This window comes from Microbacterium sp. W4I20, assembly GCF_030816505.1.
In the GTDB taxonomy this organism is placed as follows: domain Bacteria; phylum Actinomycetota; class Actinomycetes; order Actinomycetales; family Microbacteriaceae; genus Microbacterium.
On sequence record NZ_JAUSYB010000001.1, the window covers coordinates 2,373,778 to 2,599,947 of the forward strand.

General features: G+C 68.8%; 211 protein-coding genes, 3 tRNA genes and 9 pseudogenes (2 of these 223 cut by a window edge). 112 read left to right on the plus strand and 111 right to left on the minus strand.

The window, feature by feature from the left end:
* The 4 genes from QFZ21_RS11560 to QFZ21_RS11575 all read right to left on the minus strand — a co-directional run.
* Window positions 1-658, minus strand: the start of a protein-coding gene (locus tag QFZ21_RS11560; protein WP_307377988.1) for an NAD-dependent succinate-semialdehyde dehydrogenase. The gene continues 707 nt to the left of window position 1, outside the view; 658 of the gene's 1,365 nt are visible here — the first part of the coding sequence; its start codon is at window positions 656-658; the stop codon falls past the left edge of the window.
* A 72-nt stretch (window positions 659-730) separates the two neighbouring features.
* On the minus strand, window positions 731-1,840 hold the full coding sequence (locus tag QFZ21_RS11565) for a Zn-dependent alcohol dehydrogenase (protein WP_307377990.1): 1,110 nt from the start codon (window positions 1,838-1,840) through the stop codon (window positions 731-733).
* Complete coding sequence (locus tag QFZ21_RS11570; RefSeq protein ID WP_307377992.1) at window positions 1,837-3,390, minus strand: APC family permease; 1,554 nt, start codon at window positions 3,388-3,390, stop codon at window positions 1,837-1,839. Before QFZ21_RS11570 ends, QFZ21_RS11565 begins: the two co-directional genes overlap by 4 nt.
* 198 nt (window positions 3,391-3,588) lie before the next feature.
* Window positions 3,589-4,044, minus strand: a complete 456-nt coding sequence (locus tag QFZ21_RS11575) for a VOC family protein (RefSeq protein ID WP_307377994.1) — start codon at window positions 4,042-4,044, stop codon at window positions 3,589-3,591.
* A gap of 98 nt (window positions 4,045-4,142) precedes the next feature.
* Here QFZ21_RS11575 and QFZ21_RS11580 point away from each other — a divergent pair, with 98 nt between their 5' ends.
* The 7 genes and pseudogenes from QFZ21_RS11580 to QFZ21_RS11610 all read left to right on the plus strand — a co-directional run bounded on the left by QFZ21_RS11580 (window position 4,143) and on the right by QFZ21_RS11610 (window position 10,280).
* The gene (locus QFZ21_RS11580; protein ID WP_307377996.1) at window positions 4,143-5,102 is read left to right on the plus strand and encodes a YafY family protein; all 960 of its coding nucleotides are present in this window, start codon (window positions 4,143-4,145) and stop codon (window positions 5,100-5,102) included.
* Between the two features lie 213 nt (window positions 5,103-5,315).
* Window positions 5,316-7,645, plus strand: a pseudogene (gene purL, locus QFZ21_RS11585) (phosphoribosylformylglycinamidine synthase subunit PurL).
* Window positions 7,645-7,842, plus strand: a complete 198-nt coding sequence (locus QFZ21_RS11590) for a hypothetical protein (RefSeq protein WP_307377998.1) — start codon at window positions 7,645-7,647, stop codon at window positions 7,840-7,842. The pseudogene purL and the gene QFZ21_RS11590 overlap by 1 nt, the downstream one beginning before the upstream one ends.
* 235 nt (window positions 7,843-8,077) lie before the next feature.
* Window positions 8,078-8,785, plus strand: a complete 708-nt coding sequence (locus tag QFZ21_RS11595) for a DUF2786 domain-containing protein (RefSeq protein ID WP_307378000.1) — start codon at window positions 8,078-8,080, stop codon at window positions 8,783-8,785.
* A gap of 282 nt (window positions 8,786-9,067) precedes the next feature.
* Entirely contained in the window at window positions 9,068-9,418 is a 351-nt protein-coding gene (locus QFZ21_RS11600) for a TraR/DksA C4-type zinc finger protein (protein WP_307378001.1), read from the plus strand.
* Window positions 9,419-9,456: 38 nt separating this feature from the next.
* A complete protein-coding gene (locus tag QFZ21_RS11605; RefSeq protein WP_307378003.1) occupies window positions 9,457-9,780 on the plus strand; it encodes a cupin domain-containing protein in 324 nt (107 codons plus the stop codon).
* A 62-nt stretch (window positions 9,781-9,842) separates the two neighbouring features.
* Window positions 9,843-10,280: a VOC family protein gene (locus QFZ21_RS11610; RefSeq protein WP_307378005.1), complete on the plus strand. Its 438-nt coding sequence runs from the start codon at window positions 9,843-9,845 to the stop codon at window positions 10,278-10,280.
* Between the two features lie 171 nt (window positions 10,281-10,451).
* Here the strand turns inward: QFZ21_RS11610 and QFZ21_RS11615 are convergent, their stop codons facing one another.
* The 7 genes from QFZ21_RS11615 to QFZ21_RS11645 form a co-directional block, all read right to left on the minus strand.
* Window positions 10,452-11,537, minus strand: coding sequence for a tartrate dehydrogenase (locus QFZ21_RS11615; protein WP_307378007.1), 1,086 nt, complete (start codon window positions 11,535-11,537; stop codon window positions 10,452-10,454).
* Between the two features lie 100 nt (window positions 11,538-11,637).
* Window positions 11,638-12,666 carry an ABC transporter ATP-binding protein gene (locus QFZ21_RS11620; protein WP_307378009.1) on the minus strand — a complete coding sequence of 343 codons (1,029 nt, stop codon included), beginning with the start codon at window positions 12,664-12,666 and terminating at the stop codon, window positions 11,638-11,640.
* Window positions 12,663-13,721: an ABC transporter ATP-binding protein gene (locus QFZ21_RS11625; protein ID WP_307378010.1), complete on the minus strand. Its 1,059-nt coding sequence runs from the start codon at window positions 13,719-13,721 to the stop codon at window positions 12,663-12,665. The genes QFZ21_RS11620 and QFZ21_RS11625 overlap by 4 nt, the downstream gene beginning before the upstream one ends.
* Window positions 13,718-14,620, minus strand: coding sequence for an ABC transporter permease (locus tag QFZ21_RS11630; protein ID WP_307378012.1), 903 nt, complete (start codon window positions 14,618-14,620; stop codon window positions 13,718-13,720). The genes QFZ21_RS11625 and QFZ21_RS11630 overlap by 4 nt, the downstream gene beginning before the upstream one ends.
* On the minus strand, window positions 14,617-15,585 hold the full coding sequence (locus QFZ21_RS11635) for an ABC transporter permease (protein WP_307378014.1): 969 nt from the start codon (window positions 15,583-15,585) through the stop codon (window positions 14,617-14,619). Before QFZ21_RS11635 ends, QFZ21_RS11630 begins: the two co-directional genes overlap by 4 nt.
* Before the next feature lie 48 nt (window positions 15,586-15,633).
* Window positions 15,634-17,346, minus strand: coding sequence for an ABC transporter substrate-binding protein (locus QFZ21_RS11640; protein ID WP_307378016.1), 1,713 nt, complete (start codon window positions 17,344-17,346; stop codon window positions 15,634-15,636).
* Window positions 17,347-17,451: 105 nt separating this feature from the next.
* The gene (locus QFZ21_RS11645; RefSeq protein WP_307378018.1) at window positions 17,452-19,311 is read right to left on the minus strand and encodes a S9 family peptidase; all 1,860 of its coding nucleotides are present in this window, start codon (window positions 19,309-19,311) and stop codon (window positions 17,452-17,454) included.
* A gap of 166 nt (window positions 19,312-19,477) precedes the next feature.
* On the opposite strand from QFZ21_RS11645, the gene QFZ21_RS11650 reads away from it, so the two are divergent.
* Window positions 19,478-20,194: a TetR/AcrR family transcriptional regulator gene (locus QFZ21_RS11650; RefSeq protein WP_307378020.1), complete on the plus strand. Its 717-nt coding sequence runs from the start codon at window positions 19,478-19,480 to the stop codon at window positions 20,192-20,194.
* A gap of 52 nt (window positions 20,195-20,246) precedes the next feature.
* Here QFZ21_RS11650 and QFZ21_RS11655 read toward each other — a convergent pair whose 3' ends face one another.
* The 4 genes from QFZ21_RS11655 to QFZ21_RS11670 form a co-directional block, all read right to left on the minus strand.
* Window positions 20,247-21,374, minus strand: a complete 1,128-nt coding sequence (locus QFZ21_RS11655; RefSeq protein ID WP_307378021.1) for a M20 family metallopeptidase — start codon at window positions 21,372-21,374, stop codon at window positions 20,247-20,249.
* The gene (locus QFZ21_RS11660; protein ID WP_307378023.1) at window positions 21,371-22,243 is read right to left on the minus strand and encodes an alpha/beta hydrolase; all 873 of its coding nucleotides are present in this window, start codon (window positions 22,241-22,243) and stop codon (window positions 21,371-21,373) included. Before QFZ21_RS11660 ends, QFZ21_RS11655 begins: the two co-directional genes overlap by 4 nt.
* A 97-nt stretch (window positions 22,244-22,340) precedes the next feature.
* On the minus strand, window positions 22,341-22,889 hold the full coding sequence (locus tag QFZ21_RS11665; RefSeq protein ID WP_307378025.1) for a hypothetical protein: 549 nt from the start codon (window positions 22,887-22,889) through the stop codon (window positions 22,341-22,343).
* 68 nt (window positions 22,890-22,957) lie between these two features.
* Window positions 22,958-23,467 (minus strand): hypothetical protein, encoded by a 510-nt coding sequence (locus QFZ21_RS11670; protein WP_307378026.1) that lies wholly within the window; start codon window positions 23,465-23,467, stop codon window positions 22,958-22,960.
* A 98-nt stretch (window positions 23,468-23,565) separates the two neighbouring features.
* On the opposite strand from QFZ21_RS11670, the gene QFZ21_RS11675 reads away from it, so the two are divergent.
* The 4 genes from QFZ21_RS11675 to QFZ21_RS11690 all read left to right on the plus strand — a co-directional run bounded on the left by QFZ21_RS11675 (window position 23,566) and on the right by QFZ21_RS11690 (window position 27,548).
* Entirely contained in the window at window positions 23,566-24,084 is a 519-nt protein-coding gene (locus QFZ21_RS11675) for a gluconokinase (RefSeq protein ID WP_307378027.1), read from the plus strand.
* 11 nt (window positions 24,085-24,095) lie between these two features.
* Entirely contained in the window at window positions 24,096-24,914 is an 819-nt protein-coding gene (locus QFZ21_RS11680) for a hypothetical protein (protein WP_307378028.1), read from the plus strand.
* Window positions 24,911-26,659 (plus strand): SDR family NAD(P)-dependent oxidoreductase, encoded by a 1,749-nt coding sequence (locus tag QFZ21_RS11685; protein ID WP_307378029.1) that lies wholly within the window; start codon window positions 24,911-24,913, stop codon window positions 26,657-26,659. Before QFZ21_RS11680 ends, QFZ21_RS11685 begins: the two co-directional genes overlap by 4 nt.
* 94 nt (window positions 26,660-26,753) lie before the next feature.
* A complete protein-coding gene (locus QFZ21_RS11690) occupies window positions 26,754-27,548 on the plus strand; it encodes an SDR family NAD(P)-dependent oxidoreductase (protein ID WP_307378030.1) in 795 nt (264 codons plus the stop codon).
* 11 nt (window positions 27,549-27,559) lie between these two features.
* Here QFZ21_RS11690 and QFZ21_RS11695 read toward each other — a convergent pair whose 3' ends face one another.
* Complete coding sequence (locus QFZ21_RS11695) at window positions 27,560-28,657, minus strand: LacI family DNA-binding transcriptional regulator (protein ID WP_307378032.1); 1,098 nt, start codon at window positions 28,655-28,657, stop codon at window positions 27,560-27,562.
* A gap of 108 nt (window positions 28,658-28,765) precedes the next feature.
* Between QFZ21_RS11695 and QFZ21_RS11700 the strand changes: the two genes are divergently transcribed.
* From QFZ21_RS11700 to QFZ21_RS11710, 3 genes are read left to right on the plus strand one after another with little or no spacing between them, the layout of a single operon-like run.
* On the plus strand, window positions 28,766-29,803 hold the full coding sequence (locus QFZ21_RS11700) for an asparaginase (RefSeq protein WP_307378033.1): 1,038 nt from the start codon (window positions 28,766-28,768) through the stop codon (window positions 29,801-29,803).
* The gene (locus QFZ21_RS11705) at window positions 29,800-30,702 is read left to right on the plus strand and encodes a nitrilase family protein (RefSeq protein WP_307378034.1); all 903 of its coding nucleotides are present in this window, start codon (window positions 29,800-29,802) and stop codon (window positions 30,700-30,702) included. The genes QFZ21_RS11700 and QFZ21_RS11705 overlap by 4 nt, the downstream gene beginning before the upstream one ends.
* Window positions 30,703-30,715: 13 nt before the next feature.
* Window positions 30,716-31,921: a hypothetical protein gene (locus QFZ21_RS11710; protein WP_307378036.1), complete on the plus strand. Its 1,206-nt coding sequence runs from the start codon at window positions 30,716-30,718 to the stop codon at window positions 31,919-31,921.
* A gap of 27 nt (window positions 31,922-31,948) precedes the next feature.
* Here the strand turns inward: QFZ21_RS11710 and QFZ21_RS11715 are convergent, their stop codons facing one another.
* Window positions 31,949-32,293 (minus strand): hypothetical protein, encoded by a 345-nt coding sequence (locus QFZ21_RS11715; protein ID WP_307378037.1) that lies wholly within the window; start codon window positions 32,291-32,293, stop codon window positions 31,949-31,951.
* A gap of 295 nt (window positions 32,294-32,588) precedes the next feature.
* Between QFZ21_RS11715 and QFZ21_RS11720 the strand changes: the two genes are divergently transcribed.
* Window positions 32,589-33,590, plus strand: a complete 1,002-nt coding sequence (locus tag QFZ21_RS11720; RefSeq protein ID WP_307378039.1) for a magnesium and cobalt transport protein CorA — start codon at window positions 32,589-32,591, stop codon at window positions 33,588-33,590.
* Window positions 33,591-33,596: 6 nt separating this feature from the next.
* On the opposite strand, the gene QFZ21_RS11725 is transcribed toward QFZ21_RS11720, so the two are convergent.
* Entirely contained in the window at window positions 33,597-34,121 is a 525-nt protein-coding gene (locus QFZ21_RS11725; RefSeq protein WP_307378040.1) for a cytochrome C5, read from the minus strand.
* Window positions 34,122-34,182: 61 nt separating this feature from the next.
* The gene (locus tag QFZ21_RS11730) at window positions 34,183-34,824 is read right to left on the minus strand and encodes a hypothetical protein (protein WP_307378042.1); all 642 of its coding nucleotides are present in this window, start codon (window positions 34,822-34,824) and stop codon (window positions 34,183-34,185) included.
* A gap of 101 nt (window positions 34,825-34,925) precedes the next feature.
* Here QFZ21_RS11730 and QFZ21_RS11735 point away from each other — a divergent pair, with 101 nt between their 5' ends.
* A complete protein-coding gene (locus QFZ21_RS11735) occupies window positions 34,926-35,318 on the plus strand; it encodes a VOC family protein (protein ID WP_307378044.1) in 393 nt (130 codons plus the stop codon).
* 4 nt (window positions 35,319-35,322) lie between these two features.
* Here QFZ21_RS11735 and QFZ21_RS11740 read toward each other — a convergent pair whose 3' ends face one another.
* Complete coding sequence (locus QFZ21_RS11740) at window positions 35,323-36,288, minus strand: acetylxylan esterase (RefSeq protein ID WP_307378046.1); 966 nt, start codon at window positions 36,286-36,288, stop codon at window positions 35,323-35,325.
* A gap of 115 nt (window positions 36,289-36,403) precedes the next feature.
* Between QFZ21_RS11740 and QFZ21_RS11745 the strand changes: the two genes are divergently transcribed.
* From QFZ21_RS11745 to QFZ21_RS11760, 4 genes and pseudogenes are all read left to right on the plus strand, one after another.
* Window positions 36,404-36,757 (plus strand): PadR family transcriptional regulator, encoded by a 354-nt coding sequence (locus QFZ21_RS11745; RefSeq protein ID WP_307378049.1) that lies wholly within the window; start codon window positions 36,404-36,406, stop codon window positions 36,755-36,757.
* Window positions 36,758-36,759: 2 nt separating this feature from the next.
* On the plus strand, window positions 36,760-37,128 hold the full coding sequence (locus tag QFZ21_RS11750) for a DUF1048 domain-containing protein (protein ID WP_307378050.1): 369 nt from the start codon (window positions 36,760-36,762) through the stop codon (window positions 37,126-37,128).
* Entirely contained in the window at window positions 37,125-37,907 is a 783-nt protein-coding gene (locus tag QFZ21_RS11755; protein ID WP_307378052.1) for an ABC transporter ATP-binding protein, read from the plus strand. The genes QFZ21_RS11750 and QFZ21_RS11755 overlap by 4 nt, the downstream gene beginning before the upstream one ends.
* A pseudogene (locus QFZ21_RS11760) lies at window positions 37,904-38,672 on the plus strand (ABC transporter permease). The gene QFZ21_RS11755 and the pseudogene QFZ21_RS11760 overlap by 4 nt, the downstream one beginning before the upstream one ends.
* 215 nt (window positions 38,673-38,887) lie before the next feature.
* On the opposite strand, the gene QFZ21_RS11765 reads toward QFZ21_RS11760, so the two are convergent.
* Complete coding sequence (locus QFZ21_RS11765; protein ID WP_307378054.1) at window positions 38,888-40,354, minus strand: lipase maturation factor family protein; 1,467 nt, start codon at window positions 40,352-40,354, stop codon at window positions 38,888-38,890.
* A 159-nt stretch (window positions 40,355-40,513) separates the two neighbouring features.
* On the opposite strand from QFZ21_RS11765, the gene QFZ21_RS11770 reads away from it, so the two are divergent.
* Entirely contained in the window at window positions 40,514-40,957 is a 444-nt protein-coding gene (locus tag QFZ21_RS11770) for a hypothetical protein (RefSeq protein ID WP_307378056.1), read from the plus strand.
* Window positions 40,958-41,054: 97 nt separating this feature from the next.
* On the opposite strand, the pseudogene QFZ21_RS11775 reads toward QFZ21_RS11770, so the two are convergent.
* The 4 genes and pseudogenes from QFZ21_RS11775 to QFZ21_RS11790 form a co-directional block, all read right to left on the minus strand.
* A pseudogene (locus QFZ21_RS11775) lies at window positions 41,055-41,976 on the minus strand (glycine betaine ABC transporter substrate-binding protein).
* Window positions 41,969-42,931 carry a proline/glycine betaine ABC transporter permease gene (locus QFZ21_RS11780; RefSeq protein WP_307378058.1) on the minus strand — a complete coding sequence of 321 codons (963 nt, stop codon included), beginning with the start codon at window positions 42,929-42,931 and terminating at the stop codon, window positions 41,969-41,971. The pseudogene QFZ21_RS11775 and the gene QFZ21_RS11780 overlap by 8 nt, the downstream one beginning before the upstream one ends.
* On the minus strand, window positions 42,931-44,256 hold the full coding sequence (locus QFZ21_RS11785) for a glycine betaine/L-proline ABC transporter ATP-binding protein (RefSeq protein WP_307378060.1): 1,326 nt from the start codon (window positions 44,254-44,256) through the stop codon (window positions 42,931-42,933). Before QFZ21_RS11785 ends, QFZ21_RS11780 begins: the two co-directional genes overlap by 1 nt.
* 321 nt (window positions 44,257-44,577) lie before the next feature.
* Complete coding sequence (locus tag QFZ21_RS11790) at window positions 44,578-45,789, minus strand: class I SAM-dependent methyltransferase (RefSeq protein ID WP_307378061.1); 1,212 nt, start codon at window positions 45,787-45,789, stop codon at window positions 44,578-44,580.
* Window positions 45,790-45,878: 89 nt separating this feature from the next.
* Here QFZ21_RS11790 and QFZ21_RS11795 point away from each other — a divergent pair, with 89 nt between their 5' ends.
* The 6 genes from QFZ21_RS11795 (at window position 45,879) to QFZ21_RS11820 (ending at window position 51,226) form a co-directional block, all read left to right on the plus strand.
* The gene (locus tag QFZ21_RS11795) at window positions 45,879-46,871 is read left to right on the plus strand and encodes an ABC transporter ATP-binding protein (RefSeq protein WP_307378062.1); all 993 of its coding nucleotides are present in this window, start codon (window positions 45,879-45,881) and stop codon (window positions 46,869-46,871) included.
* Window positions 46,871-48,493 (plus strand): ABC transporter permease, encoded by a 1,623-nt coding sequence (locus QFZ21_RS11800; RefSeq protein ID WP_307378064.1) that lies wholly within the window; start codon window positions 46,871-46,873, stop codon window positions 48,491-48,493. Before QFZ21_RS11795 ends, QFZ21_RS11800 begins: the two co-directional genes overlap by 1 nt.
* Before the next feature lie 22 nt (window positions 48,494-48,515).
* Window positions 48,516-49,016, plus strand: a complete 501-nt coding sequence (locus QFZ21_RS11805) for a GbsR/MarR family transcriptional regulator (protein WP_307378066.1) — start codon at window positions 48,516-48,518, stop codon at window positions 49,014-49,016.
* Window positions 49,017-49,230: 214 nt separating this feature from the next.
* A complete protein-coding gene (locus QFZ21_RS11810) occupies window positions 49,231-49,626 on the plus strand; it encodes a GntR family transcriptional regulator (RefSeq protein WP_307378068.1) in 396 nt (131 codons plus the stop codon).
* The gene (locus tag QFZ21_RS11815) at window positions 49,623-50,540 is read left to right on the plus strand and encodes an ABC transporter ATP-binding protein (protein WP_307378070.1); all 918 of its coding nucleotides are present in this window, start codon (window positions 49,623-49,625) and stop codon (window positions 50,538-50,540) included. The genes QFZ21_RS11810 and QFZ21_RS11815 overlap by 4 nt, the downstream gene beginning before the upstream one ends.
* Window positions 50,540-51,226 carry a hypothetical protein gene (locus QFZ21_RS11820; RefSeq protein ID WP_307378072.1) on the plus strand — a complete coding sequence of 229 codons (687 nt, stop codon included), beginning with the start codon at window positions 50,540-50,542 and terminating at the stop codon, window positions 51,224-51,226. Before QFZ21_RS11815 ends, QFZ21_RS11820 begins: the two co-directional genes overlap by 1 nt.
* 148 nt (window positions 51,227-51,374) lie before the next feature.
* Here QFZ21_RS11820 and QFZ21_RS11825 read toward each other — a convergent pair whose 3' ends face one another.
* Window positions 51,375-52,412, minus strand: coding sequence for an NAD(P)-dependent alcohol dehydrogenase (locus tag QFZ21_RS11825; RefSeq protein WP_307378074.1), 1,038 nt, complete (start codon window positions 52,410-52,412; stop codon window positions 51,375-51,377).
* 43 nt (window positions 52,413-52,455) lie between these two features.
* Here QFZ21_RS11825 and QFZ21_RS11830 point away from each other — a divergent pair, with 43 nt between their 5' ends.
* Complete coding sequence (locus QFZ21_RS11830) at window positions 52,456-53,043, plus strand: TetR family transcriptional regulator (protein ID WP_307378076.1); 588 nt, start codon at window positions 52,456-52,458, stop codon at window positions 53,041-53,043.
* Here the strand turns inward: QFZ21_RS11830 and QFZ21_RS11835 are convergent.
* The 5 genes from QFZ21_RS11835 to QFZ21_RS11855 all read right to left on the minus strand — a co-directional run bounded on the left by QFZ21_RS11835 (window position 53,015) and on the right by QFZ21_RS11855 (window position 57,795).
* Window positions 53,015-53,674 (minus strand): response regulator transcription factor, encoded by a 660-nt coding sequence (locus QFZ21_RS11835; RefSeq protein ID WP_307378078.1) that lies wholly within the window; start codon window positions 53,672-53,674, stop codon window positions 53,015-53,017. The two genes, QFZ21_RS11830 and QFZ21_RS11835, sit on opposite strands and share 29 nt — an antisense overlap.
* A complete protein-coding gene (locus QFZ21_RS11840; protein ID WP_307378080.1) occupies window positions 53,671-54,903 on the minus strand; it encodes a sensor histidine kinase in 1,233 nt (410 codons plus the stop codon). Before QFZ21_RS11840 ends, QFZ21_RS11835 begins: the two co-directional genes overlap by 4 nt.
* Window positions 54,904-54,971: 68 nt before the next feature.
* Window positions 54,972-56,198, minus strand: coding sequence for a serine hydrolase (locus QFZ21_RS11845; protein WP_307378082.1), 1,227 nt, complete (start codon window positions 56,196-56,198; stop codon window positions 54,972-54,974).
* Between the two features lie 41 nt (window positions 56,199-56,239).
* Entirely contained in the window at window positions 56,240-57,064 is an 825-nt protein-coding gene (locus QFZ21_RS11850; protein WP_307378084.1) for a hypothetical protein, read from the minus strand.
* A complete protein-coding gene (locus QFZ21_RS11855) occupies window positions 57,064-57,795 on the minus strand; it encodes an ABC transporter ATP-binding protein (protein ID WP_307378086.1) in 732 nt (243 codons plus the stop codon). Before QFZ21_RS11855 ends, QFZ21_RS11850 begins: the two co-directional genes overlap by 1 nt.
* A gap of 184 nt (window positions 57,796-57,979) precedes the next feature.
* On the opposite strand from QFZ21_RS11855, the gene QFZ21_RS11860 reads away from it, so the two are divergent.
* Together QFZ21_RS11860 and QFZ21_RS11865 are read left to right on the plus strand one after the other, a co-directional pair.
* Window positions 57,980-59,104 (plus strand): aromatic acid exporter family protein, encoded by a 1,125-nt coding sequence (locus QFZ21_RS11860; RefSeq protein WP_307378088.1) that lies wholly within the window; start codon window positions 57,980-57,982, stop codon window positions 59,102-59,104.
* A gap of 76 nt (window positions 59,105-59,180) precedes the next feature.
* Window positions 59,181-60,377 (plus strand): Gfo/Idh/MocA family protein, encoded by a 1,197-nt coding sequence (locus tag QFZ21_RS11865; RefSeq protein WP_307378090.1) that lies wholly within the window; start codon window positions 59,181-59,183, stop codon window positions 60,375-60,377.
* A 76-nt stretch (window positions 60,378-60,453) separates the two neighbouring features.
* Here the strand turns inward: QFZ21_RS11865 and QFZ21_RS11870 are convergent, their stop codons facing one another.
* The gene (locus QFZ21_RS11870; protein WP_307378092.1) at window positions 60,454-62,079 is read right to left on the minus strand and encodes a DUF4832 domain-containing protein; all 1,626 of its coding nucleotides are present in this window, start codon (window positions 62,077-62,079) and stop codon (window positions 60,454-60,456) included.
* Window positions 62,080-62,302: 223 nt separating this feature from the next.
* Here QFZ21_RS11870 and QFZ21_RS11875 point away from each other — a divergent pair, with 223 nt between their 5' ends.
* The 4 genes from QFZ21_RS11875 (at window position 62,303) to QFZ21_RS11890 (ending at window position 67,262) form a co-directional block, all read left to right on the plus strand.
* Window positions 62,303-63,250 carry a carbohydrate ABC transporter permease gene (locus QFZ21_RS11875; RefSeq protein ID WP_307378094.1) on the plus strand — a complete coding sequence of 316 codons (948 nt, stop codon included), beginning with the start codon at window positions 62,303-62,305 and terminating at the stop codon, window positions 63,248-63,250.
* Window positions 63,247-64,185: a carbohydrate ABC transporter permease gene (locus QFZ21_RS11880; RefSeq protein WP_307378096.1), complete on the plus strand. Its 939-nt coding sequence runs from the start codon at window positions 63,247-63,249 to the stop codon at window positions 64,183-64,185. The genes QFZ21_RS11875 and QFZ21_RS11880 overlap by 4 nt, the downstream gene beginning before the upstream one ends.
* A 67-nt stretch (window positions 64,186-64,252) precedes the next feature.
* Window positions 64,253-65,764, plus strand: a complete 1,512-nt coding sequence (locus QFZ21_RS11885) for an ABC transporter substrate-binding protein (RefSeq protein WP_307378098.1) — start codon at window positions 64,253-64,255, stop codon at window positions 65,762-65,764.
* On the plus strand, window positions 65,754-67,262 hold the full coding sequence (locus QFZ21_RS11890) for a glycoside hydrolase family 36 protein (RefSeq protein ID WP_307378100.1): 1,509 nt from the start codon (window positions 65,754-65,756) through the stop codon (window positions 67,260-67,262). Before QFZ21_RS11885 ends, QFZ21_RS11890 begins: the two co-directional genes overlap by 11 nt.
* Window positions 67,263-67,295: 33 nt before the next feature.
* On the opposite strand, the gene QFZ21_RS11895 is transcribed toward QFZ21_RS11890, so the two are convergent.
* Both QFZ21_RS11895 and QFZ21_RS11900 read right to left on the minus strand, forming a co-directional pair.
* Complete coding sequence (locus QFZ21_RS11895) at window positions 67,296-68,453, minus strand: ROK family transcriptional regulator (RefSeq protein ID WP_307378102.1); 1,158 nt, start codon at window positions 68,451-68,453, stop codon at window positions 67,296-67,298.
* Window positions 68,454-68,534: 81 nt separating this feature from the next.
* Window positions 68,535-69,125: a winged helix-turn-helix domain-containing protein gene (locus QFZ21_RS11900; protein WP_307378103.1), complete on the minus strand. Its 591-nt coding sequence runs from the start codon at window positions 69,123-69,125 to the stop codon at window positions 68,535-68,537.
* 74 nt (window positions 69,126-69,199) lie between these two features.
* Between QFZ21_RS11900 and QFZ21_RS11905 the strand changes: the two genes are divergently transcribed.
* The 5 genes from QFZ21_RS11905 (at window position 69,200) to QFZ21_RS11925 (ending at window position 75,890) form a co-directional block, all read left to right on the plus strand.
* The gene (locus tag QFZ21_RS11905; RefSeq protein WP_307378105.1) at window positions 69,200-70,507 is read left to right on the plus strand and encodes an MFS transporter; all 1,308 of its coding nucleotides are present in this window, start codon (window positions 69,200-69,202) and stop codon (window positions 70,505-70,507) included.
* A gap of 86 nt (window positions 70,508-70,593) precedes the next feature.
* Window positions 70,594-71,220, plus strand: coding sequence for an RNA polymerase sigma factor (locus QFZ21_RS11910; RefSeq protein ID WP_307378107.1), 627 nt, complete (start codon window positions 70,594-70,596; stop codon window positions 71,218-71,220).
* Window positions 71,217-71,672, plus strand: a complete 456-nt coding sequence (locus tag QFZ21_RS11915; RefSeq protein ID WP_307378109.1) for a hypothetical protein — start codon at window positions 71,217-71,219, stop codon at window positions 71,670-71,672. Before QFZ21_RS11910 ends, QFZ21_RS11915 begins: the two co-directional genes overlap by 4 nt.
* Window positions 71,673-71,728: 56 nt before the next feature.
* Window positions 71,729-73,288: a S8/S53 family peptidase gene (locus QFZ21_RS11920; protein WP_307378111.1), complete on the plus strand. Its 1,560-nt coding sequence runs from the start codon at window positions 71,729-71,731 to the stop codon at window positions 73,286-73,288.
* 70 nt (window positions 73,289-73,358) lie between these two features.
* Window positions 73,359-75,890, plus strand: coding sequence for a CHAT domain-containing protein (locus tag QFZ21_RS11925; RefSeq protein WP_307378112.1), 2,532 nt, complete (start codon window positions 73,359-73,361; stop codon window positions 75,888-75,890).
* Between the two features lie 265 nt (window positions 75,891-76,155).
* Here the strand turns inward: QFZ21_RS11925 and QFZ21_RS11930 are convergent, their stop codons facing one another.
* Genes QFZ21_RS11930 through QFZ21_RS11950 form a run of 5 tightly spaced genes read right to left on the minus strand, consistent with a single transcriptional unit; the run spans window position 76,156 to window position 80,640 of the window.
* Window positions 76,156-76,932 carry a DeoR/GlpR family DNA-binding transcription regulator gene (locus QFZ21_RS11930; protein ID WP_307378114.1) on the minus strand — a complete coding sequence of 259 codons (777 nt, stop codon included), beginning with the start codon at window positions 76,930-76,932 and terminating at the stop codon, window positions 76,156-76,158.
* Complete coding sequence (locus QFZ21_RS11935; RefSeq protein ID WP_307378115.1) at window positions 76,932-77,786, minus strand: class II fructose-bisphosphate aldolase; 855 nt, start codon at window positions 77,784-77,786, stop codon at window positions 76,932-76,934. Before QFZ21_RS11935 ends, QFZ21_RS11930 begins: the two co-directional genes overlap by 1 nt.
* Window positions 77,787-77,797: 11 nt before the next feature.
* Complete coding sequence (locus tag QFZ21_RS11940) at window positions 77,798-78,742, minus strand: 1-phosphofructokinase family hexose kinase (RefSeq protein WP_307378116.1); 945 nt, start codon at window positions 78,740-78,742, stop codon at window positions 77,798-77,800.
* Window positions 78,739-79,731: an ROK family protein gene (locus tag QFZ21_RS11945; RefSeq protein WP_307378118.1), complete on the minus strand. Its 993-nt coding sequence runs from the start codon at window positions 79,729-79,731 to the stop codon at window positions 78,739-78,741. Before QFZ21_RS11945 ends, QFZ21_RS11940 begins: the two co-directional genes overlap by 4 nt.
* 12 nt (window positions 79,732-79,743) lie before the next feature.
* Window positions 79,744-80,640 carry an SIS domain-containing protein gene (locus QFZ21_RS11950; protein ID WP_307378119.1) on the minus strand — a complete coding sequence of 299 codons (897 nt, stop codon included), beginning with the start codon at window positions 80,638-80,640 and terminating at the stop codon, window positions 79,744-79,746.
* A gap of 295 nt (window positions 80,641-80,935) precedes the next feature.
* Here QFZ21_RS11950 and QFZ21_RS11955 point away from each other — a divergent pair, with 295 nt between their 5' ends.
* The 4 genes from QFZ21_RS11955 to QFZ21_RS11970 are packed head-to-tail and all read left to right on the plus strand — an operon-like array spanning window position 80,936 to window position 85,106.
* Window positions 80,936-82,180: an extracellular solute-binding protein gene (locus QFZ21_RS11955; protein WP_307378121.1), complete on the plus strand. Its 1,245-nt coding sequence runs from the start codon at window positions 80,936-80,938 to the stop codon at window positions 82,178-82,180.
* Window positions 82,181-82,228: 48 nt separating this feature from the next.
* Window positions 82,229-83,203 carry a carbohydrate ABC transporter permease gene (locus QFZ21_RS11960; RefSeq protein ID WP_307378123.1) on the plus strand — a complete coding sequence of 325 codons (975 nt, stop codon included), beginning with the start codon at window positions 82,229-82,231 and terminating at the stop codon, window positions 83,201-83,203.
* Between the two features lie 2 nt (window positions 83,204-83,205).
* The gene (locus QFZ21_RS11965; protein ID WP_307378124.1) at window positions 83,206-84,132 is read left to right on the plus strand and encodes a carbohydrate ABC transporter permease; all 927 of its coding nucleotides are present in this window, start codon (window positions 83,206-83,208) and stop codon (window positions 84,130-84,132) included.
* 59 nt (window positions 84,133-84,191) lie between these two features.
* Complete coding sequence (locus tag QFZ21_RS11970; protein WP_307378126.1) at window positions 84,192-85,106, plus strand: hypothetical protein; 915 nt, start codon at window positions 84,192-84,194, stop codon at window positions 85,104-85,106.
* A 30-nt stretch (window positions 85,107-85,136) separates the two neighbouring features.
* Here the strand turns inward: QFZ21_RS11970 and QFZ21_RS11975 are convergent, their stop codons facing one another.
* Both QFZ21_RS11975 and QFZ21_RS11980 read right to left on the minus strand, forming a co-directional pair.
* Complete coding sequence (locus tag QFZ21_RS11975; RefSeq protein ID WP_307378127.1) at window positions 85,137-86,279, minus strand: ROK family protein; 1,143 nt, start codon at window positions 86,277-86,279, stop codon at window positions 85,137-85,139.
* A gap of 156 nt (window positions 86,280-86,435) precedes the next feature.
* Window positions 86,436-86,735, minus strand: coding sequence for a chorismate mutase (locus QFZ21_RS11980; protein ID WP_307378129.1), 300 nt, complete (start codon window positions 86,733-86,735; stop codon window positions 86,436-86,438).
* A 61-nt stretch (window positions 86,736-86,796) separates the two neighbouring features.
* Between QFZ21_RS11980 and QFZ21_RS11985 the strand changes: the two genes are divergently transcribed.
* The gene (locus QFZ21_RS11985; RefSeq protein WP_307378131.1) at window positions 86,797-88,026 is read left to right on the plus strand and encodes an AI-2E family transporter; all 1,230 of its coding nucleotides are present in this window, start codon (window positions 86,797-86,799) and stop codon (window positions 88,024-88,026) included.
* Between the two features lie 91 nt (window positions 88,027-88,117).
* Here QFZ21_RS11985 and QFZ21_RS11990 read toward each other — a convergent pair whose 3' ends face one another.
* The 9 genes from QFZ21_RS11990 to QFZ21_RS12030 form a co-directional block, all read right to left on the minus strand.
* Entirely contained in the window at window positions 88,118-89,041 is a 924-nt protein-coding gene (locus QFZ21_RS11990; protein ID WP_307378133.1) for an ABC transporter substrate-binding protein, read from the minus strand.
* Window positions 89,042-89,100: 59 nt separating this feature from the next.
* Complete coding sequence (locus QFZ21_RS11995; protein ID WP_307378134.1) at window positions 89,101-89,835, minus strand: ABC transporter permease; 735 nt, start codon at window positions 89,833-89,835, stop codon at window positions 89,101-89,103.
* The gene (locus QFZ21_RS12000) at window positions 89,832-90,512 is read right to left on the minus strand and encodes an ABC transporter permease (RefSeq protein WP_307378135.1); all 681 of its coding nucleotides are present in this window, start codon (window positions 90,510-90,512) and stop codon (window positions 89,832-89,834) included. The genes QFZ21_RS11995 and QFZ21_RS12000 overlap by 4 nt, the downstream gene beginning before the upstream one ends.
* Entirely contained in the window at window positions 90,509-91,348 is an 840-nt protein-coding gene (locus tag QFZ21_RS12005; protein WP_307378137.1) for an ABC transporter ATP-binding protein, read from the minus strand. The genes QFZ21_RS12000 and QFZ21_RS12005 overlap by 4 nt, the downstream gene beginning before the upstream one ends.
* Window positions 91,349-91,413: 65 nt before the next feature.
* Window positions 91,414-91,716, minus strand: a complete 303-nt coding sequence (locus QFZ21_RS12010) for a DUF427 domain-containing protein (protein WP_307378139.1) — start codon at window positions 91,714-91,716, stop codon at window positions 91,414-91,416.
* Between the two features lie 157 nt (window positions 91,717-91,873).
* Window positions 91,874-93,310 (minus strand): NAD(P)/FAD-dependent oxidoreductase, encoded by a 1,437-nt coding sequence (locus QFZ21_RS12015; RefSeq protein ID WP_307378141.1) that lies wholly within the window; start codon window positions 93,308-93,310, stop codon window positions 91,874-91,876.
* 186 nt (window positions 93,311-93,496) lie between these two features.
* On the minus strand, window positions 93,497-94,072 hold the full coding sequence (locus QFZ21_RS12020) for a biotin transporter BioY (protein ID WP_307378143.1): 576 nt from the start codon (window positions 94,070-94,072) through the stop codon (window positions 93,497-93,499).
* A gap of 82 nt (window positions 94,073-94,154) precedes the next feature.
* Window positions 94,155-95,147 carry an alcohol dehydrogenase catalytic domain-containing protein gene (locus QFZ21_RS12025; RefSeq protein ID WP_307378144.1) on the minus strand — a complete coding sequence of 331 codons (993 nt, stop codon included), beginning with the start codon at window positions 95,145-95,147 and terminating at the stop codon, window positions 94,155-94,157.
* 26 nt (window positions 95,148-95,173) lie between these two features.
* Entirely contained in the window at window positions 95,174-96,577 is a 1,404-nt protein-coding gene (locus QFZ21_RS12030) for an MFS transporter (protein WP_307378145.1), read from the minus strand.
* A gap of 63 nt (window positions 96,578-96,640) precedes the next feature.
* Here QFZ21_RS12030 and soxR point away from each other — a divergent pair, with 63 nt between their 5' ends.
* Entirely contained in the window at window positions 96,641-97,117 is a 477-nt protein-coding gene (gene soxR / locus QFZ21_RS12035) for a redox-sensitive transcriptional activator SoxR (RefSeq protein WP_307378147.1), read from the plus strand.
* Window positions 97,118-97,123: 6 nt separating this feature from the next.
* On the opposite strand, the gene QFZ21_RS12040 is transcribed toward soxR, so the two are convergent.
* Window positions 97,124-98,248, minus strand: a complete 1,125-nt coding sequence (locus QFZ21_RS12040; RefSeq protein ID WP_307378148.1) for a beta-propeller fold lactonase family protein — start codon at window positions 98,246-98,248, stop codon at window positions 97,124-97,126.
* A gap of 13 nt (window positions 98,249-98,261) precedes the next feature.
* Window positions 98,262-99,548 (minus strand): adenylosuccinate synthase, encoded by a 1,287-nt coding sequence (locus QFZ21_RS12045; protein ID WP_307378149.1) that lies wholly within the window; start codon window positions 99,546-99,548, stop codon window positions 98,262-98,264.
* A 201-nt stretch (window positions 99,549-99,749) separates the two neighbouring features.
* On the opposite strand from QFZ21_RS12045, the gene QFZ21_RS12050 reads away from it, so the two are divergent.
* Together QFZ21_RS12050 and QFZ21_RS12055 are read left to right on the plus strand one after the other, a co-directional pair.
* Entirely contained in the window at window positions 99,750-100,784 is a 1,035-nt protein-coding gene (locus QFZ21_RS12050) for a hypothetical protein (protein WP_307378151.1), read from the plus strand.
* Between the two features lie 156 nt (window positions 100,785-100,940).
* The gene (locus QFZ21_RS12055; RefSeq protein WP_307378153.1) at window positions 100,941-101,885 is read left to right on the plus strand and encodes a DMT family transporter; all 945 of its coding nucleotides are present in this window, start codon (window positions 100,941-100,943) and stop codon (window positions 101,883-101,885) included.
* Between the two features lie 90 nt (window positions 101,886-101,975).
* On the opposite strand, the gene QFZ21_RS12060 is transcribed toward QFZ21_RS12055, so the two are convergent.
* Together QFZ21_RS12060 and QFZ21_RS12065 are read right to left on the minus strand one after the other, a co-directional pair.
* The gene (locus QFZ21_RS12060) at window positions 101,976-103,400 is read right to left on the minus strand and encodes a mechanosensitive ion channel domain-containing protein (protein WP_307378155.1); all 1,425 of its coding nucleotides are present in this window, start codon (window positions 103,398-103,400) and stop codon (window positions 101,976-101,978) included.
* 1 nt (window position 103,401) lies between these two features.
* Entirely contained in the window at window positions 103,402-105,561 is a 2,160-nt protein-coding gene (locus QFZ21_RS12065) for an adenylate/guanylate cyclase domain-containing protein (RefSeq protein WP_307378157.1), read from the minus strand.
* A gap of 103 nt (window positions 105,562-105,664) precedes the next feature.
* Between QFZ21_RS12065 and QFZ21_RS12070 the strand changes: the two genes are divergently transcribed.
* The 8 genes from QFZ21_RS12070 to QFZ21_RS12105 all read left to right on the plus strand — a co-directional run bounded on the left by QFZ21_RS12070 (window position 105,665) and on the right by QFZ21_RS12105 (window position 113,168).
* Window positions 105,665-106,369, plus strand: coding sequence for a Pr6Pr family membrane protein (locus tag QFZ21_RS12070; protein WP_307378159.1), 705 nt, complete (start codon window positions 105,665-105,667; stop codon window positions 106,367-106,369).
* 306 nt (window positions 106,370-106,675) lie between these two features.
* The gene (locus tag QFZ21_RS12075) at window positions 106,676-107,641 is read left to right on the plus strand and encodes a MoxR family ATPase (RefSeq protein ID WP_307381301.1); all 966 of its coding nucleotides are present in this window, start codon (window positions 106,676-106,678) and stop codon (window positions 107,639-107,641) included.
* 28 nt (window positions 107,642-107,669) lie between these two features.
* Window positions 107,670-108,557 (plus strand): DUF58 domain-containing protein, encoded by an 888-nt coding sequence (locus tag QFZ21_RS12080; protein WP_307378161.1) that lies wholly within the window; start codon window positions 107,670-107,672, stop codon window positions 108,555-108,557.
* Window positions 108,544-109,035: a hypothetical protein gene (locus QFZ21_RS12085; protein ID WP_307378162.1), complete on the plus strand. Its 492-nt coding sequence runs from the start codon at window positions 108,544-108,546 to the stop codon at window positions 109,033-109,035. The genes QFZ21_RS12080 and QFZ21_RS12085 overlap by 14 nt, the downstream gene beginning before the upstream one ends.
* Window positions 109,026-110,012, plus strand: coding sequence for a VWA domain-containing protein (locus QFZ21_RS12090; protein ID WP_307378163.1), 987 nt, complete (start codon window positions 109,026-109,028; stop codon window positions 110,010-110,012). The genes QFZ21_RS12085 and QFZ21_RS12090 overlap by 10 nt, the downstream gene beginning before the upstream one ends.
* Window positions 110,009-111,265, plus strand: coding sequence for a VWA domain-containing protein (locus QFZ21_RS12095; protein ID WP_307378165.1), 1,257 nt, complete (start codon window positions 110,009-110,011; stop codon window positions 111,263-111,265). The genes QFZ21_RS12090 and QFZ21_RS12095 overlap by 4 nt, the downstream gene beginning before the upstream one ends.
* Window positions 111,262-112,011, plus strand: coding sequence for a hypothetical protein (locus tag QFZ21_RS12100; RefSeq protein ID WP_307378167.1), 750 nt, complete (start codon window positions 111,262-111,264; stop codon window positions 112,009-112,011). The genes QFZ21_RS12095 and QFZ21_RS12100 overlap by 4 nt, the downstream gene beginning before the upstream one ends.
* Window positions 112,005-113,168 carry a proline-rich domain-containing protein gene (locus QFZ21_RS12105; protein ID WP_307378169.1) on the plus strand — a complete coding sequence of 388 codons (1,164 nt, stop codon included), beginning with the start codon at window positions 112,005-112,007 and terminating at the stop codon, window positions 113,166-113,168. Before QFZ21_RS12100 ends, QFZ21_RS12105 begins: the two co-directional genes overlap by 7 nt.
* Before the next feature lie 96 nt (window positions 113,169-113,264).
* Here the strand turns inward: QFZ21_RS12105 and QFZ21_RS12110 are convergent, their stop codons facing one another.
* The 3 genes from QFZ21_RS12110 to QFZ21_RS12120 all read right to left on the minus strand — a co-directional run bounded on the left by QFZ21_RS12110 (window position 113,265) and on the right by QFZ21_RS12120 (window position 116,306).
* Window positions 113,265-114,260: a LysR family transcriptional regulator gene (locus QFZ21_RS12110; protein ID WP_307378170.1), complete on the minus strand. Its 996-nt coding sequence runs from the start codon at window positions 114,258-114,260 to the stop codon at window positions 113,265-113,267.
* Between the two features lie 64 nt (window positions 114,261-114,324).
* Window positions 114,325-115,293 carry an alpha/beta hydrolase gene (locus QFZ21_RS12115; protein ID WP_307378171.1) on the minus strand — a complete coding sequence of 323 codons (969 nt, stop codon included), beginning with the start codon at window positions 115,291-115,293 and terminating at the stop codon, window positions 114,325-114,327.
* Window positions 115,294-115,595: 302 nt separating this feature from the next.
* On the minus strand, window positions 115,596-116,306 hold the full coding sequence (locus QFZ21_RS12120) for a ZIP family metal transporter (RefSeq protein ID WP_307378172.1): 711 nt from the start codon (window positions 116,304-116,306) through the stop codon (window positions 115,596-115,598).
* A gap of 176 nt (window positions 116,307-116,482) precedes the next feature.
* Between QFZ21_RS12120 and QFZ21_RS12125 the strand changes: the two genes are divergently transcribed.
* Window positions 116,483-117,730: an MFS transporter gene (locus tag QFZ21_RS12125; protein ID WP_307378173.1), complete on the plus strand. Its 1,248-nt coding sequence runs from the start codon at window positions 116,483-116,485 to the stop codon at window positions 117,728-117,730.
* A 4-nt stretch (window positions 117,731-117,734) separates the two neighbouring features.
* On the opposite strand, the gene QFZ21_RS12130 is transcribed toward QFZ21_RS12125, so the two are convergent.
* Together QFZ21_RS12130 and QFZ21_RS12135 are read right to left on the minus strand one after the other, a co-directional pair.
* On the minus strand, window positions 117,735-118,535 hold the full coding sequence (locus QFZ21_RS12130; RefSeq protein WP_307378174.1) for an NAD(P)H-dependent oxidoreductase: 801 nt from the start codon (window positions 118,533-118,535) through the stop codon (window positions 117,735-117,737).
* Window positions 118,532-119,881, minus strand: coding sequence for an MFS transporter (locus QFZ21_RS12135; RefSeq protein WP_307378175.1), 1,350 nt, complete (start codon window positions 119,879-119,881; stop codon window positions 118,532-118,534). The genes QFZ21_RS12130 and QFZ21_RS12135 overlap by 4 nt, the downstream gene beginning before the upstream one ends.
* 96 nt (window positions 119,882-119,977) lie before the next feature.
* Here QFZ21_RS12135 and QFZ21_RS12140 point away from each other — a divergent pair, with 96 nt between their 5' ends.
* Window positions 119,978-120,394 carry a helix-turn-helix domain-containing protein gene (locus QFZ21_RS12140; protein ID WP_307378176.1) on the plus strand — a complete coding sequence of 139 codons (417 nt, stop codon included), beginning with the start codon at window positions 119,978-119,980 and terminating at the stop codon, window positions 120,392-120,394.
* On the opposite strand, the gene QFZ21_RS12145 is transcribed toward QFZ21_RS12140, so the two are convergent.
* Window positions 120,375-120,968, minus strand: coding sequence for a hypothetical protein (locus QFZ21_RS12145; RefSeq protein WP_307378177.1), 594 nt, complete (start codon window positions 120,966-120,968; stop codon window positions 120,375-120,377). The genes QFZ21_RS12140 and QFZ21_RS12145 overlap by 20 nt on opposite strands.
* Before the next feature lie 92 nt (window positions 120,969-121,060).
* On the opposite strand from QFZ21_RS12145, the gene argG reads away from it, so the two are divergent.
* The 7 genes and pseudogenes from argG (at window position 121,061) to QFZ21_RS12175 (ending at window position 129,602) form a co-directional block, all read left to right on the plus strand.
* Complete coding sequence (gene argG / locus QFZ21_RS12150; protein ID WP_307378179.1) at window positions 121,061-122,494, plus strand: argininosuccinate synthase; 1,434 nt, start codon at window positions 121,061-121,063, stop codon at window positions 122,492-122,494.
* A 244-nt stretch (window positions 122,495-122,738) separates the two neighbouring features.
* Window positions 122,739-123,371 carry a TetR/AcrR family transcriptional regulator gene (locus tag QFZ21_RS12155; protein ID WP_307378181.1) on the plus strand — a complete coding sequence of 211 codons (633 nt, stop codon included), beginning with the start codon at window positions 122,739-122,741 and terminating at the stop codon, window positions 123,369-123,371.
* Window positions 123,368-124,180, plus strand: coding sequence for a hypothetical protein (locus QFZ21_RS12160; protein WP_307378182.1), 813 nt, complete (start codon window positions 123,368-123,370; stop codon window positions 124,178-124,180). Before QFZ21_RS12155 ends, QFZ21_RS12160 begins: the two co-directional genes overlap by 4 nt.
* Window positions 124,181-124,230: 50 nt before the next feature.
* Window positions 124,231-125,169, plus strand: a pseudogene (locus QFZ21_RS21085) (YhgE/Pip family protein); the annotation flags it as partial.
* Between the two features lie 61 nt (window positions 125,170-125,230).
* Window positions 125,231-126,013, plus strand: coding sequence for a YhgE/Pip family protein (locus QFZ21_RS21090; protein ID WP_373426016.1), 783 nt, complete (start codon window positions 125,231-125,233; stop codon window positions 126,011-126,013).
* A 129-nt stretch (window positions 126,014-126,142) separates the two neighbouring features.
* Window positions 126,143-128,809, plus strand: a complete 2,667-nt coding sequence (locus QFZ21_RS12170) for a penicillin acylase family protein (protein WP_307378183.1) — start codon at window positions 126,143-126,145, stop codon at window positions 128,807-128,809.
* Window positions 128,810-128,840: 31 nt separating this feature from the next.
* The gene (locus QFZ21_RS12175) at window positions 128,841-129,602 is read left to right on the plus strand and encodes an alpha/beta fold hydrolase (protein WP_307378184.1); all 762 of its coding nucleotides are present in this window, start codon (window positions 128,841-128,843) and stop codon (window positions 129,600-129,602) included.
* A gap of 85 nt (window positions 129,603-129,687) precedes the next feature.
* Here the strand turns inward: QFZ21_RS12175 and QFZ21_RS12180 are convergent, their stop codons facing one another.
* From QFZ21_RS12180 to QFZ21_RS12210, 7 genes and pseudogenes are all read right to left on the minus strand, one after another.
* Window positions 129,688-130,593, minus strand: a complete 906-nt coding sequence (locus QFZ21_RS12180; protein WP_307378186.1) for a hypothetical protein — start codon at window positions 130,591-130,593, stop codon at window positions 129,688-129,690.
* Between the two features lie 271 nt (window positions 130,594-130,864).
* Window positions 130,865-131,254 carry a monovalent cation/H(+) antiporter subunit G gene (gene mnhG, locus QFZ21_RS12185; RefSeq protein WP_307378188.1) on the minus strand — a complete coding sequence of 130 codons (390 nt, stop codon included), beginning with the start codon at window positions 131,252-131,254 and terminating at the stop codon, window positions 130,865-130,867.
* Window positions 131,251-131,520 (minus strand): monovalent cation/H+ antiporter complex subunit F, encoded by a 270-nt coding sequence (locus tag QFZ21_RS12190; RefSeq protein WP_307378190.1) that lies wholly within the window; start codon window positions 131,518-131,520, stop codon window positions 131,251-131,253. Before QFZ21_RS12190 ends, mnhG begins: the two co-directional genes overlap by 4 nt.
* The gene (locus QFZ21_RS12195) at window positions 131,517-132,110 is read right to left on the minus strand and encodes a Na+/H+ antiporter subunit E (RefSeq protein WP_307378192.1); all 594 of its coding nucleotides are present in this window, start codon (window positions 132,108-132,110) and stop codon (window positions 131,517-131,519) included. Before QFZ21_RS12195 ends, QFZ21_RS12190 begins: the two co-directional genes overlap by 4 nt.
* On the minus strand, window positions 132,107-133,660 hold the full coding sequence (locus QFZ21_RS12200) for a Na+/H+ antiporter subunit D (RefSeq protein WP_307378193.1): 1,554 nt from the start codon (window positions 133,658-133,660) through the stop codon (window positions 132,107-132,109). Before QFZ21_RS12200 ends, QFZ21_RS12195 begins: the two co-directional genes overlap by 4 nt.
* Window positions 133,657-134,187, minus strand: a complete 531-nt coding sequence (locus QFZ21_RS12205; RefSeq protein WP_307378194.1) for a Na(+)/H(+) antiporter subunit C — start codon at window positions 134,185-134,187, stop codon at window positions 133,657-133,659. The genes QFZ21_RS12200 and QFZ21_RS12205 overlap by 4 nt, the downstream gene beginning before the upstream one ends.
* Window positions 134,187-137,145 (minus strand): annotated as a pseudogene (locus tag QFZ21_RS12210) (Na+/H+ antiporter subunit A). The gene QFZ21_RS12205 and the pseudogene QFZ21_RS12210 overlap by 1 nt, the downstream one beginning before the upstream one ends.
* Window positions 137,146-137,266: 121 nt before the next feature.
* On the opposite strand from QFZ21_RS12210, the gene QFZ21_RS12215 reads away from it, so the two are divergent.
* Window positions 137,267-138,766, plus strand: a complete 1,500-nt coding sequence (locus QFZ21_RS12215) for a hypothetical protein (RefSeq protein WP_307378197.1) — start codon at window positions 137,267-137,269, stop codon at window positions 138,764-138,766.
* A gap of 107 nt (window positions 138,767-138,873) precedes the next feature.
* On the opposite strand, the gene QFZ21_RS12220 is transcribed toward QFZ21_RS12215, so the two are convergent.
* The gene (locus QFZ21_RS12220; RefSeq protein WP_307378199.1) at window positions 138,874-139,938 is read right to left on the minus strand and encodes a LacI family DNA-binding transcriptional regulator; all 1,065 of its coding nucleotides are present in this window, start codon (window positions 139,936-139,938) and stop codon (window positions 138,874-138,876) included.
* Window positions 139,939-139,998: 60 nt separating this feature from the next.
* Here QFZ21_RS12220 and QFZ21_RS12225 point away from each other — a divergent pair, with 60 nt between their 5' ends.
* The 3 genes from QFZ21_RS12225 to QFZ21_RS12235 all read left to right on the plus strand — a co-directional run bounded on the left by QFZ21_RS12225 (window position 139,999) and on the right by QFZ21_RS12235 (window position 142,931).
* Window positions 139,999-141,225, plus strand: coding sequence for an MFS transporter (locus tag QFZ21_RS12225; protein ID WP_307378201.1), 1,227 nt, complete (start codon window positions 139,999-140,001; stop codon window positions 141,223-141,225).
* A gap of 9 nt (window positions 141,226-141,234) precedes the next feature.
* A complete protein-coding gene (gene nucS, locus QFZ21_RS12230; protein WP_307378202.1) occupies window positions 141,235-141,930 on the plus strand; it encodes an endonuclease NucS in 696 nt (231 codons plus the stop codon).
* Between the two features lie 335 nt (window positions 141,931-142,265).
* Entirely contained in the window at window positions 142,266-142,931 is a 666-nt protein-coding gene (locus QFZ21_RS12235; RefSeq protein WP_307378204.1) for an HAD hydrolase-like protein, read from the plus strand.
* Window positions 142,932-143,029: 98 nt separating this feature from the next.
* Here the strand turns inward: QFZ21_RS12235 and QFZ21_RS12240 are convergent, their stop codons facing one another.
* Window positions 143,030-143,236 carry a cold-shock protein gene (locus tag QFZ21_RS12240; protein ID WP_046014597.1) on the minus strand — a complete coding sequence of 69 codons (207 nt, stop codon included), beginning with the start codon at window positions 143,234-143,236 and terminating at the stop codon, window positions 143,030-143,032.
* A 584-nt stretch (window positions 143,237-143,820) separates the two neighbouring features.
* Between QFZ21_RS12240 and QFZ21_RS12245 the strand changes: the two genes are divergently transcribed.
* From QFZ21_RS12245 to QFZ21_RS12255, 3 genes are all read left to right on the plus strand, one after another.
* Window positions 143,821-144,642, plus strand: a complete 822-nt coding sequence (locus QFZ21_RS12245; RefSeq protein ID WP_307378209.1) for a shikimate 5-dehydrogenase — start codon at window positions 143,821-143,823, stop codon at window positions 144,640-144,642.
* Window positions 144,643-144,706: 64 nt separating this feature from the next.
* The gene (locus QFZ21_RS12250; protein ID WP_307378210.1) at window positions 144,707-146,545 is read left to right on the plus strand and encodes a substrate-binding and VWA domain-containing protein; all 1,839 of its coding nucleotides are present in this window, start codon (window positions 144,707-144,709) and stop codon (window positions 146,543-146,545) included.
* Window positions 146,546-146,552: 7 nt separating this feature from the next.
* Window positions 146,553-147,560 carry a hypothetical protein gene (locus QFZ21_RS12255; RefSeq protein WP_307378212.1) on the plus strand — a complete coding sequence of 336 codons (1,008 nt, stop codon included), beginning with the start codon at window positions 146,553-146,555 and terminating at the stop codon, window positions 147,558-147,560.
* Window positions 147,561-147,579: 19 nt separating this feature from the next.
* Here QFZ21_RS12255 and QFZ21_RS12260 read toward each other — a convergent pair whose 3' ends face one another.
* Window positions 147,580-148,017 (minus strand): SRPBCC family protein, encoded by a 438-nt coding sequence (locus QFZ21_RS12260; RefSeq protein ID WP_307378214.1) that lies wholly within the window; start codon window positions 148,015-148,017, stop codon window positions 147,580-147,582.
* A gap of 147 nt (window positions 148,018-148,164) precedes the next feature.
* Here QFZ21_RS12260 and QFZ21_RS12265 point away from each other — a divergent pair, with 147 nt between their 5' ends.
* Window positions 148,165-149,349: an alcohol dehydrogenase catalytic domain-containing protein gene (locus tag QFZ21_RS12265; RefSeq protein ID WP_307378215.1), complete on the plus strand. Its 1,185-nt coding sequence runs from the start codon at window positions 148,165-148,167 to the stop codon at window positions 149,347-149,349.
* A 61-nt stretch (window positions 149,350-149,410) separates the two neighbouring features.
* On the opposite strand, the gene QFZ21_RS12270 is transcribed toward QFZ21_RS12265, so the two are convergent.
* The 4 genes from QFZ21_RS12270 to QFZ21_RS12285 all read right to left on the minus strand — a co-directional run bounded on the left by QFZ21_RS12270 (window position 149,411) and on the right by QFZ21_RS12285 (window position 152,137).
* Window positions 149,411-149,698: a hypothetical protein gene (locus QFZ21_RS12270; protein ID WP_307378217.1), complete on the minus strand. Its 288-nt coding sequence runs from the start codon at window positions 149,696-149,698 to the stop codon at window positions 149,411-149,413.
* The gene (locus tag QFZ21_RS12275; protein WP_307378218.1) at window positions 149,695-149,895 is read right to left on the minus strand and encodes a hypothetical protein; all 201 of its coding nucleotides are present in this window, start codon (window positions 149,893-149,895) and stop codon (window positions 149,695-149,697) included. The genes QFZ21_RS12270 and QFZ21_RS12275 overlap by 4 nt, the downstream gene beginning before the upstream one ends.
* Window positions 149,896-150,199: 304 nt before the next feature.
* Window positions 150,200-151,147 (minus strand): DMT family transporter, encoded by a 948-nt coding sequence (locus QFZ21_RS12280; protein WP_307378220.1) that lies wholly within the window; start codon window positions 151,145-151,147, stop codon window positions 150,200-150,202.
* Between the two features lie 3 nt (window positions 151,148-151,150).
* Window positions 151,151-152,137 carry a LacI family DNA-binding transcriptional regulator gene (locus QFZ21_RS12285; RefSeq protein WP_307378222.1) on the minus strand — a complete coding sequence of 329 codons (987 nt, stop codon included), beginning with the start codon at window positions 152,135-152,137 and terminating at the stop codon, window positions 151,151-151,153.
* 67 nt (window positions 152,138-152,204) lie between these two features.
* Here QFZ21_RS12285 and QFZ21_RS12290 point away from each other — a divergent pair, with 67 nt between their 5' ends.
* From QFZ21_RS12290 to QFZ21_RS12320, 7 genes are all read left to right on the plus strand, one after another.
* Entirely contained in the window at window positions 152,205-153,716 is a 1,512-nt protein-coding gene (locus QFZ21_RS12290) for a mannitol dehydrogenase family protein (protein WP_307378224.1), read from the plus strand.
* Entirely contained in the window at window positions 153,713-154,717 is a 1,005-nt protein-coding gene (locus tag QFZ21_RS12295; RefSeq protein WP_307378225.1) for an L-idonate 5-dehydrogenase, read from the plus strand. The genes QFZ21_RS12290 and QFZ21_RS12295 overlap by 4 nt, the downstream gene beginning before the upstream one ends.
* Before the next feature lie 38 nt (window positions 154,718-154,755).
* On the plus strand, window positions 154,756-156,150 hold the full coding sequence (locus QFZ21_RS12300) for an MFS transporter (RefSeq protein ID WP_307378227.1): 1,395 nt from the start codon (window positions 154,756-154,758) through the stop codon (window positions 156,148-156,150).
* A 61-nt stretch (window positions 156,151-156,211) separates the two neighbouring features.
* A complete protein-coding gene (gene manD / locus QFZ21_RS12305) occupies window positions 156,212-157,438 on the plus strand; it encodes a D-mannonate dehydratase ManD (protein WP_307378228.1) in 1,227 nt (408 codons plus the stop codon).
* The gene (locus tag QFZ21_RS12310) at window positions 157,428-158,075 is read left to right on the plus strand and encodes a bifunctional 4-hydroxy-2-oxoglutarate aldolase/2-dehydro-3-deoxy-phosphogluconate aldolase (RefSeq protein WP_307378229.1); all 648 of its coding nucleotides are present in this window, start codon (window positions 157,428-157,430) and stop codon (window positions 158,073-158,075) included. The genes manD and QFZ21_RS12310 overlap by 11 nt, the downstream gene beginning before the upstream one ends.
* Window positions 158,072-159,025 (plus strand): sugar kinase, encoded by a 954-nt coding sequence (locus QFZ21_RS12315; protein WP_307378230.1) that lies wholly within the window; start codon window positions 158,072-158,074, stop codon window positions 159,023-159,025. Before QFZ21_RS12310 ends, QFZ21_RS12315 begins: the two co-directional genes overlap by 4 nt.
* A gap of 44 nt (window positions 159,026-159,069) precedes the next feature.
* Window positions 159,070-159,798: a Pr6Pr family membrane protein gene (locus QFZ21_RS12320; RefSeq protein WP_307378231.1), complete on the plus strand. Its 729-nt coding sequence runs from the start codon at window positions 159,070-159,072 to the stop codon at window positions 159,796-159,798.
* Between the two features lie 17 nt (window positions 159,799-159,815).
* Here QFZ21_RS12320 and QFZ21_RS12325 read toward each other — a convergent pair whose 3' ends face one another.
* The 8 genes from QFZ21_RS12325 to QFZ21_RS12360 all read right to left on the minus strand — a co-directional run bounded on the left by QFZ21_RS12325 (window position 159,816) and on the right by QFZ21_RS12360 (window position 166,408).
* Window positions 159,816-160,820: a hypothetical protein gene (locus tag QFZ21_RS12325; RefSeq protein ID WP_307378233.1), complete on the minus strand. Its 1,005-nt coding sequence runs from the start codon at window positions 160,818-160,820 to the stop codon at window positions 159,816-159,818.
* Complete coding sequence (locus QFZ21_RS12330) at window positions 160,817-161,140, minus strand: PadR family transcriptional regulator (protein ID WP_307378234.1); 324 nt, start codon at window positions 161,138-161,140, stop codon at window positions 160,817-160,819. The genes QFZ21_RS12325 and QFZ21_RS12330 overlap by 4 nt, the downstream gene beginning before the upstream one ends.
* A gap of 57 nt (window positions 161,141-161,197) precedes the next feature.
* Window positions 161,198-161,791 (minus strand): GNAT family N-acetyltransferase, encoded by a 594-nt coding sequence (locus QFZ21_RS12335; protein WP_307378236.1) that lies wholly within the window; start codon window positions 161,789-161,791, stop codon window positions 161,198-161,200.
* Between the two features lie 55 nt (window positions 161,792-161,846).
* Window positions 161,847-162,836 carry an aldo/keto reductase gene (locus tag QFZ21_RS12340; RefSeq protein WP_307378238.1) on the minus strand — a complete coding sequence of 330 codons (990 nt, stop codon included), beginning with the start codon at window positions 162,834-162,836 and terminating at the stop codon, window positions 161,847-161,849.
* A gap of 151 nt (window positions 162,837-162,987) precedes the next feature.
* Window positions 162,988-163,788 (minus strand): siderophore-interacting protein, encoded by an 801-nt coding sequence (locus QFZ21_RS12345; protein WP_307378240.1) that lies wholly within the window; start codon window positions 163,786-163,788, stop codon window positions 162,988-162,990.
* Window positions 163,789-163,858: 70 nt separating this feature from the next.
* Window positions 163,859-164,326, minus strand: a complete 468-nt coding sequence (locus QFZ21_RS12350; protein ID WP_307378242.1) for a heme-degrading domain-containing protein — start codon at window positions 164,324-164,326, stop codon at window positions 163,859-163,861.
* 41 nt (window positions 164,327-164,367) lie between these two features.
* Window positions 164,368-165,099, minus strand: coding sequence for an alpha/beta fold hydrolase (locus QFZ21_RS12355; protein ID WP_307378243.1), 732 nt, complete (start codon window positions 165,097-165,099; stop codon window positions 164,368-164,370).
* 169 nt (window positions 165,100-165,268) lie between these two features.
* On the minus strand, window positions 165,269-166,408 hold the full coding sequence (locus tag QFZ21_RS12360; RefSeq protein ID WP_307378245.1) for a hypothetical protein: 1,140 nt from the start codon (window positions 166,406-166,408) through the stop codon (window positions 165,269-165,271).
* 214 nt (window positions 166,409-166,622) lie between these two features.
* Here QFZ21_RS12360 and QFZ21_RS21095 point away from each other — a divergent pair.
* Both QFZ21_RS21095 and QFZ21_RS21100 read left to right on the plus strand, forming a co-directional pair.
* Window positions 166,623-166,949 (plus strand): annotated as a pseudogene (locus QFZ21_RS21095) (toll/interleukin-1 receptor domain-containing protein); the annotation flags it as partial.
* 282 nt (window positions 166,950-167,231) lie between these two features.
* Window positions 167,232-167,444 (plus strand): annotated as a pseudogene (locus tag QFZ21_RS21100) (hypothetical protein); the annotation flags it as partial.
* Between the two features lie 1,169 nt (window positions 167,445-168,613).
* Here QFZ21_RS21100 and QFZ21_RS12370 read toward each other — a convergent pair.
* From QFZ21_RS12370 to QFZ21_RS12380, 3 genes are all read right to left on the minus strand, one after another.
* Window positions 168,614-169,741: a protein kinase gene (locus QFZ21_RS12370; RefSeq protein WP_307378248.1), complete on the minus strand. Its 1,128-nt coding sequence runs from the start codon at window positions 169,739-169,741 to the stop codon at window positions 168,614-168,616.
* The gene (locus QFZ21_RS12375; protein WP_307378249.1) at window positions 169,741-170,208 is read right to left on the minus strand and encodes a hypothetical protein; all 468 of its coding nucleotides are present in this window, start codon (window positions 170,206-170,208) and stop codon (window positions 169,741-169,743) included. The genes QFZ21_RS12370 and QFZ21_RS12375 overlap by 1 nt, the downstream gene beginning before the upstream one ends.
* Window positions 170,209-170,903: 695 nt before the next feature.
* Window positions 170,904-170,986: transfer RNA gene (locus tag QFZ21_RS12380), tRNA-Leu, on the minus strand.
* A 145-nt stretch (window positions 170,987-171,131) separates the two neighbouring features.
* On the opposite strand from QFZ21_RS12380, the gene QFZ21_RS12385 reads away from it, so the two are divergent.
* From QFZ21_RS12385 to pknB, 7 genes are read left to right on the plus strand one after another with little or no spacing between them, the layout of a single operon-like run.
* Window positions 171,132-171,851 carry a DUF3662 and FHA domain-containing protein gene (locus tag QFZ21_RS12385; protein ID WP_307378251.1) on the plus strand — a complete coding sequence of 240 codons (720 nt, stop codon included), beginning with the start codon at window positions 171,132-171,134 and terminating at the stop codon, window positions 171,849-171,851.
* Between the two features lie 40 nt (window positions 171,852-171,891).
* A complete protein-coding gene (locus QFZ21_RS12390; RefSeq protein WP_307378253.1) occupies window positions 171,892-172,422 on the plus strand; it encodes an FHA domain-containing protein in 531 nt (176 codons plus the stop codon).
* 7 nt (window positions 172,423-172,429) lie between these two features.
* Window positions 172,430-173,734 carry a PP2C family serine/threonine-protein phosphatase gene (locus QFZ21_RS12395; protein WP_307378255.1) on the plus strand — a complete coding sequence of 435 codons (1,305 nt, stop codon included), beginning with the start codon at window positions 172,430-172,432 and terminating at the stop codon, window positions 173,732-173,734.
* The gene (locus QFZ21_RS12400; protein WP_307378257.1) at window positions 173,731-175,116 is read left to right on the plus strand and encodes an FtsW/RodA/SpoVE family cell cycle protein; all 1,386 of its coding nucleotides are present in this window, start codon (window positions 173,731-173,733) and stop codon (window positions 175,114-175,116) included. The genes QFZ21_RS12395 and QFZ21_RS12400 overlap by 4 nt, the downstream gene beginning before the upstream one ends.
* 1 nt (window position 175,117) lies before the next feature.
* Window positions 175,118-176,572, plus strand: a complete 1,455-nt coding sequence (locus QFZ21_RS12405; RefSeq protein ID WP_307378259.1) for a penicillin-binding protein 2 — start codon at window positions 175,118-175,120, stop codon at window positions 176,570-176,572.
* Window positions 176,569-178,311 carry a protein kinase gene (locus QFZ21_RS12410; protein WP_307378260.1) on the plus strand — a complete coding sequence of 581 codons (1,743 nt, stop codon included), beginning with the start codon at window positions 176,569-176,571 and terminating at the stop codon, window positions 178,309-178,311. Before QFZ21_RS12405 ends, QFZ21_RS12410 begins: the two co-directional genes overlap by 4 nt.
* A 44-nt stretch (window positions 178,312-178,355) precedes the next feature.
* Window positions 178,356-180,059 (plus strand): Stk1 family PASTA domain-containing Ser/Thr kinase, encoded by a 1,704-nt coding sequence (gene pknB, locus QFZ21_RS12415; protein ID WP_307378262.1) that lies wholly within the window; start codon window positions 178,356-178,358, stop codon window positions 180,057-180,059.
* A gap of 28 nt (window positions 180,060-180,087) precedes the next feature.
* On the opposite strand, the gene QFZ21_RS12420 is transcribed toward pknB, so the two are convergent.
* The 3 genes from QFZ21_RS12420 to QFZ21_RS12430 are packed head-to-tail and all read right to left on the minus strand — an operon-like array spanning window position 180,088 to window position 181,695.
* Window positions 180,088-180,720, minus strand: a complete 633-nt coding sequence (locus QFZ21_RS12420; RefSeq protein WP_307378264.1) for an aminodeoxychorismate/anthranilate synthase component II — start codon at window positions 180,718-180,720, stop codon at window positions 180,088-180,090.
* On the minus strand, window positions 180,717-180,872 hold the full coding sequence (locus QFZ21_RS12425; protein ID WP_307378266.1) for a hypothetical protein: 156 nt from the start codon (window positions 180,870-180,872) through the stop codon (window positions 180,717-180,719). Before QFZ21_RS12425 ends, QFZ21_RS12420 begins: the two co-directional genes overlap by 4 nt.
* A gap of 28 nt (window positions 180,873-180,900) precedes the next feature.
* Complete coding sequence (locus QFZ21_RS12430; RefSeq protein ID WP_307378268.1) at window positions 180,901-181,695, minus strand: class E sortase; 795 nt, start codon at window positions 181,693-181,695, stop codon at window positions 180,901-180,903.
* 77 nt (window positions 181,696-181,772) lie between these two features.
* Between QFZ21_RS12430 and QFZ21_RS12435 the strand changes: the two genes are divergently transcribed.
* A complete protein-coding gene (locus QFZ21_RS12435) occupies window positions 181,773-182,012 on the plus strand; it encodes a cell division protein CrgA (RefSeq protein WP_307378270.1) in 240 nt (79 codons plus the stop codon).
* 169 nt (window positions 182,013-182,181) lie between these two features.
* On the opposite strand, the gene QFZ21_RS12440 is transcribed toward QFZ21_RS12435, so the two are convergent.
* Window positions 182,182-183,078 (minus strand): rhomboid family intramembrane serine protease, encoded by an 897-nt coding sequence (locus QFZ21_RS12440; RefSeq protein WP_307378272.1) that lies wholly within the window; start codon window positions 183,076-183,078, stop codon window positions 182,182-182,184.
* A 21-nt stretch (window positions 183,079-183,099) separates the two neighbouring features.
* On the minus strand, window positions 183,100-183,657 hold the full coding sequence (locus QFZ21_RS12445; RefSeq protein WP_307378274.1) for a peptidylprolyl isomerase: 558 nt from the start codon (window positions 183,655-183,657) through the stop codon (window positions 183,100-183,102).
* A gap of 173 nt (window positions 183,658-183,830) precedes the next feature.
* On the opposite strand from QFZ21_RS12445, the gene QFZ21_RS12450 reads away from it, so the two are divergent.
* Entirely contained in the window at window positions 183,831-184,337 is a 507-nt protein-coding gene (locus QFZ21_RS12450) for a DNA helicase (protein WP_307378276.1), read from the plus strand.
* Between the two features lie 56 nt (window positions 184,338-184,393).
* On the plus strand, window positions 184,394-184,855 hold the full coding sequence (locus QFZ21_RS12455; protein ID WP_307381302.1) for an aminoacyl-tRNA deacylase: 462 nt from the start codon (window positions 184,394-184,396) through the stop codon (window positions 184,853-184,855).
* A gap of 32 nt (window positions 184,856-184,887) precedes the next feature.
* Here QFZ21_RS12455 and QFZ21_RS12460 read toward each other — a convergent pair whose 3' ends face one another.
* Window positions 184,888-185,310, minus strand: a complete 423-nt coding sequence (locus QFZ21_RS12460; protein WP_307378278.1) for an NUDIX hydrolase — start codon at window positions 185,308-185,310, stop codon at window positions 184,888-184,890.
* Here QFZ21_RS12460 and QFZ21_RS12465 point away from each other — a divergent pair.
* From QFZ21_RS12465 to QFZ21_RS12485, 5 genes are all read left to right on the plus strand, one after another.
* Window positions 185,309-185,959 carry a GyrI-like domain-containing protein gene (locus tag QFZ21_RS12465; protein ID WP_307378280.1) on the plus strand — a complete coding sequence of 217 codons (651 nt, stop codon included), beginning with the start codon at window positions 185,309-185,311 and terminating at the stop codon, window positions 185,957-185,959. The genes QFZ21_RS12460 and QFZ21_RS12465 overlap by 2 nt on opposite strands.
* Window positions 185,960-186,041: 82 nt before the next feature.
* Window positions 186,042-186,491, plus strand: a complete 450-nt coding sequence (locus QFZ21_RS12470) for a hypothetical protein (protein WP_307378282.1) — start codon at window positions 186,042-186,044, stop codon at window positions 186,489-186,491.
* Between the two features lie 62 nt (window positions 186,492-186,553).
* Window positions 186,554-187,672 (plus strand): Xaa-Pro peptidase family protein, encoded by a 1,119-nt coding sequence (locus tag QFZ21_RS12475; protein WP_307378283.1) that lies wholly within the window; start codon window positions 186,554-186,556, stop codon window positions 187,670-187,672.
* Window positions 187,673-187,769: 97 nt separating this feature from the next.
* On the plus strand, window positions 187,770-188,651 hold the full coding sequence (locus QFZ21_RS12480) for a lytic polysaccharide monooxygenase (protein WP_307378285.1): 882 nt from the start codon (window positions 187,770-187,772) through the stop codon (window positions 188,649-188,651).
* Between the two features lie 132 nt (window positions 188,652-188,783).
* Complete coding sequence (locus QFZ21_RS12485) at window positions 188,784-189,296, plus strand: DUF3253 domain-containing protein (RefSeq protein WP_307378288.1); 513 nt, start codon at window positions 188,784-188,786, stop codon at window positions 189,294-189,296.
* A gap of 48 nt (window positions 189,297-189,344) precedes the next feature.
* Here QFZ21_RS12485 and QFZ21_RS12490 read toward each other — a convergent pair.
* From QFZ21_RS12490 to dnaA, 13 genes are all read right to left on the minus strand, one after another.
* Window positions 189,345-189,417, minus strand: a tRNA-Ala gene (locus QFZ21_RS12490).
* Window positions 189,418-189,443: 26 nt separating this feature from the next.
* A tRNA-Ile gene (locus QFZ21_RS12495) sits at window positions 189,444-189,517 on the minus strand.
* An 86-nt stretch (window positions 189,518-189,603) separates the two neighbouring features.
* On the minus strand, window positions 189,604-190,557 hold the full coding sequence (locus tag QFZ21_RS12500; protein ID WP_307378290.1) for a DUF4097 family beta strand repeat-containing protein: 954 nt from the start codon (window positions 190,555-190,557) through the stop codon (window positions 189,604-189,606).
* Window positions 190,554-191,243 (minus strand): response regulator transcription factor, encoded by a 690-nt coding sequence (locus tag QFZ21_RS12505; RefSeq protein ID WP_307378292.1) that lies wholly within the window; start codon window positions 191,241-191,243, stop codon window positions 190,554-190,556. Before QFZ21_RS12505 ends, QFZ21_RS12500 begins: the two co-directional genes overlap by 4 nt.
* The gene (locus QFZ21_RS21105) at window positions 191,231-191,425 is read right to left on the minus strand and encodes a hypothetical protein (RefSeq protein ID WP_373426017.1); all 195 of its coding nucleotides are present in this window, start codon (window positions 191,423-191,425) and stop codon (window positions 191,231-191,233) included. Before QFZ21_RS21105 ends, QFZ21_RS12505 begins: the two co-directional genes overlap by 13 nt.
* 10 nt (window positions 191,426-191,435) lie before the next feature.
* Complete coding sequence (locus tag QFZ21_RS12510) at window positions 191,436-192,500, minus strand: histidine kinase (RefSeq protein WP_373426018.1); 1,065 nt, start codon at window positions 192,498-192,500, stop codon at window positions 191,436-191,438.
* A 206-nt stretch (window positions 192,501-192,706) separates the two neighbouring features.
* Window positions 192,707-193,108 (minus strand): DUF3566 domain-containing protein, encoded by a 402-nt coding sequence (locus tag QFZ21_RS12515; protein ID WP_307378294.1) that lies wholly within the window; start codon window positions 193,106-193,108, stop codon window positions 192,707-192,709.
* Window positions 193,105-195,672 (minus strand): DNA gyrase subunit A, encoded by a 2,568-nt coding sequence (gene gyrA / locus QFZ21_RS12520; protein WP_307378295.1) that lies wholly within the window; start codon window positions 195,670-195,672, stop codon window positions 193,105-193,107. The genes QFZ21_RS12515 and gyrA overlap by 4 nt, the downstream gene beginning before the upstream one ends.
* 73 nt (window positions 195,673-195,745) lie before the next feature.
* A complete protein-coding gene (gyrB, locus tag QFZ21_RS12525; protein ID WP_307378297.1) occupies window positions 195,746-197,830 on the minus strand; it encodes a DNA topoisomerase (ATP-hydrolyzing) subunit B in 2,085 nt (694 codons plus the stop codon).
* Window positions 197,831-197,948: 118 nt separating this feature from the next.
* Entirely contained in the window at window positions 197,949-198,455 is a 507-nt protein-coding gene (locus QFZ21_RS12530) for a DUF721 domain-containing protein (RefSeq protein WP_307378298.1), read from the minus strand.
* On the minus strand, window positions 198,448-199,662 hold the full coding sequence (gene recF, locus QFZ21_RS12535; protein ID WP_307378300.1) for a DNA replication/repair protein RecF: 1,215 nt from the start codon (window positions 199,660-199,662) through the stop codon (window positions 198,448-198,450). Before recF ends, QFZ21_RS12530 begins: the two co-directional genes overlap by 8 nt.
* Before the next feature lie 292 nt (window positions 199,663-199,954).
* Entirely contained in the window at window positions 199,955-201,097 is a 1,143-nt protein-coding gene (gene dnaN / locus QFZ21_RS12540) for a DNA polymerase III subunit beta (protein WP_307378302.1), read from the minus strand.
* A gap of 493 nt (window positions 201,098-201,590) precedes the next feature.
* A complete protein-coding gene (gene dnaA / locus QFZ21_RS12545) occupies window positions 201,591-203,060 on the minus strand; it encodes a chromosomal replication initiator protein DnaA (RefSeq protein ID WP_373426019.1) in 1,470 nt (489 codons plus the stop codon).
* A 237-nt stretch (window positions 203,061-203,297) separates the two neighbouring features.
* Between dnaA and rpmH the strand changes: the two genes are divergently transcribed.
* The 11 genes from rpmH (at window position 203,298) to QFZ21_RS12600 (ending at window position 212,424) form a co-directional block, all read left to right on the plus strand.
* The gene (gene rpmH / locus QFZ21_RS12550) at window positions 203,298-203,435 is read left to right on the plus strand and encodes a 50S ribosomal protein L34 (protein ID WP_045278552.1); all 138 of its coding nucleotides are present in this window, start codon (window positions 203,298-203,300) and stop codon (window positions 203,433-203,435) included.
* 6 nt (window positions 203,436-203,441) lie between these two features.
* Complete coding sequence (gene rnpA, locus QFZ21_RS12555; RefSeq protein WP_307378308.1) at window positions 203,442-203,798, plus strand: ribonuclease P protein component; 357 nt, start codon at window positions 203,442-203,444, stop codon at window positions 203,796-203,798.
* Window positions 203,795-204,145 carry a membrane protein insertion efficiency factor YidD gene (gene yidD / locus QFZ21_RS12560; protein WP_307378310.1) on the plus strand — a complete coding sequence of 117 codons (351 nt, stop codon included), beginning with the start codon at window positions 203,795-203,797 and terminating at the stop codon, window positions 204,143-204,145. Before rnpA ends, yidD begins: the two co-directional genes overlap by 4 nt.
* Window positions 204,146-204,148: 3 nt before the next feature.
* Complete coding sequence (gene yidC / locus QFZ21_RS12565) at window positions 204,149-205,219, plus strand: membrane protein insertase YidC (RefSeq protein WP_307378312.1); 1,071 nt, start codon at window positions 204,149-204,151, stop codon at window positions 205,217-205,219.
* Window positions 205,216-205,707 (plus strand): R3H domain-containing nucleic acid-binding protein, encoded by a 492-nt coding sequence (locus QFZ21_RS12570; RefSeq protein WP_307378313.1) that lies wholly within the window; start codon window positions 205,216-205,218, stop codon window positions 205,705-205,707. The genes yidC and QFZ21_RS12570 overlap by 4 nt, the downstream gene beginning before the upstream one ends.
* A 46-nt stretch (window positions 205,708-205,753) precedes the next feature.
* Complete coding sequence (gene rsmG, locus QFZ21_RS12575) at window positions 205,754-206,377, plus strand: 16S rRNA (guanine(527)-N(7))-methyltransferase RsmG (protein WP_307378315.1); 624 nt, start codon at window positions 205,754-205,756, stop codon at window positions 206,375-206,377.
* A gap of 1,825 nt (window positions 206,378-208,202) precedes the next feature.
* Window positions 208,203-209,078 carry a ParA family protein gene (locus tag QFZ21_RS12580; RefSeq protein WP_307378317.1) on the plus strand — a complete coding sequence of 292 codons (876 nt, stop codon included), beginning with the start codon at window positions 208,203-208,205 and terminating at the stop codon, window positions 209,076-209,078.
* Entirely contained in the window at window positions 209,078-210,040 is a 963-nt protein-coding gene (locus QFZ21_RS12585; protein WP_307378319.1) for a ParB/RepB/Spo0J family partition protein, read from the plus strand. Before QFZ21_RS12580 ends, QFZ21_RS12585 begins: the two co-directional genes overlap by 1 nt.
* Window positions 210,041-210,101: 61 nt before the next feature.
* Entirely contained in the window at window positions 210,102-211,550 is a 1,449-nt protein-coding gene (locus QFZ21_RS12590) for a sugar porter family MFS transporter (RefSeq protein WP_307378320.1), read from the plus strand.
* A 9-nt stretch (window positions 211,551-211,559) separates the two neighbouring features.
* Window positions 211,560-211,895, plus strand: coding sequence for a tryptophan synthase subunit alpha (locus QFZ21_RS12595; protein ID WP_307378321.1), 336 nt, complete (start codon window positions 211,560-211,562; stop codon window positions 211,893-211,895).
* 1 nt (window position 211,896) lies between these two features.
* Window positions 211,897-212,424 carry a GrpB family protein gene (locus QFZ21_RS12600; protein WP_307378323.1) on the plus strand — a complete coding sequence of 176 codons (528 nt, stop codon included), beginning with the start codon at window positions 211,897-211,899 and terminating at the stop codon, window positions 212,422-212,424.
* Between the two features lie 352 nt (window positions 212,425-212,776).
* Here QFZ21_RS12600 and trxA read toward each other — a convergent pair whose 3' ends face one another.
* The 5 genes and pseudogenes from trxA to QFZ21_RS12625 form a co-directional block, all read right to left on the minus strand.
* Complete coding sequence (gene trxA, locus QFZ21_RS12605) at window positions 212,777-213,100, minus strand: thioredoxin (RefSeq protein WP_116633353.1); 324 nt, start codon at window positions 213,098-213,100, stop codon at window positions 212,777-212,779.
* A gap of 67 nt (window positions 213,101-213,167) precedes the next feature.
* Window positions 213,168-214,142 (minus strand): thioredoxin-disulfide reductase, encoded by a 975-nt coding sequence (trxB, locus tag QFZ21_RS12610; protein WP_307378326.1) that lies wholly within the window; start codon window positions 214,140-214,142, stop codon window positions 213,168-213,170.
* Window positions 214,143-214,245: 103 nt separating this feature from the next.
* Window positions 214,246-215,148, minus strand: a pseudogene (locus tag QFZ21_RS12615) (lipid II flippase MurJ); the annotation flags it as partial.
* A gap of 121 nt (window positions 215,149-215,269) precedes the next feature.
* Window positions 215,270-215,881 (minus strand): annotated as a pseudogene (locus tag QFZ21_RS12620) (lipid II flippase MurJ); the annotation flags it as partial.
* Window positions 215,874-218,072, minus strand: a complete 2,199-nt coding sequence (locus tag QFZ21_RS12625; protein ID WP_307378328.1) for a DUF6049 family protein — start codon at window positions 218,070-218,072, stop codon at window positions 215,874-215,876. The gene QFZ21_RS12625 and the pseudogene QFZ21_RS12620, both read right to left, overlap by 8 nt.
* A 107-nt stretch (window positions 218,073-218,179) precedes the next feature.
* On the opposite strand from QFZ21_RS12625, the gene QFZ21_RS12630 reads away from it, so the two are divergent.
* From QFZ21_RS12630 to QFZ21_RS12640, 3 genes are read left to right on the plus strand one after another with little or no spacing between them, the layout of a single operon-like run.
* Window positions 218,180-219,787, plus strand: coding sequence for a class I SAM-dependent methyltransferase (locus tag QFZ21_RS12630; protein ID WP_373426020.1), 1,608 nt, complete (start codon window positions 218,180-218,182; stop codon window positions 219,785-219,787).
* A 28-nt stretch (window positions 219,788-219,815) separates the two neighbouring features.
* Window positions 219,816-220,871 carry an LLM class flavin-dependent oxidoreductase gene (locus tag QFZ21_RS12635; RefSeq protein ID WP_307378331.1) on the plus strand — a complete coding sequence of 352 codons (1,056 nt, stop codon included), beginning with the start codon at window positions 219,816-219,818 and terminating at the stop codon, window positions 220,869-220,871.
* A 48-nt stretch (window positions 220,872-220,919) separates the two neighbouring features.
* Window positions 220,920-222,866 (plus strand): collagen binding domain-containing protein, encoded by a 1,947-nt coding sequence (locus QFZ21_RS12640; protein WP_307378333.1) that lies wholly within the window; start codon window positions 220,920-220,922, stop codon window positions 222,864-222,866.
* A 28-nt stretch (window positions 222,867-222,894) separates the two neighbouring features.
* Here the strand turns inward: QFZ21_RS12640 and QFZ21_RS12645 are convergent, their stop codons facing one another.
* Window positions 222,895-224,649, minus strand: a complete 1,755-nt coding sequence (locus tag QFZ21_RS12645; RefSeq protein ID WP_307378335.1) for an alkaline phosphatase family protein — start codon at window positions 224,647-224,649, stop codon at window positions 222,895-222,897.
* A gap of 120 nt (window positions 224,650-224,769) precedes the next feature.
* Between QFZ21_RS12645 and QFZ21_RS12650 the strand changes: the two genes are divergently transcribed.
* On the plus strand, window positions 224,770-225,642 hold the full coding sequence (locus tag QFZ21_RS12650) for an HAD family hydrolase (protein WP_307378337.1): 873 nt from the start codon (window positions 224,770-224,772) through the stop codon (window positions 225,640-225,642).
* A gap of 76 nt (window positions 225,643-225,718) precedes the next feature.
* On the opposite strand, the gene QFZ21_RS12655 is transcribed toward QFZ21_RS12650, so the two are convergent.
* A protein-coding gene (locus QFZ21_RS12655) for a metallophosphoesterase family protein (RefSeq protein ID WP_307378339.1) crosses the window boundary here: on the minus strand, window positions 225,719-226,170 show its 3' end. It continues 2,086 nt past the right edge of the window; the window shows 452 of its 2,538 coding nt (coding positions 2,087-2,538); its start codon lies beyond the right edge, outside the window — the gene reads right to left on this strand; the stop codon is at window positions 225,719-225,721.

The window sequence follows — 226,170 nt, forward strand, 5'->3', positions numbered from 1 at the left end:
TCTCCGCGACGCTGGCACCGGCCGCCTCCGAGCCGGTGAGCGAGACCCCCTGCACCCGCGGGTCGGCGATGATGTCGGCCGCCTGCGCGTTCGAGATGTAGAGGTTCGTGTACGCGCCCTCCGGGAAGCCGGCGTCGCGGAAGACGCGCTCGATCGCCGCCGAGGACTCCGGGCACTGCCGTGCGTGCTTCAGCAGGATCGGGTTGCCGATGAGCAGGTTCGGCGCCGCGAAACGGGCGACCTGGTAGTAGGGGAAATTCCACGGCATGATCCCGAGGAGCGGCCCGAGCGCGGAGCGGCGGATCACCGCGGTGCCGTCGCCCTGGATCTCGAGGGGCTGATCCTTGAGGATCTGCTCGGCGTTGTCGGCGTAGTACTCGATGATGTCGGCGGCGAAGTCGACCTCGCCGAGCGCTCCCTCGAGCACCTTGCCCATCTCGCTGACGATCAGCTGCGCCAGTTCTTCCCGCCGCTCGCGGTGCAGGCGCGCGACCTCGCGCAGCAGTGCGGCACGCTCCGCGACCGTGCTCGAGCGCGACCAGCCGCGGAAGGCGGCATCCGCCGCATCCACCGCCTCGCCCACCTGCGCGTCGGAGATCTCGTCGTAGGTGCGGAGCTCGGTCCCGGTGGCGGGATCGGTCACGGAGTAGACGGCCATGTCGTGATGCCTGCTTTCGTCGTTCGTTCGGTGAGGTCGGTTCGGTGAAGTCGGTCGGTGCAGAGGGTTCGGTCAGCGGAGGCCGGGGATCAGGAGCTGACGCAGCGCGTCGCCGGATGCCAGCAGCTCGAGGCTGGCCTCCGCCTCCTCCAGCGGTCGGTGCGAGCTGATCAGCTCGTCGACGAGCAGGCGACCGGCCATGTACTCGTCGACCAGCCACGGGATGTCGCGCGACGGCTTGATGCCGCCGTAGTTCGATCCGATGATGCGCTGGTCGAGGTCGACGAGAGTCTGCGGCTCGAACGACACCGTCGATCCTGCGGGCGGGATGCCGACGACCACGGCGCTGCCGCCGATCGCGAGGCTGCGGATGCACTGGTCCGTGACCGCGCCCTTGCCGATCGCGTCGAACGCGAAGTCGACGCCGTCGGTGCTCCGCCGGCGGATCTGCTCCACGACGTCGAGCCCGGCCTCCACCATGATCGTGTCGGTCGCGCCGACGTGCCGCGCGAGCGCCAGCTTGTCGGGTCGCACATCGACCGCGATGATCTGCGCCGCTCCTGCCAGACGCGCGCCCTGGATGATCGAGAGGCCCACGCCGCCGCATCCGATCACGGCGACCGTCGAACCTGCTGGAACCTGCGCCGAATTGACGACCGCTCCCACACCGGTCGCGATCGCGCAGCCGATGATCGAGATCGCCTCGAGGGGTGCGTCGTCGCGCACCTTGATGGCGCCGGATGCCGGAACCACGGCGCGTTCCGCGAACGCCGAGGTGCCGAGGTAGTGGTGCACGGTCTCGCCGCCGACGCTCAACCGCGAGGTGCCGTCGTTCAGGGTGCCGCCCAGGGCCACGATCCCCGCCGCGACCTCGCACCGCACCTCTCGACCGAGCAGGCAGTTGCGACACTGGCCGCAGGGCGCGACCCAGGAGAGCACCACGTGGTCGCCGACGGCGAGGTCGGTGACGCCCTCGCCGACCGCCGAGATCGTGCCGCTGCCCTCGTGTCCGAGCACGAGCGGGAGCGGGAGCTCCCAGTCGCCCTTCCGGACGTGCAGGTCGGAGTGGCAGACGCCGGCTGCCGCGATCGTGACCTCGACCTCGTTCGGTCCCGGGGGCTGCAGCTGCACATCCTCGACCCTGATCGGGGTGCTGCTGTCTCTCAGAACGACTGCTCTCATGCGGGTATTACCTCACTGTGCTTTCTCGGAAGACGCGGTGGTCGCGGTGGTCGCGATGGACGGATCGGCTGCCTCGGCGAGTTCGATCTCGCGGGTGGCGAGGGCGAACTTCGGGCCCGCCTGGTCGGTGGCGATGCGCGTGCGCAGCCGGGCGAGCCACCAGATGCCTGCGAGCGCCATGGCGACGACGAACACGACCGCGTTGGGCTGGAAGGCGGGGAGGAAGAGCAGCGCCGACATGACGGCCCCGAACACCACCACTCCCACGATGTAGATCGGCACTCGGAGGCGTCCGAGGTCGAACGCGCCGCCCGAGTCGTTCGGGATGCGGCCGCGCCGATGCGCCACCAGCAGGCCGATGGTGGTGAGCATGTAGACGCGCCGAAGTAGCCCAGCGCCGACATCCCGATGATGTACGAGAACGTCTGCTCGTTCGCGAACGCCGAGCACAGCAGCAGGAACGAGACGGCACCCGTCGCCCAGACCGCGGCGGTCGGAACCTTGTGCTTCTTCGACACTCCGCGGAGCGCCTTCGACCCGGGGAGCATGTTGTCGCGGGCGAGCGCGTAGACGACCCGGGAGGCGACGAGCATGTTCGCGAGCACGCAGACCAGGATGTTCGTCAGCGCCAAGGCGACGACGAGCTTCGAGAACCACGGGGAGATCTGCTGGGCGAACAGGTCGGCGATCGGTGAGGCGCTGCCGGCCAGGGTGTCGGGGTCCTTGATCACCAGCAGGAACGTGATGTACATGAAGAACTCGATGACGGATGCCACGCCCAGGGCGAGGAACATCGTGCGCGGGATCGTGCGGCGGGCGTTCTTCGTCTCCTCCGCGATGTCGGCGGCGGCTTCCACGCCGAGCAGGCCGAAGATGCATCCGAGGCTCGACGTGAGCCACACGACGACGTACGGCGAGGGCCCTTCGTCGGTGCCGCCGGTCGAGAAGAGGAAGTCGATGCTCTGGTGCTCGTTCGTCACGAAGAACGCGACGATGAGGATGAACGCCGTCGCGCCGAGAGTGACGACAAGCTCGAGGCCCACGCCGATGTTGTTCAGCAGTGTCGCGAGTCTCACGCCGTAGACGTTGATGAGCACGCACAGCAGCACGATGGCGATCGAGATGAGGATCTGGATCGGGGTCGTCATCTCGATGCCGAAGAGACTGCCCACGTATCCGGCCATCACGAACGCGACGCCGGTGAATCCGCTGATGAAGCCGATCGTCCCGGCGAACCCGGTGAACCATCCGAGGCTCGGGTTCACGAGGCGGCTCGTCCACTGATAGGCGTACCCGGAGAGCGGGATCTTGCTCACCAGGTCGGCCGCGATGAGCGCCCAGACGAAGAAGACGGCCACGGCGAGCGGGAAGGTCCAGACGAATGCCGGGCCCGCCGTGCTCAGCCCGAAGCCGAAGCCCGAGAAGACGGCGGTCGTGGCGCTGATGACCGCGAAGCCCAGGAAGAACGACGAGACACCCCCGACCGAGCGGCTGAGCTTCTGGGTGTAGCCGAGCTCGCCGAGACGGCGATCCTCTTCGGAACTATCCATGTGTGTGTACCCCTGTCGGCGACGATGCCCCCCCGGACAGCCCGAGCCTAGGGAGGCGGCACACAGAGGACAACTGTGGTATCCCCGTTGTCTTCTATCGCCTTACCCTATGGCTCGGGCTGTCGCCTGCTGCTCCCGTGGCAGTTGATGCGGGTTCAGCGGCGTTGAACCCGCAGGAACTTCCACGGGAGAGAGAGGTCAGGCCGCGACGTCGAGCACCCAGGTCACGCCGAAGCGGTCGGTGAGCATGCCGAAGCCGGCCGACCAGGCCGAGGCCGCGAGGGATTCGATCACCTCGGCCCCCTCGGCGAGCGCCGTCCAGTAGCCGGCGAGCTCGTCGAGCGACCCGGCCTGCAGCGACTGGAAGAACGACCGATCCGTGATGGTCGTCCCGTTCTCCCGGCGGGTGGAGCCGGCGGTGGCGGCGGCATCCGACTCGTCCTGGCCGGGGATGTCGTAGGCCATCAGGCGGATGCCGGTGGCGCTCACGATCTGCCCGAAAACGACCTTGTCGGCACCGGGAACGCCGGCGGGCATACCGAAGTCGCCGTAGGTGGCGACCGTCACGTCGCCGCCAAAGACGGATGCGTAGAACTCGAGCGCTTGCCGGGCCGTGCCGCGGAAGTTGAGGTGCGTGCTCGTGGTGATGGTCATGGGATCCTCCTGGATACGGACGGCGGGGATGCCGTCGGATTCCACGATCACAGGGGTACAGGTCAGCTTCGGTCCTCTACTTGCGCGATCATGGACCCATGACCGGAAGCTCATCTGCCCGCATGCTCGCGCTGCTGTCTCTGCTGCAGACCCCGCGCGACTGGCCGGGGCACGTGCTCGCAGACCGCCTCGAGGTGACTCCGCGAACGGTGCGCCGCGACGTCGACCGGCTGCGCGAACTCGGGTATCGGATCGGCGCGATCAAGGGCCCGGATGGCGGATACCGACTGGCCGCGGGATCGGAACTGCCGCCGCTGCTGTTCGACGACGACCAGGCCGTCGCGATCGCGGTGGCCCTGCAGAGCGTGCCGTCGAGCGGCATCGACATCGACGAGGGCGCCGCACGGGCGCTCGCCACCGTGCGGCAGGTGATGCCGTCTCGGCTGCGGCACCGCGTCGACGGCATCCGCTTCGCAGGTTTCGCGAACGAGACCCGAGTCGATCCGGCGGTGCTCGAGGCGGTGAGCGCCGCGGTGAGGGAGAAGTGGATGCTGCGCTTCGACTACGGGTCTGCCCCGGATCGGCCGGCCCGGCGCACGGAGCCGCACGCGATCGTCGCCCGCGAGGGACGCTGGTACCTGATCGCGTGGGATCTCGAGGCGGACGACTGGCGCATCTTCCGGCTGGACCGGCTGCGCCCGCGCGTCCCGACCGGACCGACGTTCACGCCGCGCGAGCTGCCGGCGAAGGATGCCGCGACGTATCTGGCCGCGCGGTCGAAGGGCTCGGCATCCGAGGACCGCTGGCCGTGCGTCGGCGAGGTGATCATTCGGCTGCCCGCGCGGGAGGTGGCGCCGTTCATCGGCGACGGTACGCTCGAGGAGATCGATGCGGAGTCCTGCCGGATCACGGTCGGCTCGTGGTCGTGGATCGGGGTGCTCGCCTCGGTCGCGCGGTTCGACGCATCGTTCGAGGTGGTCGGACCGGAGGCGCTGCGCGAGGCCGCCGGCGTTCTGGCGGGGCGAATCGCCGCAGCATCCGGCGTCCCCCACTCCTGATCCGTGGAGCGGCGTGCACAACTCAGCAAGAATTCGCTCGCACAGAGGGCGCCGTCCCGGATTCACGCGAAACCCGGTTGACGACGGGGCGTTTCTTGCTGAATTGTGCACGCGGTCGCGGACCGGCACCCGAGGCCAGACTCCCCGAATCCGGCCGATCCCGACCGCCGGTAGACTGGGAGCGCCCCGCCGGCCCCTTCCTTTGGAGTGCGCGTGACCACCGCCCCTGCACCTGTCCACAAGCACGTCCCCGACTCGGTCGAGAACGCGATCGCGACGCCCGAGAAGGAACAGCCCTACGGCGCCCTCGGACTCAAGGACGACGAGTACGCACGCATCAAGGAGATCCTCGGCCGCCGCCCCACCTCGGGCGAGCTGGCGATGTACTCGGTCATGTGGTCGGAGCACTGCTCCTACAAGTCGTCGAAGAACTACCTGCGCCGCTTCGGCCAGAAGGTCTCCGACGAGATGAAGGAACGCCTCATGGTCGGCATGGGCCAGAACGCGGGCGTCATCGACGTCGGCGAAGGCTGGGCCGTCACCTTCAAGGCCGAGTCGCACAACCACCCGTCGTTCATCGAGCCGTTCCAGGGTGCGGCCACCGGCGTCGGCGGCATCGTCCGCGACATCATCTCGATGGGCGCCCGCCCGGTCGCCGTCATGGACGCCCTCCGCTTCGGCGCGATCGACCACCCTGACACCGCCCGCGTCGTGCACGGCGTGACCAGCGGCATCAGCTTCTACGGCAACTGCCTCGGCCTGCCGAACATCGGCGGCGAGACCGTGTTCGACTCCGTCTACCAGGCCAACCCGCTGGTCAACGCCCTCGCGGTGGGCGTGCTCCGCCACGAGGACCTCAAGCTCGCCAACGCGACCGGCGTCGGCAACAAGGTCGTGCTGTTCGGCGCCCGCACCGGCGGCGACGGCATCGGCGGCGCCAGCATCCTGGCCTCGGACTCCTTCGACTCGACCGGCCCGACCAAGCGTCCCGCCGTGCAGGTCGGCGACCCGTTCGCCGAGAAGGTGCTCATCGAGTGCTGCCTCGAGCTGTACCGCGGCGAGCTCGTCGAGGCGATCCAGGACCTCGGTGCCGCCGGCATCTCCTGCGCGACCAGCGAGCTCGCGGCCAACGGCAACAGCGGCATGAAGGTGTCGCTCGACAACGTGCTGCTGCGCGACCCCACGCTGACCGCCGAAGAGATCCTCATGTCGGAGTCGCAGGAGCGCATGATGGCGATCGTCGCGCCCGAGAAGCTCGACGCGTTCCTGGCCGTCGTGAACAAGTGGGAGGTCGAGACCTCCGTTCTCGGCGAGGTCACCGGCGACGGACGCCTCATCATCGACTGGCAGGGCGAGCGCATCGTCGACGTCGACCCCTCGACCGTCGCGGTCGACGGCCCCGTCTACGACCGTCCGGTCGCGTACCCGACGTGGATCGACGCGCTCCAGGCGGATGCTGCCGAGAACCTGCCGAGGTCGTCGGAGCCCGAGGTGCTGCGCCAGCAGTTCCTCGACCTGCTCGCGTCGCCGAACCTGGCCGACACGAGCTGGATCACCAACCAGTACGACTACTTCGTGCTCGGCAACACGGCTCTGAGCTTCCCGGACGATGCCGGCATGATCCGCGTCGACGAGGAGTCCGGCCTCGGCTTCTCGATCTCGACCGACGCGAACGGCCGCTATTGCCAGCTCGACCCGTACGCGGGCGCGCAGCTGGCACTCGCCGAGGCCTACCGGAACGTCGCCGTCACCGGCGCCACCCCGACCGCGATCACCGACTGCCTGAACTTCGGCTCCCCCGAGAACCCCGAGGTCATGTGGCAGTTCGGGCAGACGGTCGACGGCCTGGCCGACGGATGCTACGAGCTGGGCACCCCGGTCACCGGCGGCAACGTCTCGTTCTACAACCAGACCGGCGACGTGCCGATCCACCCGACCCCGCTCGTCGGCGTGCTCGGCATCATCGATGACGTCTCCCGTCGCATCCCCTCGGGATGGCAGGACATCGGGCAGAACATCTACCTGCTCGGCACGACCTCGATCGAGCTCTCCGGCTCGGCCTGGGCCGACGTCGTGCACGACCACCTCGGTGGACTGCCCCCGAAGGTCGACCTCGCCGGTGTGAGAAGCGCCTCGCCGGCCTGCTCGCCGCAGCTCGCGACGAGTGGCTGATCTCCTCGGCGCACGACCTCTCCGAGGGCGGCCTCGGCCAGGCACTCGCCGAAGGTGTCATGCGCTTCGGCGTCGGCGCCCGCGTGTGGCTGAACGAGATCATCGAACGCGACGGGGTGGATGCCGCATCCGCACTCTTCTCGGAGTCGACCGGTCGCGTCATCGTGACCGTGCCGCGCGAGGACGACGTGAAGTTCCAGGGCCTGTGCGAGGGCCGCGGGTACCCGGTGCTGCGCATCGGCGTGACCGACAGCGAGCCGCAGCTCGAGGTGCAGGGCGTCTTCACCGTGTCGGCCGCCGAACTGCGCGAGCGCTCGCAGGCCACGCTGCCGTCGTACTTCGGTCCGACGGTCACGGAGCCGGCCGCCTGATGAGCGACCTCAGCCGCCGCGAGCCCGCCCGCGACCCGGAGCCCCGACGCGAGTCGGTGCGCCCGGAGCCGAGCGAGGACTACGGCGATCTCGGCGAGCGCCGCAACCGCCGCATCCGCATCGTCGCGTGGACCGTGATCGTCGCGCTGATCCTCGGCGGCGGCGGGGCGACCGTGATCACGATCCTGCTCGGCTGAACTCCCGGTTCGGAACTTCGCAGAACGTCGCGAACTTCGCAGAGAACCCCGCGAACTCCTGCGAGGTTTGTGTCGTTCTGCGAGCTTTGCGCCGACCGATCTGAGCTGGCGCGAACCACGAGTTCTCCTGCACCGCGACTGCTCCGCCCCGGGTACTCACAGACCCCGCGAACACACCCTCCGAGTGGGGGTGCCCCCGCGAAGGATACGGAGCACCACGAACAAGGGGGACTCCATGAGCGAGACGAAGTTGGACCTGATCGCCAAGCTGCTGGCGAAGGCCGAGAGCACCACGCCCGAAGAGGCGGAGGCTCTCACCGAGCACGCCGAGCGACTGATGGTGAAATACGGCATCGAGCAGGCGCGCATCGACGAGCGCCGCGGTCGCCTCGGGCAGGAGCGCGAGGAGATCATCACAGAGCGGATCGTGTTCACCGGCACGTACGCGCGCGACCTGCGCGATCTCGGCGCCGCGGTGGCGCTGGCGCTCGGCTCGGTGCGCCCGATGCAGGCCGAGCACCGGGGCGGGTCCATCCTGTACCTCGTCGGGTACGCGTCCGACGCACAGCAGGCCCGCGTGCTCACCGAGAGCCTCCAGGTGCAGGCGATGGTGGCGATGCGCGCCTGGTGGGCTGTCCACCGCGACCGATATCGGCCGTTCAGCGAGGGCGACAAGCGCCGCGCCCGCAGCAGCTTCATCCGCGGGTTCGCCAACGGGGTGTCCGGACGAATCGGCGAGAGTCGGCGCGCGCTCATCGAGGAGGCCGGGACCGGGGCCGAGCTCGTGCTGTCGTCGCGACGGGAGCGGGTCGACGCGTACGTCGACACGCTGTCGACACGGCGGGCCCGGTCACGCCAGGGCGCCGACGTCGGGGCGTACATGCACGGCCACCGATCCGGCCGCGAGGTCCAGACCGCCGAGCGAGCGATGACGCCCGGTTGACGCGCGCGGCGATATCCGTCTCGACGGGCGGCGAGTCGATCAACCAGACGGGAGGGAACCCCGGCCGTTGAGCGGGCACAGCAGGACGAAACGCCCCACCCCAGCAATGATGCGTTCGTGGTGCCGAGCCCTCACTCAACGGCCAGGGGTGGGATGGAGCGACCCTCCCCAGTGTCGCCGCGCACGACGGTATCCCGACCTCGCGGTTCTCACCAGGGGCAGAACTACCCGTGACGGCACTGGTCGCGCTCCGACGTCGGTGCCCCGGCCTAGGGTGGGCGCATGAGCACCGACCTGCGCGCACGGCTGGAGGAGCTGCGCGCGCAGGCCGCCGCTCGGGTGCAAGCGACGTCGGCAGCCCTCGACGAACTCACGCACGACCGGCAGGGTTCGAACGACGACGACGAGCACGATCCCGAAGGGGTCACACTCTCGTCCGAGTGGTCGCGACTGACCGGGCTGGCCGAGGCGGCGGCATCCGAGCTCCGGCAGGTCGACGACGCGCTCGCGCGAATGGATGCCGGGACGTACGGCATCTGCGCGAACTGCGGCCGCCCGATCCCCGCCGGCCGGCTCGAGGTGCGTCCGTTCGCCGTGCACTGCGTCGCCTGCGCCGAGAAGCTCGGGCGTTGAGCCCGGACGGCGTACCCTGGCCGAGAATCGGAGGCACCATGACCATCCAGCCCAGAGACGTCGTCCGGGACGAGAACTTCGAGGGCTACCTCCTCGGCTCGCCCGTCAGCATCATCCGCGAGTATGCCACCACCCCCGGTAGCGGACCCCGCCTGCACCGGCATCCCTACGCCGAGACGTTCGTGATCCACCGCGGCAGAGCACTCTTCACCGTCGCCGATGGGCAGGTCGTCGGCGTCGGAGGGCAGATCCTCGTCGTGCCCGCGCTCGTCTCGCACCGCTTCGAGGTGCTCGACGGCGGCACCTACGAGGCCACGCATGTGCATGCGAACGACCGCTTCATCACCGAGTGGCTCGAATAGCACGAGTGGCTCGAACAGCGCAGTCGCACCGCCCGTCGGAGGACGCGAGTAGCATCCTCCGCATGACCATCAGACTTGAGAATGTCGGCATCGCCGTGCGCGACCTCGACGCGACGATCGCCTTCTTCACCGACCTCGGACTCACCGTGCTGGGAACGGACGAGGTCAGCGGCGAGTGGGCCGACACCGCGGTCGGGCTCGACGGCAACCACGCCAAGATCGCCGTGCTCCAGACACCCGACGGGCAGGGCCAGATCGAGCTCTTCGAGTACATCCACCCCGACGCGATCGAGACCGAACCCACGCTTCCGAACGAGATCGGGATGCACCGCATCGCCTTCGCCGTCGACGACATCGAGGAGTCGCTCGCGATCGCCGCCACGCACGGCCACTACCCGCTCCGCGGCGTGGCGAACTACCAGGACGTCTACAAGCTCACGTATCTTCGCGGCCCCAGCGGCATCCTGGTCATGTTCGCGCAGGACCTCACGAAGAGCTGACGCACCCGCTCTGGACAAGCCGACGACGTCCGCGTTCCTTCGCGAGCAACTCTCCCCTGTGCCAGAACTTCGCAGAACAGCACGAACTTCGCGGAGATACCGGGAGATTCCTGCGAAGTTCGCGTCGTTCTGCGAGATTCGCGCGGGGCTCCCCGCGACTCCCGCGCGCGATCAGACTCCCGAGACAGCCTCCGCGATCGCCGCACCCAGCTCGACCGTCGTGGCCGTGCCGCCCAGGTCAGGCGTGAAGGGGGCAGCATCCGCTCCTCGGGCGAGAACCTCCTCGATCGCGGCGAGAACGGCGGCGCCGGCATCCGGATATCCGAGGTGGTCGAGCATCATGGCGCCGCACCAGATCTGTCCGATGGGGTTCGCGATGCCGCGGCCGGCGATGTCGGGAGCCGAACCGTGTACGGGCTCGAACAGGCTCGGGAACAGGCCCTCGGGGTTGATGTTCGCGCTCGGGGCGATGCCGATCGTGCCGGTGCAGGCGGGTCCGAGGTCGGACAGGATGTCGCCGAACAGGTTGCTCGCCACGACCACGTCGAACCAGTCGGGGTGCAGCACGAAGTTCGCGGTGAGGATGTCGATGTGGAACTGGTCGCGCCGCACATCCGGGTACTCGGCGCCGACCGCAGCGACGCGCTCGTCCCAGTACGGCATCGAGATCGAGATCCCGTTGCTCTTCGTCGCCGAGGTCAGGTGCTTCGCCTCGCGCTTCTGCGCCAGGTCATATGCGTACCGCAGCACCCGGTCGACGCCCGTGCGCGTCATCACGGTCTCCTGCAGCACGAACTCGCGGTCGGTGCCCTCGAACATCCGCCCGCCGATCGACGAGTACTCGCCCTCGGTGTTCTCGCGCACGACCCAGAAGTCGATGTCTCCCGGCTCGCGCGCGGCCAGCGGCGAGACCACACCCGGCATGAGACGCACCGGCCGCAAGTTCACGTACTGGTCGAATGCGCGGCGGAACTGGATGAGGCTCCCCCACAGGCTCACGTGGTCGGGCACGACGTCGGGCCACCCGACCGCGCCGAAGTAGATCGCGTCGAACCCGCGCAGCGTCTCGAACCAGTCATCCGGCAGCATCTGCCCGTGCTTCTGCCAGTAGCTTGCGCTGGCGAAGTCGAACTCGGTGAATTCGAGGGAGAGGTCGAAACGGGATGCTGCGGCGCGAAGCACCCGCAGCCCCTCGGGCATGACCTCGGTGCCGATGCCGTCGCCGGCGATCACGGCGATGCGGTGGGTGGTCGTCATGGGTTTCCTTCCGGGGGGCATTCGGTCGTTCCGGTCGCGATATGTCAGCGAAAACGGGGCCGCTTCGGTGACATATTGCGACAGGAACGGGAAGTGAGCGTCAGAGCACGTCGCGCTCGGCGGGGTGGTGGCAGGCGACGCGGTGCGTGCCGCCGTGATCGATCAGCTGCGGAACCTCCTCGGCGCACACCTCTGTCGCCTTCCAGCAGCGGGTGCGGAAGCGGCATCCGCTCGGCGGCGAGACCGGACTCGGCACGTCGCCCGTCAGCACGATGCGCTCGCGCGCCCGCTCCGCCCGCGGGTCGGGAACCGGGATCGCCGACAGCAGCGCCTGGGTGTACGGATGCCGCGGCCGTTCGTACAGCTCATCGACGGGCCCCTCCTCCACGAGCTTGCCGAGGTACATGACGCCGACGCGGTCGCTGAGATGCCGCACCACCGACAGGTCGTGCGCGATGAAGAGGTAGGTGAGCCCGAGGTCGCGCTGCAGGTCGTCGAGCAGGTTCAGCACCCCGGCCTGCACGCTCACATCGAGCGCGCTGACCGGCTCGTCGAGCACGATCACCTCGGGCTCCACGGCGAGCGCCCGCGCGATGCCGAGCCGCTGCCGCTGTCCGCCCGAGAACTCGTGCGGGAACCGGTCGGCGTGCGCGGGGTTCAAGCCCACCTGCTTCAGCAGCTCTTCGACCCGACGCTCGTGCTGAGCCTTGTGCAGACCATGGATCACGAGCGGCTCGGTGAGCGTCGCGCGCACCGATTTGCGCGGATTCAGCGAGGCGTACGGATCCTGGAACACGAACTGGACGCGCCGGCGCAGCGCCCGCAAGCGCCCGCCCTCGACGCGCGTGATGTCCTGATCGCCGAGCAGGATCGAGCCGCCGTCGCTCGACTGCAGCCGGGCGACGCTGCGCCCGAGCGACGACTTGCCGCAGCCGCTCTCGCCCACGAGGCCGAACGTCTGACCGCCCGCGATCGACAGGCTCACGTCCGACACCGCCTGCACGACATCGCGGGTGCGGCCGAACAGTCCGCCGCCGACCTTGTACTCCTTGACGAGGTTGCTCACCGTCAGGCCGGTGCTCACGGCCGGCGGGTTCACGCCGAGCGGATCCGCCACGGGCTGGTTCACAGGACCGCCTCCTTCTGCCATTCGCCGACCCGCACGCACGCGGCGGTGTGGATGCCGGATGCCGTCGGCCCCTCGGCCTCGACGTCGGCACCGACAGCGAGCCCCCCGGCCGCCCCCACGGGCACCGCAGGCGGCACCACGACATCGCACAACCCGGCCACCGCGTGCGCACAGCGCGGTGCGAAGCGGCATCCGTCGGGCCATGCCGTCGCCACCGGAGGCTGCCCGGAGATCTGATACAGCCGCTCCTCGCGTGACGCGCGCCGGTCGATCCGCGGCAGTGAAGCGAGCAGCCCCGCCGTGTACGGATGCGCGGTCTCGTAGAAGAGCGAGTCGACGTCGGCCGTCTCGACCAGTCCGCCGGCATACATGACCAGGACGCGGTCGGCGGTGCCCGCGACGACGCCGAGATCATGCGTGATGAGCAGCACGGTCGTGCCGGTGCGCCGCTGCACCTCGCGCAGCACCTCGAGCACCTGCGCCTGCACGGTCACATCGAGCGCCGTCGTGGGCTCGTCGGCGATCAGCAGGTCGGGTTCGTTGGCGATGCTCATCGCGATCATCACGCGCTGCCGCATGCCGCCGGAGAACTCGTGCGGGTACCGATCGACGCGCAGTTCGGGCGAGGGGATGCCGACGATATCGAGCAGCTCCACCGCGCGCGCCCGCCGCTCGGTGGCCGTCGTGTCCGGCCGGTGCACGCGCACAGCCTCGACCAGCTGCTCGCCGACGCGCATGACCGGGTTGAGGGCGGTCAGCGCGTCCTGGAACACCACGGACACGTCCTTGCCCCGGATCTCGCGCAGCGCAGCATCCGACATTCCGACGAGTTCCTGACCCCGGAACTTTATCGATCCGGTGACCACGGCCTTCTTCGGCAGCAGTCCCATGATCGCCATCGCGGTCATCGACTTGCCCGAACCCGATTCGCCGACGATGCCGACCGTCTCACCCTCCCGGAGCACGAAGGACACGCCCTCGATCGCGCGGGCGAGCCCGGCATCCGTGGGGAAGCTCACCGACAGATCCGAGACCTCCAGAAGCACCGCGCTCACAGGTTCTTCCCCTGCGGGTCGAGCGCATCGCGCAGTCCGTCGCCGATGAAGTTGACGCACAGCACGGTCACGAGGATGAAGATTCCCGGGAAGTACAGCAGATACACCTGAGGGGTGCCGACGTAGCCCGCGGCCTGGCTGAGCATCGAGCCCCAGCTGGTCTGCGGCGGCTGCACCCCGAACCCGAGGAAGCTCAGGGTCGACTCGGCGATGATCGAGGATGCCACGGCCAGGCTCATCGCCACGACGATGACACCGGCGAGGTTCGGCAGCAGATGCGAGACGACGATGCGGAAGCCGGATGCTCCGATGCCGCGTGCCGCGTCGATGAAGTCCTTCTCACGGAGCGACAGCACCTGGGCGCGCACGACGCGGGCGATGTAGGTCCAGCCCAGCGCGGTGAGCGCCAGCACGATGGTGGTGGGTGACGGTCCGAGCCCCTGCAGGATCACCGCCAGCAGGGCGATCGCGGGAACGATGAGGAAGAGGTCGGTGATGCGCATGATGAGCTCGCCGATCCAGCCACCCACGTAGCCGGCGATCGCACCGAGGGCGGTGCCGACGACGGTCGCGAGCAGGGCGACGGCGAGGCCGATCGCGAGCGAGATCTGCCCGGAGAAGAGGATCTCGCTCAGGTAGTCGCGGCCGAGCTCGTCGGTGCCGAGCCAGTGCGCGCCCGAGGGCGGGGTGGGTCCGGTGAGGAGGTCCTGCTGACCCTGCGGATACGGCGCGATCCACCCGGCGCCGAAGCACGCGACCAGCAGGATCACCAGCACGATCAGACTGACCACGCCCAGTCGGTGCCGCAGGAACCCCTTCAGGAGCTGCCTGGCCGGAGCCTTCTGCGGTTCCTGTTCACCGAGCAGCTCTTCGCGCCCGGCGATGCCTGCACCGCTCATGACAGTCTCACTCTCGGGTCGAGCACCGCGTAGGCGATGTCGGCGATCAGGTTGCAGAGCACCACGGCGACGGCTACCACGATCATCCAGGGCAGCAGCACGAACACGTCACCGGCGACGAGCGACTGCAGGAACAGGCGCCCCATCCCGGGGATCGCGAAGATCTGCTCGGTCACGACGAGCCCGCCGATGAGGATCGCGGCGTCGAGCGCGACGACCGTGACGAACGGGGCGAGCGAGTTGCGCACCGCGTGCCGCCAGATGACCTGCCGACGCGGCACCCCCTTCGCGCGAGCGGTGCGAACGTAGTCGCTGGAGAGCGCGTCGAGCATCGCGGCGCGGCCGAACCGGCTCCACGAGGCGACCAGCGCGATCATGAGCGCGGCCACCGGCAGGATCAGGTGGCGGATGTAGTCGAGCATCCCGGTCTGTCCCGGCGAGTTCAGGCCGATGAAGTAGAGCGGGGGCTCGCTGAGCCCGAACGCCTCCTTCGGCCACACCGCGAACGTCTGGATGAGGATGAGTCCGAACCAGAACGCCGGCATCGCGATGCCGAGGTAGGAGGCTCCCGTGAGCAGGTTGTCGCCGAGCGAGTACTGCCGCCGCACCGCCGAGTAGACGCTGATCCCGCCGGCGATGAGGATCGCGATCAGCAGTCCCCAGAACGCCAGCTGCAGCGTGGGCCACAGGGCTTCGCCGATCAGGGGGAGCACCGGAGTGCCCGTGCGCGTGCTCGTGCCCCAGTCGCCGACGACCATAGACCGCAGCCAGAGGAAGTACTGCTCGGGGATCGAGCGATCGAGCCCCAGACGTTCGACCTCGCGGGCGAGCGCGGTCGGATCCTGCGCCAGTCGGAGCTTCGCGAGCGGATCGAAGGTCGCACGCACCGCCCAGAAGAGCACGAAGGAGGCGACGAGGATCACCGGGATCGAATACAGCACCCGTCGTGTGATGAACGTGATCATGTCGTCGCCTCCTTCCTGTGCGATTACTCGGCCGGCCGTCTCGCGGGATCAGCCCGCGAGACCCCACTCGGCGAGGTTCCAGAACGGCCCCTCGATCGGGTTGATCTGCAGCGGGCCGCCCACCTTCTCGCTCCACAGCAGCACGTTCGGCACGGCGTCGAGCGGGAGAGAGGGCACGTTCTCGGCGATCAGGGCGTCGCCTTCATGGGATGCCGCGATGCGGGCATCCGTGTCGATCTCGCTGTCGACCTGGGTGAGCAGGTCGTCGAGGCCGGGGATGTCGGCGCGGTAGAAGTTGATGCCGGAGAATCCGTTCGCCTCGCTCGGGATGTTGACCGAGGAGAAGGTCGCGCTGAGGGTGGGGTCCGGGAAGGTGTCGACCAGCGCCCAGATGCCGGCCTGGAAGTCACCCTCCGGTGCGATCGTGCCGAACAGGTCGGCAGGGGTCACCTGATCGATGGTCATCTCGAACCCGGCATCCGCCAGCTGCGACTGCAGTACCTGCACCGTGAGGTCGCGGCGCTTGTTGCCGGCCAGCGTCTTGATCGAGAACGTCGCGGTCTCGCCGGACTTGGCCCAGACGCCGTCGCCGTTCTTCTTCCAGCCGTCGCCCTTCATCAGCTCGTCGACCTTGTCGAGGTCGAGCGTGTACTGCGAGAAGTCGTCGGAGGCGAACGGAGCGACCATCGGGGAATTGAAGCTCTGCTGCGCCTTGTCGATGCCGAGGCTGCCGAAGAGGCGCTTGACGATGGCGTCGCGGTCGATGGAGTAGGCGAGCGCCTGACGGACCGCGACCGAGTCGAAGGGAGCGGCAGCGTTGTTCAGCCAGATCGCCTCGAGGTTGCCGCTGCGGGCATCGACCTGCGACTTCACGCCGGGAAGGCCGGCCTCGATCTGGGTGAGCGCGTCGAGCTGCGGAGTCGGTGCGAGCACGCTGACCTGTCCGCTCTTCAGAGCCTGGAACGCGGCCGTGGTGTCGGGCAGGAACAGGAAGGTGACCTTGTCGAGGTGCGGCTTCTCGCCCCAGTAGTTCTCGTTCGGCACGAGAGTGACCGACGTGCCGCGGGTCCACTTCTCGATCTTCCACGGTCCGCCGCTGAAGTCGTAGCCGTCGGCCATCATCGCGCCCCGGTCCTGACCCTCGAGGATGTGCGCGGGCATGATGCCGTAGACGCTGAACAGCGTGCGCCATCCGGCGAAGGCGGAGTCGAGGGTGACGACCGCCTTCTGCGGGTCGCTGACGTCGACGTCCGTGATGCGGTCGTACCCGGTCTTGTCGAAGATGTCGTCGCCGTCGCGGATCTGCAGCGCGGTGTAGGCGAAGTCGGCCGAGGTGATGGGCTCGCCATCCGACCACACGGCTTCCGGATTGATGTCGTAGGTGACCGTCTGCGTGCCGTCTTCGGCGACCTCGGCGGTCGGCTCCCCCGTGACGAGGTCCGAGGGCTGCGGCACCCACTCGTCGTCGACGAGCCGGGTCTCGAACACGGCGGGCATGGTGGGGATCTGCATGACGTACGTGCCCCAGATGGAGCCGCCGCAGGTGGCGATCCAGTCGGCGCAGTCCGGCTCCTGCTCGGCGCCGATGACGAGCTCGCCGCCGTCGACGACGGCGACCTCCTCGTTCGTCTCCGCCGGAGTGGGCGACGCGCTGCAGGCTGCGAGTGAGCCGATGAGGGCGGCGACGGTCAGAGCTGCGAGGGCTCCGCGACGGGAAGGACGGGATGAGGGTACAGCGGTGCGAAGCAGTGATTTCGACATGGACGGATCTCCAGTGAGCGTGCGACGAAGGAACAATGCAGAGGTGCTGTGGTGCGGGTGTGGTCCGACTCTAGAACCGTCCGGAATAGATAGCAAGCCTTTTAGTCAATGTTCCTGACTAGGGGCGAGACCGGCGGCATCCCAGCGTTCGCCGGCGAGGGTTCGGAGTGCCAGTTCCTGCATGCGGAGCTGATCGTGCGCGGCCCCGCGCAGCCCGGTGGGCTCATGCCCGCCGTCGAAGATCTCCAGCACCGCGTCGCCGCCGCGCGCTCGCAGCCGGTCGACGTACCCCTGCACGCCGACGACGGGCGTGCGGGTGTCGATCGACCCCTGATTGATCCAGACGGATGCCGTGACGTCGTCGAGATAGGTGATCGCCGAGAACCGGGAGACGAGCTCGGGGGGCACCCACGAGCTCCACACCGTGCGCACAGCAGGGTTCATGGCCTCGATGGTCACCGACCAGTCGGCCACGGCGACGTGCGCGAGACCTCCGGCGAACAGCTCCGGGAGGCGGCCGATGCTCAGGAGCGTCATGTGCCCGCCGTACGACGCCCCGGTGATGAATGTGGATGCCGGATCGGCGAGCCCCTGCGTGCGGAGCCAGCCGATCGCCGCAGCGACGTCCTCTATCTCGCGGTCGCCGCCGACGTTCCAGAACCCCTCGCGGAACGCGCGCCCGAAGGTCACCGAGCCGCGGTAGTTGAGCGACGCGTACGCGAAGCCGGCGTCGAGCCAGGCCTGGGCAGAGGGGTGGTAGCCATCGACCGTCACCAGCATCGGCCCGCCGTGGATCTCGAGGATCGTGCCGAGCGGCTCCCGCCCCGCGGGGCGCGCCGACCACAGCTGCACCGGCGTGCCATCGGCGCTCGTGACGAGCGTCGAGGTCAGCGGCTGCCCGGATGGCACGGGTGCGGGGGCGATCAGGGTCGTCTCAGCGCCGTCGATTGCGACCTCCGTGACGTGCAGCGGGACCGCCCAGCTCGAGTGCATCGCCCGGACGGCGCCGCTCGGCGCGTAGTAGGAGGTCCAGTAGTACGGATGCAGGTTCGCGATGTCGGGCTCGGCGAAGCTACCGCCCTCGAGCACGGTGCGCACCGCGGCATCCGCCTCGTCGATCTCGATGAGCCGATGGATGCCGCCGTCGACGTGCAGCGCGAGGATGCGCCCGCTCGGCGCATGCCAATCGAGGGCGAGCACTTCGCCGGCGAGTTCAGGGAGGTCGAAGTCACGGCGTTCGCCGGTGCGCGGATTCCAGATGGCCGGGCGCGAGAAGCCGCTGCGCTCAGTGGTGAGGAGCAGGCGGTCGTCGCCCGCGACCGACGAGAAGCGCACACCGCGGACGGGCCCGTCCGGCAGGTCGTCGAGGGTCGCGACGATCGCGCCGGATGCGGCATCCACCACCGTCAGCAGCGGACGACGGATGCCGGGGTTGTGGGCCGTCGTGTCGACCGACACCAGGGAGGCGTCGGAGGAAGGCAGGCCGAACCAGGCCTCGACCGGGTGCGAGTACACGACCTCGGGTTCGCCCCACGGAGCAGCGGGAATCGCGAGGACGTGGAAGCCCTGTTCATCGACGACCGTCGCGACGAGGGCGGATCCGTCGAAGGACATCTCGAGTCCGCGCAGTACGTAGGGTTCGCGTCCCGGAGTGAGCGCGACGCGCTCGGCGCCGTCGGGAGAGATGGCGACGAGGGCGCCCACCTCCGACCCGCCGCCGTCGTCGAGGTCGACGATCCAGCGGCCGTCGGGGGTGACGATCGCCCCCATGCTCACATCGAACGGCAACAGGGGCCCCGGGGCTTCCGGCGCGCGCCACAGGCGCCCGCGCGCACCCTCGGGGTGGTTCTCGATCACGATGGCGAGGTCGGCCGCGCCCGCCGCCGGGCGCACGGTCAGGAGGTACGGAACGGTGAAGCGCTCGTCCACGACCTTCTTCATCGCATCTTCCGTGGTGTGCAGCATCCTTGCTTCCCCTCGTCGTCGCCAGTGTCGTTGACTATAACATTGGCTAAGGTCGGCGACCAGAGGTCGTGGCATTGACGACGAGCATGACAAGGGCCGTGACGACGGTGAGGTACCGTGAGTCTGCGTGACCGACGCTCGGCACGACAGCGAAACGGAGAACTCGATGGCGACTCGGAAGGCCGAAGGTCAGGCGAAGGCGCCGGCCCGCACGAAAGGCACCGCCGCACGCCCCCGCCGCGCCCGCGACTCGCTCAGCCGCGACATCATCGTGGCCGCCGCCGACCGCGTCGTCGAGCGGGAGGGCCTCGACCGGCTGACGTTCCAGGCGATCGGCGAGGAGCTCGGCGCTCACCCGACCTCGATCTACCGGCACTTCCGCGACAAGGACGAGCTGCTCCTCGCCCTCATCGACACCCTCCGCGCCCGCTCGTACAGCGGCGGCATGGTCACGACCGACGACTGGCTCGCGGACCTCCGCACGCAGGCGCACCTCATCCACGACCACTACATGCGCTACCCCGAGTTCGCCCTGCAGATGGCGCTGCGCCGCCCCACCGACTTCTCGTCGATGGAGTTCTCGATCGGCGCGCTGCGCCGCGGCGGGTACGACCGGGAGCAGGCCGCCCTGTACGCGCGCGCACTCGGTCAGCTGATCCGTTCGGCATCCAGCATCCAGGCCGCACTCCTCGCGATGCCCGCCGACGTGCAGGACGCCGACGAGCTCACCTGGCAGATGGACTACCGTCGCCTCGACCCCGCCGATTTCCCGAACATCACCTGGGCCGGAGAGAGCCTGCCCGGCGTGCGCGACCCGCGTGGGTGGGAGACCGCACTCGACCTGCTGCTGGAGAGCATCGAGCGGCACGCGCCCGGCGCCTGAGTCCGCCGCTACCCGCGGAGAACGCGCCGTCGGGCGGAGCCTCCCCCACGGATCATCCGCCCGTGACCGAGTTCTCCTCCGGATGCTGCGCCGGCGCACCGGTGAGCTCGTCGAGCATCCCGACGAGCAGTTCGATGCGCTCCATCATCGAACCGATCGACACCCACTCGTGGTCGGCGTGCGCACCGGCCCCGCGGGGCCCGAGGCCGTCGAGGGTGCGCGCTCCGACCGCCGCGGTGAAGTTGCCGTCGGATGCTCCGCCGGCTGAGACCGCCTCGATCTCCGGATGCTGCAGGCGCGCAGCCACGCGACGGGCGCAGTCGAGCAGCTCCGCCGACACGGTCTCCTCCATCGGCGGGCGGTTGATGCCGCCCGAGACCGCGACGCTCACTCCGTCGGTGTGCGCCTCCAGCCGGTGCATCTCGGTGTCGACGCGTTCGAGTTCGTCGAGGGTCCACGCCCGCACGTCGATGCGCAGTTCCGCACGCTCGGGGATGACGTTGGTCGCGGTGCCCGCCTGGGCGACCGTGGGGCTCACCGTCGTGCCCCGCTCGTCGTCGGCGAGGCGGGGCAGCGCCAGCACGTGGTGCGCGAGCTCGGTGAGCGCGCTCCGCCCCTTCCACGGCTCGAGACCGGCGTGGGCCGCGCGGCCGGTGAGATCGACGCGGTAGATGCTGCCGCCACGGCGGGCGATCTTGAGCGCCCCGTCGAGGCTGGGCTCGAGCACCAGGACCGTGCCGGCGCGTGCCGCCTCGCGCTCGATCAGCCCTCGCGAGGTGAGCGAGCCGGTCTCCTCGTCGCTCGTCAGCAGCACCGACACCGCGCCCCGACGAGCGACCTGTTCGAGCGCCTCGGCCACGATCACGATGCCGGCCTTCATGTCGAAGACACCCGGACCGGTGGCATCGTCACCCTCGAGGCGGAACGGCCGTTCGAGGATCGTGCCCTTCGGGAAGACGGTGTCGACATGACCGAGGAGGAGCACCGACGGTGCGTCGCCGCCCGGCCAGAGCAGGTGCTCGATGCCGTCGACGACCTCGACCTCGGGCTCGCCGATGAGCGGATGCAGCCAGGATCGGATCAACCGCTGCGCGGCCGCGAGTCCGTCGGCGTCACCGGTCGGCGTCTCGATGTCGACGAGCTCGGCGAGCCGCTCGACCACCCGGTCCCGGGCGCTCATGCGGCCACCGCGATCGTGGCGAGGAACGTCCGCAGTGCGGCGGCGGTGGCGGCCGGTGCCTCTTCCGGCAGATAGTGGTCCGCCTCGATCCCCGCGCCGACGACCTCCGGTGCATACGGCGCCCAGGTCTCGAGCACGTCGAAGCTTCGCCCGACGTAGCTGTGCCTGCCCCAGAGCGCAAGCACCGGGGCCTCGACCGTGCGCCCGGCATCCCGATCCGCGCGGTCATGCTCGAGGTCGACGGTCGCCGCGGCGCGGTAGTCGGCACCGGAGGCGAACACGGTGTCGAGGTCGAAGCAGCGGAGGTACTCGTCGTAGGCAGCGGGGAGCCCATCGCCGTGGTGCCGTCGGCCCGTGAACCGGCTGCGCAGCCAGGTCTCCCGATCGGCTCCGATCAACGCCTCCGGCATCCCGTCGTCACGCGCAAGGAAGAACCAGTGGAAGTACGCGGTCGCCATGTCGCGGTCGACGTTCTCGAACATGTGCAGGGTCGGCACGATGTCGAGCACGGCCAGCGCCGACACGGCATCCGCATGGTTGAGGGCCATCCGATGCGCGACCCGCCCGCCGCGGTCATGCCCAATCACCGCGAACCGCGGAAAGCCGAGCTCGCGCATCAGCACCACCTGGTCGTTCGCCATCTCGCGCTTGGCATAGTGCGCGCCGCGGGGCTTCGCGGAATCGCCGTACCCCCGCAGATCGGCCGCGACGACGGTGTGCTCGACCGCCAGGGCGTCGGCGACCTCGTTCCACATGGCCTTCGTCTCGGGGTAGCCGTGCAGCAGCAGGACGGGGGAACCGGAGCCGCGCACCTCGGCCGCGATCGCGATCCCGTCGCAGTCCACCGTCATCGTGCGGGGTGTGGTCATCGTCGTCCCACTCTCGAAGTCCAGTCAGTAAGTCAATCTCGTTGACTATAGCAATGACCAGCCCGCTCGACCAGACCGCGCATCGCGAGGACTGCCGTCAGAGCGTCGCGAACGCGGCTGTCGCGCAGAGCACGCCGACGCCCAGCAGGATCGGCGCACCGAGGATGCCGCACCAGAAGCTCCGCGCCGCGACCTCATCCTTCACGAGCGCGGCGACGACCGCCGCGGCCGTCACCAGCACACCGGCGACGGCGAAGACCGGCTGTGCGAAGACCCACGCCAGCGGGAGGAAGTGGATGCCGACGATGGCGAGCACGAGCGGGGCGATGAGGTCCTGCCGCTTGCGCTTCCGCGCCCAGATCGCGAGCACCACGATCGCGAGCACCTCGAGCCAGAAGATCACGAGGTACCAGACGAAGGCCGGACCACCGACGACGATGGCCGTCGGCGAGCCCCAGTTGCGGATCGCCGCCGGGATGCTCACGCCGGCGAGCGCGGCCCCGCCGAGGCTCAGCGCGCCGAGCACGACCCGCCAGATCCAGTGCTTCGGCGGACGCTCCTGGCCCCAGCCCGCCCACACGAACGACGCGACTCCGAAGATCGCGCCGGTCATCAGCAGGTCGCGCGGGAACTCGGTGAGGATCATGGGGCCAGGGTAGCCGGGATGCCCGCCCGCGTCCGGGCATCCCGGCATTCGGGTCGCGGTCCGGCCGCTCAGCGCGCCCGCGCCTCGACCGCCGCGACCAGCTCCGACACATCATGCCGCGCGGGGTTCACGCGCAACCTCGTGCCGTCGGCGGCCGTGACGACCAGCATCCGCCGTGCGCCCGTGCCGCGCATGCGGTGGCTGACGATGTCGCGGTAGCGGATGCTGCGCTCCGCGCCGAAGAGTGTCCGGAAGGCGATGCGGTCGGCGCCCGGCGCGAGGTACCAGTTGCGGTAGGCCAGCAGGACCAGCAGCGCGGCCGCGACCAGAACGACCGATGCGATGCGGTACGGCACCGGATCCCGCATGTCGCCGCTGCCGAACCCGAGCACCGACGCGAAGAGCCCGAGCACGAGCAGGGCCGCTGCCGTCCACCCGACGTACCGCGGCAGGCGGATGCGATCCGGCGTCCGCTGGTGACCGCGATTCGGCCGCGTGAACAGCGACCGCACGAGCACCACGACGATGATGAGCGCCACCGCGAGAAGGACGAGCTTCAACACGAGGCCGGGGATCATCCTCTGACGCTACCAAGCCCCGGGCCGCGCTCGCGCCGAGGAACACGTCCGGCACAGGGCATGATGGATGAGGCGCGAACGATGAGGGAGTACGACCTGTGACTGACACGATCCGACCGATCGTCGTGATGGGCGTCTCCGGTGTGGGCAAGACCACCATCGGCGAGCTGCTCGCGGAGCGACTGGGCGCCGATTTCGTGGATGCCGACGACCTGCACGGTCCGGCGAATGTCGCCAAGATGAGCGCGGGCATCCCGCTCGAGGATGCCGACCGCTGGCCGTGGCTCGATCGGGTCGGCGCGGTCCTCGCGGCCGAAGACGATGTCGTCGTCGCCTGCTCCGCGCTGAAGCGCAGCTACCGCGACCGCCTCCGCGCGACCGCCCCCGACACGCTCTTCGTGCACCTCGACGCCGCGCCGGCGCGGGTCGCCCTGCAGGCCGAGGAGCGCGATGGACACTTCATGCCGCCCGCCCTGCTGCAGTCGCAGATCGAGACCCTCGAGCCCCTCGAGGCCGACGAACCCGGCATCCGCATCATCGTCGACGCGCAGCCCGACGCCCTGATCGATCGCATCGAGCGGGAGCTGACCGATGTCGCGGAGCAGTCCGCGAAGTAGGCTGAGGGATCATGGATCAGTGGTGGAACTACTGGTGGCTCATCTTCCCCCTCTTCGGTATGGCCGGCGGGGTCGCGAAGGCGTGGGAGCGCGCCGCGCGGCGGCGTCATGAGCGGCGCCTCGAGACGCTGAAGATGAAGGCCCAGTTGAAGACCGCCGAGATCGAGGCGCGGGCGATGAACCAGCAGATGAAGCGCCGCGGTCCGTCCATCGTCGACACCACGGCATCCGTCGCTCCGAACGAGCTGCTCGTGCGCCTGTTCGCCGAGCACGACGAGATCACCGCCCGCTGGCTCGACTATGAGCTCGACGTCGCCAAGCTGATCGCGTTCCCCGCCATGAGCGACGGCCGCCAGCCGCTGACGGCCGCCTTCCTCCGCGCGAAGAAAAATGCGGATGCTCTGCGTCCGGCATCCGCCGAGGGCAAGGCCACCGAGCACCAGGTGGCCGAATACCTGCAGGCCGTCGGCGACTACGCGGTCGCGTTCGAGATCGCCGAGAAGGACGCCCGCCGCCTGCGGGACTCGACCTTCACCGAGCCGGAGCGCAAACGACTCGACCGCGCGCAGCAGCTGCTCAAGGTCGCGATCGATGAGTCGGCCACCCAGTCCGAGCGCAATGTCGCCTACAAGCGCGTGCGCGAAGAACTCGACGGGCTCATACTGCTCTCCGACGACGCGGTCACCGTGCTCGAGAAGCAGGTGGCGCAAGAGATCGCGGCGCCGATCGCGCCGGCGGCGCAACCCGAACCGAGCGCGGAACCTCACCCCGAGCCGATGCGGATGCCGGTGGCGGAGCCGCGGCATCCGACTCCGCGTGAGGGCGTATGACCCCCGAGAACGTCACCGGTCCGGTCGCGCATCACGCCGAGACCCCCGTGTGGTGGCCGGGCTGGGGCGGACTCCGCTACGCGGACGGGCACGCCGGCGACCTGCTCACACTCCGCGATGACGGCGTGACCCGTCGGCACATCGACGACGAGTACCTCGCGTTCGCCCGACCGCGCACGAACGGTGGGTTCGTGGCCGTGGGCGCCCGCACCCTGTACCTGGCGGATGAGCCCGACGGCGACACCCGGGCCGTCGCGACCCTGCTCGACGACCCGGCGGTGCGCATGAACGACGGATGCTGCGACCCTCGAGGGCGTCTGCTCACGGGCTCGATGGCGTACGACGCGGCGCCGGATGCCGGTGTGCTGCTGCGCCTCGACGCCGATCTCGCCGTGACCACGATCCTGCCGAAGACGTCGCTGTCGAACGGGATCGCGTACTCCCCCGACGGTCGCCGCGTCTACCACGTCGACACCGTCGCACAGCGGATCGACGTGTTCGACGTCGTCGACGGCGAGCTCAAGGGCCGGCGGATGCTGGCGCGCATCCCCGACGGCGAGGGAAGCCCCGACGGTCTCACGGTCGCGGCCGACGGAACCGTCTGGGTGGCGATCTGGGGCGGTTCGGCCGTGCACGCCTACGCTCCGGACGGATCGCTCATCGAGCGCATCGAGCTTCCCGTTCCGCAGGTGAGCGCCTGCACGTTCGGCGGCGACGACCTCGGCACGCTGTTCATCACGACGTCGGCCCAGGACATGCCCGCCGATCACGGCACCGAGGCAGGATCGCTGTTCGCGGTGACGCCCGGGGGTGCGCGGCATGCCGGTGCTGCCCTTCGCGGGCTGACAGACGCGGCCGAACCACAAGGGCTGGGGAACACCGGCTCGGAGAACAGAGGACTGATGGCGCACAAGAAGACGATCGTGATCACCGGAGCATCCGATGGGATCGGCGCCGCCGCGGCCCGGCAGCTCGCGTCGTCAGGGAGCCGGCTGCTGCTCGTCGGCCGCTCGGCCGAGAAGACCGCGGCGATCGCCCAGGAGACCGGCGCCGAGCACCTCACCGCCGACTTCGCCCGTCTCGACGACGTCCGCGCACTCGCGGAGCAGATCGCCGAGCGGGTGGGCGGCCACGGCATCGACGTGCTCGCGAACAACGCCGGCGGCATCTTCGGAGACCGGACCCCGACCGTCGACGGGTTCGAGAAGACGATCCAGGTCAATCACCTCGCGCCCTTCCTGCTGACGAACCTGCTGCTGCCGCAGCTGCTCAAGACGGATGCCGCGGTCGTCAACACCTCGAGCATCGGGCACCGGATCTTTGGGCACATCGACGTCGATGACCTCGACAACCGCAAGAAGTACAGCGCCAACAAGGCCTACGGCGACGCGAAGCTCGCGAACGTGCTGTTCACCAAGAGCCTGCACGCGAAGTTCCACGCGCTCGGCCTGAGCGCGGTGGCCTTCCACCCCGGAGTCGTCCGCACGAACTTCGCGGCGGAGTCGTCGAGCGTCATGCGGCTGATCTACCGCACGCCGCTCAAGCACCTGCTCACGATCAGCACCGACAAGGGCGGCGAGACGCTGCGCTGGTTCATCGAGGGCACGCCCGGTGAGACCTGGCAGTCGGGTGCGTACTACGACGAGCGCGTGCTGACGATGCGCGTGAACCCCCAGGTCGAGGATGCCGCCCTCGCCGAAGCCCTCTGGCAGAAGAGCGCCGAGCTCGTCGGCCTCGACGCTTGACCGCCGCAGGTTTTCGAATCGCGCAACTGGGTCGAAAACCAGCCTGAGAAGCCCCATTCACGCGATTCGAACCGATCACGAAAGCAGGAACACCATGCAGATCGACCTCACCGGCAAGACCGCACTCGTCACCGGATCGACCCAGGGCATCGGGCGCGCGATCGCCACGACGCTGGCGGATGCCGGGGCGCGCGTCGCCGTCAACGGACGCAGCGCCGACACCGTGGCATCCGTCATCTCCGAACTGCAGGCCGAGAAGCCCGAGCGCGACCTCGTCGCCGCCCCGGGCGATGTGACCGACCAGACCGGGGCGGATGCCGTGCTCGCAGCATCCGGCGACATCGACATCCTGGTCAACAACCTCGGCATCTTCGGCGCGACGCCCGCGCTCGAGATCACCGACGACGAATGGCGCCGCTACTTCGACGTCAACGTGCTCGCCGCCGTGCGTCTGATCCGCGCGACTCTGCCGGGCATGAAGGAGCGCGGCTGGGGCCGGGTGCTCGACATCGCCAGCGACTCGGCGGTCGTGATCCCGGCCGAGATGATCCACTACGGCATGTCGAAGACCGCGCTGCTGGCCGTCTCGCGCGGATTCGCGAAGGATGCCGCGGGCACCGGCGTCACCGTGAACTCGGTCCTCGCCGGCCCCACGCACACCGGCGGTGTCGAGGACTTCGTCTACGAGCTCGTCGACAGTGCGCTGCCGTGGGACGAGGCGCAGCGCGAGTTCATGAAGCTGCACCGTCCGCAGTCGCTGCTGCAGCGGCTCATCGAGCCCGAGGAGATCGCCAACATGGTCGCCTACCTCGCCTCTCCCCTGGCATCCGCGACGACCGGTGCCGCCGTGCGCGTCGACGGCGGGTACATCGACTCGATCGTGCCGTAGGAGATCCCGGACTACGCAGATTCCCGCGGCTCGCCTGGCTGGACTTCCGCAGCGCTGCTCTCCCTCACGGTGAGCTCGGGTTCGAGCAGCTCAGACTCCACTTCCCCGCCCGCCATGCGGGCGATGAGCAACTCCACCGACCGAGCACCCATCTCCTCGTGCGGCGACTTCACGGATGACAGGGCGATCGGGAGCTCTCGGGCCAGTGACACGTCGTTGTATCCCACGACGGCGATGTGCCGCCCGGCGGTGAGACCGGCGTCGCGGATGGCTCCCATGGCTCCGATGGCCGCGAAATCGTTCACAGCGAAGATCGCCGTCGGCGGATTCGGAGACCCGAGCAGCTCGACAGCGGCAGCGTGTCCGGCCTGGGTATCGAACCCCGACCTGATGACCCGATCCTCACGGACGGCCACGCCCATGTCGTTCGCCGCTCGGAGGAATCCTGCAGTCCGGTCGAGACCGGTGCTCGCGTAGTCCTGGCCGGCGATGACGGCGAGTTCTCGATGGCCGTTCTCGATGAGGTGCCGCGCGACGAGCGCGCCGCCCGCCGCGTCATCGCAGGTCACGCTTGGATAGGTGGCGGAGCGTCTGCTGACCAGGACGAACGGTATCCCTCGCTCCTGGAGCGAAGCCAGGAGCGCGTCGTCGACGAACCGCGCGTCACCCAGAATGAGGCCATCCACACGACGCTTCAGCAGCATGTCGGCCTTGATGCCCCGGTCGTCATCGCGATCGTGGGTGTTCGTGACCATGGTCAGAACGCCGTGCGCATTGGCCTGTCGCTCGATGCCCTCATAGATGTTGGCGAGGACCAGGTCGCTGAGTCTCGGTACGAGCACGCCGATGGTGTTCGTCTTCTTCAGACGCAGGTTGGCCGCGGAGGGGTTGCGCTCGAAACCGATCCGGTCGGCGACCTCGCGTACGCGTGCGAGCGTGGCGGCCGAAGCCACCCTCACACCGGCCTGGTGAGGGGAGAGCGCCCGCGAAACCGTCGAGGTGTGCACGGATGCGAGTTCCGCCACCGTGCGAAGGGTTGGTCGCCCCATGGCATCGAGGAAGGGCAGCTCGCTCGCGTCGTCGAGTGTCGTGTCGCCACTCTGCGTCATCGAGAACCCCCGTGCCTCACCGTGACTCCATTGTGGCATCCGCTCTTGCCATCGGCCGACTCTGCTCCTATGCTTGCACAATCGATTGGCACAAACGATTGGGCAAGGATGCGCATCGCTCTCGTCGCTACCGGCGGCACCATCTCCAGCGTCACGCTCGGCGACGGCAGCAGGTCGGCCTCGCTGCAGGGCGCTGAGCTGGTCGCAGCGTCGGGCTTGCCGAGCGACATCGACGTCCGCGTCTCGGATCTCCGCCCCCGCGGCAGCTATTCCTTCAGTCTGAGCGACATGTCCGAGATCGTGGATGCCGTCGCGACAGCGCTTCTCGATGAGGTCGACGGAGTCGTCGTCACGCACGGGACGGACACCCTGGAGGAGACGGCGATGCTCGCCGACATCCGTCTTCACGATGCGCGTCCCGTCGTCTTCACCGGCGCCCAGCGGACGTCGGACGAGACGGATGCCGATGGCGCACGGAATCTGCGTGACGCCGTGACCGTCGCGACGTCACCGCAGGCACGCGGGCGCGGCGTGCTGATCGCCTTCGGAGGGCATGTGCTCGCCGCACGGGCCACCACCAAGACCGATACGACCGCTCTCGACGCATTTCGACCGGCGGTCCGAACTGATATCGGGATGGTGCGCGACGGCGTCTTCGCGCCGACCAACGATTCTGCCGGGCGACTCACACCGCACCTTCCCGGCGCCGGTCCGGCCGCGCGCGTCGAGATCATCCACGCGTACGGCGGGATGGGCCGCACCCTGCTCGACGCCTGCCGGAACGCCGGAGTCGACGGCCTGATCGTCCAGGGCACAGGATCGGGGAATGGGAACCCCGACGTGCTCGCCGCGTTACCAGAGCTGCGCGCAGCGGGAATCGTCACCGTCATCACCTCTCGTGTCCCTTCCGGACCTCTTGCCGCCCGGTACTCGCGGTCCGGCGGTGGCCGCGACCTCGTCGATGCCGGCGCGATCCTGTCCACCGACCTGCGCGCGTCGCAGGCCAGGGTGCTGCTCGCCACCCTCCTCGACGCGGGCGCGTCCGTCCGGGAGATGCGTGCGGCTTTCGCACCGGATGCCGCCGCCAGCAGTCCATCGACCTCTTCCAGAATCACACCGCCATCGATCATCAAGGAGCTGTCATGACAACCCCCCGCTCATCAACCGCGCCGGCCACGAGCGCTGTCACCGTCGCCGCCGTGCAGTCGGACCCGCAGGTCGGGCTCGAGAACAAGCAGGAGAACGTGGCCGCCACCCTGCGGCAGATCGCAGAGGCCGCGGGCAAGGGTGCCCGTCTCATCGTGCTTCCCGAGCTCGCCAGCACCGGCTACTCGTTCGACACCCGGGACGAGGCCTTCGCTCATGCCGAGCCCGTGCCGGAAGGGCCGACGTGCTCCGAATGGATCCGAGCTGCCGCGGAGCACGACGTGTACATCGTCGCGGGCATCGCCGAGTCGGAGGGCGTCAAGCTCTACGACACCGCAGTCCTGATCGGTCCGGAGGGATATATCGGGCGCTACCGAAAGACACACCTGTGGAACCGCGAGAAGCTCATCTTCACCCCGGGGTCTGAGTACCCCGTCTTCGAGACCCGGATCGGACGCATCGGCCTGCTGGTCTGCTGGGATATCTGGTTCCCCGAGGTAGCCAGGATCCTCACCGCCCAGGGCGCTGATGTCATCTGCTCCGTGAACAACTGGGTGTGGACGCCCCCGCCCCTCTTCGACGACGCGGGCAACTGCATGGCGAGCTATCTCACCATGGGCGCCAGCCACGCGAACAGCGTGCCGATCGTCGCGGCCGACCGGGTCGGCGAGGAGCGAGGCGGGAAGTTTCTCGGCTGCTCGCTCATCACCGGCGTCAACGGCTGGCCCATCGACGGCATCGCCGACGCGGAGGCGGAGACGATCAAGTACGCCGAGCTGGACCTCGTCGCCTCCCGCTCGGCCGTCGTCTGGGGGCCGCTCAACGACCTGCCGCGCGACCGTCGCACCGACCTCTACGACGAGCTGCTCGGCTACGACGGCACGCCCACCGTGCGGTGACGGACATCCGATCATGACTTCGACGACACGACCCACGGTCGAGAAGAGCGAGCTGCGGCTTCCCGGTGTTCTCACCGGAGCGGTCATCGCCGTGGCCGCCGGCCTCGCCCTGAGCGGGCTGCTGCGCCTCCTCTCGACCGACACCTCCGACGCGTTCGCCTCGTGGCTCGAATCCCTGCCCGAGGACGGGTGGTCGCGCGTGCTCTGGTTGATGAGCGACATCACCGAGCCGCAGTTCTACGCCTCGCCCGTCGCATCCGTCGGGCTTCTCGTCGGTGCGCTGATCGCCTGGCTGCTGCAACGACGTCGCGCTCGTCTCGCCGGCCAGCCGATCGCGTACGGAAGCGGACTCTGGCCGTGGATGCTCACCGCGGCATCACTGAGCATCGTCATCTCCAACCTCGCATTCGGCTGGATGCTCGAGTCGGGCTGGCAGCCGACCTTCGTGCCGTTCGTCTGCGTGGCACCGGCACTCGTCCTCGTGTACGGCGCCGGATGGCGGGTCGTCGTCACAGGCGCGGTGCTCGGATCCCTCACGACGCCGCTCGCCATGCTCCTGATCGCCCTCGTCACGGCTCCGCTCGGCCTGCCCGTGGTCGTCGCGAACACTCTCTCGATGGCGATCGGCACGGCGGCGGTCTTCCTCCTCGCCCGGGTCCTCCCCTGGCTCCGCGTGCCGGCGGCCACCTCGGCAGAGCCGGAGCGACTCGAGGACGCGTCTCCGCGGCCCGCGCCGCGGAGCACGCTGCTGGGCGATGCCGTCTGGACAGTGCGGCGAGTTCTGTGCGACTTCACCGAGACCCAGTTCTGGGCCACCGAGTGGGCGAGCATCGGTCTGCTCCTAGGCCTCACAGCTCAGGTCGCCCTGATGTCGAGCCTCCCCGCATATGGATCCGACCTGATCCCGCAGATCATCGTGGCGCAGACCCTGACCTCCGCGGTCGGCGTGCTGCTCTGGCGGCACCTCTACCGGAACGGCGGATGGGCGCCGACGTACGTCTCGCTGGTGTCGGTCGCCCCGGCGACGGTGCTGGCCACAGGCGGCGCGCTTCTCCCGTTGCTGTTCGGCGCGATCGCCGGAGCGGTGCTCTGCCCCTTGGTGGCTCGCCCCATCTCGTCGCGGCTGCCGACAGACTTCCACCCGTTCATCGGCAACGTCATCTCGATGGCCGTCGTCACGTCGATCGTCGTTCCGATCGCGGTACTGCTGCCGCGCTGATGACCGGCCGATCGAGCTCCCGGAGCGTCAGGACTCCGAGGCGCCCGCTTGTCTCTTCAACCAGTCGATGACAGCGGTCGCGTCTGCCGGCACCCGGATCCCCGGATCGGTCACCGACATGGCCGCGGCGAGGGGTCGATACGCGCCGGTGCTATCGGCGACGTGCACGCCGTCCGAATAGCCTCGTTCCATCCCGAAGCGCACGGTGCACGTCCCGCGGTGCAGCAGCAGCTGCCACACATCCATCTGCTCCGGGCCGAAGAGATCACGCACCGCCCATCCGGCATCGAGCAGCTCGCGCGCCAGCCGGGCCGAGGCGGGGTCCCGCGATGACAGCCGATCAAGGAAGTCCGTCGTCTCGGGGCTGCTCACGCTGGTCAGGGTATCGCGGGCGGAGCATGAGAGCCGCGAGCCGTCGTCCGGAACAGGAGTAACATGGCCCCTCGGGTCACCCGACCCGAGAAGAGTCCGAAAGGCGGTGATGGCGATGTCCGGTGATACTAGCGACGCCGCCACCGCTGCGTCGCGACTCCCTGCGCTTTCGCGTTGAGCATCCGCTCCTCGATCTCGCACGTCCTGCCTGCAGCGTCGGCGGCGTCTCCCGCCATCTGACGAATCTGCGCACCTCGCCGACAGCGGCGTGCGCCTGCAGGAACGGAGCCGCATCATGGCCCTCATCGACAACGGCGTGTATGTCCACGGACGTCGCGTGGAGACCCCGAAGAACCTGGACGAGACGTACCGGATGCTGGATGCCGCGGGCGGCACCGCCTGGATCGGCCTCTACCGTCCGAGCCCGGAAGAGGTCGCTTCGGTCGCACGCGAGTTCGACCTGCACCCGCTCGCCGTCGAGGATGCACTGTCGGGTCACCAGCGGTCGAAGGTCGAGCGTTACGGCGACACGCTCTTCGCGGTGCTCCGCCCTGCCCGCTACCGCGACAAGGAGGAGTCGATCGAGTTCGGCGAGCTGCACCTGTTCGTCGGGCCCGACTTCGTGGTGACGATCCGGCACGCGGAGTCGCCGGATCTCGCAGCGGTACGGCGGCGCATGGAGGCGAACCCGGAGCTGCTCGCGATGGGACCCGAGGCCGTGCTCTACGCGATCCTCGACGAGGTCGTCGACGGGTACGAGCCGATCGTCGCGGGCCTGCTGAACGACATCGACGAGATCGAGGACCAGCTCTTCGGCGACAGCGACGACGACCTGCTCTCCCGCCGCATCTACGAGCTTTCGCGCGAGGTCATCAACTTCCAGCGGGCCGTGCATCCGCTCAGCGGGATGCTGGAGTGGCTGCGCCGCGGGTCCGAGAAGTACCGCATCGACGAGGAGCTGCAGCGGTCGCTGCGCGACGTGCTCGACCACACGATCCGCGTCAACGAGCGGGTCGACTCGTTCCGGGCGATCCTCGAGAACGCGCTGACCGTGCACTCCGCCCTCGTCGCCCGGCGTCAGACCGAAGCAGGGCTCGCGCAGAACGACGAGATCAAGAAGATCTCCTCGTGGGCGGCCATCATCTTCGCGCCGACGCTCGTGGGCACCGTCTACGGCATGAACTTCGAGGCGATGCCCGAGCTGCAGTGGGCGTTCGGCTACCCGATGGCGATCGGCGCCATGGCCGCGTTCGCGGTCGCGCTGTACGGGGTGTTCAAGTACAAGAGGTGGCTCTGAGCGCGATCAGTCCTCGTCGGGCCCGCTGATCTGGTCGAGCAGTTCCTCGATGCCGTCGAACTTCTCGGCGCCGTCGCGATCCCGCACCTCGATGTTCGCGACCTCGAGATCCTCGTCGAGCTGCACGAGGATGCGGGAATCGGGGAACTGCTTCGGGGCGTCGAACGCGATCAGCGCCGCGTCGGCGAACACGACGACCGAGGTGGCCTCGAGGTCGTCGCGCAGATCGACCTGCTCGATCACGGGCTCGTCATCGACCGCCTCGTCGATGTCGTCGGCGACCTCGTCGATGATGTCGCGCCACCGCGATTCACCCACCGAGAGGATGCGGGAGACCGCCTCGACCAGCGCGTCCTCATCGAGCTCGTCGGGTTCGTCCTCGAGCTCGGGGTCGACGTTGACGGTCACCACGGTGCCGGCGGCGTCGATGCTCGCGCGGCCGTAGATCAACCCGTTCTCGGCCACCGGTTCATCCAGCATTCCGCTGTCGACGATGCGGGCGAGGAGGCTGTCGAGAAGGGGCGAGGTCATGAGTCCAGTCTTTCGCATCCGGCAGCCCCGTGGGACGGATGCCGAGAAGAGCGCACCCCGGTCAGGCGAAAGCGGCCAGTGCGCGCCGGTACCGCTCGCTGTCCGCCCGGGTCTCGTCGGTGACGAGCACGGCGTTGTCGCCGACCCGGCGGGTGTGGTCGCCCCGGCAGGGAATCGTCACGACCTTGGTCAGCCCGGCACGCCACGCGGGGATGAGCGCCTCGAGATCACGGCGCTCCGGACTGTTCTCGAGCACCTCGCGCCGCGTGGCCATGTGGCGCTCGATGCCGTTCCGCTCCCAGACGCGGTAGGACGGGTCGCCGAAGACGTCGGGGCCGAACACGTCGACCGCGCTCGGCCCCATGGCCTCCGCGAGGAGCGCGGCCCGCTCGGGCGAGCCGTCAGCCGTGAGACGGAGCTTCTCGAACAGGTCGGGATCCCCCTCGGTCCCGGCGTGCGCGAGCACGGCTTCCCAGAGCTGCGGCCATGCAGCCGCCCACTCTGCGCGGACCTCACCATCGACCGGATGTTCCGCGGGTGTCGGCGTCTCGACCAGCAGCGGCGGCAGCAGCTCGCCCTGAACGTCGAGACCGTGGGCCTCGCGCAACCAGAGCAGTTCGAGCAGAGAGCTCGGCCGGTCCTCCACCATCATCGTCATGTCGTGCGGCCAGGGATTGCCGGGCATCGGTCGTACGGATCGCATCGCTCCAGTGCAGCAGAGATCTGCGGGCGAGGGAAGGGATACCGCTTCGGTGGGGGCTCGTCACCCTGGACAGACTCCCGTGACGGGCGCATGCTGAGTGCATGACCGCTTTCCAGACCGCGCACGCTTTCAGCGGGTTCAGCGTCGACTCGATCGAGGCTGCCCGGACCTTCTACGGCGACACTCTCGGCATGGACGTCGACACGAACGCCATGGGATTCCTCAGCATCCGGCTGCCCGAGGGCGGGACGATCTTCGTCTACCCGAAGCCGGACCACACCCCGGCGAGCTACACGATCCTGAACTTCCCCGTCGACGACGTCGAGGCGGCGGTCGACGAGCTCAACGCCCGCGGCGTCGTGACCAAGATCTACAGCGACCCCGACATGGGCACTGACACGAAGGGCATCTCTCACGGCGAGCCCGGTAAGGGACCCGACATCGCCTGGTTCAAGGATCCCGCCGGGAACGTGCTCTCGGTGCTCGCCGGCTGAGGCTCTACTGCCGCGCAGCCAGCCAGTCGGTCTGGCGCAGCCACTGCACGGCCTGCCCGCCCTCGTGCCCGTTGAACTCGTAGACCTCGATCTCGGCATCCGTCGATCCGCAATGGTTGAACGCCGCGAACACGCTCGACGGCAGCACGATCGGATCCATCAGAGCCACCGAGAACAGCACCGGGGCCGTGATGCGGCGCGCGAAGTTCACGCCGTCGAAGTACGACAGCGTCGCGAACGCCTCGTCGACGCGACCCCGGTTCACCCCGAGGTAGCGCGCGACCTCGGTGAACGGGTTGTCGGGGGTGAGCGCCACCGACCGGCGGAAGTGGCACAGGAACGGTACGTCGGGCATCGCCGCGGAGACGGAGGGATGCAGCGCCGCGGCGGCCAGGCTGATGCCGCCGCCCTGGCTGCCGCCGGTCACGCTGACGCGACCGGCGTCGACCGCCTCCAGCTGCAGCACCGCATCGATCAGCAGGACCGCGTCGGTGAAGACGCGGCGGTAGTAGTAGGTGTCAGGACGCTGGATGCCGCGGGTCATGAACCCGGGAGTCGCGCCGTCTGAGCCGTGCGGGTCTGGGGTGTCTCCGCCCGACCCCCAGCCGCTGCCCTGCCCGCGGGTGTCCATCAGCACGTGCACGTATCCGGCGGCCGCCCACTGCAGGCGTTCGCCCGGAAGACCGCGACCGCCGCCGTAACCGAGGTACTCGACGACCGTGGGGAGCGGTCCTTCCCGGCGCGGGCGAGTGATCCACGCGCGGACGGGCTCACCGTTGAAGCCGCTGAAGGTCAGGTCCTCGACGATCAGCTCGGTGATCGGAGTGGTGGCGGTCTTAACTGTCGGGGCGGTCGCGAGAGCGCGTGACTGGGTGAGCGTGCGCGCCCAGAAGTCGTCGAAATCCGCGGGCTCGGCCACGTCGGGCCGGAAGGAGCGGAGCTGGTCGAGAGGGAGATCGGTGAGAGCCACGGCGACAGGCTAGCGGAACGCACCAGTATTCGGTGTTGCTAAGTACCGGTACTCAGTGTTACTTTGTACCGGTACCCAGCAACACTGAGTACTGACATGAAGAAAGGAGGATCCGATGGGCAAGCAGATGACCGAGATGCTCAAGGGCACTCTCGAGGGCATCGTTCTGGCCCTCCTCGCCGAGCAGCCCGCGTACGGGTACGAGATCACGACACGGGTGCGCGACCACGGGTTCACCGATATCGCCGAGGGCACGATCTACGCACTCCTCGTGCGCATCGAGCAGAAGAACCTCGTCGACGTCGAGAAGGTGCCGAGCGAGAAGGGGCCGCCCCGCAAGGTGTACACGCTGAACGCGGCGGGCACGCAGGAGCTCGAGGACTTCTGGAACACCTGGGACTTCCTCAAGTCCCGCATCGAACAGCTGAACACGAACACCAGGAACAACACCGAGATCAAGGAGAACTGACCATGGCCGCGAAGTGGATCGAAGCGATCACCGGATCCCTCGAAGAGAAGAAGCAGTACAAGCAGGCGCAGGCCCGCATCAACGCCCTGCCGGAGCCGTACCGCGAGATGGCGAAGGCACAGCAGCGCTACAACATGTACTACGGCGGCGTCACCGACGGCGACACGATCGTGAAGATGTTCCTCGACATCGCCGACCTGTGGGAGCGCGCCGCGATCGACGGCACCCCGGTCGCAGCGATCGTCGGCGACGACCCCGTCGAGTTCGCCGAGAACTACGCGGCGGCCTACGGCGGACGCCAGTGGATCGACAAGGAGCGCGCGCGCCTCATCAAGGCGTTCGACGACGCGAAGCAGAAGGAGGAATCATGACGGATGCAGCCATCTCGGTGCGCGGCATCGAGAAGTCCTACAAAGACCTGCACGTGCTGCGCGGCGTCGACTTCGAGGTGGAGCGGGGCTCGATCTTCGCCCTCCTCGGGTCGAACGGCGCCGGCAAGACCACGATCGTCCGCATCCTCTCCACCCTGTTGACGGCGGATGCCGGAACGGCGACGGTGCAGGGCGTGGATGTCGCGGCCGACCCGCTCGGTGTGCGCGAGAAGATCAGCCTCACCGGACAGTTCGCCGCGGTCGACGAGCTCCTCACCGGGCGCGAGAACCTGGTGCTGGTCGCGAAGCTGCGGCACCTGCCCGAGGCCGGCCGCGTGGCCGACGACCTGCTCGCGACCTTCCGGTTGACGGATGCCGGCGCCCGCAAGGTCGGCACCTACTCCGGCGGCATGCGGCGGCGGCTCGACATCGCGATGAGCCTGGTCGGACACCCCGAGGTCATCTACCTCGACGAGCCGACCACGGGCCTCGACCCCGAGGCGCGCATCGAGGTGTGGGACGTCATCAAGGAACTCGCGAACACCGGCACCACCGTGCTGCTCACCACGCAGTACCTAGACGAGGCGGAGCAGCTGGCCGACCGCATCGCGATCCTGCACGAAGGACGGATCATCGCGAACGGCACCCTCGCCGAACTGAAGAAGCTGCTCCCGGCCGCGAAAGTCGAGTACGTCGAGAAGCAGCCCACCCTCGAGGAGATCTTCCTCACCCTGATCGGCCCTTCGGGCTCAGGGACCGCATCCAAGGAGGCAGCATGAGCACGCACTTCGTCGCCGACACCGCGACACTGACCGGCCGCTCGATGCGGCACATCTTCCGCAGCCCCGACACCATCATCACCACGGCGGTCACCCCGATCGCCCTGATGCTGCTGTTCGTGTACGTCTTCGGCGGCGCCCTCAGATCGAGCATCGGCGCCGAGAACTACGTGAACTACCTGCTCCCCGGCATCCTGCTCATCGCCGTCGCATCCGGCATCGCCTACACCGCGTTCCGGCTGTTCAACGATCTGCAGAGCGGCATCTTCGAGCGGTTCCACTCCATGCCGATCGCCCGGTCGAGCGTGCTGTGGGCCGCACGTGCTCACCTCCCTCACCGCGAACGCGATCACCCTCGCGATCATCTTCGGCGTCGGATTCCTGATGGGCTTCCGCACCGGGGCCAGCCCGTTGGCGTGGCTCGCCGTGATCGGCATCCTGCTCCTGTTCACCCTGGCCCTCACCTGGCTGGCGATCATCGCGGGGCTCGGCGCGAAGACCCTCGACGGTGCGACCGCGTTCTCGTATCCGCTGATCTTCCTGCCGTTCATCAGCTCGGCGTTCGTGCCGACCGACACGATGCCGGGACCGGTGCGCTGGTTCGCCGAGAACCAACCGGTGACGTCGATCGTCGACACCATCCAGGCGCTGTTCGCCGGAAAGCCCGTGGGGTCTGACATCTGGGTCGCACTCGCCTGGTGCGTCGGCATCCTCATCGTCGCCTACGTGTTCGCGATCATCGCCTACCGGAAGAAGGTCCGTTGAGTCTTCCGAGCGGGACGGGACGCTCCGACCGGGGTTTCGACTCCGGCCGGGGCGTTTCGCTGCGCTCGGTGCTGTGCGCCGCGACACCCGGAGGCGCCCTGTCGGGCTGACTTCGCACTCTCGGGCGGAGGTTTGCAGCAGCTTCCTCAGCCCGACCGAGAGATCTCCTCCGCACCGGGTGCGGGAGAACGGATGCTGCGCACGGCGCGCCCGCGTCAGCCCAGCCCGAGCGGCCCGAGCACCTCGCGCCGGTCGGACCGCACCCAGCGTGCACCCGACGCCCGCTTCTCCACCCGCGTCGTGAAGCGGTAGCGGTACGACACCACGCGCACCCATCGGGGCGGTTCACCCTCGAACGGATCGACGCGCAGCAACGCGAGGGTGGCAGCGTCCGCCTCGAGCAGCCGCACCAGGAACACCGTGAACCAGTCGTCGAGCGAGCGGCCGAGCGGCAGGAACCACATCAGCCAGTCGAGCCGCAGATGGTACGGCGCGAACTGCCGCGGCATCCGGCGCACGTCGCCCGGCTTGCCTGTGAACTCGTACTCGCGCCAGTCATCGCCATCCTCCGACGCAGACCCCTCCACGACGAGCTCGATGCGCTCCTTCGTGACCGTGCCGAACGCACCGTACGCATTGGCGAGCTGCCAGCGGTTGAAGCTCGCGTTCATGAGCTGGCGCCGCGCGAACAGATTCCGCAGGGAAGGCCAGCTCAGCACGAGGTAGAGCGCGCCGACGGCGGACGTGACGATGACCCAGGAGAGAGGGATGTCCTCCTCGGCGCGTCCTGCAGTCGACGGTAGCCCGATGCCGGCGAACGCGATCACGACCGTCGCCCAGTTCAACCACGCGAAGTTCCCGGTGACGATGAGCCACACCTGCGTCGCGATCACGATGACGGATGCCGCGGCACCGACCACCTGCGGCCCTTCGACGAGCTCAGGGGCCCAGTCGTGGGGAATCCAGAGCGACAGCAGCGGAACGAAGAGGAAGAACGGCACGATCAGCTGCGCGAAGTGGTTGCCGACGACCTCGGCCCGATGGAACCACCGCGGCAGCAGATGCGCCTGCCGGCTCAACGGTCCGGGCATCGGCTGCGTCTCGTGGTGGAACGTCATCGCGGTGAGATCGCGCCACTCGCGCCCGCCGCGGATCTTGATCATCCCGGCGCCGAACTCGAGCCGGAACACCAGCCACCAGAACAGCACGATCACGACGGTGGGCGGATGCTGGTCGCGCGACCCGAGGAACGCGGCGAGGAATCCGCACTCGAGCAGCAGCATCTCCCACCCGAACGAGTAGAACGTCTGCCCGATGCTGACGACCGACATGTACCCGAGCCACAGCGCGAGGAAGCACAGCATCGGCACCCACGGCGGGCCCCACTGCGGGATGCCGACCACCAGGGTCGCGGCGACCACGATCCCCAGCCAGCACAGTATCGCGAGCCGTTGGTCGGTGTAGCCGACGCGCGAGAACAGCGTCGGATGCAGCATCCGCCGTCGCTCCGGGTTCTGCCGGATCCAGTCGAGGAGCGCCGGCGCCGGGAGCAGCCCGCGCTCGCCCAGCAGCGCACGGAACTGGTTCAGCGTCGAGACGAACGCGACGAGGTACAGCGCCGCGATGCCCCGCTGCAAGACCTCGCGGGCGAACCCGAAGTCGACCGCCGCGAACCCGTCCACGGCGACAGGCTACGCCCGGCCGCGGCATCCGTCCCAGTCTTTCCGGTCGCAGTCGGTGTCGCCTCCCGCCGCTCCGGGCTCGAAGACACCTCCTGCGATGTATGCGGGGTCAGCCTTGCGGCCGACGACTCCGGCATCACCCGCGGCGAGAGTGGAAGCATGAGAAAGAAAATTTCCCGCGGCCTCGCCGTGGCCGCCCTGCTCGTGACCTCCGGCCTGACCGTGTCCGGCTGCGCCATGGTCGACGAGCTGGTGCATCACCAGAAGTCCGCCACGTTCGAGGACCGTGCGGCTTTCGAGACCGACAGCGACCTGGATGCTCCGTGGCTCCCCTCCGACAGCTCCGAGATCCGCAGTACTCAGTCGACGCAGGCGGATGACGCGACCGTCGCGGCGCTCAGCAAGGAGGAGCTGTCCGCCGACATCTGCACCGAGGTTCCGCGGCAGTCCGCCCCCGCGTACGTCCTCGAGGACACGGTGAACGTCTACAAGGTGTCCGACGTCTTCGCGTGCGGGGCGTGGAGCGTGGCGAAGACCCCGACGGGCTGGGTCGGCTGGACCCCGAACCATCCGGATGAGAAGGCGCAGAGCCCGGCATCCTGACTCGGGAGGTAGACACAGCGATGGGCGGAGGATCCGTCACAGATCCTCCGCCCATCACAGCGAAGTCAGCCCGACGCTGCGCGCGGACCGCGTCAGCTCACTCGACGACCCAGTCGAACTGGTCGCCGTTCTCCTCGAGCCAGGCATCCACGGCTTCGGCCTCGCGACCCTCGCCGTACTCGTTCACCACCAGGTCTTCCAGCGAGCCGTACTGCTCGTCGTCGAGCTTGATCTGGTCGATCAGCTTCGCCGCATCCGGGAACTCCCGCAGCGAAGCCCTTGGTGCCGAGGAAGTGCAGCCCCTCGGCCTCGCCCATCGCGCCCTTCGGGTCTTCGAGGTCCTTCACGGGGAAGGCGTCGTTGGCCCAGAACGGACGCCACAGCGTCACCGCGATGTCCTCCTCCTTCTCGGTCGCCGACTTCAGCTCGGTGAGCATCGCCGCGGTCGAGGAGGTGACGAGCTCGTACTCGCTGTCGAGGCCGTAGGTCGGCAGCATCTTCTGCGTCTGCGCGGTCAGACCGGCGCCGGGCTCGATGCCGTAGATCTTGCCGCCGAGGTCGGCCCCGGCCAGGTCGTCGATCGTCTCGAGCTCGGAGTACTCCGGCACCGCGATCGTCAGCCGGGCGTTGTCGTAGTACGTGCCGAGGTCTTCGATCGAGTCGCCGTACGTCGCCATGTACTCGGCGTGCGTGACCTCGGGCCACGCCGACGGGAACAGGTCGACGTCACCCTGCGCGAGACCGGTGTACAGCGGCCCCGCCTCGGTGAGCGTCTTGAGCTCGACGTCGTACCCGATCTTCTCGAGCTGATCCTGCAGCAGGTAGGCGGTGCTGAGACCGTCGGTCCACGAGGGCAGGAAGCCGAGCGTGATGGTGCCCTTCTCGCCTCCGCCGCCGGTGCTTCCGCCGCCGCCGCCGAGTTCGATGGTGCCGCCCGCGCCGTCGCTCGCGCAGCCCGAGAGGGCGAGGACTCCCGCAGCACCGATGGCCGCGATGGTGATGATCCTGTGCTTACGCATTCTGGAGCTCCTTCTCTTCGGCGGGCGTCTCGGGTGTCTCTGCGACCTGTGCGGATGCTGTCGCTCGAGCATCCGCCTGACGCTGCGCGCCCCGACGACGCATCACGCCCAGCAGGGATGCCGGGTTCTGCCCCAGGGTTCCGAGCGCCGCGGTGACGCGGTCGAGGAAGACGGCGATCAGGACGACGCCGAGACCGGCCTCCACACCCTTCGCGATGTTCACGGTCGAGATGGCCTCGACGACCATCTTCCCGAGGCCGTCGGCTCCCGCCATCCCGGCGATGACCGCCATGGAGAGCGCGAGCATGATGACCTGGTTGATACCGGCGAGGATCGTCGGCATCGCGAGCGGAAGCTGGATGCCGCGCAGGATCTGCCCCGGCTTCGCACCGAAGGCCTGACCCGCCTCGACGGTCTCGGAGTCGACTCCGCGGATGCCGAGCTCAGTCAGTCGCACGCCCGGAGGCAGCGCGAAGATGACCGTCGCGACCAGTCCGGGGACGACGCCAATGCTGAAGAACACGATCGCGGGGATCAGGTACACGAACGCGGGCATTGTCTGCATGAAGTCGAGCACCGGCTTGAGCACGGCGCGCACGGTCGCGTTGCGCGCCGACCAGATGCCGAGCGGCACGGCGATCAGCACCGCGACGAGAGCGGCGACGAGCACGAGGGCGAGCGTCTGCATCGCGGGAACCCAGAGGCCCATCGCGACGATCAGCGTGAACGAGATGATCGTGCCGATGGCCAGCTGCCACGAGCGCACCAGCCACGCGATGAGCGCGGCGAGCGCGATCACGACGAAGAAGTAGGGGAGCAGGAGCAGCGAGGTGAGTCCGTCGACGAGGAACGTCACCACGAACGAGACCACGTCGAGCAGGCCGTCGAGGTTGGCCTTGACCCAGCTGACGCCGCCTTCGACCCAGCTGCCGAGGGGAATGCGGAAACCATCCATCAGCGCACGTCCTCATTCATTTCGGTTCCTGAGCCCGACGTCGGATCGGCCGGCGGCACGTCAGCCGTCCACCCGTCATCGAGCACGGCGTCGATCTCGGCCTGCGGCATGGGCATCAGCGGAAGGGTGATCTCCTCGGTGGCACCGGGGCCGGGGCCGAGGGCTGCCAGCAGGGTCACACGCGGAATCACACCCGTGAGCCGCCCCTCGGCATCCACCACCGCCAGCGGCACGGGGGACTCGACGGCGGGGACGAACAGGTTCATCAGCACCTCGTCCTCGCGGACGCTCTGCAGCACCGGCTTCATGATCGAGTCGAGGGTCGTGACGCCCTGACGCACGAGCTTGACGGCATCGCGGTCGGTGACCACGCCGACGAGCTGCCGGTCGCGGCCGACGACGTACGTCGCCGACATGTAGGAGTCGCGCATCTGGCGGAGAGCGGTACGGGGTCCGGCGGTGTGGGGCACGACCGGGCGCGGACGCTCCATGACGTTCGCGGCGGTGAGCACGCGAGCACGGTCGACGTCCTGCACGAACTGCTCGACGTAATCGTTCGCGGGGTCGGTGAGGATGTCCTCGGGTGTGCCGATCTGCACGATCCGGCCGTCGCGCATCACAGCGATCCGATCCCCGAGGAACATCGCCTCGTTGAGATCGTGCGTGATGAAGACGATGGTCTTCTGCAGCTTCGCCTGCAGTTCGAGCAGCTGCTCCTGCATCTCGCGGCGGATCAGAGGGTCGAGCGCGCTGAACGCCTCGTCCATGAGCAGGATGTCGCTGTCGGCGGCGAGCGCACGGGCGATGCCGACGCGCTGCTGCATGCCGCCGGAGAGTTCGGACGGCATCTTCTCGCCGAGCCCGTCGAGGCCGACGAGCGTGAGGATCTCCTCCGCCTTGGCCAGGCGCGTGGACCTGTCGACGCCCTTCAGCTCGAGCGGATACGCCACGTTCGCGGCCACCGTCCGGTGCGGCAGCAGGGCGAAGTGCTGGAACACCATCGAGATGCGATCCCGGCGGATCTCGCGCAGCCGCCCGCTCGGGATGCCGGTGATCGGATCGTCGTTCACCGTCACGGTGCCGGAGGTGGCGTCGTGCAGGCCGTTCAGCATCCGGATGATGGTGGACTTGCCCGATCCGGACAGTCCCATGATGACGAAGATCTCACCGCGGTTGACGGTGAAACTGGCGTCGATGACGGCGGCGGTGCCCGCGTCGGTGACGGCGGTGCGGGACTCACCGGCCTTCAGCCGACGGACTGCCTGGCTCGGATTCTTCCCGAACACCTTGTACAGATTGCGCGCTTCAAGTGCGATTTCGGACACGTTTCCCCTGCGGCTCGCCTTCGGGTGGCTGAGCCTGCTTCGGTTACGCCCGGGTGATCCTCACGAGGCCGTTCGACATGACTGCTGTGGCGGCGCGGGCAGCGGATTTCGGATCCACCGCAGAGAGCATCGACCGTACGTCCACGCCTCTTCGCAGCACAGCACATCGAAAGAAGGACGTGGTCGCGGACTGGTCTTTCGGGCCATCAGGCCCACAGACCAACGTAACGAAATGGCTGATCAGGGGCAAATCCGTGCGGTCGGAATCGCCCGGGTTTCACCGGCTGACCGGGGAATTGGTCATATGTTCAGCGGGTCGTCTCAGCGACGGATGCTGCGCGTCACGGTGAACTTCGAGGTGCGGTGCAGCTGCTCAGTGGCGCCGACGATGCGGGTGAGTTCGGCACGGTATCCGAGCGAGGAGTTGAAGACCGTGAAGAGATCGCCACCGGGGCGCAGCAGGCGTGCCGCGGCTTCGAACAGACGCGTCGCGGCGCCGGTGTGCACACTGGTCCCGAGGTGGAACGGCGGGTTGAGGAGCACGACGTCGGCGCTCGCATCCGGCAGGTCGGATCCCGCGTCGTCGTGCGTGACGACGATGCGGTCGGCCAGCCCGTTCGCCGCCGCGGTGGCCCGGGTCGAGGCGACTGCTGCGGCCGAGCGGTCGGTGGCGATGACGCGGGCCTCCGGGTGGGCGAGAGCGTAGGCCGCGGCGAGCGCGCCGGTGCCGCAGCCGAGGTCGATCACGTCGAGTGCAGGCCCGCCGCCGTGCACAACTCCTCGAGGACGGTCGCTCTCGCGCGGGCCGGCCCCGGAATCACGGCCTTCACCGGCGTCGCGCCCGGAATTCTGGAGGAGTTGTGCACCGCCGAGCCCGAGCACCTCCAGCAGCACGCGCGTGCCGATGTCGAGCCGCGGGCCGGCGAACGCCCCACCGTGGGCCACGAGGGTCAGGCCGTCGTGCTGCGCAGTCACCGGGAACGGCCGCTGGAGCCCCGCCGGAAGGGGCTCCGCCGCGACCACGAGCCGCGACTTCCGCTCAGCCCGCTGGGCCTGTACCTGCGCGAAGCTGCGGCCGAGCACCTCGTTCTGTCCGAGCGTCATGTGCTTGACCCTCCCGCCAGCGACGAGCACGACGTCGGGCGCGGCCCAGCGGACGACCGCGTCGGCGATCTCCTCGAGCTCGGCGAGAGACTTCGGCAGCTGCAGCAACACGACCCTCGCACCCTCGAGCAGGGCGGCATCGAGTTCCTGCGAAGAGAAACCCCCGAGCCCGAGCTCCTCGGCGTTCCTCACCAGCGCCCGTCGCCCGGTCGCGAGGTCCTGATGCACACGGATGCCGCGGCGTCCGGCATCCGTCAACGCCAGGGTGACCGCGCCGTACTCGTCGCCGATCACCGCGATCTCGTCGCCCGGCACGTCGAGAGCGAGCGCCCATTCGACCAGCAGCAGATCGGTGGCGTCGTGGGCCTGGAGGTTCTCCGCCTCGACGTCGGGCCACCGGCGCAGGCGGCTGTAGGGGAACTCCGGCACCCGCCCACTGTACGCGCCGGCCGTGAGGATTCCGCATGCGTTTCTTCGCAGTATTCACAAATCTGTGAAATAGGCGTAGCGTCCCGACCATGACCACAGTCATCGCCACCCAGGGCCTCACCAAGCACTACGGCCACGTGCACGCGCTCGACGGGCTCGACCTCACCGTCGAGCAGGGTCAGGTGCACGGATTCCTCGGGCCGAACGGGGCGGGCAAGTCGACCACGATCCGCATCCTGCTCGGGCTCGCCCGACGCACCGGAGGCGAGGCATCCGTGTTCGGCGAAGACCCGTGGAGCAAAGCGGTCGATCTGCACCGCCGCATCGCCTACGTGCCCGGCGACGTGAGCGTCTGGCCCACCCTCTCCGGCGGGGAGGCCGTCGACCTGCTCGCGCGGCTACGCGGTGCGCAGACGAAGGATGCCGCCTACCAGCACGAGAAGACCCGGCTCATGGAGGCGTTCCAGTTCGACCCGCGCAAGAAGGGCCGCGCCTACTCCAAGGGCAACCGGCAGAAGGTCGCTCTGATCGCGGCGTTCGCGGTGCCGGCCGACCTGTACATCCTCGACGAGCCGACCAGCGGGCTCGATCCGCTGATGGCGGTGATCTTCCAGCGGGAGGTCGCGCGCGCCCACGCGAACGGCGCGACCGTGCTGCTGTCGAGCCACATCATGAGCGAGGTCGAGCAGCTGTGCGACCGGGTGTCGATCATCCGCGCCGGCCGCATCGTCGAGAGCGGCACCCTGAACGACCTGCGCCACCTCACCCGCAGCGACGTGTCGTTCACGGCATCCGACATCACGCTCGCCGACGTCGCCGCCATCCCCGAGGTGCACGACCCGGCGGTGCAGGGCGACCGCATCCGCCTCGCCGTCGACAGCGATCGCACCGCCGTCGTGCTCCCGGCGCTCGCGGCGCTCGGCATCACCGACCTCCGCGTCGCACCCCCGTCGCTCGAGGAACTGTTCCTGCGCCACTACGGCGACGACCTCGCCAGCCTCGAGGCCGCCGAAGATCGAGTCGCACCCACCGCCGCACCCCGCACGCGTCGTGAGCGCCGCGAGTCGAAGGACCGGGCGTGATGACCGCCTTCGCCGTGCTGCTGCGGCAGCGCATCCGCCGCGACTGGCTCCAGCTGACCCTGTGGATCGGGGGCACGGCGGCGCTCGCCCTCGCCGGGTATGCCGGGGTCTCCCGGTCGTTCTCGACGCTTGAGGATCGGCAGAGCATCCTCGCCGCGGCGCTCGCCAATCCGGTGATCCTGCTGTTCCGCGGACTCCCCTCCGGCACGTCGGAGGGCGCGTTCATGGCGTTCCAGCTGCTGCCCTGGCTCGCGCTGCTGGCCGCCCTCATGAGCGCGTTCCTCGCGGTGCGGCACACCAGGGGCGACGAGGAGGCCGGCCGGTCGGAACTCATCTGGGCGACCCCCGCCGGACGCCGCGCGCCGACCATCGCCACGATCGCGCACGGTGTGCTCGCCAACGTCGTGCTCGCCGCACTCACGACTCTGGCGCTGCTCGGCGTCGGGCTCCCGGCGACCGGATCTGTCCTGACCGGCGCCGCGGCCGGCGCCTGCGGCATCGTGTTCCTCGGTGTCGGGCTGCTTGCGGCACAGCTGATGCGCACCGCCCGGGGAGCGAACTCGCTGACCGTCTGGGTGCTGATGGCGGCATTCCTGGTCCGCGGTCTCGGCAACGCGGCCGGCACCCCGAGCGATGATCTCTCCGAGATGAGGAGCGCCTGGTTCGCCTGGCTGTCGCCGTTCGCCTGGGCCGAGCAGACCCGCCCCTACGACGCCGACATCGTCGGGCCCGTGCTGCCGCTGCTGGGACTCGGCCTCGTGCTCGCCGCCACCGCGGTCGCCCTGCAGGCCCTGCGCGACATCGACGCGAGCTTCGTGCCCGAGCGCCGCGGCCGGGTGTCGGCGCGACCGGCACTCGCCTCGCCGCACGCACTGCTGTGGCGGCTCACCGCGGGCGCGATCGCAGGATGGGCGGTCGGCGGCGCCGTCTCCGGCATGCTCGCCACGACGTTGAGCGGCGTGATCGACCAGATCTCGGGCGACAACCCGGCGGTGACCGAGGTGCTGAAACAGATCGGCGGCGCGACCGGCGGGCTCGGCGAGACCGTGGTCACCGTGTTCTTCACCCTGGTCGGCATCCTCGCGGCCTGCTGCGCGGTGCAGACCGTGGTCCGCGCCCGGCAGGAGGAAGCGCGCGGCACCGCCGAGGTCGTGCTCGCCACCCCGGTCGGACGCGTGCGCTGGCTCGCCGACCACGTGATCGTGGGGACGTCGGCGGTGGTGATCGTGGTCGCGGCCGCCGTGCTGGCCGGCTGGATCGGAGCCTGGTCGACGGATGCCGACGACTCGCTCTACCGGATCGTCGCGGTCGCCGGCCTCGGGCAGATCGCCGCCGCCTCGGTGTTCACGGTGCTGACCGCGCTGGTGTTCGTGCTCGTACCTCGAGCCACGATCGGCCTCGCCTGGACCCTGGTGCTGGTCGCGACGATGCTCGGCATGTTCGGCCCGCTGCTGGGGCTTCCGGAGTGGAGCGCGAACATCTCGCCGTTCGCGGTGACGCCCGTGGTCGACGGCGAACGAGTGGATGCGCGGGGGCTGTGGTGGTTGCTGTTCTCGGTCGCCGCCGGGGCCGCGGCGTCGCTGGGCCTGATGCGCCGTCGCGAGCTCGCGACCGGTGGCTGAGACCGCGGATAGGGTAGCCCCGATGGCTGACGACGACACGGCGGATGCCGCGGCATCCGCTTCCGACCTGCACCGCGCGACCGGGCCGGCCGAACAGGCTGCGGCCATGCTGACCTCCGCGGGGATGCCGCGCATGCCCGCCCGCGTGATGATGGCCCTGGTCGCCGCGCCGGACGGCGGGTACACGGCGGCGCAGATCGCCGACCGGCTGGGCATCTCTGCCGCCGCGGTGTCGGGCGCGGTGCGCTACCTGCAGCAGCTCCACTTCATCGTGCGGCGGTCACGACCGGGCGATCGCCGTGACCGCTACGAGTTCGTGCACGACACCTTCTCGGGCTCGATGGTCGCGAACACCCCGGTCTACACCCGCCTCTCGGAGTTCATCGACGAGATCGCCGCCGAGCACGACGACGACCCCGGCGCCCAGGAGCGCGCGGCCGAACTCGCCGACTTCTTCCGGTTCCTCTCCGAGCGGATGCTGCAGATCGTCGAGGACTGGCGCGCACAGCGCCGCCCGGACTGACTCCCCCCAGCATCCGCCCCCGCCCAGCATCCGCTCACCTCGGATACACCCGTCGGACGACACGCCAGATGTCGGACCGGTCCGCGGCATCCGTCCGACATCTGGCGTGTCGGCCCCCTGTTCGGGCGAGCACGCGAGCGGAGGGGTTGACACCCCATAGGTTCCATGGTTAGTTACTCATGTAAGTAACCCACCAACCACCTCGGAAGGACCCGTGATCGAAGAAGGCAAGCCGCTCTTCCTCCAGATCGCCGAACAGATCGAGGACTCGATCATCGACGGTTCGCTCGCCGAGGAAGCCCAGGCACCGTCCACGAACGAGCTCGCCGCGTTCTACCGGATCAACCCCGCCACCGCAGCCAAGGGAGTCGCCATGCTCACCGACAAGGGAGTGCTCTACAAGCGCCGAGGAATCGGCATGTTCGTCGCCGAGGGGGCGCGCGAGATGCTCCTCGGCGAGCGCCGCTCGGCCTTCGCCGACCGCTACATCGACCCGCTCCTCGCCGAGGCGCGCACGCTGGGGCTCGGCCCCGACGACCTGGCCGACCTGCTCCGGCAGCGCGCCGCACACGCTCCGTCCACCACCGCAGAAGGGAAGTCCCCCGCATGACCGCCGTCATCGAGGTGCAGAACCTCACCAAGCGCTACAAGGAGAAGCGGGCGCTCGACAACGTCTCGCTCTCGATCGAAGGAAACGCCATCCACGGCCTCCTGGGCCGCAACGGCGCCGGCAAGACCACGCTCATGTCGATCCTCACGGCGCAGAACTTCGAGACGTCCGGGACCGTCAAGGTCTTCGGCGAGCACCCGTACGAGAACGCCGGCGTGCTCGGACGGATCTGCTTCGTCCGAGAGAGCCAGAAGTACCCGGACGACGCGTACCCGAAGCACGCGTTCAAGGCCGCGCGCCTGTTCTTTCCGAACTGGGATCAGGAGCTCGCCGACGAGCTCATCGACGAGTTCCAACTGCCGATGAAGCAGACGATCAAGAAGCTCTCCCGTGGGCAGCTCTCGGCCGTCGGCGTGATCATCGGCCTCGCGTCTCGCGCAGACATCACCTTCTTCGACGAGCCCTACCTCGGGCTCGACGCGGTCGCCCGGCAGATCTTCTATGACCGTCTCATCGAGGACTACGCCGAGCATCCGCGCACGATCATCCTGTCGTCCCACCTGATCGACGAGGTCTCCAACCTCATCGAGAAGGTCATCGTGATCGACAACGGCCAGATCCTGCTGCAGGACGACACGGATGCCGTGCGCGACCGCGCCGTCACCCTCGTGGGCGACGCGGCCAAGGTCGAAGCCTGGGTCGCCGGCCGCGAGGTCCTGCACCGGGAAGCGCTGGGCCGCGTGGCATCCGTCACCGTGCTCGGACGACTGTCCGCCACCGAGAAGGCCGAGGTCACGGCATCCGGTCTCGATCTCGCCCCGGTCTCCCTCCAGCAGCTCGTCGTCCGCCTGACCCAGAAGGCGGGCGTCCACTCCGACACGCGAGACGCGATCACGAAAGAGGAGGTGCGCTGATGCGTCGCACAGTCAACGTCATCCGCCTGCAGCTGATCAACAAGGGCACCTTCGTCTGGTATCCGCTGATCATCCTCGCCGCCGCGGTCGTGATCTCGGTGCTCATCTACGCGATGATCCCGGTCGACACCCCGAAGTACGGCGGCGGCGGCCAGGCTCCGCTCTGGTACTTCTTCGCCATCGGCATGTCGGCGATGACCCTGACGTTCCCGTTCTCGCAGGCGATGAGCATCACGCGCCGGGAGTTCTTCGTCGGCACCCTGCTCACCGCGATCATCGGCAGCGCCCTCATGGGCGTGCTGTTCCTGATCGGCGGTGGCATCGAGATGGCGACGAACGGATACGGAGTGAACGGCTACGTCTTCTACCTGCCGTGGCTGTGGGATGCCGGCCCGTTCGGCGCCTTCGTGGTCTACTTCGCGCTCGCACTGTTCTTCTTCGTCGTCGGGTTCACCGGCGCGACGATCTACAAGAGCTGGGGCCAGCTGGTGCTCATCATCGTCAGCGTCGGGCTCACTTTGGTGCTGATCGGACTGCTGTTCCTGGTGGTGCGCCTCGACCTCTGGATGCAGATCGGAGCGACGGTCAACGACCTCGGTGCGCTCGGGCTCGCCCTCTATCTGCTCCTCATCACCGCGGTGCTCACGGGGGTGTCGTTCCTCGCCTTCCGGCGGACGATCCCGTGATCCGCCGCTGAGCCCGAACGTCATACGACGACGAGAACTTCGCAGGGATTCATCCGGATCCCTGCGAAGTTCTTGTCATTGTGCGACGTTCTGTCGAACGGGCGGATGCGGAAGAGCGGATGCGGATGCGGATGCGGATGCCGCGGGGTCAGGCGTCGAGCTCGCGCATGTCCAGCACGAAGCGGTAGCGCACGTCGTTGCGGGCGAGCCGATCGAATGCGACGTCGACCTGTGCAGCCGGGAGCACTTCGACGTCTGCCGTGATGCCGTGTTCGCCGCAGAAGTCCAGGAGGTCCTGCGTGTAGTGGTGTCCGCCGCTCCCACCCGAGGCGAGTCGGCGGCGACCGATCAGGAGGTCGAGGGTCTGGACGGTCACCGGTCCGAGGTAGCCGAGGGAGAACAGCGTCCCGTCGAGATCGAGTGCCCGGAGGTAGGGAGCGAGGTCATGTTCCACGGCGACGGTGTCGATGATCACGTCGAGGCTGTTCCGCGCCTCGTTCATGACCGTGTCGTCGCGCGAGACCACGACCCTTGTGGCGCCGAGTGCACCCGCGTCCGCCGTCTTCTCCGGCGAGGTCGTGAACACCGTGACGTCCGCACCGAGCGCGCGACCGAGGCGCACAGCCAGGTGACCGAGGCCGCCGAGTCCGACGACGCCGAGACGCGTTCCCGGCCCGACTCCCGCCGAGCGGAGCGGCTCCCAGACCGTCACGCCCGCGCACATCAGCGGTGCCACTGCCGCAGGGTCGAGCGATTCGGGGCGATGGTAGGCGAAGCGCTCGCTCACGACGTAGTGCGACGAGAACGCACCGAGTGTGGGCGTGCCGTCGACCCGGTCGGTGCCGCCGTAGGTGAGCGTGGGGAACTTCTCGCAGAAGTTCTCCTGCCCCGCTCGACACATGCGGCATGCGCCGCAGGAGTCGACGATGTTCCCCACCGCGACGGCGTCCCCCACGGCGAATCGGGTCACCGCCGGTCCGACCGCGACGACCTCTCCGACGAACTCGTGTCCGGGCACCAGGGGGAAGCCGTCGGCGTCACCGTGCCACGCGTGCAGGTCGGAGTGGCAGACGCCGCAGAAGGTGACACGCACGTCGAGATCGTCGGCGCGCAGTTCGCGGCGGGGGATGGCGGTGCGGATGAACGGCGCACCGGGCGTGGCGGCTTGGAGAGCAGAAACAGTCATCCCGCCATGCTACGTACTAGTTGGTAACCTGTAAAGTGGAAGCATGCAATCCGCCGAGACCACCCGCCGCCGCATCCTCGATGCCGCGACGGAGGAGTTCGCCGCCCGAGGCATCGCCGGGGCCCGCGTCGATCGCATCGCCGACGCATCAGGGGCGAGCAAGCCCATGCTCTACCGGTACTTCGGCTCGAAGGAGCAGCTGTTCGAGGTCGTGTTCACCTCGCACGTCATCGCGAACAGCGACCGCGTGCCGTTCGACGCGAGCGACCTCCCCGACTATGCGGCGCGCCTGTACGACGACTACCTCGCCGACCCCGCGCTGCTCCGCCTGATCTCCTGGAAGCGCCTCGAACGCCTCTCGGTCGGATACCTCTACCCCGGACTCGAAGAGAACGATGTCGCGCATCTGCGCGACATCGGCGAAGAGCAGCAGCGCGGCACCATCCGGCAGGACATGGATCCCGCGGACGTCTGGTCTCTGCTGATCTCGATGGCGTCGACGTGGGCCGAGACCTCGATCACCGACGTCGCGCGCCCCGAGGACGCCGCCGCGCTGCATGCGCGCCGCCGCGAAGCGCTCGCCGCAGCGACGCGGGCCGCGTTCAGCCCGCCTGCACGACCCCGGCCCTGATCCCCCAGAGCACCGCCTGCAGCCGGTCGCGGGCTCCCGTCTTCTGCAGGATGCCGGCGAGGTGGTACTTGACGGTCGTGAGCTCCACGAAGAGGCGGTCGGCGATCTCGGCGTTCGACAGTCCCTCGGCGAGCAGGCGCAGCACGTCGAGCTCCCTCTCGGTGAGCGGGAGCCCCACCGCGGCCGTCGGCGTCGTGCTCGCACGGCGGCGCTCGCCGAACTCGTGCAGGATGCGCCGGGTCAGCCGCTGGTCGAGGGTCCCCTCCCCGGCGGCGACGGAGCGCACCGCGGCGAGCAGGGTGTTCTCGTCTGCGCCCTTGAGGAGGAACCCGGCGGCCCCGGCCTCGAGCGCGGCGAAGACGTCGGCGTCGACATCGAAGGTGGTGAGGATCAGCACGTCGCTCGTCAGCGCCGGATCCCCGACGATCTCGCGGGTGGCCGCGATGCCGTCCGTGCCCGGCATCCGGATGTCCATGCAGACGACGTCCGGGCGGAGGCTGCGGGCAAGTCGAACGGCGTCGGCGCCGTCGACCGCTTCGCCGACCACGTCGATGTCGGGCTCCGCGCCGAGGATGACGGCGAGGCCGGCGCGGACGACGGCCTGGTCGTCGGCGATGAGGACGCGGATCATGCGGGGTTCCGTCCGTCGAGGGGGATGCGGAGGCGATTGGTCCATCCGCCGCTCTCGTTCGGCCCGGCCGAGAGCTGCGCGCCGACGAGCTCGGCCCGCTCGGCCATGCCGGAGAGTCCGTAGCCGACGCCCGGCTTCTCCGTCGCCCGCGCTCCCCGCTCGCCGGGGGACTCGTTGGAGACCGCGATCTCCACGGCATCCGCATCGAACCGCACGGTGACGGCGCAGGCCGCACCGGGAGCGTGCCGTGCGGCGTTGGCGAGCGACTCCTGCACCATCCGATACGCGGTGGTCTCGGCGAGCGCACCCAGGGCATGCGCATCGCCGAAGGTCGTGAGCACGGCGCGCTGACCCCGTTCCCGCGCCACGTCGACGAGCGCTCCGATACCCGCGATGGTGGGCACGGGGCTCGGGCCGCCCGAGGGCGCGTCGTCGTCGCTGCGCAGCAGCCCGACCGTCCGTCGGAGGTCCGCGAGTGCGATGCGGGCGTCGTCCTGCACGGTCTGCATCATCTCCCGCGCCCGATCGAGGTCGCTGCGGGTGAGTGCGGTGGCCGCCTGGGCGCTCACGATGATGCCGGAGAGATGGTGCCCGGCGATGTCGTGCAGCTCCCGCGCGAGGGCTTCGCGCTCGGCGCGCACCTCGCGGTCGGCCTGCTCGCGTCGCTCGTGCTCGGTCATCCGCGCCTGTTCCTGCAGCGCATCGGCCAGGCGCTCGCGCCCGGCGAAGTACTCGGCGACGGCCGCGGGGGCGGCGTACTGCAGCGCGATGCGCGCGACCACGGTGAGGATCACGACGAGAACGGATTCGCGGGATCCGAGCAGCAGGGCGCTGCCGCCGACGACCGTGGTCACGAGCGCGCCGAGGCACAGCGCCGTCACCGCCGGCTTTCGCGCGCTGCGTCGAGCCAGCCCGTAGGCGGCGAGCATGACGCCCAGCGAGCCGACGCCCAGCTCCCCCGCCGAGGTCGCCAGGATCACGGCGTCGAGGAGCACCGCGCCGGCGAAGACGATGATCGGCGCACGCACGCGGAAGACGAGGAGCAGGGCCTGCAGAGCGACCAGTCCGGCGTGAACGAACGGCGAGACATCCCCGGGCACCGCGGCGGGCAGTTCTTCGATCCAGAGATCGGCGCCGAGGTAGCCCACCGCGGCGGCGAGCACGAGCACCGGCGGGATCGCCCGGCGCGCACGCCCGGCACGCGAGGAAGAGCGCTCCGCAGGGGTCATGGCCTCAGTCAACCACGCCGGGTCCCGCCTCCGAAGGGAGGTGGGACCCGGCGTGGGCGAGGGTGTGATCACCGGTCGCACAGCGTCTCGTCGAGGGCTTCGACCACGATCCGGTACTGCTCGAGCAGCACCTCGTCGTCGTCCTTCGAGACCACGGCCCAGGGCAGCGACGTCACGGCGACGGTCACCGCTGTGCCGTCCGGGCCGACGGCGTTGCGGGTCTGGGTGCCGGGGATGTCACCGCCGTGACCCCAGGCGACGCCGCCGCAGCTGAGCGGATACCGCTGCAGGCCGAGACCGTACGCACCCTCGGGCCACAGTTCATCGCCCGCCGGAACGGTGGTCTGCATCGTGCCGAGCGAGGCGTCGCTCAGCAGCTCGCCGTTCAGCAGGGCGGCCATGAACGTGTTGAGCTCGCTGGGGGTGGAGACCATGGCGCCGGCCGACCAGGCGAAGGAGGTGTCCATCGCGGAGATGTCGCGGAGCTCTCCCGGGACGTCGGCGTGGTAGCCGATCGGATGCTCGCCGCGCAGCTCCCGCTCGCCCGGCGCGGGGAAGTAGGTGTGCTCGAGACCCAGCGGGCGCACGATGCGCTCGTCGATCTGCTCGGCGATCGCGCGGTCGGTGACCGCCTCGATCAGCAGTCCGAGCACGAGGTAGTTCGTGTTGCTGTACTCCCACTTCTCGCCCGGCGCGAACCCCGCCGGACGGCTGAGGGCGATGTCGAGCATGTCGCGCGGGGAGATGTACTTCTCCTGCGCGCCGAACGCGTCGGCCGCGATCTGATCGGCGTACTCCGGCAGGCCGGTGGTCTGCTGCAGCAACTGGTGCACGGTGATGGCGGTCCCGTCGATCCCGTCCCCCCGGATCAGGCCGGGGAGGTACGTGTCGATCGGCGCCTCCAGGTCGACGAGGCCCTCATCGACCAGCTGCAGCACGACCGTCGAGACGAACATCTTGGTGTTGCTGGCGATCCGCACCTCCCCGTCGATGGGCGGGGCCTCGCCGGTCTCGATGTTCCCCTCCCCGGCGACGACGTTCTCGACGTCGCCGTCCGGTGAGGTCACGGCTGCGAGCACGGCGGGGTAGCCGGCATCCACCAGCGACTGCATCCTGGTCTCGAGAGCGGTGGAGGATGCCGTCTCGGCGGAGGCGGCCGGGCGATCGGCGGCGCGGAAGAGCGCCCCGGCCGTGAGGGCTCCGCCGACGAGCACGGCGGCAGCAGCGATCGCGATGACCGCGCGTGCCCTGCGGCGGCGGGTGGGCGGGGTCGGGGGTGTGGTGATGTCGTTCATGATGTGTCCTTTCCTGTCTTTGGATCGAGGTTCAGAGGGATTCAGAGGTCGCGCCGACTGAGGGCGACGGATGCCGCGGCGAGCGCCGCTGCCGTGAGTGCAGCCAGGGCGATCAGGGCGACCCCGAGGTTCACGTCGGCCGATCCGCCGTGAATGATGTTCTGCGCGAGCGCGACCGGAAGGAACTGGGCCCAGACCGGCGAGACGCCTCCGCTGACCAACGAGGTGAGGGCGGCGAGGATCGGCTCGACGAAGAGGATCGCGAGCATGGTGATGACGCCGGCGAGCTGCGTCCGAACCAGGATGCCGACGGCGAGGCCGATCAGCGCGAGGGCGGCGACCGCGACCACGCCCCGGCCCAGGGTGGCGACGACATCGCCGATGCCTGCCGTGAAGGGGGTCCCCGACACGGCGAGGGTGATCAGCAGAGCGGCGAGGCTGACCACGGCCATCGCGGCGCCGACGACGAGACCGCCGAGGCCGGTGGCCAGGCCCTTGCCCACCACGATGCGCCCACGCCGGGGAGAGGCGAGGGCCGCGCCGACCATGCCGCCGTATCGATCGTCGCTGGTGCCGGCGAGGGTGCCGAGCAGCACGACGGCGATGAGCGCGATACCGATCGAACCGCTTCCCATCGAGGCACCGAGCGGGTTGATCGTGTCGAGCTGTGCCGCGGCGGAGGTCAGGTCGAGCACCGGGAAGTCCGGTCCGAGGGCCTCTGCCCCGGGACCGATGTCGCCACGGCCGAGAGCAGGGAGCAGCGTGACGAAGGTCAGCTGCGTGAGCAAGAGGCCGACGACGGCGACGAGGGCACTGACCTTCGTCGCCGTGGTCGTGACCAGTCCGAGGAGTTCGGCGCGGAACATCAGCGCACCCCCGCGTTCCCGGTCACCTGGAGGTAGTACCCCTCGAGGTCTCCGCTCGCCGTGGCGACAGCATCCGCCACGGTCACGTCGGCGACGACGCGCCCCTCGGCGATCACGACGATGTCGTCGGCGATGTCCTGCACGTCGGAGAGCAGGTGCGAGGAGAGCAGCACCGTGCCACCGGCATCCGCGAAGGCCCGCAGGTGGTCGCGCAGCCAGCGCATGCCCGCGGGGTCGAGGCCGTTCGACGGCTCGTCGAGGACGAGGAGCTTCGGCTCTCCGAGGAGCGCCGCGGCGATCGCGATGCGCTGCTTCATGCCGAGCGAGTAGCCTCCGGACCGGCGGTCGGCCTCGGCGGTCATGCCCACCTCGGCGAGGACGGCATCGACGCGCTCGGAAGAGACCTCGGCGCGGGCCGCGGCGATGCGCAGATGCTCCCGTCCGGTGCGAGCAGGGTGCAGGCCACCGGCGTCGAGCACGGCCCCGACCATCGTGGCGGGTCGCTCGACGTCGCGGTAGGGGTGCCCGAAGACCAGCCCCTCGCCCCGGTCCGCCGCCATGAGCCCGAGCAGCAGGCGGATGGTGGTCGTCTTGCCGGCGCCGTTGGGTCCGAGCAGCCCGACCACCCTTCCGGGGCCGATCGTGAAACCGACGTCGTCGACGCGAGAGCGACCGTGGAATGTCTTGTGCAGTCCGCGCGCCTCGAGCGGCGGAGATGTGGGAATGTTCATGTCTTCAGCCTCGCCAGAGCAGCTCTCGAGCACCCCCGTCCGCCGCACGGGATCGCCCTGTCCGAAAGGACAGTCCTCGATGGGCGGATGCCGCCTCGCGCCCGGGCGATGCACGGCTACGCGCCGCCGGCCGAGAACGCAACCGGGTGTCGGGTACGGATGCCGGCGACTACCGTCGCTTCCCGTGAAGACCTCCTCCCTCCGCGCGCGCCGATCCGGTATCGCGCTTTCCCTCCGCGAGGCCGTGCTGCCCGCCCGGCTGCTGTTCGTCGCGAAGACGACGCTCGCCGCGGGCCTGGCGTGGATCATCGCTCCGCACATGCCGGGGGTCGCCGACGAGTACCCGTACTACGCGCCGCTCGGCGCCCTGGTGAGCATGTATCCGACTCTGATGGGGTCGGTGCGCTCGAGTCTGCAGACGCTGCTCGGGCTCGCGACCGGAATCGGTCTGGCCACTCTGGTCGTGATCACGATCGGTCCGACCTGGTGGACCGTTCCGGTGATCATCGGCATCGGCGTGCTGCTGTCGGGCACCGGCTGGTTCGGCATCGGGCGCGAGTACGTGCCGATGGCGGCACTGTTCGTGCTCGCTGTCGGCGGGCGGGACGCCGACGACTTCTCGCTCGGCTACCTGACGCAGATGGCGGTGGGCGTGGTGATCGGCTTGCTCATCAATCTCGTGATCGCCCCCGCGCCGCTCACCGGGGAGGCGGCGGCACGGGTCGACGCCTTCCGCGCGCAGCTGAGCTCGCATCTGCACGACATCGGATCGGCTGTGTCGGAGTCGTGGCCCCCCGAGCATGAGCAGTGGGCGGACGACGCGGCATCCCTCGCCGATACGACGGCGACGCTGCGGGTCGCACTCGCCGAGGCCGACGACAGCCGACGGGGCAACCCGCGCGCACGCGGCCGGCGCGGCGAGACCCAGCACATCCACGACGAGCTCGCGGCCCTCGACCGGATCGCGCACCTGATCCGCGACATCTCGGACGCCACGGCCGACACGATCTGGGAGCGCCCGGCCGCGCTGCCTCTCGACCCGGCTCTCCCCGAACCGCTGTCCGCCGCCTGTCACGCGGTCGCCGACGTCATCGCACAGCAGGACCCGACGTCGGCCGAGAGCCATCGCCAGCGCGGCGAGGCCGCCCGCGCCATCCGTCTGCTGCTGGAGCGCGTCGACGACCGCACGCTGGACGTGCGCCGCACCATGGGCCCGGGCATCCTCACGGCCATGCACCTGCGCCGCATCCTGATCCTCAGCGGGGCACCGGAGGGCGATGCGGAGGATGCGCGCACCCCGAATGATTGATCTTGGCTAATTGAGGTCGAATATCAGCACAGAAGATCACGCCTGGCATGATGGGCCTCAAGCCACAGGAGGAGAGATGACGATGTCGAGCGCCCCGCCCACGATGGAGAAGCGCATCGCCGTGATCGGCGTCGGTGCGAGGAGCGAGATCGCCCACCATGTGCCGATCGCCATGGCCGGAGCCGCAGTGGTCGCCACCGCCGACTCCGCGGCGGCAGGCCGCGCGCGCTCCGAGTCGATGTTCCCCGGCGTCCCGGTCTTCTCCTCGGTCGAGGCCCTGCTCGCCGCCGAGACCATCGATGCCGCCATCGTGACCACCCCCGACGACACCCACGCCGACATCGCCGTGGCGCTGCTCAGCGCCGGGGTCGCGGTCTACCTCGAGAAGCCCCTGGCCACGACCCTGGAAGATGCCGACCGGGTCCTCCGAGTCGCCGCCGAGACCGGGACGGCCCTCTACGTCGGTCACAACTTCCGGCACGCCGGGGTCGTGCGTCGCATGAAGGAGATCATCGACCGCGGCGACATCGGCGACGTCAAGACCGTCTGGGTGCGGCACTTCGTCGGCAACGGCGGCGACTACTACTTCACCGATTGGCACGCCGACCGCTCGCGCACGAACACCCTCCTCCTGCAGAAGGCCAGCCACGACATCGACGTGATCCACTACCTCACCGGCGGCTTCACGCGCCGGGTCGTCGGCATGGGCGACCTGATGGTCTTCGGCGACGTCACCGACCGGCGCGAGCGCCCGGGCGAGACCATGCCCGACTGGTTCTCGTACGACAACTGGCCGGCATCGGCATCCACCGGCCTCAACCCGGTCATCGACGTCGAGGACGTGTCGATGATGATGATGACCCTCGACAACGGCGTGCTGGCCAGCTACGAGCAGTGCCATTTCACCCCCGACTACTGGCGCAACTACACGGTCATCGGCACCGAGGGCCGACTGGAGAACATCGGCGACACCGCCGGCGGCACCGTCAAGGTCTGGAACCGGCGTCGCGAGTGGGCTGTCGCCGGCGACAGCGAGTATCCGATCGAGGGCGACCCGACGGGACATGAGGATGCCGACCTCGCCACCATGCGCGAGTTCCTCGAGCATGTCTTCCACGGTGCCCCGACGGTGGTGTCTCCGCTGGCCGCGCGCGCCGCGGTCGCCGCCGGAGCGCTTGCGGCGGAGTCGATCCGCGACGGTTCCCGACCGATCGACGTGCCGAGCCTCCCGCCCGAGGTGCTCGAGAGCTTCCTCGCGCGCAGCCGCAGCTAGGCCGCACGTTCCGGTCGCAGTTTCTGTCGCCTCGTCGTGAAACAGGCGGCATCGACTGCGACCGGAACGCTTGCTCTCAGACGGAGCGGCGGACGGCGAAGCGCCGACGGGCGAGCAGCACCACGCCGAGCACCAGCGTCGTGATGCCGACGACCGCCGCAGTGGTCGAGTCGGCGCCCGACTCGGCCAATCCCTCATCGCCGTCGCCACCGGCGCCTCCACCCGCGGCCCCGGGAGCGGGGAGCGCGGCCAGGCTGAGGTAGCCGGCGGCATCCTGGTCCTGAGTGACGTTCGCGAGACGCAGCGGCGCCCCGCCGGGCATCACGTTCGGGATGTGGAAGGCCACAGTGCCCGTGGTCGCCGCGTCGACGGGGATCGACGCCTGCACCGTCGTGCTCGCGCCGGGCTGGATGCCCGGCAGAGCGGCGTCGACCGGCACGCGCGCGGTCACGCTGCCGTCATCGGCGAGGATCACGAACTCCGCGGGCCAGTCGTACGCGAACGGCGCCACGCCCCGGTTGGTGATCGTGAGCGAGACGGATGCCGCGCTGCCGTCGTTGCTGATCGAGGCCTGCGTCGCGCTCAGGTCGTAGCCGAGCGAGGCGGCTCCGGCGACGGCCCGCTCGCGGTCCGCGCCGGTGTACCCGGTCGCCCACGCCTGGTGGTCGATGATCCAGGTGGCGTGAGACGCGGCGACCGCGCCGTCGAAGTCGTAGTCGCGGCCGGCGGCGATCTCGGCGTCGGCGTTCGCGCAGTTCAGCGGCTCCGAGAAGATGCACGTCTGCAGCGGCGGGTACAGCTCGCCGCCGATCGGCGCCTGCTGCCAGGCATCCGTCATCCCCGCCTGCTGCACGAGAGACAGGAAATGCCAGTCGGTCGTGGGAAGCGTCGAGTAGGCGAACGAGTCGTCGTGCAGCCCGAAACCGTGCTGAGCGACGGATGCCGAGGGGTAGCGCGCCTGCAGCCAGGTCGTGTCGAGCGCGTCGTCCCACGCCGCCCAGATCGTGTCCATCGTCGCGGCGGTCGGCATCCAGTCGATGCCGTCGGGGTTGGTCGGCTCGACGGCGCCGTTCATCGGGTAGGTGTGGTTCTCGCCCCAGAAGCCGACGAGCCCGGCGGTGAGATACGCGATGCGGGGGTCCCCGTCGTAGCGCTCGCCCAGCGCGTCGATGAAGTCCACGATCAGGTCCACCACGCGCGGGTCGTCGTAGTCGGGCGAGAAGCTCACGCCGTTGTTGTCCCAGAAGTCGTACCGGCGGTCCTGACTGATGCCGTCGGGTCCGAGCAGATAGTCGGGCACGCCGGTCGGCCGGGTCGGGTAGTCGAGGAAGAACCGGAGCACGGACTGATGCCCGCGCTCGGCGATGCTGGCGAGATAGCTCTCCACGACCGTCCAGTCGTAGGTGTCCTCCCCCGTGACGACCGCATTGACGGGCAGATAGAACCACTCGAGGGTGTGCGGGAAGTCCGGATCCGCCGCCTCGAGCACCTGCCCGGGTTCCGGTGCGAAGGGCAGGAACCCCTTCAGCGGATTGTCGGCGCGCGCCGCCGTCGGCTCCAGCGTGATGACGTCTGCGTCGTCGGCGGCCTGCGCCGTCGCTCCCTGTCCGGTTCCCGCCAGGATCAGACTGACGAGAGCGGTCGCCATGACGACGGCGCCGAGGCGTTGCGTCCCTGCACGTGCGTTACGAGCAGCTGACATGAGCCACTCCTTCCGTGTCGTGGCGCCAGGAGATGCACGCGCAGCGTCTCTGCTGCGACACCGCCGTCGGCGCCGGTGTGGTGGCGGACGGATGTCCGTCGCATCCCGACGATGACACGACCGTCGAGGTTATGCAAGCAGTTTGACAGAACCTCGTAATCCTGTTTATATAACCTTGGCTCCCTCAGCAGCGAGCCGCCTATGTCCTGCATGGAGGATCTCGATGACGAGTACGACCCACCTCGCACCGCGCACGGAGCGCGTGTCAGCGGAGGCTCCCGCCGAGGCACCCCGCCGCTCTCGGATGCGACGCTCCGAGAAGTGGGCAGCCCTCATCCTGCTGTTCCCGGCACTCGTCGGCTTCGCGGTCTTCTACGTCTTCCCGACCATCCGAGGCGCGTACTACTCGACCACCGACTTCAACCTGCTCAACGAGCCGAACTTCGTCGGCGGCGCCAACTTCGCGGAGCTCGTCGCCGACCCCCAGGTGTGGGACTCGCTCCGGATCACCGCGGTGTTCGCGGTCCTGAACATCATCATCGTGATGTTCCTCGCCCTGGTGCTCGCGGCCTTCATGCAGCGGCTCCGGCTGCGCACCTGGGTCCGCTCCCTGCTGCTGCTCCCCTGGCTGGTGCCGAACGTGGCGATCGCCTTGATCTGGGCGTGGCTGTTCGACGCCAACGTCGGTTTCCTGACCAACCTGCTGGGCTCGATCGGCATCAAGGGCTTCACGTTCTACAACGCGGATGCCGCGCTCTGGATCATCATCCTGATCTCGGTCTGGTCGGGCCTCGGCTACACCGCGCTCCTGCTCTACGCGGGCATGCTGCAGGTGCCCACCGAGCTCTACGAGGCGGGGGCCCTCGACGGGGCGAGCGAGGTGCGCATGTTCTTCCGCATCACGCTCCCGCTGATCCGGCCGGTGCTGGCACTCGTGCTCGTGGTGTCGCTGATCGGGTCGTTCCAGGTGTTCGACCTCGTGCAGGTGGGCTACGGCAACAACCCGATCCCGGAGGTGCGCGTCATCTACTACTACATCTACCAGCAGGCGTTCTCGTTCTATCAGATGGGCTACGCCTCGGCGATCGCCATCCTGCTCGTCGTGATCCTCGGCGCTCTGACCTTCGTGCAGATGAGACTGATGCGCGCGAACCGATCGGACCTCGCATGAGCGCCGGCACCGTGGCGGCGACCCGCCAGGGGTCGAGCCCCCAGAAGATCCGCAAGAGCGTCCGCGTCCGCCCAGGCAAGACGATCGCCTGGTTCCTGGTGGCGGCGACGATCATCGCGACGATCTTCCCGTTCTACTGGATGATCCGCACCGCACTGACGCCGGCCGGAGGTCTCGTCGCCGATGCCTCGCTCCTCTGGCCCACCGACCCGACGCTGATCAACTTCCAGCGCGTCCTGGGCCTCACCAGCATCGAAGAGGCGGTCGCCGCCGGAGGATCCGGCGCGAGCATCGACTTCGTGCGGTACACGATCAACTCCGTGATCTACGCGGGCTCCGTCGCGATCGTCCAGACGCTCTCCTGTGCGGCGGCGGCCTACGCCTTCGCCCGCCTGAAGTTCCCCGGACGCGACGTGCTCTTCGGCGTCATCCTGGCGGGACTGATGATCCCCGGGATCTTCACACTGCTGCCGAACTTCGCGCTGCTGCGCGAGCTCGAGCTGCTCAACACGATGTTCGGGCTCGTCGCCCCGGCCCTGCTCATGAGCCCCTTCACCATCTTCTTCCTCCGTCAGTTCTTCCTCTCGCTCCCGCAGGACGTCGAGGAGGCGGCGATGATCGACGGCGTCGGCAGCCTGGGCCGCTTCTGGCGCATCGCCCTGCCGATGAGCCGCGGTCCCATCGCGACGATGATGCTCATCACCCTGGTGGGCATGTGGAAGGACTACCTCTGGCCGCTCGTGGCCGGCAACTCGGAGTTCACCCGACTGCTCACGGTCGCGCTCAGCGTCTTCCAGCAGCAGTCGCCGAACACGTCCCCGGACTGGACGGGTCTGATGGCCGGCGCGACGCTCTCGGTGCTGCCCGTGCTGCTCATCCTCATCTTCCTCGGCAAGCAGCTCGTGCAATCCCTCAACTTCTCCGGCGGCAAGTAGCCGCCCCGCAGCCCATCACCTCGAGGTACCCCCGAACAACACCGTTGTTGGATTCGAAAGGAATCGCATGAACAAGGCAAAAACCCTCGCAGCAGTCGGAGTCGTGTCACTGCTCGCACTCACCGCCTGCTCACCCGGCAGCAGCGACGAGGCGAGCGGCGGCGACGTCACCCTGAACTACTGGCTGTGGGACGACACCCAGCTGCCGCTCTACCAGGAGTGCGCAGACGACTTCCACGCCGCGAACCCGGAGATCACCGTCAAGATCACCCAGACCGGCTGGGCGCAGTACTGGCAGAACCTGAGCACGCAGATCACGGCCGGCACCGCTCCCGACGTCTTCACGAACCAGATCTCGTACTACCTGCAGTTCGTGAAGAACAACCAGCTCCTCGACCTCACGGACTACGTCGAGAAGTCCGACATCGACTTCAGTCAGTACAAGGAGGGCCTCGCCGATCGCTGGGTCACCGACGAGAAGCGCTTCGGTCTGCCGAAGGACTGGGACACCGTCGCCCTGCTCTACAACGTCGAGGCCGCGACCGAGGCCGGCTACACCGCGGAGGACCTCAGCGACCTCACCTGGAACCCTGACGATGGCGGCACGTTCACCGAGTTCGTCAAGGCGACGACGCTCGACTCCGCCGGCCGGAACGGGCTCGACCCCGCCTTCGACAAGGACGACGTGGTGCGCTACGGCTATTACCCCGAGTGGGCGGACGGCGCCGTCGGCCAGAACGGCTGGGGCAACTTCGCGCACTCGAACGGCTTCACCTTCAGCGATGAGAAGGGCGCGGGCGCGACCACGTTCAACTACGACTCGAAGCCGCTCGTCGAGACCGCGGCCTGGCTGCAGTCGCTGATCGAAGACGGCTACGCGCCGAAGTTCGAGGCGCAGTCGACCCTCGGCACGCAGGCCGTGATGGAGAACCAGAACGTCACGTCCACGATCACCGGGTCCTGGATGGCGTCGACCTACCTTGCCGAAGACGCACCCGTCGAGTTCGCGTTCGCCATGGTGCCCGAGGGCCCCGACGGGCCGCACGGCAGCGACGAACGGCCTGGCCGACTCGGTCTGGGCCGGCACCAAGCACCCCGACGAGGCCGCAGCCTGGGTCGAGTACCTCGCGTCCGCGGACTGCCAGGACAAGGTCGGCGCCGCCGGCCTGATCTTCCCGGCGCTGAACTCGGGAACGGATGCTGCGCTCGAGGCGCGCGACGCCGCGGGCTTCGACTCCTCCGCGTTCGTCAGCGTCGCGGACGCCGGCGAGACGTACCTCATCCCGGCCTTCGAGCGCTCCGCGGAGGTCAACACCACCATCCAGGACGCCATGCAGGCGATCGCGCAGGGCGCCGACCCGAAGTCGACTCTGAGCGAGGCCAACAAGGCCGTGGAGTCCCTCTTCCAGTAAGAACACGGCACTCTCCGCCGGCGCGGGCGCTGACATCGCGTCGGCGGAGAGTGCTGCGGCCACATCGAACCATCAGCAGTCATCGACCGGTCACGCGCCGGTCCTTCAACGGCGGAAGCGGCGGACAACCGCTTCCGCCGTCCACCGAGGAGAATCATGTCGCTTGACACCCACGTATCCGTCCCGATGAACCTCACGGGATCCGTCTCGGAGCGGCCCACCTGGGCTCGGCCGACGGAGGCGGTGGAGGAGACGTTCCTGACCGCATCGCGCGTCTCCCTGCTGCACGGGTTCGCGACCGGAGACGTCTACCGCAACGGACAGAACTCATGGTCGCCGACCGGATGGCGTCGCCTCGACGAGGAGCCCCTGCGCGTCGAGAACCCCGTGCGGCGCCAGACCGCGGACGACACCCGGTGGGACGACCCGCAGCGGCATCACTCGTCGTGGATGATGGTCGTCACCGACGGCTCCCGGACACTGCTGCTGGGCTGCCTCGAGGGCGACACACCGCGACTGCACGCCGACCGGGATCTGCTCGCGGCCTGGACGGAGACCGAGCGCCCGGCGACCTGGGTGCTGATCACCGGCCGTCAGGAGCAGGAGGTCATGGCCCGCTACCGCGACCTGCTGGCCGATCGCTACCGCGTGCTCGCGCAGCATCCGGGCATGGTGTGGTCGTCGTGGTACTCGTTCTACGAGGAGATCTCGCGAGCCGACCTCGACCGCATCGTGCCGCAGCTCCCGTCATTCGGGATCGACACGGTGCAGCTCGACGACGGCTGGGAGAAGATGGTCGGCGACTGGCAGCCGAACGAGAAGTTCACTGCCGGCATGCGCGACACGGCGACCTCGATCATCGACCAGGGAATGCGGCCCGGGCTGTGGATCGCCCCGTTCATCGCACTGCCGTCGTCGGAGATCGTGCAGCGCAACCCGCAGATGCTGCTGCGCAACGCCGACGGTTCGCCGGTGATCGCCGGCTCGAACTGGGACACCGGCTATTACACGTTCGACTTCACCCGTTCGGATGCGCGTGACTTCCTCGTCGAGACCGTGCACCGCGCGGTGCACGACTGGGGCTTCAGCTACCTCAAGCTCGACTTCATCAATGCCGGCGCGGTGGACGGCGTGCGCAGCCAGGACATCGACCGCGAGGGCGCGTACCGTTCCGCGATGGAGTCGATCCGCGAAGCAGCGGGGGCTGACACCTACATCCTCGGCTCCGGCGCTCCGATCTTCCCGTCGCTGGGGATCGTGAACGCGGTCCGCACCGGGCCCGACGTCGCCCCGATGTGGGCGAACTACGCCAGCGACGACCCCTCCGACGCCATGGCGAGCAACGCCGTCTTCAATGGGGTCAACCGGCTCTGGATGCGGGACCTGATCGGGCTCGACCCCGACGTCGTCTACTTCCGGCGTCAGCGGAACCTCTTGAACGCCGAGCAGATGCAGTGGCTGCAGGACTGCGCGATCCTCTCCGACTTCCGTGCGGTCTCGGACCCGCCCGAGTGGCTCGACGAGGAGGAGCGGCAGGCGATGCGCGAGTTCTTCACCGGCACCGCCGAGACGGAGCAGGTCGACCGCTACCGCTTCCGGATCGGGTCGCGGCTCGTCGACTTCGAGCCCGCGATCACCGGCACGGCAGGGAACTACGCGATCTGAGGTCCCCGCGACCATCGGCCCATCGCCGGGGCATCACGCCCGGGCGGTGGGCCTTTTCGCGGGCAGCAGCTTGTCGCCGTAGAGGCGTCGCTCGACCTCGGACATCGCCATCCGGATCGCGCCGCGGGCGACGTGGTCGCCGCCCATGGTGGAGACCCGCACCTCCGGCATCCGCACCACACTCTTGTTCAGCATCGCGCTGAACTCCGGGATCCACAGACTGGCCCACTTCGCGCTTCCGCCGCCGATCACCACGATCTCCGGGTCGAGCGTGAGCGCCACGGCTGCCGCACCCGTCGCGACGTCGCGGGCGTACTTGCGGACGATCTTCTTCGCGGCCGGGTCGGCACGCTGCGCCTGTTCGAAGGTCCAGGCCGCACGATCGTTCTCCCGCAACGAATCCGGCATACCGGGAAGGTGGAGGAAGCGTTCCGTGGCCCGAGCCCAGCGCACGGCGGGGAGGGCGCCGATCTCACCGGCAGCGCCGCCATGCCCGCGCACCAGCTGCCCGTTGACCATGGATGCCGCACCCGTGCGCTGACCGGCGAGCACGTAGACGACGTCTTTGGCGCCGCGCACCGCTCCCCACTCGTGTTCCGCGAGCAGGGCGAGCTTGACGTCGTTCTCCACCCGCACCGGGCACGACAGCCGGCCGGCGAGGTGACCGATCAGGTCGACCTCGCCCCATCCGGGCATCGGACTGAACATCGAGGTGCGTCCCTGTGCGTCGACCGCACCGGTCACGGCGGCACCCACCGCCCAGATGTCGTCCGCGGTCAGGGCCGCATGAGAGAGCACGAGCTCCACGGCTTCGTCGATCCGCTCGAGACGCGCTGCCGGAGGCGCTTCCGGGGCGACGTCGAGGTTCTCAGCGGCGATGACCTCGCCCGCGAGATCGGTCACCAGGACGCTCACCCGGTGCACGCCGATGTCGAGACCGATCAGGCGTCCGGCGCCGGCGTTGAACCGGTAGCGCTGCGGGGGCCGCCCGCCCATTCCGTCGGGCGAGGGGGTGACCGTCTCGACCCAGCCGAGGTCCGCGAGCTCGGTGATCAGCGAGTTCACGCTCGGCCGCGACAGCCCCGTGGACTGCACGAGCTGAGAGATCGTCGTCTCGGACCCCGCGCGGATCTCCCGGAGAGTGCGCGCCAGGTTCAGCTCACGAACCTTCGGCTTCTCGCGCGGCGTCACAGTGCCAGTATCCCGCACCCGGGCGCGCCGGACCGGTATGCCGGGTGCGCGCCGACCCCCGACCTGCGGTCGGCTCGCGCCCTAGATCGTGTCGTCGGCCGCGATGAGGTCGAGCTGCCAGTAGCGGCCGTCCGGGTCGGCGTCGTCGTGCTCCTTCTCGGCCGCCTCGAGCACCTCGTTGAGCGCCGTCATGGCGGCCTCGAACTGCGCCTCGGTGAGACGGATGGTGCGCTGCGTGAAGGCCGCGTGCACCTCGGCGGTGCGGCCGGTGACGTACTCGGGCGTCCATTCGAGCACTCGACGGACGAGATCGGCGTGGTCCTCGGCGAGCGCACCGACGACGGCCGCGCCGAGGGTCTCGTCGGGGACGGGGTTTTCGGGTCCGCCGAGGTTGAGCGCCCCTTTCCTCGCCGTCCATACGCGATCGCGACGGTCCCGTGCCTTCTCGGGCGCCTCTTCGATGAGGCCGGCATCCGCGAGCGTGCGCAGATGGAAGCTGACACTGTTCGCCGGCACGCCGAGTTCGCCGGCGACGTCGGTGGCGCGCAGGAATCCGCGGCGGGCGATCAGCCGCAGGATCTGCCGGCGCAGGGGATGCGAGTAGGCCTTGAGCATGGCCGAGGTCATCCACACCGTGTCTTCGCTCGAGGGCTTCTTCCGGTTCTCCGCCATGCCCCGATCCTACCTGCACCGAAAGTTGCGCAATCAGACTTGCGCAATTGTTGTTGCGCATCTATCGTCGAGCTATGACCACCGTGACCGAGCCGCATCGCCTCTGGCGCAACCGCCGCTACCTGACCTGGCTCGTCAGCGACACAAGCAAGGGCCTCGCGGCGACTCTCTTCGCCTTCGCCATCCCGCTCCTCGCGCTCATCATCACGAACGACCCGGCACAGGCGGGGATCATCGGCGGTGCCGGCATGGTCGCCCGGCTGCTCACGACCCTCGCCGGCGGCATCCTCGCCGATCGCCACCGCCGCATCGCCCTCATGGTGCTCGGATCGCTCATCGGCGTCGTGCTCGCCGGCGGCTTCACGCTGCTGGCGCTCGGCGACGCGCTCACGTTCGGGTCGCTGCTCGTGGTCGACGTGCTGCTCGCCGCCCGCAGCGGTCTCTTCGACGTCGCGGGCGAGAGCGCGATCAAGGAGATCGTGCCTGACGAGGCGATGGGGCGGGCACAGGCGGCCAACCAGGGAAGGGATGCCGCGCTGCAGCTCGCCGGCGGCCCGATCGGCGGCCTGTTGCTCGGCGTCGGCGGATGGCTCGTCGGCGTCGCCATGACCGTGTGCCACCTGGTCGCCGCCGCGACCGCCTGGATGCTGGGGCGCGAAGCGCGACGAGCGGGGATCGTGGATGCCGGGGCGGCGGTAGACCCGGAACCCGCCACGGCACCGGAGGTCAAGGCCAGGACGACCGCCTGGGCCGAGTTGCGCGAGGGCTTCGGCTGGCTGCTGTCACGGCCCGACCTGGGCGGCGTGCTGCTCATCATCACGATCATCAACCTCGGCTTCAACGCCGCGATCACCACGGTCATCTATGCGCTGCAGCAGGCCGGCCACCCGGAGCTCCTCATCGGCGGGATGACCGCGGCGGTCGGGGCTGTGATGCTGGTCGGCGCGATCGTCGCTCCCCTGCTCGTCCCGCGCATCAAGGCCGGCATCCTCGCGATCACCGGCCTCTCGATCGCCGCCGTCGGGTCGATCGCGCTCTCGCTGGTCACCGAGCCGTGGGCCATCGTCGCGGTGCTCGGGGTGGCCGTGTTCATGATCCCCGCACTGAACGCCGGGATGATGGGCTACTTCATGGTCGCGACGCCGACGCATCTGCTCGGCCGGGCCAACAGCGCCGCGGGAGTGCTCGGGATGGGCGCCCTGCCGCTCGCGCCGCTGATCGCCGGTTTCGGTCTGAGCTGGGTCGGCCGGGAATGGACGCTGCTGGTCTGCGCGGCGCTCTGCCTCGTCGCGGTCGCACTCGCCCTCGGCAACCGGGCGCTGCGCGCACTGCCCGTCGAGTCGCAGTGGTCGGAGCACGCGAAGCAGTTCGAGTCGGCCTGACGTCGGCATCCGCCGGGTTCTTGGACCCGGACATGTATCAGGCGGCTCTTGCCGTGCTCCTGGTCAGTGTGATCACAATGGGCTTCATGATCGACGGTGCACCCGGCGCCGCTCTCGATCCTGCTTCGGACGACGGTTCGGCTCGCTGGCGACGCGCCGCGAACCTGTTCGAGGCATGGCGCGAGGGTGACGGTCGAGCGATGGATGAGCTCGTGCGTCTGATGACGCCCGTGCTCTGGCATGTCGCGCGGGCCTACGGGCTCGAGCGCACCCTCGCCGAAGACGTCGTGCAGACCACCTGGTTGCAGCTGGTGCGCGGCCACGGATCGATCGCCGACCCCCGTGCGGTGTCGGCGTGGCTCACCACCACCGCCCGCCGAGAGGCGTGGAAGGTCGGCAAGGCGAACGGACGCGTCGACACGACGGAGGCCGACGACCTCGACGCACTCCTCCCCGAGCAGCAGTCCGCCGAGGAGCACGCGGCGGCCGGCGACGAGAGCCGACGGCTGTGGCTCGCCGTGCAGCGTCTCACCGAACGCTGCCAGCGCCTGCTGCGGGTGATCGCCTTCGAGGACCGGCCCGACTACGCGCGGCTCGCCGCCGACCTCGCGATGCCGATCGGCAGCATCGGACCGACCCGCAACCGCTGCCTGGCCAAGCTGCGGACGCTGCTCGAACCACCGCAGGCGCCACGGACGGAGGGGCTCTCATGACCGATCACGAGGATGCCGAGCTGTTCGCCCGACTGCGGACGCTCTGGCGCGACGTCGATCCGGTCCCCGCGGGCTTGATCGATCGCATGGTCGCCGCGGTCGCCGCCGACGGGCTGAACCGCGAGTACGCCCTCCTGACCCTGGTGGAGGAAGAGCTCGGCGCGGTGCGCGGCGAGACGGATGCGCTGACGCTGCAGTTCAGCGACGGCACCACCAGCATCCTGCTGCATGTGACGACGACGGCATCCGGACGCCGCCGGGTCGACGGGTGGGTCGACACCGGTGCGGCCGAGATCGTGCTGACGCAGGGCGAGCACTCGCGGACGACGACACCCGCCGAGACCGGACGCTTCGCCTTCGACGAGGTGCCACCCGGGCTGACCAGGGTGCGCCTGACCACCGGCGAGGGCGACGAGATGCGCGCGCTGTCGACCCCGCAGTTCGAGCTGTGACCGCGGGCTCCTCCCGTCGGTGATGTCGCGGGGCGACCCGCAGGAAGAGGATGACCATGGAGCAGCCCCGGGGATGGACCTGGCAGGACCGCGCCGAGGGATCGATCCGCCGCGGCACGGCGCTCGACCCGAGCGTGGAGCCGGTCGACGGCATCCGCGCGTTCCCGACCGCCTACCTGCCGCAGCACCTGCTGATCGCGCGGGTCGACGACGATCAGGAGGCCTACGACCAGGAGGTGCGGACGCTCCGTGACGCCGCCGACTCGTTCGGGTGGCAGCTGGAGATCGAGTCGAGGGCGCGGGTCGCGGGCAGTCTGGCGCCGGAGCTGACCGGGTTCCTGCGCGCGCACCTCACCACACCCGAGGTGCCGGGGCGCGGTGAGGCGCCGATCGCGCCGGATGCGTGGCGGGTGCTGCAACGGGCCCGTCGCATGTCGCGGTCGACGATGCCGCGCACGAGTCTCGAGCACGTGCTGTCGATCGATCCGGTCGGGCTCAATCCGTTCACGCGCACGAACCCGTTCACCCGGACGAACCCCTTCACCCGCACCAACCCGGTGCGCGGCGTGGGCGCGGGCGGGAGCGACGACTACCTCGAGCCGGGCCGCGGAGCGCGGCAGCCGGTCAGCTGGCTGGGCCCCGCTCCGCAGCGCGGGCCGTCACCGAAGCGCGGGCGTCGCCCGGTGGTCGCCGTGCTCGACACCGGATGCGGCGAGCACGCCTGGTTGCCCGCCGACATCGTCACCCGGCGCGTCGAGCTCGACGGCCATGCGGTGGGGCTCACCGACGACGCCGACCCGGAGCGCTACCCCGACCTGTACGGTCAGCTCGACGGCGAGATCGACGCGGTCGCCGGTCACGGCACGTTCATCGCCGGCATCGTCCGGCAGGCGGCGCCGGATGCCGACATCCTCTCGATCCGGGTCGCCGGAGCACTCGGCGTGATCGACGAGAGCACCCTGCTCGAGACGGTCGCCCAGGTCGTCGAGCTGTTGCGGCGGCACCGCGAGAACCCGAAGACCGGCTTCCCGATCGACGTGCTGAACCTGTCGCTGGGCTACTACCACGAGACTCCGACCGACGGACTGTTCAGCCTGACTCTGTTCGGGCTGCTCGCGCAGGCGCGCGAACTCGGCTGCGTGGTGGTGTGCTCGGCCGGGAACGATGCGATCGACCGGCCGTCGTTCCCCGCATCGCTGTGGGCGTGGCCGGGCGCCGACAACGGTATCCGTCCCGATGGCGCCGCCCCGCACGTCTCGATCGGGGCGCTCAACCCGTCGGCGCAGTCGGTCGCGCTCTTCTCGAACGTCGGGCCGTGGGTGCAGGCGTACGCGCCGGGTGCGGCCGTGGTCAGCACCTCGCCGGCTTTCGTCGGCGGCGAGCAGGCGACGACGCGCGCCGACGTCGACGGACTCCGCCGCGAGACGCTCGACCCCGACGACTACCGCGGCGGGTTCGCGGTATGGAGCGGCACCTCGTTCGCCGCGCCGTACGTGGCGGGGCGCATCGCGGCGCAGCTCGGGACCGTGCCGATCGAGGGCGTCGGAGCGGATGCCGCGGCCAAGGCCGTCGCCGCCGTGCTGAAGACGCTGCCGGCCCCGGTCGACCGGGGCTGACACCGCAGGCTGGTCGGCGCATTCGGGCAGCGGACTTCCCCGCGACTCCGACGCAGGGCATCCTGGACGGGTGCCCCTGTCCCCGAGCGAGCTGCATCGGCGTGGAGTCGAGGCGGCCAACGCCCGACGGTTCACGCAGGCGCGGCGTGCGCTCGATGCGGCATCCGCACGCACCGACGATCCCGACCTGCGCGCCCGCATCGACGGGACGATCGCCTACGTCCTCGCGCAGACCGGCGAGCCCGTCGCGGCCGAGCAGCTCTGCCGCGCGGCGCTGAAGCGCGCGGGGGCGAGTGCGGAGACCGTGGCGCTGCTGAGCGGACAGCTCGGCACGCTGCTCCTGCAGGGCGGGCGGCTCGACGAGGCCACGACGATGCTCACCCGCGCGATCGTCGCCCTCACGGACACAGGCGCGGAGTCGATCGAGCTCGCCAACTGCCTGATGAATCGATCGATCGTGCGGATGCAGCGGCACGAGCTCGATGCCTGCGTGGACGATCTGCGCCGCGCCGTGGCCGTGTACGAGGCCGCCGACGCCGAGGAACCGCTCGCCGAGGCGCGGCACAACCTCGGCTACGCGGCCCTCCTGGGCGGCGACCTGGTCACGGCGCTCACGATGATGACGCGCTCGCGCCCCACGATCGCCGCGACCAGCGATCTCGCCGCCGCGATCAGCGACCTCGACCGGGCCGAGGTTCTCCGCGATGCCGGGCTCACGACCGAGGCCGAGGCCCTGCTGGGTCGGGTCGCGCAGCAGTTCGGTGCGCAGCGCATGCAGCAGGCCCGCGGTGAGGCGGAGTTCCACCTCGCGCGCTCCCTGGTGCGGCACGATCCCGCCGCGGCCGAGCGCACCGCGCGCATCGCCGCCCGCCGCTTCGCGGCGCTCGACAACCAGACATGGGCTGCACGCGCCGATGCCGTGCGTCTCGAGGCGCAGCAGCGCGCGCGACCGGGCCGACCGATCGACACGGCCGAGCTCGCCCGCACCGCGAACACCCTCGCGCGCAGCGGGTTCCGTACCGAGGCGGCGGCGCTCCGGCTCGGCGCGCGACGCGACGGCAGCGGACGGATGCCACGGCTCGCCGCCGCCGCCCCGACTCCGCTGCGGCTCCGGGCGCAGGAGGTGCGGGCCGCGCGAGCGGCAGCGGCCGGACGGGACCGGGATGCACTGCGCGCCGCGGCCGACGGTCTCGACCTGCTGACCGCGTGGCAGCGGTCGTTCGGCGCGCTCGACCTGCAGGCCTCGGTCGCGATGCACGGCAGCGACCTGATGTTCGCCGGGTTGTCGGCGGCCGCACGGCTGCGCGACCCCGCGGTGCTGTTCGAGTGGTCGGAGCGCGCACGGCACCTCAGCCAGCAGGTGGCGCCGGTGCGACCCCCGCGCGACGACGACCTCGCGGACGATCTGGCCGAGTTGCGGATGCTGCGCGCCGAGCTCGCCGGCCAGGACTGGACGACCGATGCCCGGGTGCGGGGGCTGCGGGACCAGGTGCGCGAGCGGCAGTGGGCGACGACCGGGTCAGGCGGCACCCGCGAGCGGGTCGGGCTGGCGGAGGCGATGGCGCTCCTCGGCCCCGACACGGCGGTGCTGTCGTACGTGTTCACGGGAGCCGAGCTGTGCGCGGTCGTGGTCGCCGCATCCGGCGCCACGATCGTCGACCTGTCGTGGGCACGGGTGCGCGCGGCGCTCGACGGCCTCCGCGCCGACCTCGACATGGCCGCGCTCACCCGCGGCGGGGTGATGGGGCCGGTGACCGAACGGGCGCTGGTAGCGCGGCTCGAGCTGCTCGACGCCGAGCTGCTCGTTCCGCTGCGGCGGGCGGCGGCCGGGGCCTCCAGGCTTGTGATCACGGTGCCCGGCGCCCTCGCAGGAGTGCCGTGGGCGATGCTGCCGGGCATGGCGGGCACCCCGTTCACCCTCGCGACGTCGGTGTCACGCTGGCTGGCCGTGAACAACTCCTCGAGAACGAGCGCTCCGTCCCTCGGAAACGCCGCCCCGCGGCCTGCGGCAGGCGTTTCGGAGGAGTTGTTCACCGCCGGCACCCGCCACCCGCGCCGGATCGGCTTCGCGACCGGGCCCCGCGTGCCCCGCGCCGAGGAGGAGGTGCGCCGCGCGGCCGCCGTCTGGCGCGACGGGGGCACGGGTTCGACGACGATGCTCGAGTTGGCCGACGCCTCGGTCGCCTCCGTGACCGCCCTCGCGGCCGACGTCGACCTGCTGCACATCGCCGCGCACGGCCGCCATGCCGTCGACAACCCGCTCTTCTCGGGCTTCGAGCTCGCCGACGGGACCCTGTTCGGCTACGACGTGGACCTGATCCCGCGGGTTCCCGCGACCGTGATCCTGTCGGCGTGCGAGCTCGGTCGCTCGTCGGTGCGCTGGGGCGAAGAGGCGCTGGGCATGACCCGGGTGTGGTTGCATGCCGGGGCCGATTGCGTGATCGCGGCGCCGGTCGCCGTGCCGGATGACGTCGCCTGCGAGCTGCTCAGCGCGGTGCACGCCGAGCTCGCGGCGGGCTCAACTCCCGCGGTCGCGCTGGCCGCGGCATCCGATTCGACCGGGTTGCGCGCCCCGTTCCAGTGCCATGGAAACGGATTCTGAGCGTTTCTCCATTCGATGTATCAGGACGGATGCCGCTCGCTCCTGTCTTTCAGAAGGTGCCATGCGAAGGACCTCGAAGGTGTGAGGTGCGAGGAGGCGCAGTCGGCTGGGGACATCCGCTCGCTGGGGAGCGCGGATACGACACGGACACCCTCTGCTCCGAGGGTGCTGCGGCTGGGAGGCCGCGGCACTCTCGACGGGCCTCGGCGCTCTGGGGACGCCGAGGCCCGTCGGCGTGCCCGGCGGGCTCGAGCGCCACCCGCACTCAGGCGAGCAGCACCTCGTGACCCGCCTCGCGCAGCGCTGAGACGACCCCGGCATCCGCTCCGGAATCGGTGATCACGGTCGGGAAGAGCTCGACGCCGCCGACCGTCGCGAATGCCACGACGCCGAGCTTGCTGCTGTCGGTGACCACGACGGCGCGGCGGGCCCGCTCGGCCATCATTCGGTTGACCGCGGCCTCGCGCTCGTCCTGCGTGGTGCCGCCGGCGACGGAATCCAGTCCGTTCACGCCGATGAAGGCGATGTCGAGCCGCACGCCGCGCAGCAGCTGCTCGACGAAGGGGCCGACGAGCTCGTAGGTGCGCGAGTGGATGACCCCGCCGGTGACGACGACCTTGATGTCGGGGCGGGTCGCGAGCTGGGCGGCGATGTTCACCGCGTTCGTGACGACGGTGAGGCCGCCGTTCGCGCCGAGATCGTCGCGAGCGGCGAGGGCCGCCGCGATGGCCGTGGTCGTCGTGCCGCCGGACAGCCCGACGACCATGCCCGGTGCGACGAGCGCCGCGGCCGCCTGAGCGATGGTCGCCTTCTCGTGCGTGCGCAGGTGGCTCTTGTAGCGGATGGGCAGCTCGTAGGCGACGGTCTGCGCCACCGCGCCGCCGTGGGTGCGGGTGAGCAGGCGCTGCTCGGCGAGGCTGTCGAGGTCGCGGCGCGTGGTGGCCGCCGACGCCCCGAACCGCTCCACGAGCTCGTCGACCGTGACCTCACCGGCCGCGGCGAGGAGGTCGAGGATCGCGTTCAGCCGCGCCGCTCTCTTCATCACGCCACCGTATCGGTCTCGGCGAGGGCGAACAGTCGGAGCATGCGTGCGGCTTCGTCGGCGAGGGCGTCGCGGGCGGGCGCGAGGTATTTGCGCGAGTCGACCAGGCGCTCGTCGGCGTCGAGCTTCTCGCGGATCGCGCGGGTGAAGAAGCCGTTGAGGTGCGTGGAGACGTTGATCTTCGTCATCCCGGCCCGCACGGCGTCGGCGATCACGCGGTCGGCAACGCCGGACGAGCCGTGCAGCACCAGCGGCACCGGCAGTGCGGCGCGCAGCCGCGCGATGAGGTCGAGGTCGAGCGAGGCGGTGCGGTCGGTCATGGCGTGCGAGGAGCCCACCGCGACGGCGAGCGCATCGACACCGGTCGCCGCGACGAACGCGCGGGCCTCGTCGGGATCGGTCCGCACACCTGGCGCATGAGCGCCGTCCTTGCCGCCGACCTCGCCCAGTTCTCCCTCGACGTAGACGCCCGCAGCGTGCGCGCGGGCGGCGACCTCGGCAGTGAGCGAGACGTTCTCGTCGTAGGGCAGTGCCCCGCCGTCGAACATGACCGACCCGAACCCCAGGGCCACGGCCTCGTCGACGAGCTCGGGCCGCTCGGCGTGATCGAGGTGCACCGCGACCGGCGTCTCCGCGCGGCGAGCGACCGCGAGAGTGGCCACGGCGATGGGCTCGAGGCCGCCGTGGTAGTCGGCGCAGTTCTGCGAGATCTGCAGGATCACCGGCAACTGCGCGAGGGCCGAGGCGCGGACGAGGGCTTCGGCCGTCTCGAGGTGGATCACGTTGAAGGCGCCGACACCGGTGCCGGCGGCGGATGCCGCGGAGACGAGTTCGCGAGCGGAGACGAGGGTCACGAGGGGTCCTTTCAGGACGATGCGGGTCGGAAGGATGCCGGGTCGGGGCGCGAGACGCGCAGCTGCTGCTCGATCTCGGGCCAGCGGGGAGAGATGTCGCCCGCGAGGGGCATCAGCACTGCGGCCGCGGACCAGGCGGTCGCACGACGGAGGATCTGCTCGGGATCGCGCACGCCCTGCGCGTACAGCACCGCGCAGGCCGAGACTCCGGCATCACCCGCGCCGGTCGGGTTGCCGGCCAGCGACTCGTCGAGCCGCGCATGCACGAGATCGGATGCCGTGACGGCCAGCATCCCGTCGGCGCCGAGCGACAGCAGCACCAGCTCGGCGCCGCGGGCGATCAGCGACCGTGCGCCCTCGACCGGATCGGCGATGCCGGTGGCTTCGAGCAGCTCGGCCACGTTCGGCTTGAGGACGGTGGCCCCGGCATCCGCCGCACGCAGCAGCGCGGGGCCCGAGGTGTCGGCGATCACCGGCACCCCGGCGTCCTTCCCGACCGCGATCAGCATGGGCAGCAGCGTGTCCGGCGCCCCGGGCGGGACGCTGCCGGAGATCACCAGCACGCGCGCGCTCGGCAGCCGTTCGACGACCTCGGCGAGCACGGCCGCCCACTCGGCGTCGGTCGGGTTGAGCCCGCGCTCGTTGATGATGGTCGTGTCGCCGAGTTCCTCGTCGACCACGGCGATGCTGCGGCGGGTCTCGGCCGCGACCGGAACCAGGGCGTGCGGCACGCCGCTCACCCGCAGCTCGGCCGCGAACTCGTCGCCGACGCGACCTCCGCTGGTGGTGAGGGCGAGCACGTCCGCGCCCTCCGCATGGGCGACCCGGGCGACGTTCAGTCCCTTGCCGCCGGCGCGCGCGGCGCCGGCATCCGCTCGATGCGTCCCGCCCTCGACGAGGCGATCGACGCGCCAGGTGAGATCGAGCGCCGGGTTGGGGGTGACGGTGAGGATCATGCGAGTTCCCTTGCACGTAGGGCGGCGCCGAGCAGGCCCGCGTTCCCGGAGAGCTCCGCCGCGACGAGCGCGGGGATGCGGTGGAAGCTGAGACGCGCCGCGAGACGGGTGCGCAGTTCGTCGAACAGCGCTCCGCCGGCCCGCGACAGTCCGCCGCCGATGACCACGGCCTCGGGAGCGACGACGGCCGTGAGCTGAGCGAGCGACAGGGCCAGGGCGTCGAGCGCCGAGTTCCAGATCTCGGCGGCGACCTCGTCGCCCGCGGCGGCGCGTGCGATCACATCCTTGGCGCCGTCGGGGCTGTTGCCGGTGGCTGCGCGGTAGCGGCGAACGATGGCTCCCGCGGAGGCCACGGCCTCCAGGCAGCCGCGAGCGCCGCACGGGCAGAGCGGCCCGTCGGCGATGGGCGAGTGGCCGATCTCGCCCGCGTATCCGCCCGCCGTGTACGGCTCGCCGCCGACGAGCAGGGCGCCGGCGATTCCGGTGCCGATCACGAGCACGACCGCATCGGCGTAGTCGCGGGCGGCGCCCAGGCGGCGCTCCGCCCAGCTCGCCGCGCGCACGTCGTGGTCGAATGCGACCGGAAGACCGAGCCGGGCGGCGGCCAGATCGCGCAGGGGCGCGTCGTGCCACCCCATGTTGCTGGCGAAGACGCCGAGCCCGGCATCCGCGTCGACGATTCCCGGGACGACCAGTCCCGCCGCCTGCGGAACCACGTCGGGGTGGGCGGCGCGGAGCTCGGCGGCGAGCACGTCGAGCTGCCCGAGGATCGCCTGCGTGCGGTCACCGTCGACGATCGGCGTCGGGGTGCGACGCAATCCGAGCGCGCGTCCCGCGGCATCGAACAGCGCGGACTTGATGTCGGTCCCGCCGACGTCGAACGCCAGCACCGGGGCGCCGTCGCCGAGCGCGCGCACCGCGCCGAGCGTCTCGCCCGCACTGTCGTGCATCGTCTCGGGGACGGATGCCGCGCCGTCAGGTCCGGTCATCGCAAGATCCGCTCATGCATCCAGGATGACGGATCGAGTGAGGTTGCGCGGCTGATCGGGGTCGAGACCGCGCGCGACGGCCCGATCCAGTGCGACACGGTGCAGTCGCGCGAGGTCGGCCATGGGGTCGATGCCGCGCTGCTCGAAGCGGGCGCCGGTCGCCTCGACCTGGGCGGCCAGACCCTCGGGAGCCGCGCCGAAGTGCCACACCACGCGGCCGGGAGCCGCGATCGCGATCGGACCGTGGCGGTAGTCCATCGACGGGTAGGACTCGGTCCACGACTGCGAGGACTCCCGCAGCTTCAACGCCGCCTCGTGGGCGAGCCCCGTCGCCCAGCCACGACCGAGGAACGTGTACTGCTCCGCATCGCGCAGCTCGTCGTCACCGCTCTCGGCCAGCGCGGCGGTCGCGTCGGCGATCGCCGCAGAGAGGTCTTCGCCGAGGGAGGCCCGGAACAGGGCGAGCGCGGTGGTGGCGAAGCGGGTCTGCACGACGGACTTCTCGTCGGCGAAGGGCAGCAGCACGGCCTCGTCGACCATCGAGACGAGCGGAGAGTCCGGATCGCCGATCACGCCGATCGTCGGGACGCGCCCCTTGACGTGTTCGACCAGCTCGAGCACCTCGGTGGTGGTGCCGGAGCGGGTGAGCGCGACGACCGCGTCGTACCCGCGGTCGATGAACGCCTCAGATGCCGCGAACGCGTCGGTCTCGCCCTGGCCCGACGACTCGCGCAGGGCCGCGTAGGCCTGGGCCATGAACCAGGAGGTGCCGCAGCCGACGACGGCGATGCGTGCGCCCGCGGCCGGCAGCTGCGCCTGGGCATCGCGGAGCTCCGCCGCCGCCGCCCACATCTCGGGCTGGGAGAAGAGCTCTTCGCGCATCCGGGCGCCGGGCAGCAGGTCGGTCATTTTGTGAATCCTCCAGGCAATATGTTGCATAGTTGTGATCGTTTGAAGTCCGATTCGATCATAGTATGGCGAACATGAGGGCCAAAGGACGAACATGCTTGATTTGTTTGTTCCCTTGACAAATAATCTAACGAGTTCCATCAGAAACTCACCAGGCTCGAACGATCGTGGCCGCCATCCGGCGAGACGATCACCACCGCACCGTCGCGTGTCCTGCTAGCGACTGTGCACCACCCCACCCCGGAGACGATCCCCGCCGCCGGAGCGGACACTCACAGTGAGGAATGCAATACACATGAAGAAGTCACTGCGGTTCGGCGCCGCCGCCATTGCGGCCGTCGCCACGCTCTCGCTCGCTTCGTGCGGGTTCGGCGGGTCGTCCGGCGACAGCGGCGATGCCGAGGGATCCACCACGATCGACCTCCTCGTCCCGAGCTACTCGGACGGCACGAAGGCGAACTGGGAGACCGTGATCGAGGGTTTCGAGAAGGCGAACCCCGATATCAAGGTCAAGCTCGAGGTGCAGTCCTGGGACAACCTGGAGAAGGTCGTCTCGACGAAGATCCAGGCGGGTGAGGCGCCGGACATCTACAACGGCGGTCCGTTCGCGGGCTTCGTGGGCGATGAGCTGCTCTATCCCGTCGAGGATGTCGTGTCGGAGGACACGTTCGCCGACTTCCAGGACTCGTTCATCGCGAACGCCGAGGTCGATGGCACCGCGTACGCTCTGCCGCTGATCGCGTCGGCGCGTGCGCTGTTCGTGAACAATGCCCTGCTCGAGCAGGCCGGCGTGGAGGCGCCGACCGATTGGGATTCGCTGCTGGATGCGGCGACGAAGGTCTCGGCTCTCGGCGGCGGTGTCGCCGGTTACGGCATGCCGCTCGGTTCCGAAGAGGCGCAGGCCGAGGCTGCGGTGTGGCTGTGGGGCGGCGGCGGATCGTTCGGCGATGCCTCCGAGATCACGATCGACACCCCGGAGAACCTCGCGGGTGCCGAGCAGATCAAGAAGATGATCGATGCCGGTGCGACGCAGGCCGACCCCGGTTCGACGCAGCGTTCGCCGCTGATGGACATCTTCATCCAGGGCAAGATCGGCATGCAGGTCGGCCTTCCGCCGACGGTCGGCCAGATCGCCGAGGGCAACCCCGACCTGGACTACTCCATCGTCCCGATCCCGACCAAGGACGGCTCGCCGTTCACCCTCGGCGTGATGGACCAGCTGATGGCGTTCCAGAACGACGACGACAAGAAGGACGCGATCACGGCGTTCTTCGACTACTACTACTCGGCTGACGTGTACGTGCCGTGGGTGCAGGCCGAGGGCTTCCTCCCCGTCACGAAGTCCGGCTCCGAGGCGCTGTCCGGCGAGGAGGCTCTCAAGCCGTTCCTCGACGTGCTGCCCGACGCGCAGTTCTACCCGTCGACGAACGCGCAGTGGTCGGCTGCCGACGGCGCGTTCAAGTCGCTGTTCGGCCAGCTGCAGTCGAAGCCCGCACAGGATGTGCTGACCGAGATCCAGGCGCAGGTCGACGCGGGCTGACGCTCGCTGAACACTGCTGATCGAACGACGGAGAGGTTCGGGTATTCCATGAGCCAGACCACAGAGTCCTCGAACCTCGCGGGGGCGGCGACCAGCCGCCCCCGCACCCTCCGCACCCCGGCTGCCGGTCCGCGGGGGAAGTCCCGCGGCAAGGACCTCCTGGAGGCGCTGCCCTGGATCGGGCCGGCACTGCTCCTCATCATCGGGGTGGTGCTGTTCCCCGCCGGGGTGATGTTCTTCAACTCGACCCGCGACATCTCCCTGTCGGGCCTCGATAAGGGCTCGGTCGGGTTCGACAACTTCGCGACCGTGTTCGCGTTCGCGGAGTTCTGGCCGATCTTCGGCCGCACGATCATCTGGGTCGTGTCGACCGTGCTGTTCACCGTCGTGATCTCGCTCGGTCTCGCACAGATCCTCAACAAGGCGTTCCCGGGCCGCCAGCTGGTGCGCATGGCCGTGATCGTGCCGTGGGCGGCATCCGTCGTGATGACGACCATGGTCTTCTATTACAGCCTCGAGCCGTACTTCGGCGTGTTCAACAAGTTCCTCTACGACATCGGGCTCTCCGACGACGCGGTCGGCTACGGGTGGACGAAGAACCCGACCACCGCGTTCGTCTGGTCGATCGTCATCGCGGTCTTCGTGTCCCTCCCTTTCACGACCTACACGATCCTCGCGGGCCTCCAGTCCGTGCCGGCGGACGCGATCGAGGCGGCGAAGATGGACGGCGCGGGCCCCGCCCGCACCTACTGGTCGATCGTGCTCCCGCAGCTGCGCAGCGCTCTCGCCGTCGCGATCCTGATCAACATCATCAACGTGTTCAACTCGCTGCCGATCCTGAAGGTGATGACCGGGTCGATCCCCGGCTACGGCGCCGACACGATCATGACGATGATCTTCAAATACATCGAACTGCAGAAGAAGGTCGACGTCGCCAGCGCCCTCTCGGTCGTCGCGTTCCTCATCGTCATCGTGATCGTCGCGATCTACGTCAAGACCGTCAAGCCCATGAAGGAGGTCTGATCGTGACCGTGACCGAGACCGAACTCGTCACCACCACCGGTCGCGGCGGACGCAGCCTCCCCCCGCTGAACGGCCGCGCGCGCCGCTACACCGAGGACCAGGTCACCCTGCCGCGGGTCATCCTGCGCATGGCCGCCGGATTCCTCGTGCTCGCGATCTTCGTACTCCCGTACCTGATCATGTTCTTCGGGTCCGTGAAGACGAAGCCGCAGATCCGCTCCGTCGACCCGACGTATCTCCCCACCGAGTGGCACTGGGAGAACTTCATCACGATGTGGTCGACGCCCGAGACGCCACTGCCGTACAACCTCATCTCGACGATCGTCATCTCGGTGTTCGCGACGCTTCTCGTGCTCGCCGTGTCACTCCCGGCCGCGTACTACACGGCCCGGTTCAAGTTCCCCGGCCGCATGGTGTTCCTGTTCCTCGTGATCGTCACGCAGATGCTGCAGCCCGCCGTGCTGACCTCCGGACTCTTCCGACAATTCACCACCCTCGGACTCGGTGACACCTGGGTCGCGATGATCTTCATCAACGCCGCCTTCAACCTCTCGTTCGCCGTCTGGATCATGCACTCCTTCTTCGCCGGCATCCCCAAAGAGATCGACGAAGCCGCCCAGATCGACGGCGCCGGACGCTTCACCGTCCTGTTCAAGATCAACCTGCCCCTCGTCTGGCCCGGCATCGTCACCGCGATCGTGTTCACCTTCGTCGCCTGCTGGAACGAGTTCGCGGCATCCCTCGTGATCCTGTCGACCGACAAGAACCAGCCCCTGTCCGTCGCTCTGACCAAGTTCGTGGGTCAGTACGAGACCAGCTGGCAGTACGTGTTCGGCGTCTCCCTCGTCGCGATCCTGCCCGTCGTCATCCTCTTCATGCTCATCGAGAAGCGCCTCGTCGGCGGACTCACCGCCGGCAGCGTCAAGTAGGGGCGGTTCCTCGGCGGTCCTCCGCGGCGGCGTCTCCGCAAGGCGGCTACGGTTGACCGATGAGCACGCACGAATCCGGAACCATCCGCCCGCTGCAGCACAGGCTGCGCCGACTGACGGATCCGACGAGCGCGTGGCACATCGCGCTGACGAGTGCGGCGACCGGCGCCCTCGCTCTGTTCGATCCCGCGCGGCGCGGTGTCGGAGGTCGCGTGGCGCTCCGCGCCGGCGCTGCCGTGCTGAACGGGTTCATGGCGTGGTGCGATGCGGGGCGCTCCAATCCCGCGATCGGGCGGTTCGGGATGACGGCGGCGGCGGTCGGCGCGGGTCTCGCGCTCAGTGAAGCCGGCGATGCGATCGACGCCCGCCTCGACGGCTTCGTCCGCCGCCGCGGCATGCGCCACCCGCGGCTGATCCTTGGGCTGGGCGCCGCCGCGCTGATGCTCGGCGCCCACGCCCTGAGCCTCAAGATCGATGCCGCTCTCGACCGCGACCACGACGACCTGCTCGACGACGACTTCCTCGAGGACGAGCCGATCGAGATCCCGGCCGCGGTGCGCGAACTCGTGGCCGCGCTCCTCGCCCGCACCGACGGTTTCGGTGCGGGCGAGCTGCGGGCCCAGCTCGCCGCCGCTCGGGCGATCGAGTATCTCGGCGAGGACGAGGCATCGTTCTATCCCGGGATCGGCTTCACCATGCCGGCCGACCTGCTCCTGGCCGTGCCGGCAGAGGCGCGCTTCCCGGTCATCGGTCGCTACCACCCGTTCGACGGCCGCAGCGCCGACGTCTACCTCTCGATCTCGGAGGGGCGGCTGGCGAGCCTGAGCATCACCACCGGCGACGACTGGGATGTGGAAGAGCAGATCGCGTGGATGGAAGCAGGCGGTTCGATGCAGGACCTGGCGGGCTGGCCGACCCCGGACGAACTCACGTTCCTGGTCGAGACGCCCGAAGGGCTGAAGCCGCTCGACTGACGGCGCCGGACTGACCGTGCTGAGTATGGCTCAGGCGCGGCCCGAGCCCCAGCGCACGCCGAGGGCAGCCGACAGGGCGACCTGGGCTGCTCCGCTGTATCCGTCGACGCGACTGTCCGCGTACCGCACAGCGACCTGGGTGGTGCCGGTCGCCACGTAGTCGATCTCGGCCCTCACGCGTTCGAGGAAGCGGGTACCGAGCACCGTGGCCGGACCTCCGATCACGACCTCGGCCGGATCGAGCAGGGCCGACACGAGCTTGATCACCCGGGCGAGCGCCCGCGCGCCGGCGCCCACCGCTGCCTCGTCAGCCTCGGCCGCGAGCAGGGCGATGGCGTCGGCATCCATCGCATCGCTGAAGTCCGCTCCGAGCATCGCGGTGAGGGAGGCCACGGCCTCGAGGCAGCCGCGGCGGCCGCAGGTGCAGGCGCGAGCGTCGTCGCCGAACTCGATCTGCACATGACCGATCTCGCCAGCGCGGTCGCGGGGCCCTGGTGCCAGCTCGCCGTCGAGTGTGACCGCCGCGCCGATCCCCCCGCCGATGTGGATGAACAGGCGATACCCCGAGCTCGCGTCATCGACGGCGGCTTCTGCGATGGCCTCGGCATCCACGTCGTTCACGAGCAGCACCGGCACGCGCAGGACGCTCTCCCACTGATCGGCGAGGGCGACGTCGTGCCAACCGAGCTGCACGCTCTCGAGCACCGAGCGCCCGTCGGTCGTGCCCGGCAGCTGCGCCGCGGCGATCAAGAGGCGGTCCCCGAACTCCGCCGCGATCTCGGCCAGGACGCTGCCGAGCACGTCTTCCCTGGTGGTCGCGGTGTAGGTCGCCCGCCGGGTGTGCTCCTGCGCGCCGTCGAGCGCCACGAGAGCGATCCGCGCGTCGGTCGGCTGCATCACGACGACCAGGATCAGGTGATGGCTCGCATCGACGCTCAGGGTGGTGGCCCGCTTGCCGCCGGTGCTCGCGGCCTGCTCGCCCTCGACGACGAGTCTGTTCTCGATGAGCTCGGCGACCAGGGAGGATGCCGTCGCTGCGGTGAGTCCGGTCGCGCGCGCGATTCCGGCACGGGTCTGCGCACCAGGACTCCGGAAGACCAGCTGCAACGCCCGACGCAGGTTCGCACGCCGCACCGACGCCTGCGTGTCGAGGGCGTCATCCGAATTCAGCATGCGTTCCCCTCCGGCACTCCTGAGAGCTGTTGACAGATCGGGCGGCGATCCGTAGTCTCTCCCTAAGTTTATTCATTGAACTTAGTTGGCCTCTCGGCCTCTCACAGCTCCGGACGGGCGAGTGCTGCACACACCGTCGCCCGTCCGGCACTTCTCTCAGCGGCTCCCGGCCGCTTCGGTGTGGTGGCGGATGACCTCGGCCACCACGAAGTTGAACCACTTCTCCGCGAACTCCGGATCGAGGTGCGCCTCTTCCGCGAGAGCACGCAGCCGACCGACCTGCTGCTCTTCGCGGTTCGGATCGGATGCCGGCATCTCGTGCTCCGCCTTGAGGCGGCCGACCTGCTGGGTGGCGCGGAAGCGCTCCGCCAGCATGAAGATGAGCGCGGCGTCGATGTTGTCGATGCTGGCGCGGAGTCGGAGCAGTTCGACCTGCGGGTCCTCAGCGGCTGTCATGCCCCTACTCTAGAGCCGCGGAACGCCCGGTCCGGAAGAGCGCCACCGCTATCGTGAGCACATGAGCAACGACGAGTCGCCGGCCTCCGCACCCACCGACGACCAGACGCCCGACGTCCCCGCCGACGCGGCCACGGCCACCTCCGACGAACCCGACACCACGCCGCACACCGTGACCACGATCGTCACCGCGCCGATGCCCCGACCCGCCGTCGTGGAGCCCATGGCGCCGAGCCGCTCGTTCTGGACCCGCATCGATCGACCGTTCGTGTTCGGGTTCCTGGTCACCCTCGGCGGACTCGGCGCGCTCGTGCTCGGTCTCGCCCTGACGAGTCTATCGACCGTGCTGATCTACATCGCCCTCGCCCTCTTCGCGGCGCTCGGGCTCGACCCCGCGGTGCGCTTTCTGGAGCGCCGCGGGCTCTCCCGAGGACCGTCGGTCGTCACCGTGATCCTCGCGCTCATCGTGCTGGTCGGGCTGATCCTCTGGACGGTGATCCCGATCGTCATCGAGCAGATCGCGAGCTTCGTGCGCTCGGTTCCGGGGATGATCAAGGAGTTCACCCGGACCGACCTCTACGCGACGTTGAACCAGCAGTTCGGCGAGCAGTTCCAGGATCTGGTGTCGGAGGTGCAGAAGTTCCTCTCCGATTTCGGCAACATCGCCACGATCGGCGGCGGCGCCCTGCAGGTCGGGGCATCGATCGCGACGGGCATCTCCGGTGCGATCGTCGTGCTCGTGCTCACGCTCTACTTCCTCGCCACCCTCCCGACGATGAAGCAGGGCCTGCTGCGGCTCGCGCCGGCACGCGATCGTGCCCGCGCGGGTGACATCACCGACCAGATCACCGACTCGGTCGGCGGCTACGTGATGGGGATGGTGGTGCTCGCCTTCTGCAACGCGGTGCTCGCTTTCCTGCTCTACCTGTTCCTCGGCCTGCCGTTCCCGCCGCTCATGGCCACGATCGCGTTCTGCATCACGCTGATCCCGCTCGTCGGCTCCGTGCTGTTCTGGATCATCGGCACCGGCATCGCCCTGTTCACGAACCCGATCGGGGCGCTCATCTTCGCGATCGTGTACCTGATCTACATGCAGATCGAGGCCTATGTGATCACCCCGCGCGTGATGAACAGGGCCATCGCGATCCCCGGCTCGCTGGTCGTCATCGGCGCCCTGGCCGGCGGCACGCTGCTGGGCCTCCTCGGCGCGCTCGTGGCCGTCCCCGTCGCGGCATCCATCCTCATCATCATCAAGCAGGTGCTCGTGCCACGGCAGGACGCCCGAGTCTAGGGCGGCCGAGAACGCCGCCCGCACGCAGAAGTGCCCGGTCCCATCGGGCCCGGGCACTTCTCGTTCAGAAGATCGCTGTCAGAACGACGACTCAGACGAGGTCGTTGTCTTCCAGCCACTTCTTCGCGATGTCGGCCGACGACTGCTCCTCGACCGCGCTCAGCACGTTCAGGGAGACGAGCTCCTCGGCGGTGAGCTTCTCGCTGATCGCGTTGAGCACGTCGGAGACGTCATCCGCGATGTCGCTCGAGACGATCGGCACGACGTTCGACGAGATGATCAGGTTCTTCGGGTCTTCCAGGGCGACGATGTCCTCGGTCTGGAAGGCCGGCTCGGAGGTGTAGATGTCGGCGACCTGGATCTGGCCCTCGAGCAGCGACTGGAGCGTGGTCGGACCGGTTGCCGAGAACTTCAGGTCGACGCCGTAGACCTCCTTGGCGGCTGCGGGGTTGTACGGCCGCTCCTCGAACTCCGGCGGAGCGCCGATCGTGACCTCGGTCGGGACGTTCTTGAGGTCCTCGATCGTCTTCAGGTCGTGCTCCTCGGCGAAGCTCTTGAGCACCGTGTAGGTGTCCTGGTCGGTGGCCTCGGCGTAGTCGAGAGCCGTCAAGCTGTCCGGGAGGACATCCTGCAGAGCGGCATAGACCTCGTCCGATGCCGTGACGTCGACCTCGTCGTCGGAGAGGTACTCCAGCAGGCTGCCGGTGTACTCCGGGAAGACGTTGATGGCGCCGGACTCGACCTCGGGCATGTACGCGTCGCGCTGACCGATGTTGAGCTGCTTCTTGACGTCGAACCCGGCCCCCTCGAGAGCCTGGGCGTAGATCTCGGCGATGATCTCGTTGGAGTAGTACCCCTGCGAGCCGACGACGATCGTGTCGGAGCTGCCGGAGCCCGAACCGGTGTCTTCGGAGGGCTCGTCGAGCGGGTTGCCGCCGCAGGCGGTCAGGGCGAGTGCGGCCGCGGCCACCAGGCCGACAGCCAGGACGGAGCGCTTGCCTCGTGCTGTGAACATGGACTTCCTCTTCTCTGGGACGTGCTGAATGCTGTGGGTGCGGGAGGGAACGATGAAGGTCAGGCCGTCGCGGTGGACGGCTCCGCTGCCGGGGCCAGCGGACGGGTGCGGCGCCGGGTCTGGCGCCCGGTGCGGAGGCCGCGGGGAACAGCGGCGTGCTGAGCCGCGGCAAGCAGCAGGTCGACGAGCAGCGCCAGGACCGCGACGATCAGCGCACCGCCGAGCACCTGGTCGAAGCGTCGCAGCGGAATGCCCTGGATGATCGGATACCCGAGGCCGCCAAGGTTCACGTAGGCCGCGATCGTCACGGTCGCGATGACCTGCAGAAGGGCGGAGCGGATGCCGCCGACGAGCAGCGGCAGGCCCAGCGGAACCTCGACCTTCCAGAAGATCTGCCACTCGGTCATGCCCATGGCGCGCGCGGAGTCGATCACCCGCCGGTCGATGGCCTCGAGGCCCGTGTACGCCCCGGCGAGCAGCGACGGGATGGCGAGGAGCACGAAGGTGATGATCGCGGCCTGGGGAACCCGGAGCACGCCGAGCAGGAGCACGAGCAGCACCATGAGACCGAAGGCCGGAATGGCGCGCGCCGCGCCCGAGACGGCCACGGCGATCTCACGCCCGCGCCCGGTGTGGCCGATGAGCCAGCCGATGGGGAGAGCGATGGCGGCCGCGATGAGCACCGAGATCAGCGTGAGGGCGAGGTGCTGACCGAGCAGCACCGGAAGGGCGTAGCTGCCCTGCCACTGCTTCGGGGCGAGCATCCAGGCGATGGCATCGGCGAAGAGATTCATGCGGCAGCCCTCACCGGGACGGACTTGGCGGCGGCGACGCGGCTGGGGGCCGTGGTCCACGGCATCAGCGCGCGACCGATCAGCAGCAGGAGCAGGTCGATCAGCAGCGCGATGACGACGACCGCGACGACGCCCGCGAGCACCTCGGCGATGATGCGCCGCTCGAGCCCGTTGGTGAAGAGGTAGCCGAGGTTCGTGACGCCGATGAGGATGCCGACCGTCGCGAGCGAGATCGTGCTGACCGCCGCGACGCGGAGCCCGGCGAGGATCACCGGACCGGCGAGCGGGAACTCGACCGCCCAGAAGCGGCGGAACGGGGCGAAGCCGGTGGCGGTCGCCGCCTGCCGCACGCCCTCATCGACCGAGTCGAGGCCGTCGGCGACCGAGCGCACCAGGATCGCGACGGCGTAGATCGTGAGCGCGATCACCAGGTTGGTCTCGCTGATCGCGGAGTAGCCGAGCGTGGCCGGCAGCAGGATCAGCAGCGCCAGCGACGGGATCGTGTAGAGCAGACCCGTGAGCACGATGATCGGGCCGCGCACGAGGCGGTAGCGCCAGGCCACCCAGCCCAACGGAAGCGACAGCACGAACCCGAGCACGATCGGCACGATGCTCTGACGCAGGTGGACCAGCGTCAGCTCGAAGATCAGACCGAGGTTGTCGGTGACCCAGTTCACGCCGCGCCGTCCTGCTTTTCGGGGTCGGCGACGATCGCTCCCTGCGTGCGTCCTTCGGAGTCGACGACGACGGTGCCGTGCGGGGTCTCCTTGAGGCGCAGCGCCCGCCGACCGCGGTCGGCCCCGATGAAGGCGGCGACGAAGTCGTCGGCCGGGTTCTCGATGATCTCGCTCGGGCTGCCCACCTGCACGATGCGCGCGCCCTTGTCGAGGATGACGACCTGGTCGCCGAGCAGGAACGCCTCGTCGATGTCGTGCGTGACGAAGACGACCGTCTTGTCGAGCTCGTGCTGCAGCCGCAGGGTCTCCTGCTGCAGGTCGGCGCGCACGATCGGGTCGACCGCGCCGAAGGGCTCGTCCATCAGCAGGATGTTCGGGTCGGCGGCGAGGCCGCGGGCCACGCCGACGCGCTGCTGCTGGCCACCGGACAGCTGGCTCGGATACCGCTCGGCGAGCGCCTGGTCGAGCCCGACCGTGTCGAGCAGCGTGCGCGCACGCTTGTGGGCTTCGGGCTTCTTGACGCCCGTGAGGCGGAGGACGGTGGCGACGTTGTCGATCACGGAGAAGTGCGGCATGAGGCCGGAGTTCTGCATGACGTAGCCGATCCGGCGGCGCAGCTGCACCGGATCGCCGACCAGCACGTTCTCGCCGTCGATCTCGATGTCGCCCGAGGTCGGTTCGACCATGCGGTTGATCATGCGCAGGAGTGTGGTCTTGCCGCATCCGGACGATCCGACGAACACCGTGGTCTTGCGCGACGGGAGGACCAGGCTGAAGTCGTCCACGGCGACGGTGCCGTCGGGGAACTGCTTGGTGACATTACGGAACTCGATCATGGGTCACTTTCCAGTCGGTCGATCGACGAGGCGCGCATCGGCGCCCCGGCGCCGGCATACGGAGGTCATTCGCTGATCTGCACGCGGGGGTCGAAGGCGACGTACCCGGAGAAGTCGGTGCCGACGCGTTCGAACGCGGACGGGTAGGGCGTGGGGTACGACCAGGCGTAGTCGGTGTGCAGCTCGTCTCCGGTCTGCACCGAGAAGTACTGCGCGGCACCCTTCCACGGGCAGGTGTACGGGGTGGGGCTCTCGACGAGCGCGCCCTCGGCGACGGATGCCGGCGGGAAGTACCAATTGCCCTCGATGCGGACGAGATCGCTCTCGTCGGCTTCGGCGATGACGGTTCCTGCGAGTACAGCCTTCATGGTCCTGCCTCCTCGGATGTGGGTTCGAGCGTATAAGACGGGTGGGACATCCGGCGTGGGGTTGCGCACCGGACCGTCAATGTGAGAAACAATCCCCGATCTGTTCGGTACCGCGCCGCCAGCGGATTGCGGGCGGAGCGGCCCTGTTCGGTCATGTTCAGGCCGAGTCGCGTCCGTAGCCCTCCAGCAGGCGGAGCCAGACCTCGCTGATGGTCGGATAGGCGGGCACCGCGTGCCACAGGCGCTTGATCGGCACCTCTCCGACGACCGCGAACGTCGCGGCCTGCACGAGCTCCGCGACCTCCGGACCGACGAAAGTGGCGCCGAGCACGACGTCGCGGGCGGCGTCGACCACCAGCCGGGCCTGACCCTCGAAGCCGTCCTCGTAGACGCTCGATCCGGCGACGGCGCCGAGGTCGTAGTCGACGACCTTCACCTCGTGGCCCGCTTCGCGCGCGGCGGCCTCGGTGAGTCCGACCGACGCCACCTCGGGGAACGAGAACGTGACCTGCGGCACCGCGGCGTGGTCCGCCGTGGCGACGTGCCGGCCCCAGGGGGCGTCGTCGACCTCGTCGCCCTTTGCCCTCGCGACGATCACGTCACCCGCGGCCCGCGCCTGATACTTGCCCTGGTGGGTGAGCAGGACGCGGCCGGTGACGTCGCCGACCGCGTACAGCCAGTCGGATCCGGGAACGCGCAGGGTGTCGTCGGTCTCGATCCACTTCCCGGCCTCGAGCCCCACGACGTCGAGCCCGATGTCGTGGTTGTGCGGCGAGCGGCCGGTCGCGGCGAGCACCTCGCTCGCGACGATCTCCTCGCCGCCCTCGAGCGTGACGGTCACGCCGCCGTCGCCGCGGTGCACGGACGCCGTTCCGGTCGACGTGCGCACGTCGACGCCGAGCTCCTTGAGCCCGGCGGCCACCCGCTCACCGGCGAACGGCTCCATCGTCGACAGCAGCTCGCCGCGCGCGATGAGCGTCACGGTCGAACCGAGCGAGGCGTAGACGGTGGCCATCTCCACGGCGACGACGCCGCCGCCGATCACGGCCAGGCTGTCGGGCAGCTCCTCGGCGCTCGTGGCCTCGCGGCTGGTCCACGGCGCAACATCCCGCAGTCCGTCGATGGGCGGGATGACCGCCTGGGATCCGGTGCTGATCGCGACGGCATGGCGGGCACGGAGCACGCGGGTGCCGCCGTCGGCATCCGTCACGGTGACCTCACGCTCGCCGGTGATCCGGCCGAAGCCGCGGGCCAGAGCGATGCCGGCCGAGTCCAGCCACTTCACCTGGCCGTCGTCTGACCAATTGCTCGTGAACGAGTCGCGGCGGTCGAACACCGCCCGCACGTCGAGCTTTCCCGTCACGGCCTGTGACGCACCGCCCACGTTCTGGGCGGCGCGGAGCGCCTGCGCCGGACGCAGCAGCGCCTTCGACGGCATGCACGCCCAGTAGGAGCACTCGCCTCCGACCAGCTCGCTCTCCACGATGATCGCGGTGAGACCGCCCTGTACAGCGCGGTCCGCGACGTTCTCGCCGACGGCACCTCCGCCCAGGACGATCAGGTCGTACTCGTCGGTCTTCTCGGCAGCAGTCATGTGTCGCACCTCTCCGTCGCCCAGTCTCGCTCAAGAGCAACGCCGAGTCACGGGTCAGTTGTTCCCCGCCGGCGCGTGCACAACTCCTCCATTCCGCGTCGGAACCGGGTCCAGCACCCCGAATCCGCCCCGAAATCGGAGGTTCTTGCGGAGTTGTGCACCGCGCTCAGGCCCGACCGCACCGCCTCAAGCCGCGACCGGCGCCTCGCGCCGGGCGGGGAACGCCCGCGGATACGCCCGCTGCAGCGCCACGACCACCAGCGTCGCCACGGCCACCTTGATGAGGTCACCCGGGAGGAACGCGAGGCTGGACAGCGCCGTGGGCCCGAACGGCACCCCCGTCACGAGCGCCTGCACCGGGATGCCGAAGGCGTAGACCACCAGCACCCCGCCGACCAGGGAAGCCGCCGCGGCGCGCCACCAGGTGACGCGGCCGGTGCGCATGACGAGGCCGATCACGATGACTCCGGCGATCCAGCCGAGCAGGTATCCCGCCGTCGGCCCGACGAAGACGCCGAGGCCGCCGCGTCCGCCCGCGAGCACCGGCAGCCCGAGGGCCGCGAGCGCGAGCACCAGCACGATGGCCCACGGCGCGACCCGGGGTCCGAGCACGAGACCGGCGAGCATGACGCCGAGGGTCTGCGCCGTGATGGGCACGCCTCCCGGCAGCGGCACGACGACGGTGCCGAGCACGATGATGAGGGCGGCGAACACGGCCACCCGGCCGAGGGTCGCACTGGTCTCACGGGGTGAGGTGGGCATTGGAATCCTTCCTGAACAGTGTTCACCTGAACACTGTTCAGCACAGTAGCCACACCTCACGCACCGACGCAAATCAGAAGTCCTACGGAATCAGCACGACCTTCCCCCACTGCCGACGCTGCTCGATGGCGTCGTGTGCGGCCGCGGCATCCTCCAGCCGGTATTCGTCGACAGGCGGATCGACCCGCCCCTCCGCTACTGCGGCGAGCGCGCGCGCCTCGAGCACCCGCAGTTCTGTGATCGGCCGACCCAGTGGCACGGCGACCGTGAGTGAGCGCTCGACGATGTCTGCGGAGTCGAGCCGGACTACTTCTCCGCTCGACCACCCGATGATCACGACGCGAGCCCCGCGCCCGAGCGTCTCGACCGCCGCCCTGCCCGTCGACCCTCCGACACCGTCGATCAGTATGGACGGCTGCACTCCCTCGAGGAGCCCGGCCAACCGCAGCGGCCACGTGTCGTCGTTCGCGTCCAGCGCGATGAGCCGCCCACCGGCACGCCTCTCGCCGATCCCGAGCAGCTCGACCACGACGCGCTTCGCCTCGCCGCCGTAGAGCCCGATGACGGTCGCCCCGACCGATAGGGCGAGCTGCACGAGCTGGCTCCCGAGTCCACCCGACGCGCCTGGGATGATCACGACGTCGTCGGGTCTGATCTCGACCGACTCGAGCACGAGCTGGGCGGTCCGGCCGGTGCCGATGGCTGCGACGGCCTGCGGGAAAGTCACCCTGTCGGGAACGGAATGCAGTGCGGCGGCCGGGGCCAGCGTGAACTCCGCGTAGCCCCCGCTGCGGAAGCCCACGTGAGCGACGACCCGCGTGCCGACGAGCGCCCCGTCGACGCCCGGACCGACCGCGTCGACAGTGCCGGCCACCTCTCGTCCCGGCGTCATCGGAAGCTGCGGCTTCGGCATCGACGGAGGTCCGTCTCCTCGACGGATGTCGGTGTCGACCGCGTGCACGCCCGCTGCGGCGACCCGCACCCGCACCAGTCCCTCTCCGGGCTCCGGCAGCGGCACCTCCTCCACCCTCAGCACATCTGACCCTCCGAACTCGCGCTGCACGATGGCCCGCATGGTTCTCTCCTTCACTCTGCCGACGCTCATGCGCCCGCCTCCGGCACGATCGCCGCGCGCCCGGCATCCGTCCGCATCCGTGGCGCGAGCACCGCTGCCGCCGCCGCGATCACGCCCGCCAAGATGAACACGCCCGTGAATGGGTCGGCGACCGACACCAGCGCGGTGAACAGCGATCCGGTCACCGCGAGGGCGAGCGCGCTCCCGAACGAGTCGGCGACGGTCATGGCGCCGCTGTTGAATCCCTGGTTCTCGGGGGTCGACAGCGCGAGCGTCAGCGCACTCGAGCGCGGACTCATCAACCCCATCCCGACACCGGCGACGACCCAGGCCACCGCGACGAACGCGGCATCCCACCCGAAGCCCGCCGTCGCGACGGTCAGCAGGATGCCGACGAACACCAGCACCGTGCCCGCCCGCACCGCGGTGACGCTCGAGAGCCGGGCACCCATCCGCCCCTGCACCGTCGCCGCAGCCGACCACGCGAGGGCACCGCCGGTCAGCGAGAGCCCGGCGAGGGTCGGGGTGAGGTCGTAGCGGTCGGTGAGCAGGTACGGCAGGTAGACCTGTGCACCGAAGAAGGCCGCGGCGGCGAGCCCCCGCACCAGAATGACCGACGGCAGACCCCGTCGGGCGCGCAACGTGCCCCGAGGAACGAGCGGCCGGACGGCGACGAGGGCGACGACGATCGCGACCCCGGCGAGCACGGGCCCGACCGCGGGGATGTCGCCGACCAGGTTCAGGGCGAGCACGGCGACGGCGGCGAGCACCGACCACCCCAGCCGGCCGAAGGCCCACGGCACCGACGCGTCGCCGTCGTTCGCCAGCCCGCGGAGAGCCGGGATGACCATCAGCAGCGCCACGAGCACCAGGATGACCACGCCGAGGAAGACCCAGTGCCAGCTCCAGAGCTCGGTCACCGCGCCCGCGACCGTCGGGCCGATCAGCGACGGGATCACCCAGGCGGCCGCGAAGCCGGCGAAGATCGCGGGATGCAGCGCCTGCGGATAGACCCGGGCGACCACCACGTACAGCGCGACCGTGAGCGCTCCGCTGCCGAGTCCCTGGGCGAAGCGGCCGGCGACGAGCACCTCCATGGTCGGCGCGAAGCCGGCGATGAGCAGGCCGACGACGAACATCACGACCGAGGTGTACAGCGGGGCGACCGGGCCGCGGCGATCCGCCCAGTTCCCGGCGATCACCATGCCGATCACGCTGGTCGCCAGCGGTCCCGCGAAGGCCAGTGCGTACAGCCGCTCCCCGTCGAGGTCGGCGCTGACCGTCGGCATCACCGTCGTCACGGCCAGGGACTCGAACGCCCCGAGGAAGACGAGCGCGCAGGCGCCGATGGTGATCCAGAGGTAGTCGCCGCCCAGGATGCGGGGCGCCGCGGCATCCGGCGGGGCTGTCGCTGTCGTTTCCGTTGTCATGATCATGACGCTAGGACTTCAACTAAGGTTGAGGTCAAGCGGATCGGGCGGAAGGCAGGCAGCATGCCCCAGTTGGACGGCGACAAGGACCGTCGCCTCACGATCGGCGAGGTCTCCCGGCGCAGCGGAGTCGCAGCATCCGCCCTCCACTTCTACGAGCGCAACGGCCTGATCTCGTCCGAGCGCACGTCGGGCAATCAGCGCCGCTACTCCCGCACCACGCTGCGCCGCGTCGCGTTCATCCGGGTGTCGCAGCGCGTCGGCATCCCGCTGAAGGACATCCGCGCGGCCCTCGAATCACTCCCCGAAGGGCGGACGCCCACGAAGCAGGACTGGGCGCGCCTGTCGCAGCAGTGGCGCGACGAGCTCGACGCGCGCATCCGACAGCTCGAGCACCTCCGCGGCGACCTCGACGGCTGCATCGGATGCGGATGCCTGAGCCTCACGTCGTGCGCGCTGCAGAACCCCGGGGACGTGCTCGGGCAGCGAGGAGCGGGCCCGATCCGCTGGCTCGCGAAGGACGAGTCGGTCGACGCCTGACGCGGATCAGGCTCCGCGAACCGGCAGAAAATGCGTCGGGGTCGGAACCTGCGCCTCGTGACGGATGCCGAGCGGGGCGCCCGTGCGCTCATCGAGGTCGAGCAGCGTGACCGTGTCGGACCGCTGCCCGGCGACGAGGAGTTTGCCCTCGTGCACGAGATGGTGGCGCGGCCAGTCCACTCCGGAGTCGGCGAGCGCGACCGACTCGAGCGCCTCGCCCCCGCCGCGGACCCGCAGGGCCGCGATCGTGTTGCTGCCGCGGAGGGCGGTGTACAGGAACTGCCCGTCGCGAGTGCGCGCGAGCTCGGCGGCGAAGTCGACGCCGACCTGCACGATCGGGCTCGACAGGGTCGATGACACGATGCTCCAGGTGCCGTCGGGGGCCGACGCGAGCGTGAACACCTCGCACGAGTACTCGGTCACCACGTGCAGGTGGCCGCTGGGATGCAGGACCATGTGGCGCGGTCCGGTGCCGAGCGGGAGCGCGACCTCGTGGTCGAGGACCAGTCCCGAGGTCGCCGAGCCGGCGCGCCAGAACCGAATCAGGTCGAAACCGAGATCGGTGGTGGCGATGCGGCCGTCCGGCAGGAAGACGGCGGCGTGCGCGTGCGAGACGCGGTCGCCTCCGGCATCGTGCGGGTCGGATGCTGCGACGCCATCGCCCGCGGGGGTCACGGCTGCGGCATCCGGGTCCTGGTCGCCGAACAGGGCCGCGCGGAGCGCCGCCGCGGCATCCGCCTTCGTCTCCGCCGGCACGAGACGGCCCGCCGCATCGAGGCCGATCCGCACGACGCGTCCGTCTCCGTAGCAGCTCGCGATCAGCGAGGAGCCGTTCGGGGCGACCGCCAGGTGGCAGACGGACTGGCCGACCGCGACCGGGTCGCCGAGCGGCGACAGCGACGATTCGCCGGTGCGCGCGAAGGCCCGCACCTCGGAATCCCCTTCGAGCGCCGCGTAGACGACGTCGAGGGACGGATGCTGCGCCAACCACGACGGCGACGGCGTCTCGGCCACCACGCCGCGGTACGCCAGGGTGCTGGCCTCGCGGCCTTCGTCGCCGGCGAGCAGGCCGATACCCTCGGCCTGCCCGTCCATCGCGGGGCCGTAGCCGCCGAGCCAGAACCGTGTCATGCGCGCGCTCCGGTCAGTCGACGAGGTCGTGGCGGACGATGACCTGGTCGCGCTCGGGGCCGACGCCGATCACCGAGATGCGGGTGTGGCTCATCTTCTCGAGTGCGAGCACGTAGTCCTGGGCGTTCTGCGGCAGATCCTCGAAGGTGCGCGCCTTCGAAATGTCCTCGCTCCAGCCGGGGAAGTACTCGAGGATCGGCTTGGCGTGGTGGAAGTCGGTCTGGTTGACCGGCACCTCGTCAAACCGCTCGCCGTCGACGTCGTACGCCACGCACACCGGGACCTGCTCGAGCCCGGTGAGGATGTCGAGTTTCGTGAGCACCAGGTCGGTGATGCCGTTGATGCGGGTGGCGTACCGGGTGATGGGCGCGTCGTACCAGCCCACGCGGCGCGGACGGCCGGTCGTCGTGCCGAACTCGAAGCCCTGCTTGCGCAGCCATTCGCCCTGCTCGTCGAACAGCTCGGTCGGGAAGGGGCCCGAGCCGACACGGGTCGTGTACGCCTTGACGATGCCGACGATGCGGTCGAGCGCGCCGGGACCGACGCCGGAGCCGGTCGAAGCACCACCGGCGGTCGCCGACGACGACGTGACGAACGGGTAGGTGCCGTGGTCGATGTCGAGCATGGTGGCCTGGCCGCCCTCGAAGACGACGACCTCGTTCCGCTCGAGCGCCTCGGCGATCAGGTAGCCGGTGTCGGCGACCATCGGCCGCAGCCGGTCGGCGTACGACAGCAGGTCTTCGACGACCTCGTCGGCGGTGATCGCGCGGCGGTTGAAGATCTTCACCAGCAGGTGGTTCTTGTGGTCGAGGGCGCCCTCGACCTTCTGGCGCAGGATGTTCTCGTCGAAGATGTCCTGCACGCGGATGCCGACGCGGTTGATCTTGTCGGCGTAAGCCGGGCCGATGCCGCGGCCGGTGGTGCCGATCATCCGCTTGCCGAGGAAGCGCTCGGTGACCTTGTCGAGGGTGCGGTGGTACTGCGTGATGATGTGCGCGTTGGCGCTGACCTTGAGACGCGAGACGTCGATGCCGCGGGCGGCGAGCGCCTCGAGCTCGAAGAAGAGCACCTCGAGGTCGACCACGACGCCGTTGCCGATCACCGGCGTCACGCCGGGAGAGAGGATGCCGGACGGCAGCAGGTGCAGCGCGTACTTCTCGTCGCCGACGACGACGGTGTGTCCGGCGTTGTTGCCGCCGTTGAACTTCACCACCCAGTCGGTGCGCTCACCGAGAAGATCGGTGGCCTTGCCCTTTCCTTCGTCGCCCCACTGCACGCCGACGATAACGATTCCTGGCATGGGTGTCCCCCCTGCTTTCGCCGGGTTTGCACCGGCTGATGGCTCGCCCTGTTCAGGCGTCCCCATCCTATCGAAGGGGTGGCGACGCTCCTCCGGCGCGGCCCCCTTCCGCTCCCGTGGCAGTTCCTGCGGGTTGAACGGCCTTGAAGCCGCAGGAAGTGCCACGGGAGCGGGGGGTGTCGCGGCCCTAGAGTGGCAGCCATGTCACGGATGGCGCGCGAGCTCGCACAACACCGACCCGATTGGACTGCCGTGGCCGAGCGGCTGGAGCGCGCGTGGGCGTGGATGGAAGAGCAGGGGCATGGGCGTGACGCCGCCGCCGGGTACGTGTTGAGTCCCTACCCGGAGGACCGCATCGGCGCCGCACCCGCGTTCGTCGCCGGGCTGAGTCTCGACGGCTGGCTCGACGAGGGCGCTCCGGGGTATGCGCGCCTGCTGCCGATCGCCGAAGCATCCGGCGACGGCTCGCTCGTCGCGCTGTGGGCCGACGACCAGGATCGGATCCGCATCGTCGTGCTCGACTCCGACGGCGCCGGCTACGGAATCGCCGAGGACGACGCTGAGCTGCTCACGCTGCTCGCCGTCGGCTACGACGAGATCACCGCCATGACCCTGGGTGACCCGCCGGACGAGCCTCTTCCTCTGGAGTCACTCGCCCCGCTGCGCGCGTGGGTGCAGAACGAGTTCGGCGCTGAGCTTCCGGAGGAGTGGCGCGCGGTCGGCGACGACGAGTTCTCTGCGTGGCTCGACCGGCAGCTGGGCAGAGAGGCCACCGCGGTGGCGGCGCCGGATGGGAGCACCGCCGTCACGGGCGATGTCGTCGCCCTTCTGAGCATCCTCGGCGAACCGGACGGCGCCGAAGTCGCTGCGCGCGTGCAGGGTCTGATCGGCCGTGATCTGCCGAAGGGGCAGCTCCGTTCGTCCGGAGCGGCGCTGCGCAAGGCGGGCATCGAGGTCGAGTCGGACCGCCACGGAATCAGCACGATCTGGATCCGCACCACCGAGCGAGCCACCGGGCCGATCGTCAAAGTCGCCGCCCCGGCGTACCCGAACCCGGCGGCGCTGATCGAGGGGCTGGACGACGGCTCCACGCGGGAGGAGACGCTCGCGCTCCTCGGAGAGCCGGAGAAGCAGGGGCCCACCTACGTGCGCTACGCCGTGGACGGACGCTACCTGCATCTGCAGTTCGACGACGGACTCCTCGCGCGGATCACCCTCATGGTCACCGCGCCCTGAGGCCACCCCGCTCCCGTGGCCTCTTGTGCGGGTTGAGCGGCGTCGAAGCCGCAGAAAGTGCCACGGGAGCGGAGGGGGTCGGGCATGGCGGAAAAGCGACGGATGCTGTCGCGCCAGGTGATCGCCGATGTCGGAGGCCCCTGTCAGGATCGGGGGATGCCAGAAGCCACGTCGCACGAGCCCCTCGGCCGCACGGGCAGTCGACCGGCGGCGGCGGCGCCGAAGAAGCAGGGTCCGCTGGTCCTCATCGCCGCCCTGGTGACCGTGGTGCTCTGGGCGTCGGCATTCATCGGCATCCGCGGCGCCGGGCCGCACTATGACCCCGGCGCGCTCGCGCTTCTGCGCATGGCCGTCGGCACCCTGGTGCTCACGCTGATCGCCGTGCGCCACGGCATCCGTCTTCCCGAGCGTCGGCACTGGTGGCTCATCGCGGTGTGGGGCGTCGGCTGGTTCTGCGTGTACAACCTCGCCCTCAACAGCGCGGAGCGCTCACTCGACGCGGGTACCGCCGCCATGGTGGTGAACCTCGCCCCGCTCATGGTGGTCGTCTTCAGCGGGCTGTTCCTGCGCGAGGGCTTCCCGAAGCCGCTCGTGATCGGAGCGCCCATCGCCTTCCTCGGCGTCGTGCTCATCGGTATGAACTCGTCCTCCAGCGAAGGACCCGACATCACCGGCCTCCTGCTCGCGCTCCTCGCGGCCGTGATGTACGCCGGCTGCACCCTGGTTCAGAAGCGCCTGCTCAGCGCCGGTGCCGATGCCACCACGCTCACCTGGCTCGGCGCGATCGCCGGCACGGTCGCTCTGTTGCCGTGGTCGGGCAGCCTCATCGGGGCGCTGCAATCCGCGCCGCTCGACGCCACGCTGTGGGTGGTCTACCTCGGCATCTTCCCGACCGCGGTCGCGTTCACGACGTGGGCATACGTTCTGCAGCGCAGCACGGCCGGCCAGACCTCGGCGACGACCTACGTCGTGCCGGCCATCGCGATCCTGATGTCGTGGGCGATCCTCGGAGAGGTACCGACGCCGCTGATGTTCCTCGGCGGCGCGCTGTGCCTGCTCGGCGTGCTCGTCACCCGGATGCGGTGGAGCCGGCGCGCTTGAACGCCCTTCGAGCGGTTTTCGAATCGCGCAAATGGCTGCTTCCGACGCGGTAAAACACCCATTTGCGCGATTCGAAATTGGGAAGAGGACTTAGCGCTCGCCGATGACGTTCCGCGCGAGACCCAACTCGGCCAGCCGGGTCGCGGCGAGCGACCTCTTCAGCTCCAGCGCCTCGCCGATCTCGACCGCCAGGCGCGGACGGCTCTGGATCAGTGCGTCGACCGTCGACAGCGGAAGCACGACGACCGTCAGGATCTCGCCAGCCACCGTCACCGCCTGCGTGCGCTCGCGCGTGAGGGCCGTGTGCCCGACGATGTCGCCCTTCTCCGCGGTCGCGAACTCGATGCGTCCGCCGTCCGCGTCGATGGCCAGCACCGCCCGTCCCGACACCACTACGCGCACCTCGTCCGGTACGACGCCGCTCGGCAGCACGATCTCGCCGACCCCGAACCGCTCGAGCCGCGCACCGACGGTCACCGCCTCGATGTCGTCGTCGCGCAGATGCAGTGTGGGGGCGATCGCGGTGATCGCCTCGACCAGCCGCTGCGGTTCGGCGAGCGGATCGGTGGAGTCGCCGTCCAGCGCGAAACCACGCCGCCGCGCGGCGTACCAGAGCCAGGAGAGATACATCGACAGAGCCCGTGACGCGTCGGCGGGGCCCGCCACCGGGATCGACACCCCGTAGGCACCGGCACCGGAGTAGTCGACCGATGCCCGGTCTCCGGGAAGGCTCATCGGCAGGGCATCCGCGATCTCGACCAGCAGCCCCATGACCTCGTGCGGCGGGTCGTCGGTCGAGAACTTCACGGCGGTCTCGGCCGAGTACGGTCCGTCCGGCTGGCTCATGTTCGTGAAAGAAGCGCCGGAGAGCGTCGAGTTCGGCACGATCTGGATGCCGGCGCCGGTCTCGATGTGCACGGCGCGCCAGTTCACCTCGACGACCCGGCCCTTCACTCCGCCGGTGTCGAGCCAGTCGCCGATCTTGAACGGCTGCTCGAACAGCAGCAGCAGCCCGGAGATCACCCCGCCCACGGCGTTCTGCAGCGCGAGTCCGATCACGATCGAGCCGACGCCGAGTGCGGTGAAGAGGCCGCCGACGTCGGCATCCCATACCCAGGAGAAGAGGAGCGCGAGCCCGACGCCCACCAGGATCAGCCGGGCGATCTCGACGAAGATCGTCGGGATGCGTCCACGCCAGGAGTCCTGCTGGGCGTTGGCGAACAGCGCGACGTTGAACGACGAGAGCACGAGCAGGATGACGAGGAACCCGAACACCGTGGCCACGACCCGCGTCCACACCTGATCCGCGGGCGACTGGATCGCGAAGGCCAAGAGCGCCAGCAGCGCGCCGGCGGGGATGACCCAGTTGCGAAGCATCCGCAGCGGCTTCGCCACGGGATTGCCGCGACGGGTCAGCGTTCCGATCAGCTCGGTGAGCACGACGAGCAGCACGGGCACGCCGACCGCGAGCCCGATGACCCACCAGGCCCACCCGTCCGCGAACGCGTCGCCCATGTCAGACGACCTTCCAGACGGTCTCGGTCCTGCCCTGCGCCTCCACCGTTCCTGCCTCGACGTAGGTGACGAGTTCCTGCGTGCGGTCGCGCACGGTCTGGCTCACGTAGATGCCGGGCTCACCGGTGACCGAGCGCACCCGGTAAGCCAGGTTCACCGCATCACCCCACAGGTCGTAGGCGAGGGTGGTGCGCGCGACGAGGCCGCTGGTCACCGTGCCGGTGTCGACGCCGGCGCGCAGCGCGATCTGGGTGCCGTTCTGCGCGTTGAAGCGCTCGATCACCCCGACGAGGTTCCGGGCGAACTCGACCGACCGACGGATGTTGTCCACCCGCGGAACGATGAGACCCGACGAGGCGAGGTACCCGCCTCGCAGGGTGCGCACCTTCTCGACACCGGCCTTCTCGGCCGCCTCGTCGAAGCCGCGCATGAGCGTGTTCAGCAGCCCGATCTCCTCCTCGGCGGTCATGGCGCGAGCCAGGTCGTCGAACCCCACCAGCTCGGCGAAGACCACCGACACGTTCTCGTGCGCCTCGGTGATCGCCTCATCGCCCTGCTTGTACTTCGCCGCGACGCTCTCGGGCATGAGGGTGTGCAGCAGCTTCTCGTTCTCCTTCTGCTGCTCCTCGATCAGGTCCTGCTTGATGCGCAGACTCGACGCCATGTCGTTGAACGCACTGCCGAGGTCGCCGAACTCGTCGCGCGAGCCCTGCGGCACCTGCACGTCGAGATCGCCCGCCGCGACGCGGTGCACGGCACCGACCAGACGATGGATGGGCCGGGTGAAGACCTGCGCGAACAACAGCGAGAGCAGAGACACACCGAGCAGGATGCCGAGCAGCGACAGCAGCACGTTGCGGGTGAAGACGTTGACCGGCTCGAAGGCCTCCGCCGTGTCGATGCGCGCGACGATCACCCAGTCGAGGCCCGCCGTCTCGAGCGGCGCGTAGGTCGTGACGCTGTCTCCGCCGATGTAGTCGCGGCCGATCACGGTGCCGGTCCGCCCGGCCTGCGCTTCGGCGACGGCGAACGTGTCGACGGGCTGCAGCAGCACGGTGCCCTTGACCTCGCCGATCCGGTTCGCGATGGTCGGCGCGATCCCGCCGCTGATGAGCCGCTTCACGTAGTTCTCGGGGTCTTCCTCGAGGCGGCGCGAGGTGCTCCGCATGAGGTCGTCGCGACCGACCAGGTAGACCTCGCCGGTGTCGCCCAGACCCTGCTCCTTCCACTGCTCGTTGCCCGTCATCACGTCATTGATCTGGCTGATGGGCACCTGCAGCGCCATGGCCCCGGTGATGCGGCTGTCGTTGCCGACCGGAGAGATCACCCACATCGTCGGCACGTTCAGGGAGGGGATCCACCGCTCGAAGTCGGTGAGGCCCACGGCATCGACCGAGTTCGTCGCGATCGAGTCGCGATAGGTCTGTGCGAACGACGAATCGCGGTACGGACCGGTGTTGACGTTCGTTCCGAGGTCGATGCCCTTATACGCGGAAAAGACGACGTCGCCGTCGAGGTTGAGCAGCAGGGCGTCCTCGTAGCCGGCCTGCTGCACCAGTCGGGTGAAGTAGTCGCCGTAGCGCTCGGCCGCGGCGGAGTAGGTCGTGCCGTCGCCGGCGTCGTTGCCCACGAGCAGTGCGTCGTAATCGGCGTCGAAGTCCTGGTTGTTCACCGTGTACTGCAGCTGCAGGTAGCGCCCGGCGTTCGATTGCGGGATGAACGCCTCGGTGCCATACTCCTCGCCCGCGCGGGCCTCGAGCTCGGGCACGAACGTGTCGGCGTAGTAGGCCTCGAGCTGCGACGCCTGCTCGTCGCTGATCTCCTGCTCCTGCAGTTCGTCGAAGGCCGCATTCAGCTCGTTCGACAGCGTCTGCGCACTGAGGTTGCGGGAGTTCAGCGAGGCGTCGCGCGTGACGTCGGCGATCGCCTCGGTGATCTCTGTGGCGCGCATAGACCGGATGGTGATGAGCTGGTCGACCGCCGCGTCATGGAGCGACTGCCGGCCGTTGATGAAGCCGATCGCACCGACCACGAGCGAGGAAATCAGGCTCACGACGAGCAGCATGATCAGGAGCTTGGACTGGATGCTCAGTCCGCCTCGGAATCTGCGGACGCGCGCCGCGGTGCCCGTGCTGCTCGTACCGTTACCGCTGTCGCTCATGTGCCCTCCGCCGTGCACCGTCGCGTCCCCGAGGCCGACACTACCGATATACCGGTGCGGCGGTCCAGACATCCGTTCCGCTACAGTGACCGGCGGAGGCGAAATGAACACCTGGTGGCCGTATGCACGACTGGCAGCATCCGCTCTGGCGCTGGCCGCCGTCATCGCCCAGCTCAGCCGTTCGATCGAGAACGCGGTCGCCAACACGACCGAATGGGGCAGCCACATGCCCACGGTCGCCGCCAACTTCCTCAGCTTCTTCACGATCGACTCGAACATCCTCGCGGCGATCGCGCTCGCCATCGCTGCGATCTGGGCGCTCCGACACCGCGACACGACGGATGCCGAGCCGCGATGGATCGCGATCCTCCTGGTCTGTGCGAGCACCTACATGATCGTCACCGGCGTCGTCTACAACACCCTGCTGCGCGGCATCGAACTGCCGCAGGGCGTCACCGTGCCCTGGTCGAACGAGGTGCTGCACGTCGTCATCCCGCTGCTGCTCCTGCTCGACGTGCTGTTCGCTCCGCGCCGCCGCGCGCTCGGGTGGAGCACGATCTTCATCGCCGCGATCTTCCCGATCGTCTGGGTCGTCTACACGCTGGTGCGCGCGAACCTGATCATCGCCCCGGCCACGGGCGACCACTGGTGGTATCCCTACCCGTTCCTCGACCCCCACCGCGTGCCCGGCGGCTATCTCGGGGTCTCGGGGTACGTCGTGCTGATCGCCGCGATCATCATCGGCGCCGCGGCGCTCGTCGTCTGGGTCGGCCGCCGGCGCGGCATCCGTTCCACCCCGGAGGCCTGAGACGGGTACCGCTACCCGCCGGGAGCGTCGGCGGATGCGGATACGCTGGTCCGCGGGGGATGGCGGTGAGGTGCATTCCCCGCTGAACGAGGGAGCCCCCACATGAACGAGCCCTACGCGCAGGACCCGCAGACGAACGCTGCGCCCCCGCCGCCGCCCGTTCCCGGCTACCCGCCGGCACCGCCGGTACCTCCGGCACCGCGCCCTTCGACAGGCTCAGGGACCCAGGACCAGAACCCGGCGAGCCAGGGAGCGACCCAGGGAGTCTCGGGCTCGAAGAACCAGAGCGCGCCGACGGATGCCGAGATGTCGCGCGCCGCGAGCGTGCTGAAGGTCATCTCCGACTCCTACTCGGCGAAGATGGTCGGCCAGGACCGGCTGCGGATGAGCCTGCTCGTCTCGCTCATCGCGGGCGGCCACATCCTGCTGGAGAGCGTGCCCGGTCTCGCCAAGACCACCGCCGCCAGCACCCTCGCCGACACCGTGAAGGCGCAGTTCAAGCGCATCCAGTGCACACCCGACCTGCTGCCCAGCGACATCACCGGCAGCCAGATCTACGAGTCGGCGACCGGTTCGTTCCGCACGGTGCTCGGCCCCGTGCACGCGAACTTCGTGCTGCTCGACGAGATCAACCGCTCCAGCGCCAAGACGCAGAGCGCCATGCTCGAGGCGATGCAGGAGCACCAGACCACGATCGGCGGCGAGATCCACCCGCTGCCGAAGCCGTTCCTGGTGATCGCGACGCAGAACCCGATCGAGCAGGAGGGCACCTACGAGCTGCCTGAGGCGCAGATGGACCGGTTCCTGCTCAAGGAGATCGTCGAATACCCGAGCCCCGCCGAGGAGTTCGAGATCCTCAGCCGCATCGACTCCGGCGTGCTCGACCCCGACCGCCACGTGACCAGCTCCGTCAGCCTCGACGACGTGCACCTGCTGCAGGACGTCGCGGGACGCGTCTACGTCGACCCCGCGATCCGCAACTACATCGTGTCGATCGCCTACGTCACCCGCAATCCCGCGCCGTACATCGGGGAGGAGCGCGCCCGCCTGATCAAGTACGGGGCGAGCCCGCGTGCGAGCATCGCGTTCCTGCAGGCGTCGCGCGCGCTGGCGCTCTTGAACGGCCGATCGCACGTGCTGCCGGAGGACATCCGCGCACTCCGCCACCTGGTGCTGCGGCACCGTCTGCTGCTGACGTTCGAGGCCGACGCCGAGGGCATCCGCAGCGAGGAGATCATCGACGAGATCTTCGCGGCCGTCCCGACCCCCTGACCCTTCGACGAGCTCAGGGACCCAAAGAATGCCCAGCCTGATCACGCAGGTGAAGAGCAAGCTCTTCATCCACTCGTCGCGCAAGTCGCTGCATGCGCTCGACGGCGCCTACGCGTCGTTGCTGCACGGGCGCAGCCTCGACTTCGAGGACCTGCGCAAGTACGAGTACGGCGATCAGGTGCGCGACATCGACTGGCGCGCGACTGCCCGGCTGGGTGCACCGCTGGTCAAACGCCACCGGGCGATGCGCATGCACACGATCATGTTCGTGGTCGACACCGGCCGGTCGATGACCGCGCTGGCGCACGATGAGAAGTCGAAGAAGGACCTCGCGATCCTCGCCGCCGGCGTGCTCGGCGTGCTCGCACTGCGTCACGGCGATGACTTCACCATGGTCTACGGCGACGCCGAGCGCGTGCGGCGCCGCGCCCCCGGACGCAGCGAGGGCGCCCTCGAGCACGCCCTGCGCACCATCGACAGGGCCATCGGCGAGAGCACGACTCCCAGCGACCGCGACGCCCTGCTCACCTACGTCACCCGCACGATCTCGCGGCGCATGATCGTGGTCGTGATCACCGACGAGGCGCCGATCACCGACGAGACGGAGCGGATGCTGCGCCGCCTGCGCGTGCAGCACGACGTGCTCTGGCTCACCGTGCGCGATGCCGACCCGGTGCTCGACCACTCGACGCGCACCATCCGTAGCGACGTCGACAGCCGGTGGGATGTCCCCGACTTCGTGCAGGGAGACCTCGGCATCGTCCGAGAACTGGTGGCGCAGACCGAGGCGGATGCCGCGCACCTCGCCGAGACCCTGAAGCGCATGGAGATCAGTCACGCCGTGCTCGAGGGCCAGGACGACGCGGTCTCGCAGCTGCTGCAGCTGCTCAACCGGAGGTCTCATGCCGGGATCTGACGAGCTCTACCCGCCGGCGCAGTACGGCTGGGGATGGATGCTGCTCGCCATCGGCATCCTCGCCCTGTTGGTGCTCGGCGCCTGGCTGCTGATCGTGCTCACGCGTCCCCGGCGCAGCCTCTCCGTTGCCGGCCAGACGCCGGAACAGAGCCCGCTCTTCGTCGACGTGCTGTCCCAGCTGCGCACCGAGTACCTCGACCGCATCCAGATGGTCGAGACCGATTACCGGGAACGCAAGCTCTCCGCCCGCAACGCGAACCTCGAGCTGAGCCGCGTCGTCCGCGCGTTCGTGAACGAGTACAGCGGTCTGGAAGCGCCGGTGCTGGCACTCGACGACCTCAAGGCCCGCGGCGTGCACCCCGCACTGATCGATGCGATGGGGCGCCACTACTACCCGAGCATCTTCCGCCAGGGACCCGCGATCGATCCCGTCGCGGGCGCCGAGGCCGCGCGAACGGTGGTGCGCACATGGCACTAGCGAACTTCTGGATGATCCTCGTGGCCCTCGGCATCGCGGTGATCGCAATCGGGATCGGCCTCGCGCTGGGCCTGCGCCGTCGCGGCCTCGATGGCGCAGGCGACCGAGCTCGCGTCGCGCGGGCCGAACGGCTGCGCACCCTGCCGACCTTCCGCCAGGCGCTGCTGCGCCGGGTGCTCGCGCTCTCCGGCATCCTCGTGTTGGGCGTGCTGACCACGGTCGCCGCCGGTGTGGTGGCCGCCCGGCCGATGTCGTCGCAGACGATCCAGCCGGTGAACACCAGTCGCGACATCATGCTCTGCCTCGACGTCTCGGGGTCGATGACCGAGGTCGACGTCGAGGTGTTGAGCGTGTTCGAAGAGCTGCTGGAGGACTTCGAGGGCGAGCGCATCGGGCTCACCATCTTCAACAGCTCGCCCGTGCAGATCTTCCCGTTGACCGACGACTACGACTTCATCCGCGAGCACCTCGCGAGCATCAAGGAGAGCTTCGACTACGTCGACGAGATCCCCGAGCACTGGGTCGGCACGCTCAACGGCGAGGGCGCATCGCTGATCGGCGACGGACTCGCGGCCTGCACGATGGGCTTCGACCGGCCCGACGACGAGCGCTCGCGGTCGGTCATCTTCGCCACCGACAACGAGATCAACGGCGCCTCGATCGTCACGCTCGAGGAAGCAGCAGGGTACGCGAAGTCGAAGGGCGTGCGGGTCTTCGCGCTGAACCCGGTGCAGGGCAAGGACGCCGAGGTCAGCGCCGAGCTCTCCGCCGCGGCCGAGACGACCGGCGGCGCCGCCTACGGCCTGCGCGACACGACCACCGTCGCCGACATCGTGACGCAGGTGCAGGAGCAGGAGGCGACCGAGCTGCGCGGCGAGGCACAAGTGGTCTGGACCGACACCCCGAACCTGTGGATCGTGGTGCTGTCGATCGCGCTGCTGTCGTTCGTCCTGGTGCTGTGGAGGGTGCGACTGTGATCTTCCAGCCCGTTCTCCATCCGCTGCTGCTCGTGCTGCTCTTCGCGCCCGTGGCGGCCGTCGTCATCTGGGCGCTCGTGCGCGGGGGCGGCCCTTCGACAAGCTCAGGGACCCCGCAGAAATGGGTCGCTGAGCCTGTCGAAGCGTCTCGAACTCGGTCCCGCGCGACCGCTCGTCACCGCTCCCTGTGGGCGCTGCGCCTGGTGATGGTGCTCGCCTGCTTCGTCATGCTGCTGCGTCCAGGGCTCCCCGGCGGTGCCACCCAGACGCTCGCCACCGACACCGACATCGTGCTGGTCGTCGACACCACGGCGAGCATCGTGGCCGAGGACTGGGCCGACGGACAGCCTCGCCTCGACGGCGTCCGCGAGGACGTGCGCGCTCTCGTGCAGGAGTACCCGGGAGCACGGTTCGCCCTGATCACCTCGGATGCCGCCGCCGAACTGCGGATGCCGCTCACCACCGACACCACGGCCCTGCTGGGTTCGCTCGACGTGCTGCGCCCCGAAGTGACGAGCCAGTCCCGCGGCAGCTCGATCGGCATCGCGGCACCCCTGGTGTCAGACACGCTCGCGGCGGCCGCGGATTCCTCGCCCGACCGCTCCCGGATGGTGTTCTACTTCGGCGACGGCGAGCAGACGGTCGATTCCGAGCCGGAGCCGTTCACCTCGAGCGCGAAGTACACCGACGCCGGCGCCGTGTTCGGCTACGGCACCGCAGAGGGCGGACCGATGCGGATCAACACCGGCGCCGTCGACCCCTCGTCGGGCGCAGGGGCCGAGTCCGGTGACTACATCGAATACGAGGGCGAGGACGCTCTGTCGGTGATCGACGAGCAGAACCTCGAGACGCTCGCCGGCCAGCTGGGCGTCGAGTACGAGCATCGGACGGCGGATGCCGCGCCGACGCTGCCCGAGGCGCCGTCGACCACCACCAACTACGCCGAGTCCGGCGAGGTCGGCAACGTCACCGAGCTGTACTGGATCGCCGCCCTGGTCATCCTCGTGCTCCTCGGCTTCGAGCTGACCCGCGCCACCATGCTGATCGCGCGGCTGCGCCAGCTGCGCGCGCCCGCGCCCCGCTCCGCTGCGCCCCGGTCCCTGAGCGAGCGCCCCGAACCACCCCGGTCCCTGAGCGAGCGCAGCGAACCACCCCGGTCCCTGAGCGAGCGCAGCGAACCACCCCGGTCCCTGAGCGAGCGCAGCGAGACGAAGGGCGCCCCCACGACGACCCGCGAAGGAGGTGCGTCATGACGTCACACGATGACGCCGCCGCGGCCCTGCTGCGATCGAATCGTCGCCGGCGCAGCATCCGCCGTTGGGTGGCGATCGGCACCCTGCCGCTCACGCTCGTCGCACTGTTCTTCGTCGGCAAGCTGCTCAGCATGTACGCGTTCGCGCATCAGGCGATCAGCGCCTACGTGGTCGACGACTTCGCGGGCTCGGAGGCCTCGGCCCGCGGACAGGAGTTCCTGAACTGGTTCGAGCCGTACAAGGCGCCGTTCAACGTCGGTACCGCCCTGGGCGCGGCCGAGCAGCTGCCCGAGGCGCGGGCGAAGCTCGAAGAGGCCCTCGAGCTCGCGACCGGCCTGGAGGTCTGCGGCGTGCGGATCAATCTCGCCCTGGTGGTGGAGCGGATGGGCGACGCGGCCCGCGCCGACGGCGACGGCGCGACGGCGGCCGAGCTCTACGGAGAGGCGCTCACGATCACGGTCGAGACGCCGGAGGAGTGCAACAGCGAGGAGGCTCAGGAGCAGTCGTCCGATCCGGAGCGCGACATGTCGGACTCGCTGGATGGCACCGAGGAGCGCTTGAAGCAGAAGCAGCAGGAGCAGGAGCAGGAGCCCCAGCCGGAGGAGGAGCAGCCCGAGGAGGAGGAGCCGCAGCCGTCGGACGACAAGCTCGAAGACCTGCAGGACAAGCTGGAGCAGGGCACGCAGGAGCGCGACCAGCAGCAGGGCGACGAGCCGGGCGGCACGGGAACGGACAAGCCATGGTGATGGATCACGAGAAGCAGCGGGCGCGATACCTCGCCGGCGCCGAGGGTGCACCTCCCGTGCCGCCTCCCGGAGGTTACCGCGGTGCGCGCCGCCAGCAGGGTCCGGCGGGTCCCGTCCAGCCACCTCAGGGAGCGCCGCCTTACGGGCAGCCGCAGTACGGGATGCCGCAGCCGCCCGCCGGTCTCGCGACGGCGACGACGGATGCCGAGAAGAAGCCGGCGAACGCGCTCGGGTGGATCTCGCTCTCGGCATCCGTCCTCTTCGCGGTGATCCTGCTCGTCACCCTCCTCGCCGGCGGTACCGACATCCTCTACGGCGTGACGATGCTGGCGCTGCAGCTCGTGGTCGTCGCCGTGACCATCGCTGCGCTGTTCTCGGCGCGCGGACGGATGCTGGGCGCGATCGCGCTCATCGTCGCGGTCCTGTTCAACGTCGCGACCGTGGGCGGCATGAGCGCCCTGCAGACGTCGGCGTCGGGCAACTACGAGGGTGTCAAGACCGACGAGCAGAAGCACGAGGAGGCCTATCCGGCAATCAAGGGCACCGATCCGCAGCAGACGCTGAGCCAGCAGTCGCTGGAGGAGGTGCGCGCTCAGGCCGAGGAGCTGTTCGCCGACATCCGCGCCCGACTGACCGAGGAGTTCGGGTACACCTGGGTCGAGGTCGGCGAGGAGGATCTGCGTCCGGAGCGCAACGGCTACGGCGGGGAGTCGATGCTCGTCGAGTACACGTCGAAGGGGTGGGCGACGAAGGAGCCGATCCAGGACTACAGCCGCAAGCTCGAGGTCATGGCCGCGATCGACGAGGTCGTCCTGGACCACGGGCTGTGGGATCTGTACGCGTTCAACGATCCGTCGGTCTCGGGCATGGATCCGACAGTGATCTCGAAGCTGTACGGCAGTGACGATCCGCGCACGCAGGACACCTGGGAGTACTACACCGAGAACTATCCCGATCCGCTGCGGTTCTACGCCAACATCCACGACCTGTCGCACGACCCCGACGGCGGGTTCCGCACCGCGCGGGAGGCACAGCAGGCCCGCAGCGGCGAACCTCTGGAGGGGCTGCAGCTCTTCGTGATCGCCAGCGGCGTGCTGAGTGAGGCCGACCGCGCCGAGTTCGAGAAGAAGCTCGAGGAGTACCCCGGCTTCGACTGATCAGTCCGCCTTCGGCTGACCCCCGCCTTCGAATCGCGCAACTGGTGCCTTCAGAGGCCGGATCACCCCCATTCAAGCGATTCGAAAGGCAGGGGTTCAGCCGGCGAGGCGCAGCAGCATCCGCGCGAGGGAGTAGCGGGTCTGCCCTCGGGAGGTGCGCGGGTCGTAGCCGAGGCTGTCGATGAGGGCGGTCAGGCGATCCTGCACGCTCGAGTGGTGCCGGCCGAGTCGGATGGCGGCGGCCCGCACGCTCTGTTCATCGACGACGGCATCGAGCAGTTCGAGGCTGCGGTGATCGAGAACAGCGAGGGCCTCAGCATCCGGGTGCAGCGGACCCGCGTCGGCGGTCTCGGCGACAAGCAACGCCGCGCCGAGGTCAGCTGCATCGACCATGGTCTCTGCGGGCGTCGTGAGGCGCACGGCGATGATCGCCGCCGACCACGATGCCGGGAGGCGGTCTCCGGCGACCACCGTGCCGACGCCGAGACGAAGACTCTCGGCATCCGCCCACGCCTCCTGCGGTTCCGCCGTGGCGGACAGGATGGTCGCCCTCGTCAGGCCGTGACGCGTGGTCACGACGGCGGACGGATGCTGCGCCAGGGGCGCCGGGTCCGGCGGCGAGGCGATGACCCGCACGGCACCGACGGGCAGCCGCAGTCGGGCGAGCGCGGCGGCCCGCTCATCCGGACTCGCGTAGGAGCTGATCGCGAGCTCGACGGCGCTCTCCGGCCCGACCGACCGGCGCGCGCGGATGATGCCGAGCGCGAGAGCGAGCCGTTCGAGGATCATCGCGTCGTTCGTGTGGGCCTCGCCCTCGCGTTCGATCCAGGCGACGGCATCCGGTCCGCTCTCCCGCAGCGTCCAGGCGGTACCCGGATCCTCCGCGGCGGTGCGCACGCCATCGGCCCGCACCCGCACGATCTGCGTCCCGTCCCGGTGCCCGACGGTCGCGCCGCTGAGCACTGCCGCGCCGCGCAGCATGCTCTCCACACCGACCGCGCGCGCGACCAGCGCGTCGAAGTAGGTGACGACCTTGAGCGTCTCGCTGGCATCCGGGTCGAGGGCGGTGAGCCGCCCCAGCAGATCTTGCATGTCGGGCTCCATCGCACGGGGGTTCCACCCTACGCCGGGCCGCGAGCGCGGCCCGGCGGTGACCTCAGGCGAGCAGGCGGTTGATCCAGTTGTCGCGGGCGGCGAGCATGGCCTGCGCGACGGCCGAGTGCGGCGCGAACATGTCGAAGCCGTGGAATCCGCCGGCCCACACGTGCAGCTCCGCCTGGACCCCGGCCTCCCAGAGGCGTGTGGCATAGGCGACGTCCTCATCACGGAACACCTCGGCGCTGCCGCAGTCGATGAATGCCGGCGGCAGGTCGCTGAGATCGGTCGCCCGCGCGGGGGCCGCGTAGATCGAGACGTCGGCGCCGCCCTTGCGTTCGCCGAGCAAGGCGGTCCAGCCCGTGATGTTGGAACCGCGGTCCCAGACGCCGATCCCGTCGATCTGCTTCGTCGACACGCTCTCGTCGCGGTCGTCGAGCATCGGATAGATGAGCAGCTGTCCGATGAGCGCCGGACCCCGGCGGTCACGGGCCAGCAGGGCGGTGCCGGCAGCGAGCCCGCCTCCGGCACTGCCGCCGCCGATCAGGAGCCGGGAGAGGTCGATGCCGAGGTCGCCCGCGTGCTCGGCGGTCCACAGCAGCGCCGCGTAGCAGTCCTCGACGGGGAACGGATCGGGGAACTCGGGTGCGAGCCGGTACTCGACGGTCACGATCACCCCGTTGAAGCGCTCCGCCCAGTCGAGGAACCCGGCGACGCCGAGCCAGCGGTTGCCGATGATCATGCCGCCGCCATGCGTGTGGAAGAAGCCGGGGCCGGTGCCGGTGCGGCCCTCTTTCTCGATGACCGAGACCACGATCTCGTCGCCCTCGTGCCCGGCGATCGTCACGTCGCGGCGGGTGAAGCCGCGCTCGTCCAGGAGGACGAAGATCTCATCCTCCCCGCCGACCGGTGACTGGCGCAGCAGGGGGATCATCTCGGCGGTGAGCGTCGTCGGGAGCTGGTCGGCGACCAGGGCCAGAGCGGCCTCGAGCTCGGGGTCGAACGGCGGGCGGGCCAGGGTGTCAGTCATCAGAACTCCTTCGTTCTCGCCGCCCGTGCGGCGGTGTCCCGCCAGCATCCTTCAGGTCTTCCCCGAGGGTAACCCGCCAGCCGGGCCCGATCCGGGCCTCGCGCGCCGCCAGGTGGCGGGGGCGCTCGCCGGGCCCGGCCGCCCCCGCTCCCTCGCTCCCTCGCTCCCCCGCTCCCCTGCTTCGGTCGCGATATGTCAGGCATCCGACGGCTGTTTCGATGTATTTTCGCGACGGGAGCCGCAGCCGACGAGAGCCGCAGCCGACGGGAGCGGCAACCGACGGGAGCGGGAGACGGACAGCGTCAGGACGACAGCGCCAGACCTGCGGCGAGCGCGAAGCCGAGCACGGTCGCCAGTCCCGTCAGCTCCTTCGCCTTCGACTGGGCCTCGGGGATCATGGAGTCGACGAGCATCACGAGGAGGGCGCCGGCGGCGAAGCCGTTGGCCGCGGTGCGGAAGACGTCGCCGGTGACCGTCGCCAGCCCGAATCCCGCCACGGTGGCGAGCGCGCAGACGACAGCGACTCCGGCCCACAGCAGCAACACGCGCGAACGACTCATGCCGCCCTTGAGCAGATCGGCGGCGGAACCGATCGATTCCGGCAGGTTCGAGACGAGGATCGCGACGACGAGTGCGATGCTCACCGGCTCCCCGGACGCGAGTCCGATGCCGAGCACGAGCTGCTCCGGGATGCCGTCGAGCAGGGCGCCGACCGCCAGCTGACCGCCGCCCGCTGCTTCCTTCTTCTTCTTCGCGGCCCTGGCATCGAGGATGCGTGCGGCGATGTAGTAGCTCAGTGCCCCGGCGGCGACACCGGCGACGAGCGGCAGGACGCCGCCCCGCTTCAGGCCCTCTTCCCAGAGCTCGAAGGCGATCGACGCCATGAGCGCTCCCGCGCCGAAGCCGAGGACGATGCCGAGCCAGCGCGGCGGCCAGGCCCGCAGGATGGCGAGCACGGCGCCGACGAACAACGGGGATGCGGCAACGGCACCCCACAGCACTGCTTCGCCCATGTCGCACCTCCGTCGAACACTCTGGCACGGAGGGCGGCGGAAAACGGAGACCGTCGATCCGCTCGTCGGCGCGCCGCAGCAGGACACGCCGCGCCGGAATCAGCCCATCTCCGTTTCCCGGATTCCGTACCCCCGTCACGTGCGGCCGTAGGCTGGCGGCACGAAAGGGGCATCCGATGACCGACAGACCGGGCGAGGTCCTCCGCCTCCCCGCTTTCGCTCTGTTCTGGTCATCGTCGACGCTCGGCGCCTTCACCGGGGCGGTGAGCGCCCTCGCCTTCCAGGTGCTGATCGTCAAGACGCTGAATGCCACGCCCCTCGAGATCGGACTGCTGAACGCCGCGAACGTGGTGCCGTACCTGCTGTTCGGCCTGATCGTCGGGGCCCTGATGGACCGGTGGCGCCGCAAGCCGGCGATGGTCCTCGCGAGCATCGGGCGCGCCCTCGTGCTCGGCATGATCCCGGTGCTGTGGGTCACCGACACCCTGACCGTGTGGTCGTTCGGTGGGCTGTTCCTGCTCTTCGGCGCGCTCACCCTCATCGCCGACTCCGCCGCGCAGCCGATGTTGCCCCGGCTCGTACCGCGCAATCAGCTGGTCGCCGCCAACGCCCGCCTCGGTCAGGCAGGGACCGTCGCGCAGACCACCGGGCCGGCCCTCGGCGGCGCGATCGTCAGCTGGCTCGGAGCGCCGATCGCGATCCTCGTCGACGCGGTCGCCTATCTCGTGAGCGCCGTGATGCTGAGCCGCATCCGGGTCGAGGAGCCCAAGGCCGAACGCCGCACCGACGGGCGCCACCTCGGCCACGACATCGTCGAGGGAGTGCGCTGGACGTACTCGCACCGCACCCTCGCCCCCATGGCCGCGTCGGTGAACGTGTGGTTCCTCGGCAACAGCATCGCGCTCACGGCTTTCGTCCCCTACGCACTCCGCGAGCTCGACCTCGGAGCGCTGCTTTTCGGTCTCGTCCTCGCGATGGGCGGAGTCGGCGGATTCCTCGGCGCCGTGCTCGCACCGATGGCCGGGAGGCGCTTCGGAGTCGGTGGTGCGGTGCTCGCCGGGCGCGCGCTCTCAGCGCTCGCCTGGCTCGCGATACTCGTGCTGCCGGCATCCGACAATCTCGCGATCATCGCGATCCCGCTCGGCATCGGGCAGTTCCTGTTCGGCCTGGGCATGGGCCTCGAAGACCCGAACGAGATGGGCTACCGGCAAGCGGTCGCCCCCGACGCCATGCAGGGACGGCTGAACGCCTCCATCCGCACGGTCAACCGGGTCATGTTCCTGATCGGGGCCCTGGTCGCGGGCGGACTCGCCACCGCCTTCGGCTACCGCGTCACCATCGCGGTGGCCGTGGTGATCTTCGTGGTCGCCGCATTCGTCGTGCTTTTCTCGCCGCTGCGCACCGCCCGTCACGAAGACAGCTGACCCCTCAGCGCGCGACGTCGCCTCCCACCCGATGGATGCCGAGATCAGTGCGGCCGGCGAAGATGTCGGAGCGCAGAGCCCTCGTGCCGTGATAGTCGCCGTCCTGAAGGCGGCGGTAGGGCCGATCCTGCGTCTCGGTGCGGATGCCGGCGAGCCGCCGACCGAGGCGATAGACCTCGCGATCGACGTCTGCCGCGTCGAAACCGTCGGCATCGTGCACGACGTGCAGGTCGAGCGGTTCGATCCCGGTGTACCAGAGCGTGCCGTGCGTCACCGGGAAGAGCAGCGAGTCGATGTCTCCGCTGATGCCACGTTCGCCGATCGATCGGTCGTCCTCCCCGGCGGTGACGATGATCAGCGCCCGGCGACCGGCGAGCGGACCGGCGCCGTAGCGCAGCGGCATCCCACTCTCGGGATCGACCGTGCCGTATGCGAACCCGTTCGTGAGCACGCGATCGAACCACCCCTTGAGGATGGCGGGCACCCCGTACCACCACAGCGGGAAGTGGAACACGAGAAGCTCGGCCGCGGCGACCTTGCGCTGTTCCTCGAGCACGTCTTCGGGAAGCTGGCCTGCGGCCTGCGCCTCGCCCATGAGCTCCACGATATTGCCGGCGCGACCGAGGGGCTCGCCGAGATCCTTCGCCGACAGCACCGGGTCGAACCCCTGCGCGTAGAGATCGGTGGTCACCACGTCGTAGTCGCGCTCGAGGGCACGCGTGCCCTCCCGGAAGAGCCGTGCGTTGAACGAGCTCGACTGCGGATGCGCGTGGATCCAGTGCGCGGTCGGGCGCACGGTACTCACGATGCCACCCGCTTCGCGTTGACCAGCGGCAGAATCGCCGCGGCCGCGACAGCGACCGCGGCGATGAGCAGCGCGACCGTGAATCCGCTCGCCGCGAGGATCGAGGAGACCGTTCCGAGCACGGCGATCCCGAGTCCGCCACCGAGCGAGAAGCCCACCTCCTGGATGGCGCCCACCTGGCCGGCATCGTCTTCCGTCGTGACGTCGAACAGCGCCGTCGCGGCGAGCGTCGCGCCGATCCCGAAGCCCAAGCCGACCAGCAGGAGCGGGAGCGCCACCAAGTCGGGGTCGAACGCGAGCCAGGCAAGCCCCACCCCCTGCACGGTCAGCGCGAGCACCGTCAGCACGTTCGCGCTCAGCATCCGCAGGAACACGGGAGCGAGCACGCCCCCGAGCGCGATCGCCACGGCCTGCGGAAGGATCGCGATCCCCGCCTCGGCCGCGCTCTGACCGCGCACATCCTGCAGGTGGAGACTGACGAGCACGACGGATGCCGATGCCACGCCACTGCTCGCGATGATGCGGATGATGGCCGGGCTGAAGCCGGGCACACCGAAGAGTCGCATGTCGATGAGCGGATCCCGCAGCACCCGCTGCCGGCGGATGAAGTAGATGAGGGTCACGACGGCGATCACGCCGGCCACGGCCGCGGGCACGGGAGCGGCGAGCACCTCATGCAGGGCGAAGACCAGCGCCCCGAGGGCGACGATCGACGACAGGATGCTCCGGATGTCCCACGACGCCGGGCGCGAGCTGCGGGAGTCGGGGACCAGCCAGATCGCGAGCACGCCCGCGATGATCGCCAGCGGAACGCTGCCGAGGAGCAGCCAGCGCCATCCCGGCCCTTCGGTCACGATGCCGCCGAGCACCGGACCGAGAGCACTTCCCGCTCCGAACGTCGCCGTCCAGAGCCCGTACGCGAGCACCCGCTCGCGGGCCTGGTAGTGGGCGCCGATCGTGGCGACGACGCCCGCGACGACGAACGCTTCCGCGACGCCGAGCAGAGCCCGGATCACGATCAGCACCAGCCCGTCGTCGGCGAGGCCTCCCACCACGTTCAGGATCGCGAATCCGGCGAGGCCGATCAGCACGATGCGCTTGCGACCGAATGCGTCGCCGATGCGCGCCGCGAGGATGAGGGTGGCCGCGAGCGACAGCGCGTAGATGTCGACGAGCCAGAGCGAGCCGCTGTCGGTGAGAGCGAGGTCGCCGCGGATCGCCGGCAGAGCGGTGGAGACGCTGCTGATCGCGAGGGCGCCGATGAGGATCCCGAGTTGCAGCGGGATCATCGCGAGCCAGGGGTGGCGAAGGGCGCGGGAGGTGGCTATGGGGGTACTGGACGGCACGGTCTCAGTCTGATGTGATGGTACTCAGGGATCAAGTACTGTCATTCCGGTTACATAGTGACGGATCGGATACCAAGGCCAGCGAGAGGCGAGCCGATGAGAGAGAAGACAGAGCGGATCGTTCGCGAGTGGGGCGATGCCTGCGATGCGGAGGTGTCGATCGCCGTCCTCGGCGGCGCCTGGAAGCCCAGCATCCTCTCGCTCCTCGGTGAACACGACGTGCTCCGCTTCGGCGAGCTGCGTCGGCTCCTGCTCGAGCCGACGCCCCGCGTGCTCACCCGGCAGCTGCGCGAGCTCGAGGACGACGGCCTGATCACCCGCGAGGTCTACCGGCAGGTGCCCCCGAAGGTCGAGTACCGGTTGAGCGACCTCGGGCGCGGCGCCGGACCCCTGGTCGACTCCCTCACGCGGTGGGGCGGCGAGTACGCCGCCCATCAGAGGCGGATGCTGGCCGAACCGGCATCCGTCGGGAGCGGTGAGCGTCGGGAGCCGATCAGCGCAGGTCGGGGGTGACGAAAGTCGCCGTGTACTCGACTGTGCACGGCGTCAGGACGTAGACCTTCCCCCACCCCTCGGCCATGAGGAGCGGATCATCCTGCACGAAGCGGGTGCGCCGCTCATCCGCCTCGAGGACCACCCACCCCGAGTCGGTCGTCCACCAGCGCGCCTCGCCCACGACCGGGGTGACGTCTCCCGCAAGGCACCGGCGGTCGCCGTCGGCAGCCCGCTCTCCCGTCCCGAGCATCACCCCGCGGAGCTCCGCCGTGCCGTCCGCATTCAGCGTGAACGCCGCCGCCGTCTCTCCCCCGTCGCGGTCGTGATAATCGACGGGGAATTTCAACTGCGCGGTCATCTCCGATTGCGTCGCCGTGGCGACGCGGAACGATTCCACGCTCACGAATGTGATGACGGCGATCGCGCAGGCGCCGCCGAAGATCCACCAGGCCCGACCGCGGAGATGCGGCTTGTCCCGGATGACCATGAGCACCGCGACCAGACCGAACAGCGCTGCGATGATCAACGCGGTGCCCCACAGCAACAACGAGTAGGCGCCTGGGGAGCCGACGAAGTCTGCTGGTCTTTGCACGCGGTCACGTTATCGACCCCGGCCGCGAGCCGGCTGAGCGTCGTCGTCATGCGGCACGGGGCGACACGCCGCCCGCGGATAGACTGGAAAGCATGTCCAAGGTCCTCCAGTCCCTGCCCGTCGGCGAGCGCGTCGGCATCGCCTTCTCCGGAGGACTCGACACCTCCGTCGCCGTCGCATGGATGCGCGAGAAGGGCGCGGTGCCCTTCACGTACACCGGTGACCTCGGACAGTACGACGAAGACGACATCGAGTCGATCCCGGGCCGCGCGCTCGAATACGGCGCGGAGGCCTCGCGCCTGGTCGACTGCAAGACCGCCCTGGTCGAAGAGGGCCTCGTCGCCCTCTCCTGCGGCGCGTTCCACATCCGCTCCGGCGGCAAGACCTACTTCAACACGACGCCCCTCGGCCGCGCTGTCACCGGAACACTCCTGGTACGCGCGATGAAGGAGGACGGCGTCGACATCTGGGGCGACGGCTCCACCTACAAGGGCAACGACATCGAGCGGTTCTACCGCTACGGCCTGCTCGCCAACCCCCGCCTGCGCATCTACAAGCCCTGGCTCGACGCCGACTTCGTCACCGAGCTCGGCGGCCGCAAGGAGATGAGCGACTGGCTCGTCGCGCGCGACTTCCCGTACCGCGACTCCGCCGAGAAGGCGTACTCGACCGACGCGAACATCTGGGGCGCGACGCACGAGGCGAAGACGCTCGAGCACCTCGACGTGTCGCTCGAGACCGTCGACCCGATCATGGGCGTCAAGTTCTGGGACCCGTCGGTCGCGATCGAGACCGAAGACGTCACCGTCACGTTCGAGGCCGGCCGCCCGGTCGCCCTCAACGGGGTCGAGTATTCCGACCCGGTGGCGCTCGTCATGGAGGCCAACACGATCGGCGGACGCCACGGCCTCGGCATGAGCGACCAGATCGAGAACCGCATCATCGAAGCCAAGTCGCGCGGCATCTACGAGGCCCCGGCCATGGCGCTGCTGTTCATCGCGTACGAGCGCCTCGTCAACGGCATCCTGAACGAAGACACCCTCGCGACCTATCACGAGCAGGGCCGCCGCCTCGGGCGCCTGATGTACGAGGGCCGCTGGCTCGAGCCGCAGTCGCTCATGCTGCGCGAGTCGATCCAGCGCTGGGTCGGCCTCACGATCTCGGGCACCGTCACGATCCGCCTGCGCCGCGGCGACGACTGGACGATCCTCGACACCGTCTCGCCGAACCTGTCGTACGGCCCGGAGAAGCTCTCGATGGAGCGCGTCGGCGATGCGGCCTTCGGCCCGGTCGACCGGATCGGTCAGCTCACGATGCGCAACCTCGACATCGCCGACTCGCGCTCGCGCCTCGAGCAGTACGCGGGACTCGGCCTCATCGGCGGAGCGACCGGCGAGCTCGTCGGCCGCGTGACCGCGGGCGAGTCCGCCGAGATCACCGGTTCGGTCGAGGAAGTCGACGAGAACCTGGCGGATGCCGTCGACACGGCTTCCGAGGGCGCCGCGTTCGACTCCGGCACGGACTGATCCTTCGTCGAGCTCAGGGACCTCTGAGCGGGGGCGGATGCTGCGGCATCCGCCCCCTTTCTCGTGCCGGCTCCCGGCTTCGCCGTGCATAACTCCTCAAGAATTCGGCGTATCGGCACCAGGGAGGCCCCTGCGGCCGGAGAACGCGCGTTCTTGGAGGAGTTGTGCACGCGGTGCGACCCTGACCCTGTGAGTACTCCGAGTTATCTTGCACACATGTGTGCACTATAACTATCCTGGAGGCATGACCACACGTGCACCCCGCCGCGACGCCGTGGAGAATCGCGCCGGCATCCTTGACGCCGCCCGGACGACCCTTTCGACCGACCCGCACGCCTCCGTCGACGTCATCGCCCGCAGCGCTGGCCTCTCGCGCCGCACGCTCTACGGACACTTCGTGGACCGCGACGCCCTGATCCGCGAACTCATCTCGAGCGGAGCCCAGCGCTTCAACGCCATCGCCGCCTCCGTCGACGACCCCGACGCTCGACTCGCCCTCGCCCGCCTCGCTGCACGCCTGTGGCAGGAGGCAGCGCACGTGCAGGTCGCCGCGGCTCTCGCCCTCGACGAGGCGCACGTCGAGCACACGGCCACGGCCCTCGCTCCGTTGCGGCGCACGGTCGCCGCACTCGCCCGACGCGGTCAGGAAGACGGCAGCTTCCGCACGGACCTCGCCGCCCCCACCCTCGCCCGCCTGATCGAGGAGATGGCACGCACCGTCGTCTCGCGGACGGATGCTGCCACCACCGGAGCCGCGAACGTCGCAGTGCGCACCGTGCTCAGCATCGCCGGACTGTCGTGGCGCGAAGCCGATGAACTGCTCGCCGCGCACCCCGACATCGTCGCCCCTCTCACCGAAGAGGAGGCACACGCATGAGGATCACGCTGCAGGACGTGAGCAAGGGCCGCGGGGGCCAGGCGCTTCCGATCACGAGCCTCGAGTTCCATACCGGGGCCGTGCGCTTCGCACTCGCCGAGACCGAGCAGCGCCCCACCGTCCTCGGGCTGATCGCCAGCGGACGGATGCGGTCCGACTCCGGCCTGGTGACCATCGACGGCACCGCGAATGCCAAGGAGCTGCGGCGGCGAGTCGCCCTGGTCGATGCGCCGGCGGTCAGCGATCCGCACGCGGACATCACGCTGGCCGGTGTCGTCGGCGAAGAGCTGATGTTCGCCGGCGTCGGCGCGACCCCCATCCACGCACGCCGATGGCTCGCACAGCTCGGCTTCGCCGAACTCGCGTCCGTTCCGATCGGCAGCATCGATCCCGCGGCCCGCGTGCGGATCCTCTGCGAACTCGCGGTCCTGCGCGAGGGCGTCGAGGCCATCGTGCTCGTGTCGCCCGACCGGCACGGCGGCAGCCCCGACGGCTGGTGGCGCATCGCCGGAGAGTTCGCCGACCGCGGCTACGCCATGCTCGTCATCGTCGGGGGCTCCGCCGCCGTCGCCCTGGAGCGGATGCAGGAGTTCGACGCGGTCAATGCCTCCGGCCCGATCGCACCGCTCGTGCTCGGGGGCCCGGCGCCCGCCGACGCGGGCGATGCGGAACCGGATGCTGAGACGGACGCCCTTCGTCTCGCTCCGCTCGCTCAGGAACCGGATACCTGGGTCGCTGAGCCCGTCGAAGCGTCGGAACAGCAAGAACCGCCCACCGAAGAACCGACCGAGAACGGAGGCGCACGATGAAGGTTCCCGCCATGATCGGCGCCGAGCTGCGGCGTCTCACCGCGAGCAGGATGGGAATCATCGCGCTCATCGCGCTCGTGTGCGTGCCGATCCTCTACGGCGGGCTCTACCTGTGGGCGAACCAGGATCCCTACGCGAAGTTCCCCGAAGTGCCGGTGGCGCTGGTGGTCGACGACGAGGGCGCCCCGGCGGCCGCGTCCTCCACCGGTGACGCGAACCCCGAGACCGTGAACTACGGCGAGGACGTCGCCGACAACCTCATCGACGGCAACGCCTTCGACTGGCAGCGGATGACGGCGACCGAAGCGGCCGACGCCCTGCGCGAGGGCACAGTGGACTTCACGGTGACGATCCCCGCGGACTTCTCGTCCGCGCTCACCTCGGCCGCGGGCGACGACCCGCACCAGGCCCGCATCGACCTCGAAACCAACGACGCGAACAACTACCTCGCCTCGTCGATGGGCACGCAGGCGGTGGAGAAGATCCGCAGCTCCGTGGCCGAGATGGTCGGCAGCGAGGCTGCGGAGCGCCTGCTCACCGGGCTGAGCGATGTGCGCGACAGCCTCATCACCGCGACCGACGGAGCCACGAAGCTCACCGACGGGGCGAACAGCGCCGCATCCGGCAGCTCCTCCCTCGCCGACGGCACCGCGAAACTCGCCGACGGTACGGCACAGCTCGCGACGGGCGCGCGGACCCTCGCCGACGGCGCCGCACAGGTGAGCGCGGGCAACCGCCAGCTCGCCGATGTCGCCGATCGCGCGGGCTCCGCCGTGCAGCAGGCCGCCGACGCGCTGCCACAGGCGCGCACCGACATCGCTGACCTGCTCGCCGAGCAGGGACTCACCCAGGCTGAGATCGACGACGTGCTCGCCCGCCTCGATCCGCTGGCGGCGCGGCTGCAGGACGGCAACAACAGGGTCCAGACCGCTGTCGACAAGGTCGATCAGCTCGCGGCCGGCGCGGCATCCGTCGCCTCCGGCGCCTCCGAGCTGGCGACGGGCGCAGGCACGGCGGCATCCGGAGCCGCGGCGGCCCACACGCGGGGCCGTGCAGCTGCGCGATGGCTTGGGCACGCTCGCGTCGGGCACTGCCGAGCTGCGCGACGGTCTCTCCGACGGGGTCGACCAGATCCCGGCATCCACCCCGGACCTGCGCTCGCTGCAGGCCGACACGATCGCCGATCCGGTGAAGGTGTCGAGCGACAAGGTCGCCTCGGCCGAGGACTACGGCGCAGGCCTCGCGCCGTTCTTCGCAGCGCTCTCGGCCTGGATCGGCATCTACGCCCTCTTCCTCATCGTCAAGCCGATCTCGCGCCGGGCGATCACAGCCCTGCACTCGCCGATCCGCATCACGCTGGCCGGATGGTTGACGCCGGCGTCGCTCGGAGCGGTGCAGATGGTCGGCCTGATGGGTATCCTCGCGATCACCCTCGGCTTCACGTTCGACAACCCGATCGGAACGCTCGGGGTCATGGTGTTCGCCTCGGCGACGTTCGCGGCGATCATCCTCGCCCTCAACGTCTGGCTCGGCTCGGTCGGGCAGTTCCTCGGGCTGGTGCTGATGGTGCTGCAGCTCGTCACCGCGGGGGGTACGTTCCCCTGGCAGACGCTGCCCGCGCCGCTCGCAGCGCTCCACCATGTCCTGCCGCTGGGCTACGTCGTCGACGCGATGCGCCAGCTCATGTACGGCGGCGACCTCTCCCGAGCCGGGTGGGATCTCGCGGTGCTCGGGATCTGGCTCGTCGGCGCTCTGCTCCTCGCAATGATCGGCGTGACGCGGATGACCCACCGACGCACCCTTCGCGATCTGCAGCCCAGCCTGATCGGGTGATGACAGCCTGGCGCGAGACGCCCCGCGCCAGGCTGTGGGACGGATAGGATGCGAGAGCGCGAACCTGAAACGCGTACTGGGGCTCGGTGGGACTGAGTTCCACCTGGCTACCCGAAGGTGTGCTCGACGATGACGACCGATTCCCAGGCGATTGCCGTTCCGTCGCGCCCTTCGTTGGGCGCTCGCATCGGACGCATCGCGTTCCTCGTCATCGCCGGGATCGTCGTGATCGCCGTCGCCGCCGCCTTCTTCCTCACCTGGACCATTCAGCGCTCCTTCCCGCAGACCGACGGCAGCGTCACGCTGAACGGCCTGAAGGCGGAGGTCACGGTGCAGCGCGACGCCCGCGGCATCCCCACCATCACCGCCGACACGACCCACGACCTCTTCTACGCCGAGGGCTTCGTGCACGCGCAGGATCGCTTCTTCGAGATGGACTTCCGCCGCCACGTCACGGCCGGCCGCGTCGCCGAGATGTTCGGCGAATCGCAGGCCGGGACCGACGCATTCCTGCGCACGCTCGGCTGGCGCAAGGTCGCCGAAGCCGAGGTGGATGCGATGGACGACGTCACCCGCGGCTACTACGAGTCCTACGCCGACGGCGTGAACGCCTACCTCGCTTCGCGCTCCGGTGCGGAGTTGTCGCTCGAATATGCCGTCATCGGCATGCAGAACCCCGACTACGACCCTGAGCCCTGGGAGCCCGCCGATTCGGTGGCTTGGCTCAAGGCGATGGCGTGGGATCTGCGCACCAACGTCGAGGATGAGACGGAACGCGCGCTGCTCGCCGCCGAGCTCGAGACGGGCGGATCGGATGCTGACGCCGACACCTCCTCGATGCTGGAGAAGCTCTATCCCGACTACCCGTTCGACGACAACCCGGTGATCGTGCCGAAGATCTCGACCGTTCCGTCGCTGGGCACCGATGTCGAGCCGGTCGCGTTCGTCCCTTCCGAACAGGACGCCGAGTTCCGGCAGGCCGTCACGACCGTCGACTGGGAGGAGACGTCGAGTGTTCTCGAGGCGGCGAGCCTCCTGGTCGGCAACGTCGGAGAAGGCATCGGCTCGAACTCGTGGGTCGTGTCGGGCGAGCTCACCGAGAGCGGCTTGCCGCTCCTCGCCAACGATCCGCACCTCGGGGCGTCCCTTCCCTCGGTCTGGTACCAGGTGCAGCTCAAGTGCTCGACGGTCGACGAGGCGTGCCCGTTCGACGTCGGCGGCTTCTCGTTCTCGGGTCTGCCCGGCATCGTGATCGGGCACAACCAGAAGGTCGCCTGGGGGTTCACGAACCTGACCACCGACGTCACCGACCTCTATGTCGAACGCGTCCAGGGCGACGAGTACTGGCGGGACGGCGCGCTCGTCCCTCTCGAGGAGAGCACCGAGACCATCAAGGTCGCAGGGGGCGACGACATCGAGCTGACGATCCGCTCGACCGTGCACGGCCCGATCATCTCCGGACTCACCGACGACTTCACCGCCATCGCCGACGACCCGCAGCCGGGGTTGGCGGTCGGTGACGCGCCCCCCGCTTCCCCGGAGGGTCCCGCCGAGGCGACGGATGATGCGGAGTACGCGCTGAGCCTGCGCTGGACCGCGCTCGACCCGGGCACCGCCGCGACGGCGATCTTCGCCCTCTCGACCGCCCAGGACTTCGACGACTTCCGCGCCGCGGCATCCCTCTTCGACGTTCCGGCGCAGAACCTCGTCTACGCCGACACCGAGGGCAACATCGGATACCAGACGCCCGGACGGCTGCCGATCCGCGGAGCCGGCGACGGATGGATGCCGCAACCGGGATGGGACAGCAGCTACGACTGGACCGGCTTCATCCCGTTCGAGGAGCTGCCGGTGTCGTACAACCCGAGCTCGGGGTACATCGTCACCGCGAACAACGCGATCGTCGGCGACGACTACGAGTACTTCCTGTCCCGCGACTGGGACTACGGCTACCGGGCGGCGCGCATCGCGCACCTCATCGAGCGTCGAGCTGCCACCGCGCCGCTGACCTCGGAGGACATGCGCGACATCCAGATGGACGGCGAGATGTGGATCGGCAAGCATCTCGCGAGCGTGATGGGCGATGTCGAGGTCGACGGCACCGGACCTCGCGAGGCGGTCGATCTGCTTCGCTCGTGGGACGCGCAGAACAAGGCCTCCTCTCCCGCCGCGGCGTATGCCAACGTGCTGTGGTCGAATCTCGTGCAGAACATCTTCGCCGAGCGCGCGGAGCCGCTGCCGATCGAGGGCCAGGGCCGTCTCTTCACCGTCGTCGCGGCGATGCTGGAGAATCCGGCCGACCCGCTGTGGAGCAACCCGCAGCTCGACGTCGACGGGATGGACGAGATGCTCGCGCTGTCGGCCGAGGAAGCCTACGACGAACTCGCTGCCGCGCAGGGCGAGGCGGTCGCCCGCTGGAACTGGGGCGAGCTGCACGCGATCACGCTGACCAGCGACACCCTCGGCACCTCGGGGATCGCGCCCATCGAAGCGCTGTTCAACCGCGGCCCGTTCCCGGTGGGGGGCGGCGCCTCGGTCGTGAACGCGACCGGCTGGGACCTCGGCACCTCGTACGCGACGACCACGGTGCCGTCGATGCGCATGGTGGTCGACCTCGCCGACTTCGACGACTCCACCTGGATCCAGCTCACCGGAGCCTCCGGGCACGCCTTCGACGAGCACTACATCGACCAGACCGGCGATTGGGCCACCGGCATCCAGAAGCCGTGGGCGTTCAGCGCCGATGCCGTCGACGCGGCGGCGACCGAGACCCTGGTGCTGAAGCCGGCCGGGTGATCCGCTCAGCCGCGTCGACTACCGTTGACGCGTGCCGAACAGCTACCTCGCCCCGAAGGGCACCCCCGTCACCCTGCTCGAATACGAGTACGGCGGGGCGACCCTGATCGCCGAGTCCTTCGGCGAGGGCGAGCACACCTTCCTGCTGCTGCACGGCATCGGCATGGGGCGCAGCGTCTATCTCGACGTGGTGCAGCGTCTGCGCGGACGGGTCATCGCGCTCGATCTGCCCGGGTTCGGCGAGGCGCCGGAACCGACGCGCAACCTCACGATGGAACGGCACGCCGACCTCGTCGCGGCCTACCTGCGGCACGTCGAGGCCGACCCGGTCGTGGTGATCGGCCACTCGATGGGGAGCCAGATCGCGGCGGAGCTCGCGGCGCGGCATCCGTCACTCGTGGCGGGCGTGATCCTCGCCGGGCCGACCGTCGACAAGGCCGCGCGCAACGTCGCAGCGCAGGCCCGATACCTCCTGACCGATCTGGTCGGCGAGCGGCCGCTGGTGATCTGGCGCGGCGCGAGGGAGTACCTCCGCGGCGGCCCGCATCTGATCCGCAAGATCAAGGCGACGATCGTGCACGAGCCGGAAGACGCGTTCCGCCGCATGGACTGCCCCGTGCTGGTGCTGCGCGGCGAGGACGACCCGCTGGCGCCGATGAGCTGGTGCCAGGCGATCCTCGACGCGATTCCCGGCGCCGAGCTGAAGGTGATCCCCGACCACGGTCACGGCACCCTGATCAGCGACTCCGCCCCGGCCGCCCGCTACATCCAGGACTTCGCCGAGAGCCTCTGAGGCACGGGCGGCCTCGGTGCCAGCGCCTCACCGTTCACAATTCAGCCAGAATTCGCGCGACGCGCTCCACCCGAGCCGTTCTGCGTCATCGACGGGCTTTCTTGCTGAATTGTGAACGCCGACCGTCGGTGAACCTTGGGCCGAGCACCTCGATGATCTCCCGCAACGCCTGCTGCACGGTCGTTTTGTCGCCGAGGATGTCCGCAGCCAGAGGTCGAACCGTGATGTACCCCAGGCGGGCGGCCGCCAGATCCCGCTGTCGGTCGTCCTGCTGCTTCTGCCAGCCCTCGTGGAACTCCTTGCTGTCGCATTCGATGATCAGCCACCCTTCGACGACGAAGTCGACGCGGCCGACCCCGACGATGAGCACCTGCGTCTCGTAGGCGACGCCGATGGTGCGCAGCATCAGGCGCACGAACGTCTCGGGGCCCGACTCCGCTGAGCCGTCGACAAGCGGACGCAATACCTGGAATCGCGCGGGCAGTCCCTCGAAGACTCTGTCGAGTCGAGGCATCGTCATCAGTCGGTGGTGCACGAGGCTATCCAAGGTGGCGACAGCCGCACGTGGTTCCTGGCACCGCACCGCATGACGGACTGCGTCGACCAACGGCGCGACGTGGAGCAGGGCAGGCACAATCGACGAGCGGTTCCAGTGATAGGTGACCTCCCGCACCTTCGATGCGCGCAGCCGAGAGCTTCCTCGCGTGACGAACACATGCAGTCCTCTGGGTCGGTGCACGAAAACACCCATCAGCGCGAGCAGGGAGAGGCACGTCAGCCGCCCTCCGATCCGCACGGCCTCCACGATGCCCTCATCCGCTGCGGGCAGGAGATACCGATCACGGCGGACGTGCTGAAGGGTGCCTTGGCGCACGGTCAGTGCGATCGCTCGGCCGGACATACCTCGCGCGATAAGGTCTGCGCGCGTGAACGCGATCCGCGAATAGACGGTCGCCGCGCGTTGCCGCACGGTCTGCTTCTCATCAGTCATCAGAGAAGTGTGCGAACCTCCCACTCCATCCGGGCCGCGGATCCGCCTGTTGTGAACGAGAAGCCGTCCAGTGGCCCTCAGTGCAGAAGCGGTGGCAGCGCCGCACCTGGTTCACAACTCAGTCAGAACTCCGCAGGTTCGGGCCTCAGGGGCCTGCGAGCGCCGTCAGGCCAGATTCTGGCTGAATTGTGAACGCCCGACGGTCGTGACGAGGAGTTGTTAACCAGGCCGGGCCGCCACCCCAGCACCAGCCACCCCGGCCCACCCCGACCTACCCCGCGGCGGGCGGGGTCTGCTTCGACTCGGCGAGTTCGTCGACGACGAGGCCGCGCTGATCGGTCGTGCCGTTGCGGTACGCCTGCCGGCCGACCATGTGCGCCGAGAGCGGGGCCGTGGCGAACTGCATCAGCACGATCGGGGCCACCAGTACGAGCCCGAGCAGGATGCCGCCGACCGAGCGCTGCGACAGCGCGATGGCGAGACAGATGAGCACGAGGCCGAGCACCTGCGGCTTGGTGGCCGCGTGCAGGCGGGAGGGGACATCCCGGAAATGCAGCAGTCCGACCGCGGCCGACAGGCACAGCAGGGCGCCGAGCAGGATGAGGATGAGCACCGCCCAGTCGATGACGGCATCCGGGATCATGAGACCGAGCACGTTCATTGCGTCGTGTTGTCCCTTCTCGCGACGAACCGGGCGACGGAGATCGATCCGAACACCCCGATCGCGGCGATGATCAGCAGCACCGGGATGCTGCGGGTGTGCCCGTTGATCGCCATCTCGGCGCCGAGCACGCACATCACCTCGGTGAGCAGCACGTCGGAAGCCACGGCGCGGTCGAGGATAGACGGGCCCCGCACGATGCGGATCACGGCGAGGATCGCGGCGATGCCGAACACCACCATGATCACCATCAGCAGAATGTTCATCGGGCACCGCCTCTCGATGGCCGTGTGAGCCGACCCGCCCGCTGATCGGCCTTGAGGGCACGGTACTGCTCCGGGTCGCCGAGGGCGCGGACGATGCGCTCCTCCCACAGCAGCACGTGCTCGCGCTGATGTTCGACGTCCTCTGCGGTGCGCACGCCGATCACATGGAGGTAGAGGATGCGGCGGTCGCGGTCGGCTTCGACGATGAGCGAACCGGGGATGAGCGACGAGGTGACGGCGACGTGCGTCATCACCAGGTCGTCGGCGTAGCGCAGCGGCACGGCGATGATGGCGGCGCCCGGCTGCTGCCGGAAGTCGAAGACCTGGATGGTCACGGCCAGCGCGCCGCGCAGCACCGCGAACAGGAACGAGATCGTGAACACGACCGCGTACCAGAGGTTGATGCGCCCCGACAGCGCGACCGTCGGCAGGCGGAACACGCGCGTGACGAAGACCGCGACGACGAGGCCGCTCAAGAACGACAGCACCGTGAACTGCGCCCACAGCAGCATCCAGAGCACGACGAGCCAGGCGAGGAAGGGCAGCTGCACGCGGATGTCGCGCCAGAGGTGACGACGGGTGTCTCTCATCCGTTCACCTCGTCTTCCAGCTGTTCGAGGTTCACCGGCTGCAGCAGTCCCGCGCCGATGCGGTCGCAGAGCGCGTAGAGGGGTCCTGCGAAGATCGTCAGCGCGAGGGTGACGCCGACCATCCCTCCGGTCGCGAGGGTCATGATCTTCGGGATGCGGCGCTTCTTCTGCTGGTCGTCGGCCGCGGGTGCGTTGCCGAGGTAGGAGATGCGGCCCTCGGTCTCGGTCGAGTCCTCCTCCTCGCGCCAGAACGCCAGGTTCCACGCACGCATCAGGGCGTAGAGGGTGAGCAGCGACGTGACGATTCCGCCGATGATGAGCACGATCATCAACGGGGTGCCGACGGATGCCGCGGCCTCGAACAGCGCGAACTTGCCGATGAATCCGGAGAAGGGCGGCAGGCCGCCGAGGTTGATGGCCGGCACGAAGTAGAGCACGGCGATCACCGGCGCGACCTTCATCAGCCCCTTCACCCGGAGGATCGAGGTGCTCCCGGCTCGACGTTCCACGAGTCCGACCGCGAGGAACAGGGTCGTCTGCACGACGATGTGGTGGACGATGTAGTAGACCGTCGCGCCGATCGCGGCGGGCGTCGCGATCGCCAGGCCGAAGATCATGTACCCGACGTGGCTCACGAGCGTGAACGACAGGATTCTCTTCAACTCCGCCTGCGCGACGGCGCCGAGCACCCCGATGATCATGGTCGCCAGCGCAATGATGAGCAGGACCGTATCGATGCTGTTCGACGCGAAGAGCTGCGTCTCGGTGCGGATCAGCGCGTAGACGCCGACCTTCGTCAGCAATCCGGCGAACACCGCGGTGACCGGAGCCGGGGCGGTCGGGTAGGAGTCCGGCAGCCAGAACGACACCGGGAAGATGGCCGCCTTGATGCCGAAGGCGATCACGAGCATGAGGTGCAGCACGAGCTGCGTCTCCTGCGGGAGCTCCGCCATCCGCTCGGCGATCTGGGCCATGTTCACGGTGCCGAGCGCGCCGTAGATCATCGCGATCGAGGCGAGGAACAGGATCGACGAGACCAGCGAGACGACGATGTAGACCGCACCGGTGCGGATGCGGGATTCGGTGCTCCCGAGGGTGATCAGCACGTACGAGGCGACGAGCAGGATCTCGAAGCCGACGTAGAGGTTGAACAGGTCGCCCGCGATGAACGCGTTGAAGATGCCCGCCGCGAGGATCAGGTACGAGGGGTTGAAGATCGAGATGGGGGTCTCGTCGGCGCCGTCCGCGACGCCCTGACCGATCGAGAAGAGGAGGACGGCGAGCAGCACGATGCTCGAGACGAGCACGAGGAGCGCTGCCAGCCGGTCGACGTACAGCACGATGCCGAACGGCACCGGCCAACCGCCCACCGACACCGCGAGCGGGGCCCCGGCGTCGACGACCACGAGCAGCACGGCCGCGATCACCGACACGATGGCGAGCGTGGCGACGGTGACGAACACCTGCAGGCGAGCGTTCCGGCCGAACACCAGGGTGACGGCGGCGCCGAGGAGCGGAAGGGCGACGAGCAGCGGGACGAGTACGGTCATGACTTGTCCTCCCCGCTCTCGGGCCGTTCGTCCGCAGCATCGAACGGGGCGTCGTCATGGATCGAGGGGTGGTCGCGCATGTGCAGCACCGTGATCGGGGCGGTCTGCACGCCCACGAAGTCGGTGGTGGCCTCCTCTTCGAGATTCGCGTCGTCCTCGAGGACGTCTTCGTCGGCGTCGGTGCGCTCGCGCAGGGCGATGTCGGCCGCGTCGTCCTCGACGGTGTCGGCCTGGCCCAGCTGCCACGAGCGGTAGATCAGCGCGAGCAGGAAAGCCGAGACGGCGAACGTGATCACGATGGCCGTGAGGGTCAGGGCTTGGGGCAGCGGATCGCTCATCCGGCCCTCGGTGCCGAAGAACGGTGCGGTGCCCGGCACGCCCATCACGACCAGCAGCAGCAGGTTGGTCGCGTTGCCGAGCAGCAGGAAGCCGATGAGCACGCGGGTCAGGCTGCGTTCCAGCATTGCGTAGACACCGCAGGCGAACAGGACCGCCATGACGATGATCAGGGTGAGCGAGACGTCCATCAGGCGCGCACCCCGCTCTCGGTGGGGCTCTCGGAGGGGCGGAACGCCGACTGCCGATCGACCTCGGCGCCGAGGCTCCGCAGCACGTCGAGGACCAGGCCGATCACGACGAGGTAGACGCCGACGTCGAAGATCGTCGAGGTCACGAACTCCATGTGGCCGATGCCGGGGATCTCCCACTCCCAGAACGAGCTGGTGAGGGGTGCGAGACCGAAGAAGAGCGGCACGACCGCCGTCCCGACGGCGAGGATCAGGCCCGTGCCCAGCAGGCGTCCGGCATCCGTCGGCGCGGCGGCGCCAAGCTCCCACCGACCGCCGGCGATGTAGCGCATGACCAGTGCCATGCCCGCGACCAGACCGCCGGCGAACCCGCCGCCGGGGAGGTTGTGGCCGGCGAAGAGCAGGAAGATCGAGACCACGATGATGGTGTGGAAGAGGATGCGGACGATGACCTCGAGCAGGATCGAACGGTTCTCGGGCTTCATCTTCTGACCGCCGACGAGCCAGGCCCGCGGGCTGTCCTCGTTCTCGGAGGTCTGGAAGCGGATGCCCTCGGTGGTCTCGACGAGCGGGCGGCTACGGGCGGCTTTGCGCGTGGCGCGCGGGAGGACCTTCGTCGCGGCCAGCAGATCGGCGCGGTGCGTGACGAACACGAGCGAGGCCACACCTGTCGCGGCGAGCACGAGCACGGACAGCTCGCCCATCGTGTCCCAGCCGCGCAGGTCGACGAGCGCGACGTTGACGACGTTCTTGCCGTGGCCGATCTCGTACGCGAGTTTCGGGAACGAATCGGAGATCGGTTCGGCGATCCGGGACTGGGTGGCCACGACGGCCACGAACGCCATCGTGACCCCGACCCCGATCGCGAGCAGGGCGCGCGGGATGCGGCTGACCGAGGCGTTGTGCTCGCCCATGCGGGCGGGGAGCCGGCGCAGCACGAGAGCGAAGGTGACCATGGTGACGGTCTCGACCAGGATCTGCGTGAGCGCGAGGTCGGGGGCGCCGCTGGTCGCGAAGAGCGCGACCATGCCGAGACCCGTGACCGAGACCAGCACCACGCCGGTGTACCGCTTCTGGGCGCGCACGGCGAAGACTCCGGCGACGGCCATGATCGGCGCCACCGCGATCTGCGCGGGTGTGTGCCAGGCGGAGAGGTTGTAGCGGTCGACGTCGCTGGCGATCAGCGCCGTGACCTCGGCGGCCACGAACACCACGAAGATCGTTCCGACGTACACGGGCAGCGAACCGCGCTGGGTGAGCGTGGTGCTGAGCACCGAGAGGCGGTCGACCCCGCGCACGACGAGGTAGTAGGCGTCCGCACCCGTGAACGGCAGCATCCGAGGCTTGCGATCCCACCGCGTGCGTCGGGTGAGCAGGAAGAGGCCGATGCCGAGGAGGACCGTCAGGATCGAGATGCCGAGCGCCGGCTCGAGCCCGTGCCAGAGCGCGAGGTGGCCGGGGCCCTCGACCGCTTCTCCCGCGGCATCGAGCCCGGGCGTCGCGGTGACGGCATAGCCCTGCAGCGCGATGTCGATCGGCGGGTGCTCCGATCCCGGCGGCGAGCGTGACGCCGGCGAGGATGATCGGAGCGGAGAGGAATCCGACCGGAGGGTCGGGCCAGGCGGTGTCGGGGAGGCGCTCACCCTGGTCGTCGCGCTTCTTCCAGAATGCGCCCCAGAGGAAGCGCGCGCCGTATGCCGCGGTGAGCATGGAGCCGAGGCTGACGCCGATGATCGCGACCAGCCCCCAGGCCGAGCCGCCCTGCGCGTCGTGGAGCAGCGCCGTGAGCGTCGACTCCTTCGCGACGAAGCCGAGGGTCGGTGCGATGCCGGCCATCGACGCGACCGAGATGAATGCCGCTGTCGCCATGACGGGGGCCTGCCGACCGACACCCGAGAGCTCGGTGATGTCACGCGTGGAGAGCTGGCGGTCGATCACCCCCACGATGAGGAAGAGCGCGGACTTGAACAGCGCGTGGCCGAGCACGAGGGCGAGGCCGGCGAGAGCCGTGGCCTGCGTGCCGTAGCCGATCACCAGTGCGAAGAAGCCGAGCTGGCTGACCGTTCCGAAGGCGAGGATGCGCTTGAGGTCGGTCTCGCGCAGCGCCTGGATGCCGCCGAGAAGCATGGTCACGATGCCGAGGGTGATGACGATCGGCCGCCAGGGAGCGCTGAACGCGAAGATCGGGGCGAACCGCGCGATGAGATAGATGCCGGCCTTCACCATGGCCGCGGCGTGCAGGTATGCGCTCACCGGGGTGGGGGCGGCCATCGCGCCGGGCAGCCAGAAGTGGAAGGGGAAGAGAGCCGACTTGCTGATGGCGCCGATCAGCAGCATGACGATCGCGGCGTCGACGATCGGTCCGGTCGGGGCGATCTCGAGTATCTCGCGGATGCTGGACGTGCCGGCATCCACCACCAGCAGCACGACCCCCACGAACATCACCAGACCGCCGAGGGTGGTGACCAGCAGGGCCTGCAGCGCGGCTCGTCGGCTGACCGCACGACGTCGGTAATGACCGATGAGGAGGTACGAGAGGATGCTCGTCACCTCCCAGAACATCACGAGCATCACCAGGTCGTCGGTGAGGACCAGCCCGTACATCGCGCCGGCGAAACCGAGCAGCACGCCCGCGAACTGGCCGATGCCGGCCGAGTCGTCGAGGAAATACCAGCGGCAGTACAGCAGCACCAGCGCGCCGACGCCCGTCACGATCAGGGTGAGGACCCATCCCAGGACGTCCATGTTCATCGACAGGTTCAAACCGAGCTGCGGAATCCAGGAGACGGAGACGTAGGGCGTCGAGCCGTCGAGGACGTCGGGGGTGCGCACCAGCGCATGGACGAATGCCGCGGCGGGAATGAGAGCCGCGATGATGAATGCCTGAGACCCCAGCCAGCGCACCAGCACGGGCATCAGCAGCGACCCGAGGAGGAAGACGGCGAGGAGCGTCAGCATATACGCGGCTCCCTCGGGGCTCGTCGGCCGAATGGCACAGGCGGGCGGGTGTCCGTCCAGTTTACCGGGACGAGAGGGCCCCGCGGTTCGCGGGTTCGATGATCGTGGGAGAGTAGCGGTCATGCGGCGGGTCTGGATGCGCGAACTGGCGGGGTGGCTGGGCGCTCTCGGCGTCGCCATCATCGTCGCCGCGCAGGTCGCGGCATCCGCTCGTTCGGAGCTGCTCTTCCGCGACGGCGACTCGCTGATCGTCGCGATGCTCGCCCGTTCTCTCCTCGACGGCGGACCGCAGGACTGGGCGCTCTCAAGCGTTCTCTTCCTGCCCGAGGCGGCAGTGTTCGCCGGCCTCGATGCCGCACTCCCGTTCGACGCGAACGGCGTGTTCGCCGTCAGCGCGGTGGTCAACTTCCTGGCTCTTTACGGGGCGCTGCGCGTGGCGGCGGGTCGTCGGCGGGAGGGGCGGGCGCCCGTGGCGTGGGCGCTCCTGGGACTGGTGACGTTCGGTCTCGTCGCCGCCACCGACACCACCGCATCGCGCGATGCGCTGGACCTCGCCTCACTGCAACTCACCACGACCTACTACTCGGCGACGGTGGTCGGGGGCGTCCTCTCGGTGGGGTTGGCGCGGCGCGTGATCGATCGTGAACGCGGCGGGGCCGGTCTACTGGTCGCCCTCGGTGCCGTGGCCGCGATCTCGACGCTGTCGAATCCGCTGTACGCCGCCTGGGCCACGGTTCCACTCGCTGTCATCCTGGCGTCCTCTGCTCTGCGGCGGGCAGGCAGGGGGCGGATGCTGACGCTGCTGGCGGTGCTGATCGGCGGCACAGCGCTGGGGTTCCTCGGTCGCATTCCGTTCGCGGCATGGATCGCGAACACGGGCGCGGGGTACGCGCAGCCGGAGCGCTGGACCGAGTCCGTCGCCTACTATGGCGGCCTGTTCGCCGACCGCCTCTCCACACCGCTCGGAGTGCTCGGCTGCCTGCTGACGCTCGCGCTCATCGCGTGGGCGGTCCGTCGCACGATTCGGGCGGAGGATGCCGGCGCTCGCCTGGTCGCGGCCGCGGCCTGGGTCCTCCCGGTGCTCGTCGTGGTCGGCGCCGTGGCGCTCGGCACGCACGCCGCGCGATACCTGCAGCCGGTAGTGTTCGCCCCGGTCCTCGCGCTCGTCGCGATGCCCCGCGCCGTGCGACTGCCGCGCCGCGCGACGCGTCAGCTGGTCGCCGTCGTCGGGGTGCTCGTGCTCGTCGGCGCAGCACTCAGCGTCCCGCGCCTGGCGAACGCGGCGAACGCCCCGGACCCGGATCTCGACTGCGTCACCGACTGGGTCGATACATCGGGCCGCACGGGCGCCGGACAGTTCTGGACCGTTCGGCTGCCGAAGCTGCATGCGGAGGACCCTGCGCAGCTGGTGCAGGTCGACCATCAACTGAACGGCTACGCGTGGCTGGTCGACCGCCGCGACTTCGATCCCGGCGAGGTGTCATTCCTCGTCGAGGACGCACAGACGGTGCAGTGGCAGCTGCCGGTGCAGGCGATTCCCGACGAGGTCGTCGTCTGCGGCCGCTACCGCATCCTCGACTTCGGCGACGCGAGACTCCCGCTCGGTCCGCCGCATTCCTGACGCACCTCTGGGTCCCTGCGTGCGGCTCGCTGGGTCCCTGAGCCTGTCGAAGGGCGGCGGTGCTTCGACAGGCTCGGCAACCCAGCGCGTGGCTCGGCAATCTCCGCTCAACGCGCCGCAGGCGCCGCCGTCGTCGTCCCGATGCGGAGCACGCAGGTCAGGTGCTGCGTGATCCCGGGCTCGCCGTGCAGCATCCGCGCGACCTGCTCGCCCGCCGCACGGCCCTTCTCGACGGCCGGCTGCACGCTCGTGGTGAGTGTCACGTCGGCGAGACCGTCCACGGCGATCCCGTCGAACCCCGCGACCGAGAGGTCTTCCGGCACCCGGAGCCCGAGTTCCTCCGCCGCGCGGATCACTCCCACCGCCAGCAGGTCGCTCTGCGCGATGACGGCGGTCGGGCGCGCAGCGGCGTCTTCGAGCAGCATCCGTCCGACGATCACGCCCTCGTCGATGAGGCTGCCGGATGCCGAGATCGCCGGAGCGTCGGGGAACACCTCGCGGAGCCCGGCGAGCCGATCGACCGTGACGTCGACGGTGGCGGTCGCGATGCGGTCCGCGGTCACCGTCCCGCGTTCGCGCTCGCTGTCGACGGGAAGCGTCACCAGGGCGACGTCTCGGTGGCCGAGGTCGTACAGGTGCCGGGCGACGGCGGCCGACGCCGCGGCGTTGTCGAGGGTGATGCGCGGCACGTCTTCTCCCGCGTCTCCTTCGATGACGACGACGGGGAGACCGCGACCACGTACGACCTCCAGAGATGCCCGGGTGCGCCCCGAGCATCCGATCAGCACGAAAGCGTCGACGGGTGCGTTCGCCAACGCGGATCCTTCTTCGCCTGGTTCATCGCGCAACAGGAGGATGCCGGCGCTGAGGTCGGCGAGGCCATCGGTGAGGCCGTCCATCATGGCGGTCGTCACCGGGTCGAGGAACGCCGCCCGCAGATCGCCTTCCAGCACCACCGCGACGATGCCGCTGCGTCCGCGCCGCAGGGATGCCGCGCGCGGGTCCGGCCCTGCGTATCCGAGTCCAGCGGCGGCGGCGAGGACGCGTTCGCGTGTCGCCGCGGCGACTTTGGCCTTGCCGCTGAACACGACGGAGGCCGTGGAGGTGGCCACCCCCGCCTCGCGTGCGACGTCGGCGATCGTTGCTCGGCGCGGCGTCTCCCTGCTGGTCATACTTCGAGGATAGCTCCCTTCCGCACACCGGAGTCGAATCGATTCGATATGCTGTCCCGCATGGATACCGCCCTCACCCGTTCGCAGTTCGTGCGCTGGCGCGCCGCGATCTTCGCCATCTTCTTCGCCAGCGGACTCTCGATCGCGACATGGGCGTCGCGAGTGCCGGGGATCAAGCAGGCGCTCGAGCTCGACAACGCGCAGGTCGGCCTGATCCTGCTCGGCATGGGACTGGCCTCGATCATCGGCATCTCGACGAGCCCCGTGGTGATGGCGCGCACCGGCGCTCGGCGCGGGATGCTCCTGGCGATGCTGACCTTCGCCGTCGGCATCGCGCTCGTCGGGCTGGGTGCGAACGTGTTCGGGTCGGTGCCGATCGTGCTCGCCGGGATGATCCTGTTCGGCTTCGGCAACGGCAGCATCGACGTGATGATGAACGTCGAGGCGACCGCCATCGAGCAGCAGATGGGCAAGACGATCCTGCCCGTCTTCCACGCCTTCTTCAGCTTCGGCACCGTCATCGGCGCCGGCCTCGGCGCCCTGGCCGCCCATCTCTCGATCGACGTCGCCACGCACGCATCGGTCGTGGGCGTGCTGATCATCGTCGTGGCGTTCCTGTGCTTCTTCCAGGTCCCCGCGCAGCAGGCGGCGCTCGATCCGGAAGATCACGAGAAGCCCGCGTTCCGCCAGCGCATGCACGTCGCCCTCGAGGCCTGGCGCGAGCCGCGCACCTATCTGCTCGGCATGGTGATGCTCGGCATGTCGTTCGCCGAGGGCGGCGCGAACGACTGGATCGCGCTCGGCACCGAGCAGGGGCACGGTCTCGCCGAAGGATCCGGCGCCGTCGCACTCGCGGTGTTCTCGATCGGGATGACCGTCGTGCGCCTGTTCGGCGGTCCGCTCGTCGACCGCTTCGGCCGTGTGACGATGCTGCGCATCCTGGCCCTGACCGCGGCATCCGGCATCCTGCTGTTCATCCTCGCGCCCACCCTTCCGCTCGTGCTCGTCGGCGCAGCGCTGTGGGGCATCGGCGCGTCGCTCGGATTCCCGCTGGGCATGTCCGCCGCGGCCGACGACCCTGCGAAGGCGGCGGCGCGTGTGAGCGCGGCGGCGACCATCGGCTACGTCGCGTTCCTCGGCGGGCCCCCGGTGCTCGGCATCATCAGCGAGCACATCGGCCTGCTGAACACGCTGTTCATCCTGGTCGGTCTGGTCGTGGCATCCGGGCTCTTCTCGGGAGCGGCGCGTCCGCTCCGCGACGACGAGAAGACGGCTGTCGGCGGCTAGGCTCGACGGGTGCGTCTCGTCATTGCCCGTTGCTCGGTCGACTACACCGGTCGGCTCAACGCCCACCTTCCCCTCGCCACGCGTCTGCTCGTGCACAAGGGCGACGGGAGTCTTCTCGTGCACTCCGACGGCGGCAGCTACAAGCCGCTGAACTGGATGAGCCCGCCGTGCTCGCTCTCGAGCGAGGTTCCCGGCGAGGAAGAGGCGAGCGCGGGCGTCGTCGAGGTGTGGCGCGTCACGCACAAGAAGACCGGCGATGCGCTGCGCGTGCAGATCTACGAGATCATCCACGACACCTCGCACGAGCTGGGCCTCGACCCGGGCCTGCAGAAGGACGGCGTCGAAGCCGACCTGCAGCGGCTGCTCGCCGAGCAGGTGGAGCGCATCTCTGAGGGCGCGACCCTCGTGCGTCGCGAGTACCCGACGGCGATCGGTCCGGTCGACCTGCTGGTGCGGGATGCCGACGGTGCCGCGATCGCGGTCGAGATCAAGCGCCGCGGCGACATCGACGGCGTGGAGCAGCTGACCCGCTACCTCGAACTCCTCGGCCGCGACCCGCACCTCTCCCCCGTGCAGGGCGTGTTCGCCGCGCAGGAGATCAAGCCACAGGCGCGCGTGCTCGCCGAGGATCGCGGCATCCGCTGCCTCGTGCTCGACTACGACGACATGAAGGGCATCGAGTCCGGCATCCCCCGGCTGTTCTGACGCGCGGCCAGCCGACGTTCCAGCGTCTCGATCCTCGCGTCCAGCCGAGCGATTCTCTTCTCCTGGCGAACGGACTCCGCTCTGGCGAGGCGCGCGTCCGATCGCGCGAACATCCACCCGAACGAGCAGAACATGGCGACCAGCATCGCGCCGCAACAGACAGCGATCAGGATCAACTCCATCAGCACGCGCAGCTCCTCTCCCCGCCGATTCAGCGGCCTCTTCGGACTGTAGTCAGCGCTCAGAAGTCCGTGCACGAACTGTGGAAAACAGCATCCGCTGCACACCCGTGCAGGAAGGACTGACCTCCGCCCGCGGCCCCATAGGCTGGAGGGATGGCCTCCTCTCCCTACTCCTGCGTGCTGTGGGACGTCGACGGCACCATCGTCGATGCATCCGTCGGCATCCTCCGCCGGCTCGACATCGCGCTCACCCACTTCGGCCGGCCGGCGCCGACCCGCGCGGAGCTCATCCACTGGATCGGGCCGCCCATGTTCGACTCCTTCCAGGACCAGGCGGGTATGACCCCGGCGGAATCCACCGAGGCCGTCGCCTTCTATCGCACGCTCGGCAAGGCCGACGGGTACACGACCGACGCGGCGACGTACCCGGGCATGATCGAGCTGATCCACGACCTGCATGCCGCCGGCGTGCCCCAGGCGACGGCGAGTTCGAAGCCCGAGATCCAGGTCGATGCCCTGATCGACCATTTCGGATTGCGCCCGGCCTTCCTGACCACGGTCGGAGCCACGCCTGACGAGGCGACGCTCGCATCGAAGACCGACATCGTCGCCGAAGCCCTGCGCCGACTGCGCGAACTCGGCGCCGACACCTCGCGTCCCGTGCTCATCGGCGACCGGCATCACGATGTCGAGGGCGGGAACGCCAACGGCGTGCCGGTGATCTTCGTCGAGTGGGGCTTCAGCGAGCACCACGAAGGCGACGAGGCCGCGTTCCGCGTGTCGTCCGTCGCCGAACTGCGCGCGCTGCTGCTCGCCTGACGACTCGCGCGAAGCTGCGGGACCCGCCACAAGCACAGAACTCCCCGCCGGATGACGCACGAGGCGCATCCGGTCGGGGAGTTCTCTGTTCCGACCGCTTAGAGCGGACGGATGTTCTCTGCCTGCAGGCCCTTGGGGCCCTGCGCGACGTCGAACTCGACTCGCTGGTTCTCATCGAGAGACCGGTAGCCGGATGATTCGATGGCGGAGTAGTGCGCGAATACGTCGGCGCCGCCGTCGTCGGGGGAGATGAAGCCGAAGCCCTTCTCCGAGTTGAACCACTTGACCGTGCCCTGAGTGCTCATGTACTGCCTGTTCGTTCTACTGATGAAGAAGCCGACGCAGGGGTGCCCCGACAGCGCTAACGCTAACGGAGCAGGCGCTGAGCGGAATAGCCAGTGCCAGAAGGTAACCGAAATGTTGCACGAGCGGCATCCGTCCGTCATCTGACGGGGCGTCTGCGGTGCAGGCATCGGGCCGCGATGCGGGCCCGGAAAATGGTGTGGCCCTCACCGCGGGGGGAGCGATGAGGGCCGAAGACGACCGGAGGGTGCGTCAGAGACAGCCTAACCCCTTTTCGGCATCCTTGTCCCCCTTTTGGGGGACAAACCGGAAAAACGGTGCGCGGACGATAGCGGCCCCCTCGAGTAGCCCATTGGGGACTGAACTACTCGAGAGGGCCCAATCGCATGCACGGATCGCCCTGCCTCTGGGGAAGGCACCTGTCCTCTGGGGAAGGACGGAGACGATCGATCCCCTTGTGCATGCACCTTCACCATAGGGGAGGAAGCGGGAACTTCGCCACGGACGTCCGGGGGTTCCGAAAAGTGTCGCGAGGCCCTCCGTCCTTCCCCGGATCGACGGCATCCCGAGGCAGTAGCCTGAGGCGGTGACGATGCTGAACAAGGACATGACGCTGTGCATCTCGCTGTCGGCGAGGCCCAGCAACAACGGAACCCGGTTCCACAACTTCCTCTACGAGGCGCTCGAGCTGAACTGGATCTACAAGGCGTTCGCGCCCACCGATCTCGCCCTGGCGATCGGCGGCGTGCGCGGACTCGGCATCCGGGGCTGCGCGATCTCGATGCCCTTCAAGGAAGAGGTGATCGCGCTGGTCGACCGGATGGATCCGTCGGCGACCGCGATCGACTCCGTCAACACCATCGTGAACGACGACGGCGTGCTCACTGCCTACAACACCGACTACTCGGCGATCGCCGAGTTGATCGAGCGCAATCAGCTCGCCCCGGAATCCTCGGTGCTGCTGCGCGGATCGGGCGGCATGGCCAAGGCGACCGCGGCGGCGTTCCGCGACGCAGGCTTCGCCGACGTGACGATCGTCGCCCGCAACGAGGCGAACGGCACGGCGCTGGCCGCGCTCTACGGATACGAATGGATGCCGGATGCCGGTGGCGCCACCGCCGACATCCTCGTCAACGTCACCCCGGTGGGCATGGCCGGAGGCCCCGACGAGCATGCGGTCTCGTTCTCGGAGGAGGCGATCGCCGCGGCATCCGTCGTGTTCGACGTCGTCGCGCTCCCCGCGGAGACGCCCCTGGTTGCCGCCGGTCGTGCTGCCGGCAAGACCGTCATCACAGGAGCCGAGGTGGCGACGCTGCAGGCGCTCGAGCAGTTCGTGCTCTATACCGGCATCCGCCCGTCGGCCGAGCAGGTGCGTGCCGCCGAGGAGTTCATGCGCACCGCGCCGTGAGGGCCCGAGGCGGCGATGCGGAAAGTGCGTGATCGGGAGCCCGATACCTGGGTAGCCTAGGCGCATGAGCGAGCCCCGCAACGCACGACGGTCCATCGCCCGGCGGACGACCACCGCCCTCGCCACTGCGGCGATCGCGGCACTGGTGCTGGCGGCGTGCACGGGCGGAGGCGACGACGGCACGACCGAGGAGAGCCAGGGCTTCCCGGACGACGGCTGCACCCACATCACCATCGCGACCTCGTCGGAGAAGGTCAACATGCTCGACGAGCTGGCGACCGCGTTCAAGGAGTCCCCCGAGCACGACGGCCTCGACACCTGCGCCACCGTGCGCCCGACCAACGTCTCGTCGGGCAACGCAGCGCGGTACCTGACCGCGGGCGGCGACTGGCCGAGCGACGACCGTTCGCTATGGCCGACGCTGTGGTCGCCGGCATCCACCGTCTGGACCGATCGGGTCGCCGCCGCTGCCTCGCCGAGCCTGGTCGGAGCACCGGCCTCGTTCACCCGCACACCGGTCGTGTTCGGCATGCCGGAGCCGATGGCGAAGGCGCTCGGCTGGCCGTCGAAGCCCATCAGCATCACCGACCTCGAGGGCCTCTGCCAGAACCCCGACGGGTGGGGCAGTGTCGGCAAGGACATCTGGGGCGCCTTCAAGATCTCGAAGACCAACCCCAACACCTCGACGACCGGGCTGTCGACGATCCTCATGCAGTCGTACGAGGCGTCCGGCAAGGCCGAGGGCCTGACGTCGGACGACGTGGATGCCGCGGCCGACTTCTCCCGCGTGTTCGAAGAGTGCGTGATCCACTACGGCGACACCACCGGCAACGTGCTGTCGACGCTGTACGACGAGACGCAGAACGGCGCCAACGGCTCGGCGTACGTCTCGGCCGTCGCGCTCGAGGAGACCTCGCTGCTCAACTACAACAAAGGCAACCCCGACTCGCACACGGTGCAGCCGGGCGAGACGCTGACCCCGCCGAAGACCAAGCTCGTCGCGGTCTACCCGGCCGGCGGCTCGATGTGGTCGGACAACCCCGTCACGGTTCTCGGCGCCGACTGGGTGACGGCCGAGCAGCGCGCGGCCGGTGAGGCGTTCGCCGAGTTCCTGCAGACGAAGCCCGCGCAGCAGGTGCTCCCCGAGTACGGCTTCCGTCCGCTCGACGAATCGGTCGCGCTCGGCGACCTGTTCACGGCGAAGTTCGGCGTCGATCCCGCGCAGCCGGCCGTCACGCTCCCGAAGCCCGAAGTCGACGTGATCTCCACCGCGATCGACCAGTGGACGCAGGTGCGCAAGCCCTCGTCGGTGCTGGAGCTCATCGACATCTCCGGGTCGATGGACGACCCGATCGGCGACGGCCGTTCCCGCCTCGACGGCGCGATCGAGGGGGCGCAGACGACGCTCGGGCACTTCCGCTCGTCCGATGAGGTCGGCGTCTGGGCGTTCACGACCGGAATCGAGTCCGAGGAGGGCGAGGGCATCCAGGTGGTGCGCGACGTCACCCCGCTCGCCTCCGACGGCGAGAACCTGGACTCCTCCCTCGACGACCTGCGCTACGCGCAGCGCAACGGCACGCCGCTCTACGACGCGGTGCTCACCGCGTACAAGGCGATGAAGGAGCGTGCGGAGCCCGGACGCATCAACGCGATCGTCGTGCTGTCCGACGGGGAGGACACGGATTCGGCGACGTCGCTCGACTCGCTCATCGCGAAGATCGGCAAGAGCACCAAGGAGGGCGGCGACGACGCCCCGGTGCGCATCTTCACGATCGCCTACGGCGAGGGCGCGGATCCGACGGCCCTGCAGCGCATCGCCGACGTCACCGGCGGCCAGATGTTCGACGCCTCGGATGCCGAGCGCATCGACCTCGTCTTCGCCTCCGTGATCAACAACTTCTGAGGTGGGCATGATCATCGCGTCGACCTCGGACAACCCGTGGGTCAACGATGCCGTCGCGGGGCTCGGCTCCGAGAACGTCTACGTCGACTCGAGCATCCCGGGGGCGGCGTCGCTGAAGGCCGAGCTCCAGCAGAGCCTCCCCGATGACGGGTCGATCGCGATCGTCATGCTGCCGGCGGTGGCCAAGGACGAGGCGTATGCCGGGCAGGCGCTCACCGAGATCGCGAAGGCGTCGGATCAGAAGACCATCGTGCTGGCGATCGGCGACGATGTGCAGGCCACCTCGACGGCGATCGATCCCGCAGAAGCGCTGCGCATCGCCAACGAGAGTGAGACTGCGGCCGGCGACGACACGCAGGCGGCACTCGTCGAGACCGTGCAGCAGATCGCCGAGGAGATCCCGTCGTCACCCGGCGGCAGCACGGGCGGCGGCGGGGCCGACCTGCTGCTGCCGCTCGTGATCGGCGGCGTGGTGCTCGTCGCGGCCGCCGGCACCGCGTTCGGCCTCATCGCACGTCGGCGTCGCCGGGTGCCTGCGGCGAGCGCGGATCCGGTGCCGCCCGGCATCCGCCTTCGCGTCGATCGGCTGCGCGAACTGCGCGGCGAGTACGCGGCACTCTCCGGCAACCCCGTCGCCGGAGAGACGGCCGCCGGCATCGACGCACTCGCCTCGCACGTCGAGCAGCTGTTCGTGCGCCTGGACGCGAAGGCCGGCGAGGACCAGAGCGTGCTCGCCGAGGTGGAGTACTCCGACAAGCTCGCGCGGCTCGTGGCGGCGCTCGAACGCGACTACTTGCTCGACCTGCTGACGCGGCCCGACCTCTGGGATGCACCGGACGAGCGCATCGGCGAGGTGCGCGAGGCGCTCGCGGCTGTCACCACCCAGATCGTCGACAACATCAAGCAGGTCAACGCCCGCAGGGGACTGCTGTTCCAGGTGTCCCTGGACTCCCTCATCGGGCGCTCAGAACTGCGCGACTGGGAGCGGCAGTTCAAGAACAGCGCGGGAGAATGACCGCCCACGGCTTCGCGGATCAGTCCGCGCGGCCCTCGGCGAGGTAGGCGAGGCGCTGCAGCGTCTCGGCGTTGCGCCAGCGCAGCATCGGCGTCGTGAGGAACCGCGGCACCAGCGTCGCCGGCCCCTTCACGGGATCCTCGTCGATGCGCACCAGGCACCCGGAGCTGAGCTTCCGCGCGCGGATGGTGACGGTGGCTTCGCCGACCGGCCAGCCGCGGGCGCGGAGCACGGCCCGGTGCGGCGGGTCCCACTCCTTCATCTGCGTGGTGTCGTCGATCAGCGCGGGCCAGACGCCGAAGGAGTGATGGAGCTCGGCGCCGGGGCCGGGCCACGCCTCGTCCACGTCTCGCATGCGCGACGCACCCACCACCCAGGCGGGATAGAGCCAGCCGTTGCCGAGCACGCGAAACACGTCTTCCGGGGTGCAGTCCATCGCGCGAGTGTTGGTCGCCATCATGCCTCCTGTCCGAACTCCCCATGGTGCGGCCGAGATGGGCGCCTGGCGAGGTGCTTGACAAGGTCGGAGCGCGCCTGTCAACCCGGTGTGCGATTCCGTCGACGGAGCGGAACGTGGAAGAACCTAGACCACACGGAGGACACGATGAAGGCACTGACCTGGCAGAAGAAGCGCACGGTGACGGTCGAAGAGGTTCCCGACCCGACGATCCAGCAGCCGGAGGACGCGATCGTCCGCATCACCTCCTCGGCGATCTGCGGCTCCGACCTGCATCTGTACGAACTGCTCGGGCCCTTCCTCGATCGGGGCGACATCCTCGGCCACGAGCCCATGGGTGTCGTCGTCGAGGTGGGATCCGGAGTCTCGAAGCTGAAGGTCGGCGATCGGGTCGTGATCCCCTTCAACATCTCCTGCGGCGAGTGCTTCATGTGTCAGCGGGGTCTGCAGTCGCAGTGCGAGACCACACAGGTGCGCGAGTACGGCAGCGGAGCGTCACTGTTCGGGTACACCAAGCTCTACGGCCAGGTGCCCGGCGGTCAGGCGGAGTACCTGCGGGTGCCCCTGGCCGACTACAACCACATCCTGGTGGGGTCGGACCTGCCGGATGAGCGGTACCTCTTCCTGAGCGACATCCTCCCCACCGCCTGGCAGGGCGTGGAGTACGCGCAGGTGCCCGAGGGCGGCACGCTCGCGGTGATGGGCCTCGGTCCGGTCGGACAGTTCGTGTCGCGGATCGGCCGGCATCGCGGATACCGGGTGCTCGCCGTCGACCCCGTGCCCGAGCGGCGCGCGATGGCCGAGCGCCACGGCATCGAGACGTTCGACCTCACCGACACCATCGTCGACGAGCTGCGCGACCTCACGGAAGGACGCGGAGCGGACTCGGTCGTCGATGCCGTCGGGCTCGAAGCGCACGGCAACGGCGGGGTCGCGTTCATGCAGAAGGCGGTGAGCCTGCTGCCCGACGCCGCAGCCCGACAGGTGCTCGACAAGGCCGGCATCGACCGACTCGCGGCGGTGTACGCATCCATCGATGCCGTTCGACGCGGCGGGAGCGTCTCGCTGAGCGGGGTCTATGCCGGCGACGCCGACATCATGCCGATGAAGACCCTGTTCGACAAGCAGATCAGCATGCGGATGGGGCAGTGCAACGTGAAGAACTGGGTCGACGGCCTGCTGCCGCTGGTCGAGGACCCCGCCGACCCGCTCGGAGTGATGGATCTGACCACGCACCACGCACCGCTCGAAGACGCTCCCGAGCTCTACAGCACGTTCCAGAAGAAGGAGGACGGCTGCATCAAGGTCGTCCTGCATCCATCAGCCGCGTAGGCGTCGATGACATGAAGACGCGCCCCGGGATCTTCACCGGGGCGCGTCTTCGTATGCGGGGTCACTCGCCGGAGCGGTTGCCGATCCCGGGTTCGTCGTTGTGCTCGGAGCTATACGAGTCGAGCTCTTCCTTGGCCGACGCCTCCGTGGCTTCGTCGACACCCACCGCGGCTGCCGCGCCCGAGTCGGCTCCGCCGCCGCCGGCGGGAGTGTCGCCCACGTAGAGCAGCTCACCCGAATCCTCGCCCTCGCGTGCTTCGAGGTGCTCGGAGATGCGCGCCTGGGCGTCGGACTCTGCGGCCGAGCCGACGTTCGCCGACCCGGCGTCGCGCTCCGCTCCGCCGGTCATTCGGCTGTCCGCAGATCGTTCGGGGCGTCGCCGCTGTGGCCGCTGCCCTCGTCTTCGGGAGCCAGATCGCCCTGGCCGTCTTCGTCGAGCTCCGCCTCGAGGGGCTCGTCGCCCTGCGTCTCGGGCTGCTCGGTGTCGGTGGGGAAGGCGCCCTCTTCAGGCTCGATGCTGTTCGCGAGTGCTTCAGGGTTCGACATCGTGTGCTCCTTCGGTTGGATATCCCAGGATCGATCGGATGCTGCGCGGAAGCACCTCCGTTGACAACTCGGGATGCCGAAGGTAGCGCGGTCCCTTCGGCATCCTTCGCTACATCACGAAAGGGGCATCCCATTCCGGAATATCAAGATGCTGTCGATGAAACTCGTCGTCGCCGCGTTGTTGTCACGATCCGTATCGGGCATTCCCCGCAAGAGCGATCTGGAAAGCGTGACGCCCTTGCCACTGTGAGGGTGTTCGACCAGGCAGAATGCGGCTCAAAAGTCCGATGCTCTGCCAACTGAGCTAGTGAGCCGTCGGCGCCGTGCGGAGCTCCAGCCGCTGTCCCCACATGGTGCCGATGAGGACGAGCACGACGCCGACGATCCCGAGGGCACCGAGTCTGTCGCCGGCGATCATGACCCCGATCAGCGCGGCCCAGACCGGTTCGGTCCCGAGCAGCAGGCTCACCCGGGTCGGCGAGGTCTTGCGCACCGCCCACATCTGGATGAAGAACGGGAACACCGTGCAGATGATCACGAGGTACGCCATCCACAGCCAGTCGGTCGCGTCCATGGCCGTCAGGTATTCGCCGATCGACACTCCCCAGATGCTGGAGAGCGCGAGGAACACGACGGCGCAGGTCAGCATCTGCACGAAGGTCAGCGAGAGCGAGTCGACGCGGTGCACCGCGGTGAGGCGATGCATGCCGGTGACGTGCACAGCGCGAGCGAACGCCGCCGCGAGGATCAGCAGGTCGCCCAGAGCGAAGGCGGTGAACGAGCCGCCGGTGGCCAGGAAGTACACCCCGGCGACCGCGATCAGCGCGGCGAAGTAGAACAGGCCACCCAGCCGACGCTTGATCACCACCGATTCGAGCACCGGCGTGATGACGATGGTGAGGCTGATGATGACGCCGGCGTTGGTCGCACTCGTCATCGCGATGCCGAACGTCTCGAAGACGAAGACCGTGGAGAGCAGGATGCCGAGGATCACGCCCACGCGGAACGCCGTGCGCGTCAGCTTCGCACGCAGCAGGAGGAGGAGAGCGCCGAGCGCGACCGCCGTGAGTGACATCCGCACGGCGAGCATCGCCAGCACGGAGTCGTCCGTGACCAAGAGCTTCGCGACGAGGTACGTCGATCCCCACGCGATCGCGACCGCGAGCAGCAGCAGATCCGCCGCCCGTGATCGCGCCCGACGTACGGGCGTGGCTTCCTCGACCGCTGCGGACGCTCTCGGACCCTGCGCCACCGTTCAGGCCGCCGGCGCGGCCGTCGATGCGCGCACGATGAGCTGCGACCCGAGGGTGACGACCTCGCTCGGGCCGCGACTCGACATCGACTGGAGCAGCAGGTCGACGGCGAGTTCGCCGCTGCGCGCGATCGGCATCCGCACGGTCGTGAGCCCGGGCGTCACCGCACCCGCGAGGTCGATGTCGTCGATGCCGACGATGCTGATGTCGGCGGGGCACCGGCGTCCGAGCTCCAGCATCCCCGCCTCCAGGCCGAGGGCGACGAGGTCGTTGTAGGCGACGACGGCCGTGGCCCCGCTGGCTGCGGCGAGCGCCGACGCAGCGCGGCCGCCCTGGATCGATGCCGCGTGATGGCTGAGGCGCGTGAGGCGGATGCCGTGCCGCTCGCACGCCCGCGCGATCGTGTCGGCGCGGCGCACGTCAGCCCAGGAACCGCGCGGACCGGAGGCGTAGGCGATGTGCTCGTGACCGAGGGCGACGAGGTGCTCGATCGCCTGCGACGGGCCGTGCTCGGGGTCCATCAGCACGCACGACGCCCCCTCGATCTGCCGGTTCACGACGACGTACGGGGTGTCGCCGACGAGAGCGAGCACGTCGGCGTCGGGAAGGCGGGGCGAGCACAGCAGCATCCCGTCGAGCTTGCGGGCCTGCTCGATCTGCTCCTGCTCGCGCCGCAGGTCTTCGTCGGCGTCGAACAGGACGATGCGGTGCCGGCCGTGCCAGGCCTGGCCCTGGATGGCCTTCAGGAGCGTCGCGTACACGGGGTTCGCGACGTCGGGCACGACGACACCGAGAGTGCGGGTCGCGGTGGCGGCGAGCGGGGTGGCGTAGCCGAGATCGGTAGCTGCCTGCAGCACGCGCTCGAGGGTCCCGCCGGCCAGTCGGTCCGGCTCGCCGAAGGCACGCGATGCGGTCGCGATGGACACGCCGGCCCGCCGTGCCACGTCGGTCAATGTCGCTGCCACGTTCGCCTTCCGCTTCGCCGTCACTCTATGATCGTGCATCCCCAGCGTGAAACGGGTTGACAAGTTTGTACAACTGATACACACTTCTTACATGACGATCATCGCCGATCACTCCCGGCCCGAGCGCGCAGGCATCCTGCACCTCGGTCTCGGCAGCTTCCACCGGGCGCACCAGGCCGTCTACACCGCCGCCGCCCACGCAGCATCCGGCGGCGACTGGGGCATCGTCGGAGTGGCGTCCCGCTCCCGCACGATCGTCGACGCGATGCACGCGCAGGATCTCCTCTACTCCGTCGCCACCATCGCCCCCGACAGCACCTCGCTGAGCGTGCCCGGCGTGCACACCGACGCCTTCGTCGGTGCGGAGCAGCCCGAGCGCGTCGTGGCGCAGATCGCCGACGGCGGCATCCGCATCGTCACCCTCACCGTCACGGAGAACGGCTACAGCTACTCCGCGGCCACCCAGCAGCTCGACCTCGACGACGCCGTGGTGCGCGCCGACCTGAGCGGCGGCGCTCCCCGCTCGACGATCGGCCAGCTCGCCCGTGGCCTGCAGGCTCGAGCCTCGGCCGGCGGAGCACCGATCGCGATCCTCAGCTGCGACAATCTCTCCGACAACGGCGCACACACCGAGAAGCTCGTCCGCGAGTTCCTGCAGACGCTCCCCGGCAACGAGGGCGCCGACACACTCGCGTACCTCGACCGCGCGGTCACCTTCCCCTCGAGCATGGTCGACCGCATCGTGCCGGCGACCACGCCCGAGCTGCGGAACCGTGTGAGCGAGCTGCTCGGCACGAGGGACGAGATCCCCGTGCCCGCGGAGCCCTTCACCATGTGGGCCATCGAAGACCGATTCGCCGGCGGACGCCCCGCCTGGGAAGCCGGCGGCGCCGTGTTCACCGATGAGGTCGGCCGCTACGAGCAGATGAAGGTGCGGCTGCTCAACGGCACGCACTCGCTGATCGCCTACCTCGGCGCGCTCCGCGGGGTCGGCACCATCCCCGAGGCGATCGGACTCGACGACATCGCCCGCGCCGCTCTCTCGGTTCTCCGCGAAGAGTACGAGCCGTCGATCGAGGTTCCCTCCGGCGTCGACATCCGCGACTACGAGAGCCAGCTCTTCGAGCGCTGGGGCAACAGCGCCCTCGGCCACCGCACCAGCCAGGTCGGCACCGACGGCTCGGTCAAGCTCCGCCAGCGCATTCCCGAACCCGCGCTGCAGGCGCTCGGCCGCGGCGAGATGCCGCACCTGATCGCCCTCTCCGTCGCCGGCTACCTGTCGTGCATCGCCCCGCTCGCCGGCTTCGACCCCGGCGCGCATGCGGCGGCCATGACGGATGCTGCGCGCGAGCGCCTCGCCGGCCTCGCCGCCACCGCGCGCCACGGCCGCGACCTCGCCCACCGCGTCATCGCCGAGCTCCAGCTCTTCGGCGACGGACTGGCCGGGCAGGACGCGTTCATCGGGCGCGTCGGCGAGCTGATCGATACGATCCAGCGGCAGGGCGTCGGCTCGGCGATCGCGGATGCGGTCGCCGCGTCCCAGAGCACCAGCACGTCATTCACCCGCACGTCATTCACCAGCGCAGAGGAGATGCAGCCATGAAGGCTCTCGCGATCCACGGCAAGGAAGACATCCGCTGGGAGGACCGTGAGGTCCCCGCTCCCGGCGACGGCGAGGTGCGCCTGCGGGTGAACTACGTCGGCATCTGCGGGTCCGACCTGCACTACTACTTCCACGGGGCGAACGGCGAGTACACGATCCGCGAGCCGCTGACCCCCGGGCACGAGCTGTCCGGCGTGGTCGACCTCGACCCGTCCGGGCGACTGGCCCCCGGCACCCCGGTCACCGTGCACCCCGCGCGCTACGGCCCGAGCGTCGCCGGACTCGAGGAGCGCCCGCACCTGCGTCCCGGCGGCGACTACTTCGGCAGCGCCGCCGCGAACCCGCACCGTCAGGGCGGAGCATCCGAGTACCTGTTGGTCGAAGAGGGCATGATCCGCGTGCTTCCCGAGAACCTGCCGCTCGAGCGGGCCGCGCTCGCCGAACCGCTCGCCGTCGCCATCCACGCCGTGAACCTGGCGGAGGGCGTTGCCGGCAAGCGGGTGCTGGTGATCGGCTCCGGACCCATCGGCCTGCTGGTCGTGGCCGCGGCCGTGCACGCCGGAGCATCCGTCGTCGGAGCGAGCGACCTCCGCCCCGAGCCCCTCGAGCGCGCGAAGTCGCTCGGCGCGACCGAAGCCTTCCTCGTCGGCCAGGACACGATCGACGACGAGTCGTACGACGTCGTGTTCGAGTGCTCCGGCGTGGGGGTCTCGCTCACCCAGGCCGTCCGCGCCGCCCGCCGCGCCGGTTCCATCGTGCAGGTCGGCATGCTCCCGAACGCCGAGATCGGCGTGAACCTCGCGCCGATGCTCGCCAAGGAGCTCACGATCCGCGGGGCCTTCCGCTTCTCCACCGAGATCGACGACGCGGTCAGCATGCTGGCCGAGTCCGACGCGCTCGATTCCGTCGTCTCACACGTCATCCCGGCATCCGACGCCGTCCAGGCCTTCGAGCTCGCTCGCGACTCGTCCGCCTCGGCGAAGGTCCTGCTGTCCCTCTAGTCCCCACCCGCTGTTCCTGGTCCGAAGGAGTACCTCCCATGTCCGAATCACAGACGACGGCTCAGACCGTCGACGACCCCGCCGCGAAGAGGTCGGTCCGCGACCTCGTGCGCGCCGCCGTCTCCGGATGGCTCGGCACCGCCCTCGAGTTCATGGACTACCAGCTCTACTCGCTGGCCGCCGCACTCGTCTTCGCCGATCTGTTCTTCTCCAACGAGAACCCCGCGATCGCCGTGGTCGCCGCCATGGCCACGTACGGCGTCGGCTACGTCGCCCGCCCGGTCGGCGCGTTCTTCTTCGCGCGGCTCGGTGACAAGACCGGCCGCACGAAGGTGCTGTTCTACACGATCCTCCTGATGGGGCTCGCGACCACGCTGATCGGGTTCCTGCCGACGTACAACCAGGTGGGCATCCTCGCGCCGATCCTGCTCGTCCTGCTGCGCATCGCACAGGGCTTCGGTGCGGGTGCCGAGATCTCGGGCGCCGGCGTCATGCTCGCCGAGTATGCACCGGCGAAGCGTCGTGGCATCATCGCCTCGCTCGTCGCCCTCGGCACCAACTGCGGCACGCTGCTCGCCTCGGGCATCTGGGCGATCCTCCTCGTCGCGTACAGCGAGCAGGAGGTCATCGACTGGGCATGGCGCATCCCGTTCATCGGCAGCGCGGTCATCATGCTCTTCGCGATCTGGGTGCGCTTCAACCTCAAGGAGACCCCGGTCTTCGAGGAGCGCGACGACGTCGTCGACGGCAAGGCGCTCTCCAAGCAGGAGGCCTTCGAGCTCGCCACCGAGACCGGCGACGTCCGCACCCTCGAGGCCATGGAGCGCAAGCCCTGGAAGGCGTTCTCGATCGCCCTGCTGCTGCGCTTCGGCCAGGCCGGCAACTCCGGCATGATCCAGACGTACCTCATCAGCTACATCACCGTCGTGCTGCTGCTCGACCGCTCGATCGGCGTCAACGCCGTGATCGTCTCGTCGCTCGTCGCCTTCATCACGGTGCCGCTCTCGGGCTGGCTGGGTGACCGGTTCGGCCGTAAGCGCATGTACATGATCTGGGCGGTCGTCGCCCTCATCGTCATCATCCCGACGATGCTCATGATCAGCAGCGGCGTCACGCTCCAGGTGTTCATCGGCTACGTCGTGCTGCACAACCTCGCCGTGATGAGCTTCGCATCGCTGGAGAACCTGACGCTCCCGGAGCTGTTCGGCTCGCGCAACCGCTACACGTTCACGGCCATGGCCCGCGAGATCGCCGCCATCGTCGCGACGGGTGCCGGCCCGGTCATCGCCGCCGCGTGGGTCTCGGCCGTCACGGGCTCGTTCATCCCGATCATCATCATGCTCTTCATCTTCACGCTGAGCGCACTCATCGCATCGATCTGGATGCCGGAGGTCGCCGGCCGCGACCTCACGGACCCGCGCGACGCGATCTGACACCCGACCCGGGGTGCGGCTGCCCGAACAGCCGCACCCCCTTCTTCTTGAGGACATCACCATGACCATCGAGCTCGTCGACGTCAACATCACCAGCCCCGGCCGCAACTTCGTGACGCTGAAGATCACGACCGCAGACGGCATCACGGGTCTCGGGGACGCCACTCTGAACGGCCGCGAGCTCGCGGTCGCCGCCTACCTGTCCGAGCATGTCGCCTCGATGCTGATCGGCCGCGACGAGGATCGGATCGAAGACACCTGGCAGTACCTCTACCGCGGACCGTACTGGCGTCGCGGACCGGTCACGATGGCCGCGATCGCCGCGGTCGACATGGCGCTGTGGGACATCAAGGCCAAGAAAGCCGGGATGCCGCTGTACCAGCTGCTCGGCGGCGCGAGCCGCGAGGGCGTGCGGGTGTACGCCCATGCATCCGGCACCGACTACGCCGCGCTGTCGAACGCCATCACGGGGTACAAGGAGCTCGGTTTCACCGCCGTCCGCGTGCAGACCGGGGTGCCCGGCCTCGGCCAGATCTACGGTGTCTCGGCCGCCGGGCCGGGAGTGCGCTACGACTACGAGCCCGCCAAGCGCTCGGGCGACCGGCCCAGCGAGGAGAACTGGGACACCCGGAACTACCTCAACCACATGCCCGGCGTCTTCTCGCAGATCCGCGAGGAGTTCGGCACCGACCTCCGCATCCTGCACGACGGGCACCACCGGATGTCGCCGATCGAAGCCGCCCGCTTCGCGAAGGACATCGAGCCCTACGACCTGTTCTGGCTCGAGGACTGCACGCCCGGCGAGGACCAGAGCGCGCTGCGCCTCGTGCGCCAGCACTCCACGACGCCGCTCGCGATCGGCGAGGTCTTCAACTCGGTCTACGACTACCAGACCCTCATCACCGAGCGGCTGATCGACTACGTGCGCTCGGCCGTCACGCACACCGGTGGCATCACCGCGATGAAGAAGCTCCTCGACTTCGCGGCGATCTACGGCATCAAGTCCGGCATCCACGGCCCGACCGACATCTCGCCCGTCGGGATGGCCGCGGCACTCCACCTGGATCTCGCGATCCACAACTTCGGCATCCAGGAGTACATGCCGCACAACGAGCAGACGCTCGAGGTGTTCCAGACGTCGTTCACGTTCGACCAGGGCTTCCTGCACCCCGGGGAGCAGCCGGGTCTCGGCGTGGAGCTCGACGAGGACGCCGCCGCGGGCAATGAGTACACGAAGGCCTACCTGCCGGTGAACCGCCTGCTCGACGGCACGATCCATGACTGGTGAGGCGGTGAGCCGCGTCGCGCTGCCTTCGCGGACCGTGGCGTCACGCCTGATCGTCGTGGCCCGCGCCGAGCGCGCGGAAGACTACGAAGCGGTGCTGGACGTGCTGATCGATGCCGGCATCCGCAGTGTCGAGCTCACGCTCACCACTCCGGGGACGTTCGACCGACTGCCGCACCTGCTGTCCCAGTACGGCGAGGTCGTCGATCTCGGGGTCGGCACCGTGACGAACACGACTGATCTCGCGCGTGCCGTCGATGCGGGCGCCCGCTACCTCGTGACGCCGATCACCTCGGCGGCATTCGTCGAGCAGGCGACGGATGCCGGTGTGCCCATCGTTCCCGGCGGCCTCACGCCGACCGAGCTGTTCGCGTCGTGGTCGGCGGGTGCGTCGGCGGTCAAGATCTTCCCGGCCGGGCAGGTGGGCACGGGTTACCTCAAGGATCTGCACGGACCCTTCCCCGATCTGGTGGCTGTTCCCTCGGGCGGAGTCGACCTGGCGGGAGCTGCGGAATGGCTCGCGGCCGGCGCGGTCGCGGTGAGCGTCGGCGGGCCCCTGCTCGGCGATGCCTTCCGCGGCGGCGACCTCCTGGCGCTCCGCGATCGCGCGGAGGCCTTCGTCGAGGTCTGCGCGCCGTGACCGTACCGTCCGTCGTCACGCTCGGCGAGACCATGGCGCTCGTGCGGACCACCGAGATCGGTTCGCTCCGCCACGCGCACGGGCTCGCCATGGGCATCGGCGGTGCGGAGAGCAACGTCGCGATCGGTCTCTCCCGTCTCGGCGTCCCGGCTTCATGGCTCGGTCGCGTGGGCGACGACTCGATGGGCGAGCGCGTGGTGCGCGAGATCCGCGCGGAGGGCGTGGATGTGCGGGCGACGACGGATGCGGATGCCGCGACCGGCCTCATGGTGAAGGAGCGCCCCTCGGCGGCATCCACTGCGGTTCATTACTACCGGGCGGGATCGGCCGGGTCTCGGCTCAGCGCTGCGGATCTCCCCGAGGGCTGGGTCGAGGGCGCAGCGCTGCTGCACGTCACCGGCATCACTCCACTGCTGTCGGAGTCGGCGCGCGCGGCGGTGCACGCCGCGATCGACCGGGCTGTCAATGCCGGCGCGGCGGTCAGCTTCGACATCAACTACCGGTCGGCGCTCGCACCGGCGACCGTCGCCGGCCCCGTACTGCGCGAGATCGCCGAGCGCGCCGACATCGTGTTCGGCGGCGAGGAGGAGTTCGCGATCCTGTATCCGGATGCTGCGCCTGCTGAGGCCGCGCGCCGTCTACGCGACGCGGGCTGCGCGACGACCGTCCTCAAGCGCGGACCCGAGGGCGCCTCGGTCTTCATCGGGGACGCCGTGACGGCAGCATCCGGCTTTCGGATCGACCCGGTCGACACCGTCGGCGCGGGAGATGCCTTCGTCGCCGGGTACTTGAGCGGTCTGCTCGCGGGACTCGACCTCGATGCGACGCTGCACCGCGCGAACGCCTGCGGGGCGATGGCGTGTCTGGTGCCGGGCGACTGGGAGGCCGCGCCCACGCTGCGCGACCTCGAACGCTTCCTCGACGGCGGCGCAGACCCGGTGCGACGCTGACCTCCCACCGCGCACTGATAGCTGCTCGACCTAGACTCGATCAGATGCCAGAATCTCCGCGAAACCCGCTGCTCGCGCGCTCCGCGGTGAACCTCCGTCCCGTGGCGCTGGCCTATCGGATCATCGCGCTGGCCGTGATCGTCACGGGCATCGTGCGGTACTCGGAGGTCCTGTCGGGCGCGCCTGACTGGTCGACCCTGTTGTTCTACACGATGCTCAGCAACCTCCTCTGTCTCGTCTGGATGCTGCTGCTCGTGATCCGCACCGCGGTCGACCTGCGACGTCTCGGCCGCTCCGGCACCTCGACGCCGAGTCCGCGCTGGAGCGGGGCGGTCATGATGGCGATCTCGGTGACGATGCTGATCTACCTGGTCGTCCTGGTGCCGACCAGGGTCGCGGACGGCGACAGCGACATCTTCTCCCTCACCGACACCCTCATCCACGTCGTCACTCCGTGCCTGCTCATCATCGACTGGCTCCTCTTCGTGCCGAAGGGCGCGTTCCGCTGGACCGATCCGCTGAGATGGACGCTCATCCCCTACGCGTACCTGGCGTTCGCCTTCGCGTTCGGCGCGGCAGGCGGGGAATTCACGCCCGGCCAGAAGTATCCGTACCCGTTCATGAACGTCGACACCCTCGGCGTCGGCGGAGTCGCCGTGTGGCTCGTCGCGCTGTCGATCGCGCTGATCGTGGTGGGTTTCGTCTACGTGCTCGTCGACCGGGCGCTCGCGGTGCTCGGTCGGAGACAATGGTCGGGTGACCTGGCCGACTGATCTTCCGGGGGTTGGACTCAGCTCGGCAGCGGCTCTGGACGCTCGAGGCCGGCGTACGGCTCGAGCCTCCGCTCGAACTCGGCACGGTCCTCGCTCGGCAACAAGCCGTTGGCTCCGTACGTGAACGCGATCGAGCTCCCCTGCCAGCCGCTCTCTTCCGCTCCCTCGGATGCTTCCGTGAAGCGGCCGTCGTGATCGAGTGAGAGATCCTTCATCGAGAACATGAGCCACTGTCCGGTCGGCCCCTGCAGCATTCCCGACAGGAACACCATCTCTTCGGGAGTGGATCCCCCGTAGCTCTCGACGACCTCCGCCTCGGTCATGGAGCCGGCCTCATGGTCGAACGAGAGGTCGGAGTAGCCGTGGTTCGCGGCGACGTCGGCGATGACGGCCAGCATCCGCTCCTTCTCCTCCCAGGTCGCGGGCACGGCGGTCGACTGCCGACTCTGCACGTTGAGCACGCGGAGCATGGACGGGCCTCCGTAGTAGTTCTGCGCGGGGAATGAGACCTGCCCCTCGTTCCCCGGCGGCGGCGCCGTCCATTCGAGACCGAACTCGGCCATGATCGCGGCTTCGATCTCGGCCAGGAGTCCTCGTCCGGCCTCCTCACCCTCCTCGAGGGTGGGACCGGCCAGCACGTCTTCGGGGTCGAGTTCGGGGATGCCGGGGTAGTCACGCCAGAACACCTCCCGGTCGCCGTCCTCACCGGACTCGACGGTCACGACGCCGCGGGCGTTGGACGCGAGCATGACGGCGAAGGCCGCGGTGGGCGCACCGACCGCGACGACTCCGGCGCTGATCGCGACGATCGCCAGTGCGCGGCGGGGCGTGAGCGCGGCACGCCGCACCCGCGAGCCCTCGGACAGCGCCGCGCGCAGCGCCCCGAGCACCACCTGCGATCGCGGGATGCCGAGTTCTTCCGCGCCGGCGAGGTCCGCGAGCCATTCCTCGCGTCGCTGCGCGCGGCGTGCTCGGGGCAGCAGAGCTGCGGCGAACCGGACGAGTGTCTCGGAGCCGCTCATCCCGCGCTCCCGAACGCGAGGCGCGGTGTGGGCACGCCGATGGGCCGTCGCGACCTGGCAGCGAGCAGTGCGGCGGCTTCGATGCGCCCCTCATCCGTCAGGCGGTAGTAGCGACGGCGCGGACCGGAATGATCCGACTCCCCCTCCCACTCGCCGATGATCCACCCGAGTTCCTCGAGCCGGGACAGGATCGGATACACCGTGCCGGGAGCGCGCTCCGCACCCTTGGCCAGTGCGAGTCCCCAGACCGGCGCGGCCGATCCGACGAGGACCTGCAGTACGTCGAGGGTCGGCTCGGTGACGCGGGTGAGCTTGGTCATACGGCTTATTCTATATATAAAGAACAAGAAAGCCAGGGGCGGATGCCGATGCGGGGGTCAGCCGAGGGCGATCAGCTGCGCGAGCAACTCGGCACTCAGCGCTCGGTCGCTGTAGACGCGGCGCTCCAGGCCCGAGGTCAGCGGATCATCGGCGGCGGCGGCACCCTCCCAGACGAGCGACAGTCCGGTGCGCTCGAGTGTGCGCCACGAGGCAGCGTTGCGGGTGAGCGCGCGCGCCGTGACCGGGACGTCCGGCTGCGCCACCCTCGCCGCGTCGATCGCGGCCCGGCCGAGCTCTGCGGCGAATCCGTACCCCCATGATGCCGGAGTCAGCCGGAATCCGAGGTTCCACGCCGGCACCTCGGGCTTTCGGATCGCGACGCCGCCGAGCCCGATGACCTCACCCGCGGGAAGCTGCCCCAGCGGCGTCCGCAGTCGCACCGCCCACCAGCCGAGACCCTGCTCGCGCCACGATCGGGCGTAGCCGTCGATCAGACTCTGCGTCTCGGCGAGATCCGCGTCTGCGCCGCCCGGAAGATGCTCCCAGGTCGCCGGATCCGACTGGATGCGGAACAGCGCCTCGACCAGCTCCGGCGGGGCGTCATCGAGTGGCTCGAGGATCAGGCGCTCGGTCAGGGTGTCGGCAGGCATCCCCACACGCTAGCCGGAGGGTCCGACGAAGCCTTGGGCCCGACCGGGATGAGACTCAGAACCCCTCCGCCTCCCGGGGCGTGTACGCGCTCTCGAGCTGCTTCAGCTCGAGATCATCGAGACGGATGCCGACGGCGGCGACCGCATCCTCGATGTGCTCCGCCTTCGTGGCGCCGACGATCGGTGCGGTGACGGCCGACTGCTGTGCGACCCAGGCGAGCGCGATCTGCGCGCGCGAGACTCCGCGTTCGGCGGCGACGCGGGCGACGGCCTCGACGATCTCGCGGTTGGAGTCCTCCTCGCGACGGTACAGGGTCGCGCCGAACTCGTCGGTCGCGGTGCGCGCGGTGGTCTCGTCCCAGTCGCGGGTCACGCGTCCGCGCGCGAGCGGTGACCACGGCAGCACTCCGACTCCGGAGTCGAGGCAGAACGGATGCATCTCACGCTCCTCCTCGCGCTGCAGCAGGTTGTATTGATCCTGCATCGAGACGAACGGTGTCCATCCGTTCTGCACGGCAACATGCTGCGCCTTCGCGAACTGCCACGTCCACATCGACGAGGCTCCGATGTAGCGGGCCTTGCCCGAGCGGACGATGTCGTGGAGGGCTTCCATCGTCTCCTCGACCGGCGTCTCCGGGTCCCAGCGGTGGATCTGGTACAGGTCGACGTAGTCGGTGCCCAGGCGGCGCAGGCTGGCGTCGATCCCGGAGAGGATGTGCGCACGGCTGAGACCGGCCTGATTCGCGCCGGGACCCATGCGGCCGTGGACCTTCGTGGCGATGACGACCTGGTCGCGCTGCGCGAAGTCGGCGAGCGCGCGCCCGACGAACTCCTCGCTCGTGCCGTCGGAGTACACGTCGGCGGTGTCGAACGTGGTGATGCCGGCTTCGAGGGCCTGGCGGATGAGCGGCCTGCTGGTCTCCTCGTCGAGCGACCAGCGGTGCGTGCCGCGGTCGGGCGCGCCGAAGCTCATGCAGCCGAGGACCACGGGCGAGATCCGGAGGCCGGAGTTCCCCAGCCGTACGTTGTCTGTCGTCTCCAGCATCCGTCGTCTCCCTCGTTCGTCGTCGCGATGTCGCGTCGACCCAGCCTCGCACACCCCCGCCGAGCCGCCCCTTTCTGTACGAGCCGCCCCCTTGAGTACGTACACAAAGGGGCGGGTCGCACACAAAGGGGCAGGTCGGCAGAGAGGGCGACTACTCGATCTGCCCGATCGGTTCGCGCTTCTCCGCCTGGAACTGGTCCTCGGCGCGGCCACGCGCCCAGTACGCCGAGATCGACAGGGACTCCCGCGGCACATCGCGCTCTTTCAGGAGCGCCCGCACGGCCTTGATCGTTCCGCGCTCTCCGTGCGCGAAGACCTGCGGATGCCCGTCACCCCAGGGCAGTGCAGCGAGCGCGGCGAGGAGCTCCTCATCGGTCTCCGTCCAGCGGATGCTGACTCCCGCCGGCAGCTCGGGGAGGATGCGGTCCGCGTCGTCGGCGATCGAGAGCAGCACGTGGCCGACAGCGGCGGCATCCATCCGCTCGATGGCGGAGGAGATGGCCGGCAGCGCCGTGTGGTCGCCGACGAGGAGGTGCCAGGGCGCCGCCGGGTCAGGCTGATAGCCGCCACCGGCACCGCTGACCACGAGGGTGTCGCCCGGTCGTGCACCGAGAGCCCACGGGCCGGCGATGCCCTCGTCGCCATGCACGACGAAGTCGATCACGAGACGCCGCTGCGCCGGATCGGCCGAGCGGATCGTGTAGGTGCGGGGCGTCGGCAGCTTTTCCGGGCTCTGCTCGCGCAGCAGCGCCAGATCGTACGGCGGGGTCAGACCGTGTCGCGGGTCGGCGAACAGGATCTTGACGTACTTGTCGGTGGAGTCGTTGTCTCGGAACGCGTCATACCCGTCACCACCCGCCGTGATCCGGATCAGGTCGGGGCTGACCTGTTCCACCTGCTGCACGGTGAGGACCGCCTGTTCGGCTGCCCTGCGCGGCTGTGCGTGCGTCATCGCTTCTCCGGATTCGTCGGCGTCGGGGGTCCTCTCCAGTCTGCCGTCCGAAACGAAGGAGGGGGCCGCCCTAACGCCGCTGCAACTCCCGGAGTGCCTGCGTGACGAGCTCATGATCGTCGTCCGACGGGAGACCCGAGACGGTCGCGACCGCGACGACGCCCACGCCGGTGACGCGCACGGGCACCGCTCCCCCGGCGACGGCGTATTCGGCCGGGTCGAGCCATCCGGGTTCGAACATGTCGCGTCCGCCGGCGGCGATGCGCGCCTCGAGCAGGGCGGTGCTCGTCTCGAAGCGGAAGGCGGTCGCCGCCTTCCGGCGCGCCCAGTCGTCGTTATCGGCCGTCGCGCCCGGCAGCGAGGCGTGGAACAGGATGCCGGATGCCGTCCGCACATCGATCGCGACGGGATGCCCCTCGGCGAGCGCGCGCTCGGCGATGGAGCTGCCGAGCCGCCAGGCGTCGGCGCGGTCGAATCGCGCCAGGTCGAGGGCGGAGTGCTCGGTTTCGAGCCGGGCGAGCCAGGTGTCTTCGGTCACCCTGTCACCCTACTGTCGCCGCCGACACCGGTGAAGGACGGTCACAGCACGTCGTCGATCACCTCGAGCGTGCGGGCCGGATCCTCCAGATGCATGTCGTGATGGATGCCGGCGAGGCGGCGGATCTGCCATCCCTCGCGCTCGAGGGCGGCGGCCATGGTGTCGGGCAGCACGGCAGGTGCGTCGTCGGACAGGACGATGGTCGACGGCACGGCCGGCGGTGCAATGGCGACCGGGTGGAACGCGACCTCACGGAACACGCCCGTCGCCATCTTGGTGTCGAACTGCTGCTGGCTCTTCTTCATCAGTTCCCGGATGCTCGGGTCCAGGGCCGCGCGCTGCGGCGCACTGCTTCGCGCCTGCATCAGGCCCATGAAGCCCAGCGAGAGCGCCGGCACCGCCCAGAACGCCCGACCCGCGAAACCCGTGGTCGGAAGGGTGAGGCCGAAGCCGGGGTCGAGGTAGATCGCATGCTCGGGCTGCAGACGCGCGACGGCCCGCACCAGCACCGCTCCCCCGAGCGAGTGCCCGACCACCGAGTGGAGGCCCTGCGGGAGCGCGTCGACCACGTCGCCGGCGAGCTCCTCGAGGGAGTACGACGGCGCCCGGTCGCTCTCACCGTGTCCGCGGAGGTCGAGGGTCGTCACCGTGAAGCGGCCGGTGGCCAGCATCCGCTCGATCAGCGGCCGCCAGGTCGCGCTGGACGCACCGAGGCCGTGGATGAGTGCGACGTGGTGCTCGCCGGAGCCGGTCGTGCGGGAGTGGAGGCGCATGGGAGTCATTCTCCACGGGATCGCTCGAGGCGGATAGGCAGCGCTCGTAGTCACGCGCAGGTCATCGAAGAGCTGCTTTACGACGTGCACGTCCGCTGAAGCCGCTTCGTCGAGCAGGAGGGCTCCCTCAGAAACGTCGTCCCCGCGAGCGCGTTCAGCAGACAGCGGGTCATTCGTTCCTCTCCGGCTCGGAGTCGCTGTGCTCTCCAGATCGATCGTTGGTGGCGACCTCCTCGGGTTCCTTGTCCGCAGGGTGAACGGTAAGGAGCCAGAGTGGCAGCGTGGCGTTAGCGAAGTCGAAGTCGTGGGGAATCAGTGTGACGAGTGTGCCGGGCTCGACGTCGACGTCGAGAGCGAGCGGTCCCGATGCGTCAGAGGTGTTGTACTCGAACATCCGCGAGTACATCGACGCCAAGGTCCCGAGCAGCTCCTTCCCACCCTGGTGTATCTCGTCCGGGGTGAACTTGTAACGGATCTCGACGAGTTCGCCGTCGACGATCAGAGGGATCTCTTCTTCATTCCACGAGCCGTAGAGCATGAAGAAGTGCAGGATGCGTCGCTCCTGCGGGTCCGTGATGGTCACTCCCCCCGCCAGCAGTTCAACTGACCCAACCTTGAATTGGAAGTTCCGTCTCCCGTCCTCGTCCTTCGGCCCCGGCGTGCTGGACACCCTGGGGTCGTGACGCATGACGAACTCGAGCGGGTACGCGGTGCCGACGTACTTGTCGCCCAAGAGATAGAGCTGGTTTCGGAGGATCGCGTTCTGAATGGTAATGCGCTTCCCACCGCCGGGACCATCCGTGAGGTCGTCGATATCGACCAGCAGCCACGTAGCCATTCGGGGGACGTAAAGGGCAAGGAATACCTCGGCGCCAAAGCGATCCCCGAACTCGCGCATGCGGGCGACTTCCGATTGGGTGAACTTGACCGGCATATCGAGCGAGTCCTCATTGCGAAGGGCGACGTTCTTCACGTCGACGAGCATCCGCTTGCCGGAGCGCAGATGGAGAAAGTAGTCCGGTGCCTTCACGCTGGCATCGGCGTAATAGATCTCTCCGGTGTCCACCATCGTCAGCAGGTCGCACTCGTCGAGTGCCGCGACCAGGGACGCGAAAAGAGCCTGGGCCCGCCACCCTGCCACCGTCGACGGCGTCTTCAAGTTGTCCGTCAAGTTGCTGCGTAGCTCGTCGACAAACGCCTCGATGCGAGCCGGGTCGCCCAGCGCTGACCCGTCCCCGGGATCATCGAGCCTGCGATAAAGGTCAACGCCGTCCATTGCCGCGTTCCGTGGCAGCTTCTTCAACACCATGAGCTGACCCTACGGTCCGCCGTGCGCGTTCAAGGTATCCGAGGCGTAAGCAAGGACGGAGCCAGAGGTTTGAGCAGCCAGCAACGGCGGCGGCCCTTCGGCGCGGCGCAGTCGAGCGGTCGGTACACTCTGAGACGCATCACGCGCTGCCCGGAGGCGATTCTAGCGAGTCGTATCGCGGCCACTAGCGGGCTGCACGGCGCGGAGGGGAATTATGCAGGTCTTCATCAGTTGGTCCGGCGATCAGACGAAGGCGTTGGGTCATGATCTCAAAGAGTTCATTGACACGACTTTCGCTGGGCACGTCGAGTCGTTCTTGTCGGACGCGAACATCGCGCCGGGTGAACGGTTCAATGACGTCATCAATGACAACCTCGAAAGCTCCATCATCGGGATTCTGCTGTTGACCCGCACGAATATGGCGGAGCCGTGGATCCTGTTCGAGGCCGGGGCGCTCGCCGGCAAGACAGGTCGTGGCAGCGTGGTGCCCCTGCTCGTAGACCTCGACCGGGGAGACCTGCGTCCGCCGCTGAGTCAGTTCAACAACGTGTACGGCAGCGTCGAGGCTGACCTCCGTAAGCTCTGCGCGAGGCTCAACAAAGAGCTCGGCGGGAAGATTCATCCGGCGTCCTTCGATCTCCTCTTCGCGCAGGCCTGGCCGAAGCTGGCTGATGCCATCGCGACCGCGCAGACATTGACTCCAAAGGACACCGCACTCCCGGAATCCCGTTCGACGGAAGAGATCCTCAACGAAATTCTCCTCGGCGTGAACGCGCTTGTCCGTGACGGTCGACCGTCATCGGGGCTCGATTCGTGGTCGACACGGGTGACCGCGAAGATGCGCGACAACGGTGATCTCAACCTGGACAAGGGCGACCGCGTCGCGCACAGCGATTTTGGAGACGGAACGGTCGTCGCCGTGACCGGCGAAGGTGCGAAGCGAATCGCACACGTGAAGTTTGACGAAGCCGGCTCCAAGAAGCTGTTGATCAAGGTCGCGCCCATCACCGTCATCAGCCCCGAGATCGAGAGTTAGACGCGCAATGGTACGAGGGTTGCCCGCGGACAGCCTCTACCGCACGGTGGCCGGGCAACTCCGCTGAATCAGACCCCGAGCACAGAAATCGGGGTCATGGCCCCCATAGTGACTACTTCTTGAGCTTGCGCTTGGTCAGCCTCCGGTAGCCCACCGAGGCGGCCTTGCCGGAACACACGCCGCACTGCGTCCACCATGCGGGGCGTGCGCTTCAGCGGGCGAAGACTGCGTCGTCGATTTCGAGTTCGTGCTAGCGGCCCGCGCCGCTTCATATGAGATGCGCACTCGGAGCGGTGAGCGATCCCTGAAACCCGGGTCGATGAGGACTTCCGTCGGACGCGCCGCGACGGGCTGTTATCTGGAGGTTAGGTGGTTAGCCCCGGAGCCACGGCTTGCGCCCCTGTAAAGCGCCCGGATCTTCTACGAAGACCCCGATTCTGCGTTCCACGATGAGTGCCCTCACGCACTTGTGGTCCGAGGCCCTGGCTTGTGGTCACTGAATCGAAGAACGTTGTCTCCGGGTACATTGCGATCCAAGACCGCGTCGCCGTTCGAACTCGTGCGCAACCGACGAAGCATCGCACCTAGTTCGCCACCTTCGCATTCACAATTCAACACGAGGGCCTGCAAGAGCTCCGCTCGGGTCGTCCGCTCGCCAGCAGCCACGGCACGTTCTATCAAAGCATCTAGCCGCTGGTCCAGCGCGAGTGGGATTCGAAAACTCACTTGACGATCCTGACTCAACCGAAGCATTTCGCCTGCGTCGACCGAGTGTCGCTTCTCTGTCATGTCCGACCCCGGCTCTACCTTAGATGTATGTCTGACAGAGGTATATCTAACCTCCTGACAACCATGATGGCTGCTGGGGGCGTCGCACGGCTAGATGCGCGAGACCATCATTTGATTCACGCGGCGCTTCGTCGCTTGCGTGAGACGGCGGATGGAGCAGCTGTTCTGGCCGCGTTCGGAGTATCCGAAAACTGGCAGGCCGATCCGGAGGTGGGCATGCGAGTGCCGGGTGTGACCACCGCCCTGTGGGATGCCGTCCGTGACGGGCGGCTGCGCGTCGAAGACCAAATCACCTCAGCCGACTTTGTCCTCGCTATCGGTGAGACTGCATCGGCGCGGCGCCGTCTCAGCCGCCTTCCGGCCGCTCAAGCCACGGCGATCTACCGGACCGCAACAGACTGGGCTTCCTCTTCGACTAAACGGAAGAACTCGGCCAGCGCAGCATCGTCTCCCACGGCGGTGCGCCGGGCGAACCGCGCGTAACCGCGCCATGTATTGCCCCCGTCTCGGCTCCACGAGGCTGACAGCTGCTGGTAGCCAGCGTTTCGCCCACCGAGATCTGCGGCAGTCACCTTCAGCAGTCGTTGGCGTGCTGCGCGTTCTCTCGGCGGCCAGACACCACACCATTCACCGTCGCCTACCTTCGCCCAATTGACATAGGTCAGCTTGTGAAGGGCGCGGAGCGCTTCATCCGCTGTCTGGAACCGCTTCGCAAGGTCTGCGTGCATCAACTTTCGGACGAAACTGGCTACGGCCGGTCCCACCCACGGCCGAAATGACAGATGCGACGCCCCAATTGCTGGCTTACCCTCGCTCGCCCTGCGGTCGAGGGAGGCGTTGGCGAGAGCGTCGTAGTCGAGCGGCCCGTTCAACATCTCAAACAACGTGAGCCCCGTCGAATACAGGTCAGCACGCTCATCCACCTCGCCGCTGGCGTACTCGGGCGGCCGGTACAGGAGTGTGCCGCCGGCCGCAGCAGCAGTCCCTTTGACAGGGTCTAACGCGGCAGCGCTGCCGAAGTCCCCAACGAAGCCTTCCGTTCGTGGCCCATTGAGCATGATGTTCCCCGGCTTGATGTCGCCGTGCACGTACCTCTTGGTCGCGTGCAGGTACGCCAGCCCTTCGAGGATGCAAGCGGCGATGTCCAGGGCTGCCTTCGCAGCGAACTGGTGTCCATCTTGAAGGGCCGCGTGAATGCTCTCACCCTCGTAGTAGTCCGTCACGAACGTGAGCGCTTTCGTTGTCGCGGGATAATCCGCGTCCCACTGGGCGTCGCGAACCCGGATCAGTCGCTGGTGCTGAAGATCTTCCAACAACTTCGGCTCATTGGTGGCGACCGCGTTGGGCATACCAAGCATGCTGACGGTCTTCTGAACGAACAGCTTTCCGAAAACGGTGTGCCTATACAAGCGGGTGACGCCGGTGTTCCCCTCTTGAATGGTGCGCAAGAAAGAGTATGCCGCGGGCTGAAAGTCTTTGATCCGCGCGCTGTCCCCCAGGATCGCCATTAGCCGCTCGATTTCAGTTCCGCGACAGCGACGAGAGCCGCGAGATCGCGTTTGCCCGTCCAGTGCGGAGCGTGCGCGTCGAGCACTGTGGCGGCAAGGTCACTGAGCTTGCCGTTCTTCGCAAGATCCATGACTGATCGAACCCGGGCGCGAGGAATCCGAGCCGCAGTGATGCCATGCTTATGCGCGGCATACATCATTGCCGCCTCCAAAGAGATCCGTGGCACCAGTTGCGAGTAGCTCGGGGCGTTCCTGCGGCCCGTCTCCGCATCAAGGATCACGACGGCATCAACGCTGAAGCGGTCAAACAGACGCGTCGCATCATCAACGGCAAGGGCGATCTGCTCGTCAAGGGGCGTGTTACTGGCGAGGGCAAAGTTATGTGGTGCGTCGAGGACGTCACCGACATCAGACACGACAGCCAGCCATAGACAACTCGTGGTCCCGTTGACGCCGAGAATAGCCATCGTTCCCCCTTGAACCGAGCCCGACCGTCGACCACGGGTTCAAGAGGAGACTACCGACGCGCCTCGGACCGCGCCACGGTGGCTTGCCGCGAGTCGCCCGCCGACCGCAACGCAAGAGCCGGTCGGAAACTTCTCCGACCGGCTCCTCTGGATTACGAAACAGATTGCCCTGATTTGACGAACAGGGCCCACTTTGCGCGACGGCGGACTCGAGTCCCCCCGGATCATCGAGGGGCCGCACTCGCGTACAGATAAGAATGAGAGAAGGCCGAACCCTCCGGGCCCGGCCTTCTGTCATTGATCCTGTGCGCGAGGGGGGACTCGAGTCTCTCCGGCGCACTTCACCCGCCGCCTCGTTCCCGACATCGGCGAACGCGGGAGCATCGGGCGGCGCGCGGAGCCTCCGCGCCGGTGGGGTCCTGATTATCGAGGGGCCAACCTCGCGCCTATAACGAAGAAGAGCCAGACCCTCTGGGCCTGGCTCTTCTTCGTTCTGTGCGCGAGGGGGGACTCGAGTCCCTCCGGCGCACTCCACCCGCCGCCTCGATATCGACCTCGGCGAACGCAGGAGCATCAGGCGGCGCGCGGAGCCTCCGCGCCGGTGGGGCCCCGATCATCGAGGGGCCTCACTCGTGCCCAGATAGGAATGACAGAAGGCCGAACCCTCCGGGCCCGGCCTTCTGTCATTCGTTCTGTGCGCGAGGGGGGACTCGAACCCCCACATCCTTTCGAATACTGGCACCTGAAGCCAGCGCGTCTACCATTCCGCCACTCGCGCGAGTGGTCTCGCTCCGAAGAACTCAACTTCCCGAGGATATCACGCGATTTCGGGCGTCTCGCACATGCGAAACTCGTCTTCGGCGGCGTTCCCCCAGGTCACCTGGCTACGATGTCCGTACCGGTCGGCATGCCAGAGGAGCCCAGTGGGACTACTTGACAGCTTTGAGAAGGGTCTCGAGCGCGCTGTGAGCAGCGCGTTCGCGAAGACCTTCCGCAGCGGCATCCAGCCGGTGGAGATCGCTTCGGCGGTCCGTCGTGAAGCCGACACGAAAGCGGCGGTCGTCAGCCGCGATCGCATCATCACGCCCAACAGCTATGTCGTGCGTCTCAGCGCCGACGACGCGGAGCGGATGCGCGGCCTCGGCAGCGCACTGACCGACGAGCTGCACGCTCTCCTCACGAAGCACGCCAAGTCGCAGGGCTACAGCTTCTCCGGCCCGCTCTCGATCACCCTCGAAGCCGACGAGAAGGTCCCGACCGGCACCGTGCGCGTCAGCTCCGGCACGGTCGAGGGTCGCGTCAACTGGCAGGCCGTGATCGACGTCGACGGACGCCGCCACTCGCTCTCCCGCGCCCGCACCGTGATCGGCCGGGGAACGGATGCCGACATCACGATCGCCGACGCCGGATCGAGCCGCAAGCACGCCGAGGTGCTGTGGGACGGCGAGCGCGCCATGATGCGCGACCTGGGCTCCACCAACGGCACGAAGGTCAACGGTCAGAAGCTCCGCGAAGCCGCGCTCCCCACCGACACCACGATCACGATCGGCCGCACCGATCTGGTGTTCCGGATCGTTCCGGTCGCCGCCGCCCCGTCGCGGCCTACCGACGACTCCACCCGCGCGTTCGGAGGCATCGGATGACCCTTCGACAAGCTCAGGGACCCAGCTGGGAGAGCATCCGATGAGCACTCCCAGTGAACTGATCCTCCTGCTGCTGCGCGTCGGCTTCCTGATCGTGCTGTGGTTCTTCGTGTTCGGCGTCGTGTACTCGCTGCGCGCCGATCTCTTCGGTGTGAAGGTGCGCAAGCTCCCCGCCGAGGCGACCGCCGGCGCGGCATCCGCCCCGGCCGCACCTGCGAAACCGGCCGCCGCGAAGCCGGCATCCTCCCGCCCCTCGACTGGCCCCGCGACGGTCGCCACGGCCAAGCGCCTCGTGATCACCTCGGGCCCCAAGGCGGGACTCGAACTCCCTCTCGGCGCGGACTCGCTCACCATCGGCCGCTCCAGCGAGTCGGCGCTCGTCATCCGCGACGACTACACCTCCAGCCACCATGCCCGCCTGATGCTGCGCGGCGACAGCTGGGCCATCCAGGACCTCGACTCCACGAACGGCACCTTCGTCGCCGGCCAGCGGGTCCAGGGCGCACCGGTCAACCTCTCGCTCGGCACCCCGATCAAGGTGGGCGCCACGACCTTCGAGCTGCGAGCCTGACCCCGGCATGGTCTTCGAAGGCTCGAGCGTCGCGATCTCCCACACCGGGAAGGTCCGCTCCAACAACCAGGACTCCGGATACTCCGGAGCGAACCTGTTCGTCGTCGCCGACGGCATGGGCGGCCACGCGGGCGGCGACGTCGCCTCGAGTATCGCGATCCACCGCCTCGAGCCCCTCGACCAGGCCTACCGGTCCACCGAAGACGCCCAGGCCTCGCTGCAGGCGGCGGTGACGACGGCGGCCGGAGACCTCATCCGCGCCGCGAAGGATCGCCCCGAACTCGCCGGCCTCGGCACCACGGTCAGTGCGATCATCATGGTCGACGAGTACGCCGTCATCGGCCACATCGGCGACTCGCGCATCTACCTCTACCGCGACGACGCCGTCACCCAGATCACGGCCGACCACACCTTCGTGCAGCGTCTCGTCGATTCGGGCCGCATCACCCCCGAAGAGGCGCGGTACCACCCCCGCCGTTCGGTGCTCATGCGCGTGCTCAGCGACATGGATTCCGATCCCGAGCTCGACATGTTCGTCATGCACACGCAGCCCGGCGACCGCTGGCTGCTCTGCTCCGACGGACTCTCCGGGGTCGTCGACGAGACCCAGATCCTCAAGGCCATGCAGCTCGGGCTCGCTCCCGGTCGCACCGCCGACATCCTCCTCAAGCGCGCCCTCGACGGCGGCGCCCCCGACAACGTCACCATCGTGCTGGTCGACGTCGGCGGTCAGCATCCCGTGCATTCCGGCACGCCGACCGTCGTCGGGTCGGCCTCGAACCCGTCGGGTGTCTACGTGCCCCCGGTGCGCACCACCCGCGGCAACTGGCTCCACCCGGTGCGCCAGGCGGCCAACGAGCCGAGCCACTTCGAGCCCGCGCCGGAGTACCTCGAGGAGCTCATCGAAGAGGATCGCCGCCGCGCCAAGCGCCGCCGCCTCGGCTGGATCGCCGGGGTTCTCGTCGTGATCGCGATGCTGGCCTTCGCGGCCTTCGCGGCATACAGCTGGACGCAGACCCGCTACTTCATCGGCGCCGACGACGACAGCGTCGTGATCTTCCAGGGCGTGCAGCAGAACATCGGTCCGATCGTGCTGTCCTCCCCCATCGAAGACACCGACATCCTCCTCGCGGACCTCCCGCCGTATCAGCGGGCATCCGTCGAACGCTCGATCTCGGCGCGTTCCCTCGCCGACGCGATGGCGATCGTCGACCGCCTCCGCACGGGCGCCGAGGCGAACGTCATCGAGCAGACGCCGCTCCCCACCCCGGCGCCGAGCCCCAGCGAGACCCCCGCCGGAGGTGACGGATGAGCACCGACGTCACTGCCGACACCAGCGTCATCAAGGCGCTCAAGCGCATCCGGATGCCGCAGACGCAGCGCAACCGGGAGTTCTGGCTGCTGCTCTTCGCCTGCGCGATCAGCGGCGCCTCGCTCACGCTCGTGCAGCTCGGCGCGCTCGGCGTGATCGACCCGGTCGTCCTGGCCATCGGCGGCGGGCTCGCAGTCCTCGCCTTCGCTGTGCACTTCGTGCTGCGCGCGGTGGCATCCGACGCCGATCCGTTCGTCCTCCCGATCGCGACCCTGCTCACCGGGGTCGGCATCGCGATGATCTACCGCATCGACATCGCCAAAGCCAACACCGGCTGGGACGCGTACTCCACCAAGCAGCTCGCATGGACGGCGATCTCCCTCGCCGGCGCCATCGCCGTGGTCATCCTGCTGCGCAACTATCGGATCCTGTTCCGGTACACCTACATCTTCGGCCTCGCCGGCATCCTGCTGCTCCTCCTCCCCTTCGTGCCGGGCCTGCGCATCGACGACGCGAACGCCGCGGTCTGGGTCTCGCTCGGCGGAGCGTTCGCCTTTCAGCCCGGTGAGATCGCGAAGATCTGCCTCGCGATCTTCTTCGCCGGCTACCTGGTGCGCACGCGCGAGAGCCTCACCTCGGTCGGAAAGCGGATCATGGGCATCACTTGGCCGCGCATGCGCGAGCTCGGACCCGTGCTCGTCGTCTGGGTCATCTCGCTCGGCATCATCGTCTTCCAGCGCGACCTCGGCACCGGAACCCTCATCTTCGGCATGTTCGTCGCGATGCTCTACGTCGCCACCGGCAAGACGAGCTGGGTGGTCATCGGCCTGACCCTGGTGCTCGCCGGAGTCGCGCTCGCAACCCAGATCCTCAGCTACGTGCGCGGCCGCTTCATCAATTGGCTGTTCCTCTTCGATGCGAACCAGGTCGACCCCGACGTCGCCGGCTACCAGCCCATGCAGGGTCTGTTCGGCCTCGCTCGCGGGGGTCTCATCGGCACCGGCTGGGGTCAGGGACGTCCCGAGATCACGCCGCTCGCGCACAGCGACTACATCATCACCAGCCTCGGCGAAGAGCTCGGCCTGATCGGACTGTTCGCGATCCTGTGCCTCTACATGGTGTTCGTCAGCCGCGGCATGCGCATCGGCCTCGCGGGTCAGGACGACTTCGGCAAGCTGCTCGCGACCGGCCTCTCGTTCACGATCGCTCTGCAGGTGTTCATCATGGTCGGCGGCGTCACCCGCATCATCCCCCTGACCGGTCTCACGACACCGTTCCTCGCGGCCGGCGGCTCGTCGCTCGTCGCCAACTGGCTCATCGTGGCGCTGCTGCTGCGCATCTCCGACGGCGTCCGCCGCCAGCCGAGGGTGGTGATCGGCTGATATGACGAAGGAACTCCGTCGCCTCAGCATCGTGATGCTGTTCATGTTCATCGCCCTGTTCGCCGCGACCAGCTGGATCCAGGTCGTCGAGGCCGACAGCCTCGCCCAGAACAGCCACAACAAGCGCACGCGCCTCGACAGCTACGAGATCCAGCGCGGCTCGATCATCGTCGACGGCAACGCCAACGCCACCTCGGTGCCCAGCGACGACACCTACAAGTTCCAGCGCGTCTACGAGGATGCGCCGATGTGGGAGCCGGTGACCGGCTACTTCAACGCGGCGCTGAACTCGCAGACCGGCATCGAGCAGGCGATGAACGCCGATCTCTCCGGCACCGGTTCGAACGCGTTCCTCGCCGAGGTCGAGCGCATCCTCTCCGGACAGCCGCAGCGCGGGTTCAGCGTCGAGCTGTCTCTGAACGCTGCGGCGCAGAAGGCGGCCTATGAGGCGCTCGGCGAACTCAAGGGCGCCGTCGTCGCGATCGACCCGAAGACGGGGCGGATCCTCGCGATGGTCTCCACCCCCGGATTCGACACGAACCTGCTCGCCACCCACGACGCGGATGCCGCGAACTCCGTCTACGACGAGCTCCTCGCCGACCCGGACAAGCCGCTGTCGAACCGCGCGATCGCGGGCGACCTGAACCCTCCCGGCTCCACGTTCAAGATCGTCGTCGCTGCCGCCGCCTTCGCGAGCGGTGACTGGACTCCGCAGTCGACGCTGCCGAACCCGGCCCGCTACAAGCTTCCGGGCTCTGAGAACCAGGTCTCCAACGCCTCGGGCACGACCTGCGGGTCAGGGTCCACTGTGACGATCGCCGACGCGGTCCGACTGAGCTGCAACATTCCGATGGCCGAACTGGCCGTCGAACTGGGCGACGAGGCGATCCGCGAGATGGCGGAGAAGTTCGGCTTCAACAAGAGCTTCTCCCTCCCGCTCGAGTCGACGCCGTCGAGCTACCCCGAGGCACTCAACGACCCGCAGACCGCTCTCTCCGGCTTCGGCCAGGGCCAGGTCACCGCGACCCCGCTGCAGATGGCCATGGTGGCAGCCGGCATCGCCAACGACGGCGTCGTGATGAACCCTCAGATGGTGGATGCCGTGATCGGCAACGACCTGTCGGTGGTCCGCGCGTTCGAGGACAGCGAGTTCGGTCGTGCGATGGAACCGGACGTGGCCGACGAGGTCACCGCAGCCATGGTCGCCAGCGTCTCATCCGGCGCAGCGCAGGGTGCAAGAATAGACGGGATCGACGTGGCGGGTAAGACCGGGACGGCAGAGAACGAGAACAGGCCGCACACGCTGTGGTTCACCGGTTTCGCACCGGCGAACGACCCCGCGGTCGCAGTAGCGGTCGTCGTCGAAGACGGCGGCGGACAGGGGCAGTCCGGAAGCGGCGACACCATCGCCTCTCCGATTGCGAAGAAGGTCATAGAGGCGGTGCTGGGCAGATGAGACCGACGCAGGGTGTGTCGTTCGGTGGTCGCTACGAGCTGTTGTCGCGGATTGCGATCGGCGGCATGGGCGAGGTGTGGGAGGCGACGGATCACGTCATCGGACGTACCGTCGCCATCAAGATCCTCAAGGACGAGTACATGGGGGACCCCGGGTTCCTCGAGCGATTCCGAGCCGAGGCTCGGCATGCCGCGCTCGTCAACCACGAGGGCATCGCCAGTGTCTTCGACTACGGCGAGGAGAACGGCAGCGCCTTCCTCGTCATGGAGCTCGTCCCCGGCGAGGCTCTGTCGACCGTGCTCGAGCGCGACGGCGCGCTGAGCGCCGACAAGACGCTCGACATCGTCGCGCAGACGGCGTCCGCCCTGCAGGCCGCCCACGCGGCGGGTCTCGTGCACCGCGACATCAAGCCGGGAAACCTGCTGATCACGCCCGACGGCCGGGTCAAGATCACCGACTTCGGCATCGCCCGCATCGCGGATCAGGTGCCGCTGACCGCGACCGGCCAGGTGATGGGCACCGTGCAGTACCTGTCGCCCGAGCAGGCGTCCGGCCACCCGGCATCCCCCGCGACCGACACCTACTCGCTCGGCATCGTCGCGTACGAGTGCCTGGCGGGCAAGCGCCCGTTCACCGGCGAATCGCAGGTCGCGATCGCGATGGCGCAGATCAACGAGCAGCCTCCGCCGCTGCCGCCGACCGTGCCGATCCCGGTGCAGAACCTCGTCATGGCGATGATCGCCAAGAAGCCGTCGGATCGTCCGTCGTCGTCGGCGACGGTCGCGCGCGCCGCGCAGGCCCTGCGTCGCGGCGACCTGAACTCGGCCGCGATCGCTGTTCCCGCCATCGCGACCGGCGGCATCGCCGGTGATGACGACGCGACGCGGATGCTGTCGGCCACCGGAGACGACGGCGCCACGCGCATCCTTCCCACCACGGCGCAGCTTCCCACCGAGGGTGCCGCGGAGGAGAAGGAGAAGAAGAAGCGCAGCCCATGGACCTGGCCGCTGATCGCGCTGATCGCCCTCCTGGTGATCGTGCTCGTCCCGACGGTGTGGGCACTGACGAACCAGGGCGACGGCAAGGACGCCGACCCCTCGAAGGCGCCGCCCACCAGTGCGTCCTCGACGCCGAGCAGCTCGCCGACGCCGTCCGACACCCCCGAGGAGACCCGCGTCGACGTGACGACGCTCAACCTCAAGGGCATGGACTGCAACACCGCGACCGCCACCCTGAAGGATGCCGGATTCACGAGCATCACGTGCGTGGACGGCGACCCGGCTCCCACTGACGCCGAAGTGGGCCAGGTGTACAACTTCGCGCCCTCCGGCAACGTCGAGACGGCCACGCCGATCCAGCTCACCGTGTACGCGGCCCGCGCGGCGCTGCCGACTCCGACCGACACCCCGACGATCACCGGTGACCCCGCCGCCGGCAGCACCGTCACGATCGCGTGGGGCGCCGGATTCACCTGCCCGAGCGGCACGACGCTCTCCGGCTACGTGGTGTCTCTGCAGAACGGCACGTTCGTGTCGGGCGGGCCGAACTTCCAGCCCACCCAGCGCAACACGCAGATCCAGATCGCGAACGCCGAAGGCCAGCAGCTCATCGTCACCTACCAGGGCACCTGCTCGGGTGGCGATCAGCGCACGTCGAACGCGTCTCCCCCGCTCTCGATCGCGATCACCGCGCCGGCGGACCCCGGCGAGGGTGACGGCGGCGGGGAGACCGACGGGTAGCCTTGATCCAGCTCAGTCACTGTCGTTGCAAGGGGGGTTAGTCCGTGTCCACAGAGCCACGCGTTCTCGCGGGTCGTTACCGCGTCGACGAGCTCATCGGGCACGGCGGCATGGCGAAGGTGTACCGCGGGCATGACTTGACGCTCGGCCGTGAGGTCGCGATCAAGATCCTCGATCCCGACCTGGCCCGCGACACGGCGTTCCGCACCCGGTTCCGGCTCGAGGCGCAGGCCGCCTCGCGCATGTCGCATCCGTCGATCGTCCGCGTCTTCGACGCCGGCGATCCGTCCGCACCCTCCGCAGGAGGAGTCGCGTCCGACACGGAGCCACCGTACATCGTGATGGAGCTCATCAGAGGCACCCTTCTGAAGGACATCATCGCCCGGGGCCCCGTGCCCGTGGAAGATGCGGTGCGCTACGTCGACGGCATCCTCGAGGCGCTCGACTACTCGCATCGGGCGGGCGTCGTGCACCGCGACATCAAGCCGGGCAACGTCATGGTCACCGACAAGGGCCAGGTCAAGGTGATGGACTTCGGCATCGCCCGCGCGGTGTCCGACTCCTCCTCCACCGTGGCCGAGACGACGCAGATCATCGGCACCGCCGCGTACTTCTCGCCGGAGCAGGCCAAGGGCGAACCCGTCGATGCGCGTGCCGACCTCTACTCCACAGGCGTCGTGCTCTACGAGCTGCTCACGGGGCGTCAGCCGTTCCGTGGGGAGTCTCCGGTCGCCGTCGCCTACCAGCACGTCAGCGAGACACCGGTCGCGCCGACCGAGGTGAACGAAGACGCCCCGGGCGCGCTCGACCCGATCGTGCTGCGGGCTCTCGCGAAGGATCCCTATCAGCGGTTCCCGGATGCCGCGCACTTCCGGGCCGCGCTCGACTCGGCTCTCACGGGCGCCGCGCCGACCCGCAAGCAGGTCGGCGCGCTGACCAGTGAGCTCTACGGGCCCAGCCCGCGGCAGGCGCAGGAGACGGCGCGGTCACTGCGCCAGCTCAGCACCGACACCACGATGTCCCGCACGCAGTCCGGCCCGCCGGTCGCATGGATCTGGGCCGGTGTCGCTCTGCTCGCCGTGCTGCTCGCCTCGGTCCTGTTCTGGGTGTACACGATCAGCCTCCAGCCGTCCGAGGTGCCCAGCACGTCTCGCACCATCCCCGATCTCGTGAACGTCTCGGCCGAGCGCGCCCAGGACGAACTCGCCGAGCTCGACCTGACCGCCACGCTCATCGTCGAGGCGAGCTCCGACATCGCCGACGGCAACGTGATCCGCACGGATCCCGGAGTCGGTGTGGCGGTCGAGGAGGGCGACGCGGTCACCGTGTACGTCTCCTCGGGTGCGGAGACGGTGACCGTCCCGAAGCTCGAAGGCATGTCGCTCGTCAACGCCAAGAAGGCGCTGGCGGATGCCGGACTCGAACTCGGTACCGTCATCGAGCGCAACGACAAGGAACTCGCGGCCGACACCGTGATCTCGGCGAGCGAGAAAGCCGACGACGAAGTGGCCCCGAAGACCGTGATCAATCTGGTCGTCGCGAGCGGGAAGGTGACGCTCACCGATCTCTCCGGCTGGACGGTGGATGCCGCGACCACGAACCTCACCGATCTCGGCCTCACGGCGAGCCCGGAGGAGCAGGCGGACTGCCCGGCCACCGATCCGCCGACAGTCGACTCGATGTCGGTCGCACCCGGCGATGTGGCGATCGGCTCGACCGTCGGGCTGAGGTTCTGCACCGGGGAGTAGATCCCAGGCCCGCCCCACCTGCCGCCTGTCAGCGGGAGAGCGGATGCAACCGCTCGGAGAGCACGACCGCATCGGTGTCGCCGCAGAGCTCGAGCCAGTTCGCCAGCAGTCGGTAGCCGCCCTCGGTGAGCACGCTCTCGGGGTGGAACTGCACCCCGAGTATCGGCAGGTCACGGTGCGCCAGCGCCATGACCGTCCCGGTGCCGGTCCACGCGGTCACCGTGACGTCGGCGGGAAGAGCGGATGCCGGCAGCGCGAGCGAGTGGTACCGCCCGGCTTCGAACGGCGAGGGGATGCCGGCGAACAGCGCCGAGCCGTCGTGGGTCACCGCCGAGACCATGCCGTGCATGAGCTCCGGGGCTTCACCGACGGGTGTGCCGAACGCCTCGCCGATCGCCTGATGCCCGAGGCACACCCCGAGCAGCGGGATGCGCAGCCGGGCGGCCACGCGAACCGCGTCGAGCGATGCGCCCGCTTCACCGGGCGTGCCGGGACCCGGGGAAAGCAGCACCGCGTCGTAGTCAGGGAGAAGACGCTCCAGCTCGGCGGCATCCGTCGTGTCCGACTCGATCATGGTGGTCTCGGCGCCGAGCTCGCGCAGGTAGCCGACCAGGGTGTGCACGAAGCTGTCGTGGTTGTCGACCACGAGAACTCGCGTCATTCGACGTCGACTTCGCCCGGCGTGATGATCGGGCTGACCCAGGGGAAGACGTACCAGAACAGTCCGTAGAGCACGGCGGCGATGACCACGAGCACGATGAGCAGGCGCAGCCACCAGGGGCCGGGCAGCAGGCGCCAGATTGCGGCGTACATCAGACTTCTCTCTCGTCGGTGCGCATGACTACACGGAGGGTGCGGCCGGGGGCGGCGGCGGATCAGTCAGCGCGGCGGGCGGTCCCTCCGCGCGCGGCTGGAAGCTCTCGAACACGCCGTAGGCGACGATGCGCTCGGCGAGCGAGTACAGCGGCGAGCAGGCCGTCAGGGTGATGTACCGCTCTCCGGTCTGCTGCTCGGGCATCTGCGGCACGTCGGCGAGCACGTCGGTCTGCGAGGGCTTGACGTACTCGAGCGTCCGGAAGCGATAGGTGAACCACCCGTCGGGCGTCTCCACGACGATCGCGTCGTTCAGCTGGAGCTTGTCGAGCTGGTTGAAGGGCTTGCCCCAGGTCGTGCGGTGGCCGGCCATCGAGAAGTTGCCGACCTCGCCGGGCATCTTCGAGTCGGTGTAGACGCCGATGCCCTTCTGATCGAGGGTCCGGGCGCGGCTCGTGCCGCCGTAGATGCCGTAGTTGTAGCCGGCACCGAAGCGGGGGATGTGCATCTGTCCCAGTTGCTCCGCGTCGGCGGGCACCTTCGGGATGACGGGCTCGTAGTAGGTCGCGCCGTCGTCGGCCTCCACCAGCGGCGGCGGTTCCGGCGCAGGCCCTCTTGCCCACTCCTCGGAGATCGCCGCGCCTTCATCGTTCTTCTGTGCGCTGATGATGATGTCGCCGATCCACATCTGCCACGCCACGAACAGCAGCACGAGCACGCCGGCGGTGAGGAGCAGTTCGCCGAGCACGCTCGCGAAGGTCGCGCGGGATCGCGGACGCTCGCGTCGGGGACGACGCCCCCCAGGCGCGACGGATGCAGTCATGGCGTGATCCTATCGCTCGCAGCTGGTCGCTGGACGAAGGTATGGGTGCGCAGAGGCCTCATGGGTAGAATGTCGGAATGGCCCGTGAGCGTAGAACCGAAGAACCCGTCGTCGAGCGCGCCGAAGGCGACGCCGCTCCCAACGCCGTATGGTTCAAGCCCGTGATGATCGGCTTCATGCTGCTCGGTCTCGCGTGGATCCTGGTCTTCTACATCTCCGGCATGCAGTTCCCGATCCCGGGACTCGACAACTGGAACCTGGCCATCGGCCTCGGCATCGCCCTGATCGGCTTCCTGATGACCACGCGCTGGCGCTGACCCAGCTCCGCTTCTTTGAAGGCCCCTCGCTCAGCGGGGGGCCTTTCTTCTTGCCCACACGGGGTCGGATGCCGGTCGTCGCAAAGTTATCCACAGGTTTGTGCACAGCCTGGGGAGAATTACACCGGTGTTATTCACAGGGGTCGAAAACCCTGTTAACAAGTGGCGATCAGGCCAAAATGATGAGCGGTGGCACGAAGGCGACGAGGATGAGCAGCGCGACGGTGACGACCGCGAGCAGGACGATCTGCCAGACACGTTGCTCGCGCCGCTTCGTGCGCGTGAAGATGAAGGCGATCAGCGCGCCGATGACCGCGCCCCCGAGGTGGGCCTGCCAGGCGATGTTCCGCAGGAAGAACCCCAGGGCGAAGTTGACGCCGAGGATCACGAGCAGCCCCGTGACGTTCGCGCCGATGTGCCGTCCGACGATGAGGAGCGCGGCCATCAAGCCGAAGATCGCTCCGGATGCCCCCACCGTCGAGGTCTCGGGCGCGATGACGGCGACCGCGACGGAACCACCCAGTCCGCTGATCAGGTACAGCGCGATGAAACGCGCGCGACCGAGCAGGGGTTCGAGGTTCTGCCCCAGCATCCACAGGGCGAGCATGTTCAGCGCCAGGTGGAAGAAGCCGCCGTGCACGAACATCGCGGTGAGCAGACGCCACGGTTCGAACGGGAGGAGCGAGAGGTCGGGATAGAGGTAGGCGGCGTTGAAGGCAAGCGCCTGCCTGATGGGACCGTCGAGTCCGGGGATGAGCTGCACCAGGCCGATGAACGAGGTCACCGCAAGCAGCACATAGGTGACGATGGGCTTGCCGCCGCGGGTCATCGCCATGGCGGCGCCGGAGCTCCGGCCTCCCCATCGACGCTCCGCCTTCTTCTGCGCGGGGGTGCGGTTCTTGCGCTCGGCCTTCATGCACTCGGGGCAGATCACCCCGACGGGTGCGGGCGTCTGGCACTCTCCGCAGATCGTGCGCAGACACCGCTGGCAGAGCACGAAGCTCTGCCGATCCGGATGCCGGTAGCAGAAGTTGTCGCGGTTGTCCGCGAACTCAGGCGTCGTCATCCGGATCGGCCGCAGCTGTCGTCAGGCCGCGACGATGTCGATCGACTGCAGCACGACCGGCTCGACCGGACGGTCGCCCGCAGCGGTCGGGACGGCGGCGATCGCGTCGACGACGGCGCGAGAGGCGTCGTCCGCGACCTCGCCGAAGATCGTGTGCTTGCCCTGAAGCCACGGCGTCGGGTCAGTGGTGATGAAGAACTGCGAGCCGTTGGTGCCCTCGGGCTTGCCGGTGATGGCGTTGCGACGGAGGCCGGCGTTCGCCATCGCGAGGATGTACGGCTTGTTGAAGTCGAGCTCCATGTTGATCTCGTCGTCGAAGTTGTAGCCGGGGCCTCCGACGCCCTGTCCGAGCGGGTCGCCGCCCTGGATCATGAAGTTCGGGATGATGCGGTGGAAGATGACGTCCTTGTACAGCGCGCCCTCGCCCGGCTTGCCGGTGGCGGGGTGCGTCCACTCCTGGGTGCCGTCGGCGAGGCCGACGAAGTTCTTGACCGTCTTCGGGGCGTGGTCGCCGAAGAGGTTGATGACGATGTCACCGTGGTTGGTGTGCAGGGTTGCGACGTGGGAAGCGTGGGCCATGCCTCCATTCTCTCAGAGCTTCCGGGGAGTTCGCCCGTCGTGACCGCCGCGAGAGGGCGGCAGGCACCGTACATCGCGTGTCGGAAGTTTGCAAGGGTTCGTGATTTCCCGACCCCCGCCCAGCCTCTTCTGGCAAGATGGGGAACCCGCACTGCAATGGACAGGAGAACATCGTGAGCCTCAGCCGCAAGCGGAAGAAGCAACTGCGTCGTCTGCAGAAGGACGCCACCCAGCTCTGGGAGTCGCAGCAGGAAGTCGTCGGCCACGCCGCCGATGTCGCTCGCGAGGCCAGCCGTCAGCTCGGTGACCTCGGTCGCGAGCAGGTGCTCCCTGTCGTTCAGGACACGTACAACCGTCGTCTCGCCCCGGTCGTCGACCGCGGTGTGAGGATCGGTCGCCACGTCGTCGACGACAAGGTCGTCCCCATCGTCGGTGGTGTCGTGGGCAGTGCCCTCACCGCCTGGGACTTCGCGAACGCCAAGCGTCACGGCACCGCGGTCCCCGCGCCCCGTGGTGCGTTCGGCAAGAAGCAGAAGTCCGGACCGGGCCTCGGTTCCGTCGTCGCGATCATCCTCGGCGCCGCCGCCGCGGTCGGCGTGCTCTACGCCGCGTGGCAGGCGCTCCGCGCTGACGACGAGCTCTGGGTTGCAGACGACCCGCTCTCTGCTCCCGACGCGTGACCGCATCTGATCTCCCCTCCGTCGCCCCTGGTGCCGGAGGGGATCAGCATGTCCGGGTGCGGGAGGCCGCCGCAGCGCGCGGCCTGACCATCGACATCCAGCAGCGACCTGCGGCGAACAGTCTGTTCGAGGCGGCCGAGCTGCTCGGCATCCCCCCATCGAGCATCGTGAAGACGCTCGTCGTGAAGCGGTCCGATGACACTTATCTGTTCGCCCTCATCCCGGGTGGCCGGTCGATCTCGTGGCCGAAGCTTCGCACCCTGGTGGGCGTGAACAAGCTACGCCTGCCGGAACCCGAGCTGGCACTCGCCGCCACCGGGTACGAACGCGGCACCATCGTGCCGATCGGCAGCACCACCGACTGGCCGATCTACGCCGATGAGTCGATCGTGGGTCAGCGCATCGCGATGGGTGCGGGGGCGCACGGCTTCAGTCTGTTCGTCGAGGCCGACGACCTGATCGCGGCATACGGCGCGACAGTCGCCGACATCTCCGTCCCCGAGCAGCCGCGCGCCTGACGCAACCCGGGGTCGCTGAGCTTGACGAAGCGTCAGGCGAGGCCGGCCATGCGGATCGCGATGTCGACGAGCTTGACTCGCTGCAGATCGGCCACCGCCTTCAGGGGGAACCACTCCGCCATGTCGGTGGAACCCTCGGTCTCGAAGCGCAGCTTGCCGCCGGTGACCTCGGCGCGGTAGAGGATGCGCAGCGTGTGCAGCGGAACGGCGGCCTTCTGCACGCGCCGCCCGGCGGGAATCACCCGGGAGTGGATGCCGAGGAGCTCGCCGACCTTGACCGTGTAGCCGGTCTCTTCGCGGAGCTCGCGCCGCACGGCATCCTCCGGGTCCTCGCCGGGCTCCAGCCCGCCGCCCGGCATGGTCCAGGCCACGCGCCGCCCCTCGGTCCAGCGCGCGAGCAGCAGCCGCCCGCCGTCATCGGTGACGACTGCGTATGCCGCGACACGCAGATCCATGCGACTCACACTATCCGCAGCGCGGCATCCTGCTGTTCGTCGATCACACCAGTCGCGTGCCGCCGAGGTGGGTCTCGCGCACAATGGTCTCTCCGATTCCGCTCGGTGGCAGGCACTGGACGGCGTCTCGCCGGAGCGGGATCATGGGCAGATGGTCTTCGAAGTCGTCGACGGTCCCCGTATCGAGCGCCGAAGCTCGGTGCCGACCGTCGGCATCCGTCTGGTCACTCCGTTCCGCGGCATGCTCGCAACTCGCGATCGCCTCCTCGCCGAGCTCTTCTCGTGGCTGGACGACCGCGGTGTGCAGGCCGAAGGCCCGTTCTACCTGCGGCTGCATGTGGTCGACATGGCGGCCGACATGGACATCGAGGTCGGCGTGGCCGGCGTGGTCGCAGAGGGCGCCGGGCGAGTGACGGCCGGGACGATGCCGGCCGGCGAGTACGCGATCCTCGCCTATCGCGGCAGCTCGCTGCAGGCGAATCGGATGCTGCTCGGCTGGGTCGACGACTCGGAGCGGAGCTTCGACGCCAACCCGGCATCCGGTGCCTGGGCCGGCCGGTACGAGATCCTCCGCACCGACCCACGCGTCGAGCGGCGCAAGACCGCGTGGACGACGGAGCTGGCGTTCCTCCTCGCGGCATACGGATGATCGGTCAGGAATCGAGAAGCCGGCGCGGTGACGCCTCCCTACGCTGAAGAACAGCATCCGGACACGAACGAGAGGAACGGTCATGGCTGAGGACACGAAGAACTTCACCGCCGAAGAGCGCGAGGCCATGCAGGCCGCAGCGAAGGAAGCGAAGGCGAAGCGCTCGCGGGCGAAGAAGACGCCGGAGGAGCAGCGCGCCGCCGGTGAGGCCGACCTGATGGAGGCGATCGCGAAGCTGCCTGACGAGAACGACAAGAAGCTGGCCACGAGCCTGCACGAGCTGGTCATGGAGGTCGCCCCCGACCTCATGCCGCGCACCTATTACGGCATGCCGGGCTGGGGCAAGGACGGCAAGGTCCTGTGCTTCTTCCAGCCGGCGAGCAAGTTCAAGGTGCGCTACGGCACCTTCGGCTTCGAGCCGATCTCGAACCTCGACGACGGCACCATGTGGCCGACCGCCTACGCGGTGCTGGAACTGACATCTGCGAACAGGAAGCTCCTCTCGGAGCGGATTCGTCTCGCGATCAGCTGACCGGAGGGGGTCCGGCTGGAAGGGCGGAGACAGCGTCGGAATCGCGCAGTAGCGTGGACGCCGTGAGCATCCTGCCGTTCCCCTCTGCCGTGTACGCCGCCCGCCTCGAACACGCTGTCGCCCTGGCGACGGATGCCGGTCTCGACGCGATCATCGTCGGTCCCGGCCCGGATCTGCAGTACCTCGTCGGCGTCGAAGGCGACACCATCGAACGCCTGACCGCGTTGGTGCTCGGCCCCGGCATCGCGCCGACGATCATCGTGCCGCGCATGGAGCTCGCGAAGGTGCGGTCGACGGCCGTCGGCGAACTCGGCCTCGGCGTGAGCGACTGGGTCGACGGGGAGGACCCATACGACCTGGTCGCCGCGGCGGTCGGCGCGGTCGCGCGACTCGGAGTCTCGGATGCGCTCCCGGCTCTGCACGTGATCCCGATCGGTGAGCGCTTCGGCATGCGGCTCGAGCTCGCCACCCCGGTGCTGCGCGAAGGACGGATGATCAAGGACGCCACCGAGATCGCCGAGCTCCGTCGCGCGGGCGAGGCGATCGACCGCGTGCACCGCGGCGTGCCGGGCTGGTTGCGTGCCGGACGCACCGAACGCGAGGTCGCCGCCGACATCGCCGAAGCGATCGTGGCGGAGGGCCACCACACGGTCGAGTTCGTGATCGTCGGCTCCGGCCCGAACGGCGCCGACCCGCACCACGAGGTCTCCGACCGGGTCATCGAAGACGGCGACATCGTCGTGGTCGACATCGGGGGAGCCGTGCCGACGGGCTACAACTCCGACAGCACGCGCACCTACGTCGTCGGCACTCCCGATCCGGTGGCGGCTGAGCGGATCGCGGTGCTCGTGCGGGCGCAGCAGGCCGCCGTCGACGCGGTGCGGCCTGGCGTGACGGCATCCGCCGTGGATGCGGCGGCGCGTACGGTGCTCGCCGACGCGGGCCTGGGAGACGCATTCCTGCACCGTACCGGCCACGGCATCGGAGTCTCGGTGCACGAGGAGCCATACATCGCACCGGGCAACGACCTGGTGCTGCGCGAGGGCATGGCGTTCAGCATCGAGCCGGGGATCTACTTCGCCGGCCAGTGGGGCGCGCGCATCGAGGACATCGTGGTGGTCACGGCTGCCGGCTGCGAGCGACTCAACGTGGCGCCTCACGAGCTGGTGGTCGCGGGCTGAGTCTCCCGCGGACCGATCCGTGGGCCTTTCATGACGCGACAACCAGCATTCCGGGTCGATCATGGTCGGGGTGCAGAAATGTCGTAGGAATGGATGCATGACATCTCTTTCCAGAACCGGATTCGCCGCGCTCGGGGTGGTGGCCCTCGCCGCCGCCGGCATGCTCGTGGCCCCCGCATCCCCCGCATCCGCCCATGGTTATGTCGGCGGCACTTCATCGTCGCTCATCTCGCGCGCGGCCTGGACGGCGAACGCCGACCGCGGCGCGGTGCAGTACGAGCCGCAGAGCCTCGAGGCGCCGAAGGGCTTCCCGGCGGCGGGGCCCGCCGACGGAAAGCTCGCGTCGGCTGGCGGACTCTTCGGCGGCACCCTCGATGAGCAGTCGTCGACGCGATGGGCCAAGAACGTCGTGCAAGCGGGACCGGTGCAGGTCGCGTGGTCGCTGACCGCCGGGCACCGCACCTCCGAGTGGCGCTACTTCATCACGAAGCAGGGCTGGGACCAGAACGATGAGCTCGAGCGTGCCGACCTCGAGCCGCTGACGAGCTTCGACGGGGGCGGGGCGATCCCCGCCGTTCCGACCGTGCACACGCTGAACATCCCGGCCGACCACAAGGGATACCACGTGATCTACGCGGTCTGGGACATCGCCGACACGCAGAACGCGTTCTACAACACCATCGACATCGACATCCGCGGCGGGGGAGCAGTGGACCCGGTCGACCCCGTCGACCCGGTGGACCCGATCGATCCGGTGGACCCGGTCGACCCGGTCGATCCGGTCGATCCGGTCGATCCGGTCGAGGGGATCGCGCCGTGGTCCGCGACAGGCGTGTACTCCATCGGAGACCTCGTGCAGCATCAGGGCACCGTCTACCGCGCTGTGCAGTCGCATCGCGGATGGGGTGACGCGTCGTGGATCACCGCCCTGTCACTCTGGGAGCCGACAACCGCCACCGAGCACACCCACACCCATTGACCGTTCCGGTCGCGAAAAGGCACTTATCCTGGCGACGGATGCCTGCCTTATCGCGACCGGAACGAAGACGAGACTGCTGCGCCATTCGTCAAGACCCTTCGCCGGCGGCGGGAGCCGGACCAGACTGCACTCATGACGACGACCGAACGCGGATCCGGGACCGACGAGGGACCGGAGCGCACGGCCGACGGCCACCACATCACCGTGAACGGACGCCGTTGGCGCGCGACAGACCCGGCGATCCCCGACACCTTCCGCCAGGAGCTCGTCGACGAGCTGATGGCGGCGCGGCGTGCGGTGAAGTCCGACGAGCCTGATGCGCGCCGGCGGGTGCACGACGCGAAGACCGCACTCGGCGAGCGCGGTGCACCCTGGTGGGAGGAGCCGACGGATGCCGCGTTCGAGGAACGAGCCGCGGCGGCGATGCGTGCTCTCACCCGCAAGCGGAGCGAGTCATCGATCTGCCCGAGCGACGTGGCGCGTGCGATCGGCGGCGAGTCATGGCGATCGCGGATGGACGATGTGCGCCGGGTCGCCGCCGACCTCGCCGCGCGCGACGAGGTCGTCGTGACGCAGAAGGGCGAACCGGTACGGATCGAGGAGGCACGCGGCCCGGTGCGGATCATCCGCGGTCCCGCGCTCTGAGGCGGATACGACGGAGGCCCCGAACGATGCGGGGCCTCCGTGAAACTGTGGAGCCTAGGAGATTCGAACTCCTGACATCCTGCTTGCAAAGCAGGCGCTCTACCAACTGAGCTAAGGCCCCGTGAGGGTTTTTCTTGAGTTGCAGGGTGGGGCTACCAGGACTTGAACCTGGGACCTCTTCATTATCAGTGAAGCGCTCTAACCGCCTGAGCTATAGCCCCGTCAACCTCCAAGACTTTACCGGAGAAAGGCGGAAAATCCGAATCGAGCGCGGGGGCTCACGTGCAGCCCCCGCGCTCGGGTCCGGTCAGTTCCCCGGGCGGATGTTCACGCTTCCCGCGGAGAGACTCACATCGATCGACCGCTTCCCGGTTCCGGACTGCTCGATCTTCGCGTCGAGGGATCCGGCGCTGATGTCCTGCGTCAAGGTATAGCCGACGTCGGGCACCGTCAGATCGAGGGATCCGGCGCTGACATCGATGGTCGTCGTCGACGGCGGCGTGCCCGTCAGCTCGACATCGAGCGATCCCGCCGAGACTCCGAGCACGGCATCGTCGACGCCGTCGAGCAGGACATCGGCGCGACCGGCGTTCATCTGCATGTCGAGGCTGTCCGCCGATCCGTTCACGTCGAGAGACCCGGCACTGACCTCGACATCGAGGTGACCGTAGTCGCCTTCGACCTCGAGACTCCCCGCATCGAGGTTGAGGTCGCCGTCGAGCCCCTCTCCGCTCAAGCTCTCGGGCAGGGTGAGCACGGCGATCTCCTCGTCGCCGAACCAGTTGCCGAACCACCAGCCCCACGACGACTCCGGGCCGTGCACGACCAGCTCGTCACCCTCGCGCTCGAACGTCCACGCAGGGCCTCGCGCGTTCGTGATCGAGAGTTCCGCCTCGTCGACGTCGCCGAACTCGATGCGCATGTTGCTGCCGTCGACATCCAGGTCGATCGTGTCGATGCCGTCGACCTCGACCGTCTGCACGGCGTCGGGACGGCCGGCGCCCATGAGGTTGCCGGTCGCCGCCAGCGCCGCAGTGCCACCGGAGCCCACGAGAGCGATGCCGCCGACCACGGCCGTGACGATCATGATGGCATTCACGCCGGACGATCGCGGGGCAGCGTCGGGACCCGCGGTGCGCGACGTCTCGACCGGCTCGGCGGTCCAGGGATCGGCATCCGGCGTCGCCGACGCAGCGGCGTCGGCGGGCGGGGGAGTGAGCGGAGTGTGACCGCCCGCGAAGTCGTTCTGTTCGTTCGTCATCGTGACGCTCCTGTCGGGCCGGCCGGCGGGGTGGGCCCGCCGGTGTTCTCGATGTGGGCGAGGGCTGCGAGCACGCGACGGTTACCCGACTCGCCCTGCTCGAACCCCAGCTTCTGGAAGATGGAGGTGATGTGCTTCTCGACGCTCGCCTCGGAGAGGAAGAGCAGCCCGGCGATCGCCTGGTTCGACTTGCCCTCCGCGATCAGCGCCAGCACCGTGCGCTCGCGCTCGGTGAGCCGCAGCATCCGATCGTCACGGTTCCGCCGCGTGAGCAGCTGGGCGACGACCTCGGGGTCGAGCACCGTGGCGCCTTCGGAGATCCGCTGCACCGAGGCGAGGAACTCGGCGACATCCGCGACACGATCCTTGAGCAGGTAGCCGAGCGGGCCGCCCTGCGCCGCGATCAGGTCCGACGCGTAGCGCTCCTCGACGTACTGAGAGAGAACCAGGATCGCGAGCGACGGATGCGTCTGCCGCAGGCCGAGCGCCGCGCGGATGCCCTCGTCCGTGAAGGTCGGGGGGAGCCGCACGTCGAGGATGCAGAGCTCGGGATCGGTCTCTGTGACCGCGTCGCCGAGTCCCGTCGTGTCGGGAAGCGCGGCCACCACCTGGTGACCGGCATCTTCGAGGAGCCGGACGAGGCCTTCGCGCAGCAGGACGGAGTCCTCGCAGATCAGGATGCGCATGGCACGTTCACCTCCAGCGACGTCGGTCCGCCGACGGGGCTGTCGAGACGGAACGTGCCGCCGGCAGCGAGGGTGCGGTTCGCGATGCCGTCGAGGCCGCCGCCGGGCTGCACCTGTGCGCCGCCCATCCCGTTGTCCTCGACGCGAGCCCAGAGCACGTTGCCCTCTCGAAGTCGCACCATCACGCGAGCCTCACTGGCCCGGGAGTGCTTCGCCGCATTGGTGAGCGACTCCGCGATGGCGAAGTACACGGCGGCTTCCGCCTCGCGGCTGCAGCGCCCATCCATGCGCACGTCGAGATGCACGGGGATGTGGGAGCGGCCGGCGAGGGCGGAGAGCGCCGCATCCAGACCGCGGTCGTCGAGCACCGAGGCGTGGATGCCGCGGGCGAGCTGGCGCAGTTCGGTGATGGCCGCCTTCGTGGAGGTGTGCGCCTCCGCGATGAGCTCCTTCGCGGCATCCGGATCGTTGTCGATCTCTCTGCTGGGCGAGGCCGAGGGTCATGCCGACCGAGACCAGTCGCGGCTGCACGCCGTCATGCAGGTCGCGTTCGATGCGGGTGCGCTCGACATCTGCCGCCCGCACCGCTCCGGCCCGCTGCGCGGTCGTCGTGCGGACGCGCTCGGTCAGCTCGGCCTCCCGGCTGCGGACCACGATGGCGAGGGACAGAGTGCGGTGCAGCAGGGCGAGACCGAAGATCCCGAACCCGGATGCCGCGATGCCGAGGATGCCGACCAGCGGTGCCCACTCGACGGCGATTCCTCCGCCGCCGAAGGGACCCATCACGAACTCCGCCCCGGTGAACGGTGCGAAGGCGATGAAGGCCGACCAGACGAAGCTCCACGCGAGGCGGAGGACGATCCATCCGAGGATCGCGGCGATGGCGAAGTTCGCGACCGCCCGCCACATGCGTCCGTCGATCGCCTGGCGACCGAGTGAACGCAGCCAGCCGACGAAGCCGGGGCGCTCGCGGGGACGCAGCCGCAGCGGCGCGATCGGCGTGCGGTAGAGCGCTCCGATCCGTGCGACCTCGAACCAGCCGACTCCGAACAGCGCATAGACCAGGCCGACGAGCAGGACGACGCCGATACCCGCGGCGAAGAGAAGACCGAGGCCGGTGCCGAGAAGGCCGCCGAGGGTGGTGAAGATGAAGCCGCCGATAACGCCGACGCCTGCGAGATGCAGGATCGTGAGGAAGACGCGCAGCGGCGGCTTCGCGGCCACGGCCGTCGGCGGGGGCGCAGTGTGTGTCGTCATGGTTCCAAGGTACGCACGCGTCCCCCGCGCCGACACGGAGTCATCCGGACACCTGCGTTCGGGTTTTCCCGAACGCCCTCTGGCGTTTCGAATCGCTTGAATGGGGAGTTTCGGGGCCTTGGGACACCCATTTGCGCGATTCGAAAGCCGAGGAGGGAACGACGAAGGGGCGGATGCCGCAGCATCCGCCCCTTCGAGGAGTCAGGTCAGTTCGACATGAAGCCGACCAGCAGTCCGCCGGTCACCTTCACGGCAAGGTTGTAGATACCGGCGATCACGGCGCCGAGAACGGTGAAGACGATCAGGTTGAGGATCGCGACGACGGCGGCGAAAGCCATCACCTGCGGCAGGCCGACGACCTCGGTGAGCACGATGGTGCCATCCGAGAACTTGGCCACGAATTCACTGGCCGACGCCATGATCGTCGCCTGGAGCACCAGGAAGATCAGGAAGAACGAGACCATGGTGACGACCGCGAGGGCGACCGCTCCGAGGAACGACAGCTTCACCGCCGACCAGAAGTCCACGTACACCAGACGCAGGCGGACCTGCTTGCCGCCGGTCTTCCGTGTGGACTTCTTCGCCAGCTTGTCGGCTACCGTGCTCATTCGTCCGTGCTTTCCTCAGGGGTCTGTGTCGTCTCGGGGGCTTCGGCTGCGGATTCCGCATCCACCTCCGCCGATTCCTCTTCCTCGGCGAGGCCCCGCTCGCCATTGCGGGCGATGGCGAGGATCCGGTCGGCTTCCGACGTCCGTGCGAACACCACTCCCATGGTGTCTCGGCCCTTGGCGGGCACCTCGGCCACGGCAGAGCGTACCACCTTGCCGCTGGACAGAACCACCAAGACCTCGTCGTCCTCCGAGACGATCAGACCGCCCGCGAGGGTGCCCCGATCGTCGTTCAGCTTGGCGACCTTGATGCCCGTTCCGCCGCGTCCCTGCACGCGATACTCCTCCACGGCGGTGCGCTTCGCGTACCCCGCGTCGGTGACGATGAACACGAATTTTCCGGGTGCGGCGAAGGATGCCGAGAGCAGGCTGTCGCCCTCGATCTTGAACTTCATGCCCCGCACGCCGGCCGTCGCGCGACCCATCGGACGGAGGGCCGCGTCGGTCGCCTCGAACCGCACGGACATGCCGCGGCGGCTGATGAGGAGGATGTCGTCGGATGCATCGACCAGCAGTGCGCTGACCAGCTCATCCTCGTCGTTCAGACGGATCGCGATGACGCCGCCCTGACGGTTGGTGTCGTACGCGTCGAGGCGCGTCTTCTTCACCAGGCCCTCGCGGGTCGCGAGTACCAGGTACTCGGCGACGGCGTAGTCGCGGATGTCGAGCACCTGCGCGATGCTCTCGTCGGGCTGCAGCGCCAGCAGGTTCGCGACGTGCGTGCCCTTCGCGTCGCGTCCGGCCTCGGGCACCTCGTAGGTCTTCGCGCGATACACGCGGCCCTTGTCGGTGAAGAACAGCAGCCAGTGGTGCGTCGTCGTGACGAAGAAGTGCTCGACGATGTCGTCCGCCCGCAGCTGCGCGCCCTTGATGCCCTTGCCACCGCGGTGCTGCGAGCGGTAGTTGTCGCTGCGCGTGCGCTTGATGTAGCCGTCGCGCGTGACGGTGACGACCATCTCCTCCTCGGCGATGAGGTCTTCCATCGAGACGTCGCCGTCGAAGCCGTGCAGGATGTGCGTGCGGCGCTCGTCTCCGAAGCGGTCGACGATCGCCGTGAGCTCCTCGCGGATGATCGTGCGCTGACGCCCCTCGTCGGCGAGGATCGCCTTGTAGTCGGTGATCTGCGCCTCGAGCTCGGTCGCCTGATCGATGATCTTCTGGCGCTCGAGGGCGGCCAGACGACGCAGCTGCATCTGCAGGATCGCGTCGGCCTGGATCTCGTCGATGTCGAGGAGCTTCTGCAAACCCTCGTTCGCCTCCTGCGTGGTCTGCGATCGGCGGATGAGCGCGATGACCTCGTCGAGCGCGTCGAGCGCCTTGAGGTAGCCGCGCAGGATGTGCATGCGCTTCTCGGCCTCGTTGAGGCGGTACTGCGTACGCCGGACGATGACCTCGATCTGGTGGGTGATCCAGTACGAGACGAAGCCGTCGATCGCGAGTGTGCGGGGCACGCCGTCGACGATCGCGAGCATGTTCGCGCCGAAGTTCTCCTGCAGCTGTGTGTGCTTGTACAGGTTGTTCAGCACGACCTTGGCGACGGCATCCCGCTTGAGCACGACGACCAGGCGCTGGCCCGTACGGTCGGACGACTCATCGCGGATGTCGGCGATGCCGGTGATCTTGCCGTCACGGGCGAGGTCGCCGATCTTCACCGCCACGTTGTCGGGATTGACCTGGTACGGCAGCTCGGTGATCACGAGGCACGTGCGTCCCTGGATCTCCTCGACGCCGACGACCGCGCGCATCGTGATCGAGCCACGACCCGTGCGGTACGCCTCCTGGATGCCCTTGGTGCCGAGGATCTGCGCGCCGGTCGGGAAGTCCGGGCCCGGGATGCGCTGGATCAGTCCTTCGAGCAGCTCCTCGCGCGAGATGTTCGCGTTGTCGAGCGCCCAGAGCGCGGCCTCCGACACCTCGCGCAGGTTGTGCGGCGGGATGTTGGTGGCCATACCGACCGCAATACCGACCGAGCCGTTGACGAGCAGGTTCGGGAAGCGCGCCGGGAGGACCGTCGGCTCCTGGGTCTGACCGTCGTAGTTGTCCTGGAAGTCGACGGTGTCTTCTTCGATGTCGCGCACCATCTCGAGCGCGAGCGGGGCCATCTTGGTCTCGGTGTAACGCGGGGCCGCAGCACCCATGTTGCCGGGCGAACCGAAGTTGCCCTGGCCGAGGGCCAGCGGGTAGCGCAGGGACCACGGCTGCACGAGACGCACGAGCGCGTCGTAGATCGCCGAGTCGCCGTGCGGGTGGTACTGACCCATGACCTCGCCGACCACACGGGCGCACTTCGAGAACGACTTGTCGGGGCGGAACCCGCCGTCGTACATGCCGTAGATCACGCGGCGGTGCACGGGCTTGAGACCATCGCGGACGTCGGGCAGGGCACGGCCGACGATGACGGCCATCGCATAGTCGAGATAGCTGCGCTGCATCTCCGACTGCAGGTCGACCTGGTCGATCTTGCCGTGGTCGTGCGCCGGCTCGGGGCGTTCTTCTTCAGTCATGAGTCATTTCCTGGTTGCTGAGCTTGACGAAGCATCCGGGTCCCGTCGACGAGTTCAGGGACCCCGGTCTCCACTAGATGTCGAGGAAGCGGACGTCCTTGGCGTTGCGCTGGATGAAGCCGCGGCGCGACTCGACGTCCTCGCCCATCAGCACGCTGAAGATCTCGTCCGCCGCAGCGGCATCCTCGATGGTGATCTGCTGGAGCGTCCGCGTGCTGTGATCCATCGTGGTCTCCCACAGCTCCTTGGGGTTCATCTCACCGAGACCCTTGTAACGCTGGATGCCGGCATCCTTCGGGATCCGCTTGCCGTTGTCGAGCCCGTACTTCAGCAGGGCGTCGCGCTCGGCATCGCTGAAGACGTACTCGTGAGCGGAGTTCGACCACTTCAGGCGGTACAGCGGCGGCATCGCGAGGTAGACGAATCCGGCCTCGATGAGTCCGCGCATGTAGCGGAAGAGCAGCGTGAGCAGCAGCGTGGTGATGTGCTGACCGTCGACGTCGGCATCCGCCATCAGCACGATCTTGTGATACCGCGCCTTCTCGATGTCGAAGTCCTCGCCGATTCCGGTGCCGAAGGCCTGGATCATGGCCTGAACCTCTTTGTTGCCCAGCGCCTTGTCGAGGCGGGCGCGTTCCACGTTGAGGATCTTGCCGCGGAGGGCCAGGATGGCCTGCGTGTGCGGGTCGCGTCCCTGCACGGCGGAACCGCCGGCCGAGTCACCCTCCACGAGGAAGATCTCGCTGATCGACGGGTCCTTGCTCGTGCAGTCCTTGAGCTTGTCCGGCATCGCCGCCGACTCGAAGACGCTCTTGCGTCGGGCCGTCTCGCGCGCTTTGCGGGCGGCCATGCGAGCGGTCGCCGCATCGATCGCCTTGCGGATCACGTTCTTCGCCTGGCTCGGGTTGCGCTCGAACCAGTCGCCGAGCTGATCGCCGACGATCTTCTGCACGAACGCCTTGGCCTCGGTGTTGCCCAGCTTGGTCTTCGTCTGCCCCTCGAACTGCGGCTCGCCGAGCTTGATCGAGATCACCGCGGTCAGGCCCTCGCGCACATCGTCACCGGAGAGGTTGTCGTCCTTCTCCTTGAGCAGGTTGTTCGCGCGGGCGTACTTGTTGACGAGAGTCGTCAGTGCCGCGCGGAATCCCTCTTCGTGGGTTCCACCCTCGTGCGTGTTGATCGTGTTCGCGTAGGTGAAGACGTTCTCGGTGTACGAGGTCGTCCACTGCATCGCGACCTCGAGCGAGATCTTGCGCGCGGTGTCCTCCGACTCGAACGCGATGATCTCCTCGTTGACGACCTCGGCGTGACGCACCTTGTTCAGGTACTCGACGTAGTCGACGAGTCCGCGCTCGTAGAGGAAGACGTCGCTGCGCTGCTTCTCGACGCCCGTGCCCTCCTCCTCGATGATCTCGGTGTGACCGGAGCGCTCGTCGTGCAGCTCGATGCGGAGGCCCTTGTTCAGGAACGCCATCTGCTGGAAGCGGGTGCGCAGCGTCTCGTAGTCGAAGTCGATGCCCTCGGTGAAGATCGCCGGGTCGGGCCAGAACGTGATGTCGGTTCCGGTCTCATCGGTCTCGGCACCGCGCTCGAGAGCCTGCTGCGGGTGGCCTCCGTTCGCGAAGCTGTGGTGCCACGTGTAGCCCTGACGCTTGATGTCGACCTCGAACCGGGTCGACAGGGCGTTCACGACGGAGGAGCCGACACCGTGCAGACCGCCGGAGACCGCGTACCCGCCGCCGCCGAACTTTCCACCCGCGTGCAGGATCGTGAGCACGACCTCGACGGTCGACTTGTTCGGGTCGGACGAGTGCGGATCGACCGGGATGCCGCGGCCGTTGTCGACCACGCGCACCCCGCCGTCGTCGAGCAGCGTCACTCCGATGGTGTCGCAGTAGCCGGCGAGAGCCTCATCGACCGAGTTGTCGACGATCTCGTAGACCAGGTGGTGCAGACCGCGTGGACCCGTCGAGCCGATGTACATGCCGGGGCGCTTGCGGACGGCCTCGAGACCCTCGAGGATCTGGATCTCGTCGGCGCCGTACTCACCCGGCTGCTTCACCTTGGGGGACAGGGGCTGATGCAGGTGATCGGACCCGTTCTCGGGGGTCCCTCCGTTGGTCGATTCCGTCTCATCTGCGGGGGATTCAGGCGTCATCAGAGGGCATTCTCCACATCGGTATCACGAACTCCCATTCTAGCGGGAATTCGTCGCGATATGCGGCTCAGCGGCCGCGTGTGCGCCTCTGAGCGTTTCAGACCCCTCGGATGGTGTCCTACCCGTAGGTATCGCGCGGGCCCCGTCCTGGAACGGCTCTGGGACCCCATTTCCAGGAGGGGACGTCCGGTCCGATGAAGCGCAGGTTGTCGACACCGGCATCCGGATACCGACGAGTGATCTCGGTGATGATCGTCGCGCGCATGAACTGGAGGTTCTTCGCCCAGGCCGTCGAATCGCACTTCACCGTGAGCAGACCGCGCTCGAGCGAGACCGGTTCCGAGTGCTTCGCCGTGTCGGCGCCGGCGAGATCGGCCCACTGGCGCACCAGATCCTCACGGGCCAGCGTCGTCTGCCAGCCGGAGTCACGGCTGAGGCGGTCGAGCACCGCGCCCAGTGCACCCGGGTCGCGCCCCGGAGTGAACGGGGCGTTCTCGTCATCGTCGACGATGCGGCGCTTGCGCTTCCACGACGAGGAACTCGGCTTCAGACCGCGCAGACGCAGATACGTCGCCACCGTCTCAGGAACATCGGATGCCGCGGGGGCAGGCACGGCGTCAGTCATCGTCACCCTCCCCACCGGCATCCTGAGCCTCACGCTCATCGCTGATCGTTCCGGCACTGATCCGCACCACGTGCGCGTGCAGCACCTCGGGGATATCCTCCTCCACCGCTGCCGTGACCACCACCTGCTCGTAAGCCGCCGTCAGCGAGGCGAGCCGCTGACGACGATCGGAATCGAGCTCGGCGAAGACGTCGTCGAGGATGAGCACCGGGTCACCGGCCGGCGATTCGCTGCGCAGCAGCTCGGCCGAGGCGAGCCGCAGAGCGAGGGCGATCGACCAGGACTCTCCGTGCGAGGCGTACCCCTTCACCGGAAGATCCCGCACCCGCAGGACCAGATCGTCGCGGTGCGGACCGGTGAGCGTGAGGCCGCGGTCGAGCTCGTTCGACCTCTTCGCCGCCAGCGACGCCCGGAACATCTCGGCGATGATGCGCGTCTCGCTCACCTTGTCGCGGGGCGCGTCGTCTTCGGCATCCGTCGTACCGGCCTCGTCGTCCTCCGGATCGGCCCCGCTCACCGACAGCGCCCACTCCAGCTGCGGCCGGTGATCCTCACCCGCGATCGCCTCGTACGCATCGGCCACCGGCTGCTGCAGATCAGCCGCCAGCCTCTGTCGGGCCACGATGATCTCGGACCCCAGCGAGACGAGCTTGTCATCCCACACGTCCAGTGTGCTCAGCCCCTCACCGCGGATACCGCGGGCCCGCGCCGACTTCAGCAGCGCATTCCGCTGCTTCAGCACCCGGTCGTAGTCGGCGAGCACCGCCGCCATGCGGGGTGTCCGCTGGATCAGCAGCTGATCCGCGAAACGGCGCCGCGCCGACGGATCGCCGCGTACGATCTGCAGATCCTCCGGAGCGAACAGCACCACGTGCGCGTACCGCGGCAGCTCGTTCGCCTTCGACGGCGACCCGTTGATGCGCGCCTTGTTCGACCCCTGCCGGTTCAACTGCACCTCGATGAGCACCTTGCGCTCCCCATGCGAGAGCCGAGCACGGATGATCGCGAACTCATGCCCATCGCGCACCATCGGCGCATCCGACGACACCCGATGAGAACCCAGAGTCGCCAGGAAGACCACAGCCTCGGCGAGATTCGTCTTGCCCTGACCGTTGCGACCGACCAGCACGTTCGGTCCGCGGTGCAGGGAGAGTTCGGCGGTCGCGTAATTGCGGAAATCGACCAGGCTCAGGTGTTCCACAATCACGGGATCAGCCTACCTTCGGGGTCCGACAGTCTGCGGGGTGAGCACTATGGCGTCGAGGCGGACGTCGGGATGCTCCCTTCGTTCGCAGAGCGGGTTCCCTCCCGCTGCGCGGGCCCCTCCCGATGCTCACGCCGGGAGCATCCCGACGTCCTCAGGTTTCGCGCATCTCGAGGTTTCGCGTGGGAGATGCGAGGGGTAAAGGGGGGAGGCAGCGGCTCGCTTCGCTCGCCGACTGCGTGCGATACGGGAGTGGGCTGGGTCCCTGAGCGTGGTGAAGGGTTCGAACCGAGGGTCAGCGGAGGAGAAGGTTGGGCTGCAGGAGGTACTTGAACGAATCGAGACCGGCCTGGTCGACCGACGTCTGGCTCGTGATCAGCACCGGGCTCAGCTTGTTCGCGTTGTCGCTCGAGGTGAAGGTCACGCGCACGAACTCGCTCTTCACCGCACCGAGAGCCTCGATCAGGTACTGCGGGTTCAGGCCGAGCGTCACGTCTTCGCCGCCGTTGAGGATCGCATCGACCGACTCGGACGCGCGGGCGTGCTCGCTGCCGGACGCATCCATCGTCACACTGTCGCTCGTGAAGGTGAAGCGCAGCGGAGCCGCGCGATCCAGCACCAGCGACACACGGCGCACGGCCTCGACAAGATCGGCGGTGTTCACGACCGCATAGTGCTCGGTCTGCTCGGGGAACAGGCGGCGAACGGGCGGGAAGTTGCCCTTGATGAGCAGCGACGTGACCGTCTTGTTGCCCGCCGTGAACGCGATGATCTCGCGCTCGCCCGCTCCCGAGAACGCGATCTGGATGGTGCCGGCGTGGCCGAAGGTCTTTCCGACCTCGACGAGCGTACGAGCGGGAACCAGTGCCGTCGCTTCGACAGCCTCGCCGTCCCACGGCACGTCGCGGATCGACACCCGGTAGCGGTCGGTGGCGACGAGGCTCAGGCTCTGACCCGACACGGCGAGCTGCACACCGGTGAGCACCGGGGTCACATCGTCGCGGGAGGCGGCGAAGCCGACCTGGGCGATCGCGGTGCCGAAGTCGTCGGCGGGGACGACGCCGGAGGATCCGGAGACCTCGGGGATCGACGGGTATTCCTCGACCGGCATGGCTGCGAGCGTGAATCGTGCAGACCCGCAGGTGACCGTGATGCCGCCGTCGTCCTCGACGGCGATCTCGATCGGAGCGTTCGGAAGCCTGCTGGCGATGTCCGACAGCAGACGGCCGTGGACCAGGATCGTGCCCGCTGTCTCGACCGTCGCCTCGATGGTCGTCCGAGCGGATGCCTCGTAGTCGAATGCCGAGAGCGTCAGGCCGGAGCCCTCTGCCTCGATCAGCACACCGGCGAGGATCGGCTGAGGATTGCGCTGGGGAAGCAGCTTGACGACGAACGACACTGCCTCGCTGAAGACATCGCGGTTGACCTGAAACCTCACGGGTGCTCCCTTGTCGTCGTTCTGTGACTCGTCGTCTTCGGTCCTGCCAGTGCAGGGCTTCCCATGCTAGCCCCACAGCCACGCCGATCCCTACGCTCGGATCTTTTGGGATCCGGTCGGCCGTTCTCCCCACCGTCTGGTGATCGGATCGCCCATTGAAAGACTTAACTCCTTAACGGTGTTAACCGCTGTGGATTCTGTGGATAACTCGGTGGATAGTAGTCGCGAGTAAGGAACTACACGGCTGTCACTTGTGGAATCCCTGAGGAATCCGCGGGTTCCGGGCATCCGGCCCCTTCGCTGTCCTCCCGGAGTTATCCACAGGTTTGGTCCGAGAACCCACATTCGTCCCGATCTGCAACACAGTCATCCACAAGTTATCCACATGTGCATAGAAGCATTTATCGGATGCTGCATCGGCATGTCGTGACGAAGAAAGAGGGGTCCACCGCACACCTGACGGTTGCGGAGGACCCCTCTTGAGGGCTGCAGGTCAGCGACGGCCGAGCTGCGTGGTGATCTCGGTGACCTGGTTGTAGATCGAGCGACGCTCCTTCATGAGCTCGCTGATCTTCTTGTAGGCGTACATCACCGTGGTGTGATCGCGATTGCCGAACAACTGTCCGATCTTCGGAAGAGACAGGCTGGTGCGCTCACGGCACAGGTACATGGCGATCTGACGTGCCGTCGCGATCTGCTGCGAACGACTCGAGCCGTAGAGGTCGTCGACGGTCAGCTTGAAGTAGCCGGCGGTCGCGGTGATGATGTCGGTCGGCGAGATGATGTTGTCCTCGGCCGTGTCGATGATGTCGCGGAGCACCGTCTGGGCGAGGGAGATGTCGAGCGACGAGCGGTTCAGGCTCGCGAAGGCCGATACGCGGATCAGGGCACCCTCGAGCTCGCGGATGTTGGACGAGACGACCGTGGCGATGTACTCGAGGACCTCGTCGGGGATGTGCAGCGCCTCGCTCTGGGCCTTCTTGCGGAGGATCGCGATGCGGGTCTCAAGGTCGGGCGCCTGCACATCGGTGATGAGGCCCCACTCGAAGCGGCTGCGCATCCGGTCCTCGAAGCCGGTCAGGTGCTTCGGCGCCACGTCACTCGTGATCACGACCTGCTTGTTGTGATCGTGCAGCGTGTTGAAGGTGTGGAAGAACGCCTCCTGCGTCTCGGCGCGACCCTGCAGGAACTGGATGTCGTCGATGAGGAGGATGTCGACGTCGCGGTAGCGGGCTTGGAACGCAGCGCCGCGGTTGTTCGCGATCGAGTTGATGAAGTCGTTCGTGAATTCCTCGCTGGAGACGTAGCGGACCTTCACCCCGGCGTAGAGAGACTGGGCGTAGTCGCCGATCGCGTGCAGCAGGTGGGTCTTGCCGAGCCCGGAGTCCCCGTAGATGAAGAGCGGGTTGTAGGCCTTGGCAGGAGCCTCGGCCACGGCGACCGCCGCAGCATGTGCGAATCGGTTGGACTGACCGATCACGAAGTTGTCGAAGGTGTACTTCGGGTTGAGGCGCGATTCGTGACGCAGCTGCGTCGGCTGCTCCATCGGAGACTCGATGCGCACGGGCTCGTGCCTGCCGAAGTCCGCGACGGCCATCTGCTCGTTCGGCTGCTCGGCGAGCTCGTGGTTGACGACCACACGGTACGAGGTGACCTCGTCGCCGATGTGGGAGAGCGCCTCCATGATCGGCAGACGCAGACGCTTGTTGATCTGGGCGGCCGTGAGATCGTTCGGCACTTCGAGGTAGAGCGTCGCCGACATCACGCCGGCAGGAACCGCGAGGCTGAGGAAGCCCTGCAGCTGAGGGGTGACGCGGTCGTCATCCACCAGGAGCTCCTGCACCGTGGTCCAGATCGGAACGTCGGGCTGGGCAGGTGAGGACATGACGCTCCGGACGGGGGCTCGGGTAGGGGTGGATATGCCGTGCCCCCTGTGGATAACTTCGGTTGCCACGGTAGTCATCGCGGCTGGGAACGGCAACCTGCCCTTGCAAACACGCGCGCGTGTTGTGCATCGCGGATGGCGGGGGTTGTGGATAATGGCTGTGCGGTACGTGCCGGATGCCGTCCCTCCGAGCGCGCAGATTTGCTCTGCGCGCCGCGAAGACGTACCCTAAGTCGGTTGACTTATGCCATTTTTGGCAGTTCCCCATGTCTCCGGTCGCAGTGAACCCGGTGGCAGTATTCCCGGAGTGATTCCATGACTAAGCGCACTTTCCAGCCCAACAACCGTCGTCGCGCCAAGAAGCACGGCTTCCGCGCCCGCATGCGTACGCGCGCCGGCCGCGGCATCCTTGCTGCACGCCGCGCGAAGGGCCGCACCGAGCTCTCCGCGTAGTCCGCTGTGCTCGCCCGTCCGCACCGGCTGACTCGCGGCAGCGACTATCGAATGGTCGTTCGCCGCGGTTCCCGTTGTGGCGGGTCGCGCCTCATCACGTCGATGCTGTCGACGGGTGAGAGCGGAACCGTACGGTTCGGTTTCATCATCAGCAAGCAGGTGGGCACTGCAGTGGTGCGCAACACCGTGCGCCGGCGACTCAAAGCCGTGTGTGCGGAGGCGCTCCCGCGAGTTCCCCAGGGCACGGATGTCGTCATCCGTGCCCTTCCTGCGTCTGCCACGGCATCGTTCGCCGAGCTCCGCGCAGACGTGGACCGCTGTCTTACCCGGCTGGCGCCGGCGTCGGCTGCGGGCACCCCGTGACTGCCCTGCCGGCGTCCTCGATCGGATCGGCGCACCTGCAGTCCGGCGATCTCCTCCGCAGCATCCCGCTGGTTCCCCGCAATCTGGTGCTGGGGTTCCTCACGGCGTACCGCAAGACCATCTCTCCTCTCTATGGAGATGTCTGTGCGTACTACCCCAGCTGTTCCGCTTACGCTGTAGGTGCGGTGCAGCAGCACGGTGCCGTGCGGGGAACCCTGTTCTCCGCGTGGCGCATCCTCCGCTGCAATCCCTGGACTCGCGGAGGCGTCGACGACGTCCGTCCGCACGAACACTTCCGCTACGACCTGACTTCTCACGGTTTCGTCGTCCCTGCCCGAAAGGACTGAACGGTGGGTCTTGACCTTCTGCTCGCCAGCAACACCCCCAGCGATGCGCCCGCGGCGGGTGGCTTCGACCTGATCGGCACGATCCTGTGGCCGCTCAAGTGGGTCGTCGAGATGATCCTCGTCGCCTGGCACTGGCTGCTCACCGCGGTCGGTCTGCCCGCGGCATCCGGTCTCACCTGGGTGCTCTCCATCGTCGGTCTCGTCATCGTCGTCCGTGCCGCTCTGATCCCGCTGTTCGTGAAGCAGATCAAGAGCCAGCGAAAGATGATGGAAATCGCTCCTGAACTGCGGAAAGTTCAAGAGAAGTACCGCGGCAAGAAGGACCAGCTCTCTCGCGAGGCCATGAGCCGCGAGACCATGGGCCTGTATAAGAAGCACGGCACGACGCCGATGTCGAGCTGTCTTCCGCTGCTGGTGCAGATGCCGATCTTCTTCTCGCTGTTCAGCGTGCTCAGCGACGTCAGCAAGCACGCCAAGGACAACATCGGCGGCGTCGGGCTTCTCAGCCCAGAGCTCACCAAGGAGTTCTACGACGCCAAGCTCTTCGGTGTCGCTTCGCTGCACGAGACGCTCGGCAACGCGGTGGATGCCGGCAACACCACGGCCATCGTGATCCTGGTCACGCTCGTGGTGCTGATGATCGGCTCGCAGTTCTTCACGCAGCTGCAGATCATCTCGAAGAACCTGTCGCCCGAGGCCAAGACCGGCCAGGCGTACCAGATGCAGAAGATCATGCTCTACGTGCTGCCGCTGGGCTTCATCTTCTCGGGTGTGTTCTTCCCGCTCGGCGTGGTCGTCTACTGGTTCATCTCCAACCTCTGGACCATGGGGCAGCAGTTCCTCGTGATCCGCGAGATGCCGACCCCCGGGTCGGAGGCCGCGAAGGCTCGTGAAGAGCGACTCGCGAAGAAGGGCAAGGCGATCGATTCGTCGGGCAAGGTCGTCCCGATGGCTGCGTACGAGGCCGAGCAGCAGCGTCTGCTCGATCTGGCGGAGAAGGCGAAGGCCGAGGCACCGAAGCGCCAGCAGCCTGTCGGCAAGAAGCGTGCGAAGAAGAAGGGCAGCGGTTCATGAGCGAGGTCGCGACCGAGACCACCGAACCCACGGTGGCAGAGCTGGAGAACGAGGGCGATGTCGCCGCGGACTTCCTCGAGGAACTCCTCGACATCGCCGACATCGACGGCGATCTGAACCTGGATGTCCGTCAGGGTCGGGCCTATGTGTCGGTGGAGGCCGAGGGTGATGGACTCGCCCTGCTGTCGGCGCCCGACACCGTGCAGGCCCTGCAGGAGCTCACGCGTCTCGCGGTGCAGAACCGCACCGGATCCTTCTCGCGACTGATCCTCGACATTGGCGGATCGCGCGACACCCGTCGTCGTCAGCTCGAGACGCTGGTGGATGCCGCGGCCGCGAAGCTCGACGAAGGCTCATCCCAGGCATCCCTGCCGTCGATGTCGAGCTACGAGCGAAAGCTGGTGCACGACATCGCCGCCGATCGCGGTCTGGTGTCGGAGTCGTACGGCGAGGGCGCAGACCGCCACACCGTCCTACGCCGTCGCTGATGTTTCACGTGAAACATCGTCGGGCTCAGGGCCGCTGGGTGCGGCGATGAGCGAACTCGAAGTCGAGCCGGAGGTCGCGGCTCAGCTGTTCGGGGACCGTATCGACGTCGCACGCTCGTTCACCGAGGCTCTTGCTCGGGAGGGGGAGGAGCGAGGGCTCATCGGTCCTCTCGAACTTCCTCGATTGTGGACCCGCCACATCCTCAACAGCGTGATCGCCGCTCCGCTGTTCCACGGCTCGGTGGCAGACATCGGTTCCGGCGCGGGCCTCCCCGGTCTGGTGCTGGCCATTGCCCGGCCCGACGTGCAGTGGACACTGATCGAGCCGATGGAGCGCCGCATCACCTGGCTCGATGAGCAGGTGGCTGCCCTCGGACTGACCAATGTGGACGTCGTGCGAGCCAGAGCCGAAGACGTACGCCCTGCTGAGGGATTCGATGTCGTGACGGCCCGCGCGGTGAGCGCACTGCGCACACTGATCCCGCTGACAGCGCCTCTGGTGCGCGATGGGGGAGAGCTGACCGTTCTCAAGGGGATCAACGCAACCAACGAGATCGATGCTGCGGCGAAGCAGATCAAGAAGTTCCGACTGACCGATGTGCGCGTCGAGGTGTTGGGTGAGGGCGTTCTCCCGGAGATCACACGGGTCGTGCGGGCGATCGTCCGATAGGTCATCATCGTGATGTTTCACGTGAAACATCACGGTGTCGCGCGGTGATCCGGGGACGTGGTTGAACGCCTGATGGCCGTCCATAAGCACTGATCGCTATCGTCGCGGCTTCGCTCCCGTCGGTTGCGAATGCTGTGACCGACCTGCGCAGAGGACCCTCGTTCTGGATTCCATGATCAGAAAGCTCTATGGCTGCGCTGACGCGACCGTGGGGGTTTCGTTGGACTGATGACCTGGGCCTACGGCTCGACGCTGTAGCCGGCGAATGGGTTCGACCACACGGGGACGTCACGTCACGTGACACCTCTCTACACGCGAACTCCGACGTGGCCACCCGCGAACTCTGGTTTGTCGCTCGTGGACGATCGTGTTCACGAAGCATCGTGCCGCACGACGTCAGAGGCGCCGACACATCGTGCACCCGCTCCAGAGCCTTGCGCGCCGCACGGTGCCAATGACGGATGAAGATCATTCCTTCATCAATGCCGGCATGCGCGCCCGACTTGATTGGCTGCGGCAGCTGTCTCCTCTGGTGCCTGCAAAGCGAGCCACCCGCCGATGCCCCGAGCGTTCTGCGCACTGTTTCACGTGAAACATTGGTCACGGTTACAGGGAGCATCGGGGCCACCGGCCGACCCCGGCATTCTCGCCCAGTGGCCAGAGAACGACGCAGACGACCGTGCGTCTCGCACGAGCGCTCATACGGCGTATCGCACCGCTGCCAAGTGCCGCGCGTCGTCGCTGCGGGGACGGGCAGAGGTGTGGCGCATCGTCGCCGGGGGATCCCAACCACCACCGTGTTTCACGTGAAGCATTCACCTCGCGCTCCGGCTGTACTCCCCCTCCTCACCCGCGGAGTGCTCGATGGATCGACTTCCGCTGCCATTCGATCCCGTTCGCGCCGTCAGGCTCGAGCCGCTCGATTCCTCATCGATCTCCAGCACAACCCGCATGTTTCACGTGAAACATCGACATCGCATCGAGTTGACGACATGTGCTGAATCTCAGCCCGTGCTCGCGGCACACACCCGCCCATCGCCGCCAACATTCGACCCGGCGTCGCTAGGTGCACTGGGGGTGTGGGGGAGTACCAACGGATCGCGGAAGCACCTTCGCTCGAGGCAAGAACTTCAGTATCGGCAGCCGTCCTACTCGATACCCATAGCTCCGCCCATCTCACTGACTCAGCTCCCCGCCCAGGCCGACTCCGCGGGTCCCTCGTCTCTACCGGGGGGACCGCGAATGTTTCACGTGGAACAACGACTCGGGCTTAGGGTGCCTCACTTCGGCGCCCGAAGACACGCCTTGTCGAATACTCCCGCCCGACCGGCGCCTCTTCAGCGGGGCATGCATATGACTGCTTCGTAACGTGAGGGTGCAGGGGTCGCCTGCCATAAAGCAAGATGTCACGCATCACCGAACGCCCAACGGCATTCCGCGGTACGCGTCGGAATAGGGCGTGGGGTGGTCGCGCCGCGAAGTTGAATACTCGTCTCATCATTCCGGATCGAGGTGTGAACCCCGCGAGACTGAAACCCGCTCGGCACCGAGAGGGTGGGATGCTCCCGTGAGTGAGCATCGGGAGGGGTCCCCGCTTGCGGGGAGGGTGCCCGTTCTGCGAAGGAGGGGGAGCATCCCACCCGGCCCCACAGAAGCAGCTGAGACATCCCCGAGCAGCCGGACGCAGAGCCGTCTTCACCACCCCCACCACCCTCCCTCGGCTCCCAACGCCGCCCCCAGCGATTAGAGTGGAACGCGGCCCCGAAAGGAGTGGATGTTTCACGTGAAACAATCCGAAAAGGCATCTTCGAGCGAATCGTTCGGGATGGATACACCGCTCGCGCGGGAGCTCGCCGATCTTTCCGCTCGGCGCCGGGCGCTCGAGGGTGCGAAGGTCGAATTCACGGGCGAGACGCGCGTTCTCACCGTCTCGAACCAGAAGGGTGGCGTGGGTAAGACCACGTCGGCCGTCAACATCGCCTCCGCTCTCGCCGGTCTGGGTGCGAAGGTCCTTGTCATCGACCTCGACCCGCAGGGGAACGCATCCACCGCGCTGGGAGTTCCCCACAGTGCCGAGGTCCCCAGTGTCTACGACGTGCTGATCGAGGACTTCCCGCTCGCTGACATCGTGCAGCAGAGCCCGGAGGATCCGAATCTCTTCTGTGCACCGAGCACCATCCACCTCGCGGGCGCCGAGATCGAGCTGGTCGCCCAGGTGGCGAGAGAGCACCGCCTGCGCCGCGCACTTGAGGTGTACCTCGTCGACAGCCCGATGGACTTCGTCATCATCGACTGCCCACCGTCGCTGGGGCTGCTCACGATCAATGCTTTCACCGCAGCATCCGAGGTCTTCATCCCGATCCAGTGCGAGTACTACGCGCTGGAGGGTCTCAGCCAGCTGCTCGGCAGCATCCAGATGATCCAGAAGCACCTGAATCCTTCGCTGCACCTCTCCACCATCCTGCTGACGATGTTCGACGGGCGTACGCGGCTCGCACAGCAGGTGGCCGATGAGGTGCGCACGCACTTCCCCGAGCAGGTGCTGACGACGGTGATCCCGCGGTCGGTGCGCGTGTCGGAAGCACCGAGTTTCGGACAGACCGTGATCGCCTACGATGGGCAATCCGCCGGTGCGATCGCGTACCGCGAGGCCGCCGTCGAGATCGCGTCGCGGACGGCGACGCAGAGCAAGGAGAAATGATGGCGAAGCGCACTGGACTGGGCAGGGGCATCGGAGCCCTGATCCCGACGGCAGACCAGGCGGAGCGTCCGGTGGACGTGTTCTTCCCGGGTGCCAACCTGCGCCCGAGCGAGGTACAGATCAGCACGGTGGCGCAGGAGCCCGATCTCGCGGTCGTCCCCGGCATCCATCTCGTGCAGGTCGATCCGCACCAGATCGTTCCCAATCCCCGGCAGCCGCGCACGCACTTCAACTCGGACGATCTCGCCGAGCTGGTGCACAGCGTCCGCGAGTTCGGTGTGCTGCAGCCGGTGGTCGTGCGCAAGAACAGCGACGGCGAGTACGAGCTGATCATGGGGGAGCGGCGTACGCGCGCCGCCCGCGAGGCCGGACTCGACACGATCCCGGCCATCGTCCGCGAGACGGCTGACGAGGATCTCCTCCGCGACGCCCTGCTCGAGAACCTCCACCGCTCGGAGCTCAACCCGCTCGAGGAAGCCTCCGCCTATCAGCAGCTGCTCGAGGACTTCGGCATCACGCAGGAGGAGCTCGCGACGCGCATCGGACGTTCGCGTCCGCAGATCAGCAACACCATCCGACTGCTCAAGCTGCCGGTTCCCGTGCAGCAGCGTGTCGCCGCAGGTGTTCTGACCGCGGGTCACGCCCGCGCCATCCTCAGCCTGGAGACTCCGGAGGCGATGCAGAAGCTCGCCGACAAGGTCGTGAACGAAGACCTCTCGGTGCGTGCCACGGAAGAGGCCGCGAAGTCCCAGCCCTCCGCCGGGAAGAGCACGAAGCCTACGCCGGGAGCCCGACGCGCCTACCTCGACGAGGTCGCCGGCAAGCTCGGCGACCGCCTGAACACGCGCGTGAAGATCGCTCTCGGTGCGCGCAAAGGCCAGGTCACGATCGATTTCGCTTCCATCCAGGATCTGAACCGGATTCTCGAGGAAATCGGCGAAGAGGGATACGGCCGCAGCTGATCACCCCCGACGTCCCCGGGGAGGCCTAGACTCGCGTCAGATGACGTCGAGGAGGGGCACAATGTCGCGCACACAACCTGGATCCGCCATACGAGGCCGCGTCATCGCGGTCAGCATCGCCGCCGCCCTGGGCGGCTTCCTGTTCGGTTTCGACACCGCGGTGATCAACGGCGCAGTCGACGCGCTGGCCGGCAGTCAGTCGGGCTTCGATCTCGGTGTGGGCCTCAAGGGCTTCGCCGTCTCGTCGGCACTGATCGGATGCGCGGTCGGGGCGTGGTTCGCGGGCCCGCTGGCGAACCGCTTCGGCCGCATCCCGATCATGGTGGTCGCCGCCGTGCTCTTCCTGCTGTCTTCTCTCGGCTCCGGCTTCGCGTTCGGCGTCGTGGACCTGATCATCTGGCGCGTCGTCGGCGGCCTCGGCGTGGGCGCAGCATCCGTCATCGCCCCGGCCTACATCGCCGAGGTGTCGCCGGCGAACATCCGCGGGCGACTCGGTTCGCTGCAGCAGCTGGCCATCGTGACCGGTATCTTCATCGCCCTGCTCTCGGACGCCATGCTCGCGAACGTGGCCGGGGGAGCGGCCGAGCCGCTGTGGGGTCTGGACGCCTGGCGCTGGATGTTCATCGCCGGCGCCGTGCCCTCCATCGTCTACGGCGCGATCTCGATGAGACTGCCCGAGTCTCCGCGGTACCTCGTCGCCAAGGGGGAGATCGACAAGGCCTCCGAGGTGCTCACGACGGTCACGGGTGCGGTCGACGTGAAGGCGAAGATCGCCGAGATCACCGGCACGCTCAACACCGAGCGCACGGAATCGCTGCGTGATCTTCGCGGCAACCGGCTGGGCCTGAAGCCGATCGTGTGGGTCGGCATCCTGCTGTCGGTGTTCCAGCAGTTCGTCGGCATCAACGTCATCTTCTACTACTCCACGACCCTCTGGCAGTCGGTCGGATTCGGTGAATCCGAGGCGCTGCTGATCACCGTGATCACGTCGGTGACGAACATCGTCGTGACGATCGTCGCGATCCTGCTCGTCGACAAGATCGGCCGACGGATCATGCTCCTCGTGGGCTCGGTCGGCATGACCGTCACCCTCGGCCTGATGGCTCTCGCCTTCTCCTTCGGCACGTTGGATGCCGAGGGCGCGGTGACGCTCCCGGACCCGTGGGCGACGGTCGCACTGATCTGCGCCAACGGATTCGTCGTGTTCTTCGGAGCCACCTGGGGCCCGCTGGTGTGGGTGCTGCTGGGGGAGATGTTCCCGAACTCGATCCGTGCCGGTGCCCTCGCGGTGGCTGCTGCAGCGCAGTGGGTGGCGAACTTCTTCATCTCGACGACGTTCCCGGCCTTCTCGGCGATCGGCCTGCCGTTCGCCTACGGCTTCTACGCGTTCTTCGCGCTGCTGTCGTTCTTCTTCGTGTACTTCAAGGTCGCCGAGACCAAGGGCAAAGAGCTCGAGGACATGCGCGAAGACACGAAGGTCGAGCGCCGGAGGCGCCCCAGTCGGACGTAGGCTGGAAGCATGTCCGAGTCCGTTCAGCGCCGCGCCAGCCTCGAAGTGCTGCGTGCGGAAGCCGCCGACGAACTGGCCGTGCTCATTCAGGAACGCCTCCTCGGCGGCGAGGATCCGTGGGAGTTCATGGAGGAGCTGCCGAGCGTCGACGAACTCGTCGTCTACCTGCTGCGGGCCGACAACATCAACGCGAACGACGGCGTGCGACCCAACGCGGCGCGGCATTACCGCGTGCTGCGGCAGATCGCGCTGGAGTACCCGGAGCTGACCCCCGCGGTCTGGGGGCTGCTCGACGAGAAGCAGCGCCACCGCCGGTGGGATCCGACGGTCGCCGACCGCTCCTGACATGCCCCGGATGCTGGTGCAATACGACCCGCGCTGGCCGGAGCAGTTCGAGGAGATCGCCGCTGAGCTGCGGGCACACGGCGATCCAGACTGGGTGATCGAGCACATCGGTTCGACCGCCGTCCCCGGCATGCGCGCGAAACCGATCATCGACCTCGCCGTTCGCCTCGAGAGCGTTGCTGACTTCGACGCGCGTCGACCAGCTCTGGAGGCGATCGGCTGGCACCTGGGCAGCAGCGTGCAGAGCCACCCGGTGATGGTGTTCGAGGAGAACGGCACCCGCACCCGCATCGCGCACTTCTTCGCCGCGTCCGACTGGGAGACCGTCAACCAGCGCATCCTGCGGGACTGGCTCCAGGCTCATCCGGCGGATGCGGATCGCTACGTCCACGCGAAATGCGACGCCGTCGCCGCTGCCGCCCGCGGCACATCGACCTACAACGCCGCCAAGACCCCCGTCATCCAGGACCTCGTCGACCGCGCCCGCGCGTCGCGCGGCCTCCCCACGGTCCCTGTCTCCGACAAGTAGCCCGCGTCGCAGCATCCGCCGTTCCCGCGCTGCGCACGCAGCATCCGCCGTTCACGATCTGCGGATGCTTCCGCCCAAAGCATCCGCAATTCGTGAACCCCTCCGCAGATTGTGCCTGCACCGGAACCCCTGTATCCACCCCCGCGGCGACTGCATACGTGCGCAACACCGTAGGGCGCAGGGTGTTCCCCGAACGAGCATCGGGAGGGGCCCGCGAAGCGGGAGGGTCCCCGTTCCGCGAGTGAGGGGAACATCCGGAGCCCGGAACCACCAGAAGAAACAACACAGGAGCACGCAGAAAAGGCCGCCACCCCCGAAACGGAGGTGACGGCCTTCTCAGGGTCTCAGAGGATCAGCCGATGAATGCGGCGAGGTCCTTCTCGAGGGCGAACTTGGGCTTGGCGCCGATGATGGTCGTCTTGACCTCACCGCCGTCGAACACCTTCATCGCCGGGATCGACGTGATCTGGTACTTCATCGCCAGCTCGGGGTTCTCATCCACGTTGAGCTTGAGGATGGTGATCTTGTCGGGGTTCTCGGACTGGATCTCGTCCAGAACCGGGGCGACCATGCGACAGGGACCACACCACTCGGCCCAGAAGTCCACCAGCACGGGACCGTCGGCCTGCAGAACGTCCTGTTCCCAGGTCGCCTGGCTCGTTGCCTTTGCACTCATCAGAGTTCTCCTTGATTCGAGGTTCGTCAGCTATAACAGCCGACGGGGTGAAAGTGTTCCCGCGCGCCTACGCGGTGAGGATCTCGGCGGCCTCCGCGGCCGGGAACTCGACGGAGGCGTCTTCCAGATCCGCAAGGAAGTGCTCCGCGTCGAGCGCGGCGATCGTGCCCGTGCCGGCGGCCGTGATGGCCTGACGGTAGGTGGGGTCGATCACGTCGCCGGCGGCGAACACACCGGGGACCGACGTGACCGAGGAGCGGCCGTCGACCCAGATCGTGCCTTCGGCGGTGAGCTTCAGCTTGTCGTGCACGAGGTGCGTGCGCGGGTCGTTGCCGATGGCGATGAACAGGCCGTCGAGCGGGAGCTCGCTGAGCGTGCCGTCGACCGTGTTGCGCAGCTGCACACCGGTCACCGCGTCGCCGCCGAGGACCTGGGCGACCTCGCTGTTCCACACGAACTCGATCTTCTCGTTCGCGAAGGCGCGCTCCTGCATGATCTTCGAGGCGCGCAGGGTCTCCTTGCGGTGGATCACGTAGACCTTGTCGGCGAAGCGCGTCAGGAACGTGGCCTCTTCCATGGCGGAGTCGCCGCCGCCGACGACCGCGATCGTCTTCTGGCGGAAGAAGAACCCGTCGCAGGTGGCACACCAGGAGACGCCGTAGCCGGAGAGGCGCTCTTCGCCCTCGATGCCGAGCTTGCGGTAGGCGGAGCCGGTGGCGTAGATCAGCGTCTGCGTCTCGTGCACCGCGCCGCTGCCGAGCGTGACCGTCTTGACGGGTCCGTCGAGCTGCAGGTCGGTGACGTCGTCGTAGAGCACCTCGGTGCCGAACTTCTCGGCCTGCTCCTGGAACTTCGCCATGAGCTCAGGGCCCATGATGCCCTCGGGGAAGCCCGGGTAGTTCTCGACCTCGGTGGTGTTCATCAGCTCGCCGCCGACCTCGACGGAGCTCGCGATGAGCAGCGGCTTGAGGTTCGCGCGCGCGGCGTAGATGGCGGCCGTGAATCCGGCGGGGCCGGAACCGATGATGATGACCTGACGCATGTGCTCTCCGTCGTAGAAAAATGGATGCCGTCGAAAGACGTTCCGACTGGTTCAACCCATGGTAACCGCGCGGCATTCCCTGAGCTGAGAGCGCGCGGCGCGCTCAGCGACCGGGCAGGAATCTCCGCACCAGGGAACCTGCGACCCTGAGCTCGGGGGCGCGCAGCAGGGCGAGGATGCCGAGGTACACGACGACCACGACGAGGCCGATGACCGCGGTGCCGATCGCGCCGAGCAGCTGGCCGGCCAGCATCCACCCGTCGATCCCTCCGCTGAGGAGATAGACGCCCCAGCCGGCGAACCCTGCCGGGATCGCTGCGAGGGCGAAGCGGCCGATCGCCGCCATCCACGAGCCGATCTGCAGCCCACCGATCTTCCGGTGCAGCAGGAAGGCGGCCACGATCGTCTGCAGGATGCTGGCGATGGACTGCCCCAGTGCGACCGCGGCCGCCAGGAGACCGAGCGGGATGACGCCGGCCTCGAACAGAGCCCAGGAGGCGAGGGCCGTGGCCACGATCAGCGCGCACTGGAACATCGTGAACCAGAACGGCGTGCGCGTGTCGTCGTAGGCGTAGAAGGTGCGCTGCACGATGAAGAGGATCGTCAGCGGGACGAGTCCGAGGAGGTAGCAGAGCAGGACGACGGCCGCGGACTGCGCGGCCGCCTCGGCTGTCACGAACTCCGTGGCCTTCGAGAACACGCGCGACGCGGGAACAGCAGCGGCCGCGACGGCGGCGACGGCCGCCGCGATGAAGAAGAGAAGGGTGCGGATGCTGCGCGCGATGTCGGCTCGCACCTCGTCATGCCGTCCGGCAGCGGCGTGCTCGCTGATCTGCGTGAAGTAGGGCGTTCCGATCGACAGCACGATGACCGAATAGGGGAGCATGAAGATCAGCCAGGCGTTGCCGGTCACCGTGGCGGAGGCGTCGCTGCCGGCGGCCGCGCTGATGACGAATCCCTGCAGCACACCGGCCGCGAGACTCGCGAACGCCATCAGGAATGTCCAGCCGGCGAGGCGGCCGACGTTGCCGAGCCCGACTCCGCGCCAGCGGAAGTCCGGCTTGAGGGCGAGACCTGTGGCGCCGCCAGAAGATCAGCAGCACGACGGCCTGGAGGGCGATCCCGAGCGTCGCCGTGCCGCCCAGCAGCGCGATCATCGACGGGGTCCATTCGGACGCGCGCGAAGGTACGGGGCCGAAGAGCGCGCCGAGTGCGAGGAACCCGGCGATCGAGACGATGTTGTTGACGACCGGCGCCCAGGTGAACGGTCCGAAGATGCGGCGTGCGTTCAGTGCTTCGCCGAGCAGGGCGTACAGACCGTAGAGGAGGATCTGCGGGAGGCACCAGTAGGCCAGGGCGGTCGCGAGTGCCAGGAGACCGGGCTTCGCCTGCCCGGCCACCAGCTGAACGAGCCAGGGCGCACACGCGGTGGCGAGGGCGGTGAGCACGACGAGCACCACGGTGCCGAGCGTGAAGAGCTTCGAGATGAAGGCGTTCCCGCCGTCGGTATCCACCGTCGCCTTCACGATCTGCGGCACGATCACCGCGGTGAGAATACCCACCGAGATGAGGGAGAAGACGCTGTTCGGAAGCTGATTCGCGTAGGTGAACGCGTCGGCGGCATCGGAGCCGATCGCCCCGAGGACCCCGACCAGCACGATGCTGCGCAGCAGTCCGGTGACGCGCGAGACGAGCGTGCCGGCGCCGATGACGGCGCTCGCGCGCCCGAGGCTACTCACCTCGTCCGTCCTTCGGCTCGAATGCCTCCGGTGCGAGCGCTGCTCTGATCGCCTCTGCTTCGGCCGCGTCGTGATCGGATCCGAGAGCGGCCGCCTCGGCCGCCTCGCGGCGTCGGCGCAGCACCGTGCGGACGACACCGAGACCGATGAGCAGCACGATGAGGGTGCCGAGGATGGTGAGCCCAATGGCCTCCCAGTCGGCGCGCACGGCCACCCGGAGGGTCTGATCGTCTTGGATCAGCACACCGGTCGGGCTGTGCAGGCCGAGTCGCAGGTCGACTTCGCCGCTGCCGACGCGAGCCGATACCGGCACCTTGACGATGATCGTGGTGTTCGCCTGCACCACCGTGTCGACCAGCGGCTTCACGTCGAGCCGGGGGTCGGTGGGACGCACCGAGAGCTTCACGTTCACCGGCCAGGGCAGGTCGTTGCGCACCCGGATCGGCAGATCGGTGTTGGCCGAGATCAGCTGGATCGTGCTCGAGGGCGGGATGCTCACTGCACCGAGCGTCTCGCGGGTCTGAGCCTGGTGGGCGAGGATGTTCTTCGCGCGGTCCTCCGGGGTCGTGCCGACGGCGAGGATGCGCAGGATCTGGATGCGCTCCCGGCTCAGCAGGTCCTGAGGCTCGGTGAGGATGCTCGCGAAGGCTCCGAGGGTCTGCTCATCGCTCAGGAGGCCGCTCAGCGGAGCGGCAGCCGGCGCCTCGGCGTCGACCGAGAGCTTCGCCGCCACGGGCTTCGTCGACCGCACGGCCGACAGCTCGAAACCGATCGAATCGGCCGCCGAGATCACTTCGCGCAGGGCGTCGGACGTCCGGTTCTCGTCGCGGTCGAGACCGATCAGCAGCGGCGCCCCCGGCGTTCTGCTCGATGCGAGGTACAGATGCGCGGCGGCCTCGTTGAGCAGCCGCTGGCGGGCGAACGGGTCGGACTCGGCCGCGGCATCGGACAGGGCAGCGGATGCTGCGGCATCGGTCACCAGCAGATCCTGGTCCGCGGTGGTCGCGTGAGCCGCGCTCCGACCCCCGACGGCTGTCGACGAGACGATGGTCGTCGTGCCCTCACCGAGGTAGCCCGCGAACGCGGCGAGGTTCTCGGCGGTGACATCGGTGCGAGGCCACAGCATGCGCGGAAGCGCACCCTCGATGTCGGTGAGGTCCTCATCGTCGGGGAGTGCGGGCGTCTCCGTGGCAGCGGGCGTGGGGTCGGCCGTGCCGTTCGGGTCCTCGGTCGGCTCGGTGGGTACGCGAGTCAACGGGAAGTTCGTCGGCTCCAGGAACGGGGAGAGTGTCGTCGGTCCCAGCAGCTCGGGCAACTGCGCCTGAGCCTGCACCGTGGCATCCGCGTCTCCGAACTGCAGCGCGAACCGGGTGTTCGGCAGGTCATCCAGACGCTCGAGCCACTCGGTGGCCTGCTCCGGTGCGGCCGATCCGAGCACGCGGATCGCCGCAGGGATGGAGGGGTCGATGGCCAGTACGGCCGTGGTGCCGGCGACCCCGTCGAGTTGGGCGGTCAGCGCGCCTTCGGGCGAGGTGAGCGCGGTGAGCTCGTCGGCGGTGAGCAGCACGCCGTCCGCAGGTGTCGCCGTGATCGGTACGAGCACGCCGACCTGCGTGGTCCGTGCGGCGGTCACGACCAGCACGCTCGTGGCCGTGGCGTCTCGGGCGACCGTCTCATCGGCTGAGGGGCCGCCGGTCGTCGCTCCCGTCAGTTCTGCGCGCAGCGGATAGACCCCCGGTGCGAGGGCGCCGAGAGTCTCCTCGGGCACATAGACCGTGGTGGTGGCGGATTCGCCGCCCTCGATGGACTCTGTGCTTTCGGAGCCGAGTGTCGTGAAGGTCCCCGGCGCCTCCTCGTCGTCGAGCCAGCTCGAGACCGCGGCCTCGTCGGCGAGCGGGGTGCGGCTGATCTGCACCTGGACGCGTCCGTCGGACAGCGGCGAGTCGGTGGCGTTCTGCACCGTCAGGATGGCCGACATCGATGCGCCGGGAGCGATCGTGCCGCGGAGCCCCGCGGACACGTGCAGCTCGACGGTCTTCCCGTCATCGTCCGCCGGCGGCGTCTCCTCTGCGGAGGCAACCGTGGGAACCCCGGAACCCGCGATGCTCAGCACGATCGCGAAAACGGCCGTTCGACGTACGAGCCGCTGCAGGCGCGCACGGAAGCCGGTTTCGGGGGGTTTCACGGACATGAAGGTCTTCCTCGAACGCCTCGGACCGAGGCTGCTCGTGAGTACTGACCTTGCGATTCTAGGAGGCGCAGGGAAGGAGAACCCTGAAGACGCGTAGAGTGACGGCCGTGTCCGACCACCCCGTACCCGTCCCCGACGCGCGGAACTGCGCTGCGCTCGCCGCCGACCTCGATGCGGCAGACCTCCGATCCGAGCCGCTGCGTCGGCTGTGGGGCGAAGAAGCCGATGATGCTCTGCCCCGCGGCATGCGGGAGCCGATCCTGCGCGCGATCTCCGGGGACTCCGGAGTTCTCGCGACACTCGGACGCCTTCTCGTGCTCGGGATGCCACAACCCCGGGCGGCGGTCGCCGATGCCCTGCCGCGTCTCGGCGTCGACGGGCTCGTGGCTCTCGGGCTCGCCACCGACGACGGCACCGCTGTGACGCCGACCGCATTGCTGCGCCCGCAGTCGTTCGTCGATGCGGAGGGCGTCGGGGAGTGGTGGATCGCCAGCGACCTCGACGAGGTGGCGCTCGACGGCCCGCTGCCGGCCGACCACGTGCTCGGCGTCGGAGGTGCTTCGCGCACCCTCGCCGAGACGATCGTGCCGCGCGAGGTCGGTCGCGCACTCGACCTCGGCACGGGGTGCGGCATCCAGGCTCTTCTCGTCTCGCGCTGGGCGGGCACGGTGGTCGCGACCGACATCTCGGCCCGTGCTCTGGCGTTCGCCGAGGTGAACGCGCGCGTCAACGGCGTGGGGAACATCGAGTTCCGTCAGGGCAGCATGTTCGAGCCGGTGGAGGGGGAAGCGTTCGATCTGATCGTCTCGAACCCGCCGTTCGTCATCACCCCGCGGGTCGACGGCGTGCCCGCATACGAGTATCGCGACGGCGGGATGGTGGGGGATGCTCTCGTCGAGCAGTTCCTGCGTACCGCTCCAGCCCACCTCACGGTCGGCGGCATCGCCCAGCTGCTCGGCAACTGGGAGTCGCGCGCCGGGGTCACCGGGCTCGCCCGTGTGCAGGCCTGGGTTCCGGCGGACCTCGACCTGTGGGTGATCGAGCGCGAGGAGCTGACGCCCCTCGGCTATGCGGAGCTGTGGATCCGCGACGGCGGCACCACCCCGCGCGACCCGGGGTTCACTCCGCTCCTCACTGCCTGGCTCGACGACTTCGCCGATCGCGGGGTCTCGTCGATCGGCTTCGGGTACGTGCTGCTGCGGCGCCCTTCGTCAGGCTCAGGGACCGGAGGGGTCGGTTCAGGGACCGGAGGGGACGGTTCAGGGACCGGAGGGGTCGGTTCAGGGCCCGGAGGGGACGGTTCAGGGACCGGCGACCGGACCGCACCGCTCCGTCGCATCGAGAAGGTGCCGCAGCCGGTGTCGAACGTCGGTGCGGCGCTGGGCACCGGACTGGCCGCCCACGACCTCCTGGCGGCGGGGCTGCCGGCGATCCTGCTCACCGCCCCCGACGTCACCGAAGCGCGCCACCTGCTTCCCGGCAACGATGACCCGAGCGTGATCGAGTTGCGCCAGGGCGGCGGCTTCGCGCGCACGATGAACGTCGATCCCGCGCTCGCCGCATTCGTCGGGGCGTGCGACGGCGAGCTCACGGTCGGCCAGATCGCCGCGGCCCTCGCCGACCTCTTCGAGGTGCCGCTGCGTGAGCTGTGGGCGGAGCTCGAGCCGCGCATCCGCTCGTTGGTCTTCGATGGCCTTCTCGTGCCGGGGGAATAGGCGCAGCATCCATGCGTTGGAATACATCATGAAGGCTTTCGGATTCCTCTCCTTCGGGCACTACGCAGATGTGCCCGGCTCGTCGACCCGCACGGCGGGGGACATGCTGAAGCAGACGATCGAGATCGCGGAGGGTGCCGACGAGATCGGCGTCAACGGCGCCTCGGTGCGCGTGCATCACTGGGCACGCCAGGCCGCGTCCCCGATGCCGCTGCTGTCGGCGATGGCTGCGCGCACGAAGCGCATCGAGGTGGGCACCGGCGTGATCGACATGCGCTACGAGAACCCGCTGCAGTTCGCCGAGGAGGCCGCCGCGCTGGACTACATCGCCGACGGACGCATCGCGCTCGGCGTGAGCCGCGGTTCACCCGAGACGGCGCTGCGCGGCTACGAGACCTTCGGCTACGTCGACGAGGAGGACCCGGAGCGCGGCAGCGTGCTGGCCCGAGAGAAGTTCGACATCTTCCTGCGCGCGATCGAGGGCGAGCGTCTGGCCCCCGGCGACCCGCGCATGGTGGGCGAAGGCCGGTACCTCGCGATCGAGCCGCAGTCACCGACACTCCGCGATCACATCTGGTGGGGATCGGGGTCGCGCGCGACCGCCGAGGAGACCGGACGCAAGGGACTCAACCTGATGAGCTCGACGCTCATCACCGAGGCGACCGGACAGCCTTTCCACCAGCTGCAGCGCGAGCAGATCGATCTGTTCCGCGGCGCCTACAAGGAGGCGGGCCACACCGGCACGCCGCGCGTCTCGGTCAGCCGCAGCGTCTTCCCGCTGATCTCCGACATGGACCGGGCCTACTTCGGGCTGCGCAGCGAGGAGAACGGCGACCAGATCGGCATCATCGACGGGTTCCGTTCCACGTTCGGCAAGACCTACGCCGCCGAGCCCGACGTGCTGATCGAACAGCTGAAGCAGGATGAGGCCGTGATGTCGGCCGACACCCTGCTGCTCACCATTCCGAACCAGCTCGGACCCGCGTACAACCTGCACGTCCTGGAGTCCTTCGCGACCCACGTCGCGCCGGCGCTCGGGTGGAAGCCGAACACGGAAGGCCCCGTTCAGGGGTCCGCGATCTGAGCCGAAGGTCCTCTTCACCGGCATCCGATATACCGGTACTCTGACCGCATGCGTGCGCCTCGGAGCGGAATCCTCGCGGGAATGATCGTCCTCGTCGTCGTGCTCGTCGGCGCCGTGCCGGCGGCTGCGGCGACGGTGAACTCGTGGGCCACTTGGCAGCCCCTGGCCGGCGCGGGCGGGGCGTACACGACGACGGTCCAGGTGGCCGCGCAGCCGGCCGTCACCGCGACGATGACCAGCGATTCCCGTGGCGGCGGGCCCGCTGTGATCACCGGTGCCTCGACCTGGCTGTCGGAGGGCACCCCGATCGGCGCGAAGTACGGTTCGAGCCGCGACCAGCCCTACCTGAACCTGCGACCGAAGGCCGACAACGCCACCAGCCCTTCCACGACGACCTACTCGTTCGCCGACCCCACGCCCTCGTCGGGGTGGGCCTTCGCCCTCGGCGACATCGATGCGGATGCCGTGCGCATCCAGGCCATCGGTCCCGACGGGCAGGCGCTCGACGCGACGGAGCTCGGCTTCCAGGGCGGCTTCAACTACTGCGCCCCGGGTGTCGCCGGCAAGCCGTCGTGCACCGGCGTCGCCACCGACGTGCCGGGCTGGGATCCCGCGACCCTGACCCTCACCGGGAACGCGGCCGCCGCGGACACGAGCGGATCCGCCGCCTGGTTCGAGCCGGCCGCGCCGATCAGTTCGCTCACCTTCTTCTTCACCCGCCGGGCCGGGTTCCCCGTCTACCAGACCTGGTTCGTCTCGCAGGCCCGCGACATCACCGGCTCGGTGGTCGACGTCGTGGACGGACCGCTGACCGGCGTCGGGCTCACGCTCGTCGACGGCAATGGCACGGTCGTCGGCACGACGACCACCGCCGCCGACGGCTCGTACTCCTTCCCGGGTTACGTCGCGACCGACGGCTACGTCGTGCGGGTCGCCCCGCCGACCGGCAAGATCTCGACCGGCGCGACCAGCGTCGCGGTCGATCTGACGACCGCCGACGCGGTCGCCGACTTCACGGTGCGCGACATCGTCCCGGTGGCCGTCTCCGGGCGGGTGCTCGATGACGACGGCGACCCCGTGCCCGGCGTCACCGTGACGATCGACGGACAGACGACCACGACGGATGCCGCCGGCGACTACCTCTTCGACTCGATCCCGGTCGGCACCCACACGGCCATGATCACCGCGCCTTCGGGCTACACGATCACCTCGACCCCGCCCGACTTCACGATCCCGGCGGGCAGTGAGGATCCGATCGAGAACGTCGACTTCGTGGTCGCCGAGAGTCCGACGCTGAGCGGCTCGGTCACCTCGAACGGCTCCGGCATCCCGGGAGTCACCGTCACCGCCACTGGGCCGGGCGGACCGATCACCGCCGTCACGAACGGCAATGGCGACTACTCGTTCCCGCGGCTGCCGGCCGGAGACTACGACATCACCATCACGGCTCCTCCCGGCTACGTCGCCGCGGGTCCGCTCACCCGGCAGGAGCAGGTCGCAGCGGATGACGTCGCCGACGTCGACTTCGCCCTCGCGCGGCTGGGGGCCTTCGACGGCACGGTGCGCACCGACGACGGAGACCCGATCGCCGGGGTCGTCGTGCAGGTCGACGGACCAGGAGGCACGCAGCAGCTGACCTCCGACGCCGATGGAGCCTTCGGGCTCGGAGCACTGCCGCCCGGCACCTACACGCTGACCGTCGTGCCGCCGAGCGGCAGCCTGGTCGTGGGAGCCGCGACCAGGACCGTCGTGATCACCGCCGCCGGTGAGTCGGTGGTCGAGCAGGACTTCGCGCTCGCCGCCGCCGTCGTCGTTCCGCCGGACCCCGACCCTGATCCCGATCCCGATCCGGACCCGCCGGTCGGCGGCGGAGGCACACTGCCGGGTACCGGGCTCGGTCCGGAGACGCTCGCCTGGGCCGCGGGCGGTGCGGCCGTGCTCGTCGTCGGCGCGACCCTGCTGATCGTCGCCCGCCGGCGCGCGCCGAAGGAGTAGGACCGGGAGCGCTCGTCGAAGGAGTGAGTCACCCCTTCGACGGGCCGAACAACCCTTCGCCGTGCTCGTGCAGCAGCCGATACGCGTCGGCGAACGTCTCGGGCTCGGGTTCGCCGGGCTTGCCGTAGCGGGCGATGAGCAGACCCAGGAGGCCGCGTGCCGGCGGTGTCAGCGGCTTCAAGCGAGCGGCATCCCCGGGGTGGGGTGCAGCCTGCTCGGGATTCGGGGGCGTGTAGGCCGGTGTGGTGACGGGCCAGTCGGACGGATGCCGCGGCTGGTCGAGGTTCACGACGTTCATCAGCGTGTTGGCGGACTGGTCGCGGTCGTTCAGCGGCTCGAGTCCGTGCAGGCGCGACAGCGTCGCGGTCACCGATCCGTGGTGCATCTCGTCGTGGATGATCGTTCCGCGCCTCGTGTAGGCCGACACGGCGATGGCGGGCACGCGGCATCCGAGCCTGTCGAAGGTGAACCCCATCTCGCCAGCGCCGCTGTCGGGCGTCGGTCTCGTCGCGGCGGGAGGCGGCACATGGTCGTAGCATCCGCCGTGCTCGTCGAAGGTGATGAGCAGCAGGGTGTTCACGGCATTCGACCCGTCAGGAGTGGCGCTCGTGCGCACCGCTTCGTAGATGTCGTGGATCAGCCGGTCGCCCGCGCGGACGTCGGACACCGCGCTGTCGAAGATCTCCTCGCTGTTATCGGCGCTCTCGCGCACGGCCCCGAACGGCGGATGGAAGTCGTTGTGGTCGTAGACCATCCGCGGCTCGATGAACGCGTACGCCGGGAGCGTGCCTGCCTTCGCCTCGGCGTAGAAGTCCTCCATGGTGCCGAAGTGCTCGGTGCGCCAGTACTTCTCGAGCACTGCTGCATGCAGCATCCCGGTGAACGAGACGAGTTGAAGCTTGTCGAGGTAGATCTTCCAGCTGAGCTTCTTGTCTTCGAGTCGGTTGAAGACGGTCGGTGCGGCAGGGGCGTCGAGCCATTTTCGGTAGCCGTCGCCACCCTGATTCGTCACGAAGCCGTGCGAGGTCGACGCGTGGAAGAAGGAGCGGTTGCAGAACGTCTGTGACGGCACCCCCGCATACCAGTGGTCGAACACCGCGAACTCGGCGGCGAGCGTCGACAGCACCGGCAGCATGTCGGGCGAGAACGAGCCCATGATGTGCCGTGCCTCCTCCGTCGACGGCGGGGCGCCCCGGCGCAGACGGCGGAAGTTGATGATGTAGTCCTCGAGGAACCCCGACATCGTCGCCTTCTCGCCGTGGACCGGGGCGTTGAAAGGGGACGTCATCTGGTCGACGAAGAGGTCGGCGTTGGTCTTCGGATCCACCGTGCCGAAGATCTGCGTGTTCACGTGCGGGTACTCCTCGCCCGGATCCGGGTCGGGGAGGCTCATGATGCGGTCGGTGTCGCCCTGGTAGATGTGAGCGTCCACGACCGTGCCGTCGGATGCCGTATTGCTGTGGTCGCCGAAGGCCAGGCCGTCGAAGGTCTCGCCCTCGGGCAGAGTGTCCTTCGAGTACAGGTAGCCGAGCAGGTTGTCGAAGGAGCGGTTCTCGCCCATCACCACGACGACGTGGTCGAAGCCCGGCTCGCTGCGCGGAGTGAGCGCGGCGAACGGATCAGCATCCGTCGCGAATCCGTCACGCGCACCCGCCGCGATCGTCGCGCCGATCGCGGCACCGCCCGCTCCGCCCACCACCGCGCCGGCCAACGCGGCGCCACCCATCTTGAGAAAACCTCGGCGGGACGTGTCGGGAATGGAAGGAGCGTCGTCGTCGGCCACGAGGCCGATCCTACGACTGCGGTCGTCCTGGAGCGACTGGGTTGAGGGACAGCAGAGGCTTGCGTCGATGTCGCTGCCTCCGCCTATCATTTCTCACGACCCACCGATGGGGGAGCCACCATGTCCGACGACGACGTCATCCACGCCGCCGACGTGCGCGGGACGACCGCGCCCGCACACCGCAGGAACCCGGAGGAGTGGCTCGTCGCGATCGACCTCGACGGCACCACGATCGATGAGGGAGGGCGGGCGAGCGCCGCGGTCAAGGCGCAGTTGCGTCGGGTCGAACGCGCCGGTCATCACCTGCTCGTCGCGACCGGACGGTCTGCGGCGACGACGCTGTCGGTGCTCGACCACATCGAGGCGTGGCCCGAGTACGTCGTGTGCTCGAACGGCGGAATGGTCCTGCAACGTGATCCCGGCGAGGCGAGCGGCTACCGCCGGCTGCGCGTCGCGGGGTTCGAGGCCGCGCCTGTGCTGCACGCCGTTCGTCGGCACCTCCCCGATGCTCTCGTCGCGGTCGAGGACGAGCGCGGCGCCTACCGCTTCACGCATCCGTTCCCCTCGGAGACGACCGTGCCGGATGTCGAGCAGGCCATCGTGCCGTTCGAGACCCTGGTCGAAGGGAGGGCGGTCCGGGTCGTGGCGATCGCGCCGACGGCCGAGATCGACGGCTTCCGCCGGACCGTCGAGCAGATGGACCTCCGGGGCGTGACGTTCTCGCTCGGGTGGACGGCCTGGCTCGACATCGCGGCAGAGGGCATCACGAAGGCGACGGCGGCCGAAGAGCTGCGCGGGGTGCTCGGCTTCAGCCGCGACCGGGTGATGGCCGTCGGCGACGGCTTCAACGACATAGAGCTGCTCACCTGGGCGAGCGCGCACGGCCGCGGCGTGGCGATGGGGCACGCGCCGGAGGAGCTCATCGTCACGGCATCCGAGGTCACCGGCACGATCGCCGAAGACGGACTCGCGCAGGTGCTCGCCACCCTGTGAAGTCCTGAGCGTCTGACGCACGAAGGCGCCGCCGGAGCCGAAGCCCCGACGGCGTCTTCCTGATGAATGCTGCGGACTACTCGGCGTGCTGCCGACGACGGCGCAGCACGACGAGGCCGAGGCCCAGTGCGAGCAGCACCACGGCCGCGATCACGTACGGGGTGCTGTCGGCACCCGTCGTCGCGAGGTCGCCGTCGGACGCGCCGCCGGTGCCGTCACCCGGGGTGACCGCTCCGCCACCCGACGTTGCCGCCGTGACCGTCAGCGAGGCCGTGACCTCGGTGCCGTCCGCGAGGATCACCGCGAGGGTGTGCTTTCCGGCGGGCGTGGCCGCCGGGATCGTGACGCTGCGCGAGAACGCACCGGCACCATCCGCGGTGACCGTACCCAGCTGCACCGGGTCGGACCGCAGCTCGAGGCGTGCCTCGGCCTTGGCCTCGAAGCCGGTGCCCGAGACGGTGACCTTGCCGCCGGCCTGGACGGATGCCGCGCTCAGCGCGACCTCGGCCGGAACCTCGGGCTCGGTGA

Coding starts and splice junctions, on each gene's coding strand:
- QFZ21_RS11565 (WP_307377990.1), bottom strand. CDS start 1,840: ATGAGAGCAGTCGTTCTGAGAGACAGCAGCACCCCGATCAGGGTCGAG.
- QFZ21_RS11570 (WP_307377992.1), bottom strand. CDS start 3,390: ATGGATAGTTCCGAAGAGGATCGCCGTCTCGGCGAGCTCGGCTACACC.
- QFZ21_RS11575 (WP_307377994.1), bottom strand. CDS start 4,044: ATGACCATCACCACGAGCACGCACCTCAACTTCCGCGGCACGGCCCGG.
- QFZ21_RS11580 (WP_307377996.1), top strand. CDS start 4,143: ATGACCGGAAGCTCATCTGCCCGCATGCTCGCGCTGCTGTCTCTGCTG.
- QFZ21_RS11590 (WP_307377998.1), top strand. CDS start 7,645: ATGAGCGACCTCAGCCGCCGCGAGCCCGCCCGCGACCCGGAGCCCCGA.
- QFZ21_RS11595 (WP_307378000.1), top strand. CDS start 8,078: ATGAGCGAGACGAAGTTGGACCTGATCGCCAAGCTGCTGGCGAAGGCC.
- QFZ21_RS11600 (WP_307378001.1), top strand. CDS start 9,068: ATGAGCACCGACCTGCGCGCACGGCTGGAGGAGCTGCGCGCGCAGGCC.
- QFZ21_RS11605 (WP_307378003.1), top strand. CDS start 9,457: ATGACCATCCAGCCCAGAGACGTCGTCCGGGACGAGAACTTCGAGGGC.
- QFZ21_RS11610 (WP_307378005.1), top strand. CDS start 9,843: ATGACCATCAGACTTGAGAATGTCGGCATCGCCGTGCGCGACCTCGAC.
- QFZ21_RS11615 (WP_307378007.1), bottom strand. CDS start 11,537: ATGACGACCACCCACCGCATCGCCGTGATCGCCGGCGACGGCATCGGC.
- QFZ21_RS11630 (WP_307378012.1), bottom strand. CDS start 14,620: ATGAGCGGTGCAGGCATCGCCGGGCGCGAAGAGCTGCTCGGTGAACAG.
- QFZ21_RS11635 (WP_307378014.1), bottom strand. CDS start 15,585: ATGATCACGTTCATCACACGACGGGTGCTGTATTCGATCCCGGTGATC.
- QFZ21_RS11640 (WP_307378016.1), bottom strand. CDS start 17,346: ATGTCGAAATCACTGCTTCGCACCGCTGTACCCTCATCCCGTCCTTCC.
- QFZ21_RS11645 (WP_307378018.1), bottom strand. CDS start 19,311: ATGCTGCACACCACGGAAGATGCGATGAAGAAGGTCGTGGACGAGCGC.
- QFZ21_RS11650 (WP_307378020.1), top strand. CDS start 19,478: ATGGCGACTCGGAAGGCCGAAGGTCAGGCGAAGGCGCCGGCCCGCACG.
- QFZ21_RS11655 (WP_307378021.1), bottom strand. CDS start 21,374: ATGAGCGCCCGGGACCGGGTGGTCGAGCGGCTCGCCGAGCTCGTCGAC.
- QFZ21_RS11660 (WP_307378023.1), bottom strand. CDS start 22,243: ATGACCACACCCCGCACGATGACGGTGGACTGCGACGGGATCGCGATC.
- QFZ21_RS11665 (WP_307378025.1), bottom strand. CDS start 22,889: ATGATCCTCACCGAGTTCCCGCGCGACCTGCTGATGACCGGCGCGATC.
- QFZ21_RS11670 (WP_307378026.1), bottom strand. CDS start 23,467: ATGATCCCCGGCCTCGTGTTGAAGCTCGTCCTTCTCGCGGTGGCGCTC.
- QFZ21_RS11680 (WP_307378028.1), top strand. CDS start 24,096: ATGGATCAGTGGTGGAACTACTGGTGGCTCATCTTCCCCCTCTTCGGT.
- QFZ21_RS11685 (WP_307378029.1), top strand. CDS start 24,911: ATGACCCCCGAGAACGTCACCGGTCCGGTCGCGCATCACGCCGAGACC.
- QFZ21_RS11690 (WP_307378030.1), top strand. CDS start 26,754: ATGCAGATCGACCTCACCGGCAAGACCGCACTCGTCACCGGATCGACC.
- QFZ21_RS11695 (WP_307378032.1), bottom strand. CDS start 28,657: ATGACGCAGAGTGGCGACACGACACTCGACGACGCGAGCGAGCTGCCC.
- QFZ21_RS11700 (WP_307378033.1), top strand. CDS start 28,766: ATGCGCATCGCTCTCGTCGCTACCGGCGGCACCATCTCCAGCGTCACG.
- QFZ21_RS11705 (WP_307378034.1), top strand. CDS start 29,800: ATGACAACCCCCCGCTCATCAACCGCGCCGGCCACGAGCGCTGTCACC.
- QFZ21_RS11710 (WP_307378036.1), top strand. CDS start 30,716: ATGACTTCGACGACACGACCCACGGTCGAGAAGAGCGAGCTGCGGCTT.
- QFZ21_RS11720 (WP_307378039.1), top strand. CDS start 32,589: ATGGCCCTCATCGACAACGGCGTGTATGTCCACGGACGTCGCGTGGAG.
- QFZ21_RS11725 (WP_307378040.1), bottom strand. CDS start 34,121: ATGACCTCGCCCCTTCTCGACAGCCTCCTCGCCCGCATCGTCGACAGC.
- QFZ21_RS11730 (WP_307378042.1), bottom strand. CDS start 34,824: ATGCGATCCGTACGACCGATGCCCGGCAATCCCTGGCCGCACGACATG.
- QFZ21_RS11735 (WP_307378044.1), top strand. CDS start 34,926: ATGACCGCTTTCCAGACCGCGCACGCTTTCAGCGGGTTCAGCGTCGAC.
- QFZ21_RS11745 (WP_307378049.1), top strand. CDS start 36,404: ATGGGCAAGCAGATGACCGAGATGCTCAAGGGCACTCTCGAGGGCATC.
- QFZ21_RS11750 (WP_307378050.1), top strand. CDS start 36,760: ATGGCCGCGAAGTGGATCGAAGCGATCACCGGATCCCTCGAAGAGAAG.
- QFZ21_RS11755 (WP_307378052.1), top strand. CDS start 37,125: ATGACGGATGCAGCCATCTCGGTGCGCGGCATCGAGAAGTCCTACAAA.
- QFZ21_RS11770 (WP_307378056.1), top strand. CDS start 40,514: ATGAGAAAGAAAATTTCCCGCGGCCTCGCCGTGGCCGCCCTGCTCGTG.
- QFZ21_RS11780 (WP_307378058.1), bottom strand. CDS start 42,931: ATGGATGGTTTCCGCATTCCCCTCGGCAGCTGGGTCGAAGGCGGCGTC.
- QFZ21_RS11795 (WP_307378062.1), top strand. CDS start 45,879: ATGACCACAGTCATCGCCACCCAGGGCCTCACCAAGCACTACGGCCAC.
- QFZ21_RS11800 (WP_307378064.1), top strand. CDS start 46,871: ATGACCGCCTTCGCCGTGCTGCTGCGGCAGCGCATCCGCCGCGACTGG.
- QFZ21_RS11805 (WP_307378066.1), top strand. CDS start 48,516: ATGGCTGACGACGACACGGCGGATGCCGCGGCATCCGCTTCCGACCTG.
- QFZ21_RS11815 (WP_307378070.1), top strand. CDS start 49,623: ATGACCGCCGTCATCGAGGTGCAGAACCTCACCAAGCGCTACAAGGAG.
- QFZ21_RS11820 (WP_307378072.1), top strand. CDS start 50,540: ATGCGTCGCACAGTCAACGTCATCCGCCTGCAGCTGATCAACAAGGGC.
- QFZ21_RS11825 (WP_307378074.1), bottom strand. CDS start 52,412: ATGACTGTTTCTGCTCTCCAAGCCGCCACGCCCGGTGCGCCGTTCATC.
- QFZ21_RS11830 (WP_307378076.1), top strand. CDS start 52,456: ATGCAATCCGCCGAGACCACCCGCCGCCGCATCCTCGATGCCGCGACG.
- QFZ21_RS11835 (WP_307378078.1), bottom strand. CDS start 53,674: ATGATCCGCGTCCTCATCGCCGACGACCAGGCCGTCGTCCGCGCCGGC.
- QFZ21_RS11840 (WP_307378080.1), bottom strand. CDS start 54,903: ATGACCCCTGCGGAGCGCTCTTCCTCGCGTGCCGGGCGTGCGCGCCGG.
- QFZ21_RS11845 (WP_307378082.1), bottom strand. CDS start 56,198: ATGAACGACATCACCACACCCCCGACCCCGCCCACCCGCCGCCGCAGG.
- QFZ21_RS11850 (WP_307378084.1), bottom strand. CDS start 57,064: ATGTTCCGCGCCGAACTCCTCGGACTGGTCACGACCACGGCGACGAAG.
- QFZ21_RS11855 (WP_307378086.1), bottom strand. CDS start 57,795: ATGAACATTCCCACATCTCCGCCGCTCGAGGCGCGCGGACTGCACAAG.
- QFZ21_RS11865 (WP_307378090.1), top strand. CDS start 59,181: ATGACGATGTCGAGCGCCCCGCCCACGATGGAGAAGCGCATCGCCGTG.
- QFZ21_RS11870 (WP_307378092.1), bottom strand. CDS start 62,079: ATGTCAGCTGCTCGTAACGCACGTGCAGGGACGCAACGCCTCGGCGCC.
- QFZ21_RS11875 (WP_307378094.1), top strand. CDS start 62,303: ATGACGAGTACGACCCACCTCGCACCGCGCACGGAGCGCGTGTCAGCG.
- QFZ21_RS11880 (WP_307378096.1), top strand. CDS start 63,247: ATGAGCGCCGGCACCGTGGCGGCGACCCGCCAGGGGTCGAGCCCCCAG.
- QFZ21_RS11885 (WP_307378098.1), top strand. CDS start 64,253: ATGAACAAGGCAAAAACCCTCGCAGCAGTCGGAGTCGTGTCACTGCTC.
- QFZ21_RS11890 (WP_307378100.1), top strand. CDS start 65,754: ATGTCGCTTGACACCCACGTATCCGTCCCGATGAACCTCACGGGATCC.
- QFZ21_RS11900 (WP_307378103.1), bottom strand. CDS start 69,125: ATGGCGGAGAACCGGAAGAAGCCCTCGAGCGAAGACACGGTGTGGATG.
- QFZ21_RS11905 (WP_307378105.1), top strand. CDS start 69,200: ATGACCACCGTGACCGAGCCGCATCGCCTCTGGCGCAACCGCCGCTAC.
- QFZ21_RS11910 (WP_307378107.1), top strand. CDS start 70,594: ATGATCGACGGTGCACCCGGCGCCGCTCTCGATCCTGCTTCGGACGAC.
- QFZ21_RS11915 (WP_307378109.1), top strand. CDS start 71,217: ATGACCGATCACGAGGATGCCGAGCTGTTCGCCCGACTGCGGACGCTC.
- QFZ21_RS11920 (WP_307378111.1), top strand. CDS start 71,729: ATGGAGCAGCCCCGGGGATGGACCTGGCAGGACCGCGCCGAGGGATCG.
- QFZ21_RS11930 (WP_307378114.1), bottom strand. CDS start 76,932: ATGAAGAGAGCGGCGCGGCTGAACGCGATCCTCGACCTCCTCGCCGCG.
- QFZ21_RS11940 (WP_307378116.1), bottom strand. CDS start 78,742: ATGATCCTCACCGTCACCCCCAACCCGGCGCTCGATCTCACCTGGCGC.
- QFZ21_RS11945 (WP_307378118.1), bottom strand. CDS start 79,731: ATGACCGGACCTGACGGCGCGGCATCCGTCCCCGAGACGATGCACGAC.
- QFZ21_RS11950 (WP_307378119.1), bottom strand. CDS start 80,640: ATGACCGACCTGCTGCCCGGCGCCCGGATGCGCGAAGAGCTCTTCTCC.
- QFZ21_RS11955 (WP_307378121.1), top strand. CDS start 80,936: ATGAAGAAGTCACTGCGGTTCGGCGCCGCCGCCATTGCGGCCGTCGCC.
- QFZ21_RS11960 (WP_307378123.1), top strand. CDS start 82,229: ATGAGCCAGACCACAGAGTCCTCGAACCTCGCGGGGGCGGCGACCAGC.
- QFZ21_RS11970 (WP_307378126.1), top strand. CDS start 84,192: ATGAGCACGCACGAATCCGGAACCATCCGCCCGCTGCAGCACAGGCTG.
- QFZ21_RS11975 (WP_307378127.1), bottom strand. CDS start 86,279: ATGCTGAATTCGGATGACGCCCTCGACACGCAGGCGTCGGTGCGGCGT.
- QFZ21_RS11980 (WP_307378129.1), bottom strand. CDS start 86,735: ATGACAGCCGCTGAGGACCCGCAGGTCGAACTGCTCCGACTCCGCGCC.
- QFZ21_RS11985 (WP_307378131.1), top strand. CDS start 86,797: ATGAGCAACGACGAGTCGCCGGCCTCCGCACCCACCGACGACCAGACG.
- QFZ21_RS11990 (WP_307378133.1), bottom strand. CDS start 89,041: ATGTTCACAGCACGAGGCAAGCGCTCCGTCCTGGCTGTCGGCCTGGTG.
- QFZ21_RS11995 (WP_307378134.1), bottom strand. CDS start 89,835: ATGAATCTCTTCGCCGATGCCATCGCCTGGATGCTCGCCCCGAAGCAG.
- QFZ21_RS12005 (WP_307378137.1), bottom strand. CDS start 91,348: ATGATCGAGTTCCGTAATGTCACCAAGCAGTTCCCCGACGGCACCGTC.
- QFZ21_RS12010 (WP_307378139.1), bottom strand. CDS start 91,716: ATGAAGGCTGTACTCGCAGGAACCGTCATCGCCGAAGCCGACGAGAGC.
- QFZ21_RS12015 (WP_307378141.1), bottom strand. CDS start 93,310: ATGACTGCTGCCGAGAAGACCGACGAGTACGACCTGATCGTCCTGGGC.
- QFZ21_RS12020 (WP_307378143.1), bottom strand. CDS start 94,072: ATGCCCACCTCACCCCGTGAGACCAGTGCGACCCTCGGCCGGGTGGCC.
- QFZ21_RS12025 (WP_307378144.1), bottom strand. CDS start 95,147: ATGCGGGCCATCGTGCAGCGCGAGTTCGGAGGGTCAGATGTGCTGAGG.
- QFZ21_RS12030 (WP_307378145.1), bottom strand. CDS start 96,577: ATGACAACGGAAACGACAGCGACAGCCCCGCCGGATGCCGCGGCGCCC.
- soxR (WP_307378147.1), top strand. CDS start 96,641: ATGCCCCAGTTGGACGGCGACAAGGACCGTCGCCTCACGATCGGCGAG.
- QFZ21_RS12040 (WP_307378148.1), bottom strand. CDS start 98,248: ATGACACGGTTCTGGCTCGGCGGCTACGGCCCCGCGATGGACGGGCAG.
- QFZ21_RS12045 (WP_307378149.1), bottom strand. CDS start 99,548: ATGCCAGGAATCGTTATCGTCGGCGTGCAGTGGGGCGACGAAGGAAAG.
- QFZ21_RS12050 (WP_307378151.1), top strand. CDS start 99,750: ATGTCACGGATGGCGCGCGAGCTCGCACAACACCGACCCGATTGGACT.
- QFZ21_RS12055 (WP_307378153.1), top strand. CDS start 100,941: ATGCCAGAAGCCACGTCGCACGAGCCCCTCGGCCGCACGGGCAGTCGA.
- QFZ21_RS12060 (WP_307378155.1), bottom strand. CDS start 103,400: ATGGGCGACGCGTTCGCGGACGGGTGGGCCTGGTGGGTCATCGGGCTC.
- QFZ21_RS12065 (WP_307378157.1), bottom strand. CDS start 105,561: ATGAGCGACAGCGGTAACGGTACGAGCAGCACGGGCACCGCGGCGCGC.
- QFZ21_RS12070 (WP_307378159.1), top strand. CDS start 105,665: ATGAACACCTGGTGGCCGTATGCACGACTGGCAGCATCCGCTCTGGCG.
- QFZ21_RS12075 (WP_307381301.1), top strand. CDS start 106,676: ATGTCGCGCGCCGCGAGCGTGCTGAAGGTCATCTCCGACTCCTACTCG.
- QFZ21_RS12080 (WP_307378161.1), top strand. CDS start 107,670: ATGCCCAGCCTGATCACGCAGGTGAAGAGCAAGCTCTTCATCCACTCG.
- QFZ21_RS12085 (WP_307378162.1), top strand. CDS start 108,544: ATGCCGGGATCTGACGAGCTCTACCCGCCGGCGCAGTACGGCTGGGGA.
- QFZ21_RS12090 (WP_307378163.1), top strand. CDS start 109,026: ATGGCACTAGCGAACTTCTGGATGATCCTCGTGGCCCTCGGCATCGCG.
- QFZ21_RS12100 (WP_307378167.1), top strand. CDS start 111,262: ATGACGTCACACGATGACGCCGCCGCGGCCCTGCTGCGATCGAATCGT.
- QFZ21_RS12105 (WP_307378169.1), top strand. CDS start 112,005: ATGGTGATGGATCACGAGAAGCAGCGGGCGCGATACCTCGCCGGCGCC.
- QFZ21_RS12110 (WP_307378170.1), bottom strand. CDS start 114,260: ATGCAAGATCTGCTGGGGCGGCTCACCGCCCTCGACCCGGATGCCAGC.
- QFZ21_RS12115 (WP_307378171.1), bottom strand. CDS start 115,293: ATGACTGACACCCTGGCCCGCCCGCCGTTCGACCCCGAGCTCGAGGCC.
- QFZ21_RS12120 (WP_307378172.1), bottom strand. CDS start 116,306: ATGGGCGAAGCAGTGCTGTGGGGTGCCGTTGCCGCATCCCCGTTGTTC.
- QFZ21_RS12125 (WP_307378173.1), top strand. CDS start 116,483: ATGACCGACAGACCGGGCGAGGTCCTCCGCCTCCCCGCTTTCGCTCTG.
- QFZ21_RS12140 (WP_307378176.1), top strand. CDS start 119,978: ATGAGAGAGAAGACAGAGCGGATCGTTCGCGAGTGGGGCGATGCCTGC.
- argG (WP_307378179.1), top strand. CDS start 121,061: ATGTCCAAGGTCCTCCAGTCCCTGCCCGTCGGCGAGCGCGTCGGCATC.
- QFZ21_RS12155 (WP_307378181.1), top strand. CDS start 122,739: ATGACCACACGTGCACCCCGCCGCGACGCCGTGGAGAATCGCGCCGGC.
- QFZ21_RS12160 (WP_307378182.1), top strand. CDS start 123,368: ATGAGGATCACGCTGCAGGACGTGAGCAAGGGCCGCGGGGGCCAGGCG.
- QFZ21_RS12170 (WP_307378183.1), top strand. CDS start 126,143: ATGACGACCGATTCCCAGGCGATTGCCGTTCCGTCGCGCCCTTCGTTG.
- QFZ21_RS12180 (WP_307378186.1), bottom strand. CDS start 130,593: ATGACTGATGAGAAGCAGACCGTGCGGCAACGCGCGGCGACCGTCTAT.
- mnhG (WP_307378188.1), bottom strand. CDS start 131,254: ATGAACGTGCTCGGTCTCATGATCCCGGATGCCGTCATCGACTGGGCG.
- QFZ21_RS12190 (WP_307378190.1), bottom strand. CDS start 131,520: ATGAACATTCTGCTGATGGTGATCATGGTGGTGTTCGGCATCGCCGCG.
- QFZ21_RS12195 (WP_307378192.1), bottom strand. CDS start 132,110: ATGAGAGACACCCGTCGTCACCTCTGGCGCGACATCCGCGTGCAGCTG.
- QFZ21_RS12200 (WP_307378193.1), bottom strand. CDS start 133,660: ATGACCGTACTCGTCCCGCTGCTCGTCGCCCTTCCGCTCCTCGGCGCC.
- QFZ21_RS12205 (WP_307378194.1), bottom strand. CDS start 134,187: ATGGACGTCTCGCTCACCCTGATCATCGTCATGGCGGTCCTGTTCGCC.
- QFZ21_RS12215 (WP_307378197.1), top strand. CDS start 137,267: ATGCGGCGGGTCTGGATGCGCGAACTGGCGGGGTGGCTGGGCGCTCTC.
- QFZ21_RS12220 (WP_307378199.1), bottom strand. CDS start 139,938: ATGACCAGCAGGGAGACGCCGCGCCGAGCAACGATCGCCGACGTCGCA.
- QFZ21_RS12225 (WP_307378201.1), top strand. CDS start 139,999: ATGGATACCGCCCTCACCCGTTCGCAGTTCGTGCGCTGGCGCGCCGCG.
- QFZ21_RS12235 (WP_307378204.1), top strand. CDS start 142,266: ATGGCCTCCTCTCCCTACTCCTGCGTGCTGTGGGACGTCGACGGCACC.
- QFZ21_RS12240 (WP_046014597.1), bottom strand. CDS start 143,236: ATGAGCACTCAGGGCACGGTCAAGTGGTTCAACTCGGAGAAGGGCTTC.
- QFZ21_RS12250 (WP_307378210.1), top strand. CDS start 144,707: ATGAGCGAGCCCCGCAACGCACGACGGTCCATCGCCCGGCGGACGACC.
- QFZ21_RS12255 (WP_307378212.1), top strand. CDS start 146,553: ATGATCATCGCGTCGACCTCGGACAACCCGTGGGTCAACGATGCCGTC.
- QFZ21_RS12260 (WP_307378214.1), bottom strand. CDS start 148,017: ATGGCGACCAACACTCGCGCGATGGACTGCACCCCGGAAGACGTGTTT.
- QFZ21_RS12265 (WP_307378215.1), top strand. CDS start 148,165: ATGAAGGCACTGACCTGGCAGAAGAAGCGCACGGTGACGGTCGAAGAG.
- QFZ21_RS12270 (WP_307378217.1), bottom strand. CDS start 149,698: ATGACCGGCGGAGCGGAGCGCGACGCCGGGTCGGCGAACGTCGGCTCG.
- QFZ21_RS12275 (WP_307378218.1), bottom strand. CDS start 149,895: ATGTCGAACCCTGAAGCACTCGCGAACAGCATCGAGCCTGAAGAGGGC.
- QFZ21_RS12290 (WP_307378224.1), top strand. CDS start 152,205: ATGACGATCATCGCCGATCACTCCCGGCCCGAGCGCGCAGGCATCCTG.
- QFZ21_RS12295 (WP_307378225.1), top strand. CDS start 153,713: ATGAAGGCTCTCGCGATCCACGGCAAGGAAGACATCCGCTGGGAGGAC.
- QFZ21_RS12300 (WP_307378227.1), top strand. CDS start 154,756: ATGTCCGAATCACAGACGACGGCTCAGACCGTCGACGACCCCGCCGCG.
- manD (WP_307378228.1), top strand. CDS start 156,212: ATGACCATCGAGCTCGTCGACGTCAACATCACCAGCCCCGGCCGCAAC.
- QFZ21_RS12310 (WP_307378229.1), top strand. CDS start 157,428: ATGACTGGTGAGGCGGTGAGCCGCGTCGCGCTGCCTTCGCGGACCGTG.
- QFZ21_RS12320 (WP_307378231.1), top strand. CDS start 159,070: ATGCCAGAATCTCCGCGAAACCCGCTGCTCGCGCGCTCCGCGGTGAAC.
- QFZ21_RS12325 (WP_307378233.1), bottom strand. CDS start 160,820: ATGAGCGGCTCCGAGACACTCGTCCGGTTCGCCGCAGCTCTGCTGCCC.
- QFZ21_RS12330 (WP_307378234.1), bottom strand. CDS start 161,140: ATGACCAAGCTCACCCGCGTCACCGAGCCGACCCTCGACGTACTGCAG.
- QFZ21_RS12335 (WP_307378236.1), bottom strand. CDS start 161,791: ATGCCTGCCGACACCCTGACCGAGCGCCTGATCCTCGAGCCACTCGAT.
- QFZ21_RS12340 (WP_307378238.1), bottom strand. CDS start 162,836: ATGCTGGAGACGACAGACAACGTACGGCTGGGGAACTCCGGCCTCCGG.
- QFZ21_RS12345 (WP_307378240.1), bottom strand. CDS start 163,788: ATGACGCACGCACAGCCGCGCAGGGCAGCCGAACAGGCGGTCCTCACC.
- QFZ21_RS12355 (WP_307378243.1), bottom strand. CDS start 165,099: ATGCGCCTCCACTCCCGCACGACCGGCTCCGGCGAGCACCACGTCGCA.
- QFZ21_RS12360 (WP_307378245.1), bottom strand. CDS start 166,408: ATGGTGTTGAAGAAGCTGCCACGGAACGCGGCAATGGACGGCGTTGAC.
- QFZ21_RS12370 (WP_307378248.1), bottom strand. CDS start 169,741: ATGGCGATCCTGGGGGACAGCGCGCGGATCAAAGACTTTCAGCCCGCG.
- QFZ21_RS12375 (WP_307378249.1), bottom strand. CDS start 170,208: ATGGCTATTCTCGGCGTCAACGGGACCACGAGTTGTCTATGGCTGGCT.
- QFZ21_RS12390 (WP_307378253.1), top strand. CDS start 171,892: ATGAGCACTCCCAGTGAACTGATCCTCCTGCTGCTGCGCGTCGGCTTC.
- QFZ21_RS12395 (WP_307378255.1), top strand. CDS start 172,430: ATGGTCTTCGAAGGCTCGAGCGTCGCGATCTCCCACACCGGGAAGGTC.
- QFZ21_RS12400 (WP_307378257.1), top strand. CDS start 173,731: ATGAGCACCGACGTCACTGCCGACACCAGCGTCATCAAGGCGCTCAAG.
- QFZ21_RS12405 (WP_307378259.1), top strand. CDS start 175,118: ATGACGAAGGAACTCCGTCGCCTCAGCATCGTGATGCTGTTCATGTTC.
- QFZ21_RS12410 (WP_307378260.1), top strand. CDS start 176,569: ATGAGACCGACGCAGGGTGTGTCGTTCGGTGGTCGCTACGAGCTGTTG.
- QFZ21_RS12420 (WP_307378264.1), bottom strand. CDS start 180,720: ATGACGCGAGTTCTCGTGGTCGACAACCACGACAGCTTCGTGCACACC.
- QFZ21_RS12425 (WP_307378266.1), bottom strand. CDS start 180,872: ATGTACGCCGCAATCTGGCGCCTGCTGCCCGGCCCCTGGTGGCTGCGC.
- QFZ21_RS12430 (WP_307378268.1), bottom strand. CDS start 181,695: ATGACTGCATCCGTCGCGCCTGGGGGGCGTCGTCCCCGACGCGAGCGT.
- QFZ21_RS12435 (WP_307378270.1), top strand. CDS start 181,773: ATGGCCCGTGAGCGTAGAACCGAAGAACCCGTCGTCGAGCGCGCCGAA.
- QFZ21_RS12440 (WP_307378272.1), bottom strand. CDS start 183,078: ATGACGACGCCTGAGTTCGCGGACAACCGCGACAACTTCTGCTACCGG.
- QFZ21_RS12445 (WP_307378274.1), bottom strand. CDS start 183,657: ATGGCCCACGCTTCCCACGTCGCAACCCTGCACACCAACCACGGTGAC.
- QFZ21_RS12465 (WP_307378280.1), top strand. CDS start 185,309: ATGCGACTCACACTATCCGCAGCGCGGCATCCTGCTGTTCGTCGATCA.
- QFZ21_RS12460 (WP_307378278.1), bottom strand. CDS start 185,310: ATGGATCTGCGTGTCGCGGCATACGCAGTCGTCACCGATGACGGCGGG.
- QFZ21_RS12470 (WP_307378282.1), top strand. CDS start 186,042: ATGGCTGAGGACACGAAGAACTTCACCGCCGAAGAGCGCGAGGCCATG.
- QFZ21_RS12480 (WP_307378285.1), top strand. CDS start 187,770: ATGACATCTCTTTCCAGAACCGGATTCGCCGCGCTCGGGGTGGTGGCC.
- QFZ21_RS12485 (WP_307378288.1), top strand. CDS start 188,784: ATGACGACGACCGAACGCGGATCCGGGACCGACGAGGGACCGGAGCGC.
- QFZ21_RS12500 (WP_307378290.1), bottom strand. CDS start 190,557: ATGACGAACGAACAGAACGACTTCGCGGGCGGTCACACTCCGCTCACT.
- QFZ21_RS12505 (WP_307378292.1), bottom strand. CDS start 191,243: ATGCGCATCCTGATCTGCGAGGACTCCGTCCTGCTGCGCGAAGGCCTC.
- QFZ21_RS21105 (WP_373426017.1), bottom strand. CDS start 191,425: ATGGTGCGACTTCGAGAGGGCAACGTGCTCTGGGCTCGCGTCGAGGAC.
- QFZ21_RS12510 (WP_373426018.1), bottom strand. CDS start 192,500: ATGACGACACACACTGCGCCCCCGCCGACGGCCGTGGCCGCGAAGCCG.
- QFZ21_RS12515 (WP_307378294.1), bottom strand. CDS start 193,108: ATGAGCACGGTAGCCGACAAGCTGGCGAAGAAGTCCACACGGAAGACC.
- gyrA (WP_307378295.1), bottom strand. CDS start 195,672: ATGACTGAAGAAGAACGCCCCGAGCCGGCGCACGACCACGGCAAGATC.
- gyrB (WP_307378297.1), bottom strand. CDS start 197,830: ATGACGCCTGAATCCCCCGCAGATGAGACGGAATCGACCAACGGAGGG.
- QFZ21_RS12530 (WP_307378298.1), bottom strand. CDS start 198,455: ATGACTGACGCCGTGCCTGCCCCCGCGGCATCCGATGTTCCTGAGACG.
- dnaA (WP_373426019.1), bottom strand. CDS start 203,060: ATGACTACCGTGGCAACCGAAGTTATCCACAGGGGGCACGGCATATCC.
- rpmH (WP_045278552.1), top strand. CDS start 203,298: ATGACTAAGCGCACTTTCCAGCCCAACAACCGTCGTCGCGCCAAGAAG.
- QFZ21_RS12570 (WP_307378313.1), top strand. CDS start 205,216: ATGAGCGAGGTCGCGACCGAGACCACCGAACCCACGGTGGCAGAGCTG.
- rsmG (WP_307378315.1), top strand. CDS start 205,754: ATGAGCGAACTCGAAGTCGAGCCGGAGGTCGCGGCTCAGCTGTTCGGG.
- QFZ21_RS12580 (WP_307378317.1), top strand. CDS start 208,203: ATGGATACACCGCTCGCGCGGGAGCTCGCCGATCTTTCCGCTCGGCGC.
- QFZ21_RS12585 (WP_307378319.1), top strand. CDS start 209,078: ATGGCGAAGCGCACTGGACTGGGCAGGGGCATCGGAGCCCTGATCCCG.
- QFZ21_RS12590 (WP_307378320.1), top strand. CDS start 210,102: ATGTCGCGCACACAACCTGGATCCGCCATACGAGGCCGCGTCATCGCG.
- QFZ21_RS12595 (WP_307378321.1), top strand. CDS start 211,560: ATGTCCGAGTCCGTTCAGCGCCGCGCCAGCCTCGAAGTGCTGCGTGCG.
- QFZ21_RS12600 (WP_307378323.1), top strand. CDS start 211,897: ATGCCCCGGATGCTGGTGCAATACGACCCGCGCTGGCCGGAGCAGTTC.
- trxA (WP_116633353.1), bottom strand. CDS start 213,100: ATGAGTGCAAAGGCAACGAGCCAGGCGACCTGGGAACAGGACGTTCTG.
- trxB (WP_307378326.1), bottom strand. CDS start 214,142: ATGCGTCAGGTCATCATCATCGGTTCCGGCCCCGCCGGATTCACGGCC.
- QFZ21_RS12625 (WP_307378328.1), bottom strand. CDS start 218,072: ATGTCCGTGAAACCCCCCGAAACCGGCTTCCGTGCGCGCCTGCAGCGG.
- QFZ21_RS12635 (WP_307378331.1), top strand. CDS start 219,816: ATGAAGGCTTTCGGATTCCTCTCCTTCGGGCACTACGCAGATGTGCCC.
- QFZ21_RS12640 (WP_307378333.1), top strand. CDS start 220,920: ATGCGTGCGCCTCGGAGCGGAATCCTCGCGGGAATGATCGTCCTCGTC.
- QFZ21_RS12650 (WP_307378337.1), top strand. CDS start 224,770: ATGTCCGACGACGACGTCATCCACGCCGCCGACGTGCGCGGGACGACC.